The organism is Paenibacillus sp. FSL H7-0331, from assembly GCF_001956045.1.
The window spans coordinates 1-165,439 of record NZ_MRTH01000017.1 but is presented as its reverse complement, the minus strand read 5'-3'; the positions used below and the strand labels follow the sequence as shown (position 1 = coordinate 165,439).

General features: G+C 45.0%; 136 protein-coding genes and 1 riboswitch. Of the genes, 123 read left to right on the top strand and 13 right to left on the bottom strand.

Annotated features, from left to right (window positions below; translation table 11 throughout):
• From BK127_RS24015 to BK127_RS23905, 23 genes are all read left to right on the top strand, one after another.
• The coding region (locus tag BK127_RS24015) for a C39 family peptidase (protein WP_218639031.1) at positions 1 to 1,325 on the top strand (1,325 nt) is incomplete at its 5' end.
• Between the two features lie 5 nt (positions 1,326 to 1,330).
• The gene (locus BK127_RS24010) at positions 1,331 to 2,011 is read left to right on the top strand and encodes a stalk domain-containing protein (protein WP_076234049.1); all 681 of its coding nucleotides are present in this window, start codon (positions 1,331 to 1,333) and stop codon (positions 2,009 to 2,011) included.
• 123 nt (positions 2,012 to 2,134) lie between these two features.
• The gene (locus BK127_RS24005; RefSeq protein ID WP_076234048.1) at positions 2,135 to 3,235 is read left to right on the top strand and encodes a hypothetical protein; all 1,101 of its coding nucleotides are present in this window, start codon (positions 2,135 to 2,137) and stop codon (positions 3,233 to 3,235) included.
• An 875-nt stretch (positions 3,236 to 4,110) separates the two neighbouring features.
• Entirely contained in the window at positions 4,111 to 4,266 is a 156-nt protein-coding gene (locus BK127_RS43865) for a hypothetical protein (RefSeq protein ID WP_179097584.1), read from the top strand.
• A gap of 109 nt (positions 4,267 to 4,375) precedes the next feature.
• Positions 4,376 to 5,464 carry an S-layer homology domain-containing protein gene (locus BK127_RS24000; RefSeq protein ID WP_076234047.1) on the top strand — a complete coding sequence of 363 codons (1,089 nt, stop codon included), beginning with the start codon at positions 4,376 to 4,378 and terminating at the stop codon, positions 5,462 to 5,464.
• 34 nt (positions 5,465 to 5,498) lie between these two features.
• Positions 5,499 to 12,389 carry a glycoside hydrolase family 78 protein gene (locus tag BK127_RS23995; protein WP_076234046.1) on the top strand — a complete coding sequence of 2,297 codons (6,891 nt, stop codon included), beginning with the start codon at positions 5,499 to 5,501 and terminating at the stop codon, positions 12,387 to 12,389.
• Between the two features lie 149 nt (positions 12,390 to 12,538).
• Positions 12,539 to 13,888 (top strand): copper amine oxidase N-terminal domain-containing protein, encoded by a 1,350-nt coding sequence (locus tag BK127_RS23990; RefSeq protein ID WP_076234045.1) that lies wholly within the window; start codon positions 12,539 to 12,541, stop codon positions 13,886 to 13,888.
• 167 nt (positions 13,889 to 14,055) lie between these two features.
• Positions 14,056 to 15,888 carry a deaminase domain-containing protein gene (locus BK127_RS43860; protein ID WP_256711423.1) on the top strand — a complete coding sequence of 611 codons (1,833 nt, stop codon included), beginning with the start codon at positions 14,056 to 14,058 and terminating at the stop codon, positions 15,886 to 15,888.
• A gap of 26 nt (positions 15,889 to 15,914) precedes the next feature.
• On the top strand, positions 15,915 to 16,283 hold the full coding sequence (locus BK127_RS23980) for an Imm3 family immunity protein (RefSeq protein ID WP_076234044.1): 369 nt from the start codon (positions 15,915 to 15,917) through the stop codon (positions 16,281 to 16,283).
• Between the two features lie 93 nt (positions 16,284 to 16,376).
• Positions 16,377 to 16,676 carry a ribonuclease toxin immunity protein CdiI gene (gene cdiI / locus BK127_RS23975; protein WP_083689528.1) on the top strand — a complete coding sequence of 100 codons (300 nt, stop codon included), beginning with the start codon at positions 16,377 to 16,379 and terminating at the stop codon, positions 16,674 to 16,676.
• 269 nt (positions 16,677 to 16,945) lie between these two features.
• The gene (locus BK127_RS23970) at positions 16,946 to 17,200 is read left to right on the top strand and encodes a deaminase domain-containing protein (protein ID WP_076234043.1); all 255 of its coding nucleotides are present in this window, start codon (positions 16,946 to 16,948) and stop codon (positions 17,198 to 17,200) included.
• Positions 17,201 to 17,304: 104 nt separating this feature from the next.
• On the top strand, positions 17,305 to 17,631 hold the full coding sequence (locus tag BK127_RS23965; protein WP_083689527.1) for a hypothetical protein: 327 nt from the start codon (positions 17,305 to 17,307) through the stop codon (positions 17,629 to 17,631).
• Between the two features lie 877 nt (positions 17,632 to 18,508).
• A complete protein-coding gene (locus BK127_RS23955; RefSeq protein WP_076234042.1) occupies positions 18,509 to 18,760 on the top strand; it encodes a hypothetical protein in 252 nt (83 codons plus the stop codon).
• Between the two features lie 181 nt (positions 18,761 to 18,941).
• On the top strand, positions 18,942 to 20,012 hold the full coding sequence (locus BK127_RS23950; protein ID WP_076234041.1) for an S-layer homology domain-containing protein: 1,071 nt from the start codon (positions 18,942 to 18,944) through the stop codon (positions 20,010 to 20,012).
• A gap of 429 nt (positions 20,013 to 20,441) precedes the next feature.
• On the top strand, positions 20,442 to 21,293 hold the full coding sequence (locus BK127_RS23945) for a phytanoyl-CoA dioxygenase family protein (protein WP_076234040.1): 852 nt from the start codon (positions 20,442 to 20,444) through the stop codon (positions 21,291 to 21,293).
• 208 nt (positions 21,294 to 21,501) lie between these two features.
• Positions 21,502 to 21,957: a heme-degrading domain-containing protein gene (locus BK127_RS23940; RefSeq protein ID WP_256711422.1), complete on the top strand. Its 456-nt coding sequence runs from the start codon at positions 21,502 to 21,504 to the stop codon at positions 21,955 to 21,957.
• A 10-nt stretch (positions 21,958 to 21,967) separates the two neighbouring features.
• Positions 21,968 to 22,921: an ABC transporter permease gene (locus BK127_RS23935; protein ID WP_076234038.1), complete on the top strand. Its 954-nt coding sequence runs from the start codon at positions 21,968 to 21,970 to the stop codon at positions 22,919 to 22,921.
• Between the two features lie 14 nt (positions 22,922 to 22,935).
• Entirely contained in the window at positions 22,936 to 23,817 is an 882-nt protein-coding gene (locus BK127_RS23930) for a carbohydrate ABC transporter permease (RefSeq protein ID WP_076234037.1), read from the top strand.
• Positions 23,818 to 23,843: 26 nt separating this feature from the next.
• Positions 23,844 to 25,403 (top strand): type 2 periplasmic-binding domain-containing protein, encoded by a 1,560-nt coding sequence (locus BK127_RS23925; protein ID WP_076234036.1) that lies wholly within the window; start codon positions 23,844 to 23,846, stop codon positions 25,401 to 25,403.
• 147 nt (positions 25,404 to 25,550) lie between these two features.
• Entirely contained in the window at positions 25,551 to 27,875 is a 2,325-nt protein-coding gene (locus BK127_RS23920; protein WP_076234035.1) for a helix-turn-helix domain-containing protein, read from the top strand.
• A gap of 383 nt (positions 27,876 to 28,258) precedes the next feature.
• Positions 28,259 to 29,254, top strand: coding sequence for a dihydroxyacetone kinase subunit DhaK (locus tag BK127_RS23915; RefSeq protein WP_076234034.1), 996 nt, complete (start codon positions 28,259 to 28,261; stop codon positions 29,252 to 29,254).
• A gap of 52 nt (positions 29,255 to 29,306) precedes the next feature.
• Positions 29,307 to 29,975: a dihydroxyacetone kinase subunit DhaL gene (gene dhaL / locus BK127_RS23910; protein ID WP_076234033.1), complete on the top strand. Its 669-nt coding sequence runs from the start codon at positions 29,307 to 29,309 to the stop codon at positions 29,973 to 29,975.
• Between the two features lie 38 nt (positions 29,976 to 30,013).
• Positions 30,014 to 30,982, top strand: coding sequence for an aldo/keto reductase (locus BK127_RS23905; RefSeq protein ID WP_076234032.1), 969 nt, complete (start codon positions 30,014 to 30,016; stop codon positions 30,980 to 30,982).
• Positions 30,983 to 31,063: 81 nt separating this feature from the next.
• Here BK127_RS23905 and BK127_RS23900 read toward each other — a convergent pair whose 3' ends face one another.
• Complete coding sequence (locus BK127_RS23900) at positions 31,064 to 31,411, bottom strand: hypothetical protein (protein WP_076234031.1); 348 nt, start codon at positions 31,409 to 31,411, stop codon at positions 31,064 to 31,066.
• A 68-nt stretch (positions 31,412 to 31,479) separates the two neighbouring features.
• Positions 31,480 to 32,235 carry an AraC family transcriptional regulator gene (locus BK127_RS23895; RefSeq protein WP_076234030.1) on the bottom strand — a complete coding sequence of 252 codons (756 nt, stop codon included), beginning with the start codon at positions 32,233 to 32,235 and terminating at the stop codon, positions 31,480 to 31,482.
• Positions 32,236 to 32,373: 138 nt separating this feature from the next.
• On the opposite strand from BK127_RS23895, the gene BK127_RS23890 reads away from it, so the two are divergent.
• The 3 genes from BK127_RS23890 (at position 32,374) to BK127_RS23880 (ending at position 36,195) form a co-directional block, all read left to right on the top strand.
• Positions 32,374 to 33,291, top strand: coding sequence for a nucleoside hydrolase (locus BK127_RS23890; RefSeq protein ID WP_076234029.1), 918 nt, complete (start codon positions 32,374 to 32,376; stop codon positions 33,289 to 33,291).
• Positions 33,292 to 33,426: 135 nt separating this feature from the next.
• Positions 33,427 to 35,244 carry an ATP-binding protein gene (locus BK127_RS23885; RefSeq protein WP_076234028.1) on the top strand — a complete coding sequence of 606 codons (1,818 nt, stop codon included), beginning with the start codon at positions 33,427 to 33,429 and terminating at the stop codon, positions 35,242 to 35,244.
• A 24-nt stretch (positions 35,245 to 35,268) separates the two neighbouring features.
• Positions 35,269 to 36,195 carry a hypothetical protein gene (locus tag BK127_RS23880; RefSeq protein ID WP_076234027.1) on the top strand — a complete coding sequence of 309 codons (927 nt, stop codon included), beginning with the start codon at positions 35,269 to 35,271 and terminating at the stop codon, positions 36,193 to 36,195.
• Between the two features lie 8 nt (positions 36,196 to 36,203).
• On the opposite strand, the gene BK127_RS23875 is transcribed toward BK127_RS23880, so the two are convergent.
• Complete coding sequence (locus tag BK127_RS23875) at positions 36,204 to 36,932, bottom strand: hypothetical protein (protein ID WP_076234026.1); 729 nt, start codon at positions 36,930 to 36,932, stop codon at positions 36,204 to 36,206.
• A 424-nt stretch (positions 36,933 to 37,356) separates the two neighbouring features.
• Between BK127_RS23875 and BK127_RS23870 the strand changes: the two genes are divergently transcribed.
• The 4 genes from BK127_RS23870 to BK127_RS23855 all read left to right on the top strand — a co-directional run bounded on the left by BK127_RS23870 (position 37,357) and on the right by BK127_RS23855 (position 42,985).
• Positions 37,357 to 38,430 (top strand): AI-2E family transporter, encoded by a 1,074-nt coding sequence (locus BK127_RS23870; RefSeq protein ID WP_305954320.1) that lies wholly within the window; start codon positions 37,357 to 37,359, stop codon positions 38,428 to 38,430.
• A 128-nt stretch (positions 38,431 to 38,558) separates the two neighbouring features.
• Positions 38,559 to 38,768 carry a hypothetical protein gene (locus tag BK127_RS23865; protein WP_076234024.1) on the top strand — a complete coding sequence of 70 codons (210 nt, stop codon included), beginning with the start codon at positions 38,559 to 38,561 and terminating at the stop codon, positions 38,766 to 38,768.
• A 152-nt stretch (positions 38,769 to 38,920) separates the two neighbouring features.
• A complete protein-coding gene (locus tag BK127_RS23860; protein WP_076234023.1) occupies positions 38,921 to 41,506 on the top strand; it encodes an Ig-like domain-containing protein in 2,586 nt (861 codons plus the stop codon).
• Positions 41,507 to 41,551: 45 nt separating this feature from the next.
• Positions 41,552 to 42,985 (top strand): tetratricopeptide repeat-containing glycosyltransferase family 2 protein, encoded by a 1,434-nt coding sequence (locus BK127_RS23855; RefSeq protein WP_076234022.1) that lies wholly within the window; start codon positions 41,552 to 41,554, stop codon positions 42,983 to 42,985.
• 9 nt (positions 42,986 to 42,994) lie between these two features.
• Here the strand turns inward: BK127_RS23855 and BK127_RS23850 are convergent, their stop codons facing one another.
• Both BK127_RS23850 and BK127_RS23845 read right to left on the bottom strand, forming a co-directional pair.
• Positions 42,995 to 43,606, bottom strand: coding sequence for a TVP38/TMEM64 family protein (locus BK127_RS23850; protein WP_076234021.1), 612 nt, complete (start codon positions 43,604 to 43,606; stop codon positions 42,995 to 42,997).
• Positions 43,607 to 43,728: 122 nt separating this feature from the next.
• Positions 43,729 to 43,965, bottom strand: coding sequence for a DUF6953 family protein (locus BK127_RS23845; RefSeq protein ID WP_076234020.1), 237 nt, complete (start codon positions 43,963 to 43,965; stop codon positions 43,729 to 43,731).
• 83 nt (positions 43,966 to 44,048) lie between these two features.
• Here BK127_RS23845 and BK127_RS23840 point away from each other — a divergent pair, with 83 nt between their 5' ends.
• From BK127_RS23840 to BK127_RS23725, 25 genes are all read left to right on the top strand, one after another.
• A complete protein-coding gene (locus BK127_RS23840; protein WP_076234019.1) occupies positions 44,049 to 45,389 on the top strand; it encodes a hypothetical protein in 1,341 nt (446 codons plus the stop codon).
• Between the two features lie 95 nt (positions 45,390 to 45,484).
• Positions 45,485 to 45,751: a hypothetical protein gene (locus tag BK127_RS23835; protein WP_076234018.1), complete on the top strand. Its 267-nt coding sequence runs from the start codon at positions 45,485 to 45,487 to the stop codon at positions 45,749 to 45,751.
• 101 nt (positions 45,752 to 45,852) lie between these two features.
• A complete protein-coding gene (locus BK127_RS23830) occupies positions 45,853 to 47,355 on the top strand; it encodes an SWIM zinc finger family protein (RefSeq protein WP_256711421.1) in 1,503 nt (500 codons plus the stop codon).
• 50 nt (positions 47,356 to 47,405) lie between these two features.
• The gene (locus BK127_RS23825) at positions 47,406 to 49,304 is read left to right on the top strand and encodes a HEAT repeat domain-containing protein (protein WP_076234016.1); all 1,899 of its coding nucleotides are present in this window, start codon (positions 47,406 to 47,408) and stop codon (positions 49,302 to 49,304) included.
• Positions 49,280 to 50,371 carry an ATP-binding protein gene (locus BK127_RS23820; protein WP_076234067.1) on the top strand — a complete coding sequence of 364 codons (1,092 nt, stop codon included), beginning with the start codon at positions 49,280 to 49,282 and terminating at the stop codon, positions 50,369 to 50,371. Before BK127_RS23825 ends, BK127_RS23820 begins: the two co-directional genes overlap by 25 nt.
• Entirely contained in the window at positions 50,329 to 52,815 is a 2,487-nt protein-coding gene (locus BK127_RS23815; RefSeq protein ID WP_256711420.1) for a DUF5682 family protein, read from the top strand. The genes BK127_RS23820 and BK127_RS23815 overlap by 43 nt, the downstream gene beginning before the upstream one ends.
• Before the next feature lie 3 nt (positions 52,816 to 52,818).
• On the top strand, positions 52,819 to 54,033 hold the full coding sequence (locus BK127_RS23810; protein ID WP_076234015.1) for a VWA domain-containing protein: 1,215 nt from the start codon (positions 52,819 to 52,821) through the stop codon (positions 54,031 to 54,033).
• A 243-nt stretch (positions 54,034 to 54,276) separates the two neighbouring features.
• Positions 54,277 to 55,287, top strand: coding sequence for a LacI family DNA-binding transcriptional regulator (locus tag BK127_RS23805; protein ID WP_076234014.1), 1,011 nt, complete (start codon positions 54,277 to 54,279; stop codon positions 55,285 to 55,287).
• A gap of 81 nt (positions 55,288 to 55,368) precedes the next feature.
• On the top strand, positions 55,369 to 56,802 hold the full coding sequence (locus BK127_RS23800) for an extracellular solute-binding protein (RefSeq protein ID WP_076234013.1): 1,434 nt from the start codon (positions 55,369 to 55,371) through the stop codon (positions 56,800 to 56,802).
• Between the two features lie 98 nt (positions 56,803 to 56,900).
• On the top strand, positions 56,901 to 57,785 hold the full coding sequence (locus tag BK127_RS23795; RefSeq protein ID WP_076234012.1) for an ABC transporter permease subunit: 885 nt from the start codon (positions 56,901 to 56,903) through the stop codon (positions 57,783 to 57,785).
• 1 nt (position 57,786) lies between these two features.
• On the top strand, positions 57,787 to 58,650 hold the full coding sequence (locus BK127_RS23790) for a carbohydrate ABC transporter permease (RefSeq protein ID WP_076234011.1): 864 nt from the start codon (positions 57,787 to 57,789) through the stop codon (positions 58,648 to 58,650).
• A 57-nt stretch (positions 58,651 to 58,707) separates the two neighbouring features.
• Complete coding sequence (locus BK127_RS23785) at positions 58,708 to 59,988, top strand: CehA/McbA family metallohydrolase (protein ID WP_076234010.1); 1,281 nt, start codon at positions 58,708 to 58,710, stop codon at positions 59,986 to 59,988.
• 42 nt (positions 59,989 to 60,030) lie between these two features.
• Entirely contained in the window at positions 60,031 to 60,840 is an 810-nt protein-coding gene (locus BK127_RS23780; RefSeq protein WP_256711419.1) for an endonuclease/exonuclease/phosphatase family protein, read from the top strand.
• Positions 60,841 to 60,894: 54 nt separating this feature from the next.
• On the top strand, positions 60,895 to 63,627 hold the full coding sequence (locus tag BK127_RS23775) for a DUF5054 domain-containing protein (RefSeq protein WP_076234008.1): 2,733 nt from the start codon (positions 60,895 to 60,897) through the stop codon (positions 63,625 to 63,627).
• Between the two features lie 151 nt (positions 63,628 to 63,778).
• Positions 63,779 to 64,660: an ADP-ribosylglycohydrolase family protein gene (locus BK127_RS23770; RefSeq protein WP_076234007.1), complete on the top strand. Its 882-nt coding sequence runs from the start codon at positions 63,779 to 63,781 to the stop codon at positions 64,658 to 64,660.
• 130 nt (positions 64,661 to 64,790) lie between these two features.
• Positions 64,791 to 65,159, top strand: coding sequence for a DUF4180 domain-containing protein (locus tag BK127_RS23765; RefSeq protein WP_076234006.1), 369 nt, complete (start codon positions 64,791 to 64,793; stop codon positions 65,157 to 65,159).
• Between the two features lie 91 nt (positions 65,160 to 65,250).
• A complete protein-coding gene (locus BK127_RS23760) occupies positions 65,251 to 65,604 on the top strand; it encodes a Na-translocating system protein MpsC family protein (RefSeq protein ID WP_076234005.1) in 354 nt (117 codons plus the stop codon).
• A gap of 483 nt (positions 65,605 to 66,087) precedes the next feature.
• Positions 66,088 to 67,134, top strand: a complete 1,047-nt coding sequence (locus BK127_RS23755) for a Nif3-like dinuclear metal center hexameric protein (protein ID WP_076234004.1) — start codon at positions 66,088 to 66,090, stop codon at positions 67,132 to 67,134.
• 28 nt (positions 67,135 to 67,162) lie between these two features.
• Positions 67,163 to 68,236 (top strand): ABC transporter substrate-binding protein, encoded by a 1,074-nt coding sequence (locus BK127_RS23750; protein WP_256711418.1) that lies wholly within the window; start codon positions 67,163 to 67,165, stop codon positions 68,234 to 68,236.
• 4 nt (positions 68,237 to 68,240) lie between these two features.
• A complete protein-coding gene (locus BK127_RS23745; RefSeq protein ID WP_076234003.1) occupies positions 68,241 to 69,020 on the top strand; it encodes an ABC transporter ATP-binding protein in 780 nt (259 codons plus the stop codon).
• Positions 69,001 to 69,888, top strand: a complete 888-nt coding sequence (locus tag BK127_RS23740; protein WP_083689524.1) for an ABC transporter permease — start codon at positions 69,001 to 69,003, stop codon at positions 69,886 to 69,888. The genes BK127_RS23745 and BK127_RS23740 overlap by 20 nt, the downstream gene beginning before the upstream one ends.
• 59 nt (positions 69,889 to 69,947) lie before the next feature.
• Complete coding sequence (locus tag BK127_RS43855; protein WP_179097583.1) at positions 69,948 to 70,160, top strand: hypothetical protein; 213 nt, start codon at positions 69,948 to 69,950, stop codon at positions 70,158 to 70,160.
• A 198-nt stretch (positions 70,161 to 70,358) separates the two neighbouring features.
• Positions 70,359 to 71,192 carry an AraC family transcriptional regulator gene (locus tag BK127_RS23735; protein WP_076234002.1) on the top strand — a complete coding sequence of 278 codons (834 nt, stop codon included), beginning with the start codon at positions 70,359 to 70,361 and terminating at the stop codon, positions 71,190 to 71,192.
• 92 nt (positions 71,193 to 71,284) lie between these two features.
• The gene (locus tag BK127_RS23730; RefSeq protein WP_076234001.1) at positions 71,285 to 72,274 is read left to right on the top strand and encodes an aldo/keto reductase; all 990 of its coding nucleotides are present in this window, start codon (positions 71,285 to 71,287) and stop codon (positions 72,272 to 72,274) included.
• 561 nt (positions 72,275 to 72,835) lie between these two features.
• Positions 72,836 to 74,230 carry a hypothetical protein gene (locus tag BK127_RS23725; protein WP_372237374.1) on the top strand — a complete coding sequence of 465 codons (1,395 nt, stop codon included), beginning with the start codon at positions 72,836 to 72,838 and terminating at the stop codon, positions 74,228 to 74,230.
• Positions 74,231 to 74,261: 31 nt separating this feature from the next.
• On the opposite strand, the gene yyaC is transcribed toward BK127_RS23725, so the two are convergent.
• On the bottom strand, positions 74,262 to 74,849 hold the full coding sequence (gene yyaC, locus BK127_RS23720; protein ID WP_076234063.1) for a spore protease YyaC: 588 nt from the start codon (positions 74,847 to 74,849) through the stop codon (positions 74,262 to 74,264).
• Positions 74,850 to 74,988: 139 nt separating this feature from the next.
• Between yyaC and BK127_RS23715 the strand changes: the two genes are divergently transcribed.
• The 9 genes from BK127_RS23715 (at position 74,989) to BK127_RS23675 (ending at position 82,027) form a co-directional block, all read left to right on the top strand.
• A complete protein-coding gene (locus BK127_RS23715; protein WP_256711417.1) occupies positions 74,989 to 75,735 on the top strand; it encodes a creatininase family protein in 747 nt (248 codons plus the stop codon).
• 2 nt (positions 75,736 to 75,737) lie between these two features.
• Entirely contained in the window at positions 75,738 to 77,141 is a 1,404-nt protein-coding gene (locus BK127_RS23710; protein WP_076233999.1) for a hypothetical protein, read from the top strand.
• 103 nt (positions 77,142 to 77,244) lie between these two features.
• Positions 77,245 to 77,955, top strand: a complete 711-nt coding sequence (locus BK127_RS23705; protein ID WP_076233998.1) for an iron-containing redox enzyme family protein — start codon at positions 77,245 to 77,247, stop codon at positions 77,953 to 77,955.
• 30 nt (positions 77,956 to 77,985) lie between these two features.
• Positions 77,986 to 79,464, top strand: coding sequence for an aldehyde dehydrogenase family protein (locus BK127_RS23700; RefSeq protein ID WP_076233997.1), 1,479 nt, complete (start codon positions 77,986 to 77,988; stop codon positions 79,462 to 79,464).
• Positions 79,465 to 79,507: 43 nt separating this feature from the next.
• The gene (locus BK127_RS23695) at positions 79,508 to 79,981 is read left to right on the top strand and encodes a GlcG/HbpS family heme-binding protein (protein WP_076233996.1); all 474 of its coding nucleotides are present in this window, start codon (positions 79,508 to 79,510) and stop codon (positions 79,979 to 79,981) included.
• An 86-nt stretch (positions 79,982 to 80,067) separates the two neighbouring features.
• The gene (locus BK127_RS23690; RefSeq protein WP_076233995.1) at positions 80,068 to 80,352 is read left to right on the top strand and encodes a 2Fe-2S iron-sulfur cluster-binding protein; all 285 of its coding nucleotides are present in this window, start codon (positions 80,068 to 80,070) and stop codon (positions 80,350 to 80,352) included.
• A 58-nt stretch (positions 80,353 to 80,410) separates the two neighbouring features.
• Positions 80,411 to 80,884 carry a RidA family protein gene (locus tag BK127_RS23685; protein WP_256711416.1) on the top strand — a complete coding sequence of 158 codons (474 nt, stop codon included), beginning with the start codon at positions 80,411 to 80,413 and terminating at the stop codon, positions 80,882 to 80,884.
• 21 nt (positions 80,885 to 80,905) lie between these two features.
• On the top strand, positions 80,906 to 81,202 hold the full coding sequence (locus BK127_RS23680; protein WP_076233994.1) for a hypothetical protein: 297 nt from the start codon (positions 80,906 to 80,908) through the stop codon (positions 81,200 to 81,202).
• A 147-nt stretch (positions 81,203 to 81,349) separates the two neighbouring features.
• Positions 81,350 to 82,027, top strand: coding sequence for a GntR family transcriptional regulator (locus BK127_RS23675; protein ID WP_076233993.1), 678 nt, complete (start codon positions 81,350 to 81,352; stop codon positions 82,025 to 82,027).
• 68 nt (positions 82,028 to 82,095) lie between these two features.
• Here the strand turns inward: BK127_RS23675 and BK127_RS23670 are convergent, their stop codons facing one another.
• Entirely contained in the window at positions 82,096 to 82,434 is a 339-nt protein-coding gene (locus BK127_RS23670) for a 2Fe-2S iron-sulfur cluster-binding protein (protein WP_076233992.1), read from the bottom strand.
• Between the two features lie 119 nt (positions 82,435 to 82,553).
• Positions 82,554 to 83,168, bottom strand: coding sequence for a nitroreductase family protein (locus BK127_RS23665; protein ID WP_076233991.1), 615 nt, complete (start codon positions 83,166 to 83,168; stop codon positions 82,554 to 82,556).
• Positions 83,169 to 83,403: 235 nt separating this feature from the next.
• Between BK127_RS23665 and BK127_RS23660 the strand changes: the two genes are divergently transcribed.
• From BK127_RS23660 to BK127_RS23635, 6 genes are all read left to right on the top strand, one after another.
• Entirely contained in the window at positions 83,404 to 84,723 is a 1,320-nt protein-coding gene (locus BK127_RS23660) for an ABC transporter substrate-binding protein (protein WP_076233990.1), read from the top strand.
• Positions 84,724 to 84,841: 118 nt separating this feature from the next.
• Positions 84,842 to 85,702, top strand: coding sequence for a carbohydrate ABC transporter permease (locus BK127_RS23655; RefSeq protein WP_076234060.1), 861 nt, complete (start codon positions 84,842 to 84,844; stop codon positions 85,700 to 85,702).
• A gap of 19 nt (positions 85,703 to 85,721) precedes the next feature.
• The gene (locus BK127_RS23650; protein ID WP_372237373.1) at positions 85,722 to 86,573 is read left to right on the top strand and encodes a carbohydrate ABC transporter permease; all 852 of its coding nucleotides are present in this window, start codon (positions 85,722 to 85,724) and stop codon (positions 86,571 to 86,573) included.
• A 45-nt stretch (positions 86,574 to 86,618) separates the two neighbouring features.
• The gene (locus BK127_RS23645; RefSeq protein ID WP_076233989.1) at positions 86,619 to 88,064 is read left to right on the top strand and encodes a serine hydrolase domain-containing protein; all 1,446 of its coding nucleotides are present in this window, start codon (positions 86,619 to 86,621) and stop codon (positions 88,062 to 88,064) included.
• A 71-nt stretch (positions 88,065 to 88,135) separates the two neighbouring features.
• Positions 88,136 to 89,950, top strand: coding sequence for a sensor histidine kinase (locus tag BK127_RS23640; RefSeq protein WP_083689521.1), 1,815 nt, complete (start codon positions 88,136 to 88,138; stop codon positions 89,948 to 89,950).
• Positions 89,951 to 89,963: 13 nt separating this feature from the next.
• Complete coding sequence (locus BK127_RS23635; RefSeq protein ID WP_076233987.1) at positions 89,964 to 91,574, top strand: response regulator transcription factor; 1,611 nt, start codon at positions 89,964 to 89,966, stop codon at positions 91,572 to 91,574.
• A gap of 71 nt (positions 91,575 to 91,645) precedes the next feature.
• On the opposite strand, the gene BK127_RS23630 is transcribed toward BK127_RS23635, so the two are convergent.
• On the bottom strand, positions 91,646 to 91,936 hold the full coding sequence (locus tag BK127_RS23630; protein WP_179097582.1) for a BAR domain-containing protein: 291 nt from the start codon (positions 91,934 to 91,936) through the stop codon (positions 91,646 to 91,648).
• Positions 91,917 to 92,008, bottom strand: a riboswitch (cyclic di-GMP riboswitch). Its footprint overlaps the gene before it by 20 nt.
• 115 nt (positions 92,009 to 92,123) lie before the next feature.
• On the opposite strand from BK127_RS23630, the gene BK127_RS23625 reads away from it, so the two are divergent.
• From BK127_RS23625 to BK127_RS23555, 13 genes are all read left to right on the top strand, one after another.
• Complete coding sequence (locus BK127_RS23625; protein ID WP_083689520.1) at positions 92,124 to 92,519, top strand: family 43 glycosylhydrolase; 396 nt, start codon at positions 92,124 to 92,126, stop codon at positions 92,517 to 92,519.
• A 133-nt stretch (positions 92,520 to 92,652) separates the two neighbouring features.
• Positions 92,653 to 94,320, top strand: coding sequence for a PAS domain S-box protein (locus BK127_RS42550; protein WP_083689519.1), 1,668 nt, complete (start codon positions 92,653 to 92,655; stop codon positions 94,318 to 94,320).
• Between the two features lie 211 nt (positions 94,321 to 94,531).
• Positions 94,532 to 96,094, top strand: a complete 1,563-nt coding sequence (locus BK127_RS23605) for a type 2 periplasmic-binding domain-containing protein (protein ID WP_076234057.1) — start codon at positions 94,532 to 94,534, stop codon at positions 96,092 to 96,094.
• Between the two features lie 62 nt (positions 96,095 to 96,156).
• Positions 96,157 to 98,481, top strand: coding sequence for a glycoside hydrolase family 95 protein (locus BK127_RS23600; RefSeq protein WP_076233984.1), 2,325 nt, complete (start codon positions 96,157 to 96,159; stop codon positions 98,479 to 98,481).
• A 315-nt stretch (positions 98,482 to 98,796) separates the two neighbouring features.
• Positions 98,797 to 99,813, top strand: coding sequence for a response regulator (locus BK127_RS23595; RefSeq protein ID WP_076233983.1), 1,017 nt, complete (start codon positions 98,797 to 98,799; stop codon positions 99,811 to 99,813).
• Positions 99,810 to 101,624 carry a cache domain-containing sensor histidine kinase gene (locus BK127_RS23590; RefSeq protein ID WP_076233982.1) on the top strand — a complete coding sequence of 605 codons (1,815 nt, stop codon included), beginning with the start codon at positions 99,810 to 99,812 and terminating at the stop codon, positions 101,622 to 101,624. Before BK127_RS23595 ends, BK127_RS23590 begins: the two co-directional genes overlap by 4 nt.
• Before the next feature lie 22 nt (positions 101,625 to 101,646).
• Complete coding sequence (locus BK127_RS23585) at positions 101,647 to 103,452, top strand: alpha-L-fucosidase (protein WP_076233981.1); 1,806 nt, start codon at positions 101,647 to 101,649, stop codon at positions 103,450 to 103,452.
• Positions 103,453 to 103,712: 260 nt separating this feature from the next.
• Positions 103,713 to 104,669 carry an ABC transporter permease gene (locus BK127_RS23580; protein ID WP_076233980.1) on the top strand — a complete coding sequence of 319 codons (957 nt, stop codon included), beginning with the start codon at positions 103,713 to 103,715 and terminating at the stop codon, positions 104,667 to 104,669.
• 77 nt (positions 104,670 to 104,746) lie between these two features.
• Positions 104,747 to 105,583, top strand: coding sequence for a carbohydrate ABC transporter permease (locus BK127_RS23575; RefSeq protein ID WP_076234056.1), 837 nt, complete (start codon positions 104,747 to 104,749; stop codon positions 105,581 to 105,583).
• 60 nt (positions 105,584 to 105,643) lie between these two features.
• Positions 105,644 to 107,209 carry a type 2 periplasmic-binding domain-containing protein gene (locus BK127_RS23570; protein WP_076234055.1) on the top strand — a complete coding sequence of 522 codons (1,566 nt, stop codon included), beginning with the start codon at positions 105,644 to 105,646 and terminating at the stop codon, positions 107,207 to 107,209.
• Between the two features lie 32 nt (positions 107,210 to 107,241).
• Positions 107,242 to 108,453 (top strand): glucuronate isomerase, encoded by a 1,212-nt coding sequence (locus tag BK127_RS23565; protein ID WP_076233979.1) that lies wholly within the window; start codon positions 107,242 to 107,244, stop codon positions 108,451 to 108,453.
• A gap of 277 nt (positions 108,454 to 108,730) precedes the next feature.
• The gene (locus BK127_RS23560; RefSeq protein ID WP_076233978.1) at positions 108,731 to 109,453 is read left to right on the top strand and encodes an isochorismatase family protein; all 723 of its coding nucleotides are present in this window, start codon (positions 108,731 to 108,733) and stop codon (positions 109,451 to 109,453) included.
• 32 nt (positions 109,454 to 109,485) lie between these two features.
• A complete protein-coding gene (locus tag BK127_RS23555; RefSeq protein ID WP_076233977.1) occupies positions 109,486 to 109,920 on the top strand; it encodes a hypothetical protein in 435 nt (144 codons plus the stop codon).
• A 302-nt stretch (positions 109,921 to 110,222) separates the two neighbouring features.
• Here the strand turns inward: BK127_RS23555 and BK127_RS23550 are convergent, their stop codons facing one another.
• Entirely contained in the window at positions 110,223 to 111,152 is a 930-nt protein-coding gene (locus tag BK127_RS23550; RefSeq protein ID WP_076233976.1) for a LysR family transcriptional regulator, read from the bottom strand.
• A 251-nt stretch (positions 111,153 to 111,403) separates the two neighbouring features.
• On the opposite strand from BK127_RS23550, the gene BK127_RS23545 reads away from it, so the two are divergent.
• The 29 genes from BK127_RS23545 to BK127_RS23410 all read left to right on the top strand — a co-directional run bounded on the left by BK127_RS23545 (position 111,404) and on the right by BK127_RS23410 (position 145,141).
• Positions 111,404 to 112,129 (top strand): isochorismatase family protein, encoded by a 726-nt coding sequence (locus BK127_RS23545; protein ID WP_076233975.1) that lies wholly within the window; start codon positions 111,404 to 111,406, stop codon positions 112,127 to 112,129.
• A 5-nt stretch (positions 112,130 to 112,134) separates the two neighbouring features.
• The gene (locus tag BK127_RS23540; protein ID WP_076233974.1) at positions 112,135 to 112,842 is read left to right on the top strand and encodes an isochorismatase family protein; all 708 of its coding nucleotides are present in this window, start codon (positions 112,135 to 112,137) and stop codon (positions 112,840 to 112,842) included.
• A 103-nt stretch (positions 112,843 to 112,945) separates the two neighbouring features.
• The gene (locus tag BK127_RS23535) at positions 112,946 to 114,523 is read left to right on the top strand and encodes an ABC transporter substrate-binding protein (protein ID WP_076233973.1); all 1,578 of its coding nucleotides are present in this window, start codon (positions 112,946 to 112,948) and stop codon (positions 114,521 to 114,523) included.
• Between the two features lie 55 nt (positions 114,524 to 114,578).
• Positions 114,579 to 115,526, top strand: coding sequence for an ABC transporter permease (locus BK127_RS23530; RefSeq protein WP_083689515.1), 948 nt, complete (start codon positions 114,579 to 114,581; stop codon positions 115,524 to 115,526).
• Positions 115,527 to 115,664: 138 nt separating this feature from the next.
• Positions 115,665 to 116,561 (top strand): ABC transporter permease, encoded by an 897-nt coding sequence (locus tag BK127_RS23525; protein WP_083689514.1) that lies wholly within the window; start codon positions 115,665 to 115,667, stop codon positions 116,559 to 116,561.
• Between the two features lie 23 nt (positions 116,562 to 116,584).
• Positions 116,585 to 118,603: an ABC transporter ATP-binding protein gene (locus BK127_RS23520; protein ID WP_076233972.1), complete on the top strand. Its 2,019-nt coding sequence runs from the start codon at positions 116,585 to 116,587 to the stop codon at positions 118,601 to 118,603.
• Positions 118,590 to 119,870: an MFS transporter gene (locus tag BK127_RS23515; RefSeq protein ID WP_076233971.1), complete on the top strand. Its 1,281-nt coding sequence runs from the start codon at positions 118,590 to 118,592 to the stop codon at positions 119,868 to 119,870. The genes BK127_RS23520 and BK127_RS23515 overlap by 14 nt, the downstream gene beginning before the upstream one ends.
• 478 nt (positions 119,871 to 120,348) lie before the next feature.
• Positions 120,349 to 121,230, top strand: coding sequence for an ABC transporter permease (locus tag BK127_RS23510; RefSeq protein ID WP_144026542.1), 882 nt, complete (start codon positions 120,349 to 120,351; stop codon positions 121,228 to 121,230).
• A gap of 16 nt (positions 121,231 to 121,246) precedes the next feature.
• Entirely contained in the window at positions 121,247 to 122,131 is an 885-nt protein-coding gene (locus tag BK127_RS23505; protein WP_076233970.1) for a carbohydrate ABC transporter permease, read from the top strand.
• A gap of 134 nt (positions 122,132 to 122,265) precedes the next feature.
• Positions 122,266 to 123,915 (top strand): extracellular solute-binding protein, encoded by a 1,650-nt coding sequence (locus tag BK127_RS23500; protein ID WP_076233969.1) that lies wholly within the window; start codon positions 122,266 to 122,268, stop codon positions 123,913 to 123,915.
• A 24-nt stretch (positions 123,916 to 123,939) separates the two neighbouring features.
• Positions 123,940 to 124,971 (top strand): sialidase family protein, encoded by a 1,032-nt coding sequence (locus tag BK127_RS23495; RefSeq protein ID WP_076233968.1) that lies wholly within the window; start codon positions 123,940 to 123,942, stop codon positions 124,969 to 124,971.
• A gap of 32 nt (positions 124,972 to 125,003) precedes the next feature.
• On the top strand, positions 125,004 to 128,126 hold the full coding sequence (locus BK127_RS23490; RefSeq protein WP_076233967.1) for a glycosyl hydrolase: 3,123 nt from the start codon (positions 125,004 to 125,006) through the stop codon (positions 128,124 to 128,126).
• A 29-nt stretch (positions 128,127 to 128,155) separates the two neighbouring features.
• Positions 128,156 to 130,519, top strand: coding sequence for a helix-turn-helix domain-containing protein (locus tag BK127_RS23485; RefSeq protein WP_076233966.1), 2,364 nt, complete (start codon positions 128,156 to 128,158; stop codon positions 130,517 to 130,519).
• 57 nt (positions 130,520 to 130,576) lie between these two features.
• Positions 130,577 to 131,470 carry a nucleoside hydrolase gene (locus BK127_RS23480; protein WP_076233965.1) on the top strand — a complete coding sequence of 298 codons (894 nt, stop codon included), beginning with the start codon at positions 130,577 to 130,579 and terminating at the stop codon, positions 131,468 to 131,470.
• A 227-nt stretch (positions 131,471 to 131,697) separates the two neighbouring features.
• Positions 131,698 to 132,144 (top strand): tellurite resistance TerB family protein, encoded by a 447-nt coding sequence (locus BK127_RS23475; RefSeq protein ID WP_076234052.1) that lies wholly within the window; start codon positions 131,698 to 131,700, stop codon positions 132,142 to 132,144.
• Positions 132,145 to 132,220: 76 nt separating this feature from the next.
• The gene (locus BK127_RS23470) at positions 132,221 to 132,811 is read left to right on the top strand and encodes a TerD family protein (protein WP_076233964.1); all 591 of its coding nucleotides are present in this window, start codon (positions 132,221 to 132,223) and stop codon (positions 132,809 to 132,811) included.
• Between the two features lie 56 nt (positions 132,812 to 132,867).
• Complete coding sequence (locus tag BK127_RS23465; protein ID WP_076233963.1) at positions 132,868 to 133,443, top strand: TerD family protein; 576 nt, start codon at positions 132,868 to 132,870, stop codon at positions 133,441 to 133,443.
• A 105-nt stretch (positions 133,444 to 133,548) separates the two neighbouring features.
• Positions 133,549 to 134,130, top strand: coding sequence for a TerD family protein (locus tag BK127_RS23460; protein ID WP_076233962.1), 582 nt, complete (start codon positions 133,549 to 133,551; stop codon positions 134,128 to 134,130).
• Positions 134,131 to 134,166: 36 nt separating this feature from the next.
• Positions 134,167 to 135,522: a TerD family protein gene (locus tag BK127_RS23455; protein WP_076233961.1), complete on the top strand. Its 1,356-nt coding sequence runs from the start codon at positions 134,167 to 134,169 to the stop codon at positions 135,520 to 135,522.
• A gap of 25 nt (positions 135,523 to 135,547) precedes the next feature.
• A complete protein-coding gene (locus BK127_RS23450; RefSeq protein ID WP_076233960.1) occupies positions 135,548 to 136,330 on the top strand; it encodes a TerC family protein in 783 nt (260 codons plus the stop codon).
• A 94-nt stretch (positions 136,331 to 136,424) separates the two neighbouring features.
• Positions 136,425 to 137,639 carry an HpcH/HpaI aldolase/citrate lyase family protein gene (locus tag BK127_RS23445; protein WP_076233959.1) on the top strand — a complete coding sequence of 405 codons (1,215 nt, stop codon included), beginning with the start codon at positions 136,425 to 136,427 and terminating at the stop codon, positions 137,637 to 137,639.
• Positions 137,572 to 138,999: a phosphoribosyltransferase family protein gene (locus BK127_RS23440; RefSeq protein WP_076233958.1), complete on the top strand. Its 1,428-nt coding sequence runs from the start codon at positions 137,572 to 137,574 to the stop codon at positions 138,997 to 138,999. The genes BK127_RS23445 and BK127_RS23440 overlap by 68 nt, the downstream gene beginning before the upstream one ends.
• On the top strand, positions 138,996 to 140,138 hold the full coding sequence (locus BK127_RS23435) for a cysteine protease StiP family protein (RefSeq protein WP_076233957.1): 1,143 nt from the start codon (positions 138,996 to 138,998) through the stop codon (positions 140,136 to 140,138). Before BK127_RS23440 ends, BK127_RS23435 begins: the two co-directional genes overlap by 4 nt.
• On the top strand, positions 140,135 to 140,971 hold the full coding sequence (locus BK127_RS23430; RefSeq protein WP_076233956.1) for an HAD family hydrolase: 837 nt from the start codon (positions 140,135 to 140,137) through the stop codon (positions 140,969 to 140,971). The genes BK127_RS23435 and BK127_RS23430 overlap by 4 nt, the downstream gene beginning before the upstream one ends.
• Entirely contained in the window at positions 140,968 to 142,020 is a 1,053-nt protein-coding gene (locus tag BK127_RS23425) for an ATP-grasp domain-containing protein (RefSeq protein ID WP_076233955.1), read from the top strand. Before BK127_RS23430 ends, BK127_RS23425 begins: the two co-directional genes overlap by 4 nt.
• A 325-nt stretch (positions 142,021 to 142,345) precedes the next feature.
• Positions 142,346 to 142,984 (top strand): hypothetical protein, encoded by a 639-nt coding sequence (locus BK127_RS23420; RefSeq protein WP_076233954.1) that lies wholly within the window; start codon positions 142,346 to 142,348, stop codon positions 142,982 to 142,984.
• Positions 142,985 to 143,005: 21 nt separating this feature from the next.
• Positions 143,006 to 144,115: a toxic anion resistance protein gene (locus BK127_RS23415; protein ID WP_256711414.1), complete on the top strand. Its 1,110-nt coding sequence runs from the start codon at positions 143,006 to 143,008 to the stop codon at positions 144,113 to 144,115.
• 81 nt (positions 144,116 to 144,196) lie between these two features.
• A complete protein-coding gene (locus BK127_RS43850; protein ID WP_179097581.1) occupies positions 144,197 to 144,352 on the top strand; it encodes a hypothetical protein in 156 nt (51 codons plus the stop codon).
• 216 nt (positions 144,353 to 144,568) lie between these two features.
• On the top strand, positions 144,569 to 145,141 hold the full coding sequence (locus BK127_RS23410; protein WP_076233953.1) for a hypothetical protein: 573 nt from the start codon (positions 144,569 to 144,571) through the stop codon (positions 145,139 to 145,141).
• Here BK127_RS23410 and BK127_RS23405 read toward each other — a convergent pair.
• Both BK127_RS23405 and BK127_RS23400 read right to left on the bottom strand, forming a co-directional pair.
• Positions 145,138 to 145,545: an ImmA/IrrE family metallo-endopeptidase gene (locus BK127_RS23405; protein ID WP_076233952.1), complete on the bottom strand. Its 408-nt coding sequence runs from the start codon at positions 145,543 to 145,545 to the stop codon at positions 145,138 to 145,140. The genes BK127_RS23410 and BK127_RS23405 overlap by 4 nt on opposite strands.
• Positions 145,546 to 145,595: 50 nt before the next feature.
• Complete coding sequence (locus tag BK127_RS23400) at positions 145,596 to 146,036, bottom strand: helix-turn-helix domain-containing protein (protein WP_076233951.1); 441 nt, start codon at positions 146,034 to 146,036, stop codon at positions 145,596 to 145,598.
• 341 nt (positions 146,037 to 146,377) lie between these two features.
• Between BK127_RS23400 and BK127_RS23395 the strand changes: the two genes are divergently transcribed.
• The 9 genes from BK127_RS23395 (at position 146,378) to BK127_RS23360 (ending at position 159,095) form a co-directional block, all read left to right on the top strand.
• A complete protein-coding gene (locus BK127_RS23395; protein WP_076233950.1) occupies positions 146,378 to 146,899 on the top strand; it encodes a sigma-70 family RNA polymerase sigma factor in 522 nt (173 codons plus the stop codon).
• 214 nt (positions 146,900 to 147,113) lie between these two features.
• Complete coding sequence (locus BK127_RS23390; RefSeq protein WP_076233949.1) at positions 147,114 to 147,587, top strand: hypothetical protein; 474 nt, start codon at positions 147,114 to 147,116, stop codon at positions 147,585 to 147,587.
• Between the two features lie 23 nt (positions 147,588 to 147,610).
• Positions 147,611 to 148,312 carry a hypothetical protein gene (locus tag BK127_RS23385; protein ID WP_144026541.1) on the top strand — a complete coding sequence of 234 codons (702 nt, stop codon included), beginning with the start codon at positions 147,611 to 147,613 and terminating at the stop codon, positions 148,310 to 148,312.
• Positions 148,313 to 148,331: 19 nt separating this feature from the next.
• Positions 148,332 to 149,126, top strand: coding sequence for a hypothetical protein (locus tag BK127_RS23380; protein WP_076233947.1), 795 nt, complete (start codon positions 148,332 to 148,334; stop codon positions 149,124 to 149,126).
• A 110-nt stretch (positions 149,127 to 149,236) separates the two neighbouring features.
• On the top strand, positions 149,237 to 149,671 hold the full coding sequence (locus tag BK127_RS23375; RefSeq protein ID WP_076233946.1) for a hypothetical protein: 435 nt from the start codon (positions 149,237 to 149,239) through the stop codon (positions 149,669 to 149,671).
• Between the two features lie 27 nt (positions 149,672 to 149,698).
• The gene (locus BK127_RS43845) at positions 149,699 to 149,854 is read left to right on the top strand and encodes a hypothetical protein (protein ID WP_179097580.1); all 156 of its coding nucleotides are present in this window, start codon (positions 149,699 to 149,701) and stop codon (positions 149,852 to 149,854) included.
• Between the two features lie 5 nt (positions 149,855 to 149,859).
• Positions 149,860 to 155,202, top strand: coding sequence for a phage tail tape measure protein (locus tag BK127_RS23370; protein WP_076233945.1), 5,343 nt, complete (start codon positions 149,860 to 149,862; stop codon positions 155,200 to 155,202).
• 31 nt (positions 155,203 to 155,233) lie between these two features.
• A complete protein-coding gene (locus BK127_RS23365) occupies positions 155,234 to 156,019 on the top strand; it encodes a phage tail domain-containing protein (RefSeq protein WP_076233944.1) in 786 nt (261 codons plus the stop codon).
• Between the two features lie 10 nt (positions 156,020 to 156,029).
• Entirely contained in the window at positions 156,030 to 159,095 is a 3,066-nt protein-coding gene (locus BK127_RS23360) for a phage tail spike protein (RefSeq protein WP_076233943.1), read from the top strand.
• Here BK127_RS23360 and BK127_RS23355 read toward each other — a convergent pair.
• Positions 159,092 to 159,703: a stalk domain-containing protein gene (locus BK127_RS23355; RefSeq protein ID WP_076233942.1), complete on the bottom strand. Its 612-nt coding sequence runs from the start codon at positions 159,701 to 159,703 to the stop codon at positions 159,092 to 159,094. The two genes, BK127_RS23360 and BK127_RS23355, sit on opposite strands and share 4 nt — an antisense overlap.
• A gap of 462 nt (positions 159,704 to 160,165) precedes the next feature.
• Here BK127_RS23355 and BK127_RS23350 point away from each other — a divergent pair, with 462 nt between their 5' ends.
• Together BK127_RS23350 and BK127_RS43840 are read left to right on the top strand one after the other, a co-directional pair.
• Positions 160,166 to 161,932 carry a DUF2927 domain-containing protein gene (locus BK127_RS23350; RefSeq protein WP_076233941.1) on the top strand — a complete coding sequence of 589 codons (1,767 nt, stop codon included), beginning with the start codon at positions 160,166 to 160,168 and terminating at the stop codon, positions 161,930 to 161,932.
• 27 nt (positions 161,933 to 161,959) lie between these two features.
• Positions 161,960 to 165,280, top strand: coding sequence for a hypothetical protein (locus BK127_RS43840; RefSeq protein ID WP_076233940.1), 3,321 nt, complete (start codon positions 161,960 to 161,962; stop codon positions 165,278 to 165,280).
• The last annotated feature ends 159 nt before the right edge of the window (positions 165,281 to 165,439 follow it).

Here is a 165,439-nt window from a genome sequence, read left to right as displayed (position 1 = left end):
ACAAGCAGAAGTTGGGGGAAACGCTTAGTATGGCATTTCCTTTGGCAGCCGCTGTCTTGGGTAGTGGAATGAATTTCAGTAGTTTTTATACAGGGGATTCAAGTAAAGTGGCGGGAGGAGCGGTTGATAAGCCGCCTGTTAAAGTAGAAACTCGTACTCTTGGTTCTGGTAATAATAGTGGAAGTTATGACACGTCAGGTACTCAAAATAAAGAAACTGGTCCGAAATATAACCATGCAAAAGATTTTCTCGATCAAATCAATTATATTAATGATTCAAGGTTTGGCAATGAATTAACAGAGTTTGTGAAAAACTATGAATTGAACAAAGAAATTTACGAAAGAATATCCCAAAAGGTAGACATTCCTCCTCAATTAATTGCGGCAATACATTATCGGGAATCTGTAGGTAATTTTAATACTTATTTACACAATGGCCAACAGCTTGGACAGATAACTACTGAAGTACCGAGAGGAAAGTTATTCTATGATTTTGAAGAAGCTGCAGTTGACGCATTGTTAGAAAAAGATCCAAATAGAAAATTTCATAATTTAAGTGGGAATTCCAATGATTTAGTCGCGATGCTAGCTTATGCAGAAGCTTATAATGGGTGGGGTTATTTAGATAATGATCGTGTTAGTCCATATGTGTACAACGGAACAAATGTATATGAAATAGGGAAATATACGGAAGATCGTATATACGATCCAAACGTTATAGACGAGCAACCAGGTGTATACATATTATTAAAAGCACTAGAATCGACGCTTGGGAGTTCTAATGTGTTTACTCCTGTAGTTGAAAGTTCAGATAATTCAATTACGTGGACGAATCCTAATGATGAACATATGATCAACGGAGTAATTCCTGTAAATCAAATACCGTTTTCTTCAACTGGATGCGCAATTGCATCGTTTACAATGCTGGCTAATTTTTACGGAGCAGGTATTGATTTTAATATAGTTAGTAGAAAATATGCACCGGGAAATGAAATGAACTTTCCTAAAGCTTCAGAAGCGATTAATTTATCATATAATAGGAACAATGTGGGGGCAGGTTTTACAAAAGAAAATGTCTACGAATGTATAAAATCGAACATTGATCAAAAATTACCTTGTATAATTTCAACTGATGGATATAACAGTCAAGGTCATTATTCTAATCATTTTGCGGTAGTTATTGGGTATACCAATGATGGAAATAATGACAAAGATATTATTATTATGGATCCATGGGGAGGAACTCAAACAACGCTTGATAATATGCAGATTTACAAAAATAGCGGAAAAATTCTAAGTGTAAGAGAATTCATATCTAAGGAGTGAAGGCTATGAAAAAATATATAATTGGCTCTATAGCGGGGTTCATGATAGCTACATCATTTAGCGCTCATGCCGAGATATCAAGTTTGATTGGTAAAATAGTTGATGGAGAATTTACAATAAACATTAATGGAAAAGAGCTAAATCAAAAAGCAATAGTAATTAAGGGGACATCTTACTTACCGGTCAGGTCCATTAGTGAATCAATTGGATATAATGTTAAATTTGATGAGGGTACCGGAATTGAATTATTCCCCAAGGACGATCAAACAACACTTCCTATTAAATATGTTCCTTGGGTGCACATAGGGAATGCGGATAAATACAATGGGGATTTTTATTATTTTGAAAAAGATGGTAATCAATATGTTTCCGTTAATTGTTTAATAGACCCCTATAGTATTTATTGGCTCGGAGAATCAAAAGGTGGAATTTTTCACCTGAAGGAGGACGGACAGAAGGCTTCTGTTCAAACCTCAACAAGCTATACAAAAACAACCAATGATGTCATGGTCAATTATACAAAAGATTACGAAAAAAATACTGACTCCTTTAAGTATAAATATACAGAATCAATATTTGTGCAATTATCGACTCTTGGATTAAAAGCAGAATTTAAATTTAACCCAGACGCTGAAATTAATGATTACCAATTATTTATTTTTAAAGATACCAATGTTCCTAAATAAAGTGATTCTTAGATCACACGAGTGTTCTTCAAGGATAAGGTATTAATCAATAGTGTCTTTGAAACAGCTTGGAAAGTTAGAGTATAGCAAAATAGAATTTATTTCTAATTGGAGAGGATATTATTGAAGAATCATGTTAAATGGGTAACTATCATGATTATCCTATCCATTATTGTTGCATGTGAAGGGTATTCAAAGAAGCAACCCTTTCTAAAAACTGAAGTTACTTTGGCAGACGATGCAGAAAAAGATATCGCAGAAAATAACGTTACAGTAATAAATAGTGCGACTAACAAAGAGGATTCACCAAATAATGATCGTAGTACCATCTCAGCAGAACTATCGTGTCAACAATCCTTAGAAAAGTTGGGTCAATTTTCAGTAAATGATGGAAACGTCGATTATAAATCAGGATCTCGTATATTCCCTTTGCTCCACTTTATTATGACCAAAAAGTCAATTAAAGACAATCAAACGAAGCAATCTGTTTTTATGAAAGACAACCCTATCTTTATTACAAGCAATGAACATTATAAAAATTCATTGTTATTTGCTTTAATCCATACGAAAAGAACAGGGATATTAAATGGAGTTGTTGGTTTTCCTAATAATGAAGTAACAACTTACTATAAGCCAATGTTATTTAGCACTGATATCTCAAGTCCGCAAATACCTGCAACCGAGACCTCCACTGGAAACAAATATGTTGCAGTCAATCGAAAAACTTGGAACAAAGAATTATCTGAAGATACCAAATCGTGTAATGACGCATTAGCACTTCCTCCTACAATAACAAAATCTGCATTTTTTGAATACAACGGAGCAATACGCCCCTTCTCGAAAGAAATTGATTTTATTGCGGGAGCTGAAGGGGTGGGATACGGTCTGAAAGAGTGGGGAAACAGATATTATCATGATGAAAAAAAATCAATACAAATACCTATTCTACTTTATTGCCCTAATTGCAGAATAGAGAATATTGTTATGATTCAAAACGATTTGGAGTTACAATTTTCAGAAGATAAGTTAAATAGTTCTTGGCAAAGATGGCTGGGTTATGAGTGGCATGCTTTTACGTCAGAGAAAATAGATTATGATGAAAAAGCGTTTGTAAAGGCTGACTTTTCTAATATCCATTCTAATCTTCCTCCGTTCTTCAGTGATAGTCCATCAACCATTCAAGTAACGATTAACGGGGAAAAGGTGAAGTATGTGAACCAATAGCCTCATTGTTGTTAAAAAGACAGAAGATGTTTCCAGGTATATATAAATGAGAACAACGCAATTAAATATCCAGAAAATCAGAATTTTGAAATGAAAGAATTCAATTGGATATACACTGTAGCGGTGAGAAGGCAGGGTTAAGTAATATAGAAAAGAGGGATAAACGGATCTACAAGATTAGGAAGTAATTTTATTTTGACGAATGGGAAGTGATTGGACAGGCTATAGAAATTATTTCTAATACTCCGACTGGTGAGAAGTAGTAATGGGCTATAACAAACAAAGAAGGTTGTACTGTTAACCATGGCTCGGTCTCTAATCCAACCAATTGTCAATATTTTGACAAAATAACTTGGAGCAATGGAAAACATTGTCCACAATAAACCTTTAGACCTATTTGAAAATAATACTAACTCCGATTGTGGCTTCAGATTCAAGACGTAGTGAAATTACAGCGCAATGGATATTCTGAACTGGATAATTAGAAGAGTACTCGCCCGTTTATTTATAACTCAGCGTGAGAACGGAGTCCTTTTCTAAGGTGCAGGTAAACAGAACTGAGTTGAATCCGGAGGAGTGGTAAGAAAATCCAAGCTAACGGTGGATCTTAAGACATTAATTCAACAAGCTCTAGATACGAAAGGAAACATAGAGCATCTCTACAATCAGGGCAGAATTTATTTATCAATAGCCCGTTCCGAATCCAATCTTGCCGAAACCCATTAAAGGGGACTCCAAGACACAACTGAACACGATTGTGAACGCCTTACAGACGACGTATAACGCTCTGATGGAGCTACAAGCCGCAGAACCACCCCGAAGTCCATGCGTTGGAAATGGGTTGCAGAAATGGAGTTCGAAGATGGTGGACTATAGTGATCCGACAATCTGGGGTTGCAGTTGGAGCATGGAATTGGCTAATGGCGCCTTCGGTGGATCAATTGTTAGCACAAATGAAGAAAAACTCGAAGCTTGCGAATCAGGTGAGTACGCAGCAGTTTGCGGAAGCCAATATATCGAGTATTCGATAGCGGGAACAATTGAAAGACAGCGAGCCCGTATCGTGGGCTGTTGAATAAGAAATTACCTGAGTAGGACAAAGGAATGTAAGGGCTACACATTATAAGGAGGTTACTAAAAATGAATAAAATTAAATTAAAGTCATTGATTATTGCATCGGCATTGGTATTGTTGAATTCTGGAATTTCTTATGGCGCCTCAGAAAAAAATGAAATAAAGTTCATTGATATGAAAGACCACTGGGCAAATGTTCCTGTAAAAGACGGAGTTGCGAAAGGTTATGTTGATGGATATGAGGATGGCACTTTCAAGCCAGATAAGGAAGTAACAAGAGCTGAGTTTATTAAGTTGGTTTCTGCAGCGTTGGGGCAAAAAGTCGATCCTGAGCAAGGTTCGTTGTGGTACTTGGCTTATGTTAGGGCAATGAAGGAAGAAGGCATTCTGTCGCAGCATTTCTATGAGGACGACATGGGTTACTCTATGAAAAGAGCTGAAATGGCTATGGTTGCATCGAAAGCTATTGATAAAGAGTCTGATGGTACATTGGAGTTTGCTGTGAAAACAGGGCTTTTGAATGGCGTTGGGGGTGGGGAGCTTGATGAGATGGGTGTTACCACTCGAGCACAAGCTATTACTGTTATTGAGCGTATCCTAGCCAAAAGAGCTGGCAAAACTTTAATCGCTGACGAAGCTTCCTTGGATATGCTGGATATTAAATCTATCGGCACTAATATCGAACGGCACTGGAACATCAAGCCTGTTGTACTGCCTGTTATTGGAAAATGGGGTAAAGGTGTTACCATTAAAGTTAATAAAGTAGTTTATTTGGATTATGCGAAAGGTTACGACCAACCTTATGGTTACCTGTTTGATGGTGCTTACCGAAATCCATCAATGAACCTTTCCGAGTATGACGTATTAGCATTCGAAATTGAAATGGTTGTAGAAGGCACTGATTCGGGCGTTTATGATTATAGAGACCTGTTTAAACCAAATACCGCAGTGCAGCATGGGAATGTTGATTTCAACGACTCTATTAACCCAACAGGGAAAGTTGCTGGGTTTGATGCAGGTAAGAAAGCAACTTATAGTGGTTGGGTAGGTTATGGTGTCAAAAAATCAATAAAACAAGCTCAGTTTAATGATAGAGGTAAATCCCGACCATTGGAAATGAGAATAGGTAATGACATCATTATGATTGCAGAATGATAGTCACAAAATTATTCTTAACTAGGGGTGGGACATGAGAAAACGTAAGCTTTATGGGTTAACGGGTCTTGCTTTGCTTGCCACACAATTAATATTACCGTTTATACCAGAGGGTTCTGATGTGGCAAAAGCCGCTGATCCGCCCACTCGAATTTATATTAATTTCGAGACTTCTAGCCCCAGTTATAGTGCAATAGAATTATCGTCATCTGCTTCCACCAGCCCGACTAAGAGCATAAATTTTGATGTTACCGGGTATGGGTCAGGGAATCCTGTTTCTGCAACACTAAACATAAATGGATTATCCAAACCAGCTTCGATAGTTTCAGGAAAGTTGGTAGCTGCTGCTTTTGACGGAGCTAAAACTGATGTGTTTGGTAGGGCAGAAACCGATCCTGGGCATAGAATGTATAGGCTGCCAACAGGGAAAGGCTGGGAACACAAGGCCCTAACAACATCCACTGCGGTGAGGTTTTATCCTAGTGAAACCGATTTCGTGGATGGGGTATCACAATATCCAGGATTAATACCAACAAGCGGTGAACGGGTTGATAACGGCAAGATCTTTGCCTATCGTGATGATAAGGGCGGAACAGACCTGAGATATAAGTACAACAACCCTGCGGGCGAGAAGGTAATGGATTACAGTAAAGAGGGTTGGGCTGTAACTTACTCAGATAGTTCCCCCAAACCGTCGTATTACTGGAAGTCTGACTCAGACGCTGTAAATGAAACAGGGGCGTATTATGATTCAGATAGGGTAGTGTCTGACAGTACTAAAATTTATGGGACAGAAGCTGACGAGACGAAATCTCCCGATGCTTTAGGCTTTTACTGGGATGCAGGCAGTACTGGTGTTAACACGGTAAGAGTTATGCGCCTACTTAATGGGGATCTAACTAATAACTCACATTACAAGATTCTAGTTGATTCAGAAGGCACTAACTACGGACAAGATCGTAACTATTTTATGTCGGTTAAAACAAAGTGGATAGCATATACCTATTTGTACAAAGGTTATGCCGACATCACCTATGAAACCCCTCTTAAGCCCGATCTCGCTGTCGTTGACCTTAAGGTCGATGTGGATTGTATCGAAGCAGGAACGACGCAAGCCATTAAATATTCCTTTAAAAACAATGGGGTCAGCACCTCAGCTTCATTTGAAATCCAGCTCAAGTTGGATGGAGTGGTGAAAGAAACCAAGACCGTAGAGGGAGCCAATACCGGAATCCTGCTCGGAGGCAGCTACAACTACACCTTCGCAGACACGGGACCCAAGGACTTTACGTTCAATGTGAACTCCAACAATGCCATTGATGAAGGGGGATTAACCTCTAACAATACAGTAAGCAAAACCTTTCAGGCCCAGGCTTCGTGTAAGGTCAAAAGTGACCTCGAAGGAAAGCTGACAGTCGATCAAGCCTATATTCCATGGAAATCGAATAATATGTTTGAGATTGTGATCGATAATAATGATACCGCGACTTGCCAGGCATCCAAACTCAAATTTATATTAACCGATTCGGCAGGCACCGTGTACGAAACAGCCTATTACGATCCGATAGATGTTCGCGGCAAGCCTGGCACTTTCGAGATATTTGCTTGGCAGGGTACCAAGTATCCTGGAAACATTACTGCCGGTCCCGTTTCTGTTCAGGGTGTTGTGAGGGATTCCTGCGATGGCTTTTTGCAGTTGGGACCCAAGCCTTTTATTATAGGAGACCCTCCGCCCAATCAACCCCCTGAATTACAGATTGGTTGGTTTAATAGCAGTATGTCGGCTCAGATCAGTGAAGCTATTGTTGGGGATACAGTCGGCGTTAAGGTCATTTCCGTACACGACCCTGATGGAGATCCAGTAACGACGACCTGGAAATTCACCGGATACACAGGCAGCTCAGCCTGGGTAGGAGCTTTACCTGCTGCACGCGGACTAGCTTCACCTTATACAAGCAGCAGCTATGGGGGATTTAGCGCGACGACCAAAGGCTCGCATAAGATATGCGCCACGGCTACGGACAATCGCGGCGGTTCGACAACGGCTTGTGAGTATCTGGATGTCATCGGTCCGGAACCTATACCTGTCATCTATGGATCGACCGTAGTTCGTGAAGGTCGAGTTTTGGATCCACCTTTGGATGCGGATAGCAGCTATTCACCGGTACCGGGAAGAACGATTAATCACGCCAAGGATGAATGGGTGAATAAACAATCGGTCTACTACACACCCGGAAACGTGGTCGTCACCCTGAAGGTATTTGATAATACCGATTTGAAATCCGATGAAACGGCTAAACATACGATCATCGTCAATCCCGATCTGCCGCCGGTAATCGATTTTGACTATCGGTCATCGATGACCCGATCTGAGGCTAATTTCAGGAATCGATCCTATAGCCCCGATGGAGATACGATTGTTGGATACAGTGTCACCTGGGGGTATGATGCTGGAAATAACGGATCCTGTAACCCTTATGAGAACTTCATATCAAACAGTTCTAGTTATTTTACCTTTACCCCTCCTAGAGTTGGTAACTATTGCTTTAACGTATATGCCATAGAGGATTATGGAAAATCAGCTAGCAAGGTGTTTACTATGAATGTCATTAACGACAACCCTGATGCCGAGTTTACAGCTACAGGGATCGCTACTGAGCCTGCACCTATAAATGTAGCCGGCTATTCTCCATCAGTTCTTAAGACTTGGGCTAATACCAGCTTGGACAGTGCAAGCGTAGCCAATGGATGGGGCGCTAATTCTGAGGGAAGTTTGATTTCTCCTAGAAGAAAAATAACAGATACTACTGCATCTTTCCCAAGTTCAAACAACTCAGTATTACTGAGTAAGATTCAACAAGGAAATATGCCTAGTTGTAGTGATCGTGGATTTCCAGCTGGCCCTTGTGTGGCCTGGAATACAGTTGATAGTTTGCGTTACTCTTATATAGGTAACAATAAATTTATAGGAGATGGAAGAAAAGATGCAGGGAATGTTGGGTATGACCACTATTTCTACCTAATGGGTACCGATATGGTAGGTAAACAGTTCCCTTTATTTCCTGATTTCCAGGTGCCTTTTGGCGGTGGCTTCTCCTATTTCAGTAATATGTCTTGGGCGAAGAACGAATTTACCGATGAATTTATGGTATACAGTATAATTCCCACGTCAAATAGTTATAGCGGGGGAAGCGGAGGGGACTACTATTCTACTAATACCGAGAGGTACCAGGTATATAGGCTAAGTGATCTTAGGAATGGAAATATTACGTATTTGCGTGGAGGGACCTTTTTTGAACAGTTCCATGAACGATTGTCCTCTGCGGATATCCAAAGAACCGGAACTAAGTCTAATTGGTCTGACGGTAGTTATGTGAAATCCGGAGATTACTTGCCTTTTGACAAAGATTTCAAAAAAATTAATTTAACTGCAAGAACAGTGTCTTCTTACAGAAATAAGGAGGCCACTCCTTATAAAGTAGAAAGTTACACAAATATGCCTTCTGTGGCCAGGTATTCAAGGCTGATGTATTGTAACTCCACAAAATTCCCTGATTTCTGTAGCTCAGACGGAAATGACAGTTATTTATCCGCAGTGCCCAACAATAATGGGGATTATTTCCTCTTTGGTCTGGATAAGAAGATGTACAAATTTGATAGAGAAACAGGAATGCCATCATTACTTTGGGACTCATCAGGGTTTCCATCAGAAGATAAATACTCAAAAACTGTTACACCGGACGGAAACTATATATCATTATATTTTCCTGGGTATCACTATTATGTTGATGGAGATGACGGCAGTGGGTATTGGGTAGATGAGCCTTCAGATCAAAAGTATGTCATCTTAGCTTCTGGAGTTATTACTACTTGGATTCCCCCAAGCGCATTTGATACATTTGCTACCTTAGGGCCAAAAAACACTTGGGACGCTAACTCTTTTACGGTTGGTCAAAGTGGTTGGGGTATTATGACTTCACCAACTATTGGTTTAGGAGATGTTAATGCAGGCCACATGACAGGAGCTGGTACATTACCTGGAATCATATACAATGAGGACACTATTGTTGATTCCAGTACTGGCAGCATATACTCTTATACTCCAGAGACTGCGCAAACTCCAATAACTAATGAGTACTACACGTATGGGCAGCTAATTAACCCTTATTCTCAGCAGGTAGTTAATGGAACTGTTTCTTGGAATATGAGAACATCAAAGCTGAATTATCTTAATATGTCTGCAGGTGTTGGATTCAGAATTCAGGATCATAAAAATATGTACAGGCTGGAGTCTTACAGGGATTCTCTTCGATTGGTTCGTATTGTTAACGGCAGGAAAACAATTCTTTCATCCGTAAACAGATCGTCCATTAATAGTAACTGGGTGTCGTATAAAATCAGGCTTACTGGAACACGCATAAAAGTCTATGAAGGCAATGGTCTAGCTATAGATGTAACGGACGGTACTTTCTCATCAGGAACTATGGGACCTTACTCCACTACTGATAATGCGGAGTTCAAAGGACTTAATTTTCAGTGGTCAGATGCTGATCTAAGTTATGATACCGCAGGCACTTCTATTGTGGATACCGCTGTAACCTATGAAGTCACTTACAAAGATCCTGAAAACGATCCACGGTTAGATCCGGCTACGCAATGGCATTATGAACAGATCAGTACGCAAAGAGCTATAGATCTTTATTTACCTTATTCTATCATCTCGGCTACTAAGCTACTGGACGCGAATGATGGCAAATCTGGAGACTCAGCATTGAATAACAGCACGGTTACGAATCCAGTCTTAACCTTCGATAAGGTTGGGGTTTACAAAATCGATTATCGCGTAAAGGATGATCCTCACCCTGATCACCGGCAGCTGTATGGAGATGGATTATTTGCGGACTATGCGAAGTATTCGGATTGGTATCCACAAAGCCTGATTGTGCATCGTCGCCCTTTATCGATATACGCCGTCGCATTGAACGAATATGGCAGGGTAGACTGGAACGACTCATCCTATGACCCTGATCGATGCTATAATACTGGAAATTGTCAGGCAGAGTATGCATATAATCATGGAATTTATAATGAAAAGTACTATTACATCACGCCTTCCGGTGTATTGGTTAATGGGCAGCTGATCCGTCCGCAGGAATCGGGAACCTATACGATTGCCAAAGCAGTGGGCGATGAATATCGAGCATGGAGCGATTGGAACGAGCAAACCATCGATGTACCTCCAGATGTGCTGCCTCCTCCCAACAACCCGCCTACGGTTGAATTAACATTTCCGAACGGCACGTATGCGGCACCGAGTCCAGTAACCTTATTACCGACGATTACGTGGAATCAATTTGATATGGATGTACCTACAACATTCACTACTTTTGATATCGCAATAAAAGATATTTGGGGAAGTTGTATAGAATGTATGAATAACAGAATTATGAACACATCCAGTAACAGCTGGTCTTGGACGATGGATACCCCTCTTCAAATAGGAGGTCAATACTCGGTTCAAGTACGTACATCGGATGGTGAAAGCAAATCGGATTGGTCGAATATAGGATGGATGATTACGAACAGGCCACCTTCAGCCGTGATGGCGGTACCTGACGGTTCCCAATGGGCACCTACATTTTTTGATACGGTGAGGCCTAAATTTGAGTGGGATCAATCTGATCCGGATCCAGGCACGAATTATACGTATGCGGAGTTTGATATTTTGTATGAGGATGGAACGCCTGTGCTGCCCACTATACAGCATTGGCAGGGCACAACGGCCAACCATAATTCGTTTACGATAGGATCCGATTTACCTTCAAATCGTTTGCTTCAAATACGTGTGAGAGTTACGGATGGGTATGCCTGGTCTGCATGGTCTCCATACACATGGTTTATTATTAACAGAGCTCCGAGTGCTTCAGTAACTTTCCCTTCTGGAACGGAGTCAAACCCAACCATAGTTTTGAATAATTTCAGACCTGTAATAGGCTGGAATCAAAGCGACCCTGATACAGGCTACAGTTTTAGTTATTATCAGATTCAGGTTGCAGAATCGTCGGGGGGAGTAGTCTATGATAGCGGAATGATGCTTCAAAATACGACGAGCGGGACCAACACGCATACACCATTTATAGATTTACCAGCAGGTAAAAAACTCATGGTAAGGGTTAAAGTCTGGGATCAATATGGGGCCGACTCAGGCTGGTCACCCTACAAGTGGATGTATATCAACCGCCCCCCAATAGCAGCATTTACCTGGAAGGTGAATCCACCAGTTGCTGTATTTGAGGGACCGGCTTGGGAAGGAGATCATATTCAGTTGATTAATCAGTCGACGGATCCTGATATCCACACGATAACATCCAACTGGTCGATTCGAAATCCGTCAGGGCAGACATCAAGTTACACAGAGGATCCCTTTCTCACTTTTGTCCAGCCGGGCAATTATGAGGTTACCTTGACAGTGACGGACATATACGGGGTGAGCAACAGTTTAACTCGAATCATTGGAGTAAGTGAAATGGTGATTCTCGGATATGTGAACCATACTGACGATTGGAACGCAAATCGAAAGAGATATAACCAATCCAAGACAAGGACCGATGAAAGTCCGCGCGGCTATGAAGTATTTTTCCCGGGTGAGCGTTTCTTGTTAAAGGCTGCGACCTTGGGGAATGTGATTCGAACTACATCACAAATATTGGGAACCTCATTCGATACAGAAATGAACAAGGCTAGCGGAGGAACGTTCGATGGGATATGGACGGGAGAGCTGTGGGATGAAACGATGCTAAGATGGGATAACCAGAATGTTACATTCCGATTCACAGTTCACACGCCAACAGGTTATACCAAAATAGCTGATGTGCAGGTAACCATCGATGATGACGGGTATTGGAGGCAGCACCGATCCAGATAGTAACTTCAGGAATATAAAGGGTTTATGCAGAAGCAGGTGAATGAAACCAACTTTCGGGAGCAGCAGGTAATAGCTGCTCTCCCGGATGCTGGCATTCAACCGGCCATCAAGAACTACAGGAACTGTCAATTAAGAAAGGATTGTATGGGATGAAAAGGATATTAGGTTTACTTACTTTAATTTCTCTCTTTTTTTCATTTCTTCCAAATGCCTTTGCTAGTGAAACAAATCAGCCTGCTATTCGAGTAAATTATCAGGGTAAAGCCTTAGCTTTTGAAGTACCTCCTGTCTTGGAAGTAGGAAGTGTTTTAGTGCCATTTCGGGGAGTTTTTGAAGAGTTTGGACTCACTGTAAGCTGGGAATCTTCAAATAAGCGTGTGACTGGAACCAATGATGCTGTGAAAATTGATATGAGCATAGGAAAGAAAACTGTCTTAGTAAATAATGAACAGAAATTACTTGAAGTCGAGCCTAAGATCATTGACGGCAATACGATGGTTCCATTGCGTTTTGTGTCCGAGTCCATGGGCAAGGTCGTCACGTGGGATCCGGCAACCAATAGTGTAGACATTGTAGATAAGTTCAGTGTGAAACCTACGGTACCTAACTACGGTGGAGAAAGCTACTATCCAACTAACTTTTCTAACCAGTTAGGAAGGACAAACCCTTACATGTACGAAAGAGATGGCTATTTATTTTTGTTCTGGTCTGAAGAATTGAAGAGTGGCCCTTTTGTAGACTTTTATTGCTCGATAGCAGACTTGAACAATAGAAAATGGGTCTATCAAAATAATCATTTTAAATATGTCAAGAAGGAAACCTCAGCATTTCAATACTTTTTTTATGAAAACTCACTGTACTGGCGCACACAGGATGGAGTATTGAAATCCTCTATCGATGGAACCGGTTCTGTCACGCAAGATGTGTACGTTGCTAGGAAGTTTAATCAAAGAGAAAAAGAAATCATGTCAGCCGTTCGTTATGATGATGGTAAAGTAGGTGTAATTCTAGGTGCCAAAAATAGTGTATCTCTTTATACGGAGGAAGCTACTAATGGTCTTTTGGATATTAAAGATCTCAATAACATATTATTTGAAAATTCAAATTCGAATACACAGTATATAATCAATCGCTCTTCTAAAAAAATACATATTATTTCCAATAATACAGCCAAACAATTGGACTATGAGACCGGACAGATCAATTTCGACGAAAAGGGAAAAGACAAGATTGAGAAGCTGAAGGGAACCTCATTCACACAACCGTTTTATTATAGAGATAAGCTCTATTATTTGTATCAGGAGGGGCAAGACCGTCGGGCGAAGATTGGCATGATTGACGATAGTTTGCGAAATGAAGAGATGGCCGTGATTAACTTTGTAGCTCCTTACAATTTATCGGATTACAAAGTGACCATCAACGAGAAAGAGTTTCATTTATGGAGGAACACAGAATTTAGTCGTCTTCCAGCTATCGATTTTACTAATATTGTTAGGTGAATTAGCTTAATAAAGTTCGTCCCGTCAGTTATTGGCTCTTTTTTATCATTTGTTGGTATTGTCATTGTGGCTATATCCTTATTTGTTTGTTTCTTGGAAGCCAAGAGCAGCGTGAGGATGGAAGGTGTAGATAAACAAGGCTCAGTTGAATACGGAGGAGAAACCAGATGACGAAGCTGACAGTAGATCTGGACCATCTCAAGCCTTTACTGGATCAAGCCAAAGAAACTCAAAGGAATATAGAGCAGATGTACAAGGAAAGCCAGGGGTATCTCCGGATAGCGAATACGCAATCAGGTTCAGGTACCATCCAGCTAGAGGCTGCCTATAAACGTTCGAACGATCAATTGGGAGCTATCGTGAGTGTGTTGCAGACTACGTATAATGCGATTCGTGAGCTGCAGTCGGATGAACCGTCCAGAAGTCCCAGCACGTGGAACCTATGGAGTCGCTGGTTTACGGGACAGTCAGGATATGGAGAACCGATCATCAAATATATGAGTTCGACACGACAGGTGGTAGAAGGTATCATGAGTTGGACTCGCGTACCGCCGCCGGCAAACCTAATGATGGAACAAATGAAAAGCAACGCGCTGCTTGCTAGTGGGGGAAAGAGCATTCAGGAGCTCGCGGATGCGAATGCGTCCGGGATTCGATTGAGAGGTCAATGGGAGGCATATCATCAGGAATTGCTGGGTTGGATGCAGGAGCTGGCCAAAGCCTACAGCCAAGGTGGGCAAAGCGAGGTTAATGTGCGTACAGCACAAATGAAGGAGACGGATAAGCAAGCCTACGAGCAGATTGCCCCTTATGCAGAATATGTGAGATACTTCGATGAAGGGATAGCGTATATGCAAAGCGTGGGCGACAGTACGGTTGAATTAGTCGGACAGGCGGGTCAATTCGTTCAGCATTTCCAACAAGGTGAGCTGAAAGTGGTTGAGGATATAGCCAAAGGATACTTGAAGTTCTGGAGTGATCCGATAAATCAAAGCAAGGAAGCGGCCACGGAAACGGCGGAAGCGATGAAAGTCTTGGGGGGAATGGTGTACAACTATGCGACAACGGGTGATCCGGCCTATCTGACGCCGATCACGGATGCATTGGGAGAAGAAGTAACCAAGGAACTGGAGCGCTGGAAGGAAGGGGGTCTGGAGCAGAGGGCGGAACAAATGGGTGAGTATACAGCCAAGGTAGCGATAGCGGTAGCAGGTACCAAAGGGATGGGAGCCCTTGCCAAAGCGTTAGGAACGATCGAACGGGTACCGAAGCTTAAGCCGCTGAACGTCACTGAGGCCGTAGAGGAGGCGAAGAATACCGGTAATAGCCCCTTGGTGAAGGAACTGAAAGATGCTGAGGGGATGGGTAAAAAGGGGATTGACTCACCACCTTATGATAGAGAGAAAATACTGAGAAACATTGAAGAAAGTAAAAAAGCTCGTGAAGCCTCCAATTTCGATAAGTATTTACAGAGAGAAAAGGAGCTTCTTGAGAAGTTGAACAAGGGGACGGGTAATCTCTACCCCACTAGAACCATTGATGCTATAAAAGAAGCTCATATTATCAGTAGGGTAAAGGAATTAAGATCACTATTAACAAGTGACTATAAAAAATCAGGCAATTTTGCATTTGCTGAGGTTGATATAGTAAATATTAAAGAAAAGGAGTTTTTTGCACATAGCAGTATTGATGAATTCAGTCCATCTTTAAGTGAAAGAGTTCCGAATATATCAATACAACCACAAAATCCAGTTTTTAAGGCTACTGATGCTCCTAATAAGGAAGGTGTATGGTATCCAAGAGATTCAGATACAGAGTATAAAATACTTAATCAAATTGCATCTGAGTTGAAGGGGAAAACAGATACTGTTGGTACAATTAAATTGTTTACAGAACTTGACACTTGTTTAAGTTGTAACAGAGTTATAGCTGAATTCACTTCTAAATACAAAAATATAACAGTAGAAGTTATTCATAACAATGGAAATAGAATTAAATAAAAGTCTCTTGAGAGGAGTAACACTTTATGGATGATTGGGGATATGAAGAGCTATTTGAAGCTGTGAATAGAAACTATAACAATTATCTTGAAAAAAAACTGAGTAACCAACATGCACTTGCAAGAACGTCATATGATTTTGAGACGGTGCGGAATGAAGGGATAATCGAGAATATTATAGTTTCTACAGCTATGGGAGAAATAATTTTGTCGCATCAAAAGGTTTTAATCGGTAATCTGAAATCTATTGAGGAATCGTTAATTAAATTTAACCCTGACGAGTTACTTGGACAGATATCAGACGAAGACCTTGCGGACTTGACTACTAGAATAAATAATGTCTTAGTTTCACTTAATGAAATGCCCATTGATTATAATTCTAGGATTGAAAAATAATAAGATTCTTACTAATGGTGGGCTACCCAGTGCCGAAAGAACTCTTTATTCAACCAGCACCCATCATTTGAAGGAGAATAAGGAGACAACCTTATGTCAAATGAAAAAAATATTTCTGAACAAAAACTGATAGACCTTTATTATTTTGCTATCGGAGATGGGAACTTTATCAAAGCGTTGGAAAAGCATTGTAATGGGCAAGGGTTTGGTAACGAGCATATTTGGTGTTTATTTGCAGGTGAACTAGAAGAGTGGGAAGAAGGGTACTTCGGAGAAAATGGAGTTTGTTATTTTTTTGATCATCCTGCAGTTGATGAAGATGAAACCATCGTACTGGATTACTCTACTTATTATGCTTACCTCAAAGAAGCAAGTGAAGCATACTTGTCATGACATTCTGATGATATGGATGTAGTTGAATCTCGATTACATGATATTAAACGAAGGTTTAAAATTGTATAAGTAGTAGGGACTACCCAGTGCCGAATGAACCCAACACTCAATCAATAACACATCTAGCCCATGTAATACCTGTATAAAGTTTTCGGAGAGAACTTTCACTTGATGAATATCTAAAGCACCAATGTCGCAGTTGCAGATGTAAGCATTACTGGTATTAAAAAGGAATTTCAAGCGCATAGTCAATTCATTCCTCTGATAGTTTGGGTAATAACTTAGGGGATTTTACTCATTCAAAAGAAACAAAGTCCTTTGAAACCTATGTTGAAGATAGATTTCCTCGTCTCAATGATACGGAGGCTAAAATTCTTGAAGATATTTCTTCTCAGATAAAAGACCCTAATGTTTCTGGTAAAATAGATTTATATACAGAATTAGACGCCTGTCAAAGTTGCACAAATTTAATTATGGAATTTAGACGTAAGTTCCCCAATATAAAGCTTAATGTTTATTCTTAAAATATGAAATAAGGACTGATAATATGAGCATGATAAGCTATGAAAGAATTAAAAATTCTGTAATGTTGGACTTTGAGGAATATATTGAAGAATAGGGTTTAAATGTGGCGCAGGTTTCAGCGAAAATTTTAGAAGAAGATTGGAGAAGAGTAAACGTTAGTTTGTTTACTAAAACATTATATTTTGTTTCTATTGCAATAGAGAGTTTGAAATATAAAGAAATTGCTGATTTTATATATTCTAAACTGGATAGTTATCTGAAAGACACTAAATTTGAAGAGCATATAGATAAAAACGACATTGAAGAACTGTTGCAAGACATTCAAATTTGTAAAAAGTTAATTGATAATAAAGATGAATATAAAATCAGGGAAACAAGCGATTCTACTAAAGCAGGAGTAGATTACATCTTAGGCTTGAAAGCTGATTAAATTTAAGTTGTATAGGTGATTGCTACAAACATAATCATGTGGGGGCGGCTAGGCTACCTAGTGTCGAATGAACCCATCATTCAACCAATAACACAGTTAACCCATGTAATACCCGTATAAAGATTTCTCCATTTTGGTTGTACGCACATAAATGCTTCAAAATGTATAACCTAAATAGCATAATGCAGTTACATTGAACAGGTTGATTATGGTCAGTTACCACTATGATTGACCTGTTTTTGTTATCTTCGTTTTCTCACGGTTTTATCAAAATAATCGCAACAATGTAAAACGTCAAAACGATAGATACGGTGTAAGGGTCTTGATGAATATAATGAGTTCGCAGCTTTCTATAGGGATGCGTTGACCATTATAGTATCAGGACTTATCAGAATATTTTCATCACGGGAAATAGGGACTGCCCAGTGCCGAATGAACCCAACATTCAATCAATAACACATCTAACCCATGTAATACCTGTATAAAGATTTCGGAGAGAACTTTCAGTTGATGAATATCTAAAGCACCTTGATACGGCTGATGCAATGTATGAATCCTTTAGAAAATCGAAAGTTGATGTTCAGAGTATTGCTAAAAATACAGGATTTTCCGAGGATAGAATCTAGAGGACAAAAGACGATCTGTTTTTTAAAGAGCATATTAAAGAACATGGTGTTGGACGTTTTGAAGCAGATTATGAAATTGCACAAGCATGGGACAAGTTTCAAAAAGGGACTTTCAACAACAAGACATTGATTTATTAAATCATGAACTTTTTTAATCTAAATTTGAAGGTATATTTAAAAAGATTATAGGACTGCACACGATAGACAGTTGATTCTGGTCGTCCGTTGTATCCACCTGAGGAGGAGTGAATTTGGCTTCGTATGTATTACTGCTAAAAGAACATGAAGATGATGAAACCGTTGTTTACCGATTTGGTCCAAATGAAATTGTCATGGGGAAAATTGAATTGAATAAGGTAACGAAGAAATTTGCAGAGTTAGAGACTTTACCTGACTCTTATATTCCTTCCAAATTTTATTTTGACAGAGCCGCTCAAAGGCTTGTGGTTTGTTTGATTAGGGAAGGCGGCAAGTTTCCAGAAAGAACTGCATTTGAATCATAATTTATAGAAAATCTTGATTGGTCTCTTACTATTCAAGTTTTTTTGGTGAGGGCTATCAAGTGCCGATTGAACCCTTTACTCAACCAATAACAGACTTAACCCATGTAATACCCGTATAAGGTTTTTATTACAAATTGAATAAAGAGAAATAATGAAAATTCACACTAAAGGAGCGAACATAATGAAGAAAATCATGATAGCCGTAGCAACGGCAGCAGCTTTGCTTGTCGTGGCCGAGAATGAAAGCCTTGCCGCAAGAGATTTTACAGACACGGTGAATCACTGGAGTCAACCGAGTATCCGTGAGGCTGTGGACAAGGGGTATGTGGACGGCTATCCTGATGGGACGTTTAAACCGGATGGGGCTGTGACCCGTGCGGAATTTATTAAAATGGTTGCCACTGCAATTGGGAAGAAGGTGACTCCTGAACAATCGAATCTGTGGTACCTGCCCTATGTAAAAGCGCTCCAGGATGATGGAATTTTATCGGAAACCTTTTACTCGGATGATATGGCTTACCCGATGGTACGAAGCGAGATGGCTATGGTAGCGACAAAGGCTGCGGATACGAAATCGGCTGCAGCTGTGGAAGATGCCGTTAAGCTCGGATTGATCGGTGGCGTGGGTGGCGGAGAGTTGGACGAGAAGGGGAATACGACTCGTGCTCAGGCGGTCACGATCATTGAACGGATTCTATCCAAACGAGCAGGTAAGGAGCTACCTGTGGATGAAGCGGCGCTGGATATGGCGACGATTAATAAGGTAGGCACTAATATTGAAAGAGTTTGGAAGATTAAGCCTGTTGCATTACCTGTTGAAGGTAAATGGGGTAATGGAGTGACGATAAAAGTTAATAAGGTTGTTATGTTGGATTATAACAAAGGTGCGGATCAGCCTTATGGGCATTTGTTTGATGGGTACTACCAAAACAGACGAATGGATTTAACAAAATTCGATGTAATTGCCTTTCAGGTAGACATTACAGTTGAGGGGACTGAGTCGGGGGTTTATGCATACCGAGACTTTTTCAAGCCTGACACAGTTGTGTCTCACGGAAATGTTAATTTTAATGAGAAATACAACCCAACTGGAAGAGTAGAAGGTTTAGATACAGGGAAAAAGGCATCTTATTCAGGGTGGACAGGCTATGCAGTAACTAAAACAACAAAACAAGCTCAATTTGAGGATAGGGGTAAATCACAGCCTTTAGTAATGACTATCGGGAACAATAGTGTGACTATTGCCGAATGATTATTAACCATGTTAATCTCCAATTGTGAGTTTGCTATAATCCGCTCTTACTGGAACCACATTCAATAGTCCTCGTCCCGTCATAAGGCGTGGACTTTTTTTGCGTTTACGGTCATTCCAATTAGCAATTCAAGTATAGAAAAAGACTTCCATCACTCTACACAATATCCGTCATTAGCTAGACAATAATTGTTATTCGCCTTATAACTCTGGCCTTAATGCCAGCACTATCCCCATTCTACTAGCGTTTGCATAGTAAAAGTGGCTTAGACAAATATTGTCCTGAACGGATTCATATGAATTGTCAGTTTTATGCTGTAACGAGATGACCCTATAATCAAATCAGCCCAGCAGCATCGGTTAACCACAGATGAGAGGGTTGAGCCTGAGGGGCAGCATCATAAACCAAATTATGGAGGCTAACGATTCATGGACAAATCATGCTTGCAGTACGGACTGACGGAGGAAGAGCGTAAGACTTTTGATGAGACAGGTTATTTGATTTTGGAGAACGTCCTTTCAGAAGAACACGTTGCCAAGTTGACGGAGATCGTCGATGGAATATATGAAGAAGGCGTAAGTAACGGTCACGATCCAACGAAAGCGTTGTTCCACCCGAACTTTATTCCGGATCATCCTGAGTTTTTGAAGCTGGTCGATTATGAAAAGGTTCTTCCTAAGGTATGGGGTATACTGGGCTGGAACATCTACTTATATCATTGCCATCTGATTGTAACGCCGCCGACAGGGCAACCCAAAAATTATGATAAACCATTCCCATGGCACCAAGACAGCGGCCGCGTGAACCAGGAGATCGAATCTCACCCGCGTCCACGTCTTTCTTTAAAAGTAGCCTACTTCCTGTCGGATATCTCCGAGCCGGATCGTGGTAACTTCTACATCGTACCGAACAGCCACTTGACGGATGATATCGATATTCCAACAGTCGGTCAAATCCCAGGTGCGATTCCGGTATGCGTGAAGCCGGGAACGGCTGTATTCTTCGACCGCAGACTATGGCATGCCGCCAGCACCAACTGGTCGGATATTACACGTAAAGTGTTGTTCTATGGCTACGGCTACCGCTGGATCAAAACCAAGGATGATATGACGGTACAAAGTTTATGGGATCAATGCACGCCGATCCAACGCCAGCTTCTGGGTGATTGCGTGAACGCAAACGGTTATTACACACCAACGGATGCCGATGTGCCGCTGCGCGTTTGGTTAAGAGAGCATGCTCCTGAGCAGTCCAAGGGCACTGCAACAATTGATTCCTAGAAGTCCCGCGAACAAATAAGTGTGCTGTATAGCCGGGAATTTTGGTGATTTGCAGTCACTGTGGAAGGCATGGGCTTGTAATCCTTACAGTTAATCTCGGACAAACGTGCATCCGTCTTTTTGAAGCTCCTGACGAAAAGACGGTGCAGCGGTTTGTCAGCCACTCAAAGATTGGGATGTGTTCAAATTGGAAGATTGTACAGCATTATTGGAACAGCTTTTACAGGAAGAGCAGGAATTGCAATTTAAGACATTTACGAATCAAATGGCTTTTGAAATCGGCTGTAGAATCGTAGCTAAGGCTGCATCCGAGCATAAATCGATTCTGGTCGATATTACCAAGAATGGACAGTCGATCTTTCACTGTGCGATGGAAGGCAAGACCTTGAATAATGCGCAATGGGTGAAACGTAAAAGCAATGTGGTCAACCAGTTTGGCCGCAGCTCTTACTACATGAGTGTTTTACTCAAATCGAAGCAAATTACGATGCGGGAATGGGGCTTTGTTGATCCCAATGAATACGCAGCGGTTGGTGGGTCGTTTCCCATCATAATTGAAGGTGTTGGCGTTGTAGGCTCCGTTACCGTGTCGGGTCTTCCACAGGAGCAAGATCATCAATTAGTCACTTCGGTACTGAAGGAATTTGTGAATACAGCAAAATAGAGGTGGACTTATGACGCAATCCAATGTATTATCCAAGCCGAGCAAAAGTGTAGCTGCGCGTTCCCGGTTATGGAACAGTATCTTACAGTACAAATACATGTACCTGCTCGCGCTGCCCGGCATTTTATATTTCCTATTATTTAAATTCGTTCCGATGTGGGGCTTGCTCCTGGCATTCTTTGAATATAACCCCTATACGGGCTTTGCTGGCGCCGAATGGGTCGGTATCAAGCATTTCAAGGAATTGTTCGCCGACGAAAATTTTTACCTCATGTTAAGAAACACGTTTGCCATCAATATATTCGGTCTGATTCTGATGTTCCCATTACCCATCTTTCTATCCCTCATGCTCAATGAAGTGAGAAGTGAAGTATTCAAAAAAATTAACCAATCGATCGTGTATTTACCCCATTTTTTATCCTGGGTGGTCGTGGTCAGTATGACGTTCTTTATTTTCTCCTCAGAAATCGGTATTATCAACAAACTTCTAAGTGATGCAGGTTATGAGCGTATTTTGTTTTTATCCAATCCTAACTATTTTTGGGGGCTTATCACGTTTCAAAATATGTGGAAAGAAGCGGGATGGGGGACGATTATTTTCCTGGCAGCGATGGCAGGCGTTGATCCTCAGCGTTATGAAGCTGCTGTTGTTGACGGAGCCAGCCGGTTTCGGCAAATCTGGCATATTACGCTTCCGGCTATTCGTCCGACGATTATTATTTTGTTGATTCTGCGTTTGGGTCATATGGCAGATGTAGGCTTTGAACAAGTGCTGCTGATGTTAAATCCATTGGTGATGTCGGTTGCTGAGGTTTTTGATACGTATGCCTACACACATGGTATTCTTAAAGGCCAGATCAGTGTAGGGGTTACGGTTGGGATGTTCAAGGGCTTGGTTGGTTTGGTGTTGGTGTTGGCATCCAATTATACCGTTAAGAAGATGGGCCAAGACGGTATATATTAGAAAGGAGACGTCTCATGAGCTTTGTTGCAAGCAAGAAAATGACCACCTTTGATTGGGTGAATTATACGCTTCTGGCGATCACTTCATTCGTCTGTGTGTTCCCTTTCATTTACGTATTCAGTGTTTCCTTCACCGATCCTGATGTGTATGTGCCGCTTAAATTTTATTTGTTCCCGGACCAATGGTCGCTGGCCGCTTACAAATATTTGTTGTCGACCAACAGCTTTCTGAACTCTCTGAGCAACACGATATTTATTACCGTTATCGGTACAGCGCTGAGTATTGTTTGTTCGTTCACTCTCGCGTATACGCTTACAAAAAAAGCAATGCCTGGTCGGAATTTTATGCTGAGCGCGGTTGTCTTCACACTCGTATTCAATGCGGGGATTGTACCCGGCTATATCCTGGTCAAGGAATTAGGATTAATTAACTCACTTTGGAGTTTAATATGGCCGAGCTTAACAAGCGCGTGGAGCTTGATTGTTATCAAAAGCTTCTTTGAATCTTTGCCTGCGGAATTGGAAGACTCCGCACGGATCGATGGATGCACCGATATTGGCGTATTTCTGAGAATCGTTATTCCTTTATCCATGCCGGCGATTGCAGCCTTCACGCTATTTTTCGCTGTATCTTATTGGAACACTTATTTTAATGCGCTGATTTACTTGTCTGATTCCAAGAAGTGGACACTGCAGGTCCTTATTAAAACATTGGTAATCGATTCTGATTCCAATGGTGTAGGGCAGGCAGGTGCGGGAGGCGATTCCCGTGCGGTACCTCAGGAAACGATTCGGATGGCTTCCATTATGCTTGCGATGGCTCCAATCCTGCTCGTATACCCGTTTTTACAGAAGCATTTTGCCAAGGGAGTTATGTTAGGATCAGTTAAAGGTTAACACAAATGATGAGGGGGATTTAACAAATGAAACCACTACACGTGAAAAGATTGTCCATGAGCTTGTCCTGCTTATTAGCTATTTCGATGCTGGCGGCTTGTTCGGACGGTGGCAGCGGCTCGAAGACTGCTGCACCTGCAGCAGACCCGAAGGCAGCACCCAAAGCTGCTGAGGCAGAGAAGCCATTAACTGTCAAAATCTTCGCAGGCTTGTATAACGATGCACCTGATATGAACAATGCTTACTGGACTGAGTGGCAAAAACGCACAAATTCCAAGCTGGAGATGGAATGGGTGCCATCCGGTGATATCGATACGAAAATGGATTTGGTGCTGGCCTCCGGCGATCTTCCGGAAATCCTGTCTTCCCCAAATGCGAACAGACCGTCACTGATCAATGCAGCCAAGAACGGCGCGTTCTGGGATTTGGGTCCTTTCCTGGGGGATTTCAAAGAATTCCCGAACCTGAAAAACAATCTGGCTAAGGATGCACTCAAATATTTGTCCGTTGACGGAAAAGTGTATGCGCTGCCACGCTCCCGTTCCCGTGTCGATCTGGGCCTGAAAATCCGTAAGGACTGGCTGGATAAGCTGAACATTCCGGTTCCAACCACATTGGATGAGTATGCAGCGGCATTGAAGAAAATTACCGATGCCGATCTGGACGGCAATGGCAAAAAGGATACGCTTGGCATCATCGGCCAAGGCGTCGTTGTAGATGACGGCACTACCTTGTTTGCAGCCGGATTCGGTGCATTGAATCCTACGTACAATGAAGAGGGCGGCATGATCGAAACGAGACTGACGCCGCAATGGGATGATATGATTGCTTATTTCCGTCAAATGTATACAGACGGCGGATTGCCTAAGGAATTTTCGGTTATGAAGAGAACCCAGAACGAGGAATTGTTCAGAACGGGTAAAGCGGCTTCCTATACGAACAGCATCTGGTGGGATGACGAGTGGGAGAAGGAAAACAGAAAGACGCAGCCGGATGCCAAAATTTTGAATCTGCTGCTAAAAGGACCTAAAGGCGATTATGCACTGGATCTGCAAACAGGTGTATCCGGCGGCTACTACATTTCCAAGAAAGTACCAGAAGCCCGAGTGAAGCAATTGCTTAAATATTTGGAGCAAACCGCGTCCCAAGAGATGACCGATTTTGCATACTATGGTATTGAAGGCGTCCACTACAAAGTGGTAGATGGACAAAAAACGCTGACAGAGCAGGGCGTGAAGGAAGTCAACGTAACCAGTAAAGGCGCAGGCGTGTTGGCTTACTCCAAGTGGGGCAAGGTCATCAGTGCTTCCGGTTCAAAAGCATTTAACGATGCGAAGATAAAAGAAGTCGAAAAATTCGATGAGGTTGGCTTGGTAGACCCTTTCAAAGGTATCATTTCCCCGACCTGGTTGAATACTTGGCCGAAATATGAAAGCGAATGGAAAACGATGGAGGCTAAAGCGATTGTTGGCCAAATTTCCATGGATGAGTTTAAAGCTTATACAGCCAAGCTGAGAGCTTTACCTGAAATGAAAAAGGCATTCAAAGAATTCAGCGATGCCTACAAAACATTTACTGGTAAATAATACAATTATATGTGATCGAGCCCGTTGTGGCCACCGGAACGAAGGATTTCTGGTGGCCGCAATATTGCTGTTTTATGGTGATATTCAGCTAATTTTGTTATAATTCAGTTACATGGAATACCATCCATCGGTCAGGGGAGTGCACCAATGAGAAGATGCCTGGATTTCATACAAAGAACTTTTTTCTCGCTGTTGCCGCGAACGAATTATTTAAAGCGGTTGATTTGGTTTGGCTGTCTGACCGTATCTATTCCCATTATTATTGCTGGTAGCGCTTACTATCATTTTTCGATTGTTAAAGTGAGTGATCAATTTAAAGAAGACAACAAGGCTGCATTGGTGCTGATGAAGGATCGTATGGAGAATCTGATGACGAATGTCGAGCATGATTCTCTGAAAATATCGATCAGTTCTGTTGTGAAGGATAATATCGGCAAGCCGGGCTTTAAAACCGATTGGTTTCAGCAAAGCGGGGTTCAGGATCTGTTCCTGATACACAAAAATTCCAATAATCTGATCGATGATATTGTTTTTTATGAAGCTTTATCCGGGATTGTGCTCGCCCAGAATTATGGTTATGTGACGTACGATAATTACAAAAGCCGCAGCGATCTGGATGCCGCTCTGAATATGAATATTCCGGCAGGCTGGGTTTATCTTCCCGAAGCGGCTGTAAACGGATACATCACTTATTTCCGCAGACTGCCGATTCTTCCCTCAGGCCAGCCTCAGGGCGCACTGCTCGTTCATGTGAAGGAAGAGGTGCTCAAGAATAATCTGACGGGTTATTCCACCTTTTCCAAAAACCAATCGCTGCTTATACTGGACTCCAATAACAAAATTATTTTACATTCCACCAATGATTTGACTTGGGGCAAGCTGGCTGGCGATACGGTGGGACTGACGGATATTTTGAAAGACGAAACGAGCTCCGGGCAATATCTGATTAAAGCTCAAAATGGCGATTCGTATATAGCCGTTTTTCAGAAATCGCTGCTGGGCAGAACCTATATTTCCCTGCTTCCCGAGAACGAATTGCTGCAGCAGGTCAGCTGGATTCGGTGGCTGATTGTATTTACGGTAGCGGTTTTTCTCATTGTTGGTCTGCTGCTGACGTTCTTTGCTTCCAGAAGGATTTATAATCCGATCGAGAATTTGATCAAATATGGAGAGAACCTGCAGGGCGGACGGTCGATTAAGCAGCAGGGCAATGAAATTGAGTTCTTGAAATCGTGTCTGGGTCATTTGAACGAGCAAGCGTTGGCGCTCGAAACGTATATGCAAAAAACACAGCCCAACCTTAGAGATCAGCTGTTAAGAAAGTTTCTGAAGGGCTTCACGGGAAGCGGTGAATCGCTGCTGCGGGACTGTGCTGATTTTCAAATCCCGACAAAGGGCTCGTTTGTTGTACTGATCACGATTGTTGAAAATCTATTTAAAGAAAAGCGCTTTTTGCCCAATGAAGGAGCTATTGTTCTGTTTGCGGTCATGAATGTAATCAAGGAACTGCTGACCAAATCCCAGCTAAATGGCTATGTTGTCGAGAACAATGAGCGGGAGAGCATCACTATTCTGCACTTTGATGATAGCGTACCAAGAGAGCAGATTCTGCAGCTGACACGGACGTTTGCCGAGGAGATCAAGGAAGCTCTTAACAAATACTTATCCTTCTCGGTATCCAATGGCGTTGGTGGTATTTATATGGACATCACGCGATTATCGGATGGCTATCATGAGGCTAAGGCAGCTTTGCAAAATCGGATTTTCAGTGATTCGCAGGCCATTTTATTTTTTGACGAGCTGGAGCCTTCAGCGAAGCAATCCTTATTTTTCTATCCTCGTGAACAGGAAAAGGTCATTGTCGAAGCTTTGTCCAGAGGCGAGCTTGTGTATGCGGAGAAGGGCTTGAACGAATTTGCCAAAACCCTGCGCGACTCCGGCTCCTATAATACGATCTATCAGTGCTATCATGTGCTGCTTTCTTCGATTATTCAATCATTGGAGGAGCAGGGGCCGGGCGTGATCGATTCGTTGGAGGGCAACTGGTTTGATCAGCTCAAGGCAAGGCAAACTGCACGTGAAATCTATGAATGGTACATTGAGATTATTTTTCCATTGTATCAACAGCTTACTGAAGAATTTCGTAAAAAAAGTGTCAAAATCGCCATCCAGAAAGTATGCAAGCATATCCGCGAAAATCCCGGTGCCAATCATTCCCTGATCGAAAGTGCCGAGATGATCGGGATGAGTCCTTCTTATTTGAGCCGTATGTTCAAAAAGGAGGTTGGCGTTGCGTTTATTGAATATTTGACTGAATATAAGGTGGAGAAGGCGAAGCAATCGCTGCAGGATACCGATCTGAGTGTGATGGAAATTGCAGAGGTGGTCGGGTATTCGGAACGGAATTTGAACCGGGCCTTTCAGCGATATGTAGGCATGTCGCCGAAGCAGTATCGAGTTTCGAATCGTTAGCTTAGTCATGTACTTAAAGTCGTTCATTTATGAACGGCTTTTTTTGCTGTAGTCTATCCTGTGAAATTTGATTACTGGAAGGATGCAGTAGTATTACTGAGGGATATTTGGACACGCAGCGGGACTTATTCACCGGACTTCTAAGCTGCTGAAGATTGGACAAAAAATGTCCTGTACGTAGGATACCCGTAAAAAGCGCAGCCTCAACCCTTTACGATCCGCTTATTGCATCTCGATTCAATTGACAAATCTTGTTCAGTCCCGATTCATATGAATTGTCAGTTTAATGCTGTATGGAAGTGACCCTATAATGAGTACGTGAATGAGGAAAGCTAGCAATCCGGCTTTTCTGCAAGAAATCAATGGGAGGCTAACATTCAACCATGAAAAAGCTAATCAATGCACCTAACTCGGTTGTTGATGAAATGATGGAAGGATATGCAGCAGCCTATCCTCAGTATGTGAGAATTCTGCCGCAAAACAAGCGGTCGATCGTGAGCGTCAATACGGCACGTCCCGGCAAAGTGGGTATCGTGATCGGTGGAGGCTCAGGTCATGAACCCGCTTCTTTGGGACTGATCGGCAAAGGACTGGCTGATGGTGTTGCCGTCGGCAACGTGTTCGCATCCCCACCACCTGCCCCTATTTTGGAGGTTACCAAGGAAATACACGGGGGCGCAGGTGTCGTTTATTTGTATGGAAACTATGCAGGAGACTGTATGAACTTTGACATGGCGGTTGAGTTGGCAGGCTTTGAGGACATTCGTGTGGAGACGGTCCGGGTAACGGATGATGTAGCTTCAGCATCCAGCTCGGAGCAGCGCCGTGGGATTGCAGGCTGTTTTCTTGTTTATAAAGCGGCCGGGGCAGCAGCTAACAAAGGCTTGTCACTGGACGAGGTTGTCAGACTAGCTACCCATGCAAATGATAGTGTTCGAACCATGGGGGTTGGATTATCGCCTTGTTACTTGCCACAAACCGGAGAGCCGAGCTTTACGCTAGGTGATGATGAAATGGAAATCGGTTTGGGCATCCACGGTGAACCTGGAGTTATGCGGGGACCGCTCCAAACCGCTGATGAGGTTGCCCGGATCTTGTTTGACCGCATTATGGAGGATATGCCGATGGGTACAGGTGAACGTGCTGCTGTGCTTGTCAATGGATTGGGCTCTACTCCACAAATGCAGTTATTCATAATATATAGAAGCATTGCAAAGCTGCTGGAGGAAAGGGGCGTTCAGATCCACCGTTCCTACGTTGGTGAGTATGTGACATCGTTGGAAATGGGTGGCTGCTCCGTATCCATCATGAAGCTGGATGATGAGCTTGCTGAATTGATCGATGAGCCAGCCGATTGCGCCATGTTTGTTCAGGTGTAAATCATGCTTACGAAGCCAGTTTTGCTACGCAAAACTCTTAGGAGGGAAATCCATGAACATATCGATTCAACAATTCAAAAACATGCTGTTAGCTACTCAAGTTCGTATCGAAGAAGAAAAAGAATATTTGTCCGAGCTGGATCGAGCATTAGGCGATGGCGACCACGGTGTAACGATGTCACTAGGATGGCAGGCGATAGCTGATACGGTAAATGCTTTTGAAAAGGAAGATTGCGGATTGTTGTGCAAGGACATGGCAATGAGCTTTCTTAATGCGGTGGGCTCCTCGGTAGGTCCATTGTATGCTACGGGTTTTATCCGGGGGGGAGCTGTGCTGCAAGGCGAATCGGTTATCAGTCAGGCCGATATGATCGCATTCTGGACAGCGGTGGTACAAGGGATTCAAGAGCGGGGGAAAGCCGAGCGAGGAAGCAAAACAATGCTCGATACGTGGATACCGGCTATCGAGAGCTTGCAGCAAGCGTATCGTGAGGACAAGGATCTGGCAGCTTGCTTCCATGAAGCCGTTCAGGCAGGCAAATTCGGGATGGAATTGACGAAAAACATGCTGTCCAAAACAGGACGATCCAACAAATTGGGCGACCGTGCTTTGGGACATCAGGACCCTGGGGCTACCTCAGCTTACATGATTTTGTCTACATTTTATGAACAAATCAAAGAACTGCAGCGCATCAATGTGCAGAAATCACTATTTAAATAAAAGGATCTATCCAAATAAGAATCCGTGGAGGAAACACAATGAATTATCGTACGCTGGGTAAGACAGGAATACAGGTATCCAATATTTGCTTTGGAGCAATGTCATTTGGCGGAATTGCTGATGAAGCGACATCCCTGGCTATGTTTAATCGTTGCCGCGAGGTGGGCATCAATTTTTTTGATTGCGCAGATGTGTATGCAGGTGGACGTTCAGAGGAAATTTTGGGCAAATGTATCGCCGACTGTCGGGACGAGGTTGTCATTACATCGAAGTTTTGTCTGCCGATGGGTAACGGGATCAATTCGAAGGGTATGTCCCGCAGACATATGATGCTTTCGGTTGAGAAAAGCTTGAAGCGTCTGAATACAGATCGCCTGGATGTATATTTTGTCCATCACTTTGACGCCACGACAGATATGGAAGAAACGCTGCGCGGCCTGGACGATCTGCAAAAGCAGGGCAAAATTTTGTATCCGGCGGTCAGCAATTGGGCGGCTTGGCAAATTGCCAAAGCATTGGGGATTTCAAACCATAGAGCTTTGGCCCGCTTTGAATGTATCCAGCCGATGTACAATCTGGTGAAGCGTCAAGCCGAAGTCGAAATATTGCCTCTGGCAGCATCCGAGCAAATTGGCGTTATTTCTTACAGTCCGCTTGCGGCAGGCCTGTTATCCGGCAAGTATAACCAAGGCGTTAAGCCTCAGGAAGGACGATTTATCGACCATAAGGGCACACAGGATCGTTACGCCGATCAGATGAACTATGAGGTGGCCGATCGTTTTATCAAATTCGCAGGTGAGTTCGGAGCACATCCCGCTTCACTGGCTATTGCCTGGGTTATGGGCAATCCGGCAGTTACCGCTCCGATCATTGGTGCCCGCAATATGGAGCAGCTGCAGCCTTTATTGGGCGCGCTCGACATTGAGATGACATCGGATTTGCGTAAGCAAATATCGGCGATGTCTGTAACACCTCCACCAGCAACGGACCGTGCAGAAGAAGTGTAATCACCCGATAGCAGCATGAAAATAAATGAACCTCCAATGCCACGTAAGCTGTGGACGGGAGGTTCATTTGCTTATCAGTCTTTACAGAGCAGCCATCAAGCCAAAGCAGACAACGGAAAGACCTGTATAGATCCAGACCCATCTTCGACTGTAGGTTTTGTTTTTCCACAACCGAATCAAGTACCACAGAGTGAATACAGCCGACACAATCGTTATCAGACTCAGCGTATTCGTAAACCAGGGTGTCATAGTGAACGGTACCATTGTGCCAGTCATACCCTGATGCTGCGTATGACTGTGGCCGCTGTTCAAGCTTGCACTGCCAGCCATAAGTACCGGCAGCAACAGATGGATACTGTGCAGCACAATCGGCAGCAGCAAGCCGCCTAACGGAAGTAATGAATATTTGCCAATGACTTTATCGGACAACGGTTTTAGCCCTCCCATCGCTCCATTTCTAAAGTTCTTTCTTCATATGTATGGGATGGAGGGATCAATTAGACCCGAGCGTTCTGCTTGCGGAACTGCTTGGGGGTTAATCCAGTTTCCCGCTTAAACATACTGCAAAACTGGGCATCATTAAAAAATCCGGCCTCAAAAGCAATCTCAGCCACACTATGGTTGAAATGGATCAGCATGTGACGGGCGTATGCCAGCCTTTTGCGAAATATATACTGCAGCGGAGCAGCTCCATACCTTTCTTTAAAAAGATGGCGAAACCTGTCGTAGCTGTATCCTGCCATGTCAGCCAAGGCTTCGATTTGAATTTTTTGCCGGTAATGCTCATCCATATAATTGCGCGTGTAGACGAGGTGATCGTAGTGCAGCACAGGCTGACTTTTTTGTCCCCATAAGCGCTGCAGATGAATGATGAGTTCTCCGGTCAGGAGATTGAGCATTTTATCGTAGTCCTGCTTTTGCAGAGTAAATTCGCTTTTTAAGCGTAACAGCAGTTCAAGCAGACTGTGCTGCGTATCATCATGGTAGATGGCATTTTTATCGATCGATATCGCTGTATCTGTAGTAAACCCGATGAACAGAACCTCTGTCGTTTCCAGATGCCTTTCATCATGAACCATCCCGGGTGTAATAAAAGAATAGGAGTGGGAAACGTATGTCGAGGTTTGGGTGCCTATACAGGTTTGTCCGCTTCCTTGTACATAGTAAACCAGCTCACAGCAGGCATGCTGATGGGGCTGAACGTAGCTTGCTTGCGGGTGAGTCAGATGGGAAAGAAATTCAAAACGGCACAAGTGTCAGCCTCGCCTCACTTTCATTAAATAGCCAGATCATATAAAAAATTGACCGAAACATGATAAGGCTTTCAACGTTCTTCTGTTACCATAATAGCACCGGGATTTACATATCGTAAATAGTGAGGAGATTGAATTATGGCACTGACCACTGAACAATTAATAAATCGATTAAAGGTACCAACGAGCCGAATACGGGCGGTTCTGGACACGGACACATTTAATGAGATCGATGACCAATTTGCCGTTGTTTACAGCCTGCTGTCCAAAGAAAAGCTGCAGATGGAGGCGTTCTACGCAGCACCCTTTTATAATGAATTATCAAATGGACCCAAGGATGGTATGGAAAAAAGCTTTGATGAGCTGCAGCGTATTTTAGAGATTATGGGGGTGCGGGAATCCATTCCATCCTATCGGGGATCGGAAGCTTATTTGCCTGATCCTTCAACTCCTGTCGAGAGCGAAGGGGCGCGCAACCTGGTGGAGAGGGCGATGGCATCGACGGCAGATGACCCACTATATGTAATTTCGATTGGGGCTATAACGAATGTAGCCTCGGCCCTATTAATGGAGCCTAAAATTATTGATAAAATCGTGGTCGTCTGGCTGGGTGGTCATGCGCTCCATTGGAAGGATACGAAGGAATTTAACTTAAAGCAGGATCTGCACGCTTCCCGTATCCTATTTGACAGCGGGGTGCCGCTGGTACTGATTCCTTGCAAGGGTGTTGCTTCGCATCTGAGCACGAGTCTCTCGGAAATACGGGACTACGTCAAGGACAGTGGGCCTATCGGCGAATATTTGTATGAGACTTATAAAAATTGCAGAGAGGACCACTATGCATACTCTCGTGTGATCTGGGATATATCGGCCATTGCCTATCTCGTACAATCGGACTGGCTGCCGAGCACGCTGGTACACAGTCCACTGATTTCAGAGGATTTTCGCTGGAGCTTTGATTCTAATCGGCACTTCATTCGTTATGTTCATGATCTTAAGCGAGATGATATATTTAAGGATTTGTTTACCAAAATGCGGCTTGCTGCCAGCAAATAACACATTCAAATTGAAAATGCTGCAATCGGTGAAGGCGAACCGGTTGCAGTTTTTTGTGCATATAGGCTTTTCGGTTGTTTTAGGCCAGAGAGTCCACTATCTGCCGTAGTGTCGCAAAGCGCTACAGCTTAAGGTATGGCTATATTCAACAAGGTTGAAACGTTATATAATAAATTCATCATCATTGCGCCGAAGGATGGGGTTTACATCATAAAAGATTTGATTCTCAATGCAGGTATCATGATCTCCTACTTCTTTCTGGTCAGTATTATTGTCAAGGAGCCCTTCAGGCCTGATTTAAGCAGGAGTGAGCAAATAAAGGCGGCTTTCAGTGCTGCTTTTCTGGGTATCCTTTTGATGTATTTTTCCGTTGAAGTTACGAATAATATCCGACTTGATCTGCGGAACATACCGATTATCATTATTGCGGCATTTAGTGGTCCGGTTCCGGCGATGCTGGCAGGTGGCTTGATTGCATTGGCGCGTTATTTGCTCTTTGGCTTCAATGAGGCTTCATTGATTGCAGCATTGTCCATTATTGTGACCACTTTAGGGGTGGCTGCTGTGACAAGGATGGGCCGCTTATGGCGGGTATGGTCCCTGGCTACTGCATGGAGTCTCATCTGCACATTGGGCTTATTGGCTCTGGGGCTATGGGGCACCGATAAATTATGGAGCAGTGCGGCCGCTTTTTCATTAATAAGCGTTGTCGGTGGAGCGGGTGTTACCTATCTGGTCGAGCTGTTGAAGAGCTCTGCCGTGATGGCCAGACAGAACCGCAAATATTTGCAGCAATCACTGCTGCAGAATGAGCAATTGGAAGCACAGAACGAGGAAATCGTAACCCAACAGGACGAATTGGAAACGATGCTGAAAAAAAATGAATCTCAATACGGGATGATTGAGCGTATTCTGCAAGCCAGCTCGGATGGAGTGATCTTATGTGATGCTTCGGGTCATATCCGTTATTCCAACGAGCAAATGAAGCAGCTTGGCTTGGGCTGTGCACACTGGGATAATATTATGGTTTGGCTGCATTCCTGGCAGCGCCTCGTACAGCCAGCGAATTTGAAGCTTCGTGAGCATGCGGAAGATGTACTCGCAGGACGCGAAGCCTCCTATCGAGTGCGTTTCTCGATGCCGCTGGATAAGGTCAGGTATTACATAGAAATGCGTGTCGAGCCCGTCTCTACGGATCAAGAAGAAGCCGAATTCCTGTTCTTATTCCGTGACAGGAGTGAGGAAGAAAAGGCCGACGAAATTAAAAATGAATTTATTTCCGTCGTCTCCCATGAGCTGCGAACGCCGCTTTCTTCGGTACAAGGCTTTCTCGAAATTTTGCTGCATCGCGATCTGACCGAAGAGAAGCAGAAGCGGTATCTGCAAACGGTTTATAATGAGTCCTTGCGTTTGAGTCATCTGATTAATGATTTTTTGGATATTCAGCGTCTGGAAGCGGGCAGGGAGGAGTACCATTTTGAGTTGATGGAGCTTTGTTCCTTTAGCGAAGAAATGATTGGAGAATGGCAGCAGAGCAAGCAAAAGCATCAGCTGTTTTTGCAGGTGGCGAATGAGAAGCTGTCTGTACTGGCTGATCGGGATAAGCTGAAACAGGTATATTTGAATTTGCTCAGCAACGCTGTTAAATATTCCCCCGAAGCCGAACGTGTCGATGTGCGGATATTACGCATCGGGTCGGATGTACAGATCGATTTTGTCGATTATGGGCTGGGTATCCCTGATGATGCGAAGTCGAATATATTTGAGCAGTTTTATCGTGTGGACAACTCGGATCGACGTAAGATTGGCGGCTCCGGGCTGGGCTTGACTATTGTCAAAAAAATTGTAGAGGCTCATGGAGGCTCTGTCACCTTTGAATCGGTATTTGGGGAAGGTACAACGTTCAGCGTGAGACTGCCGATTAGTAATCGCATCGAATTTGAACAGCCGTGAATGCATGAAAACGGGGGTGTAGTGATGAATCACAATAAAGCACTGCAGCGAATATTGCAGCAATCAGGCAATGAGGATTTATTAGAGATATGGAGCAAGGAGGCTTCTCTATCGGATATTAATTCGTTCTTGCTGGAGCTATTCAGAAACAAGACGCATTCAGCATCCCCTGGCGATTTATTGAACAAATATGCAGCGAACAGCTTCGTTCAGCCCGCCGCGGTGAATCCAATTGCACTTAAGCAATTGGAAATCACGCTGCTGCAAATTGCGGAGGCAGCCTCATTTCCATCTATTCAGCTCTCGCCTGTCGCACCCTTGGGTTCATGCTCGGTAGTGGCAACGGCTGATCAAAATAAGATCATATCGGCTCTCCGAGGAACCGAGGTCGTGGCGGATGCGACTAATCTGCTTGCGCTTCATATGTGCACATTGCTCAAAGCCCGTAAGGCTAGCAACGAGGAGCAGCCGTTACAATTCAGCACCACACACCGGCATGTACGGGCACAGCCGTTTAATTTCCCTGGGGCTTTGACACATTTCAGCTTGTTCTGCATGGTGACCTCGGGACGGGACGCAGGCTCCTATTCATTTGAAAAAAAAGCTCTGCTGGATCATATTAACGTGTACCAACAAATTTTCAAAACTGTGTTCGATGTCAATATTGAAGTTCAATTCAATCAACGTGATGGATATACCGATGGAGCTGGTCTTATTGGGAGATTAAGCGATTACCTACGTGAGATGATGCCGGACATCGTTGTTAGCGAGAACACCACCAAGACGGATAATCGATATTATAAGGGTGTACAGTTCACTATTATTGCCATGATTCGTGGTCAGGAAGTACGAATTGGCGATGGTGGTTTGGTCGATTGGTCGCAGCAATTGTTGGGCAATCGTAAGGAAAGAATGATGATTAGTGCAATAGGGCTGGACCGAATGCTGTGAGCTGCAGCTTAAGGCTGTCCACGCTCTAGTGTCGTATACAGCCAATCGGTTACGGCCTGAACCGTGATGTCCAGATTGGTCCTGCCTTCTTTGTTCAAGTAGGAGCTGCTCGCTCGAAAATAATCTGGATGACCGCCAATCAGCGGCAAGCGGAGCTGTGTCGTGTGGGCTGCTGGAGCTGATTGACGCCATACCGGCAAGCCGTGTGTATTTCGCTGCCACATGCCCCGGCTTCCAAGCCAAGTTACAGGATCAGAAGAACGTGCGTTGTCACGGACAGCTTCTGCATACATCCAGGAGTCCTGCAGCCATGGGGGTACAGGACATTTGGGTGAGCCGATTTGTACAACACGAATGGGCCAGCCCGCGTCATAGACCTGCTCTTCAGCAAGAATGCTGGCAGCCTGGACTGCTGCTACACCACCACCACTATGACCGATCAACAGAGGCCAGCCTTCCTCACCACAAGCCTTAATCGACTTAGCGGCTCTGCCTCCGCCAATAGATCGCAATGGACGGGAGCGTGCGGTCCACATATCGTGGCGGAGCTCGTGCAGCTGATGCAGCAGCCTGCGGCTCCAGTCGCCATAAGGATAGAGCAGTCTGGAGGCTGATACGGAATAGCCTGCTTGCGTTAAGCTTGCGATCATGGCCAGCCGAAAGTCTTCCATGAAGAGTGGAGCTGTCGCCACCCCTGCCAGCATAAACAGATTCACATGTGTAACCGGCAAGCCCATCCGCCAAACCTCCACCTAATTTTTTATAATCCTCTCATTATAACAGAATCGAGAAGAGCGGCTCAATCCTTCCTTTTTCGATAAAAAAATACATAGATACACAAAATAACAGCAACGAATATCGGTTTTTCACGTATAGGTAGACACAGGGCTTTTTTTAGTGCCTCTGCACGTAGAGATTGCTTCCCCCGTCAATCGCAGCATGGTCCTTGGGAGCATGTTGAAGCTCTGCGATTTAGCCGTACGTGCACGATGGCTGCCATATAGGTCTGAAGTCAGCGATAGGTACATTCATTTAAGCACCAAAGATATTAAGATTATGAATATTTTATGTGAAAATACACCGGAAAATCCCATTAAGCACATTGAGTTAGTGTCGTAAACATGGTAGACTTTTTATAGTAATAAAGTCACGGTTATTTTCATGAAAAGTTTGAGGAGTGTGTTTCGGGTAATGGATTTTCTTAAAAAACTTTTTGCAAATGTAACCGTAAAAAGATTCTCAATTCTTATCTTGATTTCGTTGCTATTAATTAGTCTGGGGGGCATGCTGAATCTCGTTTTGCTAACATTTTTACTGGCTTATATCATCAACAGTCTCCAGGGTTTTATTTCATCCAAAATAAATCGATACGTCCGTATCAATGATAAAATTGTTGTGATCACCATCTACATCGTGCTGATTGTTTTGCTGGTTTCAGGTATTTCCAATGTCCTGCCCAAAATCATCTCACAATATAAAGCGATATCGGACGGTTTGATTCACCGCTATAACACACCGGCTAATGATTGGCTGTCGGAATATATTATGAATACGATCATCGGTCTTGACTTTCAATCCTATACAAAACAAGGCCTTGGTTATGTATTCAAAGTAGGCGATTGGGGCAAAACCTTCTTCTTATCCGTGCTGCTAAGCTTGTTCTTCCTGCTTGAAAAAAACCGGATCAAAAATTTCACAGCGAAGTTTAAGACGAGTAAAATTGCGTGGTTCTACAACGAGATGGAGTATTTTAGCCGTAAATTCATCGTTTCCTTCGGTAAGGTAATCGAAGCGCAAATCCTGATTGCGATTTTTAATACGATCTTTACTACAATTGGTCTTTGGATTCTTGGCTTTCATTACTTGGTTGCCTTATCGATTGTCGTTTTCGTGCTAAGTTTGATTCCTGTTGCCGGTGTGATCATCTCCTTGATACCGCTTAGCATTATTGGACTTCAGCTTGGCGGCGTCATGATGGTCGTCTATCTAATCGTGATGATCATGGTCATTCATGCTTTTGAGAGTTATTTCCTTAATCCGAGATTGATGTCGTCCAAGACAAAGCTTCCGATGTTTTACACGTTTGTTATTCTCATATTTTCAGAGCATTTCTTTGGTATATGGGGTTTAATTATTGGTGTTCCGGTGTTCGTCTTCCTATTGGATATACTGGATGTAAATTATCGAGAAGAGACGGCGGGCAAAATAAAATCAGCGCAAGAACCTATAAAATAAAGCAATCAGGGGGCGTAGAGCGACGGTATGTACCGTTAGACAACGCCCCCTGTTCAATCTAATCATCACAATTCCATAACAGATTATGACTTCATGGAGTGCCCTTATTTGCACAGGAGGAGAGAAAAGTGAACAAAGATATGGATTATCAAGCTTACGATATGGGTGATGTGGAGACACATAAATTAAAAACAAAATTGAAATTGGCAAGTGGCGATATTTTCAAAGCAAAAGGTCAGGCTGAAGGTCAGAGAGAGATTTATTGGCAAGTGGTCAAGCAAGTAGAAAAGAATACTTATATGTGTAAAGTCGTCGGCATCAATGAATATACCCCTTGAATATTAGCATGCACGGTAGATAAATGTTCATTAACAGCATCTGTTCATGGTACCAATTGTATGAAAACTAACATATATTTTTTACCAAAGCTATGATAAATTAAGAGAATATAGTATATTCGGGGTATTTGTCATTTAAAGGAGAAATAAATGTGATAAACAAGAAAAAAGTGAGAAAGGGTCCCAAGACCAGCAGGCTGGTCAAGGTATTAACGGCATCACTCGTTTTGAATCCTGCTTTGTATATGCTCCCGTTTGAAAAAGCTTTTGTAGAGGCCGTTTCCACGGCTAGTTATAAAGCTCCCTATGTGAGTAAAGCGCTTCCGAACTTCCACACCGGAGTAGGAACTCCACTAACGCTTAATTTGAACGAATATTTTGACGGGATCAACAGCTATTCTGTATCTGCCAGCAATCTGACGGGCTTTACGGCTACAATTAGCGGAAGCTCGCTGATCCTGACCAACACGCGTACAGGAACGGCAACGGTCAATGTCACGGGAACGGCTGCTAATGGGGGAACCGTATCCGATACCTTTGATGTCGCAGTTGTACCGGAGAGCTTGGATAAGGACGGCAACGGTCAGGTAGATATTGGTGAAATTGTGGCTTATGCCGGCAGTCGCCCGATGACCCGAGAAATTTTGCATGAAACGCTGAACTTCATCGTTCCTCAAAAGCTCACTTCCCCTAATACCGCTCCGAAGGCTCAAGATACATCAATTACGGTATATAAGAACAGTCCGACTACATTGAGCCCCACTGACTTATTCTCGGATGAGGATGCGCTTACTATTGACAACAACTCCATTAGTTTGAGTCCAACCGGATATGCGACAGGAAATGTAACCAATAACCAGCTTACCGTTACTGCGCTTCAGCATGGCTCCACGGTTCTGGATATAGCTGTAATGGATGGACGCGGGGGGAAAGCAAGCAATCGTTACAATGTAACGGTAGGCAATCGAGCTCCCGTTTTCACAGGCTCGGATGTAACGGTAACAACAAATACGTATTCGCCAACCATCGATCTACATACTTTATTCAACGATCCGGATGGAGATCCTTTACAATTTGGCACTGTGCAGGTTTCATCATCGTCGCCCAACACGCCTGTACAGCTTGTAAGAACCAACGATACCTTTAGACTATATGGTACTGCGACAGGATCTGCCACCGTAACGGCAAATGCATCGGACGCATATGGTGGAATGACGACAGGCTCCTTTAATGTAACAGTAACGAATGCAACTTATGTAAACCACCCGCCACAATATAATTCAGCGTCGAATAAGCTGGTCAATAGGACAATCGATCCATCCATTGAATCGAATGCGTACAATCCGTTTACGATTGATTTGACGAATGCTTTTACCGATCCGGATAATGATAATCTAACGTATTCAGTCGCGAGCAGTACCGCTTCCATAGCTGCGGCTTCTTTATCGGGTAATTTATTAACGGTTACTCCGCAGGCGGCAGCTCATGGTAAAACGATAGTGACGGTGACAGCGAACGATAATCGTGGCGGGATTGTCAGTTATGGCTTTGATTTGTTGTTTACCGGTGTTGCTACTGAAAACCATCCGCCGCAATATAATTCAGCATCGAATAAGCTGGTCAATAGGATAATCGATCCATCCATTGAATCGAATGCATACAATCCGTTTACGATTGATTTGACGAATGCTTTTACCGATCCGGATAATGATAATCTAACGTATTCGGTCGCGAGCAGTACTGCTTCCATAGCTGCGGCTTCCATATCAGGTAATCTGTTAACGGTGACTCCGCAGACGGCAGCTCATGGTAAAACGATAGTGACGGTGACAGCGAACGATAATCGTGGCGAGATTATCAGTTATGGCTTTGATTTGTTGTTTAATTCACCTCCGACATTTACGGGTTCACTGGTGAGTCTCCCATACAGTATTCAGCATATGGAGCCTGCAATCGTAAGTATAGCCGGGTTTGATGATGCTGACGATGCCAAGAACTTACTAAACTATTCGGCGATGTCTGATTTGGATGGCTCGTTAAGTGTTACGACTGCAATATCGAGCTCCAGTGCAAAAGCTTATATTAATGGTCTGTCCAGAGGAACGCACACCGTAACTCTGACTGCTACAGATCCATTTGGCGGCAATCGAACAGCCAGCTTCACAGTAGAAGTCAAAAACAATGCTCCTATGGTCAAGAGGCCGATTTCGGTTATGAAAGATGAATCCGTAGCCATTGTGGCAAGTGATATTTTTGACGATATCGATGGCGATAGTATGTCCCTTACCGCTTTCCAAGGTATAAGCACAAGCGGGCTGGTCACAACCTCTTTTGCCAGTGGAACGTTGCATGTAACGGGAACGGGTGTAGGCTCAGGTTCGGTTGCAGTTACGGTTAACGACTTCCATGGTGGTGAGGTAACTACAGAATATGGTTATATCCCTATTCCAGAAGGGCTTGAACTTCTGGTTGAGGTGTATAATCCGCTCCCTAACATACAATCCGGGACTAACATGATGCGTGAATTCAATCCAACCAATTATTTTAGTGGTTTTACATCTTTCACGGTTGTATCCAGTGATTCGAATGTAGCCCAGGTATCGGGTCCAGATGGTCCGAGTTATTATTTTCAATCGGGTGGTTCTGTGGGATCCACAACGATAACAGTTAAGGCATACGACAGCTACGGAGAAGCTTTGACAGCTACGTTTCAATTTATGGTAATGCCTCCACTCTAAAAATGAACGCCACCAAAATGCTTTTACTTGAAACAGGTGAATCCCTTGCAAACAAACGTACTTGAATTTGAACCTATCATCGAAGCTTTAAAAACGAAGCGGTATAAGGAAGCAGAGACGCTGTCTGTCGAAATTTTGAAGCATAATCGTCTGGTTGCACAGGCTTGGGTATATCTCGGTGAGGCTTTGATGCATCAGGGATATGGCAAGGCAGCGCGGATGGTGTTTGATCGAGCATGGCTGCTTGACCCGCAGTCAGGGTGGGTTCGTGCCGTATTTGAAGCGGTTAGCGGTGTGCCGGATGGACCAGAGAGAGCGTCCATTCAGGAGCTGCTTGCCGTAAAAAAGGTTACTGTCGCCGCCGCTATTCTCACCTACAACAGTGATCGCTCCTTGGAACGCTGTTTGAGAGCATTGACTGAGACGAATGCCGTCGATGAGATTGTCGTGATCGATTCTTACTCGACCGACCGAACGGTTGATATTGTTCGCCAATTTCCGCAGGTCAAGCTTGTCAATGTCGATTGGCATGAGGACTTTGCTGACAAGCGTAACCAGGGGCTTAAGCATGTGGAAAGCGATTGGGTGCTGTGTGTGGATGCTGATGAATATCTGTTTCCTGAGGATCAGCATGCTATCCGCCAGGTGGCCGGAATATTTGATGAGGTAGCGATTCCACCTGTGCTGATGATCTGGCAGGTCAATGAGATGCAGGGAACGGTCTCAGAAGAATTTACCCAGCATCGGATGTTTCCGACGAAGCGCGGTTTGAGCTATAAAGGACGTGTTCATGAGCAGATTGTGCTGGATGGACAGGGAATTTTTGAAGGGGATACGTATCGTCAATCGGTACGTATTCGTCTTCTTCATGATGGATATGAGCCGACCGTTGTTCAGCAGGAGAAGAAGCTTGAACGCAATCTGAAGCTGCTTAAGCAGATGGTTGAGGATGAGCCGGACAACCCGGGATGGCTGCTGTACTACGGCAGGGAGAACATGGTAGCTGGCAACCTGGACAAGGCCGTTGAGGTATTGACTTTGGCGGAGGAGAAGGCAGCGGGGCTTACAAATTTTGGGCGAACTCTGGATATTCTTATGTACCTGGTGAAGATCCACTTGTCACGCAAGGAGCTTGAGCAGGCGGATCAGGCGTGCAAGCGCGCCATTCAGATCGCTCCGAATTTCCCGGATGCTATCTATTATATGGCTCAAATTCAGATGCGTCAGGCGATAGGTCTGCTTCAGACCGCAGAGGTCTCGCTGCGTAGTGTGAAAGGGCATTATCAGGAATACCGCGGATCGACACCCGCTGACACACAGATCCCGCAGTGGAGAACCGATGTTGCGCTTGCTGATCTGGCACTCATTTCCGGTAAAAAAGCGGAGGCCATCTCGATTTTTAGACGCATCTTGGAGCAGTATCCCGATCTCGATGTTATTCGCAAAAGGCTTGCACAATTAGGAGGACATGGGAAGTAACCGCCGAGGTTACTTTTTTTGTTTCCATATTCGGTAAATCAGGAACGTTATCAGCAAGAATAACACGTACACACCAATTGACAGCAGCAGGCTGCGGGTATCAGATGTCAAGCTGCTACCGATAAAAGCAAACAACAGCATGGCTGGAATTTTCCCGATAGCAGAAGCCGTAGCAAAAGGCAGCAGGCGTATAGAGAGAACGGCAGGATAAATATTGACGACAGCTTGAGGAATAAACGGCATTAGCCGAGCGAACAGGATTGTCATAAACGGGTTGCGTTCTATCCGTTCATGCAGCTTTTCCAGTCGGTTGAATTTGGATAAAAAAGCTCTGGCGTGATTGTGAAAGATTGTACGTGCCATTAAAAATATAAGCACCGAAGCAACTGATGCTGCAGACCAGCTGATCAGAGCGCCTATCCATGGACCATACACAAAACCAAGCAGTCCGATGATCACTTTATAAGGAACGACAGGGATGACTATAAAACCCATTGCGATGAGAAATATAACGTAGAGCGGAGCATTTCCATTTTGCATCCAAAATAGAATTTCATCCTTGTACAGGAAGAAGATCAGCAGCATGGCCGCATAGGTAAGGCCGGTATACCATTTTTTCATGAGCTCTCCTTATGATCCACACGGAAGCATACAATTCGCATTCAATGCAGGTGGGAAAGGGCGACCATCCTTCAAAAGAATTTGTCGGAGAGGCCGCCTTTTATGATTGTACGAACTAAGTCCTAGGTCCAACCCCAAAAAAAGCCATCCCGATCCCAGGCTACACGGCCCTTGTGTAGTTTCTTGAAAATCTTTTTGACTTCCTTGGCTATGGACGGATTGCCATTGTCATTCACATAAATAAAGGATTCACCAAAGTTTTCACTAATATAGGTAACGGCTTGTGCTTGATATAAAATTCCGGCAAATCGTACTTCCTTCAACATCCATTCAGCTACTTCTTCTGCTGTAATTTCCAAACGAATCGCTCCCTAGCTGTGATATGATTAACTATTAATATATCATACTAATTGACAGATGTTTAACAAAGGAGAAATTGTACGTGCGAAGTTATTTGATTTTGGGAATGTGTGGGTTGTTTCTGATTCAATATTTTGCCCGCCTGCATTGGCTCGAGCCTGTAATTATTGTGATGACACTGATCGCTTTTGCGGGAAGTGCGACGAAGGCGAACCCTACAGCGCGTTGGTATGGTATCGTCATGCTCATTGTAGGCGTCACTCTGGAATGGGGGAAAGGCACCGGATTTCAAGGGATCAGTGATGGCATCTCGATGAATCTTCCGCTGTTAACGTTAGTCATTTTGGTGCCGCTGTTGTCCTTGCCCTTAAAGCTGGGTGGATATTTTAGCGCGATTCATCTGTTCCTGCAGGGCTTAAGGCATCATCCGCGCAGTCTGTTTTCAGGAATTACGAGCGTCTTGTTTATATTAGGCCCGATTCTGAATCTGGGATCGGTTCGTATGGTGGACGAGCTGCTTAAGGATCTGAAGCTCCCTCCGCCCTTGTTAGCCAAAAGCTATCTGGTTGGCTTCTCGACGACGATGCTGTGGTCACCTTATTATGCGGCAGTCGGATTGGTGCTCTATTATTTACAAATTCCAGTCACAGGTTATATGGCTTACGGGATTGGGTTGGCGCTGCTGTTTCTACTTATAGGCAATATTCTGTTTGCGATTTCACAAAGCCGACACCCTCTGAATATGGAATCTGAAGACACGGAATTCACAGAGGACATCGTAAAAGGGTACCGCACCAAGCTGCTGCAATTGGGAATCATTATTGTTGTTTTGATGACGACCACATTTGTATTGGAATCGTTGACGCATTGGTCGATGCTGGTGATCGTCAGCTTGCTTGCGATTGCTTTTCCGCTCGGGTGGGGGCTGATCACAAAGGGCTGGAGCCGGTTAATCCCGCATTGGATCGATTTCAGGGATCAATCCGTACCCCTCATGAATAATGAAATTGTGCTGTATACAAGTGCAGGCCTTTTGGGACGAGCGATGCAGGGCACCGACTTTGGCAGCGGTATCGGTTGGGCTCTCACTACGCTTGCAAATCAATCGTTTATGCTATTTGCTGTTTGTGTAGTCGTGACCATAGTTGCCGTCACTTTTATCGGCATCCATCCGATGGTGATTGTCACTGCGTTAGTTACACAAATGAACGCTGAACAGTTGGGTACCACAAATCCCATATTGGCTATGCTGCTGATGCTTGCTTGGTCGATTTCGTCAGTGTTAAGCCCTGTGAATCCGTTGAATTTGATGGTTAGCCGCCTTACGGGACTTTCCGGGCTTCAGGTCGGACTTCGTTATAATGGCTGGCATCTGCTGATTGTAGCTGTGCTGGGGATCGGGATTATTACGATTATTCACTAGAGAGGTCTAAGGAATGTCAGATAAGAATGGATTTGCTCGCGGATATTACTTATACTACAGGTATGATGAAGATCGATAAATAATGGAGTGGTGAGATGAGCAAGGGAAGAGTATGGAATAAGGGGAAACGCAACGGGGGAGGCGGACCACCGGAAGGAAAGAGCAGCAAGGCTATCGCGGCAGCTAATAAAAGCAGTATCGCCCCGCCTCAAGAAGAGTCTGGTATGTCTGAACAAGCCGTTGTCAAAGAGGTAACCCGGGTTGATCAGATTAAACCGATGAATCGCGCCAATTGGGTATCAAGGCCAGCGAGAATCACACCGGAGAAGAAGGGCACAAACAACACCGATACGCAGCAGTAACGCTGATTTATACCCAACGAACCTCCTTTTCAGGGGTTCGTTTTTTTGTTAAACGGGTAAAAATAAAGGAAACTTAAGGAAAATGTAGAAATCATTCAGTGTTGTATCAAAAAACTATCGTCATATTCTTGTACATGAAAGGAAATACGATGATCTCAATAACCGAAGCTTATGTGGATTCATTAGCGATTAACGCCAGCGCTATGAAAAATGGCCGCGATCTGGTCAAGAAGAAAAGCTTTCCGATTCTGGGTAAGTCAGTTGACGAATCACTTATATTTGGCGAATGTAAGGGGAGCGGCAAGGAGCCGTATCGCTGCTCGGTAGATCTGGTGAAGCCGGATGAACCTGTGTTTCGCTGCTCCTGCCCAAGCCGGCAATTTCCTTGCAAGCATATACTTGGACTGATGTACGCATATGTACAGGGTGATTCTTTTGTGACCGCTGATATTCCCGCTGATATTGTCGAAAAACGAGAGAAGGCGGAGAAACGCGAAGAGAAGCGGGAGGAAAAAAAGAACGAGCCTCAAGGCGAAGCTTCTCCCAAGAAGAAAAAGACCAACCAAGCGGCTTTACTTAAAAAAATAGCTGCGCAGCTCGAAGGCATCTCGTTATTGGAAAAACTGATTCATCAGCTGGCGCAGGCGGGACTTGGGAGTCTGGATAAAAAAACATTGAAAACTTTAGAGGATCAATCGAAGCAATTGGGCAATTATTACATACCGGGATTGCAGATTGCTTTTCGCGAGCTACTGCTTGAGATAGGCTCTGCGAATGACTTGAAGGATAAAGAATCGATGTATTCCGCCATCGTTGAACACCTGGGAATCTTACATACGTTAGTCAAAAAAAGCCGCGATTATTTAACGGCCCGACTTGATAACCCGGACACCCCGATCGACATCGAAACGACGCTGGAGGAACGGATCGGTCATGCCTGGCAGCTTGCCGAGCTGCGTGAGCATGGACGTGTGCGGTCTGGCGCGGAGATGGTTCAATTGGCATTCCTGTCCTATACGGATCAGGCTCGCAGTGAATTTGTCGATGAAGGCTATTGGGTTAACCTGCGTTCGGGACGGATCGATGTGACGCGTTCCTATCGGCCTTTTCGGGCAGCCAAGCATATGCGGGAGGAGGACTCTGTCTATCAGGTGGTGATGCCTCAGGAGCTGTTCATGTATCCAGGTGAGATTAATGCGAGAGTACGCTTCGAGGAAGCCGCGCTGCGTGATGTGGTAGAGGGGGACTATGTCCAAATTGCGACTGCAGCTCACAAATCGTTTCCAGAAGCGATCAAGCTGGTGAAAAATCAGATTAAAAACCCGTTATCGGATAAGCATCCGGCCCTGCTGCTGTCTTATACCGAAATTAGGCGAGTGGATGACGGATATGTCATCGTGGATGGACAAGGGAAATCGATCATGCTGGCAGATGTCGCCTTTGCAGATCGTGCCACCACGCCGCTAATTCCTCTGCTGAATAAACAAGTTGTACATAATCAGGCCATGCTGGTCCTTTTCGGCCACGATAGGCAAACCAACCGCTTGCAAGCCCAGCCGATAAGCATTGTGACACCTGATGAAATTATTCAATTGCTGTATTGATGGATCAGATTAGGTCATAAGGATAACTGAGAAGGTTAGGAGATCATGTGATGAGCATAGCTATTTTATCCGATTTGCAGCAAGAGATACGACGTTTGTTTATTGCCGGCAGCGGGCTGGCAGAAGGCGACCTTCGTTTGACGAAAATATTGCCCCAGCTGCAAAAGCTTGGCGAAGCCGCGCCTGTTTTCAATAGGGTGGCCCAGTCGCTGGCGCAGGTAATAGAACCGCAAAAAGCCGAGCAGGCCGCCGTAAAGCTGCTAGACCTCAGCATACTGGTGAATTCAATTTTGTATACACAGGGTACAACAGAGCCGACAGGCGGTATGGCAGAGAGCGTACAGGTTGAGGGAACGAGTATCGCGTGTTCAACCACAATTCCTCACCGCAAGCTTCATCCGGCTGTCGAGGCATTAACATCCAAGGGCCAGGGAAGAATGGAGCAGCTCCGTCTGTCTTTTGAGGATGGATGCCTGCAGGATTTCCGAATTATCCCGATTGTGGTAGCTGCTCTGGATGATGGTTACTCAGAGATTGCCGAATTCGTCTATGAGAAGGTCATTCCGGCTTATGGTGCGGATGCACTTCCAGCACTTCGGGAGCAATACAATCCACAGGGTGGCAAACCGGATGGGCGTCGGCTCAGGCTGCTGCATCGTTTGCTGGATGCTTCCGGCATGGACCTCTATCTTCAGGCTGCACAGGAGGGTTCTCTAGACGTCCGTTCAGCTGCAATAGAGCTGCTCGGCAATTATTCGGAACAGGAAAGCTATATTCTGGAGCAAGCCGATGATAAGAAAAAGGAGATTCGCAGCGCAGCATTTGCCGGCCTGGCAAAGCTTGGAACGGAGAGGGCAGTGGATCGTCTGTATCAGGCTTTAACCTCGTCCAAGGATCGTGAGCTTGCCGCGGAGCCTGTATCACAATGCAGCGCAGCAACGCTGACAAGCAAGATTATTGCCAATGCTGAGGAAAATTTGCAGCGTATCGTTAGCGGACAGGGAAAAGTCGGAGCTGCGAATGCCGCTGTGAATAAGGAAAGAGAAGAAGCGATCAAGCAGCTGCTTGCCGATGTACAGGCATTGGATGAGAAGCAGCCCGAGGAAGTACTGGTATTCCTGAAGAAGCTGCTCTCCACGTCCGACTTTATTATTCCAGAAACAGAAGAGATCCAGCAGCAGGCCGCAAATCAGCTCTTGTGGATGCATACACCGGAAGCCTATGAATTTGCTATCAGCCTACAGGATGCGTATAACGGCACATTTATTGCCTACAGCTTCCGTGCAGCCTATAAAACACTTTCGCCTGAAGAGGTGTATAAGCGGTTTGCACCGGTATTGTCAAATCCTAAAAAAGTGGCTGCCAAGCAGCTATTAGGCGCGATACATCGGGTCACACCTTCGTTGTCCAAGCAATTGCTGGCAGCTGGCTGGGATGATGAGGACTTTAATGCCACATCGTTTGCAGCAGGCGAGTCTGCATCCAAGCTTGACCCGAGATGGATTGATGTATTTGTGGAAATTGATGAGGAAGAGCTGGTATGGTGCCTTGCAGATCGTCCGAACCCACAAATTGCCGCTTATATGTCCAGCAAGGTTCAATTGAAACCAAGCTTTCGGACCCATCGTACCTCCTCGCTGCTGCTGGCATTATTCCGAATTGGATACAAAGAAGCGCCGGAGCTGTTAATGGGCATTTTGGAGAAGGAATCGGTCAAAAATTTGTATTATTTAGACACCGAGCAGCGTGCGCTTCTGAATCTGCTGCCGCGTTCCTATGCTGACAGGTTGCAGAAGTTCGCTGAGGCGCTTACGTATGAGAACATCAAAAATCAGATACTTGCAATTGCTGAGTCTGTAGCAGCGAAGCCGGAAGAATTAGCAGCAAATGAATCGGTTACCGAGAAGGGAAAGGGATTATGGGGATGGATCAAAAACAAGATGTCTTAAGGCTTCCAGCCGAGCGGTTATACGAACAAGAGCTTGAGGCTTTGAAGCAAGCGGATAAGGATGCCTTGCCTTCAGGCTGGAAGCTTTCTCCGAAATCCGTGCTGACGTTCATTACTGGAGGTACCGCAGGAGGCGTGGATATCACGCCCAAATATATTGGGAACCGCCGTCTGGTAGAAATGGCCATTGCCACGCTGCTGACCGACCGGGCGTTGATGCTGATTGGCGAGCCGGGAACAGCCAAGTCATGGCTTTCCGAGAATCTGACCGCTGCGATCCATGGGGACTCCTCCAAGGTCATTCAGGGAACAGCGGGCACAAGCGAGGAGCATATTCGTTATTCATGGAACTACGCGATGCTGCTGGCGCAGGGACCATCAGATCAGGCGTTGATCAAAAGCCCGATTTTCCGAGCGATGGAGAGTGGTGGCATTACGCGATTTGAAGAAATTTCACGCTGCGCCTCAGAGGTTCAGGATGCTTTAATATCGATTTTATCTGAAAAAACATTGTCAATTCCCGAGCTTGATCGGGAGTTGTCGGCGGCACGCGGATTTTCGGTGATTGCGACAGCGAACACCAGGGATCGTGGCGTTAATGAAATGTCGGCAGCCTTGAAACGGCGATTTAATATTATTGTGCTCCCGGCACCATCGGATATTGAAACCGAGGTAGGCATTGTCCGTAAACGTGTCGGCGAAATCTCCGCGAATTATGAGCTGAACGCTTCCCCTCCGGACGATGAAGCGGTACGTAAAGTCGTGACTATTTTCCGTGAATTAAGAAGCGGGATGACGCTTGACAGCAAGAGCAAGATTAAGCCGCCAAGCGGAGTTATTTCCACAGCAGAGGCGATCTCCTTGCTGACGGGAAGTATGGCGCTGGCAGCCAGCTTTGGGAATGGTACGATTACAGATGAAGATGTCGCGGCAGGACTGCAGGGTGCGATTGTGAAGGATGAAGAGAAGGACAGCCTGGTCTGGAAGGAATATTTGGAAAATGTGATGAAGAAGCGGGGATCATCATGGAGAAGTCTGTACAACGCTTGCTCGGAGATGAACAATTGAATAGCAGCGCTGCTCACAACGGCTCTTCTGTGGGAGAAGAACTGGACAATGGCTTTCACGTATTCGGGATTCGGCATTTATCCCCTGCTGGCGCCCATCATTTGTTGTCTTTTCTCGATAAGGTTAAGCCAACTGCCATTCTGGTCGAAGGGCCGAGTGATGCAAGCGGCCTTATCCAACAGCTAACTTCCCGTGGTGTCGTGCCGCCTATTGCCATACTCGCTTATACGGACCAGCTTCCGGTACGGACGCTGCTCTACCCGCTGGCTGAATATTCGCCGGAATATCAGGCTTTCGTATGGGCCAACCGTCATGGTGTGCACACCGAATTCATCGACCTGCCGTCGAACTCGGCGCTGGCGCTATATGAGCAGCGGCGGAACCAGCGCAAAGCTATGCCAGATGTTCAGGATGAGCAGGATGAGCAGGATAGTGGGTCACAAGTACAGTCTCAGGATGATCAACAGCATGGACAGCAAGCAGTAGACAGTCCCCGGGAAAACGCGCTGCAGGCTTATTTGCGCCAGCAGCATGAGCGTTATGAGCGCATAGCCGAGCTTGCGGGTGAGCCCGATTACGATGCTTACTGGGAACGTCATTTTGAGCACAACACACAGAAGGATGCTTATCAGCGCTCCATCTACGAGTTTTCGTTTCAGATGCGAGCCTTGTCCGAGCAGGATGAACGGGAGCACGACGCCGCAGAGACTGCCTACAATGAGATTCGTGAAGCGTATATGAGGCGTCGAATCCGCGATCTGCTGGAGGCAGGACATTCGCCGGAACGGGTAGTTGTCGTTACTGGCGCGCACCATGCTTCGGCTCTTGATCTGAGACTTCCGGTCATGAATGACAAGCAGATGGCAAGTCTGCCAATTGCTTCAACGAAGCTGACGTTGATGCCTTATTCTTTCTATAAGCTGTCCACACATTCCGGATACGGAGCCGGGAATCAGGCTCCAGCCTACTTCACTTTATTTTGGCAATGCTTGCAAAAGGGTGATTTGAGTCAGCTGCCCTCCTTATACTTCTCCCATGTGGCTGCCTATCTTCGCGAGCAGGGCACGTATCGCTCGACTGCAGCGATTATTGAAGCGGTACGATTGGCGGAAGCACTTGCATCGCTGCAGGGAGGCAGTCAGCCAACCTGGAAGGATTTACGCGACGCGGCAGTCGTTTGTCTCGGATACGGAGAGCTGTCACCGATAGCGGAGGCATTAGCCAGAACCGATGTGGGAACAGCGATCGGCAGCTTGCCGGAAGGCGTTAGCCAGACACCGATTCAGGATGATATGAATCGTGAGCTGAAGCGGCTGAAGCTGGAGAAATACAAATCGACAGTAGCGAGCACACTGCAGCTCGACCTAAGAGAAAACCGTCGAGTCAAGACGGAGGATGCAGCTTTTATCGATCTATCGAGGTCTGTTCTCCTACATCGGCTGGAGCTGCTTGGCATCAACTTCGCCCGTAAGCAGCGGGTTCATCAGGATGCAGCTTCATGGGCTGAGCATTGGGTTTTGCAATGGACGCCAGAAGCCGAAATTCAAACCGTGGAGTCAACCTTAAAAGGTGAGACGATAGAGCTGGCGGCAGCCTTTGTGATCAATGAAAGACTGGAGTCATGCGACGATATTGCCGAAGCATCACGTCTCATTCGGATTGCATGCGACTGCGGTTTGCCGAAGCTGATGGAGCAAGCCAGAGCGACCCTGCAGCAGCTTGCTGTCGATGTAGGCAATTTAAATCAAATTGCCGCAGCCGCTTACGAGCTGTCGGTCTTGATCCAATATGGATCATTGCGGAGAATTGAGACCAGCTCCTTAATTCCTTTGCTGCAGCAACTGTTTTTGCGAGGGGCGCTGCAGCTCGTCGATGCCGCAAATTGTAATGATGATGCAGCCAAAGGCATCGTGGCCGCCATTCAGACACTGCATGGAATCGCTCAGGAGCATTATGAAATTGTTGATGACAGGCTTTGGCTGAACAGGCTGCATGAGCTGTCCTCACGGGATGACCGGAATGCCAAATGCTCCGGATTTGCTTTTGCCATCCTGTTGGAGCGCAACGAGATTTCCGAGGAGCAAAGCGCTCAGGAGGTATCAAGACGGCTTTCGCCCGGCATCCCTGCGGATCTCGGAGCTGGCTGGTTTGAAGGCTTGTCCATGCGCAACCGCTATGCACTGCTCTCCCGTTTATCGTTGTGGAAGCAGTTGGATGCCTATATGGAATCACTGGAGGAGGAGCAATTTCACCGTTCGCTCGTTTTTTTACGGAGAGCTTTTGGATCGTTTGAGCCGAGGGAAAAGGCAGCGATTGCCGAGATGATGGGAGACATCTGGGGAGTCGATGCAGGCCAGACAGGTGAAATGCTGCAGCAGCCGCTCAGTGAGGAAGAAAAGGGGAAACTCGATGAGCTTAATGACTTTGATTTCGGGGATTTGTAAACTATGACAACCATCAATCAGGAACAGGTAAAGCGTTGGAGATTGGTTCTGGGCGCGGCCTCAGAGGAGAAGCTGAAGGCATGCGGCGGCGGCTCCGGCAGGCTGCTCGACGGAGATGATGTGTTGATGGATGAGGCACTGGCTGCCATCTACGATGATACGGCGGATGCATCGGGCATGGAGGCCGGGGGTTCGGGCAAATCGAGATCGGCCGGGCTGGGCCCATCCTCGCCAAAGCTCGCCAAATGGCTGGGAGATATTCGCTCTTTTTTTCCACAGGACGTGGTATCGGTCATTCAAGCAGATGCGATAGAGCGCAAAGGATTAACACAGCTATTGTTCGAGCCTGAGCTGTTGTCACAGGTGAAACCGGATATTCAAATGGTGGCGACCTTAATGGCGCTCAAAGGCAAGATACCCGAGAAAACGAAGGAAACGGCCAGGCAGCTGGTTAGAGCCGTAGTCGAGGAAATTGTAAAACGGCTATCGTCGAACATGCAGCGTGCGGTCACGGGGGCGCTGAACCGGAGGCAGCATTCGCCGCTGCCATCCTTTACGGGTCTCGATTGGAATCGTACGATCAGAGCCAACCTGAAGCACTACGATCAGGAACGGCAGCTGCTCATTCCGCAGAAGGTTTACTTTTTCGATCGCGCCCGCAAAAGCAAGGAGTGGACCGTTATCCTGGATATCGATCAAAGCGGCTCGATGGCCAATTCGGTGATCTATGCTTCGATTATCGGTTCGATCTTTGCCAGTATGCCGGCACTTGATACGCGTGTGGTCGCCTTTGATACCGAGGTTGTTGATCTTAGTGAGCAGTGTGCAGAAGACCCGGTAGATATGCTGTTCGGTATACAGCTGGGTGGAGGCACGGACATTAATAAATCGGTCGCCTACTGCGAGCAATTCATTACGGAGCCGAAGAAGACGTTGTTCATTCTCGTAACGGATTTATATGAGGGCGGCAACCGTTCGGAGCTTCTGCGCAGATTGGACGACTTGCAGCAGGCTGGTGTAAAGACGATTTGTTTGTTGGCTTTATCAGATGAAGGGGCGCCTTCCTACGACGAAACGGTAGCCAAAAAATTGTCTCAATTTGGGATTCCCTGCTTCGGCTGCTCTCCTGACCGTCTGCCTGAGCTGATCGAAGGGGCCTTGAAGGGACAGGATCTGCTGATGCTCGCTAATCGGGTACAGGCAGGTCCAAATTCATAAATCCTGTAAAATTCCTTGATTAGAGGCCGATGAAGCTGATTGTTATGGTTAATTCACCGGCCTTTAAGCTTGGGTTCACTAAATATTTACTTGTATTTTACAAAAAGAGGTTGAAAGTTAACAAAACGCTTTGTATAATAATGACATGATCAAAGTTAAACCGGTTTAATGAATCGGTTTTTATTGGGGAAATCATTAAACCGGTTTAATGATTTCTTAACAATCGTGAAAAGGGGGGATCAAATGGCAACCATCGATGACGTAGCCAAAGCTGCGGGTGTTTCCAAGGGAACGGTATCCAGTGTATTCAGCAAAAAAAGACCCATCAGCCGTCCTGTAACTGAACGAGTTCTGGAGGTTGCCAAGGGTTTAGGGTATTACCCGAGCCATGTAGCGCGAAGTCTGGCTATTAAGAAAACGATGATAGCTGGCTTGAAAATGCCGATATCCAAAGATAGCGTAATGTCGGGTTTCGAGATTCAGATGATCAATGGCGTTATAAGAGAGTTTTCCAAGCAGGGCTACAGACTTTTGTTAGACACGCTTCCTGAGCACGATGATCCGACCCAATTTTCCATCGATCCGGTGGATGGCGTCATTATGCTGAACCCGAGAAAGCAGGATCCTCGCATTGAAAGATACAATCAAATGGGTATCCCGTTAGTATTGATTGGCCGTCCAGATCCAATTGAAGAACAAATTAGTTATGTCGACAATGATAACCGACACTTAAGCTTGCAGGTGGGTCAATATTTAATTAACCTCGGACACACAGCTATTTTATTTCTTAACTCCAGCGCTGATATGACGGTTGCTATTGACCGGGAGAACGGTCTGGCAGAAGCTTTCCAGCAAAGCGGTCAATCCTATGATCAGGTACACGTTATGAACTATTCGAGAAGGCAGCATGCCAATCCGACTGAATATGGTTATGTTTCACTTAAGAACATCTATGAGCCTAATCGATTCACTGCCATCATTACAGATACGGACCGTGTAGCACTAGGGGTCATGAGAGCCGCAAGAGAGCTTGGCATCGATATACCCGGCGAGCTATCACTTATAGCCTTAAGTAATGATGCTACTCTGGCACAGGAAATGACGCCTGCGTTAACCTCGGTTGAGCTATCCGCAGAAATGCTGGGTACGGAAGCAGCCAAAATTTTAGTCGAGAAAATGAAAGATGTAGATATCGTCGAGCAAAAGATCATTGAAGCCAAATTGGTCATTCGCGAATCGTGCAGGTTACTGTAATAGGCCGCCAATAGGCGGGTCATAAATGTAAACGCTTTATTAAGATTGTGTAAAGGTTGTATATAATCTGGGAGGTATATCATGATAACCAAATCGAAAGTTATGAGTTTAACGATGGCGATTGCACTGCTGGGCACCCTATTGGCAGGTTGTACCGGAAACGACACTGCAGCACCGTCAACAGGCAATTCAACTGCAAACGCGCCAAAAGGAAATGACAAAAAAGAAGACAGAACTCTCCGTATCATGTCAGGCGTTATTGGTGGTAAAACCCCTGAAGAGAACACATTGTTCGAGAAAGAGATTGAACGACTGACCGGTATTAAAGCGAAGCTGGATAAACCGGCATCCGATTATGACCAGAAATTGTTGGCTGCCATTGCATCGGGTGAGAAGTTCGACCTGCTTCAGATCAGTAAAGAAAAAATGAACCTGTTTATCGATCAAGGTATTGTGACTCCTCTTACAGATCAAGTGAAAGCTTCCAAAGTATTGTCCGATCCCGATGTTTTGCCTGCGGGTGAATGGGATCAGATCAAGACGAAAGACGGCAAGATTTATGGTGTGTTCACGAAGTTTCAAGGCGGAACGATGCCGATTGTACGTAATGACTGGTTAAAAAAGCTGAATTTGCAGGAACCCAAAACATTGGATGACTATTACAAGGTATTAAAAGCATTTACCGAGCAGGACCCGGACGGCAACGGCAAAAAGGACACCTATGGTTTAAGTACAGCAGGTATGTATGAGCTGCAAGGCATTTTCAGTGCAGCGGGCTTGAAGCAGCGTTATGTGGAGAAGGATGGCAAGCTGGATGTGCCGTACTCGACGGATGCGGCTATCCCGATTTACGAGTGGCTGAATAAGCTTTATAAAGAAGGCATATTAGATCCTAACTTTGCGACCAACGATACCGGTAAAATGCGTAATCTGTTTTTGACGGATCGTGTAGGCATGATCACTTATTGGGACGCATGGGTAGGGATGCTCAACAATACAAGAAAAGAGCAGGACGCCAAAACCACATTTGAAGCAAAAGGACTTCCTGGCGCTGCAGATGCGAACGGCAAATATATGATCCGTCGCGGTGATCCGGACGTATGGGTCATTCCGGTGAATGCGGAGCATCCGAAAACAGCATTTGAATTTATTGAATGGTGGCATTCCAAAGACGGCATTATGCTCGGAAGCCTGGGCATTAAAGACAACGATTATACGGAGAGCGGCGGTAAATACGAGCTTACTAAAGCAGGTAAAGAGCATGCGATGGACCATGGCGTCCCTTTCTGGTACAACAAAAAAGTTCAACCTCCTTTCGGTCTGCTGCCAGGGGTAAAAGAAGCTCAGGAACTGGTTGTGAAATATGCAACGCTTGAGCTGACGCCAGCCAAATGGGCAGATGCCGAGAAGATCATCAATGAAAATTCATTTAAAGCCATTCTCGGTGAAATGTCGGCCGCTGATGCGGTTAAAAAGATGCGTGAGCAGCTAAAAGCAAGCAAACTGATCGACTAATCTAAGATGAAGTTTCAGCTGTTCGAAGGGAGTATATCGCTTGAATGCTCCCTCCGATACGGCTGAAATTACCAAGCGGATAAGGTGGTGGCTGACTTTTGAAAGCCGTCTTGAAGTATAGAACGCTTTATGTGATGATGATACCCATTTTGGCTTACTTTTTTCTTTTTTCGTATTATCCGTTAGTACGCGGCCTCATCATCAGCTTTCAAAATTTTCGATTAATCGGAAACCGGCCTTTTGTGGGCTTTGATAATTATTTGTTTGTTCTGAAAGACCCCACATTCTGGACAGCTTTTCAAAATACGTTGGTTATCGGCGGATTTACGCTCATCATCGGATTCATTATGCCGATTATACTTGCCTTGTCATTGAACGAGGTATTGTCCGTCTGGTTTAAGAAATTAACACAAATGATCGTATATTTACCTCATTTGTTCTCATGGGTCGTTGTTGGCGGTATGTGGATCATGCTGCTGTCTCCCGATACAGGGATCGTGAATCAAATACTCCAACTGCTTGGAAGCGCCAAACCGATCAGCTTTATGTCGAGTACCATCTATGCACGTTCCATTATGGTATTTACCGCCGTCTGGAAAGACATGGGGTTCATTGTTATTTTATATCTCGCTTCCATCGTTTCCATCAATCCGTCTCTCTATGAAGCGGCCAGAATGGATGGCGCGAACCGTTGGCAGTTGGTCCGTTTCGTCACACTTCCATCGCTTGCTTCCACAATGAAGGTAGTTATTATGCTCAATGTGCTGAGCGCACTGCGTATGTTTGACCAAATCATTGTGATGAGAAATGGAGCGATTGCCAGCAAGGTCGATGTGATTATGATGTATACGTTCCAAAAAGGTATTCTGGAATTCAATATCGGCACTGCGACTGCTGCGGGCTTTATCGTTATATTGGCTACGTTAATTCTTACTTTTATAACCCGATTGATCATTCGCTATGATGACGGAGGAGACAAATAATATGAAACTTGAATCCAAAGGATGGTCGGGACGTCTGTTCGATGTAGTGAATATCGCTTTTTTGCTTCTTCTTGTAGCGACCATGTTCATTCCTTTTCTGAATACGTTCGCCTTGGCATTTTCCACCAACTTTGCTTCCATGCAGCCGGCTATTGTGCTGTGGCCCAAAGAATTCAGTATTGAAGGCTTTAATACCGTGTGGAATCGACTGCAGCTTTATCAGCCATTCAGCAATAATATCATTGTCACCGTGATTGGCACCATTGGGCATGTGTTTCTGTGTGCTATGGCAGGTTATGTACTCGTCCAACCGCGTTTGCCTGGTAAAAAGCTGATGGTATCGTTGATCCTGGTCACCATGATGGTACCGAGTGAATCGATTATGATCCCACTGTATGTCGTCAACAAGGAGCTTGGTCTGCTTAACACATTATCTGCGCTTATTTTTTCAGGGTTGATCTCCGGCTTTGGCGTATTGTTGATGCGTAACTTCTTCTTAACCGTACCTTTGGAAATGTCGGAATCAGCACGAATGGATGGGGCAGGGGATGTCCGTATTTTTACGACGATGTATTTACCGCTAGCGAAGGCAGGTCTGGCCACAGTAGCCTTGTTTGAGTTCGTCAGCCGTTGGAATCAATTCACCCCGGCACTGCTCTACATTAACAATCATGCGAAATATACACTGCAGATAGCCTTGAAAGCACTCATTATTGATACGGATGCGACCTCCAGCAATTTCATCATTACAACGAATGTCAGGATGGCGGGTATTGTGATTGCGCTGCTTCCTTTGGTCATTATTTATCCATTTGTGCAAAAATATTTCGTCAAGGGCATTATGGTCGGTGCTAATAAAGAATAGAGCTGCAAAGGATGTACCACACTTTTAGACAAATAATGAAAGACGGTGGAACCCTATATGAACCAAACGGACAGAGTAAGCCACACAGCTACATTTACCAGAACTGTTGAACATTCGGAGCAGAGCTCCTATATCGAAGTTCCTTTTGAGATGCCGCAGCATGTGGAAGAGATTCAGGTCAGCTATGAGGTGGAGTCTTCCGGTGGTGAGATTGCGGTTATCGATTTAGGAATTCGCGACCTGAGTCGAATCCGAGGGTGGAGCGGCGGAGCACGGAAATTTTTCAATATGGGGTTGGAGAAGGCAACACCGGGATATTTGCCTGGACCTCTGGACGCTGGTGAATGGGCGGTTGTGCATAATGCTTATAAGATTCCTCAAGAAGGCTGCAAGGTTACGGTAACCATTACCTTTTTCCTGATGACCCCGCGTTGGCTCAAGGGTGACCTGCATATGCACAGTTTGCACAGTGACGGCACTTACACGTTGGAGGAGAATGCATCCATTATGGAGGAGTTGGGCTGCGATTTCATGACAATGACGGATCACAATACGATCAGTCAAAATTTGGCCTATCCACGCACCACCAGCCTGGTGATGATACCGGGAATGGAGTTTACAACCAACTTTGGTCACAGCAATTTCCTTGGTGTAACGGACCCTTTGGATGATTTTCGGGTAAGCAGTCAAGCTGACGTGAACCATAGACTGGCTACTGCACGCGAACGAGGCGCCAGGATTGTATTGAACCATCCTCATTGTGATTATTGTCCATGGGAATGGGATTTTGATGTCGATCATGACTGGGTGGAAATTTGGAATGGTCCCTGGACTGAACGAAATGCACGCACTTTGGCCTGGTGGCAGCAGCAGCTTATTACGGGCAGGAAGTTGAATGTGATAGGCGGCAGTGATGTTCACCGCCCTGATCCTTATGTCAAGCATGCGATGCCGTGTACGTGGGTATATGCGTCCTCCAAAACTGTAAATGGGATATTGGCTGGAATCGATGAGGGCCATGTAACCATTAGCTATGCACCGGATGGGCCATTTGTACAATTAGAATGCGGACCCTACAAAATGGGGAATTCGGTACCTGCAGGGGAAGCTGGAATCGTGAAGCTGCAAGCCCAGCATCTCTTGGCAGGCGATGAAGTGAAGCTTATTAGCAGCAAGGGTCTGGAACAACATGTAATCGTGAACATCGACGGTGCACTGGAGCTTACGATGGATGCAGCAGGCAGGCGATTCGTCCGCGCTGAGGTGTGGAGAACATTTCCGAACGTAGATACCACCATGCGGATGGCAGCGCTGTCGAACCCGATCTATTTTGATTAAAATAAATGACGACGAGGTAAATCCCGTATGAATATGACTGTGATGACTTTTAATTTAAGATATCATACACCTGATGATGGAGAATCGGCTTGGCCCCATCGGGTAAATAGTGTGGCACAGATGATTCGGGAGCATAGTCCGCTCATAGTTGGAACCCAGGAGGGCTATTATCCGATGCTGACCGATCTGCAGGAGCGTATACCTGAATATGCCTGGGTCGGATACGGTCGTATGGGTGAGCATGAGAACGAGCATTGTGCTGTATTCTACAAAACCACTGAGCTTGAGGTACAGCATCAAGGTCAGTTTTGGCTGTCGGAGTCACCCTTGGAGCCTGCTTCTATAGGCTGGGATAGTCATCTTCCGCGAATTTGCACATGGGTCAGCTTTCTTCACAAAGCATCATCCAAGCAGTTTATTGTATATAACACGCATTTGGACCATATGGGAGAACAGGCTCGGAAGCTGGGTGCTGCTTTAATATGGGATACCCTTCACTCTCAGCACATCGAGTTTGGTTTGCCTGTAATCGTAATGGGAGATATGAACAGTCATCCTGGCGACTGGCCGATTCGGTTTTTACGCGGGGAAGTGGAGCATATGGGCAAACAAACGTGGCTCAAGGATGCTTACACAGCATTATCCGGACCTATTGGCCTCACTGCCCATTCCTTTCAGGGTGGCGATGAAGGTGAGCCTATCGACTATATATTTGTTTCTCCTGAAATAGAAGTGGCGACAACGATGGTGGATCGGCGCCAGCTACAGGGCGTATATCCTTCTGATCATTATCCGATTATTTCACAGCTGAGGCTGAGTGATCCTGTTCGTATGCAGGGGAAGGGGAAGTAACTTGTTCCGAACCAGGGAACGAAGGATGATATCGGAGTAGAGGAGACAGAGGCAATGAACACTAATCTTGAAAAAATTTATGTGGTTTTCAAAACACATTTTGATATCGGATTCACCGGACTCGTATCCGAGGTGGTCCACAGATACCGGACAGAGATGCTGGAGGAAGTGATCCAAATCTGCGAGGAGACGAATGGCAACAAGGAGCATGAACAATATGTTTGGACTATGTCGGCCTGGCCTTTATTGCAATCCTTGGAGGGCAGCGGGGAGCAGGACCAACGCAAAGCTTTGCAATTTCTGGAAAACCGCCAGTTAATATGGCATATGCTCCCTTATACGACACATACGGAATTTTGCGGGCTGGAGGAATGGATACGCGGGATGTACGTTTCGCGCGGTCTGAGCGAGAAATACGGTTATCGCCCCAAAGATGCCAAAATGACCGATGTGCCGGGTCACACCTGGATCGTGCCTTCTTTATTGAAAAAAGCAGGTGTAAAGGTGCTGCACTTAGGCTGCAATCCCGCTACAACACCACCTGATGTTCCACCTGTATTTTATTGGGAGGGGCCGGATGGCGAGCGGCTGCTCACGTTTTACTCCAAAGGGGCTTATGGTACAGGCATACTGCCTCCCGAGGACTGGGAGCATCCGATCTGGCTGGCTATGATCCAGACCAGCGATAATCATGGTCCACACGAGGCTTCCTACATACAGGAAATGAAAGCTTCCATTGCGGCTAGTGGGTCCAAGGCTGAACTGCATATCGGGAGCCTGACGGATTTTGCCGAAGACTTTCTGGCGCGGAATCCCGATCTGCCTGTTATTCGTGGAGACATGGCTGATTCATGGATTCATGGTGTCGGAACCGCTCCACGAGAGGTATCGCGGGTGCGCGAGCTGAGAGGACGGATCGCAACGGTAGAGAGTGCGCTGTCGATGAATTCGCTTGTTGCAGACGAAGCTTTGAGCTTGGAGGATAAGCAGCAGATTAAGCAAGCTATTGATACTGCTTATGAATATACGCTGCATTTTGGGGAGCATACGTGGGGACTGGATTGCAAAACATTTTTGTTCTCGAGGCAGTTCCCGAGGCGGTATGAAAAATCGGAGTTTATCGAAGACAAACGCAGCGAGCGTTATGTGTTGATGGAGCAGTCCTGGCAGGAGCAGATCGATTACCTCAATAAAGCCGAAGCCTCCATACAGGCTGCTGAGGAAAGGCTGCAGGTTCAGCCACAGTGGAATCAAACCAGCTTATCTGCGGCCGATAATGGTTCGGAAAGAAAGCTGCGTGTGTACAATAACCTTGGCTGGCAGCGTGATGCCTGGGTTCGTATTGCTGCGGATTCGCAGCATAGTCCGAATGAACTTGATACCTGGATCGATTCTGTCAGCGGTGAGCAGCTGAAGGTAGTTAACGATGAGAATGGGGTGTTGGTGGAAGTTAAGGGCCTACCGGCACTTGGATATAAGACGATAGCATGCGTAGCAAGCAGCGGGAACGTTCATAGTGGGGCCGAAGGTTCGGAGAAACCTTTTGTATTTGGAAGCTTAAGCGAGACACAAGCCGTAATCGAGAACTCTTTTGTTGTCGTCACCATAGATAGAAAAACCGGATGGATCATTAGCCTGTTTGATAAGCGTCTGAATAAGGAATGGGTGGATACCGAGTCCGCGCAGGGCTTTGGACAGTATGAATATAACATTTATTCGAATCGGGAAATAACGAGCTATATCAAAAAATATGCGTACCGCTTCTATGACTGGGGCGTACATGATTTTGGAAAAACCGATTATCCCGAGCAGCAGAAGCGGCTTTCCTTTCAAACTGAATTGCGGCATATACGTCTTGTACAGGAAAAGCATGCGGTCAAAGTGGAGTGTGTAGCCGGGAATAGTCAGGAATCGATTATGGATTATGGTAATGCCAGAGAAGTCATGTGGACGGTAACGCTGACGGAGGATTCTCCTTTTGTCGATATGGAATGGCAGATCAGCGGCAAAGAGGAGACGCCTTTAGCGGAATCCGGTCATATCTTATTTCCTTTGCAATTAAAGAATCCAAGCTACCGTATCAATAAAATGGGCAGTGTCATTGATCCGCTTGCCGAGATTGTACCTTCCTCCAGCACCTTGCTGAATTGCTGTGAAAATTTTGTCGATGTGTCGGATGGCAAGGTTGGGATGGCGATCATTCCTCTCGATTCTCCGCTATTTTTTATCGGTCGCAATGGCATGTGGGATTTTGAGCATGATTATGTGCCGGAGAAGCCTGAAATGAATTTTAACATTTTCAATAACTGGTGGGGGACGAACTTCCCGCAATGGACCGGTGGCAGCTTCAAGTATCGGTATCGGCTAGTCCCGCACGCAGGGGATTGGGTGGAAGGGTCTGTGTGGCAAACCGCCGAGGAAACGATGAACTCAGCACTTACGGTTCCGGCTGAACGATCGGGTAACAACAATGTTAATGATCAGCTCGAACTACTCCCTGGCGGCTTGGATGGAATGGCAGTGACCTGCTTTAAACCAGCTGAAGATGGGGATGGCTACATTCTGAGAATTCGTGATTGGATCGGGAAGCCAAGGCTGGTAACGATTCAATTGCCCGCTCAAGTAAGCCAGGTTTGTCTGACTGACCTGCTCGAATATGACCTTAGAGGTTTAAGCTTGTTGAAGAAAGCGAATATGAATGAACAAGAGTTGTACTTTTCTACTCAAAGCTTTGAGGTTCATACACTACGTTTGCGGTTTCACGAATCTACCCCCTACAGAAAGTAACGATTAACTTATTGTGTTCGATCCCGAGGTGTTTAGTAAAGAGGTAGCATGATATGTTGCCTCTTTTGCTTGTCCATCACACTTTTAACAACACACTGTTTAACCTGTGCTAAAATACGGTTAGTACTTTCATAAGAAAGGGGAATGCAACATGGACGTCTTCAATCGAATTAAAGGTGGCCTTTACGGTGTGGCAATCGGGGATGCGTTGGGTGGCACGACGGAATTTATGACCAGTAAAGAGGTCAAGGCGAAGTATGGATATTTAACTGAGATTATAGGCGGCGGCGTCTGGGAGCTGGAAAAAGGTGAAGTTACCGATGATACGATGATGACGCTCTGCGTGGCTGAAGGTATATTGGCGAATCCATTGGACCCGATGCCGTATATTGGGGAGCAATTTATGAATTGGTACCGGACAGATCCCAAGGATATCGGCAATATTATTCGACATGTGCTCGCGACCTTTGAAGGTAATTGGTTTGAAGCCGCCTTTTTAACTGATCAGTACATGGGACAAAGTGCCGGAAATGGCTCTCTTATGCGCTGTCTGCCTGTAGGTCTTGTCTATGATAATCTGACCGAGCTGGATAAGTATTCCCGCATGCAGTCCAAAATGACGCACTATGATGAGCACTGCAACGAAGCCTGCTCGATTTATAATCGAATCGTATGGAGATTGCTTCAAAATGAGAGTCTTGCCGATGCCATCGAACAGGAAATTCGACATACTGACTATAAAGATATTTTGTTTGCGGAGCCCAATTGTGAACCGAGCGGATTTGTCGTTCACACCTTTCGATGGGTACTGAACATCTTGTTAAATTCCAATTCCTATGCAGACACGGTACAAAAAGCTGCCAATCTCGGTGGTGATTCCGATACGATAGGCGCTATTGCCGGAGGATTGGCTGGCGTGCACTGCGGCTTTGAACAAATTCCTGATAACTACAGCAGTGTCATATTAATCAAGGATCAACTGAATGTGCTGGCAGGGAGAATATTTGACTTACGGGAAGCAAGAACTCGTTAAGTGGCTTCGTCTAAATCGTGATTCGCTACCAGCAGACTATGAGCATGTTATGCAATCGGGTATGACCCATGTTAAACTAACAAATAATGGTTACTATTTATGGTGAGTGTGAGCAATTAGGAGGGTGATTATGAATATAGCGAAAATAGAAGCAGGCGGGAAAAATATAGCCGTCGTGAGCAGTAGTGAGATATTAATAGAGGATGTTCAGTCGGCATTGGATCTTATGGCAACGGTACAATATGAAACCGATAGTAATCGTATCGTGATAAACAAATCTCTGCTAAGCGACAGCTTTTTCGATTTGAAAACTCGCCTAGCAGGCGAAATTCTTCAGAAGTTCGTCAATTATCGCGTAAAGATGGCAATTGTTGGGGATTTCTCGGTGTATTCAAGCCAAAGTTTTCGAGATTTCATCTATGAATCCAATAACGGAAACGATATCTTTTTCTTGGCGACCGAGCAACAAGCGATTGATAAGTTAAGCATGTTGAAGTAGAAGATGGAATGGGAGGGAGATAGGTGTTACAAGCTCTTGCTAGATCCCTATGAGGTGACGAAAGAAGGTTAGAAAGGAGAATGGTGCCTCTATGAAAAAGCAATATCCGATTGGGGTCTTGAAGCAGGAAATTATTAAAATTTATAACTCGATTAATCAGGAAATATTCGGAACGGGCATCAAGTCGCAAAAGATTGAAATCTCCGGTGATAAAGTGTTGATTTTTGCTACACACAAACGGATTCCTGCTTTGAAAATTCTTGACGAATCGAATCGGAGTTTGACAGCCAGTGTGGATACGCTGCTCATGGAGGCTAACAAAAAAATGCTTAAGGAGCAGTTAGAGCAAACGTTGGGCTTGAAGGTGAAATTGGTACTGAAGGATTATGATCCCGTAACGGAATATTCAGGAACCGTTATTGTTTTTGAAAATAATTTGGAATAAACGGTATACCAAATACAAAAAAAGCTTATATTTTTCTATGAAGTATGTTATCATAAAATATGAAAACGTTTGCATAAAGATGATAGCTTCTATTTGGATGTTAGTGTAAGGTTTAGTTACATAAAATCGCTTTTATTTGTTGATTTAGTCGTTGTAATCATTTTTTGATTGATTTATTGTTTTTGTTGTGTTACATTACCTAACAAGAGATGAACATTCTATATTTTCACCAGCAATCATGCTTAACCAGTGTTGAATATGATGTTTGAACCTATTAAGGAATCGAATCCTTTTACACAAAAGAGATCGGATTCCATTGTAATGTTCAAGCAACAATCATACATATAGCAGGTCATAAGGAACTCCGCGTGGAGAGCTTTACAACCGCTATTGTGACATATACGGGACTTTAGTGTCCTAGTATGCTCATAATAGCGGTTTTTTTGTATATGGTTTTGATCCAAATTAGAAAGGAAGAAGTCTATGAAAGCACCCAAAACCCGCACAGAAGCAAGACACGTAGTCGAAGCACTGAACACCATTTCCAAGGGGAGAATGGTTATGGATTGGAATGAGATCACGGCTGGAGCCAACCCGTATGTCGTGATGAAAACCTCCAATATTCCAGGTAAAAGCGTGCTGGAAATCCCTGGGCTGATTTTTGGAGACAAGCACAAGCCGGTGTCACGTATTGGAGTCGGGATGACTTTGACTGAATCGGTTATTGAGCTGGCTTCCGCCATGAAGCTTGATCTGATCATCGTGCATCATCCAGTAGCTGATGCAGCCAGCTCGGGAGGGGTACCTTTTGCGGATTATTTGCCCTTGTATGGATTGGCGCTTATTGAAATGCATGAGGCTTTTCATGGACTGCATCCCGGACTGACGCTGCTGCACGGACACCATAAGCTGAAAACAGACATTTGCTTTGGCGGCATTCCAGGCAATGTGCTTCACAAGGGCATTGCGCTGGAGGAAGTGAAAACCACAGGTGATATCTTAGCCAGAATTGACGGCTTGATGGGACGTGATATCGATCTCGATCTGTTGGAGGCAGAGCGGGCGATTCGTGGTGAAGCCTCGCTTGAGGAAGCGACGCTGGCTAATCCGGCGCAGCTGCTCAGTGGTACCCCGGATAGTAAGGTAAAGCACATTCTTCATTTTTTCCCGCATACCGGATTTTCCTTGGAGCATTTGGAGCTTGCGCTGCATATGTATCCGGAAACCGATACGATTATTGTCAGTATCAGCAGGGTACGAGAAGATCATATTTTTGTGAAATACGCCAAGGAAAAAGGACTTAACTTTATCGTAGGTAATCCACATTCCGTTGAAATTCTGGAGAATGGTCTCCCGCTTGCTTACGCTTTGGAAATGCTGCTTCCCGAAGTTGAAATCTTCTTGCTAAGAGAACGGATAACAGCTGTACCCTTAAAAGAGGTCGGTTTTCAAAAAATGGTTGAATACGGCAGGGAGATGGCTGGAACGCATTTGGTTTCGGGACAACCACTCGCTGTTCAAATAAATTAGCACCTATATAAGGGAGGATGAACAAACCATGATGAAGATGAACAAACTGGGTTGTCTGCTGTTATCCACTGTGCTATTGACGATTACTGCGGGCTGTGGAACCGCTTCTGTGACGGAAACGAGTGCGAAACCGGCTGCGGAAGCGAAGATGGAAGTAAAAACAGAGGTCAAAAAAAGCGAGGAAATCAAAACCGTTAAATTTTCCGAGGTCATCCGTTCGATTTTTTATGCTCCCCATTATATCGCGATGCAAAAAGGTTTTTTCAAGGAAGAGGGACTGAACGTCGATATGAACACGGCGCAGGGCTCGGATAAGGGAGCAGCCGCCTTAATTGCCGGCGTGGCCGATATTTCTTTGGTAGGACCGGAAACCGCCATTTATATTTATAATCAAAAAGGGGATAAAACACTCAAAATTTTCCACCAACTGACGATCAAGGACGGTTCCTTCCTGCTGTCCCGGACCAAGCTGAATGGCTTTAAATGGAGCGATCTGGAGGGGAAATCCGTAGTCGGATGGCGTCCGGGCAGTGCTCCGCAAATGGTATTGAACTCCAAGCTGCAGCAGGAAAAGGTGAAGGCCGAGGTGATCACGAATATCGCTTCCCCGGCAATGGCGGGCGCTTTTACAAGCGGTAAAGGTGACTTTATTCAGGTGTTTGAGCCCATCGCCTCTACTTTGGAAAAGGAAGGCAAAGCGTTCTATGCAGCAGCTGTAGGACAAGCGTTTGGTCCATTCCCGGAAACCTCTTACGTCGCAACATCGGATTATATTAAGAAGAATCCAGAGACGATTCAGAAATTCGTTAATGCTGTTGCCAAAGGAACCAAGTGGTTGAACACAGCTTCACCTGATGAAATTGCCGAAGCCTTGATGCCTTTTTTCGAAGGAACACCGAAGGATATTATCATTCAATCGATCGACCGATACAAGAAGCAGGATACCTGGTCGGCTGTTCCTGAATTGACTGCAGAGCAATTTGAAACTTTGCAAAAAATGCTGATCGAGAACGATGTACTGAAGCCGGAGCAAAAATTAACCGATATGGGAGTCGTCGTGGATATGAGCTTTGTGAAAAATATCGGAAAGGCAGGGAAATAAGCCTATGGCACAAATTGAATTAAACGATATTGGCTTAAGTTATTTCACGATCAAGCAGGAAACAGAGGCTTTGAGAAGCGTTAATGTTTCCATTGAGCAGGGGGAATTTATCTCTATTGTGGGACCGAGCGGCTGTGGGAAAAGCACACTGCTCTCCCTGGTTTCCGGTATGGTGAAGCCAACAAGCGGCAGGGTGCTTATTGACGGGCAGGAGGTGTCGGGCACCTCCCCGAAGGTCGGGTATATGTTGCAGCATGACCATTTGTTCGAATGGCGCAATATATTGAGCAACCTGCTGGTAGGAGCCGAAATTCGCAAGATGGATTTAAAGAAGGCTGAGCATAAGGCACTTGATTTGATGGAGCGCTATGGCTTGGGTGGTTTTGCCCATCACAGTCCCTCACAGCTCTCAGGCGGTATGCGCCAACGGGTGGCGTTAATTCGTACATTGGTGACCGAGCCGGATATTTTGCTGCTGGATGAGCCGTTCTCCGCGCTTGATTATCAGACCCGTCTGACGCTGGCCGATGAAATTTATGGAATCATTAAGGATCAAGGTAAGACGGCGATTCTGGTTACCCATGATATATCGGAAGCTATCAGTATGGCAGACCGGGTTATGGTCATGTCCAAAAGGCCGAGTACAATTTCCACCGTCTACTCGATACAGCTGGGTGAAGGAACAGATGTCACGCCATGGAAAAAGCGGGAAGCAGTCCGCTATAAGGAATACTTTAATGTCATATGGAAGGAGTTGGAAGGTCATGTCGTCGCTACCGGCTAGTAAGTCCTCCGTCGTTACGGAAGCAAGGATAGAGCAAGTTCCAGCTTTGGTTAATGTGAAGGATAAGGTGAGATCGCCGCAATACCAACAATATTTGAAAACACAAAAGCGTAGGCTGTGGATGATTCGCTTAGCACAACTGCTAGTATTTGCCGCATTTATCGTCCTATGGGAGCTGGCTGCCCAGTGGAAATGGGTGGACTCGATGCTGACCAGCAGGCCGTCGCAGTTAATTACCTCTTTTCAAGAGCTTGCGGTTAAAGGGAATTTATTCAAGCATACGTGGACGACCAGCCTGGAGACCTTGATTGGCATTGTGGTTTCGATGGTATTGGGGATCGGAATAGCAATTGTTTTCTGGTGGTCGACTTTTGCCTCCAAGGTGCTGGAGCCGTACATTGTCGTGTTGAATGCACTGCCCAAGGTCGCGCTCGGACCTATATTTTATATATGGTTGGGTGATCGTTATTCGGTTTACGGCATGGCCATCGCAATCTCGATTATAGTGACGATTATTATGATCGAGAGCGGCTTTAAGGAAATTAGCAAAACAAAGCTCAAGCTGATGGAATCGTTTGGTGCTACCCATTGGCAAATGCTGCGTATGGTGCTGCTGCCCGCGAGTATACCGAATGTAATCGCAACGTTAAAGGTGAATGTAGGCTTAACGCTGGTCGGTGTGATCATGGGAGAGTTTTTATCGTCCAAGGCGGGTTTGGGTTATATGATCATATATGGCGGTCAAGTGTTTCAGATGAATATGGTTATGGTCAGTATTGCGATGCTGGCTGCGTTATCGGTGGTGCTGTATGGGTTGGTCAATGTCGTTGGACGTTTTGCGATGAAAAAATACCATATGGAGGGTTAGAAGTCCGGTGAATAAGTCTCGCTGCGCGGCCAAATATCCTTACGATCGCTGTTGAAATCGTGAAATTGGATGAGAATAAGCGGTTTATTCACGATTTCAAAGGCGAGCGCTCACGCTTCTCCAGGATCATTTGGCCGCTCCGCTCTGTATTCACCGGTCTTCTAAAGGTTAAAAAAATAAAGGCCGCTGTTCCTCGTATTTATGAGGAAAGCGGCTTTTATTACGACCCTGTAGGTTTCCGGCTTCGTTATGCACCGCCACATTCCACATGATATTATTGTAAGAGGATGCGCCGCCCAAAGTGATATTGATGAATCAACTTCAGCATCATACAAAGATATTACGTTACAATGATGCCCGGTTTCTGATAATATCAAATCATCAACTTGGAAAGCTTGAGAAATCAGGCTTCTCTTTTTTATAGAGCGCAAGGGCTGGTCATTCATTTCACAAGGGAAGCAGGATAAGACGTGGTTACATTTAAGTACAATCAGGAACGATTGTTTCGGGATGACCCGGACCTGCACCTCCTCTATTGGGGGAAGGAAGATTGCGCTCCCGGGCATTCCGCAGGACCAGGGATCCGAGATGTATATAAGATTCATTTTATTCACAAAGGAAAAGGTAGGCTTCAGGTTGGAGATCAAACGTACTCATTATCTTCGGGCCAAGCCTTTCTGATATACCCGCAAATCATCACCTTTTATGAAGCGGATCGCTTAGATCCCTGGACATACTCTTGGGTAGCTTTTCATGGAGCGCAAGTGGAATCGATCCTGTCTCGTACCCGACTGTCTCCGGAGCAGCCTATTATTCCGATGGATTGGAAAGTTATGCCCGGGTTATCCGATCAACTAACGGAAGCCTCCTCTCAGGAGGTAACCCGGGATTTAGCAATAAAAGCTTTGATGTACGAGTTTTTATCAGTCCTGGTGAGTGTGGTTCCAGCTTATCCTACAGCACAAACGAATCCGAAAAAGCAGGATGAATACGTCCTTCAGAGTATAGAGTTTCTCCATGCCCATTATAACGAAAATATTACAGTAAGCCAGTTAGCTTCCTTTCTGGGATTGGACAGAAAATATATATCCGTCTTATTCAAAGAGTCGGTAGGCATTCCGCCGCAGCAGTACCTTCTCCGGTACCGGATTGACAAAGCTGCTGAATTGCTCGAGAGAAGCAGCTACTCCATAGGAGAGGTGGCAAGCTCTGTTGGATACAAGGACTCGCTTTTATTTTCAAAAATGTTCAAAAAAATGAAGGGTGTTTCACCAAAGCATTATCGGCTTCTTCTCATTGATTAAGACATTATTCCATAAAGTTCATCCTTGATGACATTGGATTTGTGGTAGTTGTTCGTTACAATGTTATTAATTTCTTAGAGGAGGTACATATTATGGGGTATTTGGCAGATTCACAAAGATACGACAAGATGACATATAGGTATTGCGGTAACAGCGGGTTAAAGCTTCCGGCTATTTCATTGGGGCTTTGGCATAATTTTGGAGGTATTGATTCCTTAGAGAATGGAAGAACCTTGGTTAGAAGGGCGTTCGATTTAGGAATTACCCATTTGGACTTGGCCAACAATTATGGCCCGCCTGCGGGATCGGCAGAGGAAACCTTCGGTAAATTGTTAAAGGATGACTTGGCAGCTTACCGCGATGAGCTGGTCATTTCGACTAAGGCTGGTTATTACATGTGGCCAGGACCGTACGGCGAATGGGGCTCCAAGAAGAGCTTGGTCGCCAGTCTGGATCAAAGCTTAAAACGGATGCAGCTGGATTATGTGGATATTTATTACCACCATCGTCCGGATCCCAATACACCGCTGGAGGAAACGATGGCGGCGCTTGATCTCATTGTGAGACAAGGAAAAGCGCTGTATGTGGGAATCTCCAATTACCAGGCCAAGGAAGCGCGTGAGGCATCACGCATATTGAAGAGATTGGGTACGCCATGTCTAATTCATCAGCCTAAATATTCCATGATGTCCAGATCTATAGAGAACGGATTGCAGGAAGTGCTGGAAGAGGAAGGCATTGGCAGCATTGCCTACTCACCATTAGAAAAAGGTATTCTAACAGATCGCTACATCAACGGGATCTCGCCTGATTCACGCGCTGCAGGACCAAGTGTGTTCTTGAAGCCGGAGGATATTAATGAAGAGCGGGTATTAAAAGTAAAAGAGTTAACCTTGCTGGCCACAAATCGTGGGCAAAAGCTTTCCCAGATGGCATTGGCTTGGGTGCTGCGCGGAGGCCGGGTAACTTCTGCTTTGATCGGGGCAAGTAAAGTAAGCCAGATCGAAGATGCTGTTGATGCGTTGCGTGTGCTTGATTTCACAGAGGATGAGCTGTCACGCATCGACGCTATTTTGAAATAAATATCAAGATAATTACAAAACGAAACGGCTGCCCTGAAGGTGACGTTTCGTTTTTTGTTGTAGCCATATAAAGGTAACTTGGAGTTAACGGCATATACTTCATGATATTTACCTGGTGTTGTTCCAATGATTTTTGCGGATATACTGAATTAAAAAAAATTTTGTATACCATATACAATAAACCTTATAATTTACTTGGAAGTATGTTAATATACTAATGGATACGCTTTCAAATTGTTTGTAAATGTAGAATGGACTTTAAAAATCGTAAAGAAGGGGTGAAAGCAAGGGGGGGAGATGGATAACTGAAGGTATCTTGTTAAATATGTCTTGTTTAAGTTATGAAACATAACATATACATCCCCATTAAACCATCGAAAATCCGTAAAATCTAATAAATCGGAAAATAATTGTATACCAAATGCCATAAAACTCTATTAAGATCTAATAATCTGTGATACAATTCGTTTGAAAGGCAAATAATCGCTGAAACGAGGGATGTCAATGATTACAATCTCGCATTTGATGTATGCTTTAGTGACAGTAGGAGTAATATTGGTAATGTTATTTCGACGAGGTGTAATCATTCCGACGTTGGTTGGAACCTTCCTTATTGGATGGATCTACAAGGGGAGTATAGTCAGCGGATTTCAAGCGGTATACAATGCCAATTTGACGGCAGCCAAGGAACTTTTCACAATTTTTCTGATTATCACTTTTATGGTTGCTCTATTGGCATCACTTCGCGATATCGGTGCGGACAGGCGAATGGTACAGCCGATCCAAAAGCTGATGGTGAACGGTCACATTGCATTTTTCGTACTGGCATTAGTCACCTATGTAATCTCGCTATTCTTTTGGCCTACCCCTGCAGTTCCGCTAATCGGAGCGCTTTTGATCCCTGCGGCGATTCGTGTTGGACTTCCGGCAATGGGAGCGGCGATGGCGATTGCTCTTGCTGGACAAGGGATGGCATTATCTTCGGACTATGTTATGCAGGTCGCACCGATGCTGAGCGCCAAGGGGGCGGGTTTACCTACTGCTCTGGTTGCCGATAAAGCGATGATATTATCGTTGATAACCGGTGCTGTGTCACTGGGTGGAGCTTATTTGCTAAATCGTAAAGCGATTCGTAAGCCTGTTACGACCGAGCTTCAGGATAAACAGGCAGCTGCGGTTAAAACTCAGATGAGCAATGAATATTTGGAAGCTGCAGCAGCTATCGAAACGGTTGATCCTACCGTCCATCGGTGGTCGAAGTTTTTTTCCATATTGGTTCCGTTGTCGATGCTCGGCGTGATCGTGGTCATGGCAGCAAGTAAATTCGGGGGCACAAGCATGGGAGGCTTCGAGGGAGGAGATGGGGCTGCTTTTATTGGCGGTGTGGCGGTCATCCTGCTCATTCTTTCCTGTACGGTGTTTTCTAAATTCAAGGCTTTGGATAATATTAGTGAGCATCTGATCGAAGGCTTTGTGTTTGCTTTTAAAGCGATGGGGCCTGTTATTCCGATTGCGGGATTTTTCTTTCTTGGAAACGCCGATTTCTCCAAAAGCATCCTGTCGCTGGGCGAAGGTGTGGCGGCACCCGCTTTTCTCTATGATCTGGTCATGTCCATTCAATATGCAATTCCTTCTAATAGCTTCATAACTGCATTTGGTATTCTGGTGATTGGGATCATTGCCGGACTGGAAGGATCGGGATTTTCCGGTTTACCGCTAACTGGATCATTATCTGGTGCACTAGCACCGACGGTGGGTATGGATCCTTCGGTTTTGGCTGCAATCGGACAGATGGGCTCCGTATGGTCAGGCGGAGGAACGTTAATTGCTTGGTCATCACTCGTTGCGGTTGCGGGCTTTGCAGGTGTTTCAGCGATTGATCTGGCCCGTAAAAATTTCCTGCCTGTCATTATTGGACTCTCCGTATCAACGATCATAGCTATTCTGGTTTGGTGATAAGCAGCGGTTGGGATCTTCCAGTTAAGGCTTAGCTTGAAGCCTGATTGTCCTTGGGATTGACGGATAACAGATGAGGAATGATTTCCTGACTGGCCTTGACCAAGATCCGGCTGATGACGGCGGCCATTTCATTAACAAAGGTTAAGCTTGTATGCTCCATAACCTTATGATTGAGAGGGCCATGATTATTAATGATGCCTTTAATATGGATATGTCCGATGGCATGCAGCTGTTTGCCAAGTCCGGCTCCGGGCTGAAGCGGTTCTTCTACCAATTGAAGCGTGCCGATTTTGTAAAATTGGCCCAGACATGCGTCAACGGCGATGATGTAAGCCTGGCTGTGCCTGTTTGCGATATAGGATAAGGTTCTCTGTAAATTCAGCGCATGAACCGGCTTATCCAGTGTACCGTAAATATGGACATGACGATTGCCTTCGAGTCGTTCGAACAATCGGCTCCCGACAACGGGGCCTAAGGAGTCCCAGGAGTAACGGTTTGTTCCGATGCAGACGACGACGATTTCCGTATAGTCGGTTTTTTTGGAAAAATGCTTGATCAATGCCTCGGATAAAAAGGCTGCTGATTTCTTATCCAGATAGTGGATATGATGCAGCATGTGCACGCACCCGCTTCCTTGTAAATGATCTCTATAAATCATAAACCAATTCACTATAAATAACAAAAATACGTGTGAGTGTTTGTTATTTTTGGTATACAATGAACAATATATCATATATTGAGAGGAGGTTAAAGCAGTGGCAACTTCTTACTGTTTAACTCAGATGACATGGCCGGAGGTTGAGCAGGCTCTTACAACAGTGAAAGTAGCAATTATACCGCTCGGAGCTCATGAGCAGCACGGGCCGCATATGATTGAAAGCTGCGATGCCGTTCTTGCTGAAGAAATGGGTAAACGATTAACCGAGCGGTTATATCCGGAAGCTATTCTGACACCTACTATTAATATGGGAATATCGCCGCACCATATGCATTTTCCCGGTACGATCTCTCTGGAGCCGACTACATTAATTGCCATTCTGAGAGATATGATCAAATCGTTACAGCACCACGGCATTCAGAAGTTTCTTATTTTAAATGCTCATGGAGGTAATCAGGCTACGTTAGGGGTAGCCGTTGAGATGCTTACAAGGGAGCTCGATACTCAGATTTATTATGCCAAAACGACGGCATCAGCCAAAGATGTGATGGATAGAAGGCTGGAGTCCAAGCTGTATGGGCATAGCTGTGACCGCGAGGTTTCTGAGGCCATGTATTTGGCTCCGCAGCTGGTACGGCCGGATAAGCTGGAAAAAGGCGATTTGACGGAGGGCAAATGGAAAAAGCTGCGTCCTGGCCAGGTGCTGCAAGGCTTTTACTATTATGAGGAAATGACGCGCAACGGATGCCTTGGTGATGCGACCAAAGCCACCCGGGAGATCGGAGAGGAAATTGTCGAGACGGCTCTGGAACGCTTAACCAAGGCTGTTCAAGACATGCTGTAAATATGAAACAAGCTATTTTCATTGGAGCTATCGCTGCTTATCTGGTCTCGGTTGTATATCCGAGCGACCTCCTGAAATGGACCATCTCTATAGTAAGCTTATGTATAGTACTTATGGTGTTTGGCTCTGTCAAGCGGTTTGTCCAAGGATTAGGCATTGTATTTCTGGTGACGGGAATGAGTTTGTTATGGGTGCATAGGGCGCCTTGGAGCAGCTATATCCTTGGCTTTGGCAATATGCTTAATATATTAAGCTTGTTCGCCCTCATCCCGTTAATTGCTCTTCCGATTGAATTAGGGCAATATGCATTTCGGGTGCAGCATATAATTCAAAGCAAAATCAAGCATTCCGGGGTGCTTTACGCGATTACATCGCTTATGTCTTATATATTAAGCTCCTTTATGAATGTGGCCACCTTGCCCATGGTATACCATACGATTCGTCCTGCTCTTGGTTTGTATCCGATCGAGAAGAAAGAAAGATTTATTAGCAGAGCAATCACACATGGCTACAGTATGCCGATTGTGTGGACGCCGGTGGCGCCGATTGTCGGGGTAATCGTGGAAATGACGGGCGTTCGTTGGAGCTCGATTTTGCCGATCATGATCCCGTTCAGCTTACTTGGCCTTGTCCTGGATTGGTTTATGGGACAACGGGTTGCTAACCGCCGGGCCAGACTGATTGGTCAACTGGCTCTGGACGAAACCTCTGCTGTCCGTGAAAGTGCGGTCGAGTCTGGCTTGCAGCAGCTGGAGCGGAACAAGAAGAATCATCCCATGCACATTATTGTTGCGATTATCGTATTTAATGGTCTGCTTTTTGTGCTGGAAACCTTTACGTCGTTCAGCTTTCTACTTCTGGTGTCTATGTTAGTGATTCCTTTTGCCTTTCTATGGTCTTTGCTGCTGGGTAAAGGAAGAGCTTTTATAGTAGAAGGTAAAGCGATGCTGTCCGAACATTTGCTGAAGATGAGGGAACAGTTTTTTGTCTTTTTGAGTGCTGGTTTCCTGATTGCTTCTATTCAAGCTACGGGTGCAGGACATGGGATTAACCTATCGATTATAGCAATAAAAGATTTCATAGGAGCCGATATGTTTCTATTGTGTATTCCCTTGATTCCGCTTGTTCTCGCCTTTATCGGCTTGCATCCTGCTGTAGGCTTGGCCTTAACGGCGGAGTCGCTGAATCCGCAGTCCTTGGGGATTTCTGTCGAGCTAACCGCTATCGCAATGTTGACCGGGGCGGCGACTGCCTTTCTCATGGGTCCCTATAATGCAACCGCGGGGATGATGTCCAGTCTGACAAGTGAGAGTCCGTACCAAATATCGAATTGGAATGTGCCGTTTACAACGGCTTATATACTACTGGCAATGGTGCTGCTGATGGTGCTGAAAAATATGGGTTGACAGATAAGCCCATACAGTCAATAATAAACCTATAACAAATTTGGTATACAATATACCAAAAATAGAAAAACTACCATCTTACAATTTGAGAGGAGAATTACCCATGACACAAACCGCAACGAAGTCCCGCTTAATGAACAAAGAGGAGTTCCGCACTGCTTTGGAACAAGCAATTGAAGGTAACGCTGTTGCTAAGGCTCCTTTTACAATCATGTGGGCGAATGGTGAGTTGAAGAAAGAACATTTTGCCAGATGGGTTGAACAGCATTACGCATACGTTGGTCCATTTGCTGAATACCTGGCTTATATATTTGCTAACTGCCCGCATCAGGATGCGAGAGATTTTTTACTGCAAAACATGTGGGAAGAGGAGTTGGGCGGCGATCGTCATACTGATTTGCTGATCCGCTTTGGTGAAGCGTGCGGTACAACAAGGGAACGTGTGGAGTCGATGGAGCACTTGCTTCCAGAAACGATCGGCCTGCAATCCTGGTGCTATCGGATGGCTTTCAAGGAAAACTTTTTATTCGCTACTGCGGCATTGGTTGTCGGCCTGGAATCTCAGGTGCCTGCCATTTACCGCCGACAAACACCGACGCTTCGTGAAGAGTACGGATTTACTGATGAAGAAGTGGAATTCTTCGATCTGCATATCGTGTCTGATGAAATTCACGGCGAACGCGGTTATCAAATTGTGTTGGAATATGCCAAAACACCGGAAGATCAACAGCGCTGCATCGCCATAGTGGAAGAAGCAACGAAGATGCGCAGAATGTATATTGCAGCGATATCCCGTGAATTCGGATTAGGATAAGTATGAATATAAGCAAGGAAGGAGATTGTTATGGCGATTGAAACGGCAGTACAAACCTTCAAAAACTTAATTGATGGACAATGGGTGGACTCGATAAGCGGGGACACCTTCATCAGTACGAATCCGGCTCAGGTCACAGATATTGTTGGACGGTTTCAAGCCTCTGGTGAGGAGGATGTACAGCAAGCGATGGAAGCTGCAGCACGCGCTTTCCAGACCTGGCGTTACACGGCTCCAAGCAAACGGGCGGAAATTTTGTATCAAGCAGCGGATTTGCTGGAAAAGAATCTGGAGCTGTACGCGGAGGAGCTGACTCGTGAGGAAGGCAAGACGTTGGCCAGCAGTCGGATGGAAGTGAAACGCTCCGCCCAGACCTTGCGCTATTACGCTTCAGAGGGCTTGAATGTAGCCGGAAGTACGCTGCCTTCAGATGATCCAACAACTTTTGTGTATACAAGAAAAGAACCTTTGGGTGTTGTCACTGTGATTACCCCGTGGAACTTTCCCATTTCGATTCCCGTACGCAAGATCGCCCCGGCCCTGGTAACTGGCAACACCGTAGTGTTCAAACCAGCCTCCGATACGCCGCTCATTGCTTTTCGTCTCGTTGAGGTGCTTCATGATGCAGGCTTACCGGCAGGCGTACTTAATTTCATAACCGGTTCGGCTTCGCAAACGGGGAAACCATTGGTTACACATCCAGCAGTCAAAGCGGTAACCTTTACAGGCTCCACGGGTGCCGGAGAGAAAATCAATCAATCGGTTCGTTTATCGACGCGTGTACAGCTGGAGCTGGGTGGGAAAAACCCGCTGGTCGTTCTTGAGGATGCTGACCTTGATCAAGCGGTTGAATTGGCTATCAAAGGCGGCTTCGAATTGACGGGTCAAGCTTGTACGGGAACCAGCAGGGTCATTGTGATGGATGTTGTGCATGAGCTGTTTGTAGACAAATTGATTGCCAAGACGGCATCGCTGACCATAGGAAATGGAATGAACAAAGGGATTGAAATCGGACCTCTGGCCAATAAAAGTCAATTGGACAATGTATTGGATTACGTAAATATCGGTAAGTCAGAAGGAGCCGAGCTGGTGTATGGAGGTGAGCATCTGAGCGATGGCGAATACGCAAACGGCTATTTTGTAAAACCGGCGATTTTCACTAGTGTGACACCGAAGATGAGAATTGCTCAGGAGGAAATATTCGGACCCGTTATTTCGGTTATTCGTGTACAAAGCTTCAAAGAAGCCATTGAGATTGCCAATGACATCGAATTTGGGTTATCTGCGGCAATCTGCACAACCGATCCGAACCGTGCTCAATACTTTACTCAGCATATCGAGGCTGGCGTTGTGAAGATTAACCGACCGACAACAGGCGTAGCCTATAACGCGCCATTTGGTGGGATGAAAATGTCCAGTACGGCCACCTACCGGGAGGCAGGACGTTCCGCGGTCGATTTCTACCTGCAGGAAAAAACGATCTATAATGGCACTCATAGTATCGAGTAAAACGTAGAACGCATTCAAAGTCAGACGTGTATGGAGGAATCGGATGAAATCCGTGTTGAAGCTGGAACTCGAAGAAGCGAAAGTGATGATGGAAGCGGCGAAGCAGGCTGCAGTCGATGCTAAAGCTCTGGAAACGATCTGTATTGTTGACGATGGCGGGTACGTCATTGCGTTGGAGCGGATGAACGGCGGCCGAATTACCGGTCCGGAAATCGCAATTGCCAAAGCTTTTACCGCAAGTGGACATAAGCGTTCAACCCATTTATTTAATCAACCTGGTGGACCGGCAACGACTACAGGGGAGGCATTCGGCATTCATGCGATGCTTCCTGGCAAATTCGCTATTTTTGTCGGGGGTTTCCCGATTGTAGTGAATGGCGAGGTTGTGGGCGGCGTGGGTATTAGTGGCGGCAATGGAGAGCAGGATACGGCTGTGGGTGTGGCGGCACTGAAGGCGCTGCAGAGCTATTTGGGCAACGAATATGAAGTGATTACGGTAGCAGATATCAAGAAATAAACGGCAGTGAGGCCAGAAGCGCCCTTGAGCTGGCAAGAAGTGACAACAGCTTTGGCCTGGATTCAGCTGCAGATGGAGGTGCTTCTATGCCCATTGTGAAATTACATCACAACGATCAAGTGTATCAACAGGAAGTCAGTGCTAACAGCAATCTGGTTGTTTTAGCCGGAATCAAAAAATTTCCTTATCTGAAATATGGCTGTGGAATGGGGAAGTGCACCAAATGCACGGTCAAGGTTTTAGCTGGGGGAGAGGGACTTCCTGAACCGAACTGGAAGGAAAAGAAAATGCTGAACGGCAAGCTGGAGGAAGGTTTTCGCCTTTGCTGTCAGTTGTATATTCACGAAGATGTGGAAATTACTCAGGAATGAGCTCATTATAAGCTGGCTTGCGTTGCAACATTAACAACAGCCTGAGGAGGTTTAGTGCTTGCTGCAGCCTAACGGACGAATCGAAGCGAAGCTGGTTGAATTGAACATTGAATTGGAAGCCGCTCCCAAGCCAAGTGGCAATTATGTACCGTATACGATGGTGTCTCCGTTGATCTACTTGAGTGGTGTCACACCCAAAGTAAATGGCGTGCTGAAATATAAAGGTAAAATCGGTCAGGATTTAACGAAGGAAGAAGGCTATCAGGCAGCCCGTCAATGTATCATTAACCAACTGGGCACGCTGCGTTCGGCACTCGGAGATTTGGACCGAATCGTCAATATTGTGAAGCTGGAAGGCTTCCTGAATGTAGGTTCAGATTTCCACGAGCTTCCTTACGTGTTGAATGGCGCATCTGACTTATTGGTCGAGGTGTTCGGCAGTGCAGGCGTTCATGCACGCTCGGCAATAGGGGTTGCCTCGTTACCAGGTGGTGCTGCTGCTGAAGTGGAACTGATTGTTCGTTATGAATGATGATAAGTGGAGGTAATGACAATGAGTGAATTTATTTTGGTGTCCACCACAGAACGTTACCGTACGGTAACCGACAATCCGAATCTGGAGAAGGTCGCCGACTACGAATACTATTTTTTTGGAAAAAAGAAGACAACCTTCTCGATATGCCGTATCAAAAGTCAGGATGCGAGAATTGTCATTCAAGGTGTGTCCGAGATTTTTGCCGACAACAGCATTCCGCTAAAGGTATTTCCTAAGTTCGAAACGACCGCCGAGATCGAAAAGGAAATTTATGAGCTGGATCAGGATGAGGAAAGTAAAATTCTCAAGGTATAAGCATAACGAAACGGTAAAAGCAATGAAGGTGTGCAGGCGATGATAAGCCTGCCCTTTGTTGCTTTTTTTTGCGATGTGAATTGAATGTTGGAATTATAACCGTATATCGATTAAACTTAAGGAAATAACCACATGGAGGTATACCAGATGCCAGATACGCCAGTCATATGGAAAGATGAAGAGTTAAGCCCCATACGGGATAAGGTTTACCAATATGTCAAACAAGCCATAGTACAGGGCATATATAAATCAGGGGAACGCATTATTGAACGTGAGCTAGCGGATCAATTGAATGTAAGCCGTACGCCGATTCGTGAAGCATTATTCAGACTCGAATCACAGGGCTTTGTCAAAACGCTGCCGCGTAAGGGGGTCGTCGTGTCCAAGCTTTCCCCGGAAGAAATTATTGAAATTTTTACGATATTGGCGGCGCTGGAAAGCCTGGCCATGAAGATGGCGGCGCAAAAGGCGGAGCCTTCCCACCGTGAAGAATTGAGAGTTATTATCGAAGAGATTGATCAAGCGCTGACGAAATCGAATTTTGACCAAGTGGATTGGAAGTTCCATTTTAAAATCAATGATGTCATCTGCCGTGCAGCGCAAAGTCCGAGATTAACGCAAATGCTCGATGGGCTGTCCGATTACATCCGGGCCTTTGTCCATTTGGGCTATGAGCTTCCAGGTCGGCTGCGTAAAGCTATGGATGAGCATAGGGATTTAGCTAAGGCCGTGTATAACGGTGAGGGAGAGCTTGCCGAAAGCTTGACCAAAATCCATCTGGAAAATTCCAAAAAAGCGTATATGGAAGCACTGGAAAGAGAGTAAATATAGTAAGACAAACAAGAGCAGCAGGGTCCAAATGACCTTGCTGCTCTTAGGTTTGTTTGGTTTTTTTATTGAGCGGAGTTGGCGATTCGTCTTTGTGCTATTTTGTTTCTGCGTTCGAGATCTGCTTCATCCCAGGCTATTGTAACATCCCCCGCGATAAATGTTTGGCAAGCGAGGCGGTATCCTTGATCAATAGATTCATTACCTAAACGATCGAGCTCTTTTTTCATGACTTTACTGAGATTCTCCTGTCCATCTACAATTCGCACACGACAGGTTCCGCATAAGCCGCCACCGCATTTAAAGGGGACTGAGCCCTCGTATCGAATGGAGGTTCTTAACAAATTGGCATCCGGTTGTACTTCAATGGTTTTACCTGATGTTAGGAAATGAATAGATGGCATAAGGTATCCCTCCTTCTAAGTATGATTATATTTTATCACACAATTTTGGTTTATGGTATACCAAATGTGCAAAAAGAAAAAGGAGACAGCGTGGTCTCCTTTTTGTTGAATTAGATATATTAAACGTTGAGCTTTCCTTCTATAACAACTTCGTTCAGAGGACGACGTGTATTTGGCAATTCGCGCTCCCGCAAACCTTCAGCAAGTGTAAGCTTATCACCTTGATAGCCAAGTGCGACAACAGCATGAAGCTCCCATGTGTCTGGAATATTCAATGCCGTGCGTGCTTGATCTCTAACGAAGCCGCCGATAGCATGAGTGACTAATCCAAGCAGCTTGGCTTGCAAAGCGAGTGAGCCCCAGGCTGCACCGCTATCGAAGGCGTGAGCGCCGTTAGGATCGCCATTCCCTCTTTTTGTATCGGATGCTACCAGGATAAGAACAGGGGCTTTGGATGCCCATGAACGATTGAACTCAACTAGAAAGTCATGGAACACAGCGAGCTGCTCATCAGTTTTGGCAACAAAGAAACGCCAAGGCTGGTCATTGAAAGAAGAAGGTGCCCAATGAGCTGCTTCCAATACGGTATTTAAATCTTGTTCAGAAACGGGTTGATCTGAGTATGCACGTGGAGACCAGCGATTTAGAAATAAAGGTGTGACGGGATATTCGGGCTTGCGGTGTGCTTGAACTTCCTCTGTTGCTTGTTCGAATACAGTACGCTGATCACTCATGAATAATTACCACCTTTTTCGTCGGAATTAGCTTATTAAATATATCATACTTACAAAAAGTCCGCAATGCTCAAACGATGCCTTATTGATTTACTTCTTTAGTTTACAAATGTACAAGAGAAGAAGTATTCGCTCCATTCACAAAGCCTATAAACCCCATTATATTAGGATCAAGCACAAATTCCAGTCGACAGAATACGTGCAAATCACACATATCAGGATTGGGAGGTTTCACATGTTATTTAAAAAAGGCATAACAATCGGGGTCAGTGCGATATTGGCTTTATCTATAAGTGCATGTAGCAGCACCGGGAGTGGGCCCAAAGGAGCTGACAACGGAACGGGTTCAGCAGCCCAAGAGAAGGTTACGATCCGTTTCAGTTGGTTTGGCGGTGAAGCCCGCAGTAAGCTGTACACGACCATGATTGAAGATTTTGAGAAAAAGCATCCAAATATCAAGATAGAACAGGAGTTTGGGGAGATGGGGCCCGTCTTTGACAAGCTGGCAACGCAATCAGCAGGCGGTAATGCACCTGACGTGATGAGCATGCATTTGACGAGATATATGGATTACGCCAATCGCAATCAACTGCTGCCACTTGACGACATGATCACATCGAAAGCCATCGATATGTCCGATTTTGATCAGAAGATTATAGATGTAGGCAAGGTTAACGGTAAAACCATCATGGTGTCGATAGGGAATTCGTCCAAGGGCTTTTTCTATAACGCGGACTTATTCAAACGGATGAATGTGGAACCACCGAAGTTTGATGTGACTTGGGACGAGTTTGCCGCGAAAGCTGCTGAATTGAAAAAAGCAGTGAATAAACCTGGATTTTACTTCATCGATGACCAAAGCTCCAGCACTGACACATTCAGCTATTTCCTTCGTCAGAGAGGCAAGGATTTTTACACTCCTGAGGGTAAATTGGGTTTCGCCAAAGAGGATATGATTGCATTTCATCAATTTTGGGATAAATTACGCAAGGACGGACTCATTCCTCCGGCAGCTCTGACGGCAGAGTATAACGGCAAGCCGCAGCAGGACTCCATGCTGGCCAAAGGTGTGACGGCATCGGTTATTGCACCGGGCAATCAGATGAAAATTTTCCAAATGTATATGAAGGACAAGGATCAGCTGGATCTGGTAAGAGTGCCAACCGACCCCAAAGGGAAGAACGGGGAGGACATCGGTGGAGTATTTTTGAGTATTTCTTCTAAATCCAAGCATCCGAAGGAAGCGGCAACCTTCATTAACTATTGGATTAATGATGTGGATGGGGCCAAGCTGTTCAAGGACGAGCTAGGTATTATTCAGAATAAAAGAATAAGCGCTATCATCCAACCGCTTCGTGTTCCAGCAGATGTGAAGGTAGCCGAATATCAGCAAAAAATAACACCTTACGTAACTGTACCCGTCACGCCACCTGCAGGTAATGCCGATATTGGCAAGCAGTTTACTACAGCCAGCCAGGCCATCGCCTTCGAGAAGAAATCGATTGAGCAATCGGTAAGTGATTTCTTTAATGAATCCAGCCGAATATTGAAATAGGTAAATAGTTCCTCGATTGATAGATAAGCAATGGAAAGGCTGAAGTGCTCCTTCGCATGGAGGCCCTCTTCAAACAGGAGTTGAGAATGTGCGAATTAACAGCAAGGCAAGAAACAATATGATTGGTTATTTGTTTTTAAGTCCATGGTTTATCGGAATTCTGGCGTTTACGATCGTTCCTGTTATCGCATCTTTATACTTATCCTTTACCGATTATGAAATGTTCGACAGCCCCAATTGGCTTGGCATCGCCAATTACCAGCAAATATTTACGAATGATGAGCAATTCTATGAATCGTTAATCGTAACGTTTAAATACGTGCTGCTGGGAGTGCCATTGGAACTAGGCTTTGCCCTGCTGATTGCGATCATGCTCAATAAGGGTTTAAGCGGTTTACGACTGTATCGTGCCATTTATTATGTACCATCCTTATTTGGGGGTAGTGTAGCGATTTCCCTCCTGTGGAGACAGGTGTTCGGAGCCGAGGGGATTGTTAACAAATTTCTTGCCTATTTTGGTGTGGATGGGATTAGCTGGATTGCCACTCCCGAGTATGCATTGTATACGATTATCCTCTTGAAAATCTGGCAGTTCGGTTCTCCGATGATCATTTTTCTGGCAGGTTTGCAGCAAATACCGAAGGAATTGTATGAATCGGCATCCATCGATGGTGCAGGAAAAATATCGCAATTTTTGAGGGTTACGCTGCCCTTGCTGACACCGATCCTTTTTTTTAATATGATCATGCAAATTATTTCGTCCTTTCAGGCGTTTACGCCGGCCTATGTAGTCAGCGGAGGTACGGGAGGCCCGTTGAATTCGACCTTGTTTTATACGTTATATCTGTATCAAAAAGGCTTTATCAGCTTTCAGATGGGTTACGCTTCCGCGTTAGCCTGGATTCTACTCGTAATTATTGCCATATTTACCGCCGCTGCGTTTCTCTCATCGAAAAAGTGGGTCCATTATGAGAAATGAGGAGGTGAATTTTTAAGGGATGAAAATTGCAAAAATGAAAGGTCAGCATACGGTGTTCATTCGCCATTTGATCAATATCCTGAGTTCTATTGTGATGCTGTATCCATTAATCTGGATGTTCAGCAGCTCATTCAAGCTGCCGGAGAACATTTTTAGCGATAGCGGACTTTGGTCAGAGGTATTCACACTGGATAATTACTTGTCGGGCTGGCAAGGCGTATCGGGATCGTCCTTTGCGGTGTTTTTCCGCAACTCGTTTTTTATTAGTTTTATGTCCATTATTGGTAATTTAATCAGCTGCTCTATGGCTGCTTATGCGTTTGCACGTTTGGACTTCAAGCTGAAGGCTGTCTTGTTCGGTTTGATGCTGATGACCATGATGCTGCCGCATCATGTAACGACGATTCCGCAATACATTATTTTTAATAAGCTGGATTGGGTCAATACGTATTTACCGTTAATCGTACCGAAATTCACCGCAACAGACGGATTTTTTATCTTTCTAATGGTGCAGTTCATTCGCAATATTCCCGCAGAGCTCGATCAGGCTGCGACGGTGGATGGGTGCGGTCCGATTCAAATTTATTGGCGCGTAATACTGCCCTTGACGCTGCCAGCGCTGGTGACAGCAGCTATTTTCACCTTTATCTGGACGTGGAATGACTTTCTGAGCCATATTCTCTACCTAAGCGATATCAAAAAATATACGGTCTCGCTAGGACTCCGTCTGTTTCTGGATGCCAGTGGCATTTCGCAATGGGGCAAAATGTTTGCCATGTCCATTCTGTCGCTGATCCCTGTATTTACCGTGTTTATTTTCTTCCAAAAGTTTTTAATTGAAGGCATTACTTCCGGAGGCGTAAAGGGATAGGCCGCGAACAGCAGCCGAAAAAATCAAACACAAGGAGAGCTATCGATGTTTACCAATAATCAGATACCACGTTGTACACCAGAGGAGCAGGGAGTTAGTTCAGTGGCCATTAGCGGTTTCCTCGAAGCGGCTGAAGCCGCCCAGTTGGAGCTGCACAGCCTAATGATTTTGCGCCATGCCCATGTTATTGCTCAAGGATGGTGGCCTCCTTACAGGCCAGAGGATGTCCGTCTTTTATTCTCTGCCACCAAGACCTTTACATCCACAGCCGTGGGATTTGCCGTGAGTGAAGGGTATATTACGCTGGAGGATAAGGTGATCTCCTTCTTTCCCGAATACGCCCCTGAAGCGGTTCATCGTCATCTCGAAGCGATGACGATTCGGCATTTATTAACGATGAGCCCAGGTCATTCCAAGCCCTCCTTCGGGATCGATTACCGCCGCAACAAAGGCAGTTGGGTTCGGCACTTCCTACAGGAGCTGGAGATCGACCATCCACCAGGCAGCCGGTTTGTCTACAGTGGAGGGCCGAGTCACATGCTGTCGGCGATCGTTCAGAAAGTGACCGGTCAAACCCTGCTGCAGTATTTGCAGCCCCGGCTTTTTGAACCATTGGGTATTGTGGGGGCCCGCTGGGAAACCGATCCTGCAGGCATCTGCTCCGGCGGTTTCGGGCTCAGCATCAAGACTGAGGATTTTGCCAGATTCGGTCAGCTGCTTCTGCAAAGAGGAGTATGGAACGGCTGCCGAATCCTGCCAGAGCAATGGATTCACGATGCCACCTCGTTTCAAATCGATAATTCCCAGCATGGGTATGGTTATCAATTTAGTCTCGGTCTTCATGGCTCCTACAGCTCGAATGGTGCACATGGACAGCTCTGTCTGGTCATTCCGGAGCAGGATATGGTCATTACCCTAACCGCTGGAGATAATCGAATGAATGAAGTCGTAGGCTTGATATGGGAGCACCTCTACCCGGCGGCAAGCGAGATGGCGCTGCCGCAAGCTGAAGCCTGTCAGCAGGGTTTAAGCCGACAGCTATCGCCTGTGGGCTATAGCTGCAGCGGACACTCAGCGGAGTCGGCTGCGGCTCGAATGCGATTTGTCAAGCGTTACGAGATTATGGACCCTTTAGAGAGCGTGAAGGTGGTAGCGTTTGATTTCAAAGATGATTCCTGTATCTTTACACTGTGGGACCATAGAGGGGAGCATAGCATTCATTGTGGATTCGGCATGGTGCGGTATGGGATGACGACAATGACAGGCAATGTGCTTCATCATGAATACCAGCCTGATGTTATACAAGTCGCAGCAAGTGGAGTATGGCGCAATGAGCATACGTTTGAGATGGTTTGGCACTTTATAGAAACTCCCTTCCGTGATACGATCGTATGTACATTTGAAGGTGAGAAGCTGACACTTCATCGTTCCGTGAACGTCAATAATGGTCCGCTTGAGCTACCTGCATTACAGGGTGAGCTTGCGCCTTAAACTCGTAGGCACGAATGATAAAGTTTCATCTAAACTTACAGCCACAGCACGAGAAAGGACGGTCATAAGGGATGTTGAAACAGTGGAGATTGAAGCCCTTCTTGTTCTGCGTTCTGGTGCTTTCTAACATATTTTTCCTGATTGTGATGACTGGCGCTATTTATTTTAGCGTCTCTTACTTGTTTACCAAACAAATCAGCGAGGCGCGTCTTGAAGTATTGTACAGCAACCAGCTGAAGCTGATCGAGCGGCTGGAGGACATAGAGGGGACGGCACTGTCGATTTCGACACACCCTACTACGAAGGAAGTGCTGGACAACACGGACTCCCTGGATTTATATGAATATATCAATGAGCAGCGTGTAGTGAGCGAATATCTGAGTGCATTTACTTATATCAAACCGTTTATCAACAGTATTCAAATTTATACGGATCGCTTTACCGAATTTCAGAAAATCGGGAATGTCAGTAAAAATCTCGTGCTTCCTTTGTCCAAAATTACCTGGCAGGAGAAAATGCCACTTTTTCACCATGTGGATGCCATCTGGATCCCGTCGCATGCAGATGTGTATACCGATAATAAGCCTGTACTTACCTATGTTCTGAAAATTTATAATCGAAAGGGCGGCGTATCCGGCTACGTTGCCGTTAATATGAATGAGGATTCATTGACGCGCTTATTTTTCAGCCAAACGAAGGAAGCTTCTCCGAAGAACCGCTCTTTAATGCTGCTGAACGCAAATAACGAACGGATGTCGCGGATGTCCGCTCAAGTGAATTCACAGCTAATGGATACCTTTGAGCCATTTGTCGAAACCATCCATCCACAGAATGAGGCTGGTTTTCAGCCCATTCAAATCAACGATAATGGGTATTTAATGATTTATTCCCCACGGATCGACAATAAGTGGCGGATGGTGGAGTTTTTGGAAACGAAAGATATTTATCGGGATGTCAATACGATCCGCAACATGATGCTCTTGATCGGTATTATCGTGCTGTTGTTCGTATTTCCAGTGTCATCTTATTTATCCAGCCGAATTATCCGGCCTGTTCCGATTCTTCTGAAGGGTTTTCAAAGAATCGAAAGTGGAAATTTTGAAACCACTGTGGAGAACCATTCGATTGTTGAATTCAATAAATTGACTCATGGTTTTAACAATATGGCACAGCAGCTCCAGCAGATGCTCAAAGAGCTCGACCATAAAAACCGGATGAAAAGAGATCTTGAGCTAACCGTACTGCAAAGTCAGATTAATCCACATTTCCTTTATAACACACTTGATATGATTAATTGGGCTGCAGCTATGAAGGGTAATACGGAAATCAGCATTATGGTGACTCAGCTGGCGAGGTTGTTTCGTATCAGCTTAAGCAAGGGCAGCACCTTTATTCTTCTGGAGGAGGAGTTGGAGCATGCCCGGCTTTATGCGCAGATCCAGCAAACCCGGCTGCAGGAGCGATTTTTATATCACGAGCATATTGAGCCCTTCTTTAAGCAATGTTATGTGCCAAAAATTATTTTGCAGCCATTCATCGAAAATTCAATTGTCCATGGTTTTACTGTGCTTCATGAGGAAAAGGCGGAGGTATCGATATCGCTGGTGAAGCTTGATTCATATAGGTTCAAAATTATTATTATCGATAACGGAATTGGGCTGAACACGCTTGAGGATATGGAGGACCGGAGAATAAAAACTTCCAACCATGTATCAGGAACAGGCGGGTACGGAATCAAAAATGTGAAGGATAGGCTGGAATTATATTTGGGCTCCGAATATGGCCTGCAAATTGAGAACAGGGAAACCAGAGGTGTGAAGGTAGAGATTACGCTGCCTTACCTGGATTCCTTGGATAAGGTGAAGCGCTACAGTACATCGACTTGAGGGGGAGACCAGCATGAAGGTATTGATAGTGGATGATGACGGATTTGTTATCAATGGTTTAAAAAGTATGATCGACTGGGAACATTTGGGTGTTGATGAAATTATGACGGCAGTCGATGGAGCAGCAGCCTGGGAGCTGTATAACCATCATAAGCCTGACCTCCTGATTACGGATGTATACATGCCAAGAATGAACGGCCTACAACTTATTAAACAAATAAGAGAGAGCGATATGCTACTTCCAATCATCATTTTAAGCGGCTACGATGAATTTAATTATGCCAAAGAAGCGATTCAGTTGAACGTCGCTCAATATATATTAAAACCGGCGGTATTTACAGAAATAGAGATTGTGCTGAAGGAAGTGTTGAATAAAAGAGATGTAGCCGAGAAGAAAGAGCAATATTTCTTTGGACTGCGCAGCCAATTGGAACAGAGCATTCCTGTACTTCGTGAACAGCTTTTGTTTGATATGTTAACTGCGGGCTTGAAAATAAGTGATATTCCTGGGAACCGGCTGCAATTCCTGCAAATGGAAGAGCAAGTGTTTAGTGGAGGGTTGGTGATGAGCCTGATCATTCATCGGGAGACCAATAAGAAGACCGAACTGGAGAAGGACTGGCAGCTGTACAAGTTTGCTTCCTACAATATTGCCCAGGAAATTGTCAAAAAATCTGGTAACAGCTATGTGTTGCGATATATGGAGGATCGTCTGCCACTACTGCTGTATGGTACCAAAGAGGCCGCTTGCCAGCGTGCGCTGGAGATTGGTGCGGAATTTATCGAAAGTGTTGGAGCGTACCTGGAGCTGAACACCAATGTGGGTATAGGCCGGTGGTATGAGAGCTTTACCTCCTACCCGCTTTCACACAAAGAATCACGGGATATGCTGGCGATGATGGAATACGAGGGTCATCAAAAAATATTTGATTCTGAGGCTTCCTATGACCGATTGCCTCAGGTATGGCCTGCTTATTCCCTGGACAACTTTCGCCAATTGTCGGAGGCTTTATTGCGTATGGATCACGATAAAGTGATGCGGTATTGGCTGGATATCGAACGGGCGATTACTAACGAACAGGGTACATCTCTGAAATATATGAAGACTTTATGCAGCAGTATGATTAACAGCCTTGTACTGCACATTATGGAAGAAGATCCTGCGGCCATGGAATGGGGGCAACTGGTTGGTTTTTTGGAAAGTATACAGACTGTATCCACTCAGGAGTTGCTGTGTAAGCGGATCAAAATTTTGTTGAATCAGCTTCTTGAAATTGTCGAAAGCATCTATAATATTGGTCGACAGCACACCTATATTCAACATGTCAAAAACGTGGTTGCCGAGCAGTATCCTAATAACATTTCTTTTGTGCAGATTGCCGATGATTTGCATTTGACAAGAAATTACTTGAGCAGTCTGTTCAAACGTGTAACGGGTGAAAGTTTTACCAATTATTTGACCCTGTACCGGATTGAGAAGGCCAAAGTACTGATGAAAACGCACCGTTATATGATCTATGAGGTAAGCAGCAGGGTAGGGTATTCGGACCCTGCTTATTTCAGCAGAGTGTTTAAAAATGTAACAGGTATCTCCCCAACAGATTACACATTAGGAAAAAGCTGATCCGTTAGCGATATGCACAAAAACAGCCAAATCCTCTCTTGCTCAGAGGGGGATTTGGCTGTTAGGGCTGTCTAATGAACAATCTCTTGCTGCGAACCGATTATATTCAGGATTTCCTCTAAGGACTGCTTAAAAAGGAGGATTTTATCAAATTCCATCTGTTTCATCTCATTGATGATATCTTTGGAGGTTGCGTAGCCGACATATTCTCTTAAATCCATTGTCATCTCTTGGAAGGAATTGCTGTCGTTTTTTAACACGAACATAGGATCACCTCTTGTAGTTTGTAGGACAACAAAAAAACCCAACCATATAGCCATATAATGAGGGTTTGGTTGACCCTTTGGCGGTCTGGCAATCATAGCTCCTTCATGTGGAGCCTTAGACCCATAACTTTGCGTCCTTATTTTTCAATAAGTTTGCCATTATCAGTGCTTGTCGAATTATGATGTTATATTCAGAATATCAGGTAATCGTGGAACAGTCAACACATAGTATTATAGACCTATTATCGATTCGATTAGGTATATATAACTATGAACAGCAAAGATGATTTTAATGGTAATAATGACAAATAAGAACAAACAAAAATTAGAAATTAGGACGGAATTATACTATACTGTAAGCTACAAATTAATTAGGGGATTACCGGGACTTCCTATATTGTATTCCAAGGATATGGTGAATTGGACGATAGTCAATCATGTAATTGCGAAGGTCGATCTGCCGGGATACGAGATTCCGCAGCATGGCAAAGGTATTTGGGCACCCAGCATCCGCTTCCACGATAATAAGTTTTGGGTATTCGTCAGTATCCCGGATGAAGGTATATTTATGAGTACAGCAGAGGATCCATTTGGCAACTGGTCGCCTTTACATATGATTAAAGAGGTTAAGGGCTGGATTGATCCAGTCGGGGTTATGCCGATTTCAACTCGTTTTTGATGGAATCACTTTAAGAAAATGTATAGGATTTTACTTAGATTATTTGGCGAAAATCTGTTATGTTATAGTTAATAGTTTTAGTTCGATTGATAACCTTTCTTCTTAAATCCAACGAATCGCGGGGCGATACCCATTGCAGAATATACATCATGAGAATGATTTGTTCCTTAATGCTTTCAAGTATGCCCCTATAGGTATTGCGTTGGTTGATCTGGATGGAAAATGGCTTAACGTGAATCCTTCACTATGCAAGCTGCTTGGCTATACGGAACAAGAATTTGAAGGTACCAGCTTTCAGAATATTACGTACCCTGACGATTTGCAAATTGATCTGAATTACCTTCAAGCGACGCTGGATGGCAAGATTACTAGCTACCAGATTGAAAAAAGATATATTCATAAACAAGGTCATACGGTGTGGGCACTGCTGAGTGTATCGCTTGTTCATAATCAGGATGGGACACCCAAATATTTTATTTCGCAAATTGTTGATATTTCCAAGATGAAGCTCGCCGAAAAAGAAATCAGTGATTTGAACGATACGAATAGAAGTATTCTGGACCATATCTCGGACGCTTTTTATTCGTTGGATGCGGATTGGCGTTTTGTTTATATGAATCAAGAGGCCGAGAAGCATCTGGGCAAAAAAAACGAAGAGTTGAAGGGGAAGGTTCTGTGGGATGAAGTCCCGAAGCTGGAGATGACGGAATACGGCAGCTATTATCGGAAATCCTTCGAACAGAAAATCAAGGTTCAGTTTGAGGAATATATACCAGCCACTGAGGAAACGGATGAAAAGTGGCTCGAAACCCATATTTATCCGACTAAGGAAGGGTTGTCCATATATTTTCAGGATGTGACGAAGCGCAAATTAACCGAGGAGAAATTAAAGGGCAGTGAAGAATGGTTCCGAATGCTTGCGGATTACTCGACAGATATGATCACCCGCCATACTCCGAAAGGCAAATGCACGTACGTTTCTCCCGTTTGCAGCACCCTGCTCGGTTTCCAGCCTGAAGAGCTGATTGGAGCCTGGGGGGACTCGCTGCTTCATCCGGACGACTATCCGCAAATCATCTCCATCTATAATGCTATTATGAACACCCAGCAGATCAATACCTTTAGCTTTCGCATCCGCAGAAAAGACGGGGCCTATATTTGGTTTGAATCCACCTGCCAAACAATTCTCGATAAAAGGGGAAAGGTCAGTGAAATTATAGCCGTTTCCAGAGATATTACGGAGCGCAAGTCATCGGAGCTCAAGATGCAAGAGGTGAACGAATTACTGATGAGGCTCTCGATGACAGACGGATTAACCGGTATTGCCAACCGACGCTGCTTTGATGAGACGCTAGAGCGAGAATGGGGAGTCGCGGCCCGGTATGGTCAGCCGATATCGCTGCTGCTGTGTGATATTGATTTTTTTAAATCGTACAACGATACGTATGGGCATCAAGGAGGCGACGCTTGTCTGCAGCAGGTAGCTCATACCATAAAAAGAGCGTTGAAACGGCCTAATGATTTCGCGGCGCGTTATGGCGGCGAGGAGTTTTCTGTGATTTTAACGAATACAGATAAGTTCGGGGCTCACAAGGTAGCGGAGAGAATCAAGCAATGGGTTGAGGAATTACAGATTCCTCATCTTACATCCAAGGTAAGTGATTTGGTTACGATCAGTATCGGCACAGCAACCTTGATTCCTTCGGCACAGCTCTCGAGCAGCATGTTGATTGAGTACACCGATAAATCGCTCTATATGGCCAAGCAGGGTGGAAGAAACAGAGTGGTAGCCTATGAATAAGCCGAGTATGTAAGATTGTGATCGTGCAGGTATTCGCCTAAAAGCGGATGCCTCTTTTATTTTTTTAGGTTATTCAACTGTGGGTAAGGGCAAACTTTAAAAACAAAACACAACACGACTGTAAAAAAACACATATCGTAACCCGTGCAGGAAGGGTAAGATGGGGAAGCCAAACACATTGGTTAATAACATAAGGAATGGGATGGATAGAATGAAAAAAATGCTTGGTACAACATTGGTTGGCATCATGGCAGTCAGTGCAGTTGCAGGCTGTAGTACAGATCAGGCAAATCCGAAGTCTGGCAATGCTGCAAAACCTAATGAGAAACCGAAATTTTCGATGTCGATGGCGACAAGCGGTAATAAATATGCCGAAAAATCAGGTGATATTAATAAGGAAAAATGGGTCAACAAGCTTGAAGAGCTTGCCAAAGTGGATATCGATATTCGAATGATTCCCCTGAAGGATTTTGATCAAAAGATGTCGCTGATGTTTGCTTCCAACGATATTCCTGATGTGGTGCAAAATGTTGGGGGCGCTACAACAAAGGGAATGTCCGGTTCGATTGAAGCTGGTATTTTCATGCCTCTTGACGATTTGTTAAAGCAGTATGCTCCAACTATAATGAAAGCGGTACCAAAAGAGGCGTGGCAGGAAACAAGCTTCAATGGAAAAGTTTATGGTATTCCATCCTGGTTATCCAATCCTTCGCGAAGAGGGCTGTTCATACGGGCTGATCTGCTAGCCAAAACCGGGCTGCCAGCACCGAAAACGGTCGATGACTTTTTGAATGTCATGAGGGCGATGAAAAAGGCAGGCGTGGAAAACCCTTATCAATTGCGGGAAAACTTCAAGTATGCAGATACTATTCTAGGAGCCTATGACGTGCTTCCGTCACAATTCGAAGTGCAGGGCGAGCAGGTAGTACCCAAGTTTTTTGATGTGGAGAATATGACGAAAGCGCTGCAGGCGTACAAAACGATGTTTGATGAAGGTCTCATTCCTAAAGACTTTGCTTCAATCAGCTCGACTGAATACGGTAAAAATATCGAAGCAGGCAAAGTTGGTATGTGGTCGGCCAATGCCCAAGGCTTAGCCAACTATCGCAACAAGGCAGCATCTGCAGTGCCGGAAGCGAAGATTGAAATTATCCCTTCACCTCGTGGACCGGAAAATCGTGGCGGGCATGTGCTCTATTCGAGCATCAATACCTCCTACTATATCAATAATAAGGTTTCCAAGGAAAAGGCGATTGAAATCGTTAAATTCTTTGAATGGATGACGACGCCTGAAGCAGAAAAGTATTTTTCATTTGGGATCGAAGGCGAAACGTATACGATGGATAACGGCAAAATTAACTTCAAGCAGCCGACCACACCTGAGGCCATTGATGAGGATGGATTCCGCAGCATGTTCTGGTTCGTGCATGATACGATCTATAATAAAGCTAGAGAAGAGCTGACGCAGGACGGTCGTGACATGATGAAGTACATGGATACCGTGATTTCCAAGGAAGGTTTAGGTTCCCTGCGCTTTGTTCCATCGCTTGAAACGTACTCGCGTTATCCGGATGTTGCTCCTCTGGGTGACGATACAGGTCCGAAATTAATTATTGATCATATGGTTAAGATGATTTATGGCAAGGAGCCGATCTCGGATTGGCCAAAAGTTATTGAAGAATATAAGAGCAAGGGCGGCAATGAGATTCTGAAAGAAGCTACAGAGCGTTATAAAAAGAAAAATGGTGTGATCACTGCGGAAAATAGAGGCTAATACAGGCAAGGGGATGGCCTTGGTCATGGAGACGATTCGGAGAAACGAAGGAGGGATAATCAATGGGAGTAAGCGGCCATACAGGAAGCCAGTTAAAGCTATGGTACGATAAAGCGGCAAAAACCTGGACAGAAGCGCTGCCAATCGGTAATGGGCGATTGGGTGGCATGATTTTCGGGACAACGGCTAACGAAAAAATCCAGCTTAATGAGGATACGATCTGGTACGGCGGACCGAAGGATGCGGATAATCCCGATGCCCAAGCCTACCTTCCGGAAATTCGCGAGATGCTCATGGATGGCAGGCAGCAGGAAGCGGAGCATTTGAGCCGAATGGCGCTAATGTCGGGGCCCAAGTATTATCATCCGTATGTACCTGCGGGAGATTTGTGTCTGTGGTTTCTGGATCATAATCGGCCTACAGAAGGATATATCCGTGAGCTGGATTTGGAAACAGCTATTGTACAGGTGAGCTACAGCATGGACGGTGCTCATTACAGGCGGGAGTATTTCAGCAGTGCAGTTGATCAGGTTATTGTTGTGCGACTGGAAAGTGAGCTCCCGCGGGGGCTCACTTTCAGCGCTAATCTGATGAGGCGTCCTTATGATGCAGGGAGCCATACGTTTGGTGATGATACAGTTGTGATGCAGGGTGAATGCGGGAAGGATGGTATTGCTTTCTCTTGTGTGGTCAAGGCGATACCGGAGGGAGGAAGCGTAAAAACCATCGGTGATTTTGTATCGATTGAGCAGGCTGACGCTGTGACGCTGCTGATTGCGGTCGAATCAACCTTTCGATCAGCGAATCCGGAGGATATTTGTTTGCAGCGGCTGGATGCCGCGGCTGCCAAAGGTTATGAAGAATTGAAACACGGGCATATCGCCGAATACGCTGACAAGTTTAACCGTGTATCGATCCGCTTAACTGGCGAGGAGCTGGATACGGAGCAAGAGCAGACGCTGCTGCTGCCAACGGATAGCAGGCTTGAACGAGTCAAGCAAGGTGGTGCCGATCAAGGACTTATCGAGATCTTTTTCCAATATGGCCGTTATTTGCTTGTATCCTGCTCGCGTCCGGACAGTCTTGCTGCCAATCTGCAAGGAATTTGGAACGATAGCTACAGTCCGCCGTGGGAATCGAAATACACGATTAATATAAACACAGAAATGAATTATTGGCCTGCTGAGGTTTGTGGTTTGCCTGAATGTCATCAGCCGCTCTTTGATCTGATTGAGCGAATGCGACCAAACGGGAGAAAGACTGCCAAGGAGCTGTATGGCAGCCGCGGATTCGTCGCTCATCATAACACCAACCTTTGGGGGGAAACACGGCTTGAGGGTATTCTCGTCTCTTCCTCTGTATGGCCGCTTGGAGCTGCCTGGCTTTCGCTGCACCTGTGGGAGCATTACCGTTATGGGCTGGATGAGGTATTCCTTGCTGAACAGGCTTATCCTGTCATGAAGGAGGCGGCAGAATTCCTGCTCGATTATATGGTTGAGGATGCACAGGGGCGGTTGATTACAGGACCGTCCATTTCGCCGGAAAATAAATTTATTTTACCGAGCGGTGTGCAGGGGAATCTATGCATGGGTCCGGCGATGGATATGCAGCTGGTGTACACCTTGTTTACCGCATGTATGGATGCAGGGAAGGTAACTGGCGATAGTGACGTAACATTCCGTCTTCAACTGGAAGCGGCAATTGCCAAGCTGCCTCGTCCGCAAATTGGCAAGCATGGCCAAATTATGGAGTGGCTGGAGGATTACGATGAAGCCGAACCTGGACATCGGCATATTTCACAGCTGTTTGCATTGCATCCGGGTGAAATGATCGACAAGCATCGAACACCGGAGCTTGCTGAGGGAGCTAGAAGGACGCTTGAAAGACGCTTGGCAAGCGGTGGTGGTCATACTGGCTGGAGCCGTGCCTGGATCATCAACTTCTGGGCGCGGTTAGGTGACGGTGACAGTGCTTATGATCACATTTCCAAGCTGCTGTCGACTTCTACGTACCCGAACTTGTTTGATTGTCACCCGCCATTTCAAATCGACGGGAATTTTGGCGGAACTGCTGGGATTGCTGAGCTGTTGCTTCAATCGCATGGCAATGTTCTTGAGTTGCTGCCTGCTCTACCTGCGGCTTGGCCGGAGGGCGAAATAACAGGCCTGCGGGCAAGAGGGGCCTTCGGCATCGATATTCGCTGGCAGGAAGGACGAGTCCAGCATGCGGTCATCCGAGCGGGTCGATCCGGTTCATGTCGCATTCGAATGAAACAACCCAGCTTGATCTGTCGTGAGGACGGTACAGATGTCCCTTACGTGCTGGAAGATGGGATTGCCGAATTTGCTTGCGAAGCTGGGGCTGTATATTGCGTGCTACCGATGTAAGGCGGCTGACAGCTGTCGGATGAAAGTCAGTTTTGCTTCGCAAAACGTAGCAGATGCTTACCACGCTAGTTTTGCGAAGCAAGCTTTTAAGGGAAGTAAATAATGGAAGTAAATAATGGAAGTTATTGTAGGTTAGTCGGATTGGCATCGTAAAAAAACACAAAACAGATGCAAGTTTCTCCATAGCTTGTGTCTTTGGGTTGCAGTATGCTGAGGTCATGTCAGCTGGGGCTCTATTGTACCTGTCGTCTATACGTAGTAAACTCGAATGGAGTTTTTACGAATTCATAAGCATGAAAGGTGGAGGCTTACAGGATGAGATTGCTAATTGTGGACGATGAACCTATCATTCGCAGCGGACTGGTGAAAATGGCTCAGATTTACACACACAAGTTCGCCCAAATAGAAACCGCTGACAATGGTCAAGATGCGCTGCAACGCATCGCTTGCTCGGAGCCAGATCTGCTGCTTACCGATATCCGTATGCCCAAAATGGACGGCTTGGAGCTGTGCCGGCAGGTGAACGAAGCATACCCGCATATCCTGAAAGTAGTCGTATCGGGGTACAGTGATTTTGATTATGCACAAAAATGTTTGTCCTACGGTGTTAAGCATTATTTGTTAAAACCGGTTACACCTCCTGATTTACATGAGGTATTCGATGTGATTATGAAAAGCCGCACACAGGGCTATATGGTCGTTTCCCGCTATGTGGATTGGATCGAACGGGTCGAGCAAAGCATCTGGTCTCTGCAGGAGGATGAAATCGCAAGACTGATGGTAGAGTGGAGAGAGCACTGCTCGCATTTGTCCGCGCAACAGCTGAAGGAGCAACTGCATGATGTGGCTGTGCTGCTGCACAAATATTTTCAAGAGAAAAACCGCCCGCTGGGCTCCAATTTATTGGGCGATTATGCCGCAGCGTCCAAAGCAGATTTATTTCTTGAATTCGAAGGACGCCTGCAAGTGGTCATGAACGATCTGCTGACTGCGCGTCGCGGCAATTACAAGGATCCGATGGAGGAAGCGAAGGCTTATATCGACAATCATTTGTCTGTGGAAATCTCCTTAAAAGAAGTGGCCGACATGGTGGGCATTACGCCAACCTATTTTAGCTCGCTGTTCAAAAAAGTAAGTGGTGAAACGTTCGTCAGCTACCGGATTCATAAAAGAATGGAAAAGGCACGCGAGCTGCTGTCGATCCCCCATATGCGTACGGTCGATGTTGCCGCGGAGGTCGGATATGAGGATTATCCTCATTTTACGAAAACGTTCAAGAAAATTTCCGGTGTTTCGCCTTCGGAATACCGCAGTCTGTTGGGAATCAAATGAAAAATCTCAACTTGTACCAGAAGCTGTTTCTATCGTACCTGATCGTCATTCTCATATCCTTAACCAGTGTTGGGGTCTTTACTTACCGGACCTCCTCCAATGAGCTGGATCAACTGGTGGAGAATCAATTATCCCAGGTGGTCGGCAATGCGGTACATCATACCGATTTGTATATTCGCACTTACGAGCGTTCGATGGTGTCGCTGCTCAACAGCAATGACGTAAAGCGCTTTATCGATCTTCCTACAGGAGAAAAGGGCTTTCCTTACTATGAAATTCGCAAGCTGATCAAAGAGCTGTTGATCGAGCCGGTGTTTATTCGCAACCCGGAAATTGCCAATATTTTTATGATCAGCTTTCATGATAATGCGATGTATTTTTATAACGATTCGAGTGGTGAATCGTTTGACAGTGAGCAAGTCAAGCAGCAGCTTGAGTTTTTTAAACAGAACACCGAGGAAGGCAGCTTGAGTGTGCTGAATCATAGTATTTTGTCGGATCAGAAAAATCTGATGCTCACGCTTGTTCGGCGTATACGCGGCCTTACCGCTACGGAGCCCAAAGGTATTCTTGCGATCGAATTGCGCGCGGCTGAGCTTTCCGAGCTGTGGAAGGGGATTGATCTGGGAAGCCATGGGTATTTTTTCATTGCCGATGATAAAGGGAAGTACGTCTACCACCCCGATAAAAACCGAATTGGTACGGAGCTGCCCGTTGAAATAAGGGATGAGGTTTTCCATGCGGGTGATAAGGCATTTACGGCTGTTATTGATAATCAAGCACAAATGTTCATGAGCCGCCGTTCCAATTATGGGAATTGGCGGCTGGTCGTTTCCATGTCCGTGGAAGAGCTGCGCAAGCCGACAGATACGATTCGCACCACAACTATAGTCGTGGGCTGTTTCACGCTGGGGATTGCTTTGTGGTTGGCTTTTCGCTTCGGGAAATCGATCACGGGCCCTATACGCACTCTGAAGGCAGCCATGCGCCAGACGGAGAAAGGGAACTGGGTGACCATCCCGCTCCCTGAGCACCGTGACGAAATTGTGGAGCTAATGAGTCGCTACAATTTGATGGTCAACCGGCTCTCGGAGCTGGTGGACAAGGTATATCAAGCCGAGCTTAGCGACCGGGAGAGTCGGATGGAGCGGCAGAAAGCCGAGCTGCAGTCTTTGCAGCTGCAGATCAATCCGCACTTTTTGTACAATACGCTGGAAACGATTGTTTGTTATGCGGTGATCAGAGACTCCAAGGAAATATCCGAAATTGTTAAGGCGCTCGCCTATATGCTGCGTTATTCGGTGCAAACCAATCTGGAGGAAATTACGGTTGCTAATGAATTAAAGCATGTGCTGTATTTTCTAATGGTGCTCAGGCATCGAATCGGTCGTGAATTTGAGGTGGATGTGGCGATTCATCCGGACTATTTACTACGCAGTATGGTGCGGCTCACGCTGCAGCCTCTTGTGGAAAATGCGTTTCAGCACGCGTTCCCCGATGGTGTGGAGGATTATCATTATATTCGGATCGATGCCGGAGAAGATGATGATATATTCTGGCTCAGTGTGGAGGACAATGGGGCTGGTATTAAGGAAGAGCGCCTTGCCGAGGTGCGGGAGAAGCTGGGTGCCAATCGGCTTGCTGATAATGAAGAGGGCTCATCCCAAGGTATTGGCGGGATTGGCATTGTGAACGTTCATCGCCGAATTCAAATGGTGTTCGGTGAACAATATGGCTTGAAAATCGAGAGTGAGGTTGATCAGGGGACGAAGCTGCTCATGATTATGCCTGCAAGCAAACCTGGTAAATAAGTGGAAAAGAGGAGAACATGCAATGGCGAAACAAGAGGATTTAATGGATAATGCCGAAGGGTCTGAGCAACTGAATATAGAGCAATTGGAAGCCATAGATGCAGACCATGACGCCAGAATGGCCTGGTGGCGGGAGGCAAGAGTCGGGCTGTTTATTCATTGGGGCTTGTACTCGCTTCCGGCAGGAGTCTGGAAAGGTAAGGAAGTTCCCGCTTCTTATGCCGAGCATTTGATGCTCAGGGCACGTATTCCGGTAAGTGAATATGAGCAAATCGCGACGGAGTTCCACGCCGAACACTTTGATGCGAAGGAATGGGTCCGAGCAGCCAAGCTGGCCGGGTTGGAGTATTTGATTTTTACAGCCAAGCATCATGAAGGCTTTGCGATGTATGACTCGGACGTATCGGATTACAATATTGTGAAGAAAACGCCTTTTGCCCGTGACCCGCTCCGTGAGCTGGCGGATGCCTGCCGCGAAGAGGGGATCAAGCTGTGCATCTACTATTCACACTCCATGGATTGGCATCATCCGGATTCACAGGGGAATACATGGGATTACCCTCATAATATTGGCGCTTATGATGATGTAGCCTCATGGATCAACGATGAGGATAAGCGAACTCGCTACGAGCATTATTTGCACACTTCGGCGCTGCCTCAGGTTAAGGAGCTGCTGGAGAAGTATGGTCCTGTCGGACTGCTTTGGTTCGATTGTGGCCATAAGCTAACGGCTGAGCAGGGAGCCGCTTTCGTCAAGCAGGTGCGCGAGGTACAACCGGATTGCCTTATCAATCGGCGGGTTTGGATGGACCCCTATGGGGACTACGGCAATACGTCGGATAACCAACCGCATGTGAGAGTTCCACGCAAGGATTGGGAATCGATTGCTACCCTGAACGATTCCTGGGGGTATAAAGTTGCCGATCATAATTGGAAAACGGCAGATGTCGTATTGCGGCAAATGATAGATGTGCTCAGCTTAAACGGCAATTTTGTGATCAATGTTGGACCGATGGGGAATGGAGCGTTTGATCCCAAGTCTGTCGAGCTGCTGGAGCAGATCGGTCATTGGATGCAAACGAACGGCGAAGCTGTGTATGGGACTCGTCAAAGCCCGATCGGAAAGCCGCCTTGGGGCAGATGCACGATGAAGGATGGCATTCTCTACCTTCATATCTTCGAATGGCCAACCAATGGGAAGCTGCTGGTTCCGGGTCTGCGTAATCCTGTGCTCAAAGCTTACGCGCTGGCTGATAAAGACCGTACGGCTCTGCCGGTGACTCGCATCAGTGAAGAGGATATCGTGATAGATGTGCCGATCAGTGCGACAGCATCGACGATTCCGGTATTGGCAATAGAATTCACGGGCGAGTGTGATACCAATCCGGTACGTTTGCTGTACACGGCCGATTATCCGAACAACTTCGGCGCGTTTGATGCCGATATTGAGGGACCGACAGTACGCTATGATACAGGGAAGAAGGACCACGATAATCTGATCAACTGGACCAGTCTGGAGGACGAGGCATCATGGACCTTCCGTGCTAACGGACCTGATCGCCTGCAAGCTGTTCTGGAATACGGGGCAGCAGCAGACGCGGACGGGGGTTCCTATGAGCTTTCAGTGATATCGAAGCGTTTGGGTGAAACGGTATCACGAATAACTCAGACGGTGAAGGCTACCGGAGACGGGTACGAATTCACAGCCTTCCCTGTAGGCCATCTAAGCCTGCCCGAGGCGGGTGATTATGTGCTAAGGCTTAAAGCCTTGAGCCTGCCAAACGGAGCATTCATATGCTTGAAAAAGATCGTTTTGGAACGTGGATAAACAAACAGGATAAGTCAGAGCATCCGCAAGTTGGGATACTCTGGCTTTTTTCGTGTATCTACTGAAGTCGATCGTAAAAAAACACATGTGCGCTTTAAGTTACTCCATGGTTGGGTTTTCATAGCCATAGTATGATAAATTCATCAAACAACATAGAAGTCAGGTAAGTAACAAGTGCTGCCGCCCCATGAATTTGAATGCAGATTCTGCATGTGTGAGCTGCACCCATTTACCCCGCTTCAAGAGAAAGGAGAGATCATATGGCTTCAAAAACGGATACTTCCGGACAAACCCTATACACGTTCGCTTCGAAAAAGGCGAAGCGCGCGTTTGTTGCTAAGCATTGGCCCTTGTATGTAATTTCGATACCAGGACTTGTGTATTTTATCCTCTTTAAGTATGTACCGTTGTTGGGCTCGACGATCGCTTTTCAAGACTACAACATTTTCAAAGGAATCACCAACAGTCCATGGGTCGGACTGGCCCATTTTGAGCGGATGTTTGCTTATGACGAATTTCTGATCATCTTAAAAAACACGCTGTTAATTGGCTTGTACGATCTTGTCTTTGCGTTTCCGATCCCGATTATACTGGCCGTCCTGCTGAACGAAATTCGCATTAATGGTTATAAGCGGGTGCTGCAAACGGTTATTTACATGCCGCATTTTCTTTCCTGGGTTATCGTTGGAGGCATTCTGATTGGTCTTCTATCCCCAACAACAGGAATCGTGAATCATATTCTGGGGATATTCAACATTGAACCGATTTACTTCCTAGGCGAAAATAGCTACATTCGCAGTATTTTGATAGGATCGGGTGTTTGGAAGGATAGCGGCTGGGGAACGATTATTTATTTGGCAGCGATTGCCGGTATTAATCCTGACTTGTATGAAGCGGCTGAGCTCGACGGCGCAGGCAGGTTCCGTCAGGTGATGTCGATAACAATTCCATCCATTCTGCCTACGATCATGATTTTGTTCTTGCTGCATATGGGTAGATTCATGGATTTTGGCTTTGAGCGTGTGTTCGTCTTTATAAACTCGCTTAACAGCGAGAATGGAGAAATTCTGGACACATATGTGTATCGAGCAGGCTTGATAGACCGTCAGTACAGCTACACAACGGCGATTGGTTTATTCAAATCCGTAATTGGCCTCGTGCTCATCGTGCTGGGTAACACACTAAGTAAAAAAGCGACCGGAGACGGCCTGTACTAACTAATTATTTAACTAACATATCTTCGGTCAAAGGGGTGAGAGGCGTGATTCTGACAAAAGGGCAGCGTGCGTTCCAGATGTTCAACAACATCATGCTGTTTGTGATCGGGCTCGCCATGGTACTACCGATTCTACATGTGATTGCGCAGTCGTTCAGTAATGCCGTAGCGATCAACAGCGGGGACGTTGGACTATGGCCAATAGGCTTCACATTGGAGAACTACCATATGATTGTAAAGGATCCTTCAATCTGGTTAGCTTTCCGCAATAGCGTCATTGTTACCGTATTCGGTACATTAATCAATCTGGCAGCAACAGCAAGTCTGGCTTATCCGTTGTCTCGTCCAGAGTACATTTATAGAAAAATGGCACTTGTTATCGTGCTCATCACGATGATTTTTCATGCACCACTAATTCCTAATTACTTGCTGCTCAAAAATTTGAACATGTTGAATACGCTGTGGGTATTAATGATCCCTGGGGCGATTAGTGCCTACAATCTGTTCGTTATGCGATCTTTTTTCGTTAATTTACCGACAGAGCTGCTGGAATCGGCAAAGATGGACGGCTGTGGGGAATTCCGGATGATCTGGAGCATCGTGCTTCCTTTGTCCAAGCCGGTTATGGCAACGATGGGGATTATGTACGCGGTCGCCAACTGGAATATGTACTCGCAGGCCATTTATTATATCGACAAACGTTCCTTAATTCTCTTGCAGGTAAGGCTGCGGGAGATCGTAATCACAGACAACATGGGTGCGTCGGATGTTACTTCGGAAATGATGCAATTTGTGTCTCCTGAAGGATTGAAAATGGCGGTTATCGTCATTGCGACAATCCCGATTATGCTGGTGTATCCGTTCCTGCAAAAGCATTTTATTAAAGGGATGATGGTGGGATCGATTAAGTCGTAGATGCCTGAGGAAAGACCAAGACAAGTTCAAGGCTTTAAAAAAAGAGAGGGTTGGTGCGATATGAAAAAAACATGGGGTGTTATTCTGGTTTCCGCGCTTGCTGCAGGTTCTTTGGCTGGCTGTGGGGATGCGTCTAAAGACAATAAGCAAGGCGGACAAGCCAGTGCTGATACGAAGCCGGTCAAATTTTCGCTATCACTGCCGGTTACAACCAATGCTGGATATCAAGGAACAGTGACAGACTGGGAAAATAACAAGCTGGTGAAAAAGCTGGAGGAACTGACTAACACAGACCTCTCCGTGCGTATTCTCGAAGATTCCAAAATGGGTATTATGTTCGCTGGTAATGATATTCCAGACGTGGTAGGCAGTATCGGCACACCAACCGGTAAATCCATGTCAGGCTCGGTGGAAGCCGGCGTCTTTATGCCACTTGACGATTTATTGAAGCAGTATGCCCCCAACTTGATGAAAAAGGTGCCCAAGGCGGCATGGGATGCAGTATCCTACGATGGCAAGATTTATGCGATCCCCGATTATTTGAGCAATCCATCCAGACGTGGAACTTATATCCGTACGGATCTTTTAGAGAAGACAGGTATGAAGGCTCCACAAACTGTTGATGAATTTCTGGATGTTCTGCGTGCCTTTAAAAAGGCGGGTGTAGAAAATCCGTATCAAATGCGTGAAAATTTCAAATACGCCGATACGTTCCTGGGCGCGTTTGATGTACTGCCGTACAAGGATCAATTTGAAGTTGTAAATGGACAGGTACAGCCGAAGTTTTTTGACGTCGAGAACATGCAGAAAGCGCTGCAAACCTACAAGACAATGTTCGATGAGGGCTTGATTCCGAAGGATTTTGCAACCATTTCGTCCTCTGATTATTCCAAAAATATTAACAGCGGCAAATCCGGCTCATGGTCCTCCAATGGGGCAGGCTTGATCTCGTTCCGTACCGCTATTGCCCAGGCTAATCCGGCTGCCAAAGTGGATATTATCTCCTCTCCAAAAGGACCAGAAGGTAAATCCGGCTATTTCTACTATACCCCGGTTGTCCGTTCTTTCTATGTGAATGCCAAGGTGGATAAAGATAAAGCAGCGAAAATTATTAAATTTTATGACTGGATGGCATCAGCTGAAGCTGAGAAGTTTTTCACCTTCGGTATAGAGGGACAAAATTACACCGTCGATAACGGTAAAATTAACTACAAAATTCCAACCAGTAAAGAAGAGCAGGAAGAAGAGAGCTTCCGTGCAGGTACGTTGTGGATGGGGCAGGATGCGACATTGAACCCGCCGCGTAAGCGTCTGGAATTGGATCAAAACGGTAAGGATCAGCTAGCTGTCTTCGATAATGTACTGGATAAGGAAGGTTTGCCGGGTATCGGATTTTATCCGGATCTAGCGACTTTCAGCAAATATCCGGATCTTGCTTCGCCACAGCCTGATGTTGGACCGAAGCTGATCATCGACCATATGATCAAAATGATCTATGGCAAAGAACCGATTAGTGACTGGCCTAAAGTTATAGAAGAGTACAAAACCAAGGGTGGCAATGACATTCTTAAAGAAGCCAACGAACGTTATACGAAAAAGATCGGTGTGCTGGATATTAAAAAGTAAACGGGTGCAGCACGCCACAGGAGGATAACAGGATGCAGCAGGAAACGATCCGGGAGCGAATCATGCAAGAGCTTGAGACGGTTGACGTTGTGGACACTCATACCCATCTGGTTGGAGATCGACTGAATGCTGTGGATTTCTGGCAGATCGCCCATTACTTCTGGTTATTCCGTGAGCTGCAGGCAGCCGGTTATCCGGCGCATGCCGAGCAGCTGCCGGTTCGTGAGCGAATCCAGGCATTTCTTAGCGCTCACCATGCTTCCAGACATACGATGATGAACGTGGCGCTGTCGCGGATTTTCCAGGATTTATATGGAATCGAGCTGAAGGATGAAGCGTCCGTTCTGGCAGCAGATGAAGCTGTCAAGCAATCTGCAGTACAGGCAGACTGGGCACAGCAGGTAGCGGACCGCCTGAGCGTTCGTGAGTATGTAGTCAATGTACCTGAGCATGCTCCTTTTGAAGGGATGAGGCGGAATGCGATTCTGATTCCGCGAATCGACGGGAAGATTTTCGGATGGGTTACTGAGATCATAGAAAGCTCAAATCCGCTTCAGTCGTTCGAGAAGCTGCGTGAAACCATTGACGCCTTGTTGGGCGGCTACAGCAAGCAGGGCTGTCCGGGCATTATGACCACACTTCCGCGATATGAGGCTGCGGCTAACCAGTTGTATGACTTATCTGCATCGGGATTGGTGCGTGATCAGGTTTTGATGAATGTGCTTCATCTGATCTGCGAGGCTGCACAGCGTCATGAGCTGTTCGTACAGTTCTTTCTCGGTGTCGAACGCTCCTGGTGCGGGGAACCGCTGCCTGCGAACGACCCGGAGCGCATCTTGAAGCTTAGCGGTTTGTTTGAGCGGTACAGCTGTCCGTTCGAGTTGGTGGTCGCCTCGGAAATCAACAATCTCGATGTGGTGCAGGCGGCATGGAATTTCCCTAATGTACATGTCGGCGGACATTGGTGGTATAACTTCCGGGCATCCACCTACAAGCAGTCCATGCAGTACAGGCTGGAGGCACTGCCGGCACTGAAATCTTCACTGATCGCATCTGATTCAAGGTGCATTGAATGGACGTACGGGAAAATTTGGCTGGTCAAGCGTGTACTCAGTGAATTTTTGGCTGAACGTGTGGCCTCTGGTTGGCTGGACCATGCTCAGGCGATTGAAGTCGCCCGCGACTGGCTGTATGAGAGTGCAGCGCGCAGATACCGTGTGCAATCGCTGAATAGTAAAGGTTAAAACTCCTTGTGTGACATTATGGGTACGACCCAATCGAATAAGCGCGTTCCTGTAAAGGAAGGCTTTGCCAAAGTCCTTGTTTTGCTGCTTGATTGCAGCGAAACAGGGATTTTTGTTTTGTGTAAGTGAAGAGAAATTTCACTTTTGTCAGGACGATGATTGAAAGGCTGTATCCGCATACATTCAAATAATGAGAGTTTACATGCATAAACCAATATTTACATGTTAGATAAGCTAACTTACACTGAAGTAGCAAATACGAAATGGAGGGATTGCAATGGGAGAAATGAAGTGGAGTCATTTTTTTACAGAGCAAGACAAACGGCATGATGAGCTTTGGGGCAAGCAGACGTTGAACGGTTTCGGGGAAAAGCCGGTTTTACTATTGATTGACATGTACTATAGTGTCGTTGGTCTGGAGCGCGAGGAAATCTTTGAATCGATGAAAACATGGCCGATGAGTACAGGCCTTGAAGGCTGGGCTGCGATTGACAAGACGGCGATTCTGCTGGCGGCTGCCCGTAAGAATGGAATTCCTGTCATTCATATTAAAGGGATGAACAGCGGCATCAATCATTGGACCAAAAGCAGTAAAAAACGCAAGCTTCAGGTGACCATGTCGGAGGAAATGATGGAGAAGGGCCGGCAAATTGTGGAGGAGGTCAAGCCGATCGCAGGTGAGATCGTGATTGAAAAAGCTGCTGCCAGCGCATTTCACGGAACCCCGCTGTTGTTCCAATTGATCAGCCTGAACGCAGATACGGTTATATGCGCAGGGGAAACGACAAGCGGCTGTGTGCGGGCATCGGTTGTGGATGGAGCGACCTATCGCTTCCAGATGGGTGTTGTTGAAGAATGCGTCTATGACCGCACGCAGTCCTCGCATTACATGAATCTGTATGATATGCATCAAAAATACGCCGACGTGGTGGAAATGAACTATGCCATCGAGTATTTCGATGCTATTGGTGCCGCCAAAAAAGTCAAGGTAGAAGCTTAAACCTGCACGTTTACACGAAAGGGGAATCGCATATGGCTTACGCTTTTGAGGATCATTGCTGGAAGGATACTGTTGATCCGGACATACTCGAGATTTATAAGGCATACGAGCGTGAAACCTTTGTTGGTCGCAAACCGGCGCTGCTCGCCATTGATCTATACAACAGCGCCTATCAAGGAGGTGCCAAGCCACCAATTGAGCTGCAGGCTGAGTTTCCGAGCTCCTGCGGTATCCATGCCTGGGAAGCGATCGAGCCTACCGTAAGTCTGTTTACGGCGGTTCGTGCCATAGGTATGCCGGTGATCTATTTAACCTCGGATGAATTGACGCGGCGCAGAGGTGTGAAGGTAGCGGCAACCAACCGCAAGGGGGGCGCCCACATAAAATCAGCCTGTTTGATCTCCATCACAAATATGCCGATGTCATGCATATCGATGAAGTGCTGGAACATTTGGCCAAGCGGCTGATAGCCCAGACGATATAAGCCGAGTTAAAGATACGGTTAAGAACTGGGATTCAAATTAAAGATCAGTAAAATAACACAAGTTTTGTATGGGTATGGAGTCTGGTTAGGCAGGGACAGATGCGGGTTACAGCGGCATGGCTGACTGTGCGTACGGATAGTGCCTCGGCGATGTTAGCTGCAGCATAATTCTAAACATGCATGTGAGGTCGGGGAGTGATTGAGAGTGAATACGGCAGGAGCGGGTAGTCGGTGGATATACAGGATTACACATCGCCGAGTGGGTCAGGTTATTCCGTGACGTTCTTACATCGACATTCCATTCAAGATGGGTTGTTCCTTGTTTAAATGGGAATTGATTTGTGACTCGAAGTGGCGGGTAAACAGCTGATCCAAACTATGGGTTTCATCCTTCAGATGAGCAATGAATACTTGACTTGGTGAAAAAGGGTTGCGTTCAATTTTTACTTGAACCAGCTCTTTTTTTGCGAGCTCATTTCGCATGTACAAGCTGCCGGACAAGTGGACGCCTGCATTTTGTTTAATAAAGTGTTTGATCAGCCCGAGATTATTCGTCTCAATCTTGGTAATGTAATTCAGCTGGATCTGGTTGAGTGTCGTATCGAGCAGATCTCTGTATTGCGTATCCTTTTGATAGGTGATGAAGGTTTCCCTTAATATCTCCTCGATATCCACTTTCTTCCGTTTGGCGAAAGGGTGCGCCGGAGAAACGATTAAATCCGTGGGTTCGCTGTACACGGATCGATATACGATCCCGCGGTCATTGCTGGTGTAACGGGTAATGGCTAATTGAATTTCACGCTGCTTCAGAAATCGAACCAACGTGGGTGAGGCGTAGCACTGCACCTTCAGGGCAACCTTCGGATACTCCGCCATGAACGTGTCGAGTACTTCAGGCATCACGCAGCTGGCGAACGAATTGTTGCAGCCTATGGTCAATTTGCCTGCCGAGCCTTGCTCTACACTGGCTACTGCATTCCGGCCTTCCTGCAAGGAGCCCAGAATGTGCCTGGCATAGGGCAGAAAGGCTTTGCCCTCCTCGGTCAATCGAACCCTGCCTTTACCGCGAATGAGTAAAGATTTACCCAGTTCTTTCTCTAATTGGGTGATGCGATGAGATATGGTGGGCTGCGGCAAATACATCTGATTAGCAGTCTCCTGAAAGCTGCCGATCTGGTAAACCTGTAAAAACGTTGTGATTTGCTCCAGATTCATATAAAATCCCCCATCCATTAAATTAATAAAATGTAAGTTTTCATAACTTATTATATAAGATTTACTAACATGAATGCAATAAATGAATTCGTTTGCATTCATTTAACTAATATTTTCATTCAACAATGCTAATTTACGATTGTGTTAATTGGTTTTATGATAAGTTCATGTAATAAATGAAGATTTAAATGTTAAATAAATGTTAGTAAATCTAACATAAATTAATTCAAAATTTCAAGGAGGAATAGAAGATGACTTCGAGAGGCTGGGAACGGTTTTTATCAGAACGGGACAAAGAGCATGATCAACGGCGTGGTAAACAGGAGCTTGCAGGATTTGGCGAGAAACCGGCTTTGGTATTAATTGATATGTATTATAGTGTGCTTGGTCTGGAACGCCAGGAAATCTTCGAATCCATGAAAACCTGGCCTGGCAGTACCGGGCTGGAAGGCTGGGAAGCCGTTGATCGTACTGCCGAGCTGTTAGCCGTTGCCCGGGACAATCAAATTCCCGTCTTTCATGTAAAAGGCATGGATAATCTGATCAAGCCGTGGATTCATCGCAAGCGCCAGCCGTCGGCCATGTCCTCTGAAATGAAAAAGAAAGGCATGGAAATCGTGGATGAAGTCAAGCCCATTCCTGGAGAGGTTGTTATAGAGAAATCAGCGCCAAGCTGCTTTCAGGGAACACCCCTGAGCTTTCAATTAGTCAGTCTGGGTATTGATACGGTTATCGTCTGCGGTGAAACAACGAGCGGCTGCATTCGTGCTTCGGTTGTGGATGGAGCTACACAAAGATTCAAGATGGGGGTCGTCGAAGAAGGCGTATTTGACCGTACGGAAGCTTCTCACTGGATGAACCTGTACGATATGCATCAGAAATATGCCGATGTGGTTGGTGTGGAATATGCCAAGCAATACTTCCAAAAGATCGGCGCAGCGAAGCCTGTCCTATCTATAACAATTTCAGGGAGGTAATGAACATGTACGGTTGGGAGAAATTTATGAGTGAGCGCGACAAGCAGCATGATCTGTTATGGGGCAAAAAGGAGCTGTACGGCTTTGGCAAAAGGCCCGCACTGCTGTTGATCGACATTTACTACAGCGTGCTTGGCTTGAAGCGCGAGCCGATTTTTGAATCCATGGAGACATGGTCGTCGAGTACCGGACTTGAGGGCTGGGCTGCCGTCGACAAAACCGCTGAGCTGTTGGAAGTAGCACGAAGCAACCAAATTCCCGTTATCCATGTAAAGGGACTGCAGTCCGGAATCAACAGCTGGAGTCGGAATACCCGCAAACGGGTTCCGCTTAGTGATGAACTGCGCCAAAAGGGCTCGGAAATCGTGGATGAGGTCAAGCCGGTTTATGGCGAGCTGGTTATTGAAAAAGCCTCACCGAGCGCTTTCCCTGGAACGCCGCTCTTGTTCCATCTGAACAGTCTGGGTATCGATACTTTGATATGCTGCGGTGAAACGACAAGCGGCTGTGTACGGGCGACTACTGTGGATGGGGCCACCCATCGTTTTCATATGGGAGTTGTAGCGGATTGTGTGTTTGACCGCACGGAAGCCTCTCATTATATGAACCTGTATGATCTGCATCAAAAATATGCGGATGTCGTCGATTTGGCAGCTGCCAAACAATATTTTCAGGAAATTGGAGCGATCAGCAAAGTAGGCGTCAGGGCTTAAAACAGCAGAGCGCAGGTACGGCTGGAGGTGTGGTGAATCCGTAGCATTGCGGGTGCGCTGCACTTCCGGAGATCGTCAAATAGCGATGAGGGGGACGAGGGGAATGCACAGTAAAAAATGGCATCTGCTTATAATCGTCATGTTGTTCTTGCTTGTGAGTACTGCCTGTTCTACTAATGAAAGCTCGACGGCCCCTTCAACAGGGAATGCAGCCGGGGCCGCAGCTGCAAAGAATGACCATAAGACGCTGAAGATCAGATTCTATGATGATCCCGCGGGCTTTGATCCCGCTACCGTATTTCGAATTGAAAATGAGAATATCGTCTTTAATATCTTTAGCGGTCTGACAACTTATGATTCGGCAACTGGTGCGATCATTCCCGATTTGGCGGAGTCCTGGCAAACGTCGGATAACAAAACATGGACATTTAAATTGCGCAAAGGCGTTCAGTGGCAGGGTGGTTACGGTGAATTCACCTCCAAGGATGTGCTGTACACTTATAACCGCAATATCGATAAAAAAACCGCTTCTCCATACGCTACCGATTTGGCCAACATCGAATCGATGGAAGCACCTGATGATTATTCAGTGAAGGTCGTACTCAAGCAGCCGGATGGCAACTTTCTGCATGTCGTTGCAAACTACCATCAAGGCCAAATCGTGAAGAAGGAAGCGATTGAGGCTGCAGGAGCTCAGGTGAAATTCAAGCCTGTAGGCACAGGACCGTATGCGTTGGAAAGTGTGGATGTCAACTCTGAGATCGTACTTGTACGGCATCCGCAATACTATAAGGGCCCTGCCCCGATTGAGAAGCTCATCTTTTCGATTATTAAAGATGAGGCGACCTCAACGATAGCACTGCAAAATGGTGAAATCGACCTTATTATGCGAGCCAATAAGGAAGAAAATCTCGATACGCTGAGCAAAGCCGGCTTCAAAATGAATAATGTCAAAAACTATGCCAACAGTCTGCGGATTTTTAATATGACCAATCCGATTCTGGCCGATGTAAGAGTCCGACAGGCGCTTGCCTATGCTGTTGATTTCAATGCGATTGCCAAAGCGGTCAATCCCCAACTGCAAGCAGGAACGAGCAGTATTTTGATGGACTGGATGGATGGCTACACGGACAAAGCGCCGAAGTATGAATACAATCCGGAGAAAGCGAAAAAGCTGCTGGTGGAAGCGGGTTATCCGAACGGCTTCAAGATGACGCAGACGAATACGTCGGCAACCGGGATTACAGATACGCTGCAGCTGGAGCAGGAATATTTGAAAAAAGTGGGTGTTACACTGGAATTCGTCCTGGTGGATACGCCGACTTATAACAAAGTGAGAAATGATGGAGACTTTATGACTGCAGGACGTTTGCTGCCCGCCGTCAATCCGGATATGATCCTGTTCAGCTACCTGCATCCGAACAATAAATCGCCCGGCGGCTTGAATGGCGCACGTTATGATAATCCGGTGCTGACCGAGAAGCTGGAAGCGGCGCGTGCCGAGGTTGATAAGGACAAAAGGAAGAAGCTGTATGAAGAGGTGCAGGTTATTGCGATGACGGATCTGCCTTATATGCCGACCTTTGGAAGCAATGTATTTTGGCCAAGCAAGACGAATGTGGATGGTGTTGTCATCAATAAGCTGGCACAGGTTGACTTCTATGGTGTCGATATCAAATAGGTACACAAGGCTGTAGTAAGGTCAGTGAAAAAGTGAATCCGGGAGGTGACCGCCAGTGCTGGTATATTCCTTTAAACGAGTCGTGCAGCTGATCGTTACGATGCTCGGAGTGGTGACATTGGTATTCTTCGCTTTACGGCTTATACCGGGTGATGCGGCATCGGCAATGGCAGGAGAAAATGTGTCGGCGGCCGCTCTGGAGCGACTGAGAGAAGAGATGGGGCTGAATCAGCCCCTCTGGCTGCAGTATTTCAGTTACATGAAAAACCTGCTGATGCTCGATTTTGGCAATACGGTGACGACCAATCTGCCGATTACGGGCATGATCATGACGGCGCTGCCGATTACGATGCTGATAGCGTCGATTACGATTTTGATGGCGGTGTGTATTTCCATCCCGCTCGGTACGCTTGCTGCCTATATGGCCCACAAGGGAAAGAAGGCGCTGGATAACATGATTACATGGGCAGCGATGATTGTCGATCTGATGCCGGCGTTCTGGACGGCACTGCTGCTGCTGTTGATTCTGTCCCTGGGCTTGGGCTTATTCCCGGCAAGCGGCAGAGTAACGCTGGATAATCCGGAGATGCTGATGAAGCGCATTGCGATTCCGATTATTGTGCTATCGATTACACAGGTCGCTACGCTTGCGCGTATTACGCGAACTGCCGTGCTTGAAGTCTTGAATGAAGATTATGTGCGTACAGCCCGCTCATTAGGCATATCCGAGATTGTCGTTGTATTCCGTCATGCACTCCGCAATGCAGCGCTGCCAATTGTCACGGTCATTGGACTCAGCTTCGGTAATTTGCTGAACGGCACAGTCATCGTCGAATTTATTTTTACAATTCCGGGTATCGGCACACTGCTGGTTAACGGAATCAACAGCCGGGACTATCCGCTGGTGCAGACCTTGATTCTGTTCTATGCATTCCTGTTTGTGGCGATCAATTTCCTGACGGATCTGGTTTACAAAAAGATCGATCCGCGCGTTCAATTCTAAAAACTCAGCTGACACTTACGAAGTCAGTTTTGTTCCACAAACGCAGCTGATGCTTACGAAGACAGTTTTGTTCCACAAAACCGAGCTGATGCTTACGAAGTTAGTTTTGTTCCACAAAACTTTGAAGAGGTGAAGAATATGAACAATCAAGAAGCACTTGGTACCGGCAGAGGGAAGCTAGGCCCGTTTTCTTGGGGGACTATTCGGATTCCTGGGCTGCATTTTTTGATAGCCAACCAGAAGGCCCGTTGGGCGCTGCTGATTTTGATTCCTATTTTACTGCTGACCCTGCTGGCACCTGTACTGCCCTTCCCCAATCCATTGGTTACCGATGTGAAGTCGAGTATGCAGTCGCCTTCCTGGGATCATCCATTCGGAACGGACAAATTAGGCCGTGATGTATTCAGCCGGACGCTGTCGGGCATTAAGGTTTCCCTGTCGGTTGGACTCAGTGTAGCTGTAATTGCACTTGTATTTGGAGTTGTGTTGGGCACGATTGCCGGGTTTTACGGAAAAATGGTCGATCGTACGATGATGTCCATCGTTGATATTTTTCTTGCCTTTCCTTCATTGCTGCTGGCGATTGGTCTGGTCTCCATTATGGGAGCGGGCTTCATCCCGGTTGTCATTGCCATTTCACTTGCTGATGTGCCGCGTTTTATCAGACTGCAGCGCTCTCTGGTGCTGACGCTGAAATCGAGAACGTATATCGATGCGGCCCGAACCGTGAAAGCCTCCCAACTGTGGCTGATGACCAAGCATATTATTCCTAATACGATTTCCTCGCTGCTTGTCGCTGCCAGTATAGCTGCTGCCAATGCCATTCTCGTTGAGGCCAGTCTCAGCTTTCTTGGCCTGGGGATTATGCCGCCGGAGCCGTCACTGGGCAATATTATTAAAGAGGGGCAAACCTATTTGCAAATTGGCTGGTGGATTTCAACCCTGCCAGGCGTCGTTATTTTGCTGATTGCGATCAGCCTGCATTTTATGTCGGACGGTATTCGTGAAGTGCTTGACCCTCGTTCGAGAAAATAAGCTGCAGACAGGAGGAAATTCATATGGAAACCGACTATCTTTTAGAGTCCGATCCGCTGCTGCGGGTCCGGGATTTACACACCCATTTTGAGACGGAGAGTGCCACTGTCCGGGCGGTCAATGGCGTATCCTTTGATATTCAGCGTGGTGAACGTCTGGCTATAGTAGGCGAGAGCGGGTCAGGGAAAAGCGCGATGGCGATGTCACTGATTCAATTGATTGCTTATCCCGGTCGTATCGTGTCAGGAAGCGTGCAGCTTGAAAACAGGGAATTGGTGGGTATGCCGGAAAAGGAGCTCAATCGGCTTCGCGGCAAAGAGGTGGGAACGGTTTTTCAGGACCCGATGTCCTCGCTTGACCCCGTGATGCGCATATCTGACCAGATGATCACGCCGATTCGTATGCACTTGAAGCTGGGTCCCAAGGAAGCACGCCTCTTGGCCATTGATTGGCTGAGTCGCGTTGGTATTCCCGATGCCGAGAAACGAATCGATGCCTATCCGTTTGAAATGAGTGGCGGGATGAGGCAGCGGATTATGATTGCCATGGCGTTATCGTGCAACGCGAAGCTGATTGTTGCCGACGAGCCGACGACTGCCCTCGATGTAACGATACAGGCGCAGATCGTACAGCTGCTGAAGGAGCTGACGGAAACGACGGGAACAGCTATGATGTTCATCACCCATGATCTGGGGCTGGTCGCCCGCTTTGCCCAAAAGGTTGCAGTCATGTACGCCGGGAAAATCGTTGAATACGGTACGGTTCAGGAGCTGTTCGCGCACCCGAAGCATCCCTATACGCAAAGCCTGCTGATGACCATTCCCAAGATAAGCGGTGAAAAAAGCGGTCGTCTGCTTCATATTGGCGGGTTCCCGCATGATATGAAAAATCAGATCATCGGCTGCTCGTACAAGGAGCGCTGCTCGGCGGCTGCGAGCCGGTGCCATATGGAGGCTCCTCCGCTGCAGGAGCGCGGGGGCACACAAGCCTCTGCCTGCTGGCTGGAGCATGGACTGCAAACCGAGGGTCTGGATAAGATCGTATCATTGGATAAACACAATAAACCGCAAACGGCTGCTGTTTCAATGACTTATACAGAGACAGCTGCAGGTGAAGCGGATGGCCATGTGCTTGTTATTAAAGATCTTCATAAGCATTTCAAGCGTGATTCGCTGCTGCCCTGGCGCAAGGCTCCCGAGATCAAAGCTGTTAATGGCATTAATATTACGCTGCAGCGCGGTGAAACCATAGGTATTGTTGGTGAAAGCGGCTGCGGCAAAAGCACGACGGCTCGCATGCTGCTCGGTCTTGATGAACCGACATCGGGAAGCATTGAGGTGAGCGGCAATATTCAGATTGTGTTTCAGGACCCATATTCCTCATTTAATCCCAAAATGAAAATAGGCGATATTATCGCCGAGCCGCTAAATGTGCAAGGAATAGGCACGAAGGAAGAAAGGCGCTTCAAAGTCCGTGAGCTTATCGCGAAGGTCGGCCTGGAGGCTTCTTATCTGGACCGTTATCCAAGCCAGCTAAGCGGCGGTCAGCGGCAGCGGATCGGTGTGGCGCGGGCCTTGGCGTTGAATCCGAGCGTCGTTGTTGCCGACGAGCCCACCTCTGCACTGGATGTATCCGTAAGAGCGCAGATTATTAATCTGCTCTGCGATTTAAAGGAGGAGATGGGTCTGAGCTTTGTGTTCATCTCCCATGATCTATCCACCGTACGCTACATTTCGGATAAGATTGCTGTGATGTATCTAGGTGAAATCGTTGAGTATGGACCTGCCGAGAGGGTGTTTACCAATCCGATGCATCCCTATACGAAAGCTCTGCTTGCAGCCGTTCCCGTCCCTGATCCCGTGATTGAATCCCAGCGAGATATCCAGCTGGTGTCCGGAGAGCTGCCCAGCCCAGCCAATCCGCCCCTCGGCTGTGCCTTTCATTCCCGTTGTCCGCTGGTCACAGAGCACTGCGTCAGCCACAAGCCGGTACTAGAGGATTATCAGACGACTCGACAGGTAGCTTGTCATGCCGTCTCTTGACCTGTACCGCAAGGTTGGCATTTATGGCGGGGGGCTGTTTTTTGCAATCACGGGAATGGCGCAGCCATTCTTTACCCTGTATGCCCAAGAGGTCGGTGCTTCTACCTCTGCCATTGGCTTCATGGTTACGCTGCGTTCCCTGCTGCCGATTTTTATCGCCATGCCGGTCGGACAATTAATCGATTCGATCGGCTCAATGAAAATGCTGAAGTGGGGAAGCATACTGCTGATTCTTTCCTTGTTTACGACGTATTATGGCAATGGACTCTGGATGCTGTCGATTTCGCAATTTTTTATGGGGGCCTGCATTGTTATTATGGCTTCGGCTCTACAGGTGCTTGTATCGGATGGAGACAAAAACCAGCGCAACGAAAATATTAATAAATATTCGATGTGGATGTCAGGAGGCGGGATGCTCGGTCCGCTTATAGGCGGGGGTATAGTTTCACTGTTTGCCACGGAATTGATTGGCTACAAGATATCCTTTCTGATAGCGGGCTTTGCATCCATTCTGTTTCTTGCGTTTATCCTGATCATTTCGCGGGGTTATCCGCATCCCGATCCGAATCTGGCAGAGATTAAGCCGAGGGATATTATCAGAGTTCAAGGGATTGTGGACAGCTATACGAGCGGCTGGCATTTGACCAAAATTCGTGCGGTGCAGTTCGGGTTAATCGGCACCTTTCTGATTATGTATATCCAAGCTCTGTATATGAGCTTTATGCCTTTGTATTTAAAAGAACTCGGTTACTCGACCTTCCTGATCTCGATAGTGCTGGCAATTCGTGGCTTGGCCGGCATGCTTTCCCGCTATGTACTGAACTGGATCATGAAGCGGACCCATCTGGAGCGGATCTTGTTAATCGCCGGCATGATCGCGTCCGTATGTGTATTATTGACGCCGCTCGCCGGTCTTCATATTGCCGGCATTGTGGCTCTGATGCTGATCATGGGCGCTGCCGTGGGGATTAACCTGCCTGTAAGCATTATGATTGTCGTTAATGACACAAGAGATGCCGACCGTGGGAAACTTATGGGGTTAAGGCTGCTGACGAACCGTTTCTCGCAAATCATCAGCCCGGCGATGTTCGGTATTCTCGGTCAAACGCTCGGTTTGTCGTTCGCGTTTCTGACTGGCGGGATTTTCCTGGTTGCGATGATGTTCGGATTCTCAGTGTACACGAGCGCCAAATGGAATTTAAAAACAACAGGTCGCGAGGCAGGCGGCAGTAAGCCGGAGGCAGCGCCAGGCAACCAGGCCTCATAGCTCAGCGGTAGTCTCAATCGGTAGTAATTCGCAGACAAATACTGAAAAACGCCTGGTGGTACCGCCGGGCAGCTCAAAACCATTGCATGCTCATTATGGAGCGGCAATGGTTTTTTTTGCTGTCCCATGAGTCAATTAGATGTGCGAGAAGAAATCCCTGGTTTCTGCATGGGAATGTCCTAAAGCCTTGCCCAGACTGGGCTTGCAGCCAAGGTGTGCGATATTTGGACACCCTTAGAAATTTGAATCATGAGCGCATTTGTGCGAAAAGTGGTTCGTGGAATACCGTTATCGGTGCTTTTCAAGGCGTTCAGCCGCTCTCATAATAGGGATTACGGAAGCGGCCGCCGGTTAGGCATCAGCTTGATCGGCGTGAACCGTACAAGATCGTCAGCCAGGAGGGATTTCTATTCAAACATCACACGTACAGCCAGCAGTCGGCGCGCCCAGAAGCAAAAGCCATCCGATCCTGCGAAATATGAAACGAAGCCGGTATTTATATTTGATTTTTTTCCTGCCTTTTTGCTATTATGTATGCTTTCATTATTGGCCGATGTATGGCATTATCATTGCTTTCAAGGATTACAATATCGTCAAGGGCATCACGGAAAGTCCTTGGGTCGGACTGTCACATTTCAAAAAGTTTCTGAATGAGGAATATTTTTGGAAGCTGGTTCGAAACACGCTGCTCATCAATATTTACGAGCTGTTCTGGGCGTTTCCGGCGCCGATTATTCTAGCTCTGCTTCTCAATGAATTAAAAAGCAAGGCTTTGAAAAAATTCGCCCAAAGCGTCAGCTACCTGCCGCATTTCATCTCTACCGTTGTCGTCTGCGGGATGATCGTCAATTTTCTTACACTGGACGGTCTGGTAAATCAACTCATTACGTGGTTTGGCTTGGCACCGATTCAATTTCTGATGAAGCCGGAATGGTTCCGGACGATTTTCATTTCCTCGGGGATTTGGCAAAGCATCGGCTGGGGCTCGATTATTTATCTGGCCGCGCTGACTGCTGTAGATGAGGAGCTGTATGATGCTGCCAAAATCGATGGAGCCAACCGCTGGAAGCAGTTGATTCACATCACACTGCCGGAAATTTCGCCAACGATATCGATTATGCTCATCCTCAATATCGGCAGGCTGATGTCGATCGGCTATGACAAAATTATTTTGCTTTATAACGGTTCGACCTATGAAACGGCAGATGTGATCTCGACCTATGTGTACCGGAGAGGGCTGCTGGGCAGTGATTTCAGCTATGCGACTGCGGTAGAGCTGTTCCAGGCGGTGATCGGGCTTGTACTGCTCGTCTCGGCGAATCGTATTTCCAAAAGAATCAGTCAAACCGGATTGTGGTAGATAACAGGAGGTTGTCATGAACAAACATACTTCATTAGGGTCCAAAATTTTCGACGTGTGCAACATCGCGGTGCTGCTGCTCCTGATCTTTATAACGGTATACCCGATTTATTACATCTTTATCGTGTCGATCAGCGACGGCAATCTGGTAACGCGCGGTCTGATCAAGCTGCTTCCGATGGACATTACGTTTGATGCGTATCTGGTCGTATTTAAAAATCCGAAGATTTGGCAGGCTTACGGCAATACACTGCTGTATACGACTGTCGGGACGACAATCAACGTGATCCTGACAGCGCTATGTGCGTATCCGCTCTCCCGAAAGGATTTTTACGGGCGCAACATCTTCATCTTTATGGTTGCGGTCACGATGTTCATCAGCGGTGGTTTGATTCCGGTGTATCTGGTCGTCCAGAAGCTCGGACTTATCGATACGATGTGGGCGTTAATGCTGCCTACGGCAATCAGCACCTTCAATATGATTATTATGAAAACCTATTTTGAAGGGATTCCGGTCGCTCTGCAGGAATCGGCTTATCTGGATGGAGCCAACGAGCTGCAAGTGCTGTGGAAAATTATTTTGCCGCTCTCGCTTCCTGTTATGGCTACGATGGTGTTGTTCTACGCTGTACATCATTGGAACAGCTTTTTCCCGGCTTTGATTTATTTGAACGACAGCGACAAGTTTCCCGTGCAGGTGCTGCTGAGGAACATCGTCATAGCGGGCGAATTCGCTGATCAAACCGCGGATGTGGGCAGTGCATCATCCAATTTCCGTGTTGTTGCGACCAACTACAAGTTTGCGGTCATTATTATTACTGTGCTGCCGATCCTCGTAGCGTACCCGTATTTGCAAAAGTATTTTGTCAAAGGCGCGATGATTGGCGCTTTAAAGGGTTAAGCACCTTTACATTTCACATCCTTAATGAGAGGGGGAATGCTCCGGGATCACCGGGCACCCGGCTTCATTGCTGTTGCGTGCTCAGCATGCTTCAAAATTAACGCTTGATCCACACAAAGGGAGGTTTATCCAAGATGACTAAAGCATGGGTAAAAGGGGTTTCCGTATCACTGTCCACAATCATTGTGGCCACGGCTATTGCCGGATGCACGGGAACCGGCGGTAAAGAGGCAGCACCCGCTGCACCGGGAAGTAACGCAGCCGGAGCAGATTCAGGTAAAATTTCTGCCAAGGAACGGGAGATCACGATCGCTTTCCCGGAGCATCCGAATCAGCCTGTCAAAAATATGGCTCCGATCCAGCAGGAAATTCTCAAGCAGACGAACATCAAGCTGAAATTCGAAACGGTGCCAAACAGCAATTACAACGATAAGAAAAAAATACTGATCGCCACCAATAACTTGCCGGACATTATCCAGGTAGATATGGCCGATATTAACAGCTTTGCATCGACGGGCGTGTTCGTGCCGCTGATGCAATATATGAATAAGGGACTGATGCCCAATTTCAAAAAAGTATGGGATCAATACCCGGACATGGCGAAGCTGACCGCGGACGGAGACCTGTATGGCTTCCCGGCGATAGGCCGCAATGAGCTGAAGAATGGCTTCGGGCCGGTCATCCGTACCGATTTGCTGAAAAAACACAACCTACCGACACCTAAAAACTTTGACGAGCTGCTGACTGTGCTAGCTGAGCTCAAGAAGATTTATCCCGATTCGACGCCGTTCTCCGCACGTAAGGGAAGCGGACCTATCCACCAATTGTTCAAAACGATGTCTTATATGCTGGGCTCGGGAGTGGGCAGCGGCAACGGGATATATTTTGATAAAGATGTGAACGGCGGCCAATATGTGTACGGACAAGGCACGCCCGAATTCAAAAACGTACTGGCTTACCTGAACAAAGCCTTCACGATGGGGGTGCTCGACAAGGATTATGCAGTCGCGACACAGCAGCAGTGGACCGAGAAGCTGACCAGCGGTAAATCGTTCTTTTTTATGGACAACAGCGGCTTTGCGCTTGATTATACGAAGCAGCTGCAAAAGGCAGTTCCGGACGGCAAGCTTGAGCTCATTCCGATCCCGGAATATAAGCCTGGCAAAGCCAGAGCCGAATTTTACGCAACAACGATAACGAACGACAGAATTTTTGCGATCAGCTCCAAGGCCAAGGACCCGGAAACTCTTGTCAAGCTGATCGATTGGATGTACACCGAGAAAGCGTCCAACCTGATGAACTACGGTGTTGAGGGTGTCCACCATACATTGGACGAGAAGGGCCAGCCCAAGCTGAACAGCGATTATGTCATGAAATTTAAAGACGGCCAGCCTACCGCTTTCTATGCGATGTATTCCGATCTGGGCTCCGGCAAGCTGAGCTTTACGCCATGGTTCTCCAACTCCGAGCCGCAGGTGCAGGTAGAGAAGCTGACGGGCAACTGGAGCGACATGCATGAGCAGTTCTGGAAAACGATTGCCAATGACAAGGCTTACCATGATCCTTATTTGGAACCGCCGCTTACAAAGGAAGAGGCTGCTCGTGTCAAGGAAATACTGGTCAACCTGAACACGATGCTGGAGCAGGAATATGACAAATTTATTATGGGTGTCAAAAAGCTGGATGAATATGATGCTGTCATGAAAAAAGCCCGTGATTCCGGAGGCGCCGAGCTGGAAAAAATTTATAACGGCGCGTTAGCCAGATTGAACCAGAAGAAATAAGACAAGAGAGAGTGGAGTGAAACCATGAAGCTGAAGGAACAGAGCCGACAATTTGTATTTGAGGAGGATCGCCCGTTCGCCGCCTGCCACGCCTCGACGATCGTGACGCTGCCGAACGGCGATCTGCTGGTTGCCTATTTTGCCGGGAGCAAGGAGGGTGCGCCGGATGTAGCGATCTGGTGCTCGACGAGAACGGACGGTATATGGTCCAAGCCGCGAATGGTGGCGGACGAAGAAGGCGTCGTACATTGGAATCCGGTATTATTCCGCAAGACTGATGGACAAATCGTGCTGCATTACAAGGTGGGCAGCCCGATTCCGCAGTGGTATACAAGAATGATCGTGTCCGATGATAACGGTGAAACCTGGAGCGAACCGATTGAATTGGTGCCGGGAGATTCAGGCGGGAGAGGTCCGGTTAAGAACAAGCTGATCGAACTGCAGGATGGAACCTGGCTAGCTCCCGCCTCTATTGAAGCGGAGACTTGGGACGCGTTCGCCGATATCTCACTAGACCAAGGACAGACCTGGACGCAAAGCGCGATGGTGCCTGTGCTTCGACCTTCTGCTGAGGGTGGCAAGGGGCAAGAAGGAAAGTATCTTGTCCGCGGCAAAGGTCTCATTCAACCGACCATTTGGGAATCGGAGCCTGGCCATGTACACATGCTGCACCGCAGCACCGCCGGTTTTATTTACCGCAGTGATTCTTCGGACTCGGGCCGGACCTGGTCGCCTGCTTATCGAACGTATTTGCCGAATAACAATAGTGGCATCGATTTGGCGCGCATGGATGACGGAACGCTTGTACTCGCTTACAATCCGGTCGGCATGTACAATGGTCCGCGGATGCCGCTCCTGCTGAGCGTATCCACAGACAATGGCGAGAACTGGGAGCAGCTGATTGTGCTGGAGGGCGACTACCGTACCTATACGAAGCCGATCGAACCGGGGGAGTACTCGTACCCGGCCGTGATTGCCGAGGGAAGACGTATATACGTGACCTACACATGGAAACGGGAGCGGGTTGTGTGCTGGAGCCTGGAGCTGGAGTCGTAAAGAATCCCTGAACATTTAGGAGGTCTACCCATATGGCAACTTTGCCTGAATTGAGAGAACGGTTTAATCAGCCGCCTGCGGAATACCGTTCATTGCCTTTTTGGGCCTGGAATGATGAATTGCAGCAGGAAGAGCTGACGCGGCAAATTAAGGATATGAAGGCTCAGGGCATGGGCGGCTTTTTCATGCATTCGCGTGACGGGCTGGAAACGCCTTATATGGGACCCGAATGGATGGAAGCCATTCGTGAGTCGGTGGCTCAAGCGGAACAGCAGGGGATGAAGGCTTGGCTGTATGATGAGGATCGCTGGCCTTCAGGCTCTGCGGGAGGACAGGTTCCGGCTATAGGGGATGAGCACCGTTCCAAAGGGCTGACAATCGAAGTAGCACGGGGCTCCTTCCAGCCTGACGGTGCCATTGTCGCCGTATTCAAGGCGGCAATCGATGATATGAAGCTGCTCCGCTGCGAGCAGCTTCAACTGCCGGAGATAGCCGGTCCAGCCCCCCAAACAGCCACATTACTGGCCGAGGATGAAGTGCTGCTCGTATTCAGGGTCGAGGTATCAGCTCCGAGTGAATGGTTTAATGATCAGGCGCCGCCGGACAGCATGAACCCTGACACGGTCCGTGCCTTTATTGATTCGACCTATGAGGTTTATAAAGCTGAAATTGGCGAGCAGTTCGGTCGCACGATTGCCGGTATTTTTACCGACGAGCCCAGTGTGCATGACCGGCACAGCACTTATACGGCGGGGCGCGGCTGGATTCCTTGGACATCCACGTTTCCTGTCTACTTCGCAGACAAGCGCGGGTATGATATTCTTGAGCTGCTGCCTTACATTTTCTTTAACGGAGAGCAGTCCCCGCATGCACGGCATGATTACTGGCGGACCGTATCGGATAAATTTTGCGAGTCGTATTCCAAACAGTTAGGCGATTGGTGCGAGGATAACGGACTTGCCTTTACCGGTCACTTTTTGTGGGAAGGCTCTCTCGGAGTGGCGACACGGGTCGGCGGAGCTATTATGCCACATTATCGGTACCAGCATGTTCCGGGAATTGACCTGCTCTGTGAGCAGACCAACGAGCACTTAACCGTCAAGCAGTGTACTAGCGTTGCCAATCAATACGGCCGTAAGTTTACGATTTCTGAAACGTATGGCTGCACGGGCTGGGAATTCACCTTCGAAGGCCAGAAATGGGTTGGGGATTGGCAGTACGTACTGGGCATCAACCTGAGATCCCAGCATCTTTCCTTGTATTCATTAAAGGGCTGCCGCAAAAGAGATTACCCTCCCGTCTTTAATTACCAGAACAGCTGGTGGAAATATAATTATATCATGGAAGATTATTTTGCCCGGATCGGTTCGGTTATGAGCGAAGGGCGGCCGGTCAGGGATATTCTGGTGCTGCATCCGGCTTCAACGGCCTGGTCGATGCTCGGTACCAATCCTTATGGAAGCAAAAAACGCGGACTGGACCGTGACATTCCGGCTATTGACCAGTATGGGTTTGAATTTAATGATTTTTTACGTATTTTGCTGGGAGCTCATTATGATTTTGATCTTGGCGATGAGACGATTATGGCTGAGACAGGAGCGGTTCGCGATAACAAGCTTTTTGTGAATCTGGCAGGTTATGAGGTTGCCGTCATTCCGCCGGTACGCACGATGCTGCACAGCACGTATGAGCTGCTTCTCCGGTTTCTGGAGCAGGGGGGCAAAGTGGTTGCGATGACGCCATTCGCCACTATGATCGAAGGCAAGCCATTCGATGATCTGATCGGCCTATACGCCCATCCAGGCGTCACAATCGCATCTAGGCCGGAGGAGGTAATTGCCAAGCTGGAGGATATCCAACCACGGCCTGTACGAATTCATAATCGGTATGCCGCTGAAGCTTCCGAGCTGTTCATTTTGTTCAAGGAGGTTGAGGATGGACATACGCTGTTCGTCGTCAATAATGATCGTGATCAAGGTTATGAGGTGCGTATCGATATTCAGCTGATAGGCCGTGTTGAAGAATGGGACGCATTGACCGGGCAGATTACGGAGATCGATTCATGGATCGAACAAGATCGATTGTGCTTTAACACCCAATTCGGCGCTGCTGCTTCCAGGCTGTATATGATTCACACAGTCGACGCAAGCACCTTGAATGCATCAGCTTCATCTCCAAAGGCGTTATCACAATCCCAGTCTGAACCTATTCTCTACGCGGCGGCAGGTCCTGAATTCCGTTTTTCGAGGACGATGCCCAATGTGCTCACTCTGGATACATGTGAGTACCGCATGGGTGACGGCGATTGGTCGGAGGAAATGCAGGTGTGGTCAGCTCAAAGGGATATCCGCGAACTATTAAGCATGCGACAGGTCTATTATAATGGCATTACGCAGAGATATAAGTGGATTCATGAAGAGCATCCCCATAATGGTACGCCTGTCGGGTTCAGGCTGCGGTTCGATGTGACGGATCTGCCTGCCCAAGAAATTCGACTTGTGCTCGAAGGCTCGCAGCAGTTCCGTATCCTGCTCAATGGTCACGAGATATCCAATAAGGCTGTGGGCTGGTTCGTTGATAGATCGATGGATTGTATTGCGCTTCCTGGCATCAGGCAGGGCAGCAACGAGCTGGAGTTGTATGCTGACTACACGCAAGCGATGGAAATCGAGGACTGCTACTTGATCGGCGATTTTGCGGTCAATTTGTCGCGGAGCATCGTAGAAGAACCGGACACGCTCCGTACAGGAGATTGGTGCTTGCAGGGCTATTATCATTATAATGGAAGCATGATTTACCATATCGATTATATTCACCCGGACGATGAAACGGGAAAAGCCGTCCTGCTGCTGGGTGACCATTCTGCAGTCACTGTGGAAATCCGAGTGAACGGAGTTACTGCCGGGCACGTGCCTTGGAAAGCCGCCGATGGAGTCGATTTGACCCCTTATCTGAACGCTGGCAGTAATGCGCTGGAGATCGAGGTCATGGGCAGCCCGCGCAATATGTTCGGACCTTTTCATGAAGCGAGGGGACCACGGCAAGCTATGATCGGCTGGGATTCCTTTCGCAGGGAGGGCAATGAATTCACGCCCGGCTATATTGTGCAGCCTTATGGTTTGTTTGAACAAATCAAGATTGTTCAAATCCATTAATTGCCGGAAGCAAAAGAGAGGAAACAACGATGAACAACGGGATCATGCGATTCAAACAATTCCAGAGCAAGCAGAACCGATTATTTCTCAAAATTTTATCGTATTTCCTGTCTCTTTTGATTCCGATTATTATTATTGGCGTGTCCGAATATGCGTACTCGATCAGCATTATGAAAAATCAGTTTAACGAGCGGATTACCACCAATCTGGAATCTGCCGCGAATACGATAGATTTGTATATTAATACGACGCAGGAGACTGGGATCAATTTTTTATTTGATTATACCGTCATGAATCTGCTTATTCCCAAGGACCAACAAAGCCTGACCATCAAATCAGAGCTGTGGCGCTTGCCGCGCATTCTGCAAAGAAGCGAGAACATTATTAGCAATTTTACGGATTCAACCTTTGTTTACATTGATAATCAGGAGGTTTACGTCGGTGCGGGCGTTAACACGTTTAACTCCTACTTCAATAACATTTATAAGTATGAGAAGTACGACACGGCATTTTGGATAAATAAACGGAGCTCGACCAAAAGCATAGAGCTACTGCCGGTTTCCAGTGTGGTTCAGGAGCAGATGGCGATCAAACAGGTTGTACCTATCGTCATGACCAACCGGATTCAGAATCAGAATGCAGTGATGGTCGTCAATATTTCCGTTAATGCGATCGTCAATGCGTTGAAGGGTAATGCTGTTTTTGATTCCACTAACTTTGTGGTGCTGGATGGGAATCAGCAGATTATTTACGATGAGCAGGGACTGATGGATGGCTCACCGGAAAGATCGGCCTGGCTGCCTGCTTATCATGAACAAGGCGGAGCGCAGGATATCGAGATACAGGGAAAGCGCTATATGATTGCCCATATCAAGTCCAATTTATATGGTTGGGAATATTATTCGTTCACCCCGCTCAGTGAATTCAACCATCATACGGTTAATATTTTGCAAATGACGGTGCTGTTATCTATCGTGTTGATTGTGATGGGCATTATCTTTTCGTTCGTATTCAGCATTCGCATTTACAATCCGATTCGCAACATTCGTGATGTGATTGCCTTGAAAAGCGATTTGGGAAGCGGAGATCATGCAGATAATATCCATTCCAATGAGTTCGATCTGATCCGCCAAGGGATTGACCGTCTTTCCGACAGCAACCAGCAGTACAAGGTTAAATACGACAAGCATACAAGCGAGTATGTCGAGTATTCGCTGCTGTTTCTGCTTAAAGGCCACACCTTGAATCAGGAGGAAATATTACGAGAAACCTTGAAGGCGGACTTCGGCTTCACGCGTTCGGGCTTTATATGCTGCTCGGTCCATTTTGATTTTAAAGAGGCCTTTTACGAGGATATTCAGGATACCGAACGGATCTATGTAATCAATGGAATTAAAAAAATCATTTGGTCCCTGCTCGGTCGTGACCTGCCTGCTTACGTACTGGAGCACCGGATGCATCTGTTCGTCGGGCTTGTGAATGTGGATGAAGCACAGGAAACGGAATTGCTGTACGAGGCTTTTAACCGGATGCTCGGAATTTTCGAATATGACATACGGATGTATTACGATATCACAATAGGAATCGGCACCTTTTACACCAACGTCAATGATATCGGCACTTCTTACAATGAGGCGATGACGGCGCTTGGCAAACGTAATAAAGAAAAAAGGTTTCAGATTGTCGATTCCAGCCACATGTCGATCCGCAACAGCTACCAATATTCGTTGTACGACGAGCAGAAGCTATTAAATTATTTGAAGCTGGGCGACGAATCAGCTGTAAGTACTGTGCTTGAGGAAATTGTCGAAAATAATATGCGGCGCAGCATGTCCTACGAACATATGGGGCAGCTGTTTAAAGAAATGTATGTAACTGGTGTCCGCTTTTTAGCGGAAAAAGGCCGTAATGTTACGTTTCTGGAGATGGATCAACAGCTTCAGCAGTTCACAAGTCCCGCAATTGGGGATACGCTGACCGGAACGAAGGAGGAGCTGCAGCAGATTATTCAGGCATTTTACGCCCGAATTATTGAAGTGACCAAAGCGCAAAAAGGTCAAAGATCGGGCAACCTCGTCTCGCTTATCGAAAAATATATTCAGGAGCATTACACACAGGATCTGGGCTTGGAGCAAATAGCCGATGAAATGGGCGTTTCCGTGAAATACGTGTCTCGAGTATTTAAAGATAAAACCGGCGTATATTTGACCGATTATATCAATCAGGTGCGTATTGAAAAAGCCAAAGAGCTGCTGACCCGGACCGAGATGAAGGTCAATGATATTGCTGAAAGTATTGGTATTCACAGCCGGACCACGTTTTTGCGAGTGTTCAAAAAAGTAGAAGGCATCTCACCGAACGAATATCGCACTTTGTATAAAAAAACGGATTAGGCTGGCTGCAGTTCAGTCGAGTGTGACGGGCGGCCTGTTCGACATGGAGGTATTCTGATGGAATTTGATTATCCACAGCATAAAAAGCTGCGCGTAATTATCAATACCGACACAAAGGCGGAGGCAGATGATCAGTACGCCATCGTTCATGGCATTTTGACTCCATCCTTTGAGATTCATGGAATTATAGCAGCCCATTTTGGGGACAAAATTTCCCAAACAAGCATGCTGGACAGTAGGGGGGAAATCGATTTGCTGCTGCGGCTGATGGGAATGGAAGGCAGCATAAGGGCCGAGAACGGAGCTCCGCATCCGATGCCGGACGAGCTTACGCCGGTCGATTCAGCGGGAGCACGCCTTATTATAGAAGAAGCGCTCAAGGACGACGACCGGACGCTGAACATCGCTTTCTGTGGACCCTTGACCGATATGGCGTCAGCGTTACTGCTGGAGCCGGCTATCGAGGGCCGTAATATTCGCGTCATCTGGATCGGCGGTTATACATGGCCCGCAGGCGGTAGAGAGTATAATCTGGCCAATGATATCCATGCGGCCAATGTTGTTTTTAAATCCAGGCTTGAGGTATGGCAGGTTCCCTATAATGCCTATCGGATGATGCCGGTCAGTCATTCGGAGCTGATGGAAAAGGTGTATCCACACGGTAGGATCGGTGCCTATCTGGTCGAACAGCTGCTGGAATACAACAGCAGGAAAAAAGAAGCTATCGAATACCGCTCATTGGGAGATTCGCCTGTGATCGGGCTGATCATGTATCCTGAGGGCGGCAGATCGGAATGGCGGCCTGCACCGGAGATTGATCCGCAGATGCATTACATCCATAATGGCCGGTATCGGGCGATAAAAGTGTACGAGACGGTAGATCCGAGGTTTATTTTGGAGGATTTTTTCGCTAAAATTGCCCGTTTTGCCCGCAGCTCAAATGAAGGTTGATTAAATTTCATATTATCGTACGATAATGAAAGATGACAAAGCTTTTGGTGTCATCTTTTTTGTGTGATTAAGGAATCCTATCGAAACTTGCAAAATTTTAGGGATATGTATAAAGTTAATAGTAGGGAAAAGGTGGAAAGCTATGATCGCACCATCTGTTTGTTATTAGATATTGGAAAATGGGTAACATAACCTTATTAAAAATGGAGGAAACAAACATGAGTGCAATGAACTCGTTTCAAAATTGGTTATCCAAGGGTAAGACCAGTTTACAGGATTCTGTCAAGAAGTATAAAAACAAGGATCTTCTTGAAGCCATAGTTGCCGGATGCGCTGTAGTAGCTTCAGCTGATGGAAACATCTCTGCAGCCGAGAAGCAAAAGATGGCCGGTTATTTAAGTCATAGTGAAGAGCTGAAAGTATACAACATGACGGATGTTATCAATCGGTTTAATCATTATGCCGGCAATATGGATTTTGATGTGACCATTGGTAAGCAGGAAGCTCTGAGAGCGATTGCTCCGTTCAATTCCAAGCCGGAGATCGGCCGTGTTATTGTAGGGGTATGCTGCGCGATCGGTGCAGCTGATGGTGATTTTGACGAAACAGAAAAAAATGCAGTTCGCGATATTTGTAAGGTGCTGGGACTTAGCTCCGGAGAATTTGGTTTGTAAAATCTTGAAACCAACTATAGGCGAATGCCGTATTACTGGTGAAAGATTGAGATCAAGCGAATGGAGGTACTGATGAATGTCCATTTCATTAGTTAAAGGTCAGAAAATTGATTTAACAAAAGGACATGCAGGCTTATCCAAAGTTGTTGTCGGGCTTGGATGGGATGCGATTGAACAGAAAAAAAGCTTCTTTGGCGGCAAAAAGCCTGCTATTGATTGTGATGCTTCAGCCCTACTGTTGAATGCAAACAACAAGCTGGAGAAGAAAGAGGATTTGGTGTGCTTTTATAACAAAACAAGTGCATGCGGTTCTGTTGTTCACTCCGGAGATAATAGGACAGGTGAAGGTGATGGCGACGATGAGCAAATCGTTGTTGATCTGGCCAGAGTACCTGCTCATGTTCAGAAAATTTTGATGGTTGTTAATATTTATGACTGCGAAGCCCGTAAACAGGACTTTGGCATGATTAAGTCTGCCTATATTCGTGTATTTAACCATACGAATGATCAGGAGCTCGTACGATTTAATTTGACCGAGAGCTATGCTGGCAAAACAGCATTGATTGTTGGTGAAATTTACCGTAATAACGGCGAATGGAAATTTAATGCAATTGGCGAAGGCGAGCTAGCCGCACATATCGACTTGTTGGCCAGACGCTACACATAATCTTTGTACAAGCAACACCAAACCTAAAATTATAGAAAAGTGAGGCGAATTTTATTATGGCAATCAGCTTAACTAAGGGACAAAAGATTGATCTGACAAAAACCAATCCAGGTATGACTAAGGTGTTTATCGGTTTAGGATGGGATACGAACAAATATGATGGCGGTACCGCTTTTGACTTGGACGCTTCCGTGTTTACTTTGAATGCTTCCGGTAAAGCTGGGTCTGAGAAAGATTTTATTTTCTACAACAACCCGAAAAACGAGAATGGTTCCGTTGTACATACAGGAGATAATAAAACTGGCGAAGGCGACGGAGACGATGAGCAAATCAAGGTTGATTTGGCTGCAGTTCCTGCTAACGTCGAGAAAATTTCGATTTGCATTACGATTCATGAAGCTCAAGAGCGCAACCAAAACTTTGGACAAGTCTCCAACGCTTATGCGCGTATTGTGAACGAGGAAAGCAATGAAGAATTGATTCGTTACGATTTGGGAGAAGATTTCTCCGTCGAAACGGCAATCGTAGTTGCTGAATTGTACCGTAATAACGGTGAATGGAAATTCAGTGCTATCGGCAGTGGCTACAAAGACGGCTTAAACGGCTTGGTACGTGACTTCGGGCTTGCATAAACAATAATCCTGCTCATGTATGCCATGACATGGACAATAAGCCGCCTTGTAAAGGCGGCTTATTGTAAATAACGGAGATACCTAAATTCGGAGGGAGATATCCACATGACAATCAGCTTATCCAAAGGACAACGAATTGATCTTACCAAAACGAATCCAGGACTGACCAAGGTTATTGTTGGTTTAGGCTGGGATACGAATAAATATAACGGCGGTAATGACTTTGACCTTGATGCTTCAGCATTTATGCTCTATCAGGATGGTAAAGCCAAAGGCGTAGATGACTTCGTATTCTATAACAATCCGAAAACACCTAATGGCTCTGTTGTGCATACAGGCGATAACCGTACAGGTGAAGGTGACGGCGATGATGAGCAGATCATTATGGATTTCTCCTTAGTGCCTGCTAATGTTGAAAGAGTCGGGATCACCGTAACGATTCATGATGCACAAGCCCGCTCACAAAACTTTGGACAGGTATCCAATGCGTTTGTTCGCATCGTAGATGAATCCAATGGCAGAGAAGTGCTGCGTTATGATCTGGGAGAAGATTTCTCCGTTGAAACCGCAGTAGTCATCTGTGAATTATATCGCCAGGGATCGGATTGGAAGTTCCAGGCAATCGGTTCCGGTTTCTCTGGTGGTCTAGCTGCCCTTTGCAAAAACTACGGCCTTGACGCCAACTAAGCTTCGTAACTTAAAACGTAAGAAAGGTGTGTAGTCATGGCGATCTCAGTAGTTAAGGGTCAGAAAGCCGATCTGACTAAAAACAACCCTTCGTTAACTCAAGTTATAATTGGCATGGGTTGGCGTAATGCGAATGGTGTGGATCTTGATTTTTCCGCATTTGTGCTGGGGGCTAATGGGAAGGTTTCACGTGATGAAGACCTTATTTTCTATGGAAATCCTGTAGGAGCTAATCATGCGGTTTCCCTGACAACAGGTGACAAGCGGAATATGGCGGGACTCACCGACCGGGAGCAGGTCACGATTCAATTGGGAAATGTGCCTGCACAATATGCCAAGATAGCTTTTACCTTGACTGTCTATGAGGGAGAGAAAAGAAAACAAAATTTCGCTCAAGTAGACGATGCTTATATTCGTATCATAGACCCAACGTCTGGCAGCGAGTTGCTTCGCTACAACCTGGGAAAAGATTTCTCCGTTGAAACGGCCGTTGTCGTAGGAGAATTATATAGATACAACAGCGATTGGAAGTTCAATGCGATCGGTTCCGGTTATTCTGGTGGCCTGGGAGCGTTGTGCAATAGCTTTGGTATTGAGGTGAAGGAAGAAGAGATCAAAGCACCAACACCACCGACACCTCAACCGCCGGCTAATAACCAGCCGCTGAATCTGAACAGGCCCAGCCAACAGCCCAATAACCCGCCACAGCAGCAGCCGCTTAATTTGAATCGGCCTTCTAGGGAGCCTGCACAGATACCGCCAGCACCAACCGTACCACCAGCAGCCAATCCGATCAACTTGAACAAAATCGAGCTGAAAAAACGCGGAGATACGATTAATCTTCAAAAAAATTCCGGCTCACTTGGTGAGATTCTCGTCAATCTGAACTGGGACCAGAAGAAAAAATCCGGTTGGTTCGGTGGCAGCAGCAATCTGGATCTGGATTTGGCCTGCTTGTATGAATTAAAGAATGGCAGCAAGGGTGTCGTACAGGCATTGGGTAATTCCTTTGGTTCGCTTACACGTGCGCCCTATATTTCCCTCGATGGAGATGATCGGACGGGTACGGTGAAATCCGGTGAAAATTTGCGGATTAATGGAAATATGCTGAAGGAATTCAAACGGATTCTCGTATTTGCCTTTATCTATGAAGGAGCAGCCAACTGGGCGGAAGCCAACGGCGTCGTCACGATCAAGCAAAGCGGCGGTCCCGATATCGAGGTCCGGATGGATGAGCATGAGAAAAATAAAGGTATGTGTGCCATTGCATTGATTCAAAATGTGAATGACCAAACCTTGAGCATTGAAAAACTGGTCTCCTATTATGCGGGTCATGCTAAGATGGATGAAGCTTATAAATGGGGCTTGAGATGGGTTGCTGGTTCCAAATAGTTGTTAGTTAAAGGGGGGGTAAAGTTTGTCAGATTTTATAAGTAGCTTTATTGCGAATTTCAGTTCCTTTTTTAGTTGGGCTGGTATTGTTGCAACACTTTCAGATCCGGTTAACTGGGGAATTATTGGGACACTGATCATTCTAGAAGGATTACTGTCTGCTGATAATGCATTAGTACTTGCTGTAATGGTAAAACATTTACCGAAAGAACAGCAAAAGAAAGCTTTGTTCTATGGGATCATTGGAGCCTATATATTTCGTTTTCTCGCTATTGGAATTGGTACGTTCCTGGTCAAAATTACTTGGGTTAAGGTTGCAGGCGGTATTTATCTGCTCTGGATCGCGTTTAGTAATTTATTTCATCTTGAATTTAAAATGTATGGGATTCTTCCTTATATCGGTAAAAAAGCCGAGCAGGAAGAAGGCGAAGTGGAGAACAAGGGTCAAGGCTTCTGGAAAACGGTTTTTGCTGTTGAATTGATGGATATTGCCTTTAGTGTTGACAGCGTTCTGGCTGCATTTGGAGTTAGTGAACAGGTATGGGTATTATTCCTTGGCGGTATTCTTGGAGTGCTCATGATGCGTGGTGTCGCACAATTATTCCTCAAGCTCATTGAAAAGTATCCAGAGCTTGAAAAAGCAGCGTTTGTCTTGATTATCGTGATTGGAGCCAAGATGATTGCAGCCGCATTCGGATTCGAAGTATCCCATGTGTACTTCTTCTCGTTGATCATCGCAATTTTTGGCGGAACGATGATTTATAGCTCAATCAAGAACAAAAGAAACAAAGAGGTTAAATCCAGTTAATGGATGCTATAGTAAGCGAATATCCTTCCAATTACGGGAGGATATTTTAGATTAGGTTTTAAATCAGGTGTAATAGAAATGGAGGAGCGATTGCATGCGTTATTTTAATTACCTCTCTGAAGAAGAGGAACAGCTCCTCTTCTATGAACCACCGGTCTCTTTTGACAATACATCAGATAAAGAATTGTTATCTATTGCTGTCGGAGCCGCTCTATATACACCAGCCACAAGGCTTACGATTGCGGATGATATTGTTTCCGGTAAACATGAAGGATTGACCTCTCTTGTGTTAGATCTGGAGGATGCCGTAGGAGATCATCAGGTTGAGCTTGCCGAGGAATGCCTGATCCAGCAATTACGTCGGTTATCTGCCTGGATTCGACTTGGCACTCTGCTGACACACAGCCTGCCGCTGCTGTTCATTCGTGTACGCTCTCCAGAGCAAATGAACAAAATATTGACAATGCTCCAGGAAGATGCCGCTTTGCTTACCGGGTTTGTATTTCCTAAGTTTACGATTGATAATGCTCATCATTACCTCCAACTTCTTATGGATTACAATCGGTACAAAGCACCGTCTGCAGCCGTGTTATACGGAATGCCTATACTTGAAACAGCTGCTGTGATTTATCGGGAGAGCAGGCTGGAGACGTTACTGACGATCAAAAAGCTGCTGGAGCCATTCAAGGCATACATTCTCAATATCCGGATTGGCGCGACGGATTTCTCAAGTTTGTTCGGCATTCGGAGAAGCGCGGATATGACGATCTACGATTTGGGAGTCATCAGGGATTGTATTATGGATATTATTAATGTTTTTGGACGCATTGAGGATGGATATGTGATTTCCGGCCCTGTGTGGGAGTATTTCAAAAGTGATCGATCTCTGAAGCAGAGTGTCCAGCAAAACCTGTTTGAGGATGCAATGGGGCGGAAGGGTCGCAGGGTCAAAGTACAAGTCGTCAATCGCCAGACTGATGGTTTGCTTCGTGAAATCGCATTGGATAAAGAAAATGGACTTATAGGTAAAACAATTATTCACCCCACGCATATTACACTTGTTCAAGCACTTCTTGTCGTCAGTCACGAAGAATATATGGACGCCACCTCCATCATCGCCAATAATAATGGTTATCTCGGTGTAATGAAGAGCCAGTACGCAAATAAAATGAACGAAATGAAACCCCATCTGAATTGGGCGCAGCGGATTATGAACAGATCAAAAGTATATGGGGTGTTTCATGAAAATCAAAACTTCAATTCCTTGCTCGTTCGAATCGGTCAAGAGCAAGCATACGTACAAAATTAAGGATCAATTAGAGGTTATTGTTCATGTCACGAGCAATCCTCTGAATCTACCGATGGACGAGCTATTTTTGATGGCAGCCAGAATTAATAAAAAAAGAAGCTTTTTGTTCGTCAGCAAAGTATTGGGCAAGCACATTCCTGTTAATCCGCACGTATCTTTACTTGGGGGAGCTGCCCTGGCCGTACTGCTGCAGCAAGAAAGTGGAGGTCCGGTGTCCGTGGATCTACCGGAAATTGTTCAAGCGATTCGCAATCCTGCGGTCTATGCTGCAGATGTGTATGCCAGCTTAAAAAGTAGTCCATTGCTTATTGACCAGCCGCACCTCTTCATAGGCTTTGCGGAGACGGCTACAGCTTTGGGCCATAGCATGTATGAAGTATTTAGTGGACCTACCCGATATTTGCACACAACACGAGAATCAATCAGAGAGCTGGATTCCATTCTTAGCTTTGAAGAGGAGCATTCACACGCAACAGCTCACCGCTGCTATGCGCGTGATGAACGCTTTTTTCAAGGAACGCAGCCGGTCGTCCTGGTAGACGATGAGATCACGACGGGTAAAACCGCGCTGAATATGATTCGCGATTTACATATGAAATTTCCGCGTTCCAAATACATCGTGGCCAGTCTTCTCGATTGGAGATCGGATGCAGATCGGGAACAATTTACGATGCTCGAGGCCGAGCTGGATATTGAGATTGTGTGCCTGTCGTTAATTGAGGGGCAGATCGAGGTTCATGGCAGCTCTATTGAATACATGGATGAGGCCGCACCTTCTATGAATGCAGCAGCCGAGCCTTCAACAATTACGAAGCACTATGTGTACAATGACTTTGACCATATGGAGGTAAGCTCGGGTAATTCGTTAGGTGATGTGAATTTGAATCCTTATGTGAGCCTGACAGGCAGATTTGGGCTTCAATATGGGGACAACTCATTGCTGGATAAGCAGGTTCAACAGTCTGCAGCCTTCCTGGGGTCACTTAGAACAGGTGCAAATACCTTATGTATCGGCACTGGCGAATTTATGTATGTGCCGATGCGAATTGCTGCTGCTATGGGCGATGGAATCCTCTATCAATCTACCACACGCAGTCCAATCCACCCCAGCCAAGAAGTCGGTTATGCGATTCGATATCGGGATGCCTATACCTCTCCTGAAGATCCGGCTGTGATGAATTTCCTGTATAATATTCCTCCTGGTCATTATGATGAGCTATTTGTTTTTATGGAAAGGGAAGCTTCCTCTGAAGCAGAGAGTCCTTTTATTGAGGCTTTACGACGCACGCATACACCGCATATTCATCTTGTTTATTTTAGCCCGCCTGTGAACGATGTAGATAAGGAGCTAACCTCATGAAGTTATTTTCCAAGGAGATTCAAGCTCCGTCGGCAGTTGGCAGCTACAGCCCAACGGATGTGCAGTTTCTGTTAAAGGATTTAAGCGACATTACGCTTGAAAGAGGGACCGAGGATCGTGAAGAGGCGATTCAGTCTGGTGTGCATTACTCGGAAATGCTGCCAGTGGAGTACCAGCCTACAGATGATTACATCCAGCTGTTCCACGATACGCTTGAAGAGTCTGCTGAGAAGGTAGCGACCGCGGCAGGTGTCGTTGCTGAATTGATCCTTAGAAAGCGCGGCAAGCATACGGTGTTGGCTTCTTTGGCGCGTGCGGGCACTCCAATCGGAATCTTAATCAAGCGGTATATTCAAGAGGTGCATCATATCGATATGCCTCATTACAGTATTTCGATTATTCGTGGTAAAGGTATTGATGAAAATGCGATTCGATATATGCTGTACAAGCATCCTGACTATGAGATCCAGTTTGTTGATGGGTGGACAGGGAAGGGCGCAATTCGCAAGGTACTGGTCGATGCCTGCGCACATATGAAGGATAAGTATGGTGTCATCTTGAATGATGATCTCGCAGTGCTCGCGGACCCGGGTTATTGCTCGGAAACCTTCGGTACCCGTGAAGATTTCTTGATACCGAGTGCTTGTCTGAACTCGACCGTATCCGGATTAATGAGCAGAACGGTACTACGGGATGATCTGATTGGTCCGAATGATTTCCACGGAGCGAAGTTTTATAAGGAGTGGCTGTCCAAGGATTTATCCAATCTGTTCATTGATAAGGTATCCAGCTACTTCAATCGTATTGAAGCCACTGCCAAGGAAACAGCCTCGTTCTTCGAGCTTCATCCAGAGCAAACGGAAGCGACGTGGAAAGGAATCCAGGATATTAAGCGAATTCAACAGGATTATGGCATTGATGATGTGAATCTGGTTAAACCTGGAGTAGGCGAGACGACCCGTGTCTTACTGCGTAGAGTGCCTTGGAAAATTCTCGTAGACCGATTGGACAATCCGAATCTCCGGCACATTTTGCTGTTGGCTGAGGATCGAGATGTGTCAGTTGAAGTGTATCCGAATCTTACTTATTCATGCTGCGGGATTATTAAGCCATTACGCAAAGGGGAGGTCGAAGCGTGATATTTGCCAGTGATTTGGATCAAACCCTGATTTATTCGGAAGCCTCGATGGGGCCGTTGAAGCCGCAGGAGCAGACCGTTCCTATTGAGCTGTATGAGGAAAGATATATTTCCTTTATGACAAAGCGTGCCATACAATTGCTAACCGAAGTAACAGCGAGCATGCAGTTTATTCCGGTTACGACACGGACTGTGGTGCAGTATGAACGTATTTTTGTATTCAAGGACACGGTAAGGCCGAACTATGCAATTACGAGCAATGGTGGAACGATTCTGGTCAATGGGCAAGCTGATGAGCATTGGAAGCAAACGGTAACCGCGGCAGTTGCCCGTTCCAGTGCATCGGCTGCAGATATTAAACAACATTGGGATCGGATCGCAACCACGGAGTGGGTGCTGACAGAAAAATACGCCGATGATCTGTTTTATTCGCTAGTCATCGTGCGGGACAAGATTCCGCAGCCAGAGCTTGATGATTTTCGAGCGGTCATCGCAGAGCTGGGCTGGAATCTGTCGATCCAGGGCAGGAAAATATATCTGGTACCCGCTGCATTAAGCAAAGGCGCTGCGATGCTTCATCTCAAGGAGAGGCTGGGAGCCTCACACGTTATAGCCGCGGGCGATTCTTTATTGGATGAAAGTCTGCTGCTAGCGGCAGATGAAGCCATAGCACCGAGACATGGAGAATTATTCAAGCATTATCCGAAGCATCCGCATATCACGTACACTCAGCTTCCAGGAATTTATGCCTCTGAAGAGCTTTTGGAGCAAGTATTGGAACGGCACTCATACAGGAACGGAACCATCTATGAGAAGAAAGAAGGCGTAGTATGAAGCGGATTTGGTTTAATCGCTGGTTTTCAGTAGCTTATCATTATATGAATATGATCCGTAACAACACTTATGGTGAACGATTCGAATTGTATGGGACGCATCCCAATATTCAGCATATGTCCTTACAGGCTTGCGATCATGCAGAAACGGAGCCAGAACTGGAAGGGTTTGAATATGTGGAGTTTTGCTTGTCCTTCTGCAAGCGCCATCGAATCGATGTATTCATACCTCGGTTGAAGATGCTGGAAATCGCCAAGTATGTGGATCTGTTTGATCAAATTGGCACCAAGGTCATGCTTTGCCGCGATACCGAGTTGATGGAGAATCTGATGGAAAAGGATTTATTTTATGAATCCGTACGTGGTAAACAGATCGTGGAGATTCCCGAGTATTATGTCGTTAATACGGCTGTGGCCTTTAAGGAAGCTTATGAAAGCTTAACTTCCAAAGGGCTGAAGGTATGCTTCAAACCAACAAATGCAGAAGGCGGTATGGGCTTTCGGATCATCGTAGAGGAGCAGAATCGGCTGGAGGAGCTGTATGGATGGGTGAATTTAAATATCACCTTCGAGCAGGCTTATGAAGCCTTTTCCTCCCAGGAGACCTTTGAGGATATAATGGTGATGGAGCTGCTGGAGGGCAACGAATACAGTATTGATTGTCTGGCTTCAGCAGACGGTGAACTGCAAGCTGCCATACCACGCCGCAAGGAGGCTGGACGTCTCTACTTATTGGAGGATGTGCCGGAGCTGCTTGAAATCTCAAGACGATTCGCCGCGGAATATCGGATACCTTATGTATATAACATTCAGGTGAAATACAATAATGGTATTCCCAAATTGCTCGAGATTAACCCAAGAATGTCCGGTGGACTGTACATTACGTGCTTGTCTGGAGTCAATATTCCTTATTTGGCCGTTAAAGCGGTGCTGGGCGAGGCTGTTGCCATTCCAGTCCCGCAGTTGGGAATTACAGCGAGCTATGTTGAGCAGCCAATCGTGCTAATGACAAGTGAAGCTGCACAGCCGGAACTGGAAAAGTCTATATAATTATTGGAACAGCTCCCTGTGAAGGGGGCTGTTTTTACAATGTAAGGAAAGTGTAACTTTATCGAACAGGCTTCGACAAGAAGCTTTTTGTTGTGTGGAGATATTTGGACTGCCTGTAAAAAGAGGATATCACGGTACACTAATTTAGCCTGCGGCGATTTTGTGATATGATGGTTATATAGAAAAGCAAATGCTTACGAAGTTAGTTTTGCTTAAGCAAAACTCAGTGAATGCTTACGAAGTCAGTTTTGCAAAAGCAAAACTCAACAAATGCTTACGAAGTCAGTTTTGCTAAAGCAAAACTCTTAGGAGGTGAAAGAAGCGTATGTCACGTCTCAAGCTGTTTACTGTGTTCATTGTCGCAGGTTACTTGATTGGTTTGCTGGCTACCTTATTTGTCCCCGTTTATGTCGCGCTTCTGATTCCGGCAGGTTTATCGTCATTGGCACTTATTTTCTACAAACCGAAGCATCCGATGCAGGGTGCAAAGCCTTTTGCCGAGCCTATAGCACCATCACAAGCTTCAACACCTTTGCCGTCCGATCTCCAGGATACAGTAGCTAAGGATCCGGTATGGGGGCCCGTTCTTGAGTATATTGGTGTGCTTGAAGATATGCTGATATCCGAAGGGCAGAAGGATAATCTCGATAATGAAATTGTGGAGAAAACACTTTCTCTCTTAACACGGCTTCAGCGGGTCATTCCGCAGCTTCAGGAGCTGAATGATGGAAACATCAATCATAATATTCATCGGCTGGTGTTCAAGGATTTGAATGGTGCGGTTAATCCCTTTTTGAAGCTGAGTGGGGAAGCCAAACGACAAAACCGTCGGCTGCTGCTAACAGGACTCAAAGATATTAATTCTAAAATTTCCTTTTATGTGGAATCTATTGAACATAGGGATTTAATTGATCTGCAAACCAAAATTGATCTCATTCATGAACGCTACAACGTACAAAACTAACCTTTAAAGGAGCTGAGATGTTTGTCAACACAACCATTGACGGAGCTTGTTCTTCTTAAACAGGAGGATGTGAACAAGGTAGAGCAGGAAGCAAAGCAGCTGATTCAAAAAGTATCCACTACCGATACGTTAGATCTGGACAGCCTGATGGATGAAATCGGTAATATGGGTCAAAGAACGATGGAAAAGGCAGGACAGTCGCTCGCGATGCTTGAACGTCCGGTGAATGAGCTGATGTCCGGCAAGCGGGCTGAGGTTTCCAATAACATACTTAAGCTCCGCGGTGAGATCGATGCGCTGAATAAAAGCAAGCAGGTCGGATTTTTTGATAAGCTGCTGAAAAAAACACCTATGAAAAATTTTGTTTATAAATATCAATCCGTGAATACGAATGTCGCGGCGATTGTCCAATCACTGCGCAATGGCAAGGATACTTTGCAGGAAAACATTGTGTATATGAAAAATTTGAAGCGTACCGCGATTCAAGAGGTTTACAATGTTCAGGCGCGAATTGCAATGGGCAATAAACTGAAGGAATTGTTTGAGCAGGAGATCAGCAAGCCGGAAAATGCGAATCGAAAAACCCATCTGGAACGTGGTCTGCGCAAGGTCGTAACCCGTATCCAATCGTTTACCGAAATGATTTTGCTGTACCAGCAGGCCATTGCAGGCACGGATATTATTAATGACAATAATGATAAGCTGATTGATGCGGTAGACAGCACGATTCACAAAACCCAGCATTTGATTACCGTATCTGCGATGATCTCCATGGCACTTCAGGATCAGCTCGATACGATCGATGCGGTCAATTCCGCAAACCGGACGCTGGAGACGATGTTCGCTGAAAATTCAAGGCAGCTGAAGGAAACGACGCAGAAAACGAATGATCTACTGGGCAAGCCAGCGCTGCAAATCGATGTGATTAATCAGGCGATTGGCGATTTGTTCACCGCGATGGATTTGTATGAGCAATCCAACCGCAGCATCATTCAAACCGCGACCGAGCATACGACCAAAATGACGGAGATCAACAAAACATTGAATCAACGTCTCGGTATTACCCCTGGTGGACAAGCTTCGATCCAAAATCAGCAGCAGAACCAGTCTTTGTCGAGTTTTTTGGAATAGGCAGAGGCAGGGCTGTGAAAGCATAGAATCCATATCGAAACCGGGAGCGCTCAGCTCCCGGTTTTTGTCGTTGTACGTAGCTTGAAGGCCAAAGCTATTCTTACCGTTATGGCAGCGAGCCTTTGCATGGTTCATTCGACCTGCTTGTGTAACAAACGGGTTGCAGCCGCATACAATGAATGGAATATGGGCAAGTCGGTTGAGCATAAGGTTAGGTATGATCAGGAATCACATTAAAAGGAAATTGAGGTGTTCCTATGCTTGATATGTTGACGGCACTTGGGACGGTTATTACGCTGATTGTGTTAGCCAGCATGGAGCGGGCACGGTATATAGCGTCATTGAACGATGAGATATGAGGATTACGGACGATTATTGTCAGTGAAGGTGATGTTTGCCAATGCCTATGAATCTGGTACTATGTAAATAGTATCTAAAGATCGGAGGCTGCATATGCTAGAGTTTGAGTTCGAAATTATTAACGAATCTTCCATTAATCTACGGTATTTATTTGGTGGCGAATGGTTCACTTTTAATCTTTACTTAAGTGATGAGGTCTGGATTCTTCATCCTTTTGAAGGAATACTGCTCGGTAACAAGGAAATGAGCCGACTGGTCATAGCCGATATGTTCACGAATAAAACCTTTTTGGTTATGTTGGCCAAGGAAAGAATTTTGTTGTCGAATATTCATGCCTCGATGGATCTGGGGCAGCAGTCTGAACAACAAATTCCACTCCGCGGCAGAATCGAGGATCAACCCGAGCCTGCAGATCATAAGGACAATATGGACGACATGGATGCTTTTATTCAAGGGAATTCGATTGAAGAGGTTATTGAGCAGGAGAAGAAACTTGTGGTAAGTCGCGTCACTTATTTTCGTGAAATCCTAAAACGTATGTTCATGGACGGCCTTGGTCCCAATGATGAGGAGTTTGATAAAGTTCGCGGAATTGTGAAAGTGTATGAGGAGGCTGCACAGAAATTGGGGAACCAGGATGACTTGTTCAATCACAAACGGTTTTAGAAAAATCTGTGCATCTCCTCGGGAATGCCATGGCGCGTACAAAATTGTTCAATCGTTTCTTCCTGATGAAATTCGCTGTTGAATACAAGTAATTTAACGGCGAAGCGGTTAGCCTGCATTTCAAATTTACCCGGATTAAAAAATGAATGCTCCTCCAGAAAAAAACGGCTAATGCCCTGATGAAGTCGATCATGTCCAAGCTCGTGGGCACAGACGAATCGCTGCCATTCTGAAGAAAGCTGATTATGAATGACGATAAACCGTCGTTTGAGCTTGCGATAATAGATGCCTCTTGTATTCGTCCCCAGGTCATGGAATCTCACTTGGATCCCCATCGCACGGGCAATCGTAAAGGGGCAGTTCGTTTTATGTCGTTGTATAAGCTTGGATACGGTATTTTCCATTATCATCACCCGGCTAATTCAATTAGTAAGGCAGTTACGACCTGTGATGTTCACGGCTTGGGTGTGGTATCGGAGTTCTTTGGTTTGGTGCGTTTGTTCATCTGCTTGGCTTCCCAGAAAAAGCCGGTCAAAACGTCCATAATACGCTGCCTGTCCGCATCATTGATCGGCATACCGTCAAACATGACCTCGCCATCTTCCTCCAGCATTTTTTTGAAATCCCGCTTGTCTCTCGAAGTAGCCCATTCTGGGATTTCGTTCAACCGCTCCTCCGGCATATGACCGGCCTGACTCATCATTTCCTCATAGGGTACTTTCAAGGCATCGGCGAGCTTGCGAATCGTTTCCGGTTTGGGGATACCTCTCAGACCATTTTCAATGCGGGAGATCTGAGCATTACTAATTCCAGAATCCAGTGCCAGCTGATTAATGCTGATTTTTTTGCGTTCACGGACGGATTTCAGATAGCTGCCAAACTGCGTTTCGCTCATAGTAAGAACCTACCCTTCATTACCTCTTGGTAATAATATACCGAAAATATTCCAAAAGGTAAAGAGAAATAACGAAAAACTGTTACCAAAAGGTTAAAAAGACAGATAATTGATTGTTATAGGGGTTATTTGCCTGTTTTTCCAGCTTTACCAAAGTGAGTAATTTTAATAGTATTATAGCACAAGTGTTCGAGAAGAGGTGAATAATTACATTTTGAGTAAATGATAACAAGGGGTTATCATCGTAAAAGCGTCAGGAAGAAGAAAAGAATCAATTTTTACTGAGCAAGTGTTACCAAAAGGTATTTGTTTGATAAAACAAAAAACAGGAGGTTATACAAATGAACCGAGGAAGTTCTGATCAACCATGGCTTACAGATATAGACGAGCTGAAACAAGCTTACCGCAGCACTCATCATATATTGCTTAAGGCTAAAAAAGTCGCCCATCCACCCGAGGAGCAGCAGTTAATTGCGGAAATGATCGCAGATGTCAATTATGCCATTGAATGGATGCATACCGGCAAATGCCCGGGTAACCGCAGAGGGATTGAACGCAGAGCCGCTTACCAGCGGGAAAAGCTTGTAGATCCGTTCCAAATGCAAATCTACATGCAGCAGCACAATCCGGTAATGGACGAGCCTGCCGCGGTTACAGAGTCACAAAGATTGCAAATTGAACACGTATTAGCCAGCTTGAGCGTCCGCGAGCGGGAATGCTATGAGCTTCATCATGGGATGAGCTATTCCTTGAGTGAGATCGCAGAATTGCTGGGCGTGAAGAAAGGAACTGTGCAGGGTTATGTGCAGACGGCGAATAAGAAGGTCGTGCAGGCGAAGCAATGCGGAAGTACGGGCGAGTAGCATGCTTGATATCATGTAAAAAGCAATCATCATCGGCTTGCACGAGAGTTTCAGTAAAGCAGCCCCTTACGACTGCCACCTAATAATGAGAACAAAATACGAACAAGTGTTCTTGTTTTGGAGGAGTGGCTGCACCTACAGCTGGACAAGAGGAGGAGAGGAACAGTGAGTGATGTCAGTCAATAAATAAAATACTGCAAAGAGGATGATGTCATTGGCAAAATTTGCAGAACTGAGCGAATACAAGAATACGATCATAGATCGCTTGTTGCAGTCGGAGGAGTTAACGAAAGCGCTGAAATACAGCGAAAATGATTTTTTAGCACAGCCTTCCGTAGATGATCCAAGCGAATTAATCTACAAAAATATTTTTCCATATCGGTTTATACCGGAGGCTAACGTATCAAAAGAAACTTTTATAACTATTTCATTCCGCAAGTATCGGTTAGTAAACAGTCGATTTAAATCAGGGTACATATATTTGAATGTATTTACCCATAGGGATTTATTCCAAACAGTCTACGGTTGTACGAGGGTGGACTATCTGTTGACTAAAATCGACGAATTGTTAAATCAACAACGCGGAATTGGCATGGGCAAGCTGGAATTTAACAAAATGGATGAATTAACCGTTAACGATCTGTACCAAGGCAACTATATCCGATTCAAATCGACGGATTTTAATTAATGTTGAATGAGCAGGATTTGCAGTTGAAATTGCTCATGGGCACACCTGTTGATGTCGGTAATGGTTTGCTGCTTCATATTCCCAGATTAAAGGAAATTATATCGCTTGGTGAAAGTAAGTACAGCCAATATTTACTGGCTTGCTTATTCGACAAGAACCAAACGGATGAATTAAAGGGAAGCGAACTAAGCAGCTTGGAGATATTGTTCGGATATTGCTTTCATAATGAGGAGTTCCGGCAAATAACGCTAGATGCCTGGAAATTTTTGTTTCAAAGCGAAGCTTCGATGGGCAATGATGAGACGAATGTGTTCTTTTATTTCGAACAACTGGATAAGCGGATCGACAAAGAAAATTTCACCTACATTCAGCAGATTATCAGGAAGGCTAACTACATCAAAGCCGATAAAGAAGCAGAGTATCGACCGGCTAATTCAAGGGCTGCCCAGATGATTGAGCGAATCAAAAATGGTCGAAAACATAGACCGAAATCCAGAGAGACGATGAATCTGTACAGCATGATTTCAGGCTTGGCTTGGAAATCGAACACGATTAGCTTGGTTACGATTTTCGAGCTCACAATTTATCAGCTGTATAACGGATTTTACACAATCGAAAATATTGATAATTACCATCATATACTATCCGGCATTTATGCAGGAACTGTAGATGGCAAGCAGATCCGCTTTGATCAAATTCATTGGGCAAAAATTTTAGAAACATAATTCAGAGGAGATGGTTTAGATGACAACACCTAATCAATGGGGTATTCGCGAAGTAGCTGTAGCAACATTTTATGATCTGAAGACCGGAAAAGCATTGGTACAATTAAACAATTTGAAAACCTCCGGGCTGGAAAACAGTGCTGAAACCGTATATGCCAGAGGCGGCCGTGGCAATGCCAAAATTCTCGGCTTCAGTTCCGGGCGGGAAGGTAAAGTTACGCTTCAGGACGCGCTTTTTACGAACCAGGTCATCGCGATGATGACAGGTAACAGTCTGGATAAAGCCTCACAACAGATTTATCAAAGAGATGTTCTGCAGGTAAGCGATAATTCGGCAAGTCTGAAATATACTCCTGCTCATGCGGGAGCGCTCATTAGCGTTTACAAGTTGAATTCGGACGGTACGCATGGCACCGAATTAACCTATGCATCAAGCAGCATTGCTGCCGGCAAGTATACTCTTACAGCTAAAGTGCTTGCTTTTAATACTGGTGAGCTTCCTGACGGCGCTGAAATCGTCGCGTACTATCAAACTGATACTGACGCAACATCGAATAAAATTACCGTTTCGTCCGATAAGTTTGCAGGTTCTTTCAAAGTCGTTCTTGACTGCCTAGTTCGCGATGTGGTTACACATCAGGATTTTGCTGCACAAATTGTAATCAATAATGCCAAAATGGAAGATAACTGGAAGGTCGATATGGCCGCAACAGGCGATCCATCCGTATTTGATATCCCGATGCAAATTCTTAAACCGGTTAACGGCACGGAAATGTGGACGATGACAATTTACGACGACGCGTTATTGGCGTAATAAGTAAGAAAGAAGGCAGAGAAAGAGTCTCTGCCTTCTCATTTTGAGAAGCTCTCTCTTATGTGAGGGCTTTTGAACATGAGAATGAACCATAAAGGAGCTGCGATAATATGAGCAAGCAATTAACACTCACTACTGTCAATAAAGCACATGCCAAGGAATTTAATGAGCAAAAGAAAGTAACGTTAAAAACCGGAGACTTTTTATTGATTGATGTACATTTCAGGAAAGCCAAAATTCAGCAGCTATTGATCGATTACCAGGAACTGTTGGAGCAGACCCACACGAAAGCAGTCAGTATGGGGGTGCTCAAGGATACGACCTTCGTCTTTTATATGCTGCTGCTGCGCCATTTTACAAGCTTAAGTCAAATTCCCAATGAAATTGACAAGCTCGTAGTATGCTGCGAGAAGCTGCTTGATCTTGGTATTTTAGAAGAAATTCTCAATGCCTTTGACGAAAAGGAGTTACAGAAAGTAACGGACACAATGAAGCGAGCCAGCGAAAATAGTAAATCGATCAACAGTCAGCTTGAAAATGAGTAAAAACTATATGTAGGGGATGTGGGTCTAATGGCTAAATACGAAATAAATGAGCAGGTTAAAAATAACATCTTTGCGTTTCTGGACCGTGTGGATTTAAAAGGCAATGAAGCGGAGGCGCTGGTCGCCATTAAATACATCCTGTCCCAGCCTATCGAGGCAGACATCCAAGAGCAAGGGGAGTAATCACTATGGCAGATCTTGGGGTAATGGTCGTAGGATCGATCAAAGAAGATAAAACCATTACTGAAATCAATAAAGCGATTCAAAGAATTGAAAATAATCCAGACATGAAGAAAATTACATTGAAAATCGATATGGACGATAAAAAGAAGCTTGATTTTAAAGACGAGCTTAAGACGATCGGATTGGCTTTCGATAATGCATGGAAGCAGATGAGCACTTTTTTTCAAGATGGCATTACGTATGTGAATGAATTAAATAAATCATTGACCGATCTTTCAGTCATCTACATGAAGAGTCAAGGTGATGTAGCCAAATATGGCGAGCAATTTCATAAGATGGGCATGGATATGGGTGTTGCCACTCTGGATATAGCTAAAACTACCGTCGAATTTGCCAGACAAGGCTTGTCCATGGAAGAAGCTATGCAAAGAACGCAAACCGCTATGAAATATGCCAAAATATCCAACATGGATTATGCCACCTCTTCGCACATACTAACGGCTACCATCGGCAATATAGGGGTGAACATCAACAGAGCGGCTGATGTGTTCAGCTACTTAGGCGATGCTACCTCTGTCGGGGCAGATGAAGTTGGAAAGGCGATACAGAAAATTGGCGGAACCGCCGGAAGCGTCGGAGTCGAATTCGAGAAGGTAAGCTCTTGGGTCGCGACCTTATCCTCCAGAACGAGCGAGAGTGCAGAAAACATTGGTACGGCAATGAGAACAATCCTGGCCAGAATGCAAACGCTGCGAGATGGCAAGGATACGACTCAACTTTATCAATTAAAAGATGCCTTAGCGGAAGCCGATGTTAAGCTGCATGACACGAAAGGAAATTTCCGCAACTTCGGCGATGTCATGGATGACCTTGGTAAAAAATGGACTAGCCTATCGGCTAAGAAGCAGACTAATATTACCGCGGCAATTACAGGGCCCGCGCCGACGACAGCAGTGGCAGGGATCACCCCACAGCTCGGCTTTATTAGATTGATGGAAGACTATAAGGATTCGGTTAAAAATTATGAGCAATCTCTGTACTCGGCTGGAACAACCCAGCAGAAGTTTGACCTGCTGCAGCAAGGAACGGAAGCCAAGCTGACAAAGCTGAAAAATGCCTGGAGCGGTGTTTGGCAGTCTGCATTTGATTCGGAATCAATAGGAAATATTACTACAATTCTGACCGGCTTGGTTGGACTTTTAGATGGATTAGTTAAGCTAGTTGGTATTGCTCCCGTAGCGATTTCTGCACTTGGCATTGCTGGTTTGTTGCTTAGCAGTAATCTTAGAATACTAACATTTTCTGTTTTAAGTTTGGGAAAAGGATTCCAATCACTGGGTATTTCGGCAGAGGTTGCGAAACTATCAATAAGGGGATTTGCCGCTTCTACAGGTATTGGGCTTGCTCTGGCAGCGCTTAGTATTGTACTTGAGAAAGTTATGAATTCGTATATGGCTGCTGATGAATCGCAAAACAAAATGTTCGATGATTTGAAAACAGGCACAGATACGGCATCTCAGCATATTTCAACTTTAGAGCAATTAAACAAACAGTATGCGAACACAACGTCCTCTCAAGAAGAATTGAACAACATTAGGCAGAAAATGTCCGCTATTATGCCTGAAATCATTGATCATTATGATGCGGAAGGAAAAGCCGTATATAAAACTTCACAGGAAATTGATGCACTAATCGAAAAGGAAAAGAAATTAAATACAGGCAGAAAGAAGGATCTTTCCAATAATTTATCTGAAAGTTTGAAAGAGACAGTAGAAAGCATAGATGAAAGCAAAGGAAAGGTATCTAAAAATAAAGACCAATTCAATTACTCAAAGGCAAATTTAGAGTCTTTAAAGTATACTCAGGAGTTTTTTTCTGCCAATCAAATAAATAAAGAAAATATGTTTTCTAGTGCAAACATTCCCAAGATGGAGCAATTGCGCGGTAAAATCAATTCGATATTTAAAGCAAATAATTCATATACGTCCGAAAATTTTCTTGCTAATTCTCTTTTGCAATTTGATGGAAATATAGATAATGCAGTTGAAAATGCAAGAGCAAGTTATGGCAAACTAAGCATAACGATGAAAACTGAAAACATTAAAATTGAAGCTGAAACCAAGAAATTTGCCACTGAATTAAAAGTAGTAAATGATTCTTTTATGGAAGAAACCGGAACTACTGATAAAAATGTTAAAGTTTTTTTGGATAAGTTTGGAGAAGGCTTTGTTCAATCCCAAAATATTACCAAGAAGAACTATGATCAAATAATAATAGATTATAGGCAAGCGTCTGAAGATGTTGGAAAGTTTATTACAGACAACAAAATTGATTTAAGTAAAACATTAAGTAACGAAGATTTGGAAGCTTTAAGAAGTAAACTGCTTTCTAGCGGTATGGCAGCTAATGTAGTCGAAAGCAGTCTTAAAGCATTGTCCAATATCACGCCAGTTGCTTCCAATGGTGTTAATAACCTGGTAGCCTATTCAGGAAATTTGGCTGAGACGATGGATAGAGCAGAAAAAACGTTAAAGCCGCTAAATGATGCGCTAAAAGAAGTATCTCAAGGGCATTCACTTTCTGCTGATGCTATAAAAAATTTGATTATTCAATATCCAGAACTAGCATCTCATGTAACTAAACTTACCGATGGGTATACAATTGAAGAGAATGCCATTGAAAAGCTTAGACGTGCCAAGGTTGTTAAAGCAATCAATGATTTGGAAAGCGAAAAAAAAGCGACGAATGCGACTCAAATCAATACGCTAATGAGAATGAAGGCTTACGGTGTTGAATTAACACAAATAACAAATCTTGACGATGCTAAAAAAAAGCTGGATGAGGCAAAGTCAAGACAAGCATTAGCCAAATCTAATCCTTTACTTCCTTTTGCATCGAAAACTATTAAAGATAAAATAAATAAGGACGATGAAGCTCTAAAAGCATTAGAAGCTGATTATTATGAGGCAAAATCAAATTCTGACGAACGTGATGCTCAAATAAAACTATTAGAGGACATGCTTAGAGATCCTAAAAATAATGACAAGGGTAAACAAGCAGCTTCTACCTCAGCAGCGCATGATGAGTATAAAGTGGATGCATATAAAAATTCTATTGAGCGTTTGGATGCTCAGTTAAAAGAATCTGAATCCATCATGACTCGCTACAAAGATACTTCTCAGGATTATCGCATTGAGCTACAAAAGCAAAGCGACGTTACCAAAGAAAAACAAAAGTTAACTGTTACTGAAGCTGAGAATCTACGTGGAGATATTGAAAAGCTTGAAACTAAAATAGCCAAAACTAAAGATCAAGAAAGTAAAAGTGCACTACTGCAGCAACTTGATCAGGCTAATAAAAACCTTATCGACTTAAGTTCCAAGTGGTGGGATTTCCAGATATTCATTGAACAAACTGATAAAAAAACGAAAGAATCTTTATATAATCATTCTAAAAATTGGATTGCCAATGAAAAGTCGGATATGGAGCTTAATTCCAAGTCTAAAATTGAAATGGCTCAGATGGAATATGATGCTTGGTTGCGTCTTCAGCAAAAGAAAGACGACTATACACCAGATAGTCAAGATGAGATCCAGAAAAACTTAGCTATCGCTCAACGAAATTTAAAAGAGGAAACGTTTAACCTTTCTAAAGATTGGATTGATCGAGAAAAATCATCCATGGATTTGCTTGGCAAATCAGAGGTTGAAGTTACCCAGATGGTTTTCGATTCCTGGAATCGCGTATTAGCTAAAAAGGATCAGTACACAGAAAAGGATCAAGCTGAAATTGATAAAAATCTGCTCAAGTCCCAAAACGATCTAAAAAAAGCTCAGATGGGTCATTCTGAACTTTGGATTCAGGAAAAAACTGACCGGATGATGCTTGCTGGTAATACAGAAATAGAGATAGCTAAAATGGTTATTGCCGCTCGTGAACGTATGGCAAATGAGTCATGGACAAAAGAGCGCGGACTCATTAACCTCACCGCATCAGAGCAATTAAAAGCAGATAAGAATGTTGCCGATGCCAAGAAAAAGCTGGAAGATAAGAAAGAATCCAATGGCAAGGAAATCGCCAAGCAAGCTGTTGAGCTGCAGAAGAAAATTTTCGAAGCTCAACGCGATGTTGAATTAGACGCTCTCAAAAAAGTAGCAGAAGCAGAAGAAAAGCGACATAAGCAAAAAATGGATAACTACGATAGTGAGATGAAGAAGTTTGAAGCTTCGATTAATCTAATCCAACAATCCATTGACCGCGAATCTGATACGGCTGATTACAATGATAATCTTACCAAATCGCAAAAAGAAGCCGACGATATTCGAGTTAAGATCAAAGAACTAGCCTTAGATGATTCCATTGAATCGAAAGCCAAGCAAGTTGATTTACAAAAGGAATTGTCTGATAAGATTCAAGAGATCGACAAGCTGCAGAAAGATCGTACCAAAGCTTTGCGCAAAGAGGGTTTAGCAGACTTATTAGAGGCAAAGCAAAAGGAAATTGAAGCAGCGAGAAAGACAGAAGACGCTACTTATGAGGCTAATAAAGCGACCAATGATTTAATTAAAGAGAATGCCGAGAATAAATGGAAAGACATTATTGAAAATGATCAAACCTACTTGGATATAGAGAGAAATATCATGGAAGGTCATCTGGATCAAGTATTGAAGAATTTCGAAACGTTTTCGGGTGGAATTGCAGGACTGGCTAAGGTTATGGGTGCGGAAATTGATAAAAATCTAAATCAACAATTAACTCGATTTAATGAAGATGCAAATGCATTTTTAAAGGATCCTACTGCTGATTTACCAAGTGCAAAAAAGAACAATCCTGTTTATACGCCAGCACTCACACCAGAAGAAGAAGCCAAAAAGAAAATGAAAGCAAATTCTGAAGAATGGAATAAACCAACAACGAGTGAAGCGAGAAAGAAAGAACTACATGATGCAAATGAGACAATAGGATATTCCATTGGGGCTACGTATCGAGATGGTACTTGGTACGACAAAGATAATAATCCTCTATATTATCATGATGGTGGTGAAGTAGGAGTTTCTGGTACTTCTCAGCAAGGCTGGATGAGTAAACTCCTCAGTAGTAACGAGATTCCTGCTATCTTGAAGAAATCTGAGATTGTATTAAGTGATCCATTGAAATTTTTGAGTGAGTTAGGCAGAAATGCATTAAGTAACGTATCCAATCTGTTGAATAGCCAGGCTTCTGCCGCTGAAGCGAGTAGTTCAATTGGAAGTATCAATATGTATGTTTCTGTTAATGGAGACAAAGCTGGTGGGCAGGCGGTGTTCAATACATTTGTAAAAGAATTAGAAAAACGAGGGACTAGATGATCTAGCTCTCTTTTTAATGTGAGGTGAAAAAATGTCGATTCGATCAAGTGAGTATTTTATTTTTAATGGTGTTCAGAGCCAATCCTTTGGCATCTTCAATGTGAACATTTCTTCAGGAATGTTGACGGAATCATTCACAGCAAATAAATCAATTAAAGAAGTCAAAATTAGAAATAATCCAACTCCCTATTTCATGAATACTGAATATGAAAAGTTATCATTTAACTTGTCTTTTGGATTTGATGAGAAGTATGACTCAGAGAAGATTCGAAATGTCGCTCGATGGCTGACATCTCCTACTTTCTATGCTCCTTTACAATTCTCAGAGAATTTCAATCGTATCTTCTATGTCATGTTTACAGATACATCAGAGTTGATTCATAACGGATTAAGTCAAGGATACCTGAATTTGAATGTTGTATGTGATAGTCCCTTCTCCTATAGTCCAGTCTATAATCAAATTATCAATCTTACCAGTAACGTCTCAGAAGGAACAAAAATTATTGTTCCTAATCATGGTGACTTTGATAATTATCCAACATTGAAAATTAAAGTTATCAATGGCGGTTCATTTTCCATTACCAATAATTCTAATGGTGGAGAAGTTCTAGCTTTTACAGGCCTTGCAAATAATGAAACCCTAACAATCGATTGTCAAGCTCAACATATCGAAACAGATATAAGTCATACCTATCGCTTTAGTAATATGACAACGAATAGTAAATTTTTGAAATTGATTAGAGGGAATAATCATTTAAACATAAAGGGGAATGTGGAGATATTTTTATCTACACAATTTAAGACCATACAAGGATAGAGGAGATATCATGTTAGGGTATGCAGATTTACCAGATGATGTCGTAAGACCATCATTACAAATATGTAAAAATGATTTGAGTCGAACAGTCGTTGGCAACTTATCAGAGGCATATAATCTAAGCCAAAAAATTACATTGGGAAATATCAACGAACTCAGTTTCTATGTTCCCTATCTGATTGAACGTTACCATAAAGAAACTAAAAATCCGAATATCGAGAACATATACAACCGTAGGATTATTAAATTTTTCAAGGGAGACTATACGGAATATTATATTATTAATAAGGTTTCCGATGTCATGGAAGAAGATCAGGATTATAAAAAGGTGGAGTGTTATAGTCTTGGATATGAGCTTAGAGATAAGAAAATTAAAGATTATAAGGTAACTTCCAAGAATGCATCCTATGTCTTATCCAATCTGCTGTATGACACAATATGGAGGATTGATTACGTTTCATCTGCGTTCGATATTAAAAATCGTTCATTTGATATCACAGCATCGGTTTTAGATGCTATTCAACAAGTAGCAGAAACATTTGAAGCCGTAATTGTCTATGATACTGTTAACCGTAAAATATCTTTCTATGATATTGATGATATCGGTCATAATAAAGGATTAAGTATTAAGTATGGGAAATTGATGCAAAATGTAACCTATGAGTCAGATGGATCAACCTATTGTACAAGGTTAAAGGCATTTGGACGTTCTGGGTTAAGTATCAATAGAGTGAATCCAACAGGGAGTAATTTTGTGGAAGACTACTCATCACTCCTATATGGATTCCAAAGAGATACCAGTGGCAATGTGATTTCTCATGCTAAAGATATTTCAGACAGTCTAGCGAATGCAATCTTAGATTACTCAGAATTAGTTGAAGCACAAATACCAACCTTTAATACACTATTAGCTAATTTCGATTCCTACACAGCGAATTTATCGACTCAGAATACAATCATGAGCACATTAACGACTGAATTAGCTGTGATAGAAGATTCCATAAGTATTGCGAATTCTACCAATGCGAATCCTTCAGCATTGATTACTCAGAAGAATGCTAAATTAGTACAGATAGCAAGTCAACAAGCAGTCGTTGACGGAGTTAATACCCAATTGTCTAATGTTGATTCTCAACTCACAACGCTGAGAAATAGTATAAGTCTAGCCAGTAATTTCACGCAAGACCAATTAAATGAATGGAATCCATGGATCATCGTTGATGAATTTTCCAATGAAAACTACACGGATGCCAAACAGTTATATGATGCTGCTAAAAAGGAATTGGAGAAGCGAAGAGAACCAAGAATATCAGCAAGTGTTAATATCGTGAATTTCCTTGAGATCCTAACGGAATATAAAAATTGGGGTAAGCTCGTATTAGGGGATATTGTGCAAATTGAACATGAAAAGCTTGGAGTGAATATTACAGCTAAGATTATTGAACTTAGCTTCAACTATGAAAGTGGAGATGTTCAATTAACGATAAGTAATGTAAAAGATATATTAACAGATGAACAAAAAATGATACGAAGTCTTTACAAGGCAATCACTTCATCGGCTACTTATGATCGAAATAAATATGAATTGGATGATACGGTAACTACGAGTTCGGAAATTTATCAAACGATCAATAATATTTGGGATAGTACTGAACGTGGGATTGTAGCCTCTAATAATAATACTGTCACGATTGATCGTAAAGGAATTCGCATCCATGATCCTACCGATCCGTTGAAAGTACTGATTGCTCAGAATGGCGTATTAGCGATAAGTGCAGACGGAGGAAACCATTGGAAGACAGCTTTGCGATATGATGGATTGGTAGCCGAAAACGTAAGAGGTGTACTTGGTGAATTTGTAACGTTATATGCAAATCAAATATCTGTGAGTCCAAGTGGTCAAAAGATTCCCAATGAAGTAATAGCTTCAGCAAATTATTGGAATTCAATAGAAAGTAGTGCAAATGACACTGCCGCGGCGGCTTTGGCTGCTGCAAAAGCTTATTCAGATACTAATCTCATTACAGCTAATACCTTTTCAACTGATATTAACAAAGCGATTCGTAATGATCTAAGATTACAAGCCCCATTGCCAACGAGTGTAACTTTGAATGCTTATGGTATAACTGCATCTACACCTAATGATGATACTAGATTTGCTCGTTTGGACTTTAGAGGTTTGTACATTCAAAAGGGTGCATTGCAAATTTCATCAACTGATGGAACCACGATTATTGATGGTGGAGGAGTTACGGCAGCAACAATTAAAGCAGGAACCATGTTCGGAGTAGAGTCTACTATTGGTTCAGGGAATAATGTATTTAAAGCGTCAAACCAAGGAATCCAATTAGGACATTCTGTTTTTGGAAGTAGTCCGTTCCGTGTTGATATGACTGGTAACGTGGTTGCGAATAATATTACACTCTCTGGCACAATTAATGGTTCAACCATGAATAATTCGAATATTGTGGGTGGGACTTTAACTATTGGATCAGGAAATACCATTTTGAAAGCAGACACGAATGGATTATATTTGGGTAGTTCGTCGTTTGGTTCGGCTCCATTTAGAGTTTCACCGAATGGCACATGCACCTTAAGCAATGTTGTTATTACAGGTGGAAGTATCCAATGGGCAAATATAGGGAGTGATCCTGCAACAGTAACAGCACAATCAACAGCAAACAGCGCCCAAAGTGCTGCTAATAATGCTGCTGGCGCTGCTGCTGCTATTGCTGCTGGAACATATACTGGTGGGACGTTTATTGATAATAAAACAATTTATTCTGCAACAATACGTGGTGGCACATTAGCTTCCGATTCTTATGTTGATGTAAGAACAGACGTAAATGTAGGTAGAAATATCAAACTTAACGGCTCAGGAGATCAAAGTATTACATTCGATGGCAACGGCAGTATTACCTATACCACTGATGGTAGAATTATTTTAGGTGCTAGAAGTGCAATCAACTTTACAGCAGGAGTCGTTTTTAATAATGTTCCAATTATCAGTGGGGTAGGAGAAGTTGCAAGTAAAAGCTACGTTGATTCCAAAACATATGTAGCAACATTTGGTTAAATTTTTTGGATTTTATTATTTATAACTTTATATTTTGGTAAGTTTTCTAGTTCAGACTGCTTAACACCTAATTTAATGAGGAAATCAATACTATAATACATCGTTGATGTTTTATAATCGTCAGAGTGCCCAAAAAAGGAATCGTTTTGTTTTTCTGATTTATCAGCGAATGAAAGGTATTTCCTTTCAGGAGTTTTAAATAAATCACCAAGGTCTTCACTACTTACAAAAACTTTACCAGCATATTTATCTTCCACTGGCGAATTTGATGCATTCGTTTGTGGTGCTGCTGGTTGTGCTTGTGACGGGACATTTACACCAATTGGTTTTTGAGGAGTTGAAGTATTTGTATTCTCTAATTCAACAGTCTGCGTCTGCTCATTCCAATTGACATTTAACCCTGTCAACTTAGCAGCATCTCTTAATTTCAAATATGTGCTGCCATCATAAACTAATGCAGGAGAATCCAATATTACAGCTTGTCCATTTAATTTTACAGGTTGATTTTTAATGTAAGCTTCAACTTTTTCAATTGCGTCTGCTGCAAACCCTTGAGTTGAGAACATCAGAGTTGCGCCAACCAGACCACCAACAATATACTTTTTCATGTTAAATCTCCTTATATTTGTTTTGGAATATTGTACCATGAGTTAAGAGGATTTGTAATGTGAAAAAAAGTATGCGATGTTGTCAACCCCATTGTTCTACAAAAATAATGCATATTGATATCCTGATAATAGAACATGCATTCTCTAGTTCATTACTCATTGAGATTTAAGATATGAAAAATGGATAATATGTAAGACCGTTATAGACACTTTCTTACTGAGTAGAGTAGCTCGTAGTTATATTACGATTACTCGTAGACCATTAAATTTACTAAAATCTTCATAAAATAATACAAAAATTATTAGAAATATGCTATAAAAGAAGCTCGTTCTAACTGTGAGGAATCTGATGTAACTGAGCAGACCATATAGAATCGATTTTTAAAAGTCACTCTTATCGAGTGGCTATTTATATTATAATAAAATGTTAATTTTATTATATATAGAAAGGTGAGTAAAAATTTGGAAGAAATGTTAAAGACAGAAGAGAATGGCTACTTTTCGGGTAGTTCTGGCTATAGAGTCGCACCAAAAGAAAACATCATAAGAGGCAGTAATGAAAGCTCTAATGGTACTTTTAACAAATTTCCTAAAAGCACACTAAATGATGATGGAAACTTCTCTGGCACTTCTCTTATGGCAAAACAAATGTGGGGATCTTATACAACTGATGACGGCCTCATCTACTTACAAGTGCCTGGTGGGTATTCATCCAGTCAAGCAACTAGTATTAGACTCTTGCTATATCCTCAAGGTCAAACACCAAATACAGTAGGAAACTTAACAGGATACATCCGTGACAGTGGATTTATAAATGCAAGTAATGAATATATAGGAGTCACCTTCACATTACCTGCACAAAATACTGAATATAATTTCGTATGGATGGCTTATATAGGATCTGCTTGGGAAGCAAGATGGGTTCCAGTAAAAGGTGCAAGATACTTAACTTCCCCATATAGTTTGCAAACGGAAAAGCCCAACAAACCTGTAGCAGCATCGAATTCTATGGGTGTAATCTTTGAAATAACTCGTGATGATGGTGTTATAGCAGAACCATTTAGAACCTATAGCTATGCTGCAAGGCAACTATTCTTGAATGCTTGTATACAAGTAAATGAAGATACTAAATGGAGAGGAGATTTGATAAATCCATATCCAGTTAGAAAATTTGTTCAACAAACGGTTACATTTTCAACTACATTCGATTTTGGTTATAACCAGTCAAATGTAAATACCATAGTTCAAGTTTTGAATGAGCTAAGCACAATGACAGGAAGAAACTTTACCTATATCGGAGATAATATGTCTGCCAATGTAGTCATTCGAGTAGGAACTATGCAGAGTTTGTTTAATAGTGGACCCAATTCTGATTTTATTCAAATGGGGCACTGGTCTCATTATGCTCCCGGAGGACCGATACAATATGGAAACGTAGAAGTAGCAACTGATGGTGCGGATTTCTCTAGTTTTGCTGGTATTTGCAGAGAAGAAATAGCTCAATGTCTTGGAGCAGGTAACGACTGGAAAACAAGAGATACAGTATTTTGTGAATTTCCATACCCAACTAAGGGTGCAAATGGATATTATCCAGTTGATAAAGAAGTTATGAAGATTCTATATAGTCCTGATATGCCTGTAGGAGAAACATTTTCAAAAGTGGGAGATATGTTATGTGTCCCGTATTATTACGGAAGGTACATTCAAGCAGGGGTCCCATTTGGATTTGCATTAAGCAATTTATCGCAAAATGTCCCTTATAAATGGAGAGCTTTTAGTGTTGAATATGATTATAACTACAATATTGGGCATCCATTTTCTCCATACACAGCTTGGCAGTATTTTACAAGCTATAGCAGATCTGCGTATTTTGATTGGACTTATGCAGGAAAAGATACAAGTGGCAATCTCGTTTTGGGAAAACAAAAGCAAGCAATGGGATATTACGTAGGAGCAACCGAATGGACGAATTTGCAAAATAACATCAATGCTCTTTTGGGAGTAAAAGGGATGAATCAATATTCCGTTTTTCCTTGGTACAATGGAGATGGCTCTTTTACAACGGCTAATTCAGGTGGCGTGTTTTATTATTATCATTTTAATCAAGTTTGCAATGCGATTAGAGAGTTGAATCCACCAACAGCACCACCAAGCAATAAATCAAGTGGAGTGACGATAACAGCTTATGATATGAATTTGTTGATGGACAGTATTAACTCAATATCATAAAAACAAAAAATACAAAAGAGGTGTGAAATGAATAGTTTCAACTATAATTCACCTATTCTTGGACAGATGCGATCAGGTTTAGGGAATGATCCTTATATCCCTTATACCAATGTACCGTTCAAGGTCATAAACGGTAAAGTTCAACTCACGGAAATTCCTGATGAATTTCATCGAGTCCAAGTTGCGGAGGGAATCACATATTACAACGAAGTTATTCAAACAGTACCAGTAAACCTTCAATTTTCTGTGGACTATAACTTAGGATTAATATCCTTTCATGCTTCAGCGGAGGGCAAAACACTATCGTTTACCTATTATGGTCGAGGTGCATTGTTCTTTCCAGTAGATCGAATATGGACTAAGGCTGAAAATGGCAATGTTGTTGAAACTTTAAATGAGATTATTGAAGCTGGCCAGGAAGCCATTATCGCTATTCCAGAACTTCTTGAAACCATTGCTGAATCCGAAGAGGCAACCGATGCAGCCAATACAGCAGCTTCATATGCCAATTCTAAAGGTGACTATGCACAAACTCAAGGCGATTACGCTTTAGCCAAAGGAAATGATGCCAATACAGCAGCTTCAGCAGCGAATACCACTAATACCGCAGTGCAAGCAGCAGAAGCTATTCGTGTAGCATCTGAAATTACAAGAGTAAACCAAGAATCAGCACGTGTAAACGCAGAAGCATCTAGAGTTGCGGTAGAATCAGACAGAGTTAACGCGGAAGCTTCACGAGTTACAGCAGAATTAGCACGTGTGTCAGCAGAGATCTCAAGAGTTAATGTAGAAGCAAACAGAGTCAACAAAGAACTTGCTAGAGTAGCTGCCGAAACAGCAAGAGATGATGCTGAGGTTATTCGTTTAGCATCAGAAGCTGCACGGGTAAATGAGGAAAACACAAGACTGAGTTCAGAAACAACCAGATTAGCGAATGAATCCGATAGAGTAGTACAGGAACTGGCAAGGGTATCGGCTGAATCCAATCGTGTCACAGTTGAACTGGTTAGAGTTGCAGCCGAATCTGCACGTGTTACTGTTGAGGCAAACAGAGTCACCTCGGAGAGTGAAAGAGTCAATGCTGAGACTTCACGGGTTGACGCTGAATCAGCAAGGGTTGCAGAGGAACTACTCAGGGTTGGTGCAGAAACATCAAGAGTCAACGCTGAACTGGCAAGGGTCAATGAGGAAGCTTCCAGAGTAACGGCAGAATTGGTCAGAGTTAACGCAGAATCCATAAGAATATCTGCTGAACAAGACCGTTTGGATACAGAAGTGTTAAGAGATTCTTATGAATCCACAAGAGAGAACAACGAAATTACTAGAATATCCAATGAAACTGCAAGAGCTTTAGCGGAAGACAGCAGGAATAATACAGAAGGTAACAGAGTCTTAAGTGAAACAAATAGAGAAAGTGCTGAAAATATTCGCCAAGATGGTTATGAAGCTTTCATGCTACTTGAAGACTATAACAACGCTCATTCTTATGTTCCATTGAATAAAGTTGTCTATATCGGCAGCACCTATCAGTGTATTCTCGCGACAACTGGTAATTTGCCGACAGATACAGCTTACTGGATTAAGATTGCCCAAAGAGGATTAGACGGTGCAGGGACAGTTACAGATATAACTTCGCCCAATTCGGATATTGCCATCGGTGGAACGCCTGATCATCCTACAATTATTGCTAATTCAGGAACAACAGCGAATAAACTATTAAAACTAGATAGTAATGCTGAATTTCCAGCAACACTGGTTAAACAAGATAGCTCACATCGTATGATTTCTGATTCTAAGATAACTGAATGGGATGGTAAACAAGATGCACTTGGATTTACACCAGCGTCTTTGGACAACAATGGTAAAATACCACTTTCACAAATCCCTGATGATGTTATTACAAGTTTGGATTGGAATGATATTACCAATAAACCAACATCAACTGTTGTAGAAATTGATGAAGCTGTTGTCAAGGTAAACGATATAGGGGATAAAGCAAATCTAGAAACATCCGTTAGAACCGATTTGGTATCAGCGATCAATGAAATAAATGCTTCCGCAGGTGGAAAGCTAGTAATGCTTAAAAATACTGTAAATGTAACAACAGCATCTTCTAGTGTAGATATTGGTATTGCATCATTCAACAAAGATAATGATATGATTATGGTTTATGAAAATTCTGTATATATCGAAAAAGATATCGATTACACGATTTCAAACGATAGCTTACAACTACAAAAAACAGGTAATTGGATTGTGGGAACTCATTTAAATATTATTATTTTCAAAAACATTTCTACAACCGTATCAATGATTGATGGAAGTCAAATCGAAGATGGTAGTATTAAAGATATTAAATTGCACTCTGAAAATAAAATAGGTAAATTAACAAATCTTTTAACTACTAATAAAACAAGTGTTGTTAGTGCGATAAATGAGCTTTTTCAATCTGGCAGTGAATTTAAAGGTGATGTAGCTGCTGCTATCACTGCCAAGGGTAGACCTACAGCGGCTAATGATCCTAAACAAATATTCATAAATAACATTAATAGCATTACAACTGCTACAGGAAATGCGATAGCTGCCAATGTGTTAGCTGGAAAGACATTTAGTAATGCATCAGGAAATCAAGTAGGAACGATGCCCAAGATTCCTTATGTGTGGACACCGCGCTCGGATACGAGAGTAGATTTGCCAGCAGGTTATTACGACGGTACTACCTATATCCAGAGAGTAAATATTGACTTTGCCAAGGTGTTAGGTGGGTACGAAATCCTTGAGGGAACTGGTACGATGCCAGATAACGGTATCAAGCTTATCACACCTGACAAGTTAGATATTCCTATTGCTGTTGGCTATTATGGTGCTGGTAGCAAGGTGTATGGTGATGCGAATCTGGTTCCTGCTAATATCAGGAAGGATGTTGAGATTTTTGGATATATTGGTACTTATGACTATGCCCTTGAAAATCTGTCGGCTAATTACAGCAGGTTTGATGGTGGCGCTTCAAGGGTGGGATTCAACTTCGATTTTAATCCAAGTTCCTATGAAGGATTTGTTAAGGCAATTGGTATGTCGATTAAAATTGATGACGTCAATATTGGTGGTTCAAATGTGGTTACGCCTTCTACTTGGCGCTTCCCAGATGCGGATGATCGTTCAGCTACAATCCTTGTGACTATAGGTGCGCAGTTATTCCGATTCTATGTTGAGATATTAAACTGGACTAATAGTATTATATCGGGCACACTGTATTGTCAACAAATAGACGGTACGCCAGTGGATTTGAGCGCACTTAATCCAGTTGCTAAACAACCGAATATTAACTTTATTTATATGAAGCAATAGCACAATTAAAACTATAATGGAGGAATGACAGTTGTATATATGCCTATATGTATATGTAAACAAGAATTACAAATATCTTTAGGAGGCTGTCCCAAAAGTAACTATTGTTGATGCTCGGGACAGAACTATGGTTTGGAAAAGGTAAAGATGTGGATGAAA

What these genes read in the sequence shown, in the direction of transcription:
- BK127_RS23905 (WP_076234032.1), top strand. Translation starts at nt 30,014, where the DNA reads ATGAATTATCGTACGCTGGGTAAGACAGGAATACAGGTATCCAATATT.
- BK127_RS23525 (WP_083689514.1), top strand. Translation starts at nt 115,665, where the DNA reads ATGAACAATCAAGAAGCACTTGGTACCGGCAGAGGGAAGCTAGGCCCG.
- BK127_RS23560 (WP_076233978.1), top strand. Translation starts at nt 108,731, where the DNA reads ATGGGAGAAATGAAGTGGAGTCATTTTTTTACAGAGCAAGACAAACGG.
- BK127_RS23780 (WP_256711419.1), top strand. Translation starts at nt 60,031, where the DNA reads ATGACTTTTAATTTAAGATATCATACACCTGATGATGGAGAATCGGCT.
- BK127_RS24000 (WP_076234047.1), top strand. Translation starts at nt 4,376, where the DNA reads ATGAATAAAATTAAATTAAAGTCATTGATTATTGCATCGGCATTGGTA.
- BK127_RS23750 (WP_256711418.1), top strand. Translation starts at nt 67,163, where the DNA reads ATGATGAAGATGAACAAACTGGGTTGTCTGCTGTTATCCACTGTGCTA.
- BK127_RS23635 (WP_076233987.1), top strand. Translation starts at nt 89,964, where the DNA reads ATGAAGGTATTGATAGTGGATGATGACGGATTTGTTATCAATGGTTTA.
- BK127_RS23600 (WP_076233984.1), top strand. Translation starts at nt 96,157, where the DNA reads ATGGGAGTAAGCGGCCATACAGGAAGCCAGTTAAAGCTATGGTACGAT.
- BK127_RS23455 (WP_076233961.1), top strand. Translation starts at nt 134,167, where the DNA reads ATGGCGATCTCAGTAGTTAAGGGTCAGAAAGCCGATCTGACTAAAAAC.
- BK127_RS43860 (WP_256711423.1), top strand. Translation starts at nt 14,056, where the DNA reads ATGACGAAGCTGACAGTAGATCTGGACCATCTCAAGCCTTTACTGGAT.
- dhaL (WP_076234033.1), top strand. Translation starts at nt 29,307, where the DNA reads ATGAACATATCGATTCAACAATTCAAAAACATGCTGTTAGCTACTCAA.
- BK127_RS23520 (WP_076233972.1), top strand. Translation starts at nt 116,585, where the DNA reads ATGGAAACCGACTATCTTTTAGAGTCCGATCCGCTGCTGCGGGTCCGG.
- BK127_RS23480 (WP_076233965.1), top strand. Translation starts at nt 130,577, where the DNA reads ATGGAATTTGATTATCCACAGCATAAAAAGCTGCGCGTAATTATCAAT.
- BK127_RS23885 (WP_076234028.1), top strand. Translation starts at nt 33,427, where the DNA reads ATGGCTATATTCAACAAGGTTGAAACGTTATATAATAAATTCATCATC.
- BK127_RS23590 (WP_076233982.1), top strand. Translation starts at nt 99,810, where the DNA reads ATGAAAAATCTCAACTTGTACCAGAAGCTGTTTCTATCGTACCTGATC.
- BK127_RS23575 (WP_076234056.1), top strand. Translation starts at nt 104,747, where the DNA reads ATGTTCAACAACATCATGCTGTTTGTGATCGGGCTCGCCATGGTACTA.
- BK127_RS23485 (WP_076233966.1), top strand. Translation starts at nt 128,156, where the DNA reads ATGAACAACGGGATCATGCGATTCAAACAATTCCAGAGCAAGCAGAAC.
- BK127_RS23700 (WP_076233997.1), top strand. Translation starts at nt 77,986, where the DNA reads ATGGCGATTGAAACGGCAGTACAAACCTTCAAAAACTTAATTGATGGA.
- BK127_RS23420 (WP_076233954.1), top strand. Translation starts at nt 142,346, where the DNA reads ATGTCACGTCTCAAGCTGTTTACTGTGTTCATTGTCGCAGGTTACTTG.
- BK127_RS23990 (WP_076234045.1), top strand. Translation starts at nt 12,539, where the DNA reads ATGAAAAGGATATTAGGTTTACTTACTTTAATTTCTCTCTTTTTTTCA.
- BK127_RS23565 (WP_076233979.1), top strand. Translation starts at nt 107,242, where the DNA reads ATGCAGCAGGAAACGATCCGGGAGCGAATCATGCAAGAGCTTGAGACG.
- BK127_RS23570 (WP_076234055.1), top strand. Translation starts at nt 105,644, where the DNA reads ATGAAAAAAACATGGGGTGTTATTCTGGTTTCCGCGCTTGCTGCAGGT.
- BK127_RS23510 (WP_144026542.1), top strand. Translation starts at nt 120,349, where the DNA reads ATGAAACGAAGCCGGTATTTATATTTGATTTTTTTCCTGCCTTTTTGC.
- BK127_RS23555 (WP_076233977.1), top strand. Translation starts at nt 109,486, where the DNA reads ATGGCTTACGCTTTTGAGGATCATTGCTGGAAGGATACTGTTGATCCG.
- BK127_RS23765 (WP_076234006.1), top strand. Translation starts at nt 64,791, where the DNA reads ATGAATATAGCGAAAATAGAAGCAGGCGGGAAAAATATAGCCGTCGTG.
- BK127_RS23410 (WP_076233953.1), top strand. Translation starts at nt 144,569, where the DNA reads ATGCTAGAGTTTGAGTTCGAAATTATTAACGAATCTTCCATTAATCTA.
- BK127_RS23495 (WP_076233968.1), top strand. Translation starts at nt 123,940, where the DNA reads ATGAAGCTGAAGGAACAGAGCCGACAATTTGTATTTGAGGAGGATCGC.
- BK127_RS23365 (WP_076233944.1), top strand. Translation starts at nt 155,234, where the DNA reads ATGTCGATTCGATCAAGTGAGTATTTTATTTTTAATGGTGTTCAGAGC.
- BK127_RS23710 (WP_076233999.1), top strand. Translation starts at nt 75,738, where the DNA reads ATGAAACAAGCTATTTTCATTGGAGCTATCGCTGCTTATCTGGTCTCG.
- BK127_RS23880 (WP_076234027.1), top strand. Translation starts at nt 35,269, where the DNA reads ATGAATCACAATAAAGCACTGCAGCGAATATTGCAGCAATCAGGCAAT.
- BK127_RS23740 (WP_083689524.1), top strand. Translation starts at nt 69,001, where the DNA reads ATGTCGTCGCTACCGGCTAGTAAGTCCTCCGTCGTTACGGAAGCAAGG.
- BK127_RS23775 (WP_076234008.1), top strand. Translation starts at nt 60,895, where the DNA reads ATGAACACTAATCTTGAAAAAATTTATGTGGTTTTCAAAACACATTTT.
- BK127_RS23995 (WP_076234046.1), top strand. Translation starts at nt 5,499, where the DNA reads ATGAGAAAACGTAAGCTTTATGGGTTAACGGGTCTTGCTTTGCTTGCC.
- BK127_RS23465 (WP_076233963.1), top strand. Translation starts at nt 132,868, where the DNA reads ATGGCAATCAGCTTAACTAAGGGACAAAAGATTGATCTGACAAAAACC.
- BK127_RS23810 (WP_076234015.1), top strand. Translation starts at nt 52,819, where the DNA reads ATGACAACCATCAATCAGGAACAGGTAAAGCGTTGGAGATTGGTTCTG.
- BK127_RS23745 (WP_076234003.1), top strand. Translation starts at nt 68,241, where the DNA reads ATGGCACAAATTGAATTAAACGATATTGGCTTAAGTTATTTCACGATC.
- BK127_RS23825 (WP_076234016.1), top strand. Translation starts at nt 47,406, where the DNA reads ATGAGCATAGCTATTTTATCCGATTTGCAGCAAGAGATACGACGTTTG.
- BK127_RS23605 (WP_076234057.1), top strand. Translation starts at nt 94,532, where the DNA reads ATGAAAAAAATGCTTGGTACAACATTGGTTGGCATCATGGCAGTCAGT.
- BK127_RS23370 (WP_076233945.1), top strand. Translation starts at nt 149,860, where the DNA reads ATGGCAGATCTTGGGGTAATGGTCGTAGGATCGATCAAAGAAGATAAA.
- BK127_RS23595 (WP_076233983.1), top strand. Translation starts at nt 98,797, where the DNA reads ATGAGATTGCTAATTGTGGACGATGAACCTATCATTCGCAGCGGACTG.
- BK127_RS23505 (WP_076233970.1), top strand. Translation starts at nt 121,247, where the DNA reads ATGAACAAACATACTTCATTAGGGTCCAAAATTTTCGACGTGTGCAAC.
- BK127_RS23935 (WP_076234038.1), top strand. Translation starts at nt 21,968, where the DNA reads ATGACGCAATCCAATGTATTATCCAAGCCGAGCAAAAGTGTAGCTGCG.
- BK127_RS23690 (WP_076233995.1), top strand. Translation starts at nt 80,068, where the DNA reads ATGCCCATTGTGAAATTACATCACAACGATCAAGTGTATCAACAGGAA.
- BK127_RS23730 (WP_076234001.1), top strand. Translation starts at nt 71,285, where the DNA reads ATGGGGTATTTGGCAGATTCACAAAGATACGACAAGATGACATATAGG.
- BK127_RS23580 (WP_076233980.1), top strand. Translation starts at nt 103,713, where the DNA reads ATGGCTTCAAAAACGGATACTTCCGGACAAACCCTATACACGTTCGCT.
- BK127_RS23835 (WP_076234018.1), top strand. Translation starts at nt 45,485, where the DNA reads ATGAGCAAGGGAAGAGTATGGAATAAGGGGAAACGCAACGGGGGAGGC.
- BK127_RS23395 (WP_076233950.1), top strand. Translation starts at nt 146,378, where the DNA reads ATGAACCGAGGAAGTTCTGATCAACCATGGCTTACAGATATAGACGAG.
- BK127_RS23500 (WP_076233969.1), top strand. Translation starts at nt 122,266, where the DNA reads ATGACTAAAGCATGGGTAAAAGGGGTTTCCGTATCACTGTCCACAATC.
- BK127_RS23760 (WP_076234005.1), top strand. Translation starts at nt 65,251, where the DNA reads ATGAAAAAGCAATATCCGATTGGGGTCTTGAAGCAGGAAATTATTAAA.
- BK127_RS23850 (WP_076234021.1), bottom strand. Translation starts at nt 43,606, where the DNA reads ATGAAAAAATGGTATACCGGCCTTACCTATGCGGCCATGCTGCTGATC.
- BK127_RS23695 (WP_076233996.1), top strand. Translation starts at nt 79,508, where the DNA reads ATGAAATCCGTGTTGAAGCTGGAACTCGAAGAAGCGAAAGTGATGATG.
- BK127_RS23490 (WP_076233967.1), top strand. Translation starts at nt 125,004, where the DNA reads ATGGCAACTTTGCCTGAATTGAGAGAACGGTTTAATCAGCCGCCTGCG.
- BK127_RS23550 (WP_076233976.1), bottom strand. Translation starts at nt 111,152, where the DNA reads ATGAATCTGGAGCAAATCACAACGTTTTTACAGGTTTACCAGATCGGC.
- BK127_RS23440 (WP_076233958.1), top strand. Translation starts at nt 137,572, where the DNA reads ATGAAAATCAAAACTTCAATTCCTTGCTCGTTCGAATCGGTCAAGAGC.
- BK127_RS23820 (WP_076234067.1), top strand. Translation starts at nt 49,280, where the DNA reads ATGGATCAAAAACAAGATGTCTTAAGGCTTCCAGCCGAGCGGTTATAC.
- BK127_RS23380 (WP_076233947.1), top strand. Translation starts at nt 148,332, where the DNA reads ATGACAACACCTAATCAATGGGGTATTCGCGAAGTAGCTGTAGCAACA.
- BK127_RS23355 (WP_076233942.1), bottom strand. Translation starts at nt 159,703, where the DNA reads ATGAAAAAGTATATTGTTGGTGGTCTGGTTGGCGCAACTCTGATGTTC.
- BK127_RS23785 (WP_076234010.1), top strand. Translation starts at nt 58,708, where the DNA reads ATGAACCAAACGGACAGAGTAAGCCACACAGCTACATTTACCAGAACT.
- BK127_RS23625 (WP_083689520.1), top strand. Translation starts at nt 92,124, where the DNA reads ATGATTTTAATGGTAATAATGACAAATAAGAACAAACAAAAATTAGAA.
- BK127_RS23650 (WP_372237373.1), top strand. Translation starts at nt 85,722, where the DNA reads ATGAAAATTGCAAAAATGAAAGGTCAGCATACGGTGTTCATTCGCCAT.
- BK127_RS23545 (WP_076233975.1), top strand. Translation starts at nt 111,404, where the DNA reads ATGACTTCGAGAGGCTGGGAACGGTTTTTATCAGAACGGGACAAAGAG.
- BK127_RS23980 (WP_076234044.1), top strand. Translation starts at nt 15,915, where the DNA reads ATGGATGATTGGGGATATGAAGAGCTATTTGAAGCTGTGAATAGAAAC.
- yyaC (WP_076234063.1), bottom strand. Translation starts at nt 74,849, where the DNA reads ATGCTGCATCATATCCACTATCTGGATAAGAAATCAGCAGCCTTTTTA.
- BK127_RS23945 (WP_076234040.1), top strand. Translation starts at nt 20,442, where the DNA reads ATGGACAAATCATGCTTGCAGTACGGACTGACGGAGGAAGAGCGTAAG.
- BK127_RS23585 (WP_076233981.1), top strand. Translation starts at nt 101,647, where the DNA reads ATGGCGAAACAAGAGGATTTAATGGATAATGCCGAAGGGTCTGAGCAA.
- BK127_RS23870 (WP_305954320.1), top strand. Translation starts at nt 37,357, where the DNA reads ATGAAAAGTTTGAGGAGTGTGTTTCGGGTAATGGATTTTCTTAAAAAA.
- BK127_RS23875 (WP_076234026.1), bottom strand. Translation starts at nt 36,932, where the DNA reads ATGGGCTTGCCGGTTACACATGTGAATCTGTTTATGCTGGCAGGGGTG.
- BK127_RS23755 (WP_076234004.1), top strand. Translation starts at nt 66,088, where the DNA reads ATGAAAGCACCCAAAACCCGCACAGAAGCAAGACACGTAGTCGAAGCA.
- BK127_RS23460 (WP_076233962.1), top strand. Translation starts at nt 133,549, where the DNA reads ATGACAATCAGCTTATCCAAAGGACAACGAATTGATCTTACCAAAACG.
- BK127_RS23770 (WP_076234007.1), top strand. Translation starts at nt 63,779, where the DNA reads ATGGACGTCTTCAATCGAATTAAAGGTGGCCTTTACGGTGTGGCAATC.
- BK127_RS23670 (WP_076233992.1), bottom strand. Translation starts at nt 82,434, where the DNA reads ATGCCATCTATTCATTTCCTAACATCAGGTAAAACCATTGAAGTACAA.
- BK127_RS23400 (WP_076233951.1), bottom strand. Translation starts at nt 146,036, where the DNA reads ATGAGCGAAACGCAGTTTGGCAGCTATCTGAAATCCGTCCGTGAACGC.
- BK127_RS23950 (WP_076234041.1), top strand. Translation starts at nt 18,942, where the DNA reads ATGAAGAAAATCATGATAGCCGTAGCAACGGCAGCAGCTTTGCTTGTC.
- BK127_RS23665 (WP_076233991.1), bottom strand. Translation starts at nt 83,168, where the DNA reads ATGAGTGATCAGCGTACTGTATTCGAACAAGCAACAGAGGAAGTTCAA.
- BK127_RS23915 (WP_076234034.1), top strand. Translation starts at nt 28,259, where the DNA reads ATGAAAAAGCTAATCAATGCACCTAACTCGGTTGTTGATGAAATGATG.
- BK127_RS24010 (WP_076234049.1), top strand. Translation starts at nt 1,331, where the DNA reads ATGAAAAAATATATAATTGGCTCTATAGCGGGGTTCATGATAGCTACA.
- BK127_RS23360 (WP_076233943.1), top strand. Translation starts at nt 156,030, where the DNA reads ATGTTAGGGTATGCAGATTTACCAGATGATGTCGTAAGACCATCATTA.
- BK127_RS23470 (WP_076233964.1), top strand. Translation starts at nt 132,221, where the DNA reads ATGTCCATTTCATTAGTTAAAGGTCAGAAAATTGATTTAACAAAAGGA.
- BK127_RS23705 (WP_076233998.1), top strand. Translation starts at nt 77,245, where the DNA reads ATGACACAAACCGCAACGAAGTCCCGCTTAATGAACAAAGAGGAGTTC.
- BK127_RS23515 (WP_076233971.1), top strand. Translation starts at nt 118,590, where the DNA reads ATGCCGTCTCTTGACCTGTACCGCAAGGTTGGCATTTATGGCGGGGGG.
- BK127_RS23680 (WP_076233994.1), top strand. Translation starts at nt 80,906, where the DNA reads ATGAGTGAATTTATTTTGGTGTCCACCACAGAACGTTACCGTACGGTA.
- BK127_RS23930 (WP_076234037.1), top strand. Translation starts at nt 22,936, where the DNA reads ATGAGCTTTGTTGCAAGCAAGAAAATGACCACCTTTGATTGGGTGAAT.
- BK127_RS23920 (WP_076234035.1), top strand. Translation starts at nt 25,551, where the DNA reads ATGAGAAGATGCCTGGATTTCATACAAAGAACTTTTTTCTCGCTGTTG.
- BK127_RS23475 (WP_076234052.1), top strand. Translation starts at nt 131,698, where the DNA reads ATGAACTCGTTTCAAAATTGGTTATCCAAGGGTAAGACCAGTTTACAG.
- BK127_RS43840 (WP_076233940.1), top strand. Translation starts at nt 161,960, where the DNA reads ATGAATAGTTTCAACTATAATTCACCTATTCTTGGACAGATGCGATCA.
- BK127_RS23640 (WP_083689521.1), top strand. Translation starts at nt 88,136, where the DNA reads ATGTTGAAACAGTGGAGATTGAAGCCCTTCTTGTTCTGCGTTCTGGTG.
- BK127_RS23675 (WP_076233993.1), top strand. Translation starts at nt 81,350, where the DNA reads ATGCCAGATACGCCAGTCATATGGAAAGATGAAGAGTTAAGCCCCATA.
- BK127_RS23725 (WP_372237374.1), top strand. Translation starts at nt 72,836, where the DNA reads ATGTTATTTCGACGAGGTGTAATCATTCCGACGTTGGTTGGAACCTTC.
- BK127_RS23660 (WP_076233990.1), top strand. Translation starts at nt 83,404, where the DNA reads ATGTTATTTAAAAAAGGCATAACAATCGGGGTCAGTGCGATATTGGCT.
- BK127_RS23790 (WP_076234011.1), top strand. Translation starts at nt 57,787, where the DNA reads ATGAAACTTGAATCCAAAGGATGGTCGGGACGTCTGTTCGATGTAGTG.
- BK127_RS43845 (WP_179097580.1), top strand. Translation starts at nt 149,699, where the DNA reads ATGGCTAAATACGAAATAAATGAGCAGGTTAAAAATAACATCTTTGCG.
- BK127_RS23800 (WP_076234013.1), top strand. Translation starts at nt 55,369, where the DNA reads ATGATAACCAAATCGAAAGTTATGAGTTTAACGATGGCGATTGCACTG.
- BK127_RS23655 (WP_076234060.1), top strand. Translation starts at nt 84,842, where the DNA reads ATGATTGGTTATTTGTTTTTAAGTCCATGGTTTATCGGAATTCTGGCG.
- BK127_RS23890 (WP_076234029.1), top strand. Translation starts at nt 32,374, where the DNA reads ATGGCACTGACCACTGAACAATTAATAAATCGATTAAAGGTACCAACG.
- BK127_RS23805 (WP_076234014.1), top strand. Translation starts at nt 54,277, where the DNA reads ATGGCAACCATCGATGACGTAGCCAAAGCTGCGGGTGTTTCCAAGGGA.
- BK127_RS23445 (WP_076233959.1), top strand. Translation starts at nt 136,425, where the DNA reads ATGCGTTATTTTAATTACCTCTCTGAAGAAGAGGAACAGCTCCTCTTC.
- BK127_RS23435 (WP_076233957.1), top strand. Translation starts at nt 138,996, where the DNA reads ATGAAGTTATTTTCCAAGGAGATTCAAGCTCCGTCGGCAGTTGGCAGC.
- BK127_RS23925 (WP_076234036.1), top strand. Translation starts at nt 23,844, where the DNA reads ATGAAACCACTACACGTGAAAAGATTGTCCATGAGCTTGTCCTGCTTA.
- BK127_RS23425 (WP_076233955.1), top strand. Translation starts at nt 140,968, where the DNA reads ATGAAGCGGATTTGGTTTAATCGCTGGTTTTCAGTAGCTTATCATTAT.
- BK127_RS23405 (WP_076233952.1), bottom strand. Translation starts at nt 145,545, where the DNA reads ATGGAAAATACCGTATCCAAGCTTATACAACGACATAAAACGAACTGC.
- BK127_RS23815 (WP_256711420.1), top strand. Translation starts at nt 50,329, where the DNA reads ATGGAGAAGTCTGTACAACGCTTGCTCGGAGATGAACAATTGAATAGC.
- BK127_RS23375 (WP_076233946.1), top strand. Translation starts at nt 149,237, where the DNA reads ATGAGCAAGCAATTAACACTCACTACTGTCAATAAAGCACATGCCAAG.
- BK127_RS23630 (WP_179097582.1), bottom strand. Translation starts at nt 91,936, where the DNA reads ATGATTGCCAGACCGCCAAAGGGTCAACCAAACCCTCATTATATGGCT.
- cdiI (WP_083689528.1), top strand. Translation starts at nt 16,377, where the DNA reads ATGTCAAATGAAAAAAATATTTCTGAACAAAAACTGATAGACCTTTAT.
- BK127_RS23645 (WP_076233989.1), top strand. Translation starts at nt 86,619, where the DNA reads ATGTTTACCAATAATCAGATACCACGTTGTACACCAGAGGAGCAGGGA.
- BK127_RS23540 (WP_076233974.1), top strand. Translation starts at nt 112,135, where the DNA reads ATGTACGGTTGGGAGAAATTTATGAGTGAGCGCGACAAGCAGCATGAT.
- BK127_RS23535 (WP_076233973.1), top strand. Translation starts at nt 112,946, where the DNA reads ATGCACAGTAAAAAATGGCATCTGCTTATAATCGTCATGTTGTTCTTG.